General features: G+C 52.9%; 213 protein-coding genes, 1 pseudogene and 1 other annotated feature (1 of these 215 cut by a window edge). Of the genes and pseudogenes, 47 read left to right on the top strand and 167 right to left on the bottom strand.

Annotation, left to right across the window (positions count from 1 at the left end):
- On the top strand, positions 1 to 461 hold the 3' end of the coding sequence (locus QMO62_RS01070; RefSeq protein WP_284638049.1) for an FAD-dependent monooxygenase. The gene continues 718 nt to the left of window position 1, outside the view; the window shows 461 of its 1,179 coding nt (coding positions 719–1,179); its start codon lies off the left edge, out of view; it ends in the stop codon at positions 459 to 461.
- A gap of 29 nt (positions 462 to 490) precedes the next feature.
- Here the strand turns inward: QMO62_RS01070 and QMO62_RS01065 are convergent, their stop codons facing one another.
- Positions 491 to 790 (bottom strand): hypothetical protein, encoded by a 300-nt coding sequence (locus tag QMO62_RS01065; RefSeq protein WP_284638047.1) that lies wholly within the window; start codon positions 788 to 790, stop codon positions 491 to 493.
- Between the two features lie 171 nt (positions 791 to 961).
- Positions 962 to 1,495 (bottom strand): hypothetical protein, encoded by a 534-nt coding sequence (locus QMO62_RS01060; RefSeq protein WP_284638045.1) that lies wholly within the window; start codon positions 1,493 to 1,495, stop codon positions 962 to 964.
- A gap of 159 nt (positions 1,496 to 1,654) precedes the next feature.
- On the opposite strand from QMO62_RS01060, the gene QMO62_RS01055 reads away from it, so the two are divergent.
- A complete protein-coding gene (locus QMO62_RS01055; protein ID WP_284638043.1) occupies positions 1,655 to 2,347 on the top strand; it encodes a response regulator transcription factor in 693 nt (230 codons plus the stop codon).
- A complete protein-coding gene (locus QMO62_RS01050) occupies positions 2,325 to 4,496 on the top strand; it encodes a sensor histidine kinase (RefSeq protein ID WP_284638041.1) in 2,172 nt (723 codons plus the stop codon). Before QMO62_RS01055 ends, QMO62_RS01050 begins: the two co-directional genes overlap by 23 nt.
- 365 nt (positions 4,497 to 4,861) lie before the next feature.
- On the opposite strand, the gene lpdA is transcribed toward QMO62_RS01050, so the two are convergent.
- The 4 genes from lpdA to pdhA are packed head-to-tail and all read right to left on the bottom strand — an operon-like array spanning position 4,862 to position 9,709.
- Positions 4,862 to 6,277, bottom strand: a complete 1,416-nt coding sequence (gene lpdA, locus QMO62_RS01045; RefSeq protein ID WP_284638039.1) for a dihydrolipoyl dehydrogenase — start codon at positions 6,275 to 6,277, stop codon at positions 4,862 to 4,864.
- A 7-nt stretch (positions 6,278 to 6,284) separates the two neighbouring features.
- Positions 6,285 to 7,601: a dihydrolipoamide acetyltransferase family protein gene (locus tag QMO62_RS01040; RefSeq protein ID WP_284638037.1), complete on the bottom strand. Its 1,317-nt coding sequence runs from the start codon at positions 7,599 to 7,601 to the stop codon at positions 6,285 to 6,287.
- A gap of 28 nt (positions 7,602 to 7,629) precedes the next feature.
- On the bottom strand, positions 7,630 to 8,610 hold the full coding sequence (locus QMO62_RS01035; protein ID WP_284638035.1) for an alpha-ketoacid dehydrogenase subunit beta: 981 nt from the start codon (positions 8,608 to 8,610) through the stop codon (positions 7,630 to 7,632).
- 28 nt (positions 8,611 to 8,638) lie between these two features.
- Positions 8,639 to 9,709, bottom strand: a complete 1,071-nt coding sequence (pdhA, locus tag QMO62_RS01030) for a pyruvate dehydrogenase (acetyl-transferring) E1 component subunit alpha (protein WP_284638033.1) — start codon at positions 9,707 to 9,709, stop codon at positions 8,639 to 8,641.
- Positions 9,710 to 9,975: 266 nt separating this feature from the next.
- Between pdhA and QMO62_RS01025 the strand changes: the two genes are divergently transcribed.
- Positions 9,976 to 10,704, top strand: coding sequence for an alpha/beta hydrolase (locus QMO62_RS01025; protein WP_284638031.1), 729 nt, complete (start codon positions 9,976 to 9,978; stop codon positions 10,702 to 10,704).
- 31 nt (positions 10,705 to 10,735) lie between these two features.
- Here QMO62_RS01025 and QMO62_RS01020 read toward each other — a convergent pair whose 3' ends face one another.
- The 6 genes from QMO62_RS01020 to QMO62_RS00995 all read right to left on the bottom strand — a co-directional run bounded on the left by QMO62_RS01020 (position 10,736) and on the right by QMO62_RS00995 (position 15,093).
- The gene (locus QMO62_RS01020) at positions 10,736 to 11,602 is read right to left on the bottom strand and encodes a lipoate--protein ligase family protein (RefSeq protein WP_284638030.1); all 867 of its coding nucleotides are present in this window, start codon (positions 11,600 to 11,602) and stop codon (positions 10,736 to 10,738) included.
- 99 nt (positions 11,603 to 11,701) lie between these two features.
- Positions 11,702 to 12,238: a GDYXXLXY domain-containing protein gene (locus tag QMO62_RS01015; protein ID WP_284638028.1), complete on the bottom strand. Its 537-nt coding sequence runs from the start codon at positions 12,236 to 12,238 to the stop codon at positions 11,702 to 11,704.
- Positions 12,231 to 13,466 carry a DUF2157 domain-containing protein gene (locus tag QMO62_RS01010; RefSeq protein ID WP_284638026.1) on the bottom strand — a complete coding sequence of 412 codons (1,236 nt, stop codon included), beginning with the start codon at positions 13,464 to 13,466 and terminating at the stop codon, positions 12,231 to 12,233. Before QMO62_RS01010 ends, QMO62_RS01015 begins: the two co-directional genes overlap by 8 nt.
- A gap of 185 nt (positions 13,467 to 13,651) precedes the next feature.
- Entirely contained in the window at positions 13,652 to 14,233 is a 582-nt protein-coding gene (gene clpP, locus QMO62_RS01005; RefSeq protein ID WP_284638023.1) for an ATP-dependent Clp endopeptidase proteolytic subunit ClpP, read from the bottom strand.
- 33 nt (positions 14,234 to 14,266) lie between these two features.
- Entirely contained in the window at positions 14,267 to 14,494 is a 228-nt protein-coding gene (locus QMO62_RS01000; protein WP_284638021.1) for a hypothetical protein, read from the bottom strand.
- Entirely contained in the window at positions 14,491 to 15,093 is a 603-nt protein-coding gene (locus QMO62_RS00995) for a winged helix-turn-helix domain-containing protein (protein WP_284638019.1), read from the bottom strand. The genes QMO62_RS01000 and QMO62_RS00995 overlap by 4 nt, the downstream gene beginning before the upstream one ends.
- Before the next feature lie 161 nt (positions 15,094 to 15,254).
- Between QMO62_RS00995 and QMO62_RS00990 the strand changes: the two genes are divergently transcribed.
- The 4 genes from QMO62_RS00990 to QMO62_RS00975 all read left to right on the top strand — a co-directional run bounded on the left by QMO62_RS00990 (position 15,255) and on the right by QMO62_RS00975 (position 18,421).
- The gene (locus QMO62_RS00990) at positions 15,255 to 15,839 is read left to right on the top strand and encodes a YitT family protein (protein WP_284638017.1); all 585 of its coding nucleotides are present in this window, start codon (positions 15,255 to 15,257) and stop codon (positions 15,837 to 15,839) included.
- A 28-nt stretch (positions 15,840 to 15,867) separates the two neighbouring features.
- Positions 15,868 to 16,815 carry a magnesium/cobalt transporter CorA gene (gene corA, locus QMO62_RS00985; protein ID WP_284638015.1) on the top strand — a complete coding sequence of 316 codons (948 nt, stop codon included), beginning with the start codon at positions 15,868 to 15,870 and terminating at the stop codon, positions 16,813 to 16,815.
- Positions 16,816 to 16,890: 75 nt separating this feature from the next.
- The gene (locus QMO62_RS00980; RefSeq protein ID WP_284638013.1) at positions 16,891 to 17,253 is read left to right on the top strand and encodes a hypothetical protein; all 363 of its coding nucleotides are present in this window, start codon (positions 16,891 to 16,893) and stop codon (positions 17,251 to 17,253) included.
- A 139-nt stretch (positions 17,254 to 17,392) separates the two neighbouring features.
- Positions 17,393 to 18,421: a metallophosphoesterase family protein gene (locus tag QMO62_RS00975; RefSeq protein ID WP_284638012.1), complete on the top strand. Its 1,029-nt coding sequence runs from the start codon at positions 17,393 to 17,395 to the stop codon at positions 18,419 to 18,421.
- Between the two features lie 4 nt (positions 18,422 to 18,425).
- Here QMO62_RS00975 and QMO62_RS00970 read toward each other — a convergent pair whose 3' ends face one another.
- Positions 18,426 to 19,265, bottom strand: coding sequence for a glycoside hydrolase family 191 protein (locus QMO62_RS00970; RefSeq protein WP_284638010.1), 840 nt, complete (start codon positions 19,263 to 19,265; stop codon positions 18,426 to 18,428).
- Between the two features lie 105 nt (positions 19,266 to 19,370).
- Here QMO62_RS00970 and QMO62_RS00965 point away from each other — a divergent pair, with 105 nt between their 5' ends.
- Positions 19,371 to 20,657 (top strand): ATP-binding protein, encoded by a 1,287-nt coding sequence (locus QMO62_RS00965; protein WP_284638008.1) that lies wholly within the window; start codon positions 19,371 to 19,373, stop codon positions 20,655 to 20,657.
- Here the strand turns inward: QMO62_RS00965 and QMO62_RS00960 are convergent.
- A complete protein-coding gene (locus QMO62_RS00960; protein WP_284638006.1) occupies positions 20,651 to 22,450 on the bottom strand; it encodes a peptidoglycan D,D-transpeptidase FtsI family protein in 1,800 nt (599 codons plus the stop codon). The two genes, QMO62_RS00965 and QMO62_RS00960, sit on opposite strands and share 7 nt — an antisense overlap.
- Positions 22,451 to 22,604: 154 nt before the next feature.
- The gene (locus QMO62_RS00955) at positions 22,605 to 24,611 is read right to left on the bottom strand and encodes a methyl-accepting chemotaxis protein (protein ID WP_443690015.1); all 2,007 of its coding nucleotides are present in this window, start codon (positions 24,609 to 24,611) and stop codon (positions 22,605 to 22,607) included.
- Positions 24,612 to 25,143: 532 nt separating this feature from the next.
- On the opposite strand from QMO62_RS00955, the gene QMO62_RS00950 reads away from it, so the two are divergent.
- The gene (locus tag QMO62_RS00950) at positions 25,144 to 27,033 is read left to right on the top strand and encodes a terpene cyclase/mutase family protein (RefSeq protein WP_284644820.1); all 1,890 of its coding nucleotides are present in this window, start codon (positions 25,144 to 25,146) and stop codon (positions 27,031 to 27,033) included.
- Positions 27,034 to 27,116: 83 nt separating this feature from the next.
- Here QMO62_RS00950 and QMO62_RS00945 read toward each other — a convergent pair whose 3' ends face one another.
- From QMO62_RS00945 to cymR, 15 genes are all read right to left on the bottom strand, one after another.
- Entirely contained in the window at positions 27,117 to 28,409 is a 1,293-nt protein-coding gene (locus QMO62_RS00945; protein ID WP_284638003.1) for a peptidase U32 family protein, read from the bottom strand.
- Between the two features lie 26 nt (positions 28,410 to 28,435).
- A complete protein-coding gene (locus QMO62_RS00940; protein ID WP_284638001.1) occupies positions 28,436 to 29,377 on the bottom strand; it encodes a peptidase U32 family protein in 942 nt (313 codons plus the stop codon).
- A 14-nt stretch (positions 29,378 to 29,391) separates the two neighbouring features.
- A complete protein-coding gene (gene mltG, locus QMO62_RS00935) occupies positions 29,392 to 30,462 on the bottom strand; it encodes an endolytic transglycosylase MltG (RefSeq protein ID WP_284637999.1) in 1,071 nt (356 codons plus the stop codon).
- Positions 30,463 to 30,528: 66 nt separating this feature from the next.
- Positions 30,529 to 30,834, bottom strand: coding sequence for a DUF1292 domain-containing protein (locus QMO62_RS00930; RefSeq protein WP_284637998.1), 306 nt, complete (start codon positions 30,832 to 30,834; stop codon positions 30,529 to 30,531).
- A 25-nt stretch (positions 30,835 to 30,859) separates the two neighbouring features.
- Entirely contained in the window at positions 30,860 to 31,186 is a 327-nt protein-coding gene (locus tag QMO62_RS00925) for a DUF1292 domain-containing protein (RefSeq protein ID WP_284637996.1), read from the bottom strand.
- Positions 31,187 to 31,192: 6 nt separating this feature from the next.
- Positions 31,193 to 31,609: a Holliday junction resolvase RuvX gene (ruvX, locus tag QMO62_RS00920; protein ID WP_284637995.1), complete on the bottom strand. Its 417-nt coding sequence runs from the start codon at positions 31,607 to 31,609 to the stop codon at positions 31,193 to 31,195.
- 79 nt (positions 31,610 to 31,688) lie between these two features.
- Entirely contained in the window at positions 31,689 to 31,952 is a 264-nt protein-coding gene (locus tag QMO62_RS00915) for an IreB family regulatory phosphoprotein (protein WP_284637993.1), read from the bottom strand.
- An 82-nt stretch (positions 31,953 to 32,034) separates the two neighbouring features.
- Positions 32,035 to 34,650, bottom strand: a complete 2,616-nt coding sequence (gene alaS, locus QMO62_RS00910; RefSeq protein WP_284637991.1) for an alanine--tRNA ligase — start codon at positions 34,648 to 34,650, stop codon at positions 32,035 to 32,037.
- Positions 34,651 to 35,412: 762 nt separating this feature from the next.
- Positions 35,413 to 35,694, bottom strand: coding sequence for a hypothetical protein (locus tag QMO62_RS00905; protein WP_284637990.1), 282 nt, complete (start codon positions 35,692 to 35,694; stop codon positions 35,413 to 35,415).
- Between the two features lie 58 nt (positions 35,695 to 35,752).
- The gene (locus tag QMO62_RS00900) at positions 35,753 to 37,033 is read right to left on the bottom strand and encodes an ArsB/NhaD family transporter (protein ID WP_284637988.1); all 1,281 of its coding nucleotides are present in this window, start codon (positions 37,031 to 37,033) and stop codon (positions 35,753 to 35,755) included.
- A 130-nt stretch (positions 37,034 to 37,163) separates the two neighbouring features.
- Positions 37,164 to 38,234, bottom strand: a complete 1,071-nt coding sequence (locus QMO62_RS00895) for an AI-2E family transporter (protein ID WP_284637986.1) — start codon at positions 38,232 to 38,234, stop codon at positions 37,164 to 37,166.
- Between the two features lie 225 nt (positions 38,235 to 38,459).
- Positions 38,460 to 38,657 (bottom strand): YrzR-like zinc ribbon domain, encoded by a 198-nt coding sequence (locus tag QMO62_RS00890; RefSeq protein WP_014371928.1) that lies wholly within the window; start codon positions 38,655 to 38,657, stop codon positions 38,460 to 38,462.
- Between the two features lie 10 nt (positions 38,658 to 38,667).
- Positions 38,668 to 39,192, bottom strand: coding sequence for a PRC-barrel domain-containing protein (locus QMO62_RS00885; protein WP_284637979.1), 525 nt, complete (start codon positions 39,190 to 39,192; stop codon positions 38,668 to 38,670).
- Positions 39,193 to 39,343: 151 nt separating this feature from the next.
- Positions 39,344 to 40,495 carry a cysteine desulfurase family protein gene (locus QMO62_RS00880; RefSeq protein WP_284644819.1) on the bottom strand — a complete coding sequence of 384 codons (1,152 nt, stop codon included), beginning with the start codon at positions 40,493 to 40,495 and terminating at the stop codon, positions 39,344 to 39,346.
- Positions 40,496 to 40,515: 20 nt separating this feature from the next.
- The gene (cymR, locus tag QMO62_RS00875; RefSeq protein ID WP_284637978.1) at positions 40,516 to 40,935 is read right to left on the bottom strand and encodes a cysteine metabolism transcriptional regulator CymR; all 420 of its coding nucleotides are present in this window, start codon (positions 40,933 to 40,935) and stop codon (positions 40,516 to 40,518) included.
- 177 nt (positions 40,936 to 41,112) lie between these two features.
- Here cymR and mnmA point away from each other — a divergent pair, with 177 nt between their 5' ends.
- Entirely contained in the window at positions 41,113 to 42,195 is a 1,083-nt protein-coding gene (gene mnmA / locus QMO62_RS00870) for a tRNA 2-thiouridine(34) synthase MnmA (RefSeq protein WP_284637976.1), read from the top strand.
- A gap of 61 nt (positions 42,196 to 42,256) precedes the next feature.
- Here mnmA and QMO62_RS00865 read toward each other — a convergent pair whose 3' ends face one another.
- From QMO62_RS00865 to QMO62_RS33225, 18 genes are all read right to left on the bottom strand, one after another.
- Positions 42,257 to 43,573 (bottom strand): hemolysin family protein, encoded by a 1,317-nt coding sequence (locus QMO62_RS00865; protein WP_284637974.1) that lies wholly within the window; start codon positions 43,571 to 43,573, stop codon positions 42,257 to 42,259.
- Positions 43,574 to 43,740: 167 nt separating this feature from the next.
- Positions 43,741 to 45,057, bottom strand: coding sequence for a replication-associated recombination protein A (locus QMO62_RS00860; protein ID WP_284637972.1), 1,317 nt, complete (start codon positions 45,055 to 45,057; stop codon positions 43,741 to 43,743).
- A gap of 42 nt (positions 45,058 to 45,099) precedes the next feature.
- Positions 45,100 to 46,140, bottom strand: a complete 1,041-nt coding sequence (locus QMO62_RS00855) for a cation diffusion facilitator family transporter (protein WP_284637970.1) — start codon at positions 46,138 to 46,140, stop codon at positions 45,100 to 45,102.
- 12 nt (positions 46,141 to 46,152) lie between these two features.
- Positions 46,153 to 46,461: an ArsR/SmtB family transcription factor gene (locus QMO62_RS00850; RefSeq protein WP_284637968.1), complete on the bottom strand. Its 309-nt coding sequence runs from the start codon at positions 46,459 to 46,461 to the stop codon at positions 46,153 to 46,155.
- Positions 46,462 to 46,614: 153 nt separating this feature from the next.
- On the bottom strand, positions 46,615 to 47,367 hold the full coding sequence (locus tag QMO62_RS00845) for a tRNA threonylcarbamoyladenosine dehydratase (protein ID WP_284637966.1): 753 nt from the start codon (positions 47,365 to 47,367) through the stop codon (positions 46,615 to 46,617).
- A 28-nt stretch (positions 47,368 to 47,395) separates the two neighbouring features.
- Entirely contained in the window at positions 47,396 to 49,174 is a 1,779-nt protein-coding gene (aspS, locus tag QMO62_RS00840; protein WP_284637964.1) for an aspartate--tRNA ligase, read from the bottom strand.
- A 37-nt stretch (positions 49,175 to 49,211) separates the two neighbouring features.
- The gene (gene hisS, locus QMO62_RS00835; RefSeq protein ID WP_284637962.1) at positions 49,212 to 50,477 is read right to left on the bottom strand and encodes a histidine--tRNA ligase; all 1,266 of its coding nucleotides are present in this window, start codon (positions 50,475 to 50,477) and stop codon (positions 49,212 to 49,214) included.
- A 408-nt stretch (positions 50,478 to 50,885) separates the two neighbouring features.
- Positions 50,886 to 52,853: an FAD-dependent oxidoreductase gene (locus QMO62_RS00830; protein ID WP_284637960.1), complete on the bottom strand. Its 1,968-nt coding sequence runs from the start codon at positions 52,851 to 52,853 to the stop codon at positions 50,886 to 50,888.
- A 235-nt stretch (positions 52,854 to 53,088) separates the two neighbouring features.
- Positions 53,089 to 54,633 carry a coproporphyrinogen III oxidase gene (locus QMO62_RS00825; protein WP_284637959.1) on the bottom strand — a complete coding sequence of 515 codons (1,545 nt, stop codon included), beginning with the start codon at positions 54,631 to 54,633 and terminating at the stop codon, positions 53,089 to 53,091.
- A gap of 123 nt (positions 54,634 to 54,756) precedes the next feature.
- Entirely contained in the window at positions 54,757 to 54,966 is a 210-nt protein-coding gene (locus QMO62_RS00820) for a hypothetical protein (protein ID WP_284637957.1), read from the bottom strand.
- A gap of 39 nt (positions 54,967 to 55,005) precedes the next feature.
- Positions 55,006 to 55,446: a D-aminoacyl-tRNA deacylase gene (gene dtd / locus QMO62_RS00815; protein WP_284637955.1), complete on the bottom strand. Its 441-nt coding sequence runs from the start codon at positions 55,444 to 55,446 to the stop codon at positions 55,006 to 55,008.
- A gap of 21 nt (positions 55,447 to 55,467) precedes the next feature.
- On the bottom strand, positions 55,468 to 57,663 hold the full coding sequence (locus tag QMO62_RS00810) for a RelA/SpoT family protein (protein WP_284644818.1): 2,196 nt from the start codon (positions 57,661 to 57,663) through the stop codon (positions 55,468 to 55,470).
- 156 nt (positions 57,664 to 57,819) lie between these two features.
- Positions 57,820 to 58,332, bottom strand: coding sequence for an adenine phosphoribosyltransferase (locus QMO62_RS00805; protein ID WP_284637953.1), 513 nt, complete (start codon positions 58,330 to 58,332; stop codon positions 57,820 to 57,822).
- On the bottom strand, positions 58,329 to 60,785 hold the full coding sequence (gene recJ / locus QMO62_RS00800) for a single-stranded-DNA-specific exonuclease RecJ (RefSeq protein WP_284637951.1): 2,457 nt from the start codon (positions 60,783 to 60,785) through the stop codon (positions 58,329 to 58,331). Before recJ ends, QMO62_RS00805 begins: the two co-directional genes overlap by 4 nt.
- A gap of 24 nt (positions 60,786 to 60,809) precedes the next feature.
- Positions 60,810 to 61,760: a cation diffusion facilitator family transporter gene (locus QMO62_RS00795; RefSeq protein ID WP_284637949.1), complete on the bottom strand. Its 951-nt coding sequence runs from the start codon at positions 61,758 to 61,760 to the stop codon at positions 60,810 to 60,812.
- A 98-nt stretch (positions 61,761 to 61,858) separates the two neighbouring features.
- A complete protein-coding gene (gene secF, locus QMO62_RS00790) occupies positions 61,859 to 62,785 on the bottom strand; it encodes a protein translocase subunit SecF (RefSeq protein WP_284637947.1) in 927 nt (308 codons plus the stop codon).
- Positions 62,775 to 64,007 (bottom strand): protein translocase subunit SecD, encoded by a 1,233-nt coding sequence (gene secD / locus QMO62_RS00785; RefSeq protein ID WP_284637946.1) that lies wholly within the window; start codon positions 64,005 to 64,007, stop codon positions 62,775 to 62,777. The genes secF and secD overlap by 11 nt, the downstream gene beginning before the upstream one ends.
- Positions 64,008 to 64,148: 141 nt before the next feature.
- Positions 64,149 to 64,673, bottom strand: a complete 525-nt coding sequence (locus tag QMO62_RS33225; RefSeq protein ID WP_348651689.1) for a post-transcriptional regulator — start codon at positions 64,671 to 64,673, stop codon at positions 64,149 to 64,151.
- Positions 64,674 to 64,857: 184 nt separating this feature from the next.
- Here QMO62_RS33225 and spoVB point away from each other — a divergent pair, with 184 nt between their 5' ends.
- Positions 64,858 to 66,423, top strand: coding sequence for a stage V sporulation protein B (gene spoVB, locus QMO62_RS00775; protein ID WP_284637945.1), 1,566 nt, complete (start codon positions 64,858 to 64,860; stop codon positions 66,421 to 66,423).
- 20 nt (positions 66,424 to 66,443) lie between these two features.
- Here the strand turns inward: spoVB and QMO62_RS00770 are convergent, their stop codons facing one another.
- Positions 66,444 to 67,124, bottom strand: coding sequence for a DUF421 domain-containing protein (locus QMO62_RS00770; protein ID WP_284637944.1), 681 nt, complete (start codon positions 67,122 to 67,124; stop codon positions 66,444 to 66,446).
- Between the two features lie 175 nt (positions 67,125 to 67,299).
- On the opposite strand from QMO62_RS00770, the gene QMO62_RS00765 reads away from it, so the two are divergent.
- Entirely contained in the window at positions 67,300 to 67,659 is a 360-nt protein-coding gene (locus tag QMO62_RS00765; protein ID WP_284637943.1) for a TIGR04086 family membrane protein, read from the top strand.
- A 111-nt stretch (positions 67,660 to 67,770) separates the two neighbouring features.
- Here QMO62_RS00765 and yajC read toward each other — a convergent pair whose 3' ends face one another.
- The 8 genes from yajC to QMO62_RS00725 form a co-directional block, all read right to left on the bottom strand.
- On the bottom strand, positions 67,771 to 68,085 hold the full coding sequence (gene yajC / locus QMO62_RS00760) for a preprotein translocase subunit YajC (protein WP_284637942.1): 315 nt from the start codon (positions 68,083 to 68,085) through the stop codon (positions 67,771 to 67,773).
- 47 nt (positions 68,086 to 68,132) lie between these two features.
- On the bottom strand, positions 68,133 to 69,272 hold the full coding sequence (tgt, locus tag QMO62_RS00755; protein ID WP_284644816.1) for a tRNA guanosine(34) transglycosylase Tgt: 1,140 nt from the start codon (positions 69,270 to 69,272) through the stop codon (positions 68,133 to 68,135).
- A gap of 28 nt (positions 69,273 to 69,300) precedes the next feature.
- Entirely contained in the window at positions 69,301 to 70,359 is a 1,059-nt protein-coding gene (queA, locus tag QMO62_RS00750; protein WP_284637941.1) for a tRNA preQ1(34) S-adenosylmethionine ribosyltransferase-isomerase QueA, read from the bottom strand.
- 9 nt (positions 70,360 to 70,368) lie between these two features.
- Entirely contained in the window at positions 70,369 to 72,462 is a 2,094-nt protein-coding gene (locus QMO62_RS00745) for a SpoIID/LytB domain-containing protein (RefSeq protein WP_284637940.1), read from the bottom strand.
- 31 nt (positions 72,463 to 72,493) lie between these two features.
- Positions 72,494 to 73,498, bottom strand: a complete 1,005-nt coding sequence (ruvB, locus tag QMO62_RS00740; protein ID WP_284637939.1) for a Holliday junction branch migration DNA helicase RuvB — start codon at positions 73,496 to 73,498, stop codon at positions 72,494 to 72,496.
- 17 nt (positions 73,499 to 73,515) lie between these two features.
- Positions 73,516 to 74,154 carry a Holliday junction branch migration protein RuvA gene (gene ruvA / locus QMO62_RS00735; RefSeq protein WP_284637938.1) on the bottom strand — a complete coding sequence of 213 codons (639 nt, stop codon included), beginning with the start codon at positions 74,152 to 74,154 and terminating at the stop codon, positions 73,516 to 73,518.
- Entirely contained in the window at positions 74,151 to 74,654 is a 504-nt protein-coding gene (ruvC, locus tag QMO62_RS00730; RefSeq protein WP_284637937.1) for a crossover junction endodeoxyribonuclease RuvC, read from the bottom strand. Before ruvC ends, ruvA begins: the two co-directional genes overlap by 4 nt.
- A gap of 459 nt (positions 74,655 to 75,113) precedes the next feature.
- Entirely contained in the window at positions 75,114 to 75,818 is a 705-nt protein-coding gene (locus QMO62_RS00725; RefSeq protein ID WP_284637935.1) for a BofC C-terminal domain-containing protein, read from the bottom strand.
- Between the two features lie 156 nt (positions 75,819 to 75,974).
- Here QMO62_RS00725 and lepB point away from each other — a divergent pair, with 156 nt between their 5' ends.
- Positions 75,975 to 76,532 carry a signal peptidase I gene (gene lepB, locus QMO62_RS00720; RefSeq protein ID WP_284637933.1) on the top strand — a complete coding sequence of 186 codons (558 nt, stop codon included), beginning with the start codon at positions 75,975 to 75,977 and terminating at the stop codon, positions 76,530 to 76,532.
- Positions 76,533 to 76,598: 66 nt separating this feature from the next.
- On the opposite strand, the gene QMO62_RS00715 is transcribed toward lepB, so the two are convergent.
- The 3 genes from QMO62_RS00715 to QMO62_RS00705 all read right to left on the bottom strand — a co-directional run bounded on the left by QMO62_RS00715 (position 76,599) and on the right by QMO62_RS00705 (position 81,068).
- On the bottom strand, positions 76,599 to 77,966 hold the full coding sequence (locus tag QMO62_RS00715) for a LysM peptidoglycan-binding domain-containing protein (RefSeq protein ID WP_284637931.1): 1,368 nt from the start codon (positions 77,964 to 77,966) through the stop codon (positions 76,599 to 76,601).
- A 151-nt stretch (positions 77,967 to 78,117) separates the two neighbouring features.
- A complete protein-coding gene (locus QMO62_RS00710; RefSeq protein WP_284637929.1) occupies positions 78,118 to 79,617 on the bottom strand; it encodes a UxaA family hydrolase in 1,500 nt (499 codons plus the stop codon).
- 2 nt (positions 79,618 to 79,619) lie between these two features.
- On the bottom strand, positions 79,620 to 81,068 hold the full coding sequence (locus tag QMO62_RS00705; protein WP_284637927.1) for a tagaturonate reductase: 1,449 nt from the start codon (positions 81,066 to 81,068) through the stop codon (positions 79,620 to 79,622).
- Positions 81,069 to 81,293: 225 nt separating this feature from the next.
- Here QMO62_RS00705 and QMO62_RS00700 point away from each other — a divergent pair, with 225 nt between their 5' ends.
- Together QMO62_RS00700 and QMO62_RS00695 are read left to right on the top strand one after the other, a co-directional pair.
- Complete coding sequence (locus tag QMO62_RS00700; RefSeq protein ID WP_284637925.1) at positions 81,294 to 81,812, top strand: hemerythrin domain-containing protein; 519 nt, start codon at positions 81,294 to 81,296, stop codon at positions 81,810 to 81,812.
- A 23-nt stretch (positions 81,813 to 81,835) separates the two neighbouring features.
- Positions 81,836 to 82,699, top strand: a complete 864-nt coding sequence (locus QMO62_RS00695) for a formate/nitrite transporter family protein (protein ID WP_284637924.1) — start codon at positions 81,836 to 81,838, stop codon at positions 82,697 to 82,699.
- A 62-nt stretch (positions 82,700 to 82,761) separates the two neighbouring features.
- On the opposite strand, the gene pheA is transcribed toward QMO62_RS00695, so the two are convergent.
- The 4 genes from pheA to thrR form a co-directional block, all read right to left on the bottom strand.
- A complete protein-coding gene (gene pheA / locus QMO62_RS00690; protein WP_284637922.1) occupies positions 82,762 to 83,607 on the bottom strand; it encodes a prephenate dehydratase in 846 nt (281 codons plus the stop codon).
- Positions 83,604 to 84,584 carry a homoserine kinase gene (gene thrB / locus QMO62_RS00685; protein WP_284644815.1) on the bottom strand — a complete coding sequence of 327 codons (981 nt, stop codon included), beginning with the start codon at positions 84,582 to 84,584 and terminating at the stop codon, positions 83,604 to 83,606. Before thrB ends, pheA begins: the two co-directional genes overlap by 4 nt.
- 57 nt (positions 84,585 to 84,641) lie before the next feature.
- Positions 84,642 to 85,928 (bottom strand): homoserine dehydrogenase, encoded by a 1,287-nt coding sequence (locus tag QMO62_RS00680; protein ID WP_284637921.1) that lies wholly within the window; start codon positions 85,926 to 85,928, stop codon positions 84,642 to 84,644.
- Positions 85,929 to 86,180: 252 nt separating this feature from the next.
- Positions 86,181 to 86,636 (bottom strand): transcriptional regulator ThrR, encoded by a 456-nt coding sequence (gene thrR / locus QMO62_RS00675; protein ID WP_284644814.1) that lies wholly within the window; start codon positions 86,634 to 86,636, stop codon positions 86,181 to 86,183.
- A gap of 171 nt (positions 86,637 to 86,807) precedes the next feature.
- On the opposite strand from thrR, the gene QMO62_RS00670 reads away from it, so the two are divergent.
- Entirely contained in the window at positions 86,808 to 87,317 is a 510-nt protein-coding gene (locus tag QMO62_RS00670) for an NUDIX domain-containing protein (protein WP_284637919.1), read from the top strand.
- Between the two features lie 43 nt (positions 87,318 to 87,360).
- Here the strand turns inward: QMO62_RS00670 and QMO62_RS00665 are convergent, their stop codons facing one another.
- The 21 genes from QMO62_RS00665 to QMO62_RS00565 form a co-directional block, all read right to left on the bottom strand.
- On the bottom strand, positions 87,361 to 88,416 hold the full coding sequence (locus tag QMO62_RS00665; RefSeq protein WP_284637917.1) for an anthranilate phosphoribosyltransferase: 1,056 nt from the start codon (positions 88,414 to 88,416) through the stop codon (positions 87,361 to 87,363).
- 43 nt (positions 88,417 to 88,459) lie between these two features.
- A complete protein-coding gene (nasC, locus tag QMO62_RS00660) occupies positions 88,460 to 90,589 on the bottom strand; it encodes an assimilatory nitrate reductase catalytic subunit NasC (RefSeq protein ID WP_284637915.1) in 2,130 nt (709 codons plus the stop codon).
- Between the two features lie 33 nt (positions 90,590 to 90,622).
- A complete protein-coding gene (locus tag QMO62_RS00655) occupies positions 90,623 to 91,855 on the bottom strand; it encodes an MFS transporter (protein WP_284637913.1) in 1,233 nt (410 codons plus the stop codon).
- 268 nt (positions 91,856 to 92,123) lie between these two features.
- Positions 92,124 to 93,425 (bottom strand): GTPase ObgE, encoded by a 1,302-nt coding sequence (obgE, locus tag QMO62_RS00650; protein WP_284637911.1) that lies wholly within the window; start codon positions 93,423 to 93,425, stop codon positions 92,124 to 92,126.
- Positions 93,426 to 93,437: 12 nt separating this feature from the next.
- Positions 93,438 to 94,055 (bottom strand): Spo0B domain-containing protein, encoded by a 618-nt coding sequence (locus tag QMO62_RS00645; protein WP_284637909.1) that lies wholly within the window; start codon positions 94,053 to 94,055, stop codon positions 93,438 to 93,440.
- A 185-nt stretch (positions 94,056 to 94,240) separates the two neighbouring features.
- Positions 94,241 to 94,552 (bottom strand): 50S ribosomal protein L27, encoded by a 312-nt coding sequence (rpmA, locus tag QMO62_RS00640; RefSeq protein WP_284637908.1) that lies wholly within the window; start codon positions 94,550 to 94,552, stop codon positions 94,241 to 94,243.
- A gap of 6 nt (positions 94,553 to 94,558) precedes the next feature.
- A complete protein-coding gene (locus tag QMO62_RS00635; RefSeq protein ID WP_284637906.1) occupies positions 94,559 to 94,897 on the bottom strand; it encodes a ribosomal-processing cysteine protease Prp in 339 nt (112 codons plus the stop codon).
- A 9-nt stretch (positions 94,898 to 94,906) separates the two neighbouring features.
- Positions 94,907 to 95,218, bottom strand: a complete 312-nt coding sequence (rplU, locus tag QMO62_RS00630; RefSeq protein ID WP_284637905.1) for a 50S ribosomal protein L21 — start codon at positions 95,216 to 95,218, stop codon at positions 94,907 to 94,909.
- Between the two features lie 13 nt (positions 95,219 to 95,231).
- Positions 95,232 to 95,318, bottom strand: a sequence feature (ribosomal protein L21 leader region).
- A 71-nt stretch (positions 95,319 to 95,389) separates the two neighbouring features.
- Positions 95,390 to 96,640 (bottom strand): Rne/Rng family ribonuclease, encoded by a 1,251-nt coding sequence (locus QMO62_RS00625; RefSeq protein WP_284637903.1) that lies wholly within the window; start codon positions 96,638 to 96,640, stop codon positions 95,390 to 95,392.
- 59 nt (positions 96,641 to 96,699) lie between these two features.
- Complete coding sequence (locus QMO62_RS00620) at positions 96,700 to 97,611, bottom strand: M50 family metallopeptidase (protein WP_348651688.1); 912 nt, start codon at positions 97,609 to 97,611, stop codon at positions 96,700 to 96,702.
- On the bottom strand, positions 97,598 to 98,437 hold the full coding sequence (locus QMO62_RS00615; protein ID WP_284637901.1) for a M23 family metallopeptidase: 840 nt from the start codon (positions 98,435 to 98,437) through the stop codon (positions 97,598 to 97,600). Before QMO62_RS00615 ends, QMO62_RS00620 begins: the two co-directional genes overlap by 14 nt.
- A gap of 130 nt (positions 98,438 to 98,567) precedes the next feature.
- On the bottom strand, positions 98,568 to 98,819 hold the full coding sequence (locus tag QMO62_RS00610; protein WP_284637899.1) for a hypothetical protein: 252 nt from the start codon (positions 98,817 to 98,819) through the stop codon (positions 98,568 to 98,570).
- 108 nt (positions 98,820 to 98,927) lie between these two features.
- Entirely contained in the window at positions 98,928 to 100,076 is a 1,149-nt protein-coding gene (locus tag QMO62_RS00605) for an FtsW/RodA/SpoVE family cell cycle protein (protein WP_284637897.1), read from the bottom strand.
- A 6-nt stretch (positions 100,077 to 100,082) separates the two neighbouring features.
- Positions 100,083 to 100,880 (bottom strand): septum site-determining protein MinD, encoded by a 798-nt coding sequence (minD, locus tag QMO62_RS00600; protein WP_284637895.1) that lies wholly within the window; start codon positions 100,878 to 100,880, stop codon positions 100,083 to 100,085.
- A 30-nt stretch (positions 100,881 to 100,910) separates the two neighbouring features.
- Positions 100,911 to 101,561: a septum site-determining protein MinC gene (locus QMO62_RS00595; protein ID WP_284637893.1), complete on the bottom strand. Its 651-nt coding sequence runs from the start codon at positions 101,559 to 101,561 to the stop codon at positions 100,911 to 100,913.
- A gap of 69 nt (positions 101,562 to 101,630) precedes the next feature.
- On the bottom strand, positions 101,631 to 102,158 hold the full coding sequence (mreD, locus tag QMO62_RS00590) for a rod shape-determining protein MreD (RefSeq protein ID WP_284637891.1): 528 nt from the start codon (positions 102,156 to 102,158) through the stop codon (positions 101,631 to 101,633).
- A gap of 14 nt (positions 102,159 to 102,172) precedes the next feature.
- Entirely contained in the window at positions 102,173 to 103,033 is an 861-nt protein-coding gene (gene mreC / locus QMO62_RS00585) for a rod shape-determining protein MreC (RefSeq protein WP_284637889.1), read from the bottom strand.
- Between the two features lie 67 nt (positions 103,034 to 103,100).
- Positions 103,101 to 104,135 (bottom strand): rod shape-determining protein, encoded by a 1,035-nt coding sequence (locus QMO62_RS00580; protein WP_284637887.1) that lies wholly within the window; start codon positions 104,133 to 104,135, stop codon positions 103,101 to 103,103.
- A 43-nt stretch (positions 104,136 to 104,178) separates the two neighbouring features.
- On the bottom strand, positions 104,179 to 104,868 hold the full coding sequence (radC, locus tag QMO62_RS00575; RefSeq protein ID WP_284637885.1) for a RadC family protein: 690 nt from the start codon (positions 104,866 to 104,868) through the stop codon (positions 104,179 to 104,181).
- A 55-nt stretch (positions 104,869 to 104,923) separates the two neighbouring features.
- Complete coding sequence (locus tag QMO62_RS00570; protein WP_284637884.1) at positions 104,924 to 105,526, bottom strand: Maf family protein; 603 nt, start codon at positions 105,524 to 105,526, stop codon at positions 104,924 to 104,926.
- Positions 105,527 to 105,594: 68 nt separating this feature from the next.
- Positions 105,595 to 105,837: a DUF4321 domain-containing protein gene (locus tag QMO62_RS00565; RefSeq protein WP_284637882.1), complete on the bottom strand. Its 243-nt coding sequence runs from the start codon at positions 105,835 to 105,837 to the stop codon at positions 105,595 to 105,597.
- A 170-nt stretch (positions 105,838 to 106,007) separates the two neighbouring features.
- Between QMO62_RS00565 and QMO62_RS00560 the strand changes: the two genes are divergently transcribed.
- Complete coding sequence (locus QMO62_RS00560; protein ID WP_284637880.1) at positions 106,008 to 107,291, top strand: N-acetylmuramoyl-L-alanine amidase; 1,284 nt, start codon at positions 106,008 to 106,010, stop codon at positions 107,289 to 107,291.
- A 103-nt stretch (positions 107,292 to 107,394) separates the two neighbouring features.
- Here QMO62_RS00560 and QMO62_RS00555 read toward each other — a convergent pair whose 3' ends face one another.
- From QMO62_RS00555 to QMO62_RS00525, 7 genes are all read right to left on the bottom strand, one after another.
- A complete protein-coding gene (locus tag QMO62_RS00555; protein WP_284637878.1) occupies positions 107,395 to 108,708 on the bottom strand; it encodes an SPOR domain-containing protein in 1,314 nt (437 codons plus the stop codon).
- A 145-nt stretch (positions 108,709 to 108,853) separates the two neighbouring features.
- On the bottom strand, positions 108,854 to 110,239 hold the full coding sequence (gene murC, locus QMO62_RS00550) for a UDP-N-acetylmuramate--L-alanine ligase (RefSeq protein WP_284637876.1): 1,386 nt from the start codon (positions 110,237 to 110,239) through the stop codon (positions 108,854 to 108,856).
- 7 nt (positions 110,240 to 110,246) lie between these two features.
- Entirely contained in the window at positions 110,247 to 111,602 is a 1,356-nt protein-coding gene (locus tag QMO62_RS00545) for a bifunctional folylpolyglutamate synthase/dihydrofolate synthase (protein ID WP_284637874.1), read from the bottom strand.
- Positions 111,603 to 111,609: 7 nt separating this feature from the next.
- Positions 111,610 to 114,276, bottom strand: coding sequence for a valine--tRNA ligase (locus QMO62_RS00540; RefSeq protein ID WP_284637872.1), 2,667 nt, complete (start codon positions 114,274 to 114,276; stop codon positions 111,610 to 111,612).
- Between the two features lie 444 nt (positions 114,277 to 114,720).
- Entirely contained in the window at positions 114,721 to 115,788 is a 1,068-nt protein-coding gene (locus tag QMO62_RS00535) for a LysM peptidoglycan-binding domain-containing protein (protein WP_284637870.1), read from the bottom strand.
- Between the two features lie 103 nt (positions 115,789 to 115,891).
- A complete protein-coding gene (locus QMO62_RS00530) occupies positions 115,892 to 116,761 on the bottom strand; it encodes an RluA family pseudouridine synthase (RefSeq protein ID WP_284637868.1) in 870 nt (289 codons plus the stop codon).
- Positions 116,758 to 116,898, bottom strand: a complete 141-nt coding sequence (locus QMO62_RS00525) for a hypothetical protein (RefSeq protein ID WP_284637867.1) — start codon at positions 116,896 to 116,898, stop codon at positions 116,758 to 116,760. The genes QMO62_RS00530 and QMO62_RS00525 overlap by 4 nt, the downstream gene beginning before the upstream one ends.
- Before the next feature lie 215 nt (positions 116,899 to 117,113).
- On the opposite strand from QMO62_RS00525, the gene QMO62_RS00520 reads away from it, so the two are divergent.
- Positions 117,114 to 118,772: a phosphodiester glycosidase family protein gene (locus QMO62_RS00520; protein ID WP_284637865.1), complete on the top strand. Its 1,659-nt coding sequence runs from the start codon at positions 117,114 to 117,116 to the stop codon at positions 118,770 to 118,772.
- Between the two features lie 370 nt (positions 118,773 to 119,142).
- Here QMO62_RS00520 and hemL read toward each other — a convergent pair whose 3' ends face one another.
- Positions 119,143 to 120,444, bottom strand: a complete 1,302-nt coding sequence (gene hemL, locus QMO62_RS00515; RefSeq protein WP_284644812.1) for a glutamate-1-semialdehyde 2,1-aminomutase — start codon at positions 120,442 to 120,444, stop codon at positions 119,143 to 119,145.
- A gap of 131 nt (positions 120,445 to 120,575) precedes the next feature.
- Between hemL and QMO62_RS00510 the strand changes: the two genes are divergently transcribed.
- Entirely contained in the window at positions 120,576 to 121,238 is a 663-nt protein-coding gene (locus QMO62_RS00510; RefSeq protein ID WP_284637863.1) for a Crp/Fnr family transcriptional regulator, read from the top strand.
- Positions 121,239 to 121,296: 58 nt separating this feature from the next.
- Here QMO62_RS00510 and hemH read toward each other — a convergent pair whose 3' ends face one another.
- The 14 genes from hemH to lonB form a co-directional block, all read right to left on the bottom strand.
- Positions 121,297 to 122,244 (bottom strand): ferrochelatase, encoded by a 948-nt coding sequence (hemH, locus tag QMO62_RS00505; RefSeq protein WP_284637861.1) that lies wholly within the window; start codon positions 122,242 to 122,244, stop codon positions 121,297 to 121,299.
- Between the two features lie 6 nt (positions 122,245 to 122,250).
- The gene (gene hemE / locus QMO62_RS00500; RefSeq protein WP_284637859.1) at positions 122,251 to 123,324 is read right to left on the bottom strand and encodes a uroporphyrinogen decarboxylase; all 1,074 of its coding nucleotides are present in this window, start codon (positions 123,322 to 123,324) and stop codon (positions 122,251 to 122,253) included.
- Between the two features lie 209 nt (positions 123,325 to 123,533).
- Positions 123,534 to 124,523 (bottom strand): porphobilinogen synthase, encoded by a 990-nt coding sequence (hemB, locus tag QMO62_RS00495; RefSeq protein WP_284637858.1) that lies wholly within the window; start codon positions 124,521 to 124,523, stop codon positions 123,534 to 123,536.
- Between the two features lie 29 nt (positions 124,524 to 124,552).
- The gene (gene cobA, locus QMO62_RS00490; protein ID WP_284637856.1) at positions 124,553 to 126,085 is read right to left on the bottom strand and encodes a uroporphyrinogen-III C-methyltransferase; all 1,533 of its coding nucleotides are present in this window, start codon (positions 126,083 to 126,085) and stop codon (positions 124,553 to 124,555) included.
- Positions 126,086 to 126,098: 13 nt separating this feature from the next.
- The gene (hemC, locus tag QMO62_RS00485) at positions 126,099 to 127,028 is read right to left on the bottom strand and encodes a hydroxymethylbilane synthase (RefSeq protein ID WP_284637854.1); all 930 of its coding nucleotides are present in this window, start codon (positions 127,026 to 127,028) and stop codon (positions 126,099 to 126,101) included.
- An 84-nt stretch (positions 127,029 to 127,112) separates the two neighbouring features.
- Entirely contained in the window at positions 127,113 to 127,901 is a 789-nt protein-coding gene (locus QMO62_RS00480; RefSeq protein WP_284637852.1) for a precorrin-2 dehydrogenase/sirohydrochlorin ferrochelatase family protein, read from the bottom strand.
- The gene (gene ccsA, locus QMO62_RS00475) at positions 127,820 to 128,428 is read right to left on the bottom strand and encodes a cytochrome c biogenesis protein CcsA (protein WP_284637850.1); all 609 of its coding nucleotides are present in this window, start codon (positions 128,426 to 128,428) and stop codon (positions 127,820 to 127,822) included. Before ccsA ends, QMO62_RS00480 begins: the two co-directional genes overlap by 82 nt.
- Positions 128,429 to 128,665: 237 nt before the next feature.
- Positions 128,666 to 130,054: a glutamyl-tRNA reductase gene (gene hemA, locus QMO62_RS00470; RefSeq protein WP_284637849.1), complete on the bottom strand. Its 1,389-nt coding sequence runs from the start codon at positions 130,052 to 130,054 to the stop codon at positions 128,666 to 128,668.
- Between the two features lie 241 nt (positions 130,055 to 130,295).
- Complete coding sequence (locus QMO62_RS00465; RefSeq protein ID WP_284637847.1) at positions 130,296 to 130,823, bottom strand: S-adenosylmethionine decarboxylase; 528 nt, start codon at positions 130,821 to 130,823, stop codon at positions 130,296 to 130,298.
- Between the two features lie 127 nt (positions 130,824 to 130,950).
- On the bottom strand, positions 130,951 to 131,352 hold the full coding sequence (gene speD / locus QMO62_RS00460; protein WP_284637845.1) for an adenosylmethionine decarboxylase: 402 nt from the start codon (positions 131,350 to 131,352) through the stop codon (positions 130,951 to 130,953).
- Positions 131,353 to 131,826: 474 nt separating this feature from the next.
- Positions 131,827 to 132,414, bottom strand: coding sequence for a non-ribosomal peptide synthetase module (locus QMO62_RS00455; protein WP_284637843.1), 588 nt, complete (start codon positions 132,412 to 132,414; stop codon positions 131,827 to 131,829).
- Positions 132,415 to 132,631: 217 nt separating this feature from the next.
- Positions 132,632 to 133,303 carry a ribosome biogenesis GTP-binding protein YihA/YsxC gene (gene yihA / locus QMO62_RS00450; protein ID WP_284637841.1) on the bottom strand — a complete coding sequence of 224 codons (672 nt, stop codon included), beginning with the start codon at positions 133,301 to 133,303 and terminating at the stop codon, positions 132,632 to 132,634.
- A gap of 24 nt (positions 133,304 to 133,327) precedes the next feature.
- Positions 133,328 to 135,658: an endopeptidase La gene (gene lon / locus QMO62_RS00445; RefSeq protein ID WP_284637839.1), complete on the bottom strand. Its 2,331-nt coding sequence runs from the start codon at positions 135,656 to 135,658 to the stop codon at positions 133,328 to 133,330.
- 106 nt (positions 135,659 to 135,764) lie between these two features.
- A complete protein-coding gene (lonB, locus tag QMO62_RS00440; protein ID WP_284637837.1) occupies positions 135,765 to 137,468 on the bottom strand; it encodes an ATP-dependent protease LonB in 1,704 nt (567 codons plus the stop codon).
- Between the two features lie 193 nt (positions 137,469 to 137,661).
- On the opposite strand from lonB, the gene QMO62_RS00435 reads away from it, so the two are divergent.
- A complete protein-coding gene (locus tag QMO62_RS00435; protein WP_284644811.1) occupies positions 137,662 to 138,348 on the top strand; it encodes an N-acetylmuramoyl-L-alanine amidase family protein in 687 nt (228 codons plus the stop codon).
- A 28-nt stretch (positions 138,349 to 138,376) separates the two neighbouring features.
- Here the strand turns inward: QMO62_RS00435 and QMO62_RS00430 are convergent, their stop codons facing one another.
- From QMO62_RS00430 to QMO62_RS00400, 7 genes are all read right to left on the bottom strand, one after another.
- Entirely contained in the window at positions 138,377 to 139,159 is a 783-nt protein-coding gene (locus QMO62_RS00430) for a divergent polysaccharide deacetylase family protein (RefSeq protein ID WP_284637835.1), read from the bottom strand.
- Positions 139,160 to 139,264: 105 nt separating this feature from the next.
- Positions 139,265 to 140,377, bottom strand: coding sequence for a flavodoxin-dependent (E)-4-hydroxy-3-methylbut-2-enyl-diphosphate synthase (ispG, locus tag QMO62_RS00425; protein WP_284644810.1), 1,113 nt, complete (start codon positions 140,375 to 140,377; stop codon positions 139,265 to 139,267).
- Between the two features lie 85 nt (positions 140,378 to 140,462).
- Entirely contained in the window at positions 140,463 to 141,728 is a 1,266-nt protein-coding gene (clpX, locus tag QMO62_RS00420) for an ATP-dependent protease ATP-binding subunit ClpX (RefSeq protein WP_284637833.1), read from the bottom strand.
- Positions 141,729 to 141,743: 15 nt separating this feature from the next.
- Positions 141,744 to 142,334 (bottom strand): ATP-dependent Clp endopeptidase proteolytic subunit ClpP, encoded by a 591-nt coding sequence (gene clpP / locus QMO62_RS00415; protein WP_284637831.1) that lies wholly within the window; start codon positions 142,332 to 142,334, stop codon positions 141,744 to 141,746.
- 194 nt (positions 142,335 to 142,528) lie between these two features.
- On the bottom strand, positions 142,529 to 143,827 hold the full coding sequence (gene tig / locus QMO62_RS00410) for a trigger factor (RefSeq protein WP_284637829.1): 1,299 nt from the start codon (positions 143,825 to 143,827) through the stop codon (positions 142,529 to 142,531).
- A 175-nt stretch (positions 143,828 to 144,002) separates the two neighbouring features.
- A complete protein-coding gene (locus QMO62_RS00405) occupies positions 144,003 to 144,908 on the bottom strand; it encodes a hypothetical protein (RefSeq protein WP_284637827.1) in 906 nt (301 codons plus the stop codon).
- A 128-nt stretch (positions 144,909 to 145,036) separates the two neighbouring features.
- Complete coding sequence (locus QMO62_RS00400; protein WP_284637825.1) at positions 145,037 to 145,381, bottom strand: hypothetical protein; 345 nt, start codon at positions 145,379 to 145,381, stop codon at positions 145,037 to 145,039.
- A 577-nt stretch (positions 145,382 to 145,958) separates the two neighbouring features.
- Here QMO62_RS00400 and asnB point away from each other — a divergent pair.
- A complete protein-coding gene (gene asnB / locus QMO62_RS00395; RefSeq protein ID WP_284637823.1) occupies positions 145,959 to 147,800 on the top strand; it encodes an asparagine synthase (glutamine-hydrolyzing) in 1,842 nt (613 codons plus the stop codon).
- A gap of 75 nt (positions 147,801 to 147,875) precedes the next feature.
- On the opposite strand, the gene QMO62_RS00390 is transcribed toward asnB, so the two are convergent.
- The 3 genes from QMO62_RS00390 to QMO62_RS00380 all read right to left on the bottom strand — a co-directional run bounded on the left by QMO62_RS00390 (position 147,876) and on the right by QMO62_RS00380 (position 150,581).
- Positions 147,876 to 148,508, bottom strand: coding sequence for an XTP/dITP diphosphatase (locus tag QMO62_RS00390; protein WP_284637820.1), 633 nt, complete (start codon positions 148,506 to 148,508; stop codon positions 147,876 to 147,878).
- On the bottom strand, positions 148,489 to 149,250 hold the full coding sequence (gene rph, locus QMO62_RS00385) for a ribonuclease PH (RefSeq protein ID WP_284637818.1): 762 nt from the start codon (positions 149,248 to 149,250) through the stop codon (positions 148,489 to 148,491). Before rph ends, QMO62_RS00390 begins: the two co-directional genes overlap by 20 nt.
- 296 nt (positions 149,251 to 149,546) lie before the next feature.
- A complete protein-coding gene (locus QMO62_RS00380; protein WP_284637816.1) occupies positions 149,547 to 150,581 on the bottom strand; it encodes a GerMN domain-containing protein in 1,035 nt (344 codons plus the stop codon).
- Between the two features lie 259 nt (positions 150,582 to 150,840).
- Here QMO62_RS00380 and QMO62_RS00375 point away from each other — a divergent pair, with 259 nt between their 5' ends.
- Positions 150,841 to 151,749 carry a sensor domain-containing diguanylate cyclase gene (locus QMO62_RS00375; RefSeq protein ID WP_284637815.1) on the top strand — a complete coding sequence of 303 codons (909 nt, stop codon included), beginning with the start codon at positions 150,841 to 150,843 and terminating at the stop codon, positions 151,747 to 151,749.
- A gap of 59 nt (positions 151,750 to 151,808) precedes the next feature.
- Here the strand turns inward: QMO62_RS00375 and QMO62_RS00370 are convergent, their stop codons facing one another.
- The 5 genes from QMO62_RS00370 to QMO62_RS00350 all read right to left on the bottom strand — a co-directional run bounded on the left by QMO62_RS00370 (position 151,809) and on the right by QMO62_RS00350 (position 156,596).
- Positions 151,809 to 152,759 carry a phosphatidylglycerophosphatase A family protein gene (locus tag QMO62_RS00370; protein ID WP_284637813.1) on the bottom strand — a complete coding sequence of 317 codons (951 nt, stop codon included), beginning with the start codon at positions 152,757 to 152,759 and terminating at the stop codon, positions 151,809 to 151,811.
- A 109-nt stretch (positions 152,760 to 152,868) separates the two neighbouring features.
- The gene (locus QMO62_RS00365; RefSeq protein ID WP_284637811.1) at positions 152,869 to 153,504 is read right to left on the bottom strand and encodes a hypothetical protein; all 636 of its coding nucleotides are present in this window, start codon (positions 153,502 to 153,504) and stop codon (positions 152,869 to 152,871) included.
- Positions 153,501 to 154,505 carry a Ger(x)C family spore germination C-terminal domain-containing protein gene (locus QMO62_RS00360; RefSeq protein WP_284637809.1) on the bottom strand — a complete coding sequence of 335 codons (1,005 nt, stop codon included), beginning with the start codon at positions 154,503 to 154,505 and terminating at the stop codon, positions 153,501 to 153,503. The genes QMO62_RS00365 and QMO62_RS00360 overlap by 4 nt, the downstream gene beginning before the upstream one ends.
- 343 nt (positions 154,506 to 154,848) lie before the next feature.
- Positions 154,849 to 155,856 (bottom strand): MBL fold metallo-hydrolase, encoded by a 1,008-nt coding sequence (locus QMO62_RS00355; RefSeq protein WP_284637807.1) that lies wholly within the window; start codon positions 155,854 to 155,856, stop codon positions 154,849 to 154,851.
- Entirely contained in the window at positions 155,856 to 156,596 is a 741-nt protein-coding gene (locus QMO62_RS00350) for a class I SAM-dependent methyltransferase (RefSeq protein WP_284644809.1), read from the bottom strand. Before QMO62_RS00350 ends, QMO62_RS00355 begins: the two co-directional genes overlap by 1 nt.
- A 133-nt stretch (positions 156,597 to 156,729) precedes the next feature.
- Between QMO62_RS00350 and QMO62_RS00345 the strand changes: the two genes are divergently transcribed.
- Positions 156,730 to 157,944, top strand: a complete 1,215-nt coding sequence (locus QMO62_RS00345) for an ROK family transcriptional regulator (protein WP_284637805.1) — start codon at positions 156,730 to 156,732, stop codon at positions 157,942 to 157,944.
- Positions 157,945 to 158,116: 172 nt separating this feature from the next.
- On the opposite strand, the gene QMO62_RS00340 is transcribed toward QMO62_RS00345, so the two are convergent.
- From QMO62_RS00340 to QMO62_RS00330, 3 genes are all read right to left on the bottom strand, one after another.
- On the bottom strand, positions 158,117 to 159,286 hold the full coding sequence (locus QMO62_RS00340; protein WP_284637803.1) for a DNA sulfur modification protein DndB: 1,170 nt from the start codon (positions 159,284 to 159,286) through the stop codon (positions 158,117 to 158,119).
- Positions 159,286 to 160,422 (bottom strand): DNA sulfur modification protein DndB, encoded by a 1,137-nt coding sequence (locus QMO62_RS00335; RefSeq protein ID WP_284637801.1) that lies wholly within the window; start codon positions 160,420 to 160,422, stop codon positions 159,286 to 159,288. The genes QMO62_RS00340 and QMO62_RS00335 overlap by 1 nt, the downstream gene beginning before the upstream one ends.
- A 129-nt stretch (positions 160,423 to 160,551) precedes the next feature.
- Complete coding sequence (locus QMO62_RS00330) at positions 160,552 to 161,631, bottom strand: LacI family DNA-binding transcriptional regulator (protein WP_284637798.1); 1,080 nt, start codon at positions 161,629 to 161,631, stop codon at positions 160,552 to 160,554.
- 114 nt (positions 161,632 to 161,745) lie between these two features.
- Here QMO62_RS00330 and QMO62_RS00325 point away from each other — a divergent pair, with 114 nt between their 5' ends.
- Complete coding sequence (locus tag QMO62_RS00325) at positions 161,746 to 163,101, top strand: FAD-dependent oxidoreductase (protein WP_284637796.1); 1,356 nt, start codon at positions 161,746 to 161,748, stop codon at positions 163,099 to 163,101.
- 78 nt (positions 163,102 to 163,179) lie between these two features.
- On the opposite strand, the gene QMO62_RS00320 is transcribed toward QMO62_RS00325, so the two are convergent.
- The 9 genes from QMO62_RS00320 to QMO62_RS00280 form a co-directional block, all read right to left on the bottom strand.
- Complete coding sequence (locus tag QMO62_RS00320; protein WP_284637794.1) at positions 163,180 to 164,316, bottom strand: Ger(x)C family spore germination protein; 1,137 nt, start codon at positions 164,314 to 164,316, stop codon at positions 163,180 to 163,182.
- Positions 164,313 to 165,404, bottom strand: coding sequence for a hypothetical protein (locus QMO62_RS00315; RefSeq protein WP_284637792.1), 1,092 nt, complete (start codon positions 165,402 to 165,404; stop codon positions 164,313 to 164,315). The genes QMO62_RS00320 and QMO62_RS00315 overlap by 4 nt, the downstream gene beginning before the upstream one ends.
- A gap of 10 nt (positions 165,405 to 165,414) precedes the next feature.
- Positions 165,415 to 166,767, bottom strand: coding sequence for a spore germination protein (locus tag QMO62_RS00310; protein WP_284637790.1), 1,353 nt, complete (start codon positions 166,765 to 166,767; stop codon positions 165,415 to 165,417).
- Between the two features lie 85 nt (positions 166,768 to 166,852).
- Positions 166,853 to 167,593, bottom strand: a complete 741-nt coding sequence (locus tag QMO62_RS00305; RefSeq protein WP_284637788.1) for a YqjF family protein — start codon at positions 167,591 to 167,593, stop codon at positions 166,853 to 166,855.
- A complete protein-coding gene (locus QMO62_RS00300; RefSeq protein ID WP_284637786.1) occupies positions 167,590 to 168,207 on the bottom strand; it encodes a glycerol-3-phosphate responsive antiterminator in 618 nt (205 codons plus the stop codon). Before QMO62_RS00300 ends, QMO62_RS00305 begins: the two co-directional genes overlap by 4 nt.
- Before the next feature lie 68 nt (positions 168,208 to 168,275).
- Positions 168,276 to 169,076, bottom strand: a complete 801-nt coding sequence (gene fdhD, locus QMO62_RS00295) for a formate dehydrogenase accessory sulfurtransferase FdhD (RefSeq protein WP_284644808.1) — start codon at positions 169,074 to 169,076, stop codon at positions 168,276 to 168,278.
- A gap of 5 nt (positions 169,077 to 169,081) precedes the next feature.
- The gene (locus tag QMO62_RS00290; protein ID WP_284637784.1) at positions 169,082 to 171,433 is read right to left on the bottom strand and encodes an FdhF/YdeP family oxidoreductase; all 2,352 of its coding nucleotides are present in this window, start codon (positions 171,431 to 171,433) and stop codon (positions 169,082 to 169,084) included.
- 186 nt (positions 171,434 to 171,619) lie between these two features.
- Positions 171,620 to 171,976: a Na-translocating system protein MpsC family protein gene (locus QMO62_RS00285; protein ID WP_284637781.1), complete on the bottom strand. Its 357-nt coding sequence runs from the start codon at positions 171,974 to 171,976 to the stop codon at positions 171,620 to 171,622.
- A gap of 84 nt (positions 171,977 to 172,060) precedes the next feature.
- On the bottom strand, positions 172,061 to 173,785 hold the full coding sequence (locus QMO62_RS00280) for a stalk domain-containing protein (RefSeq protein ID WP_284637779.1): 1,725 nt from the start codon (positions 173,783 to 173,785) through the stop codon (positions 172,061 to 172,063).
- A 174-nt stretch (positions 173,786 to 173,959) separates the two neighbouring features.
- On the opposite strand from QMO62_RS00280, the gene QMO62_RS00275 reads away from it, so the two are divergent.
- Positions 173,960 to 175,288, top strand: coding sequence for an MFS transporter (locus QMO62_RS00275; protein ID WP_284637777.1), 1,329 nt, complete (start codon positions 173,960 to 173,962; stop codon positions 175,286 to 175,288).
- Between the two features lie 161 nt (positions 175,289 to 175,449).
- Positions 175,450 to 177,009 carry a catalase gene (locus QMO62_RS00270; protein ID WP_284637775.1) on the top strand — a complete coding sequence of 520 codons (1,560 nt, stop codon included), beginning with the start codon at positions 175,450 to 175,452 and terminating at the stop codon, positions 177,007 to 177,009.
- A gap of 83 nt (positions 177,010 to 177,092) precedes the next feature.
- Here QMO62_RS00270 and QMO62_RS00265 read toward each other — a convergent pair whose 3' ends face one another.
- Positions 177,093 to 177,800: a pirin family protein gene (locus QMO62_RS00265; RefSeq protein WP_284637773.1), complete on the bottom strand. Its 708-nt coding sequence runs from the start codon at positions 177,798 to 177,800 to the stop codon at positions 177,093 to 177,095.
- A 135-nt stretch (positions 177,801 to 177,935) separates the two neighbouring features.
- Here QMO62_RS00265 and QMO62_RS00260 point away from each other — a divergent pair, with 135 nt between their 5' ends.
- The 3 genes from QMO62_RS00260 to QMO62_RS00250 all read left to right on the top strand — a co-directional run bounded on the left by QMO62_RS00260 (position 177,936) and on the right by QMO62_RS00250 (position 179,301).
- Positions 177,936 to 178,235, top strand: coding sequence for a hypothetical protein (locus tag QMO62_RS00260; RefSeq protein ID WP_284637771.1), 300 nt, complete (start codon positions 177,936 to 177,938; stop codon positions 178,233 to 178,235).
- 81 nt (positions 178,236 to 178,316) lie between these two features.
- Positions 178,317 to 178,481: a hypothetical protein gene (locus QMO62_RS00255; RefSeq protein WP_284637769.1), complete on the top strand. Its 165-nt coding sequence runs from the start codon at positions 178,317 to 178,319 to the stop codon at positions 178,479 to 178,481.
- A 364-nt stretch (positions 178,482 to 178,845) separates the two neighbouring features.
- The gene (locus QMO62_RS00250; protein WP_284637767.1) at positions 178,846 to 179,301 is read left to right on the top strand and encodes a CBO0543 family protein; all 456 of its coding nucleotides are present in this window, start codon (positions 178,846 to 178,848) and stop codon (positions 179,299 to 179,301) included.
- Between the two features lie 117 nt (positions 179,302 to 179,418).
- Here the strand turns inward: QMO62_RS00250 and QMO62_RS00245 are convergent, their stop codons facing one another.
- The 8 genes from QMO62_RS00245 to QMO62_RS00210 all read right to left on the bottom strand — a co-directional run bounded on the left by QMO62_RS00245 (position 179,419) and on the right by QMO62_RS00210 (position 184,518).
- Positions 179,419 to 179,643, bottom strand: a complete 225-nt coding sequence (locus QMO62_RS00245) for a helix-turn-helix domain-containing protein (RefSeq protein ID WP_028547616.1) — start codon at positions 179,641 to 179,643, stop codon at positions 179,419 to 179,421.
- Positions 179,644 to 179,798: 155 nt separating this feature from the next.
- Entirely contained in the window at positions 179,799 to 180,134 is a 336-nt protein-coding gene (locus QMO62_RS00240; RefSeq protein WP_284637762.1) for a hypothetical protein, read from the bottom strand.
- On the bottom strand, positions 180,131 to 180,616 hold the full coding sequence (locus QMO62_RS00235; protein WP_284637761.1) for a MarR family winged helix-turn-helix transcriptional regulator: 486 nt from the start codon (positions 180,614 to 180,616) through the stop codon (positions 180,131 to 180,133). Before QMO62_RS00235 ends, QMO62_RS00240 begins: the two co-directional genes overlap by 4 nt.
- A gap of 149 nt (positions 180,617 to 180,765) precedes the next feature.
- Positions 180,766 to 181,239, bottom strand: a complete 474-nt coding sequence (gene mscL / locus QMO62_RS00230; RefSeq protein ID WP_284637759.1) for a large-conductance mechanosensitive channel protein MscL — start codon at positions 181,237 to 181,239, stop codon at positions 180,766 to 180,768.
- A 113-nt stretch (positions 181,240 to 181,352) separates the two neighbouring features.
- Complete coding sequence (locus QMO62_RS00225) at positions 181,353 to 182,192, bottom strand: peptidoglycan-binding protein (protein WP_284637757.1); 840 nt, start codon at positions 182,190 to 182,192, stop codon at positions 181,353 to 181,355.
- Positions 182,193 to 182,316: 124 nt separating this feature from the next.
- Complete coding sequence (locus QMO62_RS00220; RefSeq protein ID WP_284637755.1) at positions 182,317 to 182,946, bottom strand: YcnI family copper-binding membrane protein; 630 nt, start codon at positions 182,944 to 182,946, stop codon at positions 182,317 to 182,319.
- 85 nt (positions 182,947 to 183,031) lie between these two features.
- The gene (locus tag QMO62_RS00215; RefSeq protein ID WP_284637753.1) at positions 183,032 to 183,700 is read right to left on the bottom strand and encodes a response regulator; all 669 of its coding nucleotides are present in this window, start codon (positions 183,698 to 183,700) and stop codon (positions 183,032 to 183,034) included.
- A complete protein-coding gene (locus QMO62_RS00210; protein ID WP_284644807.1) occupies positions 183,697 to 184,518 on the bottom strand; it encodes a sensor histidine kinase in 822 nt (273 codons plus the stop codon). Before QMO62_RS00210 ends, QMO62_RS00215 begins: the two co-directional genes overlap by 4 nt.
- A 212-nt stretch (positions 184,519 to 184,730) precedes the next feature.
- On the opposite strand from QMO62_RS00210, the gene QMO62_RS00205 reads away from it, so the two are divergent.
- Positions 184,731 to 185,714, top strand: a complete 984-nt coding sequence (locus tag QMO62_RS00205; protein WP_284637752.1) for a ketoacyl-ACP synthase III — start codon at positions 184,731 to 184,733, stop codon at positions 185,712 to 185,714.
- A gap of 122 nt (positions 185,715 to 185,836) precedes the next feature.
- Here the strand turns inward: QMO62_RS00205 and QMO62_RS00200 are convergent, their stop codons facing one another.
- Positions 185,837 to 186,784 (bottom strand): glycosyltransferase family protein, encoded by a 948-nt coding sequence (locus QMO62_RS00200; RefSeq protein ID WP_284637750.1) that lies wholly within the window; start codon positions 186,782 to 186,784, stop codon positions 185,837 to 185,839.
- A 351-nt stretch (positions 186,785 to 187,135) separates the two neighbouring features.
- On the opposite strand from QMO62_RS00200, the gene QMO62_RS00195 reads away from it, so the two are divergent.
- On the top strand, positions 187,136 to 188,413 hold the full coding sequence (locus QMO62_RS00195) for a nucleotide sugar dehydrogenase (protein ID WP_284637747.1): 1,278 nt from the start codon (positions 187,136 to 187,138) through the stop codon (positions 188,411 to 188,413).
- Positions 188,414 to 188,584: 171 nt separating this feature from the next.
- Positions 188,585 to 189,649, top strand: coding sequence for a non-hydrolyzing UDP-N-acetylglucosamine 2-epimerase (gene wecB / locus QMO62_RS00190; protein ID WP_284637745.1), 1,065 nt, complete (start codon positions 188,585 to 188,587; stop codon positions 189,647 to 189,649).
- A 279-nt stretch (positions 189,650 to 189,928) separates the two neighbouring features.
- Here the strand turns inward: wecB and QMO62_RS00185 are convergent, their stop codons facing one another.
- From QMO62_RS00185 to gmd, 5 genes are all read right to left on the bottom strand, one after another.
- On the bottom strand, positions 189,929 to 191,146 hold the full coding sequence (locus QMO62_RS00185; protein WP_284637743.1) for a glycosyltransferase: 1,218 nt from the start codon (positions 191,144 to 191,146) through the stop codon (positions 189,929 to 189,931).
- A 44-nt stretch (positions 191,147 to 191,190) separates the two neighbouring features.
- Positions 191,191 to 193,023 (bottom strand): glycosyltransferase family protein, encoded by a 1,833-nt coding sequence (locus QMO62_RS00180; protein WP_284637741.1) that lies wholly within the window; start codon positions 193,021 to 193,023, stop codon positions 191,191 to 191,193.
- 95 nt (positions 193,024 to 193,118) lie between these two features.
- Complete coding sequence (locus QMO62_RS00175) at positions 193,119 to 193,961, bottom strand: alpha-1,2-fucosyltransferase (RefSeq protein ID WP_284637739.1); 843 nt, start codon at positions 193,959 to 193,961, stop codon at positions 193,119 to 193,121.
- Positions 193,948 to 194,913 (bottom strand): GDP-L-fucose synthase family protein, encoded by a 966-nt coding sequence (locus tag QMO62_RS00170; protein ID WP_284637737.1) that lies wholly within the window; start codon positions 194,911 to 194,913, stop codon positions 193,948 to 193,950. Before QMO62_RS00170 ends, QMO62_RS00175 begins: the two co-directional genes overlap by 14 nt.
- A 16-nt stretch (positions 194,914 to 194,929) precedes the next feature.
- The gene (gene gmd, locus QMO62_RS00165) at positions 194,930 to 196,015 is read right to left on the bottom strand and encodes a GDP-mannose 4,6-dehydratase (RefSeq protein ID WP_284644806.1); all 1,086 of its coding nucleotides are present in this window, start codon (positions 196,013 to 196,015) and stop codon (positions 194,930 to 194,932) included.
- Positions 196,016 to 196,480: 465 nt separating this feature from the next.
- Between gmd and QMO62_RS00160 the strand changes: the two genes are divergently transcribed.
- The 3 genes from QMO62_RS00160 to QMO62_RS00150 are packed head-to-tail and all read left to right on the top strand — an operon-like array spanning position 196,481 to position 199,377.
- A complete protein-coding gene (locus QMO62_RS00160; RefSeq protein ID WP_284637735.1) occupies positions 196,481 to 197,557 on the top strand; it encodes a Gfo/Idh/MocA family protein in 1,077 nt (358 codons plus the stop codon).
- Entirely contained in the window at positions 197,554 to 198,651 is a 1,098-nt protein-coding gene (locus tag QMO62_RS00155; RefSeq protein ID WP_284637733.1) for a DegT/DnrJ/EryC1/StrS family aminotransferase, read from the top strand. Before QMO62_RS00160 ends, QMO62_RS00155 begins: the two co-directional genes overlap by 4 nt.
- A gap of 9 nt (positions 198,652 to 198,660) precedes the next feature.
- Positions 198,661 to 199,377: an N-acetyltransferase gene (locus QMO62_RS00150; RefSeq protein ID WP_284637731.1), complete on the top strand. Its 717-nt coding sequence runs from the start codon at positions 198,661 to 198,663 to the stop codon at positions 199,375 to 199,377.
- A gap of 67 nt (positions 199,378 to 199,444) precedes the next feature.
- On the opposite strand, the gene QMO62_RS00145 is transcribed toward QMO62_RS00150, so the two are convergent.
- The 4 genes from QMO62_RS00145 to QMO62_RS00130 are packed head-to-tail and all read right to left on the bottom strand — an operon-like array spanning position 199,445 to position 202,955.
- A complete protein-coding gene (locus QMO62_RS00145) occupies positions 199,445 to 200,152 on the bottom strand; it encodes a glycosyltransferase (RefSeq protein ID WP_284644804.1) in 708 nt (235 codons plus the stop codon).
- 38 nt (positions 200,153 to 200,190) lie between these two features.
- Positions 200,191 to 201,171, bottom strand: coding sequence for a glycosyltransferase family 4 protein (locus tag QMO62_RS00140; protein ID WP_284637729.1), 981 nt, complete (start codon positions 201,169 to 201,171; stop codon positions 200,191 to 200,193).
- A 40-nt stretch (positions 201,172 to 201,211) separates the two neighbouring features.
- The gene (locus tag QMO62_RS00135; RefSeq protein ID WP_284637727.1) at positions 201,212 to 201,907 is read right to left on the bottom strand and encodes a glycosyltransferase; all 696 of its coding nucleotides are present in this window, start codon (positions 201,905 to 201,907) and stop codon (positions 201,212 to 201,214) included.
- 4 nt (positions 201,908 to 201,911) lie between these two features.
- Positions 201,912 to 202,955 (bottom strand): glycosyltransferase family 4 protein, encoded by a 1,044-nt coding sequence (locus tag QMO62_RS00130; protein ID WP_284637726.1) that lies wholly within the window; start codon positions 202,953 to 202,955, stop codon positions 201,912 to 201,914.
- A gap of 275 nt (positions 202,956 to 203,230) precedes the next feature.
- Here QMO62_RS00130 and galU point away from each other — a divergent pair, with 275 nt between their 5' ends.
- On the top strand, positions 203,231 to 204,088 hold the full coding sequence (gene galU, locus QMO62_RS00125; protein ID WP_284637724.1) for a UTP--glucose-1-phosphate uridylyltransferase GalU: 858 nt from the start codon (positions 203,231 to 203,233) through the stop codon (positions 204,086 to 204,088).
- A 59-nt stretch (positions 204,089 to 204,147) separates the two neighbouring features.
- Here the strand turns inward: galU and QMO62_RS00120 are convergent, their stop codons facing one another.
- The 5 genes from QMO62_RS00120 to QMO62_RS00100 all read right to left on the bottom strand — a co-directional run bounded on the left by QMO62_RS00120 (position 204,148) and on the right by QMO62_RS00100 (position 209,219).
- Positions 204,148 to 205,281 carry a YheC/YheD family endospore coat-associated protein gene (locus QMO62_RS00120; RefSeq protein ID WP_284637722.1) on the bottom strand — a complete coding sequence of 378 codons (1,134 nt, stop codon included), beginning with the start codon at positions 205,279 to 205,281 and terminating at the stop codon, positions 204,148 to 204,150.
- 73 nt (positions 205,282 to 205,354) lie between these two features.
- Positions 205,355 to 206,041 (bottom strand): glycosyltransferase family 2 protein, encoded by a 687-nt coding sequence (locus QMO62_RS00115; protein ID WP_284637720.1) that lies wholly within the window; start codon positions 206,039 to 206,041, stop codon positions 205,355 to 205,357.
- Between the two features lie 25 nt (positions 206,042 to 206,066).
- Positions 206,067 to 207,071, bottom strand: coding sequence for a glycosyltransferase family 4 protein (locus tag QMO62_RS00110; RefSeq protein WP_284637718.1), 1,005 nt, complete (start codon positions 207,069 to 207,071; stop codon positions 206,067 to 206,069).
- A gap of 37 nt (positions 207,072 to 207,108) precedes the next feature.
- Positions 207,109 to 208,431, bottom strand: a complete 1,323-nt coding sequence (locus QMO62_RS00105; RefSeq protein ID WP_284637716.1) for a UDP-glucose dehydrogenase family protein — start codon at positions 208,429 to 208,431, stop codon at positions 207,109 to 207,111.
- A complete protein-coding gene (locus QMO62_RS00100) occupies positions 208,428 to 209,219 on the bottom strand; it encodes a GT-D fold domain-containing protein (protein WP_284637715.1) in 792 nt (263 codons plus the stop codon). The genes QMO62_RS00105 and QMO62_RS00100 overlap by 4 nt, the downstream gene beginning before the upstream one ends.
- Before the next feature lie 316 nt (positions 209,220 to 209,535).
- On the opposite strand from QMO62_RS00100, the gene QMO62_RS00095 reads away from it, so the two are divergent.
- From QMO62_RS00095 to QMO62_RS00065, 7 genes are all read left to right on the top strand, one after another.
- A complete protein-coding gene (locus QMO62_RS00095; protein ID WP_284637713.1) occupies positions 209,536 to 209,973 on the top strand; it encodes a hypothetical protein in 438 nt (145 codons plus the stop codon).
- A 5-nt stretch (positions 209,974 to 209,978) separates the two neighbouring features.
- Positions 209,979 to 210,179, top strand: a complete 201-nt coding sequence (locus QMO62_RS00090) for a hypothetical protein (protein ID WP_284637711.1) — start codon at positions 209,979 to 209,981, stop codon at positions 210,177 to 210,179.
- A 26-nt stretch (positions 210,180 to 210,205) separates the two neighbouring features.
- Positions 210,206 to 211,735 (top strand): glycosyltransferase family 2 protein, encoded by a 1,530-nt coding sequence (locus QMO62_RS00085; protein WP_284637709.1) that lies wholly within the window; start codon positions 210,206 to 210,208, stop codon positions 211,733 to 211,735.
- Between the two features lie 13 nt (positions 211,736 to 211,748).
- Positions 211,749 to 212,447, top strand: coding sequence for a glycosyltransferase family 2 protein (locus QMO62_RS00080; protein ID WP_284637708.1), 699 nt, complete (start codon positions 211,749 to 211,751; stop codon positions 212,445 to 212,447).
- Between the two features lie 3 nt (positions 212,448 to 212,450).
- A complete protein-coding gene (locus QMO62_RS00075) occupies positions 212,451 to 213,569 on the top strand; it encodes a glycosyltransferase (RefSeq protein ID WP_284637706.1) in 1,119 nt (372 codons plus the stop codon).
- Positions 213,566 to 214,594 carry a polysaccharide pyruvyl transferase family protein gene (locus QMO62_RS00070; protein ID WP_284637704.1) on the top strand — a complete coding sequence of 343 codons (1,029 nt, stop codon included), beginning with the start codon at positions 213,566 to 213,568 and terminating at the stop codon, positions 214,592 to 214,594. Before QMO62_RS00075 ends, QMO62_RS00070 begins: the two co-directional genes overlap by 4 nt.
- Positions 214,595 to 214,677: 83 nt before the next feature.
- The gene (locus QMO62_RS00065) at positions 214,678 to 215,784 is read left to right on the top strand and encodes a YheC/YheD family endospore coat-associated protein (RefSeq protein WP_284637703.1); all 1,107 of its coding nucleotides are present in this window, start codon (positions 214,678 to 214,680) and stop codon (positions 215,782 to 215,784) included.
- Positions 215,785 to 215,834: 50 nt separating this feature from the next.
- On the opposite strand, the gene QMO62_RS00060 is transcribed toward QMO62_RS00065, so the two are convergent.
- From QMO62_RS00060 to QMO62_RS00030, 7 genes are all read right to left on the bottom strand, one after another.
- Positions 215,835 to 219,014, bottom strand: a complete 3,180-nt coding sequence (locus QMO62_RS00060; RefSeq protein ID WP_284637702.1) for a WIAG-tail domain — start codon at positions 219,012 to 219,014, stop codon at positions 215,835 to 215,837.
- Between the two features lie 122 nt (positions 219,015 to 219,136).
- Positions 219,137 to 223,972, bottom strand: a complete 4,836-nt coding sequence (locus QMO62_RS00055; RefSeq protein ID WP_284637701.1) for a WIAG-tail domain — start codon at positions 223,970 to 223,972, stop codon at positions 219,137 to 219,139.
- A 50-nt stretch (positions 223,973 to 224,022) separates the two neighbouring features.
- Positions 224,023 to 224,640 carry a glycosyltransferase gene (locus QMO62_RS00050; RefSeq protein WP_284637699.1) on the bottom strand — a complete coding sequence of 206 codons (618 nt, stop codon included), beginning with the start codon at positions 224,638 to 224,640 and terminating at the stop codon, positions 224,023 to 224,025.
- A gap of 149 nt (positions 224,641 to 224,789) precedes the next feature.
- A complete protein-coding gene (locus QMO62_RS00045) occupies positions 224,790 to 225,440 on the bottom strand; it encodes a hypothetical protein (protein WP_284637697.1) in 651 nt (216 codons plus the stop codon).
- Between the two features lie 32 nt (positions 225,441 to 225,472).
- Positions 225,473 to 225,985 carry an acyl-CoA thioesterase gene (locus QMO62_RS00040; RefSeq protein WP_284637696.1) on the bottom strand — a complete coding sequence of 171 codons (513 nt, stop codon included), beginning with the start codon at positions 225,983 to 225,985 and terminating at the stop codon, positions 225,473 to 225,475.
- A 34-nt stretch (positions 225,986 to 226,019) separates the two neighbouring features.
- Positions 226,020 to 226,613 (bottom strand): DNA-3-methyladenine glycosylase I, encoded by a 594-nt coding sequence (locus QMO62_RS00035; protein ID WP_284637694.1) that lies wholly within the window; start codon positions 226,611 to 226,613, stop codon positions 226,020 to 226,022.
- Entirely contained in the window at positions 226,606 to 227,610 is a 1,005-nt protein-coding gene (locus QMO62_RS00030) for a helix-turn-helix transcriptional regulator (RefSeq protein WP_284637693.1), read from the bottom strand. Before QMO62_RS00030 ends, QMO62_RS00035 begins: the two co-directional genes overlap by 8 nt.
- Positions 227,611 to 227,744: 134 nt before the next feature.
- Between QMO62_RS00030 and QMO62_RS00025 the strand changes: the two genes are divergently transcribed.
- From QMO62_RS00025 to QMO62_RS00015, 3 genes are all read left to right on the top strand, one after another.
- A complete protein-coding gene (locus tag QMO62_RS00025) occupies positions 227,745 to 228,623 on the top strand; it encodes an SDR family oxidoreductase (RefSeq protein WP_284637691.1) in 879 nt (292 codons plus the stop codon).
- 92 nt (positions 228,624 to 228,715) lie between these two features.
- Entirely contained in the window at positions 228,716 to 229,504 is a 789-nt protein-coding gene (locus QMO62_RS00020) for an EcsC family protein (RefSeq protein ID WP_284637689.1), read from the top strand.
- A 22-nt stretch (positions 229,505 to 229,526) separates the two neighbouring features.
- Positions 229,527 to 229,874 carry a cupin domain-containing protein gene (locus QMO62_RS00015; protein ID WP_284637687.1) on the top strand — a complete coding sequence of 116 codons (348 nt, stop codon included), beginning with the start codon at positions 229,527 to 229,529 and terminating at the stop codon, positions 229,872 to 229,874.
- Here QMO62_RS00015 and QMO62_RS00010 read toward each other — a convergent pair.
- On the bottom strand, positions 229,871 to 230,284 hold the full coding sequence (locus QMO62_RS00010) for a GNAT family N-acetyltransferase (RefSeq protein ID WP_284637685.1): 414 nt from the start codon (positions 230,282 to 230,284) through the stop codon (positions 229,871 to 229,873). The two genes, QMO62_RS00015 and QMO62_RS00010, sit on opposite strands and share 4 nt — an antisense overlap.
- A gap of 132 nt (positions 230,285 to 230,416) precedes the next feature.
- Positions 230,417 to 230,686 (bottom strand): annotated as a pseudogene (locus QMO62_RS00005) (cytochrome C); the annotation flags it as partial.

The raw sequence follows: 230,686 nt of genomic DNA, 5'->3' as shown, positions 1-230,686 counted from the left end.
CTTCCGAACGCCGCCAATGGGCGCTTGAACACTTCAACGGCTGGATGAAGCCGATTCAAGAGGTTATAGCCTCCACAGATCCCGACGTTATTTTATCCCACGATATATATGACCGTCCCCCGCTTCCCGGCTGGAGTCACGGACGAGTTACACTGCTTGGCGACGCCGCTCACCCGATGCTTCCGAATCTGGGGCAAGGGGGTGCACAAGCAATGGAGGACGCATTAGAATTAGCAAGATGCTTGTCTCAGGACAATCCGGACATCCCCGAGGCACTGAAACAGTATGAGGGCAACCGCATCTCCCGGACAACGAAAGTCGTACGGCACTCCCGACGAATGGCACGGATGGTGCAGTTAACTTCCCCAGCAGGCATCTTTCTGCGGAACACCCTTCTTCGTCTTACGCCTTCAAGCATTACTGCACAACAATTACACTGGCTGCTCGGGTACGAGCCTTGACACTTGGCCCGAGTCCTACCCTTCTATCCTTAGGAAGCACTCTGTAGAATCTTCTCCTCTAAATTCTCACGAATCATTTGTATGCGCTGCCTTACGTAAAAGTCATATACCGCCCCTTGCAGCTCCTTGAGAGGTACCCGCAGCTCGGTGTGGTTATCAACGATGGTCAGAGTACCGTTGCCATAGAACGTAAACGTCACATCCATAAAGCGGCTTGGCATTTGATCGAGCAACGCGTCCGCCTGGTCCTCCGTCATGCTCTCATTGCTCGTTAGCAGCAGCTTCCTGCGGTAATCCCGCTCAATAAATCGCACAATTTTAACTTTCATCGTCAACACCCCTCTCAAGTTATCGAACATTTGTTCTTGTCCCCATTATACAGAACGCACGTTCCCTTTTCAAGCCGTTTATAGGAATTTTTTTGAAGCAGGCTGATTTACGAATTAAAAAGACCCGTTACCGACAGAAACTGATCCTCTGCCGAACAACAGGTCTCCTTATTATATTATTGGCGTCTCCAGATGAAGCTCCAGCAGCTTGCCGTCCGAACGAATAAACCCGTTCTGCAGCTGCACCTCCTGCGCCTGATCCTTCCCGACGAATGCCTCCAGCCGCTGCTCCAGCAAATTTTCCGGCGAGAAAGCATTGGCAAGCCTAAGTATCGTCTTCACGGTATCCGCATCGTTCGATTGGGAAGCAATATTCAGCACAAGCCGATTCCCCTCCACCGACAGCAATCCGCTGAGTCCTCTTGCATTCTTGAAGGAAATGCCGTTCTCCTGATAGCCGATCTCCAGATTCAGCTCCTTCAGAAGGCCGATGACACCGGCTCCGCCCTTCACCAGCACCTCATTCACCTGTTCTATGGAGGATACGCTTTTCCCCGCCGCCTCCTTAAGCTCTACTACCGCCGTGCTGACCTGCTCTTTTACTTGATTCAACCGCTCGAGCCCTTCCGAACAGCCCGTCGCCGTAACCAGCAGCCAGAGCGCCGCCGTGCCGTACAGCAGCTTCCTCAAATTCTTCGACGTCATCACACTCCTCCTTTCCTTTTCACCAAGATTCTCGTATCATACTATACGCACAGAAACGCGGACGGTTGTTAAATCGCGCGATCTTCATAATTTTGTAAGGAATTTGAGCAGTAATTCGTTAGCACTATCCTTTACTATTAAGCACGAGGTGAAAACGACTTGCATACATACAATGTTCTCGTTGTTGATGACGAGACGGAAATTCAAGAGGCTATCGAAATTTATTTGAAAAATGAAGGCATGAACGTATTCCGCGCAAACCATGGACTGGAAGCACTCGAGGTGCTTGAGCGGGAGGACATTCACCTTATCATTCTGGACATCATGATGCCCAAGCTGGACGGAATTAAGACCACGTTCAAAATCAGGGAAAGCCGCAATATTCCGATTCTCATGCTCTCCGCCAAAACAGAGGATGCCGACAAAGTACTTGGGTTGAACGTCGGAGCCGACGATTACCTGGCCAAGCCCTTTAACCCGCTTGAGCTCGTAGCCAGGGTAAAATCTCAGCTCCGCAGGTATACCCATTTCGGCAATTACAAGCAGGAGGCGGACGAAATCCACGTGCGCGGCCTGACGTTGAACAAGCAAACGAAGACGGTATTTATTCACGATGAGGAGATTCGGTTAACGGCAACGGAGTACAAAATTTTGGAGCTTCTGATGGAGAACCGGGGCCGGGTGTTTTCCATTGACGAGATTTACGAGAAGGTTTGGAAGGAGCCGTATATCAATGCGGAGAATACCGTTGCCGTTCACGTTCGGCGCATACGGGAGAAGATTGAGATCAACCCGAAGGATCCGCAATATTTAAAGGTGGTGTGGGGCATTGGCTACAAAATCGAAAAATAACCGCTTCGCTTACGCAGCGTGGCTGTTGCTTACAAGCTGTTCTCTGCTTGCCGTCCTGACGGCATGGGATATTTTTCAGCATAGAGCTTTGTTTCATAAGGACTTTTATTTTCATAGTCAAGCTTTTCAGAATCAGCTTTCAACCCATTACAACTTGATCAAGTATATTCATGTTACGCACAAAAATTATTCGGAGTGGACCGCCGCGGACAAGATCGGGCAGGACCGCCTGACCCGGATGGAGCAGCATTACAGCAGTCTCCGAAAGCAGAAAGAGAATGAGCTTGCCGGCGAGTATCGTGAGAAGCGTACCGAAGCCCGCAGCAAAGGTGCCGCCGAGGGGCTAGCCCGCCTTGAGCAAGAGGAAACGCAGAAAGCGGTTGAGGCTCTCCGCCTCATTGATCAGCAGCTCGAGAAGGAGAAGCAGCGGATCGTAGACTACCAGGACGGGGAGTACCGCGATATCCGAAGAAGTCTGGAGCAGCGCAGCCAGAGCTTGCACTATTATTTGAAGGACCGTTTATCCGGCGAGGTCTACACCAATCTGCCTTCGGCGCCGAATGGACCACAATTGAAGGATGCCTTGTACGCCATGTCCTTTCCGGGCAGCTATCCGCAGCAGCCGTTCCTCCAGGCAATCGGTAACGAACTGAAGCAGCGGCAATTGGAGGGCTGGCTGATCATTCCGAGTACGGATATAGGCTACAACCAGTTTCGGGTGGACATTGCTTACTACGATTCCGTTCGCGAGAGATTGATGAAGGAATTGATACTGCTGGCGGCAGCGGTCCTCATCGCCGTCTCGACCTACCTATATATGCGTAAAACTGGTTTAGGTCAGCAAAACGAAACGGAGCGGCTATCGCAGCGTCTCGAGCAGATCCCGATCGATTTGCGTTATGCCATTCCACTCGTTATGGCGGCACTAACCTTCGGACTTGCTTCCCCTTCGGCGATTTTCAGGCTTCCTGTATCGGGGATGCAGCTTGTATCTTTCTTGCTTCCGCTGTTGATGGTCCTATGCTTATTGCTGTACACGCAGCACACCCGGGATCTCTTACGCAACCGGGAGGAGCTCATCCGACAGTGCAAAGCCAGCTTGACCGGAAGAGCCTTTGAGCTGGTCCGCTCGAGCTTAGCCTACAAGAAAATCATGTATAAAGCGGCGCTCCTGTTCATTCTGACCGCCTTGCTCGGCTTCATCGCCGTTCTGCTTATCATTGCTTTGGATGACGGAGCCGGGGGGCTGGCAGCGATTTGTTCCCTGTACTTCGGCTTTTATCTTCTTATCGTCGTGCCCTATGTGATGAAACGGATCGCAGCCCTGCATGCGATTTTTACAGGGGCGGAAGCTGTAGCGGCGGGCGATTTGCATCACACTGTAAAGTTCTCCGGCAGCGGCAACCTGCAGCAGCTTGCCCATCATTTGAACAGCATGCAGCACGGATTTAGGAAAGCGCTGGACAGTCAGATGAGAAGCGAACGACTGAAGGCCGAGCTCATTACCAATGTCTCGCATGATCTTAAGACACCGTTAACCTCCATCATTAATTATATAAATTTGCTGAAGAACGAAGAGCTGACCCAAGAGCAGACCGTGCGCTATATCGAGGTGCTGGATCGGAAAACGGACCGGCTGAAGGTGCTCATTGAGGATTTGTTCGAAGCATCCAAGATGGCCAGCGGCGCCGTTGAGCTGCAGCTGGAGAAGGTCAACGTCAGCTCGCTGCTCAGCCAAGCTTTAGCCGAATTCAGCGACCGGTTCGCCGCCTCAAACTTGACCTTCAAAGTACAGGTGCCCGATCACAAGGTGTACGCTACTCTGGACGGCAAGAAGACATGGCGTGTATTCGAGAATTTGATCGGAAACGCTCTAAAGTATGCAATGCCGAATACCAGGGTGCACCTGACGTTAGAGGAAACCGATACCTCCGTACTGTTCACGATCAAAAATGTATCGGCTTATCCTATCGACTTCGAGGCGGAGGAGCTGTTCGAGCGCTTTAAACGCGGCGATCAATCAAGACATACGGAAGGCTCCGGGCTGGGACTGGCTATCGCCAAAAGCATCGTCGACTTGCAAGGCGGCCGGCTGACGATCGAATTGGATGGAGACTATTTTAAGGCGATTGTCCAATTTGTAAAATAATGTGACCTTGCTCGTGCACGGCGCACGAAAGTGTCCGACTCGAGCTTTTTTATGAAATGGAGGTACATCCCTTTCAGCGTCCGGGTCCTGCTACAGTCACATTTCTGCAAATAAGCAACATTTTCCCACAATTGGCAACACAATAAGAGGATTTCTGCGTATATACAGCTTTCCTAGACCATTAGCCTCGATTCCAGCCGTTGCGCTCTCTCAAAGAAGCTTATCCTCACAAATCCCCTTCCGAACTGCAATTGGAATCATGGATTTCTGCACTTTTGCAGCTTTTCCTCCCTTGTTGGAACGTTTATGCCAAGTACAAACGAAAGGACTCTTCCTTGTAACTCGGAAGAGTCCTTTTTCTCGCATTATTTACCCAGCTGATGAATCGGATGGCCCAAAGCGCCTTCCGCCGCATCCATCACCATCTCGCCAAGCGTCGGGTGCGCGTGGATGGTAAGCGCGATGTCCTCAAGCGTAGCGCCCATTTCGATCCCGAGCGCGAGCTCGGCGATCAAGTTCGAGGCTTCCGCACCGACCACTTGCGCGCCGACCAGAATGCCGCTGTCCTTCTCCGCCACCAGCTTGACGAAGCCGTCCGTAGCGTTCATGGATTGCGCGCGGCCATTCGCTCCGTAAGGGAACTTGCCGACAACCACGCTCATGCCCTTCGCCTTTGCTTCCGTCTCGCTATAGCCTACGCCGGCAATTTCCGGATCGGAGAAGACGACGGCAGGAATCGCTTTGTAGTCCACTATGCTAGGCATGCCCGCAATGGATTCGGCCGCTACCTTCGCCTCATAGGAGGCCTTATGCGCAAGCGCAGGTCCCGCTACGATATCGCCGATCGCGTAAATATGCGGCACGCTGGTTTGGCACTTCTCGTTCACTTCGATCAAGCCGCGCTCGCCCACCTTCACTCCGGCGAGCTCCAGCGACAGATCTCCATCCGTGTTCGGACGGCGTCCGACGGTAACCAGTACGTACTGTGCCGTCACCTTCTTCTCTTCGCCCTTCACCGTGAACGTTACCGTAACGTCCTTATCCGTCTGCTCACAGCCTTGAGCCAGAGCTTCGGTAAACACCTCTACGTTCGTCTTCTTCAGGTTGCGCGCTACCAGCTGTGTAAGCTCCTTCTCGAAGCCAGGAAGGATCGAATCCGAGCCTTCCAGCACAGTTACCTTCGTACCGAACTTGGAGAACGTCTGCCCAAGCTCGATGCCGATATAACCGCCGCCGATCACGACCATGCTCTCAGGAAGCTCCTGAAGTTCCAACGCCTCGGTCGAGGAGAGAACGCGTCCGCCGTAAGGGAACGTCTTCAGCTCGATAGGACGGGAGCCCGTAGCAATGATGCAGTGATTGAAGCGGTAGCGGGCCGTTTCATTATCATTGAACACACGGGCTTCATGGTCATTGATGAACAGAGCTTCACCGTGGAACACTTGAATCTTGTTGCCCTTCATCAGCCCGCCGACGCCGCCGGTTTGCTTCTTGATAATATTGCTTTTCCATTCCTGCACCTTGCCGAAATCCACTTTCACGTTCTCTGCACTGATACCGATGGAGCCTGCATGGCTCATCATTTCGTATTGATGAGCGGCAGAGATCAGCGCCTTGGACGGGATACAGCCGCGGTTCAAGCATACGCCGCCAAGCTCCGCCTTATCTACGATCAATACGCTCTTCCCGAGCTGGGAGGCCCGGATGGCCGCTACATAGCCGCCCGGACCCGCGCCGATAACCAGCACGTCAATTTCTACAGAAGCGTCTCCTACTACCATGGCCGGATTACACCTCCATTATGAGCAGCTCTGGATCTGCAAGCAGCTGCTTAATGTAATTCATAAAGTTTTGCGCCGTAGCACCGTCGATGATCCGGTGATCGAAGCTTAACGACAGGGCCATAACCGGTGCGATTACGATTTCCCCGTTTTTCACTACCGGCTTCTCGGTAATGCGTCCGGTTCCGAGGATGGCTACCTCAGGGAAGTTGATCACCGGAGTGAAGAACATGCCGCCTGCGGAGCCGATATTGGTAATCGTCAGCGTAGAGCCCTTCAGCTCTGCCGGACCGAGCTTGCCGTCACGGCCGCGGGTAGCGAGATCCTTGATCGCCGTAGCGATGGTCCAAATATTTTTGCGGTCGGCATCTTGGATCACCGGTACGATCAGACCGTTATCCGTATCCGTAGCGATTCCGATGTTATAGTACTTCTTGTAGACGATCTCCTGCTTCTCTTCGTCGATCATGGCGTTCATCACCGGGAACTCCCGTGCCGCTGCCACGAGCGCCTTCACGATGAACGGCAGGTACGTCAGCTTGATGCCCTTCTTCTCGGCCGTTGCTTTCGCGCGGCTGCGGAGTGCGACGAGCTGCGTGACGTCGACCTCGTCCATGAGCGTCACGTGCGGAGCCGTGTACACGCTCTTGACCATCGCATTCGCAATCGCCTTGCGAATGCCCTTCAACGGCACGCGCTCCTCAGCGCGCTCGCCGATCGTTACGGCAGCCGCCGACGCCGCTGCCGGAGCCGCTGCTGCCGGCGCTTCGCCCGCCGCAGCTGCCGCCGCCGGCGCTGCTGCACCGCCGCCGGCCGCAAAGGCCAGAACATCTTCGCGCGTTACGCGACCGTTACGACCGGTCGCAGGCACGCTAGCGATGTTCACGCCCTTCTCGCGTGCGAGTCTGCGCACGCTCGGGGTTGCCAGCACCTGGCCGCCCGCCGGTGCTGGAGCTGCCGCCGGAGCCGCACCGGTGTTCGCCGCCGGATTGCCTCCGGAGTTCGGCACAGGCGCTTCGCTTGCAGCCGGAGCCGGGGTGGTCGCCGGAGCCTCATGACCATGCGCCTGCTGAGGCACCTCGCCTTCGACCTCAAGCACGGCGATCACATCGCCGATCGTACAAACCGTTCCCTCGCCAACCTTCAGCTCAACGATTTTACCGGCAACCGGAGAAGGAACCTCCACCGTCGATTTATCATTTTGCACGTCCATCAGGATCGTTTCGTCGTTTACCGTATCGCCTGGCTTTACATGCCATTTGACGATCTCGCCTTCATGAATCCCTTCGCCAAGCTCCGGGAACCGATATTCAAACTTCGCCATACCCGCAAACCTCCTAGTCTCCGTCAGCTTAGAAATCCAATACTTTATTCAATCCCGCGATAATACGGGCAGGGTTCGGAAGCCATTGATCCTCAATCTGTGCGAAAGGATACACCGTGTCCGGAGGTGCGACGCGCAGCACCGGCGCTTCCAGATGAAGAATAGCCTGCTCGTTGATTTGAGCGATCACTTCAGCCGCAATACCGGCTGTCTTCTGCGCTTCCTGAACGACGATCGCGCGGTTGGTCTTCTTGATCGATTCCACGATCGTTTCGATATCAAGAGGCATCAAGGTGCGCAGATCGATGACCTCCACCTTCGCGCCGCGGGTTTTCTCGATTTCTTCCGCTGCCTTCAAGGAAGTGTGAACCATAGCGCCGTAAGTAATGATCGTTGCGTCCGTACCTTCGCGCACTACATTTGCCTTACCGATCGGCACCGTGTATTCACCCTCCGGCACTTCGGCACGGAACGAGCGGTACAGGTTCAAGTGCTCCATGAACACAACCGGATCGTTGTCGCGGATAGCGGAGATGAGCAGCCCCTTCGCATCGTAAGGGTTGGACGGGACAACCACCTTCAGCCCCGGTGTTTGAACGAACAAGCCTTCCAGCGGATCCGTGTGCAGCTCAGCTGCCTTCACACCGCCGCCGAACGGCATACGAATGGTAATCGGCGCTTGATAGCGGCCGCCGGAACGGAAACGCATGCGGGCAGCCTGTACGGCGATCTGGTCGAACGCTTCGAACAAGAAGCCGACAAACTGAATTTCCATAATCGGACGGAAGCCCTGAATCGCCATACCTACAGCCATACCGCCGATCGCGGATTCGGCCAGAGGCGTGTCATATACTCGCTCTTCGCCGAATTCGCCTTGAAGTCCCTCGGTAGCGCGGAATACCCCGCCGACCTTACCGACGTCTTCCCCGAAAATCACTACGTTCGGATCGCGCTGCAGCTCGACGCGCATTGCATCCTTTATCGCTTGAATCATTGTCATTTGAGCCATGATTGCTATTCCTCCCTCTCCTGTGCCCTTACGCTAGGTAGTCCGCTTTTTGTTGTTCCAGATGCTTAGGTGTCGTCTCGAACATGCTGTCGATAAGGCCCGGAACGGTCATCTTCTCGGTTTCCTCGGCCTTCTTGATCTGCTCGGCTACGGTGTTCTTAGCATCTTCAACAACAGCCGCTTCTTCTTCGTCCGTCCACAAGCCCTTGCTTTGCAGATACAAGCGGAAGCGATGCAGCGGATCCTTCTGCTCCCACTCAGCCGTTTCTTCCTTCGTACGATACTTGGAAGGGTCATCACCGGACATGGAATGCGGCAGGAACCGGTAGGTCAATGCTTCGATCAGTGTCGCGCCTTCGCCGTTGCGTCCGCGCTCTGCAGCATCCTGAACGGCTTTGACTACAGCCAGAACGTCCATTCCGTCCACCTGCACACCGGCGATACCGGCAGCCAGCGCCTTATGCGCTACGGACTGGGCACCCGTTTGCTTCGCGAACGGCGTGGTGATGGCATAGCCGTTGTTTTGCACGACGAAAATGGCAGGCAGCTTGTAGGCACCCGCGAAGTTCAAGCCTTCGTAGAAATCGCCCTCGGAGGAACCGCCGTCACCGGTATACGTAATGGCCACACGCTTCTCGCCGCGTTTCTTGAACGCCATCGCAACGCCCATGGCATGAAGGATCTGAGCGCCGATGATGATCTGCGGCATCAGAACGTGCACGCCCTCAGGAATTTGTCCGCCATGCTGGTGTCCGCGGGAATACAGGAACGCCTGGTACATCGGCAGCCCGTGCCATACGATCTGAGGCATATCGCGGTAGCCCGGACAGACGAAATCATCTTGATTCAGGGCAAACTCACTGCCGATCATTGTTCCTTCCTGTCCGGATACCGGAGCATAGAAGCCGAGACGGCCTTGACGTGTCAGGTTCACCGCGCGCTGGTCCCAAGTTCGGGTAAACACCATGCGGCGCATCAGTTCTTTTAATTGATCATCCGAAAGGTTCGGCATCGCCTCTTGATTTACAACGGAGCCGTCCTCCCCCAGTATCTGCAGCGGGGTTACGTCCGGCGAAGTCACTACATATGGCTTGCTCATCGTATATTCACCTCTAGTTAGAATAGGTAACGAAAAACTTCTTTTTCTGTTATAGTAATATTATAAACCTGTTTTCGTGAATAACACAAGATAATACTTGTTTCATCCGCATTTATAACTTAATTATGTATATAACAGTTTCACAAAATATATAATACAGTTTGCATAGCTTACTTAGACAGCAGCACAGCTGGGAGCATCAGAATCCTTGAGCATCACTCAAAATATGTCGATTCTGCTGTTATAATACACAGGAGGTTTCTCTGATGGACGACAGCTTGTACTATAAAAGAACCATTGTCAAAGAACGGCTCGCTTCCGCCCTATTGGGCGAGGAACGTTCGCTTCGCGTCTTCTTGCCGCCGGGCTATAACGAGCTTGTCTCCTATCCTGTCATTTACTGTCAGGATGGAGAAGACTTTTTTAATTTCGGCAGAATCGTCACCACAATGAACCGGCTTATCTACGACGAAGGCGTGGAACCGGCCATCATCGTAGGAGTGGACGTCGACAAAGCTGTGAGAACTTCCGAATATGCTCCGGAAGGCAACCGCTTTTCGGCCTACTGTCGCTTTTTTGCCGAGGAGCTGATCCCTTTTCTGGAGAACAAATATCCCATCCGCCGGGAGCCTGCGAACCGTCTTCTTGCTGGTGATTCGCTGGGCGGCACCGTTTCCTTGCATCTTGCTCTAGATTATCCTAGCCTATTTCGGAAAGTAATATCCTTATCCGGCGCATTTTTACAAACAACGCAGGACCGGATTGCCATAGAAACCGACTTGTCAGACCTGCAGGTGGACATGGTCATCGGACTGGAGGAAACGGAGGTGCGCACGGAGCGAGGGAGCTTTGACTTCCTTGAGGCGAACCGAACGGCAAAAAAGCTCCTCGTATCGAGAAGCTGTCAGGTTCATTATGAAGAAAAGCCGGGGAAGCACCTATGGGGCTTCTGGCAAATTGAATTACCGGCGATGCTGATACGCATGCTTCGCTGATAGCCAGCTGCCACTACAGCGCACCCTTGGTTTATGTTACTCCATACCTTGCCCGGAGCATGTCCGCCATCTCGAGGACCTGCTCCCGGGTAGGCAGCAGCACGGTCTTTTCATCCAGAGGCTCCTGCTTCTGCCGCTCACGCACCACGCGCTTTACCCCTTCAATGAACCGCTCTGCCGTCATGGTGCCGGACGGTTCCGTCAGCTCAGCCAAGCTTGCCATGCTGTTCTCCGTAACGCGTGGATAATCCAGCGCTTCCGAGCCCCCGGAGGCCCTACGGTAAAATTCCCGCACCCGTGCGGCCATCTCTTGCCCTTTCCCTTCCACAACGACGAAGGCTTGAATGACATAGGCCTTGGCCTGACGCCGCTGGGCGATGCCGCAAAACTTACGGCCTCCGATGCTTAAATCGTAATCTCCCGGGCAATACGCTCCCACAATCTCGCCCTTAGCCACGTCGGACTCCGATAATGCTCTGGCAATCAGCCGATACATCCGCTCGAAATCATCGTGGAAATCAAGCTCGCCTTGCCGTTTGGGCAGCACTAGGGACACATTCACGACGCCCGAGTCCAGCGGCACTGCCGCCCCACCGGAATTTCGGACCGTGGCCGAGTAGCCCTCCGACTCCAGCCAGCGTATCGCTTCCGCCGCATAAGGCAGCCTGCTGTCCCTGAGTCCCACGACAAACGCCTTCGGATGCCTCCATAAATGCACCAGAGGGACTCCGCCCTCACCCACATGCCTGCACAGAAGCTCCTCCAGCGCGAACGGATACAGCACATCCGGCTCCTCCAGATGTGCTGTACGATCCCATAGTAACATGCTGCCCGGCAGCTGAAGCGCTGCCTCATCTTCCGCTTTCCGAAAGGTATTCCCCTCAAGCTCCCTACTCATGCGTAACTGCCGCCCCCTGTCCGTCTTGTCTATTCCTTATTGTAAGGGGCAGGCCCGCGGCAAGCAAACACCCGATGTCTTACGATTGGCGACATCGCTTCACTTTCGCTCTTCGATGCCTTCGATCTTCGCTTGCCCCCAAGGAGCCACCTTCAGCTTCACCGTCAAGCGATCCGCCTTATCCTCAAGCACCTTGCCCGTATTCTCGGGCACGTAATAACGCTCGATACCGTAATCGACCCGGATCTCCTCGTCCCAGCTGTAATCGACGCGGCCCTTAATGACGACCTCGCCTTCGGCAACCGCCGGCTCCGACCGGTAAGCCCCAACAACCTCAGCCCATTCCATCGGCCCTTGTCTAACAACTACATAGATCGGCGTTCCCGGCTGCGGAAGCTCTCCCCCTTCCTTCCATAACGAAGGAGAAAGCCTGCTGATATCATAGCTAAGCGTTACATAATCCCCGTATAAAATATCTCGCGGATCCACAGGCACCGTCTTCAATCTTACATCCTGACCGAACCAGCCGACCGCATAGTACGATATCGCAATGCCCGCGAGCACGAGCAGCTGCAGCATCGTCGAAACCGTCATCCACATCGGACGTCGCCTTACCGTCACGCTCTCCCTATTCATGCTCTTTGTCCTCCTTCATCTGTTCGAAGAACTGTTTTTTCCTCCGGTTTAGGAACCAGCTAAGAAGCAGCAGAAGCAGCCCTCCCAGAATAAAAAACAGCGATTTGTCCATAAAATCCCATGTCAGCTTCCCGTAAGCCACCATCGTGCTAATAATGAACAAGAAGGTGCCTACATTGATTTTAAAGCGCCATTCCTCCAAATACCCCTGCCATAATACGTAGAAGGAGAAAAAGAACATCGCCAGTAAATACAGCACGCTCATTCCTTCCGGCAAATAAAAGAAAGGAGCAAGGAGAATCCATTCAAACGCACCTGCCGCCTGCTTTTGCCGAAGCTTGCCGAAGAAGGAGACGGCGAATAAGACGACCAGAAGCACCACATACCACGGCGAAATGAGTATCGTGTTACGCTCCATGCCATAACTGCCGCCGGTATACGCCTCCGGGAACAGCACCATCACCAGGGCGAAGCCAAAGGCCAGCGCTAAAGGGGCCGTTTGCAGGGCGAATGCCGGCCTGCGTTCCTTCCACCAGTCCCCAAGCACATACAGTGCCATCACAGGCAGGAAGGCCCACACGAACCTGAAATCCTCCGCCCCTACCCACATGATGGATTGAAGCACGAAGCTGATGCTGAAAGCCGACATCAGCTGCGAATCAGGCCTTTTCCACAGATAGCCGCCTAAGCTAAGCGCCATCAGTACGATCGAAGTATAGCTGAAGCCGTGAAGCTCGGTTGATGCATACCACTGAGCTATGGTAAAGAGCAACAGAGCAATCAAGTATAAATACCTGCTCCGATAAATCCACGCGAGACCTGCACCCGCACAAGCCCATAGGATGAACGTTCCCGCGTTATACGCGATCAGATGGAACATCTGGCCGATCAAGACCATGGAGGCTCCGAAGCTGACGAGACCTAAGCTTACCAACGCCAGGCCGAGCCGGTCCTGTCCATTCCGGATCAGCTTCTCCCCCGCTCCGTAGAAGCCGGCCATAACCGCCATCATCATGGCAAGACGGAACAGCTGCGGAATCTCCTGCCAATTCGCCGCGACAAAGCTTAAAATCCCTAACCCTACCAGCAGGCTTCCGAGAATCGGAAGCAGCCCTACAGCATGCTTTTTATCTTCATACAAGCGTGTAATTTGCTCCACCTGTTCGCGGGTGACGATTCCCTTATCCACCCAACGCGGGCCTTCTTTCTCCACCCATTTTCTGCTCATCCTGCTCACCCCTTATTCAACTTGCCTGTAGAGGCAACCTGTTATATCTCCAGTATACAGCTGTAGACATGGAAAAAAAGTACTATCTTTTTCTAGTACCTGTCAATTTGCCGCGTATTCGCGCAGAACCTGAAAAAACCGGCCTCATCCCTTCACGGATGGACCGGTCTTCTTCAGCCTTCTTCTCACACTCGCTCGATTACTTTATCGATCAACCCATAAGCTACCGACTCCGCTGCGGTCATATAGTAATCCCGATCCGTATCACGCTCGATCTTCTCCAGCGGCTGTCCGGAACGTTCGGATAAGATCCGATTTAGAATCAGACGGGTTTTAAGAATGTGCTGTGCCCGAATGTGGATATCGGCCGCCTGCCCTTGCGCTCCTCCCCAGGGCTGATGAATCATGACCTCGGCATTTGGCAGCGCCAATCGCTTCCCCGGAGCCCCTGCGGCAAGAAGGACAGCTCCCATGGAAGCGGCACTGCCGACACATATGGTCGATACGTCCGGTTTGATGAACTGCATCGTATCAAATATGGCGAGACCCGCCGAGGTCGATCCTCCGGGAGAGTTAATGTATAGGTGAATATCCTTCTCAGGATCCTCTGCCGCCAGGAACAGCAGCTGCGCAATGATCGCATTGGCCGAATGGTCATTTACCTCCGTACCCAGGAACACGATCCGATCCTTCAGCAATCTGGAATAAATATCATAGGAGCGCTCTCCGCGTCCCGTTTGCTCCACAACCATAGGCACAAATGTCATTTTTGGCACCTCCGTCACAATTCATTCAACTCCCTATGCTGCCATACTGCAAATATCGGCGTTCTTTCCTCTGTTGCTTCCTCCGGTGCGTCCGAAGCCTGATGTGACGATCAGCAGCCGAACTGGCTCTCTGTCTTCGTCTCCAGGGTGAAGCAGCCTGCTGGATACCAAATCTTCTTCTGACGGCATCGGCATCCCTCCGTCCCTCTTCCCTTCCTTCACGGCGGACCTTTTCAGCAATACATGATCTTTGTCGCTCATGTCCGATCTCCTCCTTCACCCGGCTTAGGATAGGCAGCCAGCAGCACCCGATAGGCCGCGGCTCCTTGCTTCCTTGCATGATACTTATTCACCAGCTGCTCCACCATTGCTGCATATTCCTCGATAAAGGCTTGCCGCTCCTCCCCATCCTTGAGATGTACCTGAAACTGGAGCGTAGCGCTTGGTGTTTCCGCAGCTGTCTCCGCCTCCTCCATCAGCATCACGGCATCCTTCTTCATCTGCTCCGCCGTTGTTACGAGCTGCAGAAGCGATCCATGCTCCTTCAGCCGTTCCAAGGTCTCCGGCGGCAGGCTGAGCGACTCCGCAAGGATGAAGGTTTTGGCTATGGCTTGGTACAGCACCTCGACCAAATTACGCACCTGCCGAGTCCCGACTTTCCGGATCAAGCCCACCTTCTCCAATGCCTTAAGATGATAATTCATCCGCTGCGGGGCCTCTCCGAGCGCTCTTGCGATCTCTGCGGCGGAGGCAGGCTCGGCAAGTCTGGAAACGATATCTGCTCGAAGCGGATGCAGCAAAGCGATTGCCTGCTCCGGGGATTCGACCATTCGGCTCTCTTGAATCTCAAAGGTCACCACGACCAACCACCTAACACTTTTTCTGTACGTAAAAATATTTTATTACGTTATACTTCGTTTGTCAAACACTTCCAAGCGGAACCCGGAGGACAAACCGGTTATTCTCTCCAGTCCGAACGCATACATATGGGGAGTGTCCTGAAGAACGGAGGTGCAGATCCTTGCTCAAAAAAACGCTTGCCGTACTCCTCAGCTCCTTCTTGATCTCCACTGCGGTCCATCAGTTCCTTGTGCCCTTTCAAATTTTGGACGGCGGCATGATCGGTATCGGCCTCATCCTCAATTATGTTCTCGGCTGGAATATCGGAGCCGTTATCCTTGCTTGCAGTTTCCCGGTGTATGTGCTCGCCTGGTTCTACAATCGCTCCTTTTTTTATACCAATGTGATCGGTCTGCTGATCTCCGCCGTATTTCTTACGTTCTTCCAACCGGTTTCGTTCACCTTGCAGACTTCGCCGCTGTTCAGCGCAATTCTCGGGGGGATACTGATCGGTACCGGGATCGGCGTGATGCTTCTGAACGATATCACTTCGGAAGGATTGGACCTGTTTGCCCAGCTTCTGTCCAGAATATTCAAGATGAACGCAGGTATGCTGATCTACCTGTTCGACCTGCTCATCCTCACCACCGGGATGCTTGTTCTTCATCAGAAGGAAGTGGTATTATCACTTATAACTGTGACGGCAGCCGGACTGTTCTCCACCCTGATAACCTTTAGAAAATATGCAGCTCCTCCCGTCTCCTAATTCACTCAGCCAACGAGGGGTAGTACAGATGATCCGTGTATTAGCTGTGAATCAACGTCAAGAATTGCTCTCCGGGATCACCTTGGAGCAGATAGGGCAACGGGACGATATTGCCTGGTACTGGGTGGACTTATCGGATCCCACACCCGAGGAGACCTCCGTTTTGGAGCATCATTTTCATTTTCATCCGCTGGCGATTGAGGATTGCCTTCATCTGCTGCAGCGTCCGAAGCTGGAGCATTACGAGGAGGTCCATTTCTTCGTCCTGCATGCGCTGGAAACCCCTAGCCTGAAGGCCTCCGAGGTGAATTTGTTTCTGGGGCCTGCATATTTGGTTTCGTTCCACTACGACATATCTCTCGAAGTGGAGGAGGCCTGGAAGCGGATGAGCGAGCAATCCACTCTCCGTGCCAGAGGCCACATTCACGCGGCTTACCTGATTATGGACAAGATTGTGGATCACTACTTTCCTTGTGTTTATGAGGTGGAAGACCAGCTGAACGAGATCGAAACGAAGCAAGCCTCCGTACAGGTGCTGATGAAGGAGGTTTTCGAGGTTCGCTCCAGGCTGCTGAAGCTCCGCCGAACGATCGTTCCGATGAGGGAGCTGCTGTATCGGATCACGAATTCCGACCGGATCTCCGGCTTAAAGGACCAGCTGTTCTATTTCACGGATATCTATGATCACCTGCTGAAGCTGGGAGAAATCATCGAAACGAATCGCGAGGTTAGCTCGGACATGCGGGACAACTATATATCTCTCAATTCCAACCGGGCCAACACCATAATGAAAACCTTAACCGTCATTACGACGATTTTCATGCCGCTGACCTTTATTGCCGGCATCTATGGGATGAATTTTCAGTACATGCCGGAGCTGACATGGAAATGGGGATATTTTGTTGCGCTGAGCTTCATGCTCGGTATCGGTCTCGGAATGTTTTCGTGGTTTCGAAGAAAGGGATGGTTTGATTAATTCTCATGTTTTCCCTTCTTGTCGAGCATGCTATAGCTAATACTGAACCTATACAGGTTGAGGAGGTTATAGCAGATGCTAAAGCTCTTTGCAATGATTATGACGGGTCTCCTCTGGTGCACGCCGGTTTGGGCGCAGCATCAGCAGCAACCGGCTGTGCCCGGCACTTATGCCGGTGCCGGGCTGCCCTGGTCTACCGCGGCTCCCCCCCAGGTAATCCACGGACCCGGAATCAAAATTGAAGCGGACGGACGCCAAGTGGATATGCTCGGCATTTCCGGCGGGCGCTGGGGCGCCACCGGCACGGCCGACGAGATGTACCGGATGCGTGCCGCCGGAACGGAAGATTCGACCGGCAGCAGGGTTTCGATCGGCTGGTTGGGCTTGCTCGGCCTTGCAGGAGTGCTCGGGGCTCGGCTTCGACGCCGGGGGCGCTAAAATTTCGCGACGTACAGACATACAATGAAAAAGCAATAAACGAGCCTGCACTTCGGGTACCCGTTTATTGCTTTTTCATTTTCAATTCTCCCCCCTTGATTTATAATCAAGGTAAAGATCGTAAGGGGTTGTCGAATGTATGGTATCAAGACGCAGCTTTATCAAAAAAATGCTTGGACTCCTGGCCTTGGTTTCCGGAGGGGGAGCTGCTGTATGGGCAGCCACCCGCAAAACGTCCGTAGAGGCGGCGGAGCCCGGCCCGTTACCTGTCAAGAGAGCCGGGGCCGTTGACGGAACGCCGAAAACTCCGCTGCTGTCCTTCTTTTTACTCAGCGATCTGCATATCTCGGTAAGCGAAGGCTCCATGACGGAGAGGCTTCATTATGCGCTCAAGGATATTTCGAGCTTCGAATCCGGCGTGGACGCCCTTTTGCTCGGCGGGGATCTGACGGACTTTGCACGCGATTCCGATTACCGCCTGCTGAAGAGCATTATGAGCCAATATACGCTTCCGCCGGTGTATGCGAATATGGGAAATCACGATTATTACGATATTTGGCTGACCCGTACCGGGGAGTTTTCAACGGAGACGGCTCCTAACGGCAAAACCGACGCGATGAGCCGCAAGCGGTTTATGGACTTCATCGGTTATCCCGATAAGCCGTATACTGACGTTTGGTTGAATGGCGTGCATTTGATTATGCTCTCTCAAGAGGCCTATTTCGAGGAAAAGCCGGAGGTCGGCGAAGGCGCATGGTACTCAGATGCCCAAATGGCTTGGTTTAAGCAAAAAATGCAGGAGCACGACAATAACCGGAAGCCTGCGATCGTCTTCATTCACCAGCCCCTGCCGGATCCCGGGACGGACGGAGGAACGCACCGGCTGGTCCGGGCGAAGGAATTCCGCGCGATCCTTGAGCCTTATAAGAACGTATTTGTGCTATCGGGGCATTCCCACCGCACCTTTTACGGGGAGGAGCATTACAACTGGCAAAATTCCTTCCATTGGTTCAATAACGCCTCCGTCGGCCGTACTCGAGCTGCATCGGGAACGACGGCGCAGGGCATGTACGTGCAGGTGTACCCTCACAAGGTGGTTATTCGCGGACGCGAATTTGTCGACCGCAGCTGGATCCAGGAAGCCCGCTGGGATATTCCGCTGCTATAGGCAGCTAATGCGCTTTGCTTCCGTAGCCACCCGGCGCGTCCAAGTGAACAAATCGCAGCTTTCTTGCCGACTTGCCGTTTCTTACATCAGAGGAGGAGGACACGGAGAAAACCTTCAGTCCCCTCCCCTGCTCTTGAAGCACCTTCTCTACCCTGCTGCGGGTCCAGGCGTCCTGCTCCCAGTCTGCCCTCCAGTCTTCCCACAATATCCCCTCAATGTAAGGCGCGGCGAGCTCCAGGCTGTTGAAGCCCCTGTTTTGAATCATCGGAATCGGCCCGAATCGCCCGGTGATCTGCTGCAATAACGTTCGGTAAGCTTCGCGCATCTCTTGCCTTACCCCCGGATGCTTCACATACTCGTCGATGTCACCGACCGTGTCCAAGAAAATCCCATCCAGCCCATGATCAATGACAGAGCGCTGTATTTCCTCAAGCAAAACATCACGGTATATCGGATCACGTAAATCCATCAAATAAGAATCCCACTCGGTAAAATGGACCTTTTGACCGTTCGGCTGATAATAATGCGCGGGAGCCAGCCGCTGCATTCGTCCGGTATTCCATACCGGCGACTCCATTACGCTGATATAACCGATCAGCATCGTACCGGCGGCTTGAAGCTCTTGTATTTGTTCCTTGGTGTATGCCGTCGGCTCAAGGATAGCCATATCCAGCTTCTTCATTCTATTCATTGCTTCGAAGGTTGAAGGGCCGTAGTAGATCGTATAGCTGTCTACCGATGACAAGGGACCCTTGGCTGCACCAAGCTGGGGCCGCACACCTAAGAACGAAAACCCGAGCCAGATGGTCATCGTCATTGCCAAAGCGAGCTTTCTTCGATTCATAATCGGCCCTTCCTAATTTTTTCATTGTTTATGTAGGAATTTTAAAGATATTGTCGAATAAGAAAAGCATGCAGTCGAACTACTTAACCTTAGGTGATACGTGTTGTGAATTTATGGAATCAATTATTTATTAATATGTGCCTTCTAATCACCCCATTGCTGCTTTATCAAGTGTTTTGGGTGGATCGTGCACCGAACCATACGCAAAGAACCAATCAGACGGCGTTGGCTGCCACCTGCGGGATCATGATGCTCCTTTGCATGTCGTTCCCCTTCGAGCTGTCGGCGGGGTTCAAGTACGACTTGAGATTTATTCCTATCGCCACCTGCTTCCTATATGCGGGAATGCGCCATGCGCTTGCACTCTCGGTCCTGCTGCTGCTGTACCGTGTAATGATCGGGGGAGCAGGGATGTATATGATGCCGATCGCTATAGTGCTGGACCTCGTCATGCTCTCGTACTATAAACGGCATATCTCCACTCAGGCAACAAGGCTGCAGCAGACCTTGGCCGGAGCAGTCCTCGGAATCCTAATCGCCCTCATATCCGCGGTCACCTCAGTCGGGTTGCGCATGTGGCAAGGGCCGGAGCTGGTTGCCGATGACCTGAAATTCTTCAGTCTCTTCATAGTCCTGCACGGATTCACCATGGGCCTGGTGACGTATGTCATGGAGCAGATAAAGCACAATTGGATGCAGCGCAGCCTCACGCAGCAAAGCGAAAAGATGAATGTGCTTAGCGAACTGGCCGCTTCCTTCGCTCACGAGATTCGCAACCCGATGACGGTAGCGCGCGGCTTTGTCCAAATGATGAACCAGCAGGAGCTTCAGGAGGAGAAGCGGCAGATTTATACGCAAATGGTGCTCGAAGAACTGGAAAAGACCCAATCCATTGTTAACGATTATTTATCGTTCGCCAAGCCTCAATTGGAAGCCATCACCTTGGTGGATGCCGGGAAGGTGATCCTTCATGCCGCGGAGTCGCTTCATGCTTTTGCGGAGCTCCGCAATGTTGAAGTCGAACTGCACCTGAGCGATAAGCTGATGATCAGCGCGAATCCCGAAAAATTTTTCCAGTGTATCGTGAACCTGTGCAAGAACGGCATTGAAGCCATGCCCTCAGGAGGCAAGCTGCAAATTAACGGAGCACTGCAAAGCCAAACCGTATGCATTGATATTATCGATCAAGGCGTCGGCATGACGACAGAGGAGATCAGCCGCCTTGGGAATCCTTTCTATTCCACGCGCGGCAAAGGAACCGGCCTCGGGATGATGGTTACCTACCGAGTCATTCAAAATATACAAGGCAGAATCGATGTCACCAGCGAGGTCGGACGCGGCACGTGCTTTTCCCTGCTGATTCCCTCTCTAAGCCATACCTCATATCACTGAACGGCTAACAAATCCATTACCTCTTTAAACAGGGTAGTGGATTTGTTGCTTACTCCCTCCGGCCGATTCTGAATCAGCACGGCAACGGCATATCTCGGCTTCTCGGCTGGGCCGTACCCGATGAACCAGTGATTTTCCCCGGGCTTGCCGTTCGGAAGCACAATCTGGGCCGTACCGGATTTGCCCGCAACCTCCCATGACGCACTTTTCAGTGCACTGCCCGTACCGTATTCCACTACCTCCTCCATCCACTTCAGCAGTTGTTTGGCCGTCGAGGCTTTAATCCGTTTCATCCCCGTATCCAGTGCTTGCTTCGCAAACGCTTCATAGAGCCTGTCATTTTGAAAACGGATTTCACTCACGATTCTTGGAGATTGTACGCGCCCCTCATGCTGCAATGTAACAACCAGATTGGCTGCCTGAAGCGGAGTCATTCTTACATCCCTTTGTCCGATAGAGGTTTGCACGATCACGCCATGGTCCTGTTGATCGGTTGCTGCCGCGAACACTTGACCCTGATCCTCTGCGTCCCACTGCCGGAAGGAGCCGATGCCCGCTGCGTCTCCCCTCCATCCCACAGGCTCCGTCACGCCAAGCCGCTTGGCATATTCCTCCAGCTTCGCTCCGCCCAATCGTTCGGCTACTTTGGCGAAGACGATGTTACAGGAATGGGCATACGCCTCCTCCAGTGTTAACGTGCCGTGGCCTTCCTTCTTCCAGCACGTGAATCCATAACGGCCGAGCTCACCGTCGCAATGAAACGTTTCGTGTGCTCCCACTACCTTCTCTTCTATCGCCGCCGCTGCGGTAACCGTCTTGAAGATGGATCCGGGCACGGCAGATTTGGTCGCCCGGTTGCTCCATCCGCCTTGCGAGAGATCAATCCGCTCAGGATTATAGACCGGCTTGCTGGCCATGGCCACCACGTCCGCCGTCGCCATGTCCAGAACGACAACAGCTCCTTCCTCGATCTTAAGCCGTTCCATTGCCTGCTCCACTTTTTGTTGGATCGGCAAATTCAGCGTGGTGACGACCTTCAGGGGGTAGTACCGGTTCTCCGGCTGATGGATACGCACATTTAATCCGGCCACCGGCCTCTTGGCGCTATCCGTAAATAGCGAAACGGAGGTCACCCCGATGCCGCGCAGCCAGGGCTCGAAGGTTTTCTCCAGACCGGCATTGCCGATCTTGCTGCTCAGCTGCAGCTCGCCGCTGTGCACCTGATTCGTGAACAGCCGGTTCATTCTCTCCGGATTTTGACTGATGAAGCCGATCACTTGAGACGCTGCCTGCGGAGTGTGGTAACGGACACGGTACGGCATGACGCGAATGTGCGGAAGCCCCAGCGCAGTAAGCTGATCCGCCTGCTTTGGACTAAGCGCCGCAGGCTTTCCCGCTTCGGACCATATTTGCGGCGAGGCGACCAGCTCTAAGTAATGGGTCCAGCGTTCTGCCGACACGCCAAGAATGGCGCCTGCCTTCTTGATCTTTGCCACAGTGGCCGGATCGGATCGTTCCTCCCGGTGTATGGGAAAGATCGTCAGCACCGAAAGCGTTTCGCCTGTTAACGAGCGGCCGTCCCGGTCATAGAAATCTCCTCTTCCGGTATCCAGTACAATGCCCTCTTCCCGTTGAATGACGGAATTTTCTACCAAATCGATATTGCGGTCGCTAAAGCTTCGGGAGGCGGCGATCTGAATCCAGAAGAGCCGGGCATTCCATGCGAGCAGGATGGATATGACGATGAGCAGCACGATAAACAACCGGTTTTTGGGTATCGTTTCATTGTCCACGCTTGTCTCGCCTCCTCCTGCTATCAGTTCCTTCATATTTCCAGTATGAGCAGAATTGTCTTCCTGCAAACCATGGCACAACAAAGAGAGGCTGCCTCCCCAAGCTGACCCTTTCAGCTTAGAGAAACAACCTCTTGTAACCATCATCGTTTCATTAGACTTGGAATTTGGATAACGAATCCTGAAGTGAGTTCGACAGCTCCTCCAGCTTGTCCGACAGCTTCACCAGACCATTGCTGATGCTCATCTGCTCGGAGCTTAAGGAGGCTACCTCCTCCGATGTCGCAGACGATTGCTGCGCTACGGCACTGACATTGGCCATTGCATCGGAAAGCACGTTCTGCGATGCATCCAGCTGGCTGATCGATTCCGTCACTTCGGACAGCTGCTGAATGAAACCGCCCATATGCGTCTGTACCTCTTTGAAGATCGTATCCGCTTCTTTTACCGAGAGGATTTGCTCTTGGAAAATCGGATATGCCTGCGACAGCACGTTGACCGTTTCATCAATTTCCCGCTGGATCGTTTCAATGATCTGCCCTACGATGGCAATCGATTGACGCGATTGATCCGCCAGCTTGCGGATCTCATCGGCAACTACCATGAAGCCTTTGCCTGCAGCTCCAGCTCTAGCCGCTTCAATCGTGGCATTCAGCGAGAGAATGTTCGTCTGCTTCGTAATATTGCCGAGCACATCGAGAATTTTCACGATGGAACGTGTGCTTTCCTTCAGGTTATCTACTTTCTCAACCATCGATCGGGTCATTGCTTCCGTTGCATTCGTCTTGTTGATCAGCTCGGACATATACTCGATCCCTTGCTCGGAAGACTTCTGCACCGTAGAAGCGGAGGTACCCATCTCCACGTTGGACTGTACCACGTTTTTCATTTGAATCCCGATATGATGCGTCAGCTCATTGCCCCGCTCGGATTCCACGGCCAAGCTCGAAGCCCCGCTTGCGATCTCCTCGGTTGCCACGGCGATCTCTCTTGCGGAGGTCGCGGTCTTCTTGGAGGCATCGGAAAGCTCCCCGGCCGTTTCAAGCACTTCTCTGGCGGAACGGTTCGTTTGCTGGACCAGCTGCGTAATTTTCTCCATCATCTGGTTGAAGCTGTGACCCAGCTGTCCAATCTCGTCACGGGATTGCACGATCATGCGAACCCGCAGATTGCCCTGCTCGCCCTCTTTCATCAGGTCGCGAAGCGTGACGACCGGACGGCCGATCATGCGAGCAACAAAAAATCCGATCAACACAGCGATCACTGCGGCAATCCCCGCCATAACCCAAGTCATATTCGAGATGGCCTTTGCGTCTTTTACCAGCTCATTGACATGCATTGCGCCAAGCAGGTACCAGCCTGTTTTGGACGATTTGTAATAAACAATCTGCGTATCCTTGGTATTATCCAGTAACGTGGACGAATCCTCGGACAGCTGTTCCTTCTGAATTTGCAAACCGGAATTTTTCGCAATTTCATCCTGTTTATTACTCCACACATTGAGAAGCTGTGGCGTTACCACAGCGATCGTTCCATCCTCGCCCATATCGATATCGCCCAATTCCTTGGTAAGCGTATCAAGATTAATCTCCATCAGAAGGATAGCCTGTGTGTTGTTCGTATTCGTGTTCTTGAGAACGCGACCGATAGCGAAGGTCGGTGCGCCGCTTCCTGCCGCCGACTCTACAAAGCCCTTCGTCCGGGATTCGAGCCAGACCGCACGGCCGTTGTTTTCCATGATCAGCTTAAACCAATCCGCACCCGACACAAGATCCTGGCTGACATTGCCGCCTGCCGAGCTTACTGCCTCGCCGTTGGCACGGAACAGGTGCAACGCCTTGAGGGTTTTATTGGCATAGGAGTATACGTTCAGCTTATCGCCGATCTTCTGCCGCAGCTGCAAATAATCGTAGCTCCCCTTGTTCACATTGTCCATTTCCGCGAGCTGCTTCTTCAATTCATCGTCCAGCAAAATTTGCATGGAAAGATCTTCATATTGACCGAACATCAGATCGAGCTTCTGACCTGCCTGCTTAATCGTTTGGAGCGAGGCCTCCGAAACTTTCTTCTGAATGACCCCTTCCGAAATATTGTAGGACGTTAAGCCCACGGTCAGCACGAAAAACAAGATGCTGATAAAGAAAATAATGAAAAGCTTCATGCCCACCGACTGCGCAGGGTTTTTCAATAAGCTGTCCGCTCCTAGCGCCTGTCCCGACGCCTTTGTCCCCGCAGCTGCTCCGCCTCTTTTTTGTCCGACTGCTGCGCTTACCGATGCTGCTGCTTTCTTAGTTCTCTGAAGCCACTCGCCCGTCACGGAACGCCAGTTCTTCACAGGAACCACCACCCTGATCTGTTAATTGATGTGTTTGCTCGATATGGAGGATTCAGCCTTTGCCACTGTACTATTCGACACATTCAGCTAAATCCCTTCAATAAATCGTTTTCATTTCAAAAATTTTACTGCTGACACCACCTATACAGGAAAATAGTCCTTGATATGTATACTTATTGATTTCGACATAATTCTTCTTTTCCCTTTATTTGCTCGGCATCATTTTTTTAAAGCCTCACGGTAAATGCTTCCATAACTGTCATATAAGCGTCCTCGGCTTGAATGATTGCCGTTTTCCCGTCATACATATGGAACAGATTACGCTTTGCCTAAAAGGAGCGGAGCCGCCGTGAATGATATGCTGTGGGACCCTAACGAATGGAACGGATTCGAGCACCGGCTGATCGAGCGCCAGTCGCCCGACGGAGCCTGGCGCTTCTGCTTTGAATCAGGAACCTTAACGGAGGCCTTCCTGATTATTACCGTGCGCTGCCTGGGAATGAATAACCAAGACGGGAATATCGCCCGATGGTGCAGGAGGCTGCTCAGCTGTCAGCAAAGCAGCGGAGCGTGGAAGCTGTATGCCGACGAAGAGGAGGGAAACCTTGCCGCATCGGTGGAATGCTATTATGCGCTGCTCTTTTCGGGGCTCTATAAGCCGACAGACGAACCCCTAACCCGTGCTCATGCCTATATATTATCCCGAGGCGGCTTGGCCTCCGTGAACAGTCTGCTGACCAAGGTGCTGCTTGCGGTAACCGGTTCGTATCCTTGGCCCCGTCTTCAGATACCGGTCGAGCTGCTGCTGATTCCCGATGAAGCGCCTGTCAGCTTTTACGACTTTGTCGGCTTCTCGCGTGTTCATATGGCTCCCGTCCTCGTCCTTGCCGATCGTCGCTTCGTGCTTTCCACTCCATGGACACCGGATATAAGCTCGCTTCATCCGAATCGGGAAGGGACGGTTTCCCCGCCCGAAGCACCCCAAATGCGCTCAGGCTCCTTCCTGCAGCAGGTTCAGGAGCAGCTGGCGAAGCTTGCTTCGTTCCCGGAGCAGCTGCATCGCAAGGCATTACACGAGGCCGAACGATTCATGCTCTCCCGGATCGAAAGCGACGGGACGCTGTACAGCTATGCCAGCGCTACCTTCCTTATGATCTATGCGCTTCGGGCATTGGATTACGCCCCTGATCATCCCGTGATTCTTCGAGCGGTTGAAGGACTCCTGTCGTTAGCCTGTCCTTGCGAGGACGATCCCCATATCCAGAACTCAACCTCCACGGTTTGGGACACCGCTCTCCTTAGCGGCGCACTGCAGGAAGCGGGAGTGTCTCCCGAGCACCCTTCTCTCGCCCGCGCTTCGGACTATCTATTGTCGCGGCAGCAGCATAAGCTGGGGGACTGGTATCTCCGTAATGCCAACGCCTACTCCGGCGGATGGGGCTTTTCCGATATCAACACGATCAATCCCGATATCGACGATACGAGCGCCGCACTGCGCGCTCTATCCCGGCTGAGGCATAAGGAGCCCTTCCGGGAAGCTTGGAACCGCGGACTTCATTGGCTCATCTCGATGCAAAATGACGACGGAGGCTGGCCGGCCTTCGAGAAGAACACCGACCTCAGCCTGCTTACCTGGCTGCCGCTTCCCAACGCCGCAGACGCTACGATCGACCCTTCATCGGCCGATTTGACCGGAAGGACGCTGGAGTTTCTCGGCTCCTATGCAGATCTTACCATCAAGCTGCCATTCATTAGCAAAGCCGTAGACTGGCTCCTCAGTCACCAAGAGGGAAACGGCTCGTGGTATGGCCGATGGGGCGTCTGTTATTTGTACGGTACTTGGGCAGCCGTAACCGGCATGTGCGCCGTCGGGGTGCCGTCAGAGCAGAGAGCCGTCGGCAAAGCGGTATCCTGGCTCTTGGAGCAGCAGCTTCCCGACGGCAGCTGGGGCGAATCGTGCCGAAGCGATGTCGTGCGCAAGTACGTTCCTCTCGGCTTCGGCACGCCGAGCCAAACGGCTTGGGCGCTGGATGCCCTCGTCGCCGCCCATGAGAGGCCTACGCCGGAGCTGGTGAAGGGACTGAAGGCGCTGCTGCGGTTTATTAAAGAGGGGAAGGAAGCAAGCCCTGAGGCTTGGGCCTATCCTACCGGTGCAGGCTTGCCGGGCTTGTTCTATACGCGTTACCATAGCTACAATTACATTTGGCCGCTGCTAGCAGTTGCGCATTACCGCAGAAAGTTCGGGTAGTGTCGGAATGCCTAAGCCTGATGCACACGAAAAAGCCGCTGAACACGGTGACTAAGTCCCCGGTGTCAGCGGCTTGCTTCAGCTTATTTTTTGCCCATCTTCTTACGCATGATGTCGTGCGGATTTACCGGCTGCTCCACCTTCATGCGAATCAGCTGCAGCGGGTGGCGTGCCGCATCAAGCGAAGCTCCCGCTTCGTCCGTAATAGCCGGGACCGACTGCTTGAAGAAGGTGCCCTTCGGTCCGAAAAACTCGACCTCCTGCCCGGGCTTGAAGTGGTTACGCTGCTGGATCAGCGCCATTCCCGTCTCCGCGTCGTAATCCATAACAACGCCGACGAAATCATAAGGCGCTGCCTTCTCCTCCGGTTCGAAGATGTGGTCCTCATGGCCCGGATCCTCGAAGAAAAAGCCCGTATTCAGCGGACGGTTGGCCGCCTTCTGAATTTCGTACAGCCATTCCTGCTTCAATTCATAGCCGACCGGATCCTCGAAGTAAGCGTCGATGGCTTGACGGTACGCATTCACGACGGTCGCCACATAGTGGACGCTCTTCATCCGGCCCTCGATCTTGAAGCTGTCGACACCGGAGCGGACCATCGCCGGAATATGCTCAATCATGCACAAATCCTTGGAGCTCATGGAGAAGGGGTTATCGCCCTCTTGGAAGAGCGGCAGCTCCTTGATCCGGGCAGCCTCCGCCTCCACAGCATCCTCCTCGGTCGTAAACAAATCATATTTCCAGCGGCACGACTGACAGCAGCCCCCGCGATTCGAATCCCGATCCGTAAAATGGTTTGACAACACGCAGCGGCCGGACCAGGAGCTGCACATGGCGCCATGGACGAATACTTCGATCTCGATATCGACGTTCTTCTTGATGTCGACGATTTCCTCCATGTTCGCTTCCCGCGCCAAAACGACCCGGTCTACGCCCTCTTCCTTCCAGAACTGCACCGCTTGCCAGTTCATCGTCGATTGCTGCGTGCTTAAATGGATTTCCAGACTTGGCGCTACCCTCCGGCACGTCTCAATGATGACAGGATCCGCTACAATGATGGCGGCGACGCCCGCTTGCTCGATCCCGCGAAGATAATCCTCCAATCCCGCCAGATCCTCATTATGAGCATAAATGTTCGTTGCTACGAACACCTTGGCTCCATACTTCTTTGCGAATTCTACGCCTTCCCGCATTTCTTCGAAGGTGAAGTTATCCGCATTCGAACGTAATCCATACTGCTGACCGCCGATATACACTGCATCCGCACCATAGTGTACGGCAAACTTCAGCTTTTCCAAGCTCCCGGCTGGTGCCAGCAGCTCCGGCTTTTCCAAACGAACTCGCTTGCCAAGGAGCTCTTCTTTGACCAAAGTCATAATCAATCACCTCTCTCCCTATTGAATTAATAAACCTGCTCTTTATAGAAAAATCCAAACGACAGCTCCCGCCGCGGATCCTGCAGCTCACGGATCGCGTCAACCCATTCCTCTTGAAACACATACCCCTCCGGGTCCAGAACGTAAGCGTCAATAGCCTTGCGGTAACTGCGAAGCACCGTTTCATTATATTCGACCGACTTCAGCAGCGATTCCACTTTAAAGCTGTCGATGCCGCCCTCCATCAGCTCATTCAAGCCTTCCAGCATACAAATATCATCCGAGCTCATCACATGCGTACCGCTGGCATCCTCGAAGATCGGAAAGCGCTCGTCTTTACGCTCCTGCTCGATCAGGAATAGCCCTTCATCCAGTCCCGTGCCGAGCTCCCTCAGCTCTGAGCGGCCCAGATGCTCACCGTAGTTGGTCAGCAGGCTGCGCTTGGAATGATAAATATTCGTAATTCCGTGTACCTGGGACTCCACTTCCATTTCATCGCCGAACTGCCTCTTGATCTCCAGCGTTTCCTCCAAGTTGAGCTCGCGGGCAAGCACCATCCGAGTCGCGCCTTTGCGTCCCCAGTAGCGTGCCGTCTCATAGTTCGTCGACGTCATTTCTGCATTCCAGTGCAGCGGTACGCCGCTTACTCCAGCCGAACGGAGAGCAATCAGCACCGCAGGGTCGCCGAATACAAACGCATCGACACCCAGCTCATGCATGCTTCTTACGTAATCGGTCAGCTCGGCCAGCAGCCCGTTCTCCATGATGCGGTTGACGGCCACATACACCTTTCCGCCGCGCTCCCGAACCCATGGCAGGATGCCAGCCAGCTCCTGAGCGCTTACCTCCCCGGGCAATCGCAAGCCGAAGGCATGCACGCCTACAAGCACAGCATCCGCCCCAGCTTCCATATATCTCCGAATCTCCTCTACGGAGCCGGCGTCAATCAATAATTCCGGTTTCTTCAATCCGATCACCCGCTTCACTTTTTACTCTCAGCTATATTCTTCAAGTGCTCCTCGTAGGTTTCTGCGAACAGATGCCCCTTGCTGCCGTCCTTTTTCGTTACATAAAACAGAAACTTCGTCTCCTCGGGATAAAGCGCCGCCCGAATCGAGGCAAGGCTCGGGCTCGCAATCGGTCCCGGAGGCAGCCCTGTGTGCAAATACGTATTATAAGGACTTTCCACTTGCAGATCCTTCTCGAACAGCCTGTCCTTTTGTTTATCGAACAAATATTGAATGGTGGCGTCGATCTGCAGAGGCATGCGCTTGTTCAACCGATTGTGGATAACGCCTGCCACCAGCGGCCGCTCCTCATCCAGCACCACCTCGCGTTCGATCAACGAGGCGATCGTCATCACTTCATGCAAATTCAGCTTCCGCTGCGCCATCACTTGCTGCCAGTCCGCAGGCAGCTGCTGCAGCCGCTTGTCCAGCTCTTGGGCCATCCGGTCGAGCATGTCCTGCGGTGAAGCGCCCTTCTTCCATTCATACGTTTCAGGAAAAAGATACCCCTCCAACCGTTCCCGAATCGCCGGGTTGGCCGGAATTTGCCGAATGGCTTGTCCCTCACCGCCTTGATAGTCGCGTGCAGCCGTGACAAAGCTATCCGCATCCATGCCCAGCTCAGCCACCTTCTCTGCGATCTGACGGATCGTAAACCCTTCAGGAACCGTAAGGCGTACAGTTTCTTCCTTGACGGTCTCGCCGCGATTTAACTGGCTCACGATGGACTCCAGCTTCATGCCGGGATACATCATATATTCCCCTGCCTGAAAGCGGGTCCCTTCCCCCTTATATTTTACAAAAAGGATAAAGGCCTTGGCATTTCGAATAACATCTTTTTCTTCCAGCTGTGCAGCCAGCTCCTGTAATCCCGTTCCCTTAGGGTAGGAAATCCGTACCCCGGTTTCCGAGGCAGCCGTCGGATGCATAAGGGCACCCAAATACCAGACGAAGCCGCATAGGATACAAGCCAAGACCAGGACTGCGGAAAGAGCTGCTTTCCACCAATTTCTCGTTATATCAACCGCCCCTTTCGCGGCAGGCATTCCCAAACAAACGAAAAAGAGCGGATATCTCCGCTCAGGCTGTTCATTACATAAACAAGGTTAGCCTTACAACTTCTCGTCGTCCGGAAACGTCATTTCGTCATAGAGCTCGGAGACATTCTCCCATTCCTCGTCGTCCACAATCGATTCCAGCTCCGGTTCCCCCGCCGCATTACGGCCGACCCGAAAAATCTCGGGGCCCTCATCCTTCTGCGGGTTCTCCTTCTCCAGCACGGCATAGCCTTGATCGCCCACCAGAAACTCCGAAACGATGCGAAACACAACGGATTCTTCGCGCTCATCATACAAAATAATATCATCTCCGAACGCATCGCGCAACTGACGCGTCTCCTTCACGCTTGCCGCATCCATGAAACTTCCTCCCCACAGCCGGGTGCTACTTGGACTCTTCCTCTTCGCCGTTAAATTCTTCCATCAGCGTATTGAAGGTTTCTTCCACGATATTCCATTCTTCTTCGTTATCAATCGTGTAAAGCTGCAAATCGTCGCCGTCTTCTTCATAACGGAATGCATAGACTTCATCGGATTCCTCTTCGGCATCGACAGGTACAACCATCATGTACTTGGCGTCAGAACCGTCAACCTCGAATTTCATTATCACTTCGAACTCTTCTTCATTGCCCTCTTCGTCCGGGATAAAAATAATTTCCGGCTCTTCGTCTTCCAACAGCTCTTGACTCAATACTTGATCCTTGTCGGACATGGTCCCTCACCTCTTCGATATAGAATCCATATAGCCTTGCAAAATCAGCCCCGCCGCCATCTTATCGATGACCTGCTTGCGCTTCTTGCGGCTGACATCCGCTTCAAGCAGTGTCCGCGTGGCCGCAACCGTCGTTAGACGCTCATCCCACAGATGCACCGGCAATTGTAGTATATCTTGCAGCTTTTGGGCGAATGCCATGCAAATTTCACCACGGGGGCCAATCGTGTTGTTCATGTTCTTAGGGAGTCCGACTACCAGTTCGGTAACGCCGTACTGTCGCACCAGCTCCTGAATGCGGGCAAGATCCTTCTCCTCCGTAGTCCGGCGGATGACTTCAAGCCCTTGGGCGGTAAATCCCAGCTCGTCGCTTACCGCGATCCCAATCGTCTTATCCCCATAATCCATCCCGAGTAAACGCATAAGCTCTCCTGCCACGAATGAAATGAAGCGGCGAACGCTTCCGCAGGTCATCCCTTGTCACGCTCGCCGCCGTTAACGCTTAAGCCTTGTAATGCTGAAGGTAGGATCGAACCAATTCCTCGATCAATTCGTCCCGCTCACGCTTGCGAATGATGCTCCGTGCATTGTTATGCCTTGGAATATAAGCCGGGTCTCCGGAAAGAAGGTATCCGACAATCTGATTGATCGGATTATAGCCTTTCTCCTGAAGTGCGTCGTACACCGCCAAAATAACTTCTTTGGGTGAGGTTTCGATCTCTTCCGCTTTTACGTTGAATTTCATCGTTTTATCCATCGAGCTCATGTGTCGCACCCCCTCAAATACATCATACATTCTTATTCGCCGTTTGTCGAAAAATTCCTGTTGACAGGGAAAATTATTTTTGTTAAGCGCGGATCAGCTGCTCCACAGCTTGTAGTGCTTCCTGCAGCTTGGAGGCATCCTTACCGCCGGCTTGCGCCATATCCGGACGTCCGCCGCCGCTGCCGCCGACGCGTGCCGCCGTTTCCTTGATAAGCTTGCCCGCATGATAGCCCTTGGCTACCAAATCCTGCGTTACCGCAGCGACCAAGTTCACCTTGTCTTCGGAAACAGCGCCCAACACGATAATGCCGGAGCCGAGCTTATTTTTCATCTGGTCAACGATGTTTCGCAGACTTTCCATGTCAGCTGCGCTGACTTGAGCGGCCAGCAAGGAGATGCCGTCCACGCTCTTCACTTGATCGGTGAGAGAGCCTGCCTCAATCTGGCTCAGCTTGCCGCGCAGCGATTCGTTCTCGCGGGACATATCCTTCAGCTGGACATGCAGCGCCTCGATCCGTTTCGGAACGTCGGTAATGTTCGACTTCAGCAGGGCGGCGGCATCACGGAGCAGCTGGAGCTGGCCGTCCAGATACTGATAAGCGTTACGGCCCGTTACCGCTTCAATTCGGCGAATACCGGAGCCGATGCCGGATTCGCTGACGATTTTGAACAATCCGATCTGGCTTGTGTTTTGCACATGGCAGCCGCCGCAAAGCTCCAAGCTGTATTCGCCTACTCGAACCACCCGTACGACGTCGCCGTATTTCTCCCCGAACAACGCCATGGCGCCCATCGCCTTCGCTTCCGCAATCGGCTTCAGCGAAATGTCGACAGCGATGCTGTTCCACAGCTGACGGTTTACGCGTTCCTCGATGTCCTGCAGCTCTTCCGCTGTAATACTGCCGAAGTGGGAGAAGTCGAAGCGGAGACGCTCCGGAGCTACCAAAGAGCCTGCCTGGTTGACGTGATCGCCTAACACTTCTTTTAACGCTTTGTGAAGCAAATGGGTTGCAGTGTGGTTCTTAATAATATCCTCACGAACATCGGATGCTACCGTTGCCTGTACCTTGTCGCCCTTGCGAAGCACACCCCCGGCAACGACGCATGTATGCACATGCTGGCCGTGCGGCGCCTTATGCACGTCCTCCACGTTAAGAATCGTTGCACCGGACGTGATCGTACCGTGGTCGCTGACCTGACCGCCGCTCTCTGCGTAGAACGGGGTCCGATCCAGAATCACTTGGCAGGTTTCGCCCGTACCGACAAGGTCTACCATTTGGTTTTCATGGATTATGGCGAGGACGATGGCATCCGTTACCAATTCATTATATCCAACAAACTCGCTTTTAACCGTAAAGTCAGCCAGCGGTCCGCCCTGCACCTTCATGCTGTCGGTTTCCTGACGAGCGGCACGCGCACGATCGCGTTGCTCCTGCATGGCCTGGTCGAAGCCCTCGCGATCCACCGTCATTTCCTTCTCGGCAGCGAAGTCCTCTGTCAAGTCGAACGGGAAGCCATACGTATCATACAGCTTGAAGGCATCCTGCCCGCTGATTTGGGAGCTGCCCTGCTTACGGGCTTTCTCCGCCATTTCGGCGAGAATGTTCAAGCCGTCGGACAACGTCTCATGGAAACGTTCTTCCTCGGTGCGGATGACGCGTTCGATGAATTCGCGCTTCTGAACCACCTCAGGGTAGTAAACGCCCATAATCTCCCCGACAATCGGTGTCAGCTGATACAGGAACGGTTTATCCATGCCCAGTACCTTCCCGTAACGAACCGCACGGCGGAGCAAACGACGGATGACATAGCCGCGGCCTTCGTTCGAAGGCAGCACCCCGTCGCCTACGGCGAACGTTACGGTCCGGATATGGTCGGCGATGACCTTAAGCGCTACGTCATGCTCATCGTTTTCGTGATATTTCACGCCTGTAATTTCACAGGTTTTCTGAATAATCGGCTGGAACAGGTCCGTATCGAAGTTCGAGTCAACGTCCTGCAAGATCGAAGCGAAGCGCTCGAGGCCCGCGCCGGTATCGATGTTTTTCTGAGGAAGCGGAGTGTAGCTGCCATCCTTATTGTGATTGAACTGGGAGAATACCAGGTTCCATACCTCAAGGAAGCGCTCATTCTCGCCGCCGGGCCAGCACTCCGGATCGTTCAGATCGCCGTACTTTTCGCCGCGGTCGTAGAAAATTTCGGTACAAGGTCCGCAAGGGCCTTCGCCGATATCCCAGAAGTTTTCCTGCAGCTTGTAGATGCGCTCTTCGGGCACGCCAAGACGCTTCCAGTACTCCGCCGCTTCCGTATCCTCCGGATACACCGTTACAGACAGGCGGTTCGGATCGAAGCCTATCCACTCGGGGGAGGTGAGGAACTCCCAAGCCCACTCGATAACTTCTTCCTTGAAATAATCGCCGATGGAGAAGTTGCCCAGCATTTCGAAGAACGTATGGTGACGGCGCGTTTTGCCTACGTTTTCAATATCGTTGGTGCGGATACACTTCTGGGAGTTGGCGATTCTGGGGTTTTCCGGAACGATGCGTCCGTCGAAGTAAGGCTTCAGCGGCGCCATCCCTGCATTGATCCAGAGCAAGGAAGGATCGTTATGAGGTACGAGCGGCGCGCTCGGCTCGATATTGTGACCCTTGCTTTCAAAAAACTTCAACCACTTGGAGCGAATTTCACTTGCTTTCATGAGAATAAAACCTCCTGCTATTTTTAATTCTGTCCGGATGTACCCGACAGATCTGCATAACGCTATTTTTTCTTCTTAATGGAATACAAACTTACTGTCAACCAAGAGGTAAGGTGAAAATATGACGTTACACCGCCGGGTTTGACACCAGCATACCTGATACGCATACTGTAACGTTAAAAAATCATGTTATTACCCGCCAGATCGGGTCATCTCTACGCCGTAAAGTGAAAAAATAACGCAAACCCCGCAAGCCTGACGGCATAAAAAAATCGCCCCTATAATACAGGGACGATGTTAATCGCGGTACCACCCTGGTTACTGCACGTGTCTATCCTGCCCCACGCGCAATCTCCTTAGAACGGACGAATAACGGGTCCAACCGGCGGAGTTCATCCGCGCTCCGAAATGAGCGTTCGGTCATTCTTCTTCAGAAAGGCTTTCGCAGCGGTACGTCGTCCATAAGGACTCCGTCCAAGCCTTCTCTCTGGCTAAAGGGCTCTGACCTACTATAATTTCATCAACGCTTTACGCTAGATGCTCAAATTATAAACGTCCGGGAGGGACACTGTCAACACGGCGCGCCTTTTGACGGATTCGGTATAAAAAAATTACTCCTACACCCAGTTTTCAATTGACAATGATTCTCATTCGTAATACAATAAAAACATCAAATGAAAATCATTCTCATTCAAAGAAGAACCCTTCCCTCAAACCTCAGCAAAAACCTCTCCACGCCATGGGAGAGGTTTTTGCTTTGGATCAGTCCGTCCAGCGAAGGGACGTGATCAGCTTATGCTTAAACAGCTGCATGAGAAAGTCCGGATAATAATCGTTGCGGACAACCCATTGATAGCCATCGGAATGAGCGTAGAACAGCACATCCGTCATGACCTCATTGGCCTCAAACTCATCGCGAATCCGTTTGACGGCTTTTTCCGCCTCCGCATTCACTGCCGGGAAACGCAGCCAGACATCCACGTCGTCCCCGTTCTTTTGTTCTTCTATCCTTACTAACGTTTCATCGTATTCGTAGCTTATCATCGGCTGCTCTCGCCTCTTTCCTGCTCATTTCGGGCATTATTCTCTATTTTCTATTATTTTACATCAAATAGCGTAAATAAACATAGGCGTGAGCGATGATGATGGACAGAATCATTAACGGAAACGCCACCTTGAAATACGCCATGAAGGAAATCCGATGCCCTTCCCTCCCGGAAAGACCCGCGACAATCAGATTCGCGCTTGCACCGATCAAAGTACCGTTCCCCCCAAGACACGCACCGAGCGCAAGGCTCCACCAGAGCGGCTCCAGGTCCGTCATCCCCATAACGCCCATTTCTTGAATCATCGGGATCATCGTCGCCACAAACGGAATGTTATCCAGGAAGGCGGAAGCAATCGCACTTAACCACAAAATCAGGGAGGAAGTCGCAACCAAATCGCCCCCGGTCACTTCCATGGCATATTTCGCCAGCTTGGCAATGACCCCCGTCTCCACTAAGCCCGAAACAAGCACAAACAAGCCGACGAAGAAAAAGATGGTTGTCCACTCCACTTTATGCAGCGCCTTCTCCATGGTGTGTTCTCCTGTCCAAAGCAGCAGCAGGAACGCGCCGGTCAAAGCGACGGTTGCCGATTCCAGATGAACGATCTGGTGAATAAAAAAGCCGAAGATCGTAAGCCCCATAATGGTGATGCTTTTCTTCATAAGGGCATGATCCCGAATCTCCGCCTTCTCGTCCAGCGTCATTAGGCTTTGGCGCAGCTGTTCGGTTGTTTGAATCTGTTTGCGGTAAAACAGCACGAAGAACGGAATCGTAACTAACAAGATCAGGAAGGAGATCAAGCTCAGGTTCTCGATGAATGCCATGAACGTCAGCTCCGGCACGGCACTGCCGATCATGATGTTCGGCGGGTCCCCAATGAGCGTCGCGGTTCCTCCAATATTAGAGGCCATGATCTGAGAGATCAAGAACGGAACCGGATTTACCTTCAACTGCCGCGTAATGCTGAATGTGACGGGAACCATAAGCAGCACGGTGGTAACATTGTCCAAGAAGGCCGACCCTACGGCCGTTACGATGCTCAACACGATGAGGATCCGTACCGGATGACCCCCCACCTTTTTCGCGGCCCAAACGGCAATATAACGAAACAAGCCCGTTTCGGCCGTAACCCCTACGATAATCATCATCCCGATGAGAAGTCCCAGCGTGTTAAAATCAATGTGATGCATGGCCGCCTCTTGACTGACGATCCCAAGCACCACCATGACCGCTCCTCCGAGCATTGCGATGATGGTCCTATGAACCTTTTCCGAGATAATGAAGCCATACGCCAATAAAAATAAGGCCGTTGCGATCCAAGCCTGCTGTTCCATCTTACTCCCTCTTTCCTTAAATCCGCCAAAAAACACAGAAAGAGCCCTTGGTGACAGGCTCCTCCATGAAAAAAAGCTATGATTTTTGTATTTTGTCCAGAATTACTATAAAGGCTTATCCTTTTTTTTGTCAAGTCGGTTTGCGATGTATGTAATACATAAACACGTGCTGGAGGATGACTTTCATTACGGCGAAGAAGGGAACGGCCAAGATGAGTCCCACTACCCCGGCAAACTCCCCGCCTACCAATAGAGCAAAAATGATGAGCAAGGGGTGCATCTTGAGTGAGCGTCCGACCACTTGGGGAGAGATGACATTCCCTTCTAAGATTTGGCACGCTAAATTCACCAGCGCAACCAGCATGACCATTTTGATCGAGATGGTGGAGGCCACAATTAGCGCGGGCGCGGCGCCCAGGAACGGACCAAGGTAAGGCACGATGTTAAAGATGCCGACTACACACGCAAGGAGCAGCGCATACGGCATGCCGATCAGCCAATAACCGATATAGGCCAACACGCCGATAATGACGCAAACAAGAAACTGGCCGCGGATATAATTCCCTAAAGCCGTATCGATATCTACCAGCATGGTCACGATCGACTTGCGATGCGCCTTGGGCACAATGGCAAGCGCCGTCTTCTCAATCAATTGAAAATCCTTCAGGATGTAGAAAGCCACAAACGGGATGATGAAAATCAGAAACAGCGTATTGATCGTCGTTCCGATTTCCTTGATATAATCTGCAATGGCCAGTGAGATCCCGTCCTCCACCTTGGCAAGCGACGTATTAATGCCAAGCCGAACGCTGTCCGGCAGGAATTGAAGGTCATTCAAGTCGTCTACCAGACTCTGCGCTTTAAACGCCAGATCCGGCATATGCTCGTTCAGCTCCTGCAGCTGCTTGAGAAAAATGGGTATCATATTCATCATGACCACCGTGAGCGATGTAAAAAATAATGCATAGATTAGTAATACGGCGATCGTGCGCGGCACCTTCCTGGCATTAAGCAGCGTAACCACCGGGTTCAGCACGTAGGAAATGATCATCGCAATCACGAAGGGTGTGAGCACCTCGCGCAGGAAGTCATACACACTGACAATGATCGGTTTGATTTGGAGGAGCATGAACAGGATAAAGAGTGCAAGCAGCGTATAGATCATTCCTGTAAACAAATGATTATTTTTGAAACGGTCCATAGGCACCTCCTACACGCTTGAGCCTTTTTGGCTCTAAGTTCCGGGCTCTTTACAGTATATGTACAACCCGCCCACTTTAACCCTTGGCCGCTTTTCCTGGAAAAGGGACATATCCCCCCATGTGCATGAATAAAATAATAACAAAAAACACCGCTGCTGCAGAAGGACTGCAGAGCGGTGTAAAGATCGATACAAGCGTTATGACTAAAAATAAGCGGGCTTCGCCTAGTTGGCGTGAACCTGCGGCATTTCCTCTTCAAAAAACAAATCGTCCAACGAGCTCAACGTGCCGTCCTCTTCCACTTGGAATACGGACATCTTCTCGCCGTTGACCGTCAATTCAATAAAGCAGCCCCAGCAATAAAATTGATGCGAGCCGATTTTCCCAATATCTTTGGAATTACAATTTGGACAACGTAACATCCTCATCACCCTATTCTTCTTTTGGTACGAAGATTTCCTCTAACGCTTCGCTGCAGTGTACGGGGACGATGATCGCGTCCTCACCCACAGTAACCGATTCAGGGAGCGGCAGCCATTTGCGGCCATCCTTCAGATCAGAAATGAAACCCTCGGTTAATTCATATCCTATTACCTTTTTACCCCATTCCGGTTCCAAATAAACATCCTCGATAACACCGAGCTGTTGACCGTTCACCGTAAGAACGGGAAGACCTTTAATTTTGCGTGATCCGCTGAGCAGCGATGCGGCTGCTTCCGGCGCCTCTTCAACGGGCCGAATGACGTCGGCATTCTCAATCGTAACAGCGTCCTCGCCCAGGGCGATCACGTCTTTCCAATGAATGCACGTTGCTTCGGAGAACCAATGCTTGGTCTCAAGAAGCAGTGCTTCGATCTCCCAGCGGTCGCTGAGCAAGAAGTCTCGGGCATTGCCCACTTGTTTGCCTGTTTGAACGCATATGACCGGTAGTCCGATGACATCCCTTGCTCGTTTCACTGGCGGTTCTCTCCTGTGCGCAAATGTTAAATTACTCGTTTTCTTTGCCGGGCTTCGGGAAGAGGGGTGGGTCTCCGGTCGCTCTTAAAATGGCTGCGACCCATCCCCTGCTCCCCTGTCGCGCAAAGAAAAATATTAATTAAACATTTGCTTAAACTGTATTACGCAGACGTCCCGTGATGGTTTCAATTTGCCGGGCAACGTACACAATTTGTTCAAAATCGTTGCTTCCGCCGAAGCTGAAACGAATGGCGGAACGGGTTACTTCATCTGGCAGCTGCATCGCCTTAAGCACGTGGGACACCTCTAGAGAGCCGGAAGTGCAAGCGGAGCCGCTGGAAGCCGCAATGCCTGCCAAATCCAGGTTCATCAGCATGGTTTCCGTTGAGATCCCAGGAAAGCTGATATTGACGATATGGGCCAGACGCTCTTCCGGGTGACCGTTGACGACAAACCCCTCTTTGCCAAGCCGTTCCTCAAGCTGCTGTATGAATCCTTGACGTAGTTTTTCCAAGTTTTGTTGCAATTCATACTTGCTCCGGCTATAAATTTGTACAGCCTTCGCGAAGCCTGCGATGCCAGCCGTGTTCTCTGTTCCGGCACGGCGCTTGCGTTCTTGGGTTCCACCGTAAAGCAGCGGCTGGAACCGGACATGCTTGCTTATATATAACGCGCCGACCCCCTTGGGGCCACCCAGCTTATGCGCGGAAAAGCTCATCAAATCCACCGGCAGCCGCTGCAAATCGATATCCACATGACCTAAGGCTTGCACTGCGTCACTATGAAATACGATGCCCCGGCTGCGGGCCAGCTCGCCAATGGCTTCAATCGGCTGAAGCGTACCCACTTCATTGTTCCCGTACATCACGCTGATCAGAATGGTATCGGGACGAATGGCCGCTTCCAAATCGGACAATCGAATTTGGCCTCTCTGGTCTACAGGCAGATAGGTTACCTCATAGCCCATTCGTTCCAAGTGCTCGCATGCGTGTAGTACCGCATGATGCTCGATTTCCGTTGTGATGATATGCTTCCCTCGAGATTGATAGGCTTCAGCGACGGAGAATAAAGCGGAATTGTCGCTCTCCGTCCCCCCGGAGGTAAACACCAGCTCGGAGGGATTGCATCCGATGAAGCTTGCAATAGTGTCCCTTGCCCGGTTCAAGGCGGCCCGGGCTTCCCGTCCTGCCTGATGTGTGCTGGAGGCATTGCCGAAATGACCTGTCAGTAACGGGAGCATGGCCTCGATGACTTCCGGATGCACCGGCGTCGTCGCGGCATGGTCGACATAGATAAGTTCCAAATGATTCACCACGAGTTCCGCTAAATATAGAACATATAATTATCGCTGTGACCGCTGTCCTTAAAGGAAATCAAGTCGGCCAGCGTCGTCGAATCCAGAACGGCTGCAATGCTGTCGCGAATTCTTACCCACAAATCCCGTTTGGCAGGGTCGTCCTCTTCCGTGAAGTCCACCGGACTGATAGGCCCTTCCAGAACGCGAATAATATCACCGGATGTAATTTCTTCCGGCGCTTTAGACAATATATAACCACCGTAAGCACCGCGTACGCTCTTAACTAAACCGACATTGCGAAGCGGAGCGACCAGCTGCTCCAAGTAGTGCTCCGAAAGCTGATGCTTTTCTGCAATACTTTTCAGTGAGGTGGGCCCTTCTCCGTATTTTGTCGCCAGTTCCATCATGATCGTCAATCCGTAGCGGCCTTTCGTTGAAATCTTCAAATCAGAGCACCTCATTTACTTTACATTTCATACATACTTGTATCATTATTATGTTATCATAAAACCCCCGGCAGTGGGTGAAAAACCTTGACATATTGTTGAAATATTTTATTCTTTGGGGAATCCTATGTATAATACAAGCTATACTTTATGAAGCAAAGAGAGGTATTGATATAGATGGCTACCAAACCGCGCGTTGTTTTAGGCATGTCCGGAGGCGTTGATTCCTCCGTTTCGGCCCTGCTGCTTAAGGAGCAAGGCTATGAAGTCATCGGCGTGTTCATGAAAAACTGGGACGATACCGACGAATTCGGTCACTGCACCGCCGAAGAGGATGCGGAGGATGTCCGCCGCGTCTGCGACCAAATCGGCATTCCCTATTATACGGTAAATTTTGAGAAACAATACATGGACAAGGTGTTCAATTACTTTTTGGATGAATACCGTAAGGGCCGGACGCCCAACCCGGACGTCATGTGCAACCGGGAAATCAAGTTCGGTGAATTTCTGCAAAAGGCGCTGGAGCTCGGCGCAGATTATATCGCGACCGGCCACTATGCCCGCGTCGATCACAAGGATGGAAAGTATCGGCTGCTCCGCGGAGTGGATAACAACAAGGATCAGACGTACTTCCTGAATGCCCTGAATCAGTATCAACTGTCCAAGGCAATGTTCCCGATCGGGCATCTGCCGAAGCCGGAGGTAAGAGCCCTTGCCGAGAAAGCCGGACTAGCTACCGCTAAGAAGAAGGACAGCACGGGGGTGTGCTTCATCGGAGAGCGCAACTTCAAGGAATTTCTCAGCGGCTACCTTCCTGCAAGGCCGGGAGAAATGCGCACCCTGGAGGGCGAGGTCAAAGGGCGCCACGATGGACTGATGTATTATACCCTTGGTCAACGGCAAGGGCTGGGCATCGGCGGCTCGGGCAGCGGGGAGCCTTGGTTCGTGGCCGGCAAGGACCTTGAGCACAATATCCTTTACGTAGTACAGGGAGAGAAGCATCCGAGCCTGTACTCGAGCGGCTTGCTTGCCACGGACGTGAATTGGATCAGCGGCGAAGCTCCTGCCGAGATCAAGTGCACGGCCAAGTTCCGTTATCGCCAGCCGGATCAAGGCGTCAGCGTTCGTTTCGGTCCCGGGGGCACGGCCGAGATTACCTTCGACCAGCCGCAAAAGGCGATCACTCCCGGTCAATCCGTGGTCTTCTACGACGGTGAGGTATGTCTCGGCGGAGCAACGATCGATAAGATGGTCAAGTAGCACGTGCTCTTTATGTCTAACAAAAAACGGCGCAGCAGGTCCATCCTGCTCGCCGTTTTTTCTATCCTTCAGCCGCTTCCGGAGCGGCATGGCTGCCCTGCTCCATTTTTCGAACCAAAATCCTTGCGATTCTTAGCTGATCCGTCTCATGAACGATAAATTCATAAGTGTCGTTATATCTTATGCTCTGGTGCTTCTTCGGGGGGATCTCCACCTGCGAGTAGACCCAGCCGCCTATCGTATCGTAATCGTCCGACTCGATCTCCAGCCCGAAATAGCTGTTAACCTCTTCAATGAGCAGTCTTCCGTCGATCGTATGGGTCCCGTCCTCCAGCTTCTCGATATGAGGCCGTTCCTCATCGAATTCGTCCTGAATTTCGCCTACAATTTCCTCGATAATGTCCTCAAAGGTGACAAGTCCCGAAGTACCGCCGTATTCGTCGATCAGCAGCGCCATTTGCGTTTTTTTCTTCTGCATCAGCTTCAGCAGGGCACTGATCTGCATCGATTCCGGCACCTTGGTCAATGGCCGCACCAGACTCGTAATACCGCTTACAGGATTATCGGTTTTCAAGAGATCCTTGATATGTACGAAGCCGATAATATTGTCCTTATCGGGATCACACACCGGGTATCTTGTGTGCATCTCGCTGATGGCGATTTCCTTGTTGGCTTCATAGGACAGCTGGGAGTACAGACACACCATTTCCGTTCGGGGGATCATAATCTCCCGGGCGTTCGTTTCCGCAAAATCAAAGATGTTATCCATCAGCGCGAGCTCCGTGTTGTCAATCAAGCCGCTTTTGTTGCTTTCCTTCATCAGCACGCGAATTTCCTCTTCCGTATGGGCGGAATGTTGCTCCTCCGTAGGCTCGATACCGGCCCGGCGAAGCATCCAGGACGAGGTCCCGTTCAGAAACCAGATGAAGGGATACATCAGCTTATAAAACAAAACCAGGGGCAAAGAAGATAGCAGCGTGACTTGCTCGGATTTGCGAATCGCGTAGGTTTTGGGAAACTGCTCGCCTAAGGTGATATGCAGCACCGTGATGAGTGTAAAAGCGATGATAAAGGCAATCGTATGAATAACCGTCTGTGGCAAGTGCAGCGGTTCCAAAACCGGCTCCAGCAGTTTAGCGATCGCAGGCTCCCCGATCCAACCCAGTCCGAGCGATGCCAGCGTGATGCCCAGCTGACAAGCGGAAAGATAAGCGTCCAGGTTGTTGATAATCGATCGAGCCAGCTTGGCGTTTCGATGGCCTTCCTCCGCTAAGGAGTGAATCCGGCTGTTTCGCACCTTCACCATGGCAAATTCCGCGGCGACGAAAAAGCCGTTCAAGAACACCAGCAGCAGCACTAAACTGACATTGATCAGCATCGGTAACGAATCACTGTCCAAACAGCTCCCTATTCCCCCCGACCTGCAGCCCTCGAGCAGCGTGCCTTACGGATCCGGGATGAATAGGACCACCTCCCTCAGCATTCAGATGTATTATTCATTTTATATATGAAATTGTCAGACTAGAACGAAAACTTCCGAAAATGTTACCGATGGCCCGTTCGTCTCCTCCGCTCTTGATTTTGCCTGATTTTGTCCTCCATCCCTTGCTCCGTCGCCTCATAGAAATGCGCGGTTTTGATCGGATCCGGCAAATATTGCTGCTCCACGTAATGCCCCGGGTAATTGTGGGGATATAAATAGCCCGTATGGCCTAATTGAACGGATCCTTTGTAATGACCATCGCGCAAATGCAGGGGCACCTCAGCCGAGCGGATCCCTTCGAAGGCCTGCATCACCCGGTCTATCGCCATCGGGATCGCATTGGATTTGGGGCTTTCGACAGCAAACAGGATCGCTTGGGCAATCACATATTTCGATTCGGGCCAGCCGATCTTATGATAGGCGTCCATTGCCGTCACAGCTTGGACCATAGCCTGAGGGTTCGCTAATCCGATATCCTCGCTGCACATGACGATCAAGCGGCGCAGAAACGTCATCGGATCCATCCCCAGCCGCTCCACCGCGTGGAGAAACCAGAAGAGCGCCGCATCGCTGGAGCCGCGGAGGCTTTTGTGAAAGGCGGACAGCACGTCGTACTGCGTCGATTCATCCGCCTTAATCGTCGGCTTGCGGATCGATTCCTCCGCTACCTCCGTGGTAATGACAATGGTGCCGTCGTTGGACGGAGGGGTCGTTAAAGCGGCCAGCTCCAGCGCGTTCAAGGCGCGGCGAATGTCTCCGCCGGCCATGAAGGCCAGGTGCTCCAAAGCCGCCTCCTCTACCTGAAGTGGAAGAAAGCCAAGACCGCGTTCTCGATCGGCTAACGCTCTTCTCATCGCGATAAGCGAATGCTCGTGGGTTAACGACTCCAGCTGAAACAACGTAGAACGGGACAGCAAGGCCCCGTTCACATGATGGAACGGATTTTCCGTGGTGGCTCCGATGAAGATGATCGTCCCCTGCTCCACAGCCGGAAGCAAAGCATCCTGCCTGGAGGAATTAAAACGGTGTACCTCGTCGAGGAACAGGATCGTCTTCTTGCCGTACAGCGCCCGGTTCTGCTTCGCCTGATCGATGACCTCCCGAACGTCCTTCACCGTAGCATCCACTGCGTTCAGCTTTACGAAGATGCCCGAGGTCCGATGCGAAATGATGTTGGCGAGGGTCGTCTTCCCGGTACCCGGCGGTCCGTACAGCAGGATGGAGGTCACCTGATCCGCCTCGATTGCACGACGGAGCAGCTTGCCGGGACCGACGATGTGCTCCTGCCCGATATATTGCTCCAGGGTCAGCGGCCGCATCCGGTCGGCGAGCAGCTTGCCCTCCGGACTTTGCTCCGCTGCCATAGTAAATAAGTCCATGATGTTCTCACGTTCCTTTGCCGATATTTCAAATGAGTTGTGCTATACTTTCATTTCTTCGTGGTGAATGGCCGAAGTTTCGATTTGAATCGTCGTATGCTGAATGTGAAATTTCTCGGCAATCAGCCGGATCGCTTCCTGCAGAACTCGCTGGTTATCTTGATTGTCATTAATCAAGAGATGACAGCTCAAGGAATCCAAGCCTGACGTAATGGTCCAAATATGGAGATCGTGAACATCTTGAACTCCCTCGATGCTTTCCAATGCTTGTTTTACTTCGGATGGGTTGACGGCGACCGGTGCGCCTTCCATGAGAATATGAACGGTATGCTTGATCACAGCCCAAGCCCCTTTAAGAATGAGCAGCGCCACCAGTACGCTGATAATTGGGTCCGCAATATACCAGCCGAAGAGCAGCATCACCAAACCGGCCGCGATAGCGCCAACCGACCCTAGGGCATCGCCAAGCACGTGAAGATAAGCGCTTCGCAGATTGATGTTGTTTTTCACATCGCCTTTGCTCATTAAAGCCCAAGCGCTAAGAATATTGGCCAAAAGTCCCACCGATGCGATCAGCATCATGGAGCCGCTGGCTACCGCCGGTGGCTGCAGGAAGCGTTCATAGGCCTCCCATATGATAAATCCTGCCACAACGAACAGTGTGATCCCGTTAAAAAGGGCAGCCAAAATCTCAAAACGATAAAAGCCGTAGGTTTTGTTCGGCGAAGCCGGCTTGGCCGCGAACCAGACAGCGACCAGACTAAGCACAAGGGAGCTGGAATCGCTCAGCATATGTCCGCTATCGGATAAAAGCGCCAGACTGTTCGTAATCAAACCGCCGAAAAACTCCAAGATCATAATGCCGACCGTAATACATAAAGCAATCGTGAGTCCTTTTTTATTTCCGTTCGGGTCAAAATGGTGGTGATGTCCGTGGTGTCCGTGTCCATGATGATGCCCATGACCATGACCGTGATCGTGATGATGCGAGTGGTCGTGCCTGTGCTTGTGATCGTGACTGTGACCCTGTTCGTGCTTGTGGTCGCAATCGCCATGGTCGTGCTTGTGATCATGCGTACTCATTATGTTCCCCTCCTAAGTATGCTCCGAGTGGCTAATCGCTTGATTCAACAGAGAAATGACGTGACTGTCATCGCAGGAATATATCATCGTCGTGCCTTCGCGGCGGCTTTTCACCAGCCTCATCGTTCTCAAGAAGCTTAATTGATGTGATACGGCGGATTGAGACATCTCCAACACCTCTGTCATGTGGTTCACCGAGCATTCCTCCTGCGATAACATGTGCAGGATACGAATGCGGGTCGGATCCGATAACGCCTTGAATATTTGCGATACTTGTTCTACCGTTTGAGGTTTTAGAAACGAGTGTTCTTTTGCTTCCATACGTAATCCCGCCTCTTCACTATATGTATAATATGAGCATATGTTCATATATAAGATTATCGACTCCAAACTAAATTTTGTCAAGAAAAAGAGCACGCTCCCCCGATCCATCGAATGGCGGATCGGGAGGCATGCTCTATTCAAACTTTGGCTTTATTGAATTCCGGCTTTCTTCAACAAATCTCGAACGACGACACTGACCATGATCAGCCCCGCTACCGGCGGTACAAAGGCGTTGCTGGCGGGAGGCTGCTGCGCCTTGCGGATTTCCGGCGCATTCTCAGGCACGATGCGCTGCGTGACATCCACGCGAGGCTTCAACGGCTCCTCGGTAGAGTAAACCACCTTCACGCCCTTCTTGATGCCTTCCTTCCGCAGCTTATGGCGAATCACACGTGCAAGCGGATCGATCTTCGTCTGCGAAATGTCGGCCACCTGGAACTTGGTCGGGTCCATCTTGTTGGCTGCGCCCATGCTGGAGATGATCGGAATTTTCCGCTCCAGACATTGCTTGATCACGTGAATCTTATAGGTCACCGTATCCGAAGCATCAAGCACGTAGTCGAGCGGGTATTCGAACAGCCGCTCGTACGTCTCTTCGGTATAAAACATCTTCAAGGCGACGGCATCGCATTCCGGATTGATCTGGGCGATGCGTTCCTTCATAAGCTCGGCTTTCGGCTGGCCGACGGTGGACAGGAAGGCGATGACCTGGCGGTTGATATTGGTGATGTCCACGACATCCTTGTCGATCAAAATCACTCGCCCTATTCCGGTGCGGGCCAGCGCCTCGGCCGCGATCGAACCGACGCCGCCGATGCCAAGCACCGCCACCGAGCTGTTTTTCAGAACCTCCAAGCCTTCCGGCCCGACTGCGAGCTCCGTACGGGAAAACTGATGGAGCATATCGTAACGACTCCTTATCGAGTAAAGGTTATTTCGAGGACGGCTGCTTGAGCGCCAAACGAATGGACAGCTGCTCAAGCTGCTTGTCTTCGACCGGCCCCGGAGCATCGGTCAGCAGATCCGTAGCGCTGGCCGTCTTCGGGAAGGCGATCGTCTCGCGCAGATTCGTGCGACCCGCGATCAGCATGACCAGACGGTCGAAGCCGAAGGCGATACCGCCGTGCGGAGGCGTGCCGTATTCGAACGCTTCCAGCAGGAAGCCGAATTTCTCTTGCGCTTCTTCCTTGGAGAAGCCGAGCGCTTGGAACATTTTCTCCTGAACCTCGCGCTTATAGATCCGCATGGAGCCGCCGCCCACCTCGTATCCGTTCAATACCAGGTCGTATGCTTGCGCACGGATTTCGCCCGGATCGGTATCGAAGAGATGCAGATCCTCTTCCTTCGGACGAGTGAACGGATGGTGCTCCGCCACATAACGCTTCTCTTCCTCATCCCAGCCTAACAGCGGGAAATCGACAACCCATGCGAATTTGAACTCGCTCTCGTTGATGAGACCGAGATCCTTACCGATCTTCAGACGCAGGTTGCCGAGAACATCCGCAACCACCTTCTTCTTATCGGCCGAGAACAGCAGCAGGTCGCCCTCTTGTGCTTCCAGGCGCTCCTTCAGCGCTTCCAGTTCCTGCTCGTTGAAGAACTTCACGATCGGACCCTTCAGCTCGCCTTCCTTGTAAGTCATCCAAGCGAGACCCTTCGCTCCGTAGCGTGCCGCATAAACGCCGAGATCGTCGATCTCCTTACGGCTCCAGCTCGCGCAGCCCTTTGCGTTCAGTGCTTTCACTTGGCCGCCGCCCTTAATGACATTGGCAAACACCTGAACGCCGGAAGCGGCTACGATGTCGGATACATCCTTCAACTCGAGACCGAAGCGCAGGTCCGGCTTGTCGGAGCCGTATTTGCCCATTGCATCGGCATAGCTGATCCGTTGGAACGGACGAGGAATATCAGTTCCGGTAGTTTCCTTGAACAAACGCGCCACCAGCTCTTCCATCAGCTCGAGCAGCTGATCCTGCGACAGGAAGGACGTTTCAATGTCCACTTGCGTGAATTCCGGCTGGCGGTCCGCACGCAGGTCCTCGTCGCGGAAGCAGCGGGCGATCTGATAATAGCGCTCCATCCCGCTGACCATCAGCAGCTGCTTGAAGATCTGCGGAGATTGCGGCAGTGCGAAAAATTCGCCCGGATGCACACGGCTTGGCACGAGATAGTCACGTGCGCCCTCCGGCGTGCTCTTGGTCAAAATCGGAGTTTCCACTTCAACGAAGCCGTTGTCGTCCAAGAAGTCGCGGAACAGCTTTGCTGCCTTGGAACGGAGCATCAGCGTGCGCTGCATTTCCGGACGGCGAAGATCCAGGTAACGGTACTTAAGGCGCAGCTGCTCGTCGATTTCGATGCCATCCTCGATGAAGAACGGAGGGTTCTTCGCTGCGTTCAAAATTTCGATCTCGGTTACTTGAATTTCAATTTCGCCGGTAGGCAGGTTCGGGTTCACCGTTTCCGGGTCGCGGGTAATGACCTTTCCTTTCACGGCAAGCACATATTCGTTACGAGCGCGATCGGCTATAGCGAGAGCCTCTCCGGAGAACTCCGGGTTACATACGATCTGAACCAGTCCGCTGCGGTCACGAAGGTCGATGAACAAGACGCCGCCCAGGTCGCGCCGGCGCTGCACCCATCCATTCAATACAACCGTTTCTCCTACATTCGCTTTGCTTAGCGCGCCGCAATGATGTGTTTTTAACAACATACCTGTTACCTCCAAGTGTAGTAAATTTATATAAGAATTATACGTGTATCCGCTGTTTCACCGTTTCGACGAAGGCTGTGAGCGGCAGTGTTTCCTGTTCCCCTGTCGCCATCGCCTTCAGGGTAATCTCACCTCGGGCCAGCTCATCTTCCCCGAGAATCGCCACATAAGAAGCATGGTAGCGGTCCGCTGACTTCATCTTCGCTTTGATCTTCCGGTTGAGATAATCCTTCTCCGCCGTCAGCCCGGCAAGACGCAAGCCCTGCAGCAGCTTCACGGTTTCCTTCTCCGCCGCTTCGCCAAGCCCGATCAAGTACACGTCAAGCGGCTTCACGCCCGGAATCTCAACGCCTTGCGCCGCAAGCACCAGCAAAATGCGCTCCATGCCAAGACCGAGACCGACACCCGGCTGATCGTTGTTCCCGCCGGCGATTTGGCCTACGAGCCCGTTGTAGCGTCCGCCGCCGCCGATCGTATCGATCGCACCGATACCGGCTGCCTTATACTCGAACGCGGTATGCGTATAGTAATCCAGTCCGCGGACCAAACGAGGGTTGAGACGTACGGGAATCTCCATTGCCTTCAGATGCTCTTGAACGGCCTCGAAGTGAGTTTGGCACTCCTCATCGAGATGCTCCGTAATCGTCGGCGCGCCCTCGCCATACTTCTGGTCGATCTTGCAATCGAGTATCCGCATCGGATTGCGGTCATAGCGAGATTGGCAGTCCTTGCACAGCTGCTCCTTCACCGGAGCGAAGAACTTCTGAATGTGCTCCCGGTAGGCGGCTCTTACGGCCGGCGTTCCGACGGAGTTGAGCTCCACCGTTACGTCCTTCAGCCCAAGCTCCTTGTAGAAGGTATAGCCCAAAGCAATGACCTCCGCGTCGATGCTTGGATCCACCGAACCAAAGGCTTCGATCCCGAACTGATGGAATTGGCGGTAGCGTCCCGCTTGCGGCTGCTCATAACGGAACATCGGTCCGATGTAATACAGCTTGCTTACATCCGGCTCTCCGTACAGCTTATTCTCCACATAGGCGCGCACCACGCCGGCGGTTCCTTCCGGACGCAAGCTCATGCTCCGGTCGCCCTTATCGATGAAGGTGTACATTTCCTTCTCCACGATGTCCGTCGTCTCGCCAACGCCCCGCTGGAACAGCTCCGTGTTCTCGAACACCGGTGTGCGGATTTCGCGGTAGTTGAAACGCTGGCAGATGTCTCTTGCTTTCGACTCGATATACTGCCACTTTTCGATTTCACCCGGCAGCAAATCCTGTGTGCCTTTCGGCTTTTGAATGCTCATTTGTAAACCGCTCCTTCCTTTGTGAAAATAAAAAATCTCCCGCCCCTGAACAAATGTCAGGGACGAGAGACTTGAACGCAACATTCATTAGCTCCCGCGGTACCACCCACGATTCGAAGAAGCGGCACGAAACCAAAGCTTCTTCACACTCATACGGTTAACGCCCGCGCACGCAAACGGCTACTGCAAAGCTTAAGGTAAGCTTCGGTTCCCCGTTCGTCCTCCGGGAGGTCTGTTCGTCCGATTCGCTTAAGGAAGCTTACAGCCCAAGGCTTCCCTCTCTGGATAAGCGCCAACTCGAAGTACTTTGTCCCATCAACGGATCACATTGTGATAATTAGGTTCTATTCTACCGATACCCATTTCCAATGTCAAGAAAAAAGGTGTAATTTCGACTTCTTCCGGCACCTATTTTCGGATCTTCGCAAAAAGATCCTTCAGCACCATATAGGTATCGCCATTGGTCAGCTCCTGCTTGTTAGCAATCAGGTCGACGGTCGCTTGCGTCAAATATCCTTTGCTCAGCATCGCCTGAACGGCTGAGCCCTGCGGGGCTTCCTGCTTCGTAACCAGGGCGACCATCTGCGCTGCAGCCTCCAGCGTGACGGGCAGTGTCTTCGCATCGGTTCCTTTGGCTATAGCCGCTGAAGGCGAGCCTGTCAGCACATCCGGCTTCGATTTCTTCGACCCCTCCAGCAGATTGATAAATCGCTGCTGGTTAGACTTCGCATCCAGCTGGAAATCATTAGAGTAACCGCCGCCCGCAAGACCTAGCGACATCGCCACCTTCAGGCCCTCGTAAGACTTATGCTCCATGAACGTCTTCCAGCCCTTGTAGGCTTTATTCGTCTCCGGCAGATTCATTGCTTTAATATCAAACGGCTTAAGCACAACACCCTGTGCATTCAGTGTATCCTGCAGCTTAGCAATCGATTCCTTGGAGGCGGACAGCTGACGGAATGTCATATTCTGCTCCTTCGCGATCTTCACGGAAGCGCCTGCCGCTTGAGCGGCGGCCATTCCGACCGGAATCACCCGAGCCGTGCCGTGCGGCAGCGTGTCATAGCTCGCAGCACGTCCGACAACCAGCAGCCCGTCCACCTTCAGTGGGACAATGCTGCGGTAAGGAATGGCGTACTGAAGCGGCACGCCTACGACCGAGCCCGTATCGGCAGGGGATAACCGTTGAATATCGATCGGATAAGAGCCGAACCCGATGCGGTCCCACTGATCGCGATTTTCCATCACGTCCAGAATGCTCAGGCGGTATTCCCCTTGGATATGGCGGGTTTCCCGTACATACAGCTCCGGCGCCGTAGCGTCCAGCTCAATGCCGGCAAGCTCGGGATACTTCTTCTTCATGTAGTCGACGATAAGCGGAAGCTCCTTCTTGCCAAGCTCGAACGCTTCCGCCCGGGATTTCGGATCCGTTCCGTCAATCCCGAAGATTTGCAGCGCATTGATCAGCATCGTGTTGTTGTTCTGTCTGCCGATATTCAGTCCTCGCATGGCGACGCGATCCTTGTTCACCGGCGGGTAATCCTTCATGTCCTTGTAGCCCCACACGCTCATCGCGTTCGCGCCGGTGCCCTCATCCCCATCGGCCTCCATCCGCTTGGACATGGCATTCCAAACCTCCGGCGTGATGTTCTTCAAGCGGAATACAAGCGTTACCGCCATCTTGGACTTCTTATCGCCGATATCCTCGCGGCCGTAGGTGTACGGGACCCCGGCAGCAGCGGCGATATCCGCATCCTGCGTCGCATCGATCACGGCGCGTGATTGTACGGTTTTGACCGAGCCGTCCTGCTTCGTAATTTTTACGCCGGTCATGGCGGAGCCGTTAAGAACAGGCTCAATCGACTTGGCCAGCAAATGGACGTCGATGTTCTTCTGCTCGGCGACAAGCTGATTGAACACATTCGCCGCTGTAATCACGTCGAAGGAGTCGCCCTCCACCTTTTTGTACCACTCCGTAAAAATGCCCTGGTTCAAAATCTCCTGCTTATGCAGCACGCCCCGGTCCGGCTCATAGTTGTTGTCCAAGCTGTTCAGCCAACCAAGGGTCATCAGGCCCCCGAGAATTTCCCGGTCCCGGCCGTCGACCAGCAGCGTGCTGAGACCGTTCCTTGCGGCCGAAACCGCTGCGGCAACCCCCTCCGGATCGGTACCTACAACAATGACGTCATAGCTGTCCTTCGGATCTTTGACCGTCTTGACTGCGGTGAGCTCCTGCGCCTGGCCCACCTGACCTTTACTTTTGATGTATCCCTTGCTCTTCAGAACATAAGCAGCCCCAACGGCTCCCACCAACAGGATCATAAAGATTAAGTACAATACGGCTATCGTCTTGGCTTTCCTTGCTTTGGAAGACATGATACACCTCGTATGGAATGGATAATTGCTTAATTGCAGGGCTTTAAGATGAATGATTCATCTTAAAGCCCACTAACTACGGTATTTTGTGGAGGATAAGGTGAAGAAATATGCTTACAGTGCCAGAATTCGAACATGGTTCATCCTTTAAGCCAATGTAAGATGATTTTTTCACCTTACACTAGAACATACATTCTGATTAGGCTGTGTAGCGTGAATTTATAACGCTACCGCCTCAGCTCTGTGCCGAAGCCATATACGCATCGTTCAGCAGCTTGATTTTCTTATCGATGTATTCCTTGTACGATTGGTTGTACGCCGACGGCTCCTTCGGATTCGGGAATCGTTCGATGCGCTGCTCGTAGCCTTCTCCATCCTCATGCTCGACCTTCGGGTATAGAATTTTGCTTACGGCGCCGCAGCCCAATCCGATGATCGTCTGGCGCTCCTCCATCATGAGGATGTTGTACAAGCTTTCGTAGCCCTCCAGCGAATAACCGACGTTCTCCTGATTGCCGAGAATGTTCTTCTGCCTGTACATGTAGTACGGCTGATACCCATGCTCCTCCGTCCACTCGGCAGTCGAGCGAATCATCTCCGTAATCTCGTCGCGCTCGGCTACTTCATAATCTTCCTTGTTCTTCGTCATTCTCGAAGCCCGTTTGAAGGAAAGAGTATGCACCGTCAAGGACTCCGGAAGCAGCTCCGTCGTACGGTCCAGCGTCCGTTGAAGCTCGGTCATTCCTTCGTTCGGGAGGCCGATGATCAAGTCCATGTTGATGTTGTTCATGCCCATCTCGCGCGCCAGCCGGAATTTATCCAGCGTCTCCGTGACGGTGTGATGACGGCCGATAGTATCCAGCGTCGCCTGCGTGAAGCTCTGCGGATTGATGCTGATGCGGTCGACGTTCCATTTCTGCATGACGCGGATTTTATCCTCCGTGATCGTATCCGGACGGCCGGCCTCGACGGTCAGCTCCCTCACCTGATCCATCGCCGGAAACGACTCATGCATCGTGACGAAGAGCGCATCCATTTGCTCGGCCGTAATACTAGTCGGCGTCCCCCCGCCCCAATAGATCGTGGTAATCGTAAGACCCGCTTCCTTCATCCAATCGCCCATAGCGCGGATCTCGTAGTGCAGTCCTTCGAGGAAGGCTTCCACGGAGCCGTTGTTCCCTCGAATATCGTAGGCAGGGAACGTACAGTAAGCACACTTGGTCGGGCAAAACGGAATGCCGATATACACGCTGATCTCGCGATCCAGCTGGAACAAGTCCGGGATGACGCGCAGCTGTCTCTCCGCAATGCCTGCCAGAAGCTCCACCTTCGGCTCCGTAACCAAATACTCCTCGCGCAGCAGCTGCTTGCAGTACTCGAGATCGTGCTTCATCATGAGATTGTGCATCAGCTTGGTCGGCCGGACACCCGTTAGCGTTCCCCATGCCTGCTCCATGCCCGTGTACTGCTGTAACACCTGAAGCAGTCCGTAGCCGACAGCTCGCTTGACCGTCCGCTTCAGTCCTTCCTTCCGGGTGTCCAAGCTACGCTGATGGCTGCTCTGCAGCACGCTGCCCGTCGCCGTCTCCGTAAGCCGGAGGTCCGCACGAACGACTTGCTTCTCCAAGTCGGTAGTAATTTCAATCCTTGCGCTCAAGTCCGCATCATCCGCCGGATCGAACGTCAATTCGACCTCCTCAAAGAACAGCTTGCCTATATGAAAAATTTCGGTCGATTGCTCGGTAAAACCGATCCGTTCAATTTGTATTTTCAAATCCATGCACCTCCTGGAAGCCCAAAACAAAACTATGACTAGTTTAGCACAATTGCCGTCCCGAGGAAAATAAAGAACCGCAGCAGCCCTACTCAAGGCTATCCTGCGGTTCCAAAATACTGTATTCAGCTATCGAACGGTCTTGCGCGGCATCATCTTCAACCCTTCGCTTACCGAACTGTACATGCTGTTCATCTCAGCGGGGTCCCAGCCGGAGGTCTGGAGACTTAACGCCTCCTCCAGTCCACCCATGGACAGCTGCTGCTCCGGCTTTGTCATAAGCTGTTCTTTCGAGGAACGGTACATGGCGCTTAACTCCTTCGGCCCAATAGGCATCATTTAAGTCCTATTTTCTCCAAAAGAAGCCGTTCCTATCCGTTACCTGCTTTCGAGAATCAGCGTTACGGGGCCGTCATTCACCAGTGAAACGTCCATCATGGCGCCGAAGCGTCCCGTCTCCACCTGAAAGCCCTGATCCCGCAGCAGCTCGTTAAACCGTTCATAGAGCGGCTCTGCCTGCTCCGGTCTTGCCGCCGCCATGAAGTTAGGCCGCTTGCCCTTGCGGGTATCCCCGTATAGGGTAAACTGCGAGACGGAAAGAATTTGCCCCCCCGTCTCCTTTACGGAAAGGTTCATTTTGCCCTCGCTGTCCTCGAAAATTCGTAAGCCTGCTATTTTATCCGCGAGATACGCGGCGTCCTTGTCCGTATCCTCGTGCGTAACGCCGACCAGAAGGACAAGCCCGTGCTCAATCCGGCCTACCGTCTCGCCCTCAACGATAACCTGTGCCGCTTTACTGCGCTGTATGACTACTCTCATTCTGCTAACGCTCCTAAGCTTCTACGATTGCATAATGCGTGTTACCGAATAAACGTCCTTCACCCGTTTGATCTTCTCCACCACAGAGTGCAGATGATCGATATTGCGGATCAGAATCGTCATGTGAATCATCGCCATCTTGTTCTTATCGGAACGCCCGGAAACTGCCGAAATGACGGTCTTGCTCTCGGAGACGGCCTGCAGCACCTCGTTCAGCAAGCCTCTCCGGTCGTGGCCGGTGATCTCGATCTCCACATTGTAGTTGGCTTCGATATCATCCGCCCATTCCACTTCAATGACACGATTGCCCTCTTCGCCCATATCCGGGGCCGGAATGTTCGTGCAGTCAAGCCGATGCACCGATACCCCGCGGCCACGTGTAATGTAACCGACGATCCGGTCACCCGGCACCGGATTGCAGCAGCGTGCGAAGCGAACGAGCAGGTTGTCCACACCCTTGACGCGAACGCCGTTCGTCGGCCTTCCGCGCCGCTCCGGGTTCGGCGCCTTCACTTCCTTGATCTCGTTCGTCAGCTGCAGCGCCTGCTGCTGGGCTTCCTCGGCCTCCTTGCGGGCCTTCTCGGTCAGCCTGGTAACGATCTGTGCCGCCGTAATTCCGCCGAAGCCGACCGCCGACATCATATCTTCGATTTCATTGAAATTAAATTTCTTCGCTACCTCCATCAGCTCATCATCTTTCATGATGACCGACGGCTCGAACCCAAGTCGCTTGACCTCGCGTTCGATCAGCTCCTTGCCCTTGAGTACGTTCTCCTCGCGCTTCTCCTTCTTGAACCATTGACGAATCTTGCTCTTCGCATGGGAGGATTGGGCAATCTTGATCCAATCCTGACTCGGGCCATAGGAATGCTTGGAGGTGAGGATCTCAATGATGTCCCCCGTCTTAAGCTTATGATCGAGCGGGACGATCCGCCCGTTCACCTTGGCACCGATCGTGCGGTTGCCGACCTCCGTATGAATCCGATAGGCAAAATCAAGCGGCACGGAGCCGGCCGGAAGCTCAATGACCTCACCCTTTGGCGTAAAGACGAATACCAGGTCCGAAAAGAAATCCATTTTTAGCGATTCTACGAACTCCGACGCATCCTGAGCCTCATTCTGCAGCTCAATGATTTCCCGGATAAAGTTAAGATTATCTCCGAAAGCATCGGCTCCTGAGGTAGCCGTACCTTCCTTGTACGCCCAGTGGGCGGCTACCCCGTACTCGGAGGTCCGGTGCATATCGAAGGTGCGGATCTGCACCTCCAGCGGCTCGCCCTTCGGTCCGATCACCGTAGTGTGAAGGGATTGGTACATGTTCGGCTTCGGCATGGCGATATAGTCCTTAAACCGTCCCGGCATCGGCTTCCATAACGTGTGAATGATCCCCAGTGTAGCATAGCAATCCCTGATGTTATCAACGATGATACGAAGGGCCAGCAGGTCATAAATTTCATTGAACTGCTTGTTGCGGACCGTCATCTTCTTATAGATGCTGTAAATGTGTTTGGGACGACCGGAAATGTCTCCCTCAATGCCCATTTCGTGAAGCTTATCCTTCACGTTCATGATGACATCGTTGATATACTGCTCGCGCTCCGTCCGCTTCTTCTGCATCAGATTGACGATGCGGTAATACTGCTGCGGATTCAGATAGCGCAGGGCGATGTCCTCCATCTCCCACTTGATGGCCGAAATCCCGAGCCGGTGAGCGATCGGGCAGAAAATCTCCAGCGTCTCGTCCGCAATGCGGCGCTGCGCCTCTTCCGATTGATGCTTCAGCGTACGCATGTTATGAAGCCGGTCGGCAAGCTTGATTAATATGACACGGATGTCCTGGGCCATCGCCACGAACATTTTCCGATAGTTCTCGTTCTGGTGCTCTTCCTTGCTTTTGAATTTGATCTTCTCCAGCTTGGTCAGGCCGTCGACAATCTTGGCGCACGCCGGACCGAACCGGTCCTGAACGCTCTCCAGCGAAACCGTAGTATCCTCCACTACGTCATGAAGCAGCGCAGCAATAATGGAGATCGTATCCATCTGCATGTTCACAAGAATTTCAGCGACGGCGAGCGGGTGCAGAATATACGGCTCCCCTGACTTGCGGACTTGGCCATAGTGGGCTTGGTCCGCGAATTCATAAGCTTCCCGGATCCGAATCAGGTCGCTGTCCTTAATATATGTGGATGCCTTCTCAAGAAGCTGCTCTATCCCCATCGGCCCATCCATTCCCTTAGTTCGATTTTTATTCATTATGCCTGTGAACATGGTACTACGTCAAGGATTCGCTGCATATGGGATCAGATTCCATCCCGCGGGGAGAGAACAGAAAAACCCGAAGCCGCCTCCCATGGCGCTCCGGGTCCCTAAACCTTAGTATTGAACGAGAGAGTATACCTCTACGCCGTTCAGCTTTTCGCGGCCTTGCAGCTCCAGCAGCTCGATCAAGAAGGCTGCCCCGATGACCTTGCCTCCGAGCTGCTCCACCAAGTTGATCGAGGTAGAGATCGTACCTCCTGTGGCAAGCAGATCGTCAGCGATCAGCACCTTTTGGCCGGGACGAATGGCATCATCGTGCATCGCCAGCTTATCCTTGCCGTATTCCAGCGCATAGTCCGCTTCAATCGTCTTGCCCGGCAGCTTGCCGCTCTTCCGGATCGGTACGAAGCCTACGCCGAGCGCAACCGCCAGCGGCGCACCGATAACGAAGCCGCGGGCCTCGGGACCTGCGATCACGTCAATCTCTATGCCCTCCAGACGGCGTACCATCTCATTGATCACTTCTTTGTAAACCGGCCCATTGCCCAGCAATGTCGTAATGTCCTTAAAGCTGATTCCAGGCTGCGGAAAATCCTCAATCACCCGGATGTGTTCCTTGAAATTCATACAATTCCCTCCAACATTTCTTTATCTTCGGCTTTATTTACAACCAACCAGGAGGCTAGATCGTTTGCAGAGCAATACAGCAGCGTGTGCTCCGTTTCGGACCGGCTCTGCCGGCGTCGGTAGGCTGCAGAGTCCGTCAAATCCTTCTTCGCTGGCGACGGTACAAGACGGTATCCGACTTCCGAGCGTTGAACAAAACCAAGTTCTTCAAACACGTCAAGTATAAACCCAATCGCGCCCGGTGACAATCCGGACCGCTTGGAAATTGCTTGCACGAAGGCGGAAGGCGGAAGCTTCCGTTCCGGATCCTTGCCCAAGGCACTGACAGCGGAATAAACCGCCTTGAAGCCATCTCGCCCCGGGACCACACCGGCCCCGCGCTCCGGCTCCGAGCCTCCGAATGCCGCATAATAGCGCTGCACGCCTTTAGCCTGCTGCCCCAAGGCTTTCAGCTGCCCCAGATCGTCAGGCAAAGCATAAAGCACAATATCGGCTGCTTCCTCGATATTCCGCTTCCCGGCCTCTGCATTGAGGGGAACTACGGCTCCGGCTGAATCCATCCCCCATAAGGAATAGGCACACTTACTGGAGGCCAACGCCGCAGGCTCCGGCTCGCTGAACAGGATCAAGGCCGGGATATCGAACGGCTCTCCCCATACCGGCGACTTAAGTCGCGCACAAAGCTCGCTTAGCTTGGATTCCGGCTTCGTCGTTCCTCGCCAGTCGAAGATTTGCACGGCAGGCACCCGAAGATCGGCTACCATGATTTGCGGCTTCCGCACCCCGTTCCATTCGTTGATCGACAGCTCGCCCAGCACCTCAATCGGGGCAGCCGAGCTTAACCAGTCCGTTACCCCCGCTTTCCCGAAGGCCACCGCATCATACGATCCTGCCTCCGGACGCTGCTTGGAGCGAAGAGACAGCTTTAGATGCTGCTGCTCCTTTCCCATGGTCCGCATATCGCTGAGCAGAAGGTCCGTGAAAACAAATTTCGGAGAAGGGTTGCCCATCCCGTATGGAGCGAGCTGCTCGAGCTGCTGAACAACATCAACCGTTACGTCGCTAAGGCTACACGCCAAATCGGCTTGCAGCAAAGGAGACCAGTCCTCCGGCTCGAGCCATTCCTGTGCCAGCACCCCGAGCCTGCGCTCCAGCTCGGGAAGATGTTCCTGCGAAAGCGTCATTCCGGCAGCCATCTGATGGCCGCCGAAATGGTCCATCAGATCATGACAGCGGGACAGGCCCTGGTACAGATCGAAGCCGGCAATGGATCGAGCGGACCCCTTGGCCATGCGGGTCGCTGGGTCAATGCCCAGCACAACCGTCGGCCGGTAAAACTTGTCTACCAGCTTGGAAGCAACAATACCGATCACACCGACATTCCAGCCTTCTTGAGCGGCGACGATGACCGGAGGGAGCTCGCCGGTTTCCTGCTTTCTCCGCTCTACCAGTGCAACAGCTTCCTTCGTCATCTCTTCCACCAGCTTCTGCCGTTCCTTGTTCAGCAGGTCCAGGTCGAACGCCAGCTGCTCAGCCTCTTGCTCCGACTCCGTCGTAAGCAACCGGACGGCGGCATCCGCATTCTCCAGACGCCCGCTGGCATTAATCCGCGGCGCCAGAGCAAAGCCGATATGCGTGCTGTTTACCTCTCGGACGGGAACGTTGGCTACACCGAGCAGCGCTTTAATTCCATAATTCGAGGTTGCCCGCATTGCCTTCAATCCCTGCTTCACGATGATGCGGTTTTCGCCTTGGAGAGCCATCAAATCCGCCACCGTGCCGATAGCGGCATATTCCGCAAGCTCCTCGGGCCATCTGCCCAGCAGCGCCTGAGCCAGCTTAAGCGCAACGCCGACGCCGGCAAGCTGCTTAAACGGGTACGGACAGCCCGGCTTCTTCGGATTGATCAGTGCGTATGCCTCCGGCAGTATTTCCGGAGGTTCGTGGTGATCCGTAACAATCACATCGATGCCCAGCGTTTTCGCATACGCAATTTGCTGAACCGCGCTAATCCCTGTGTCTACCGTGATCAGCAGCGTGACTCCCGCGGCATCCGCTTTGTCCAGAGCGCCTTCATTCAATCCGTAGCCTTCATGCACGCGGTGCGGTATGTAATAATCAAATTGGCAGTTCAGCTGGCGCAGCAAATGCACCATAAGCGTAGTGCTGCTAACGCCGTCTGCGTCATAATCGCCGTAGATGCGTATCCGCTCTCCCAACCGAATGGCCATCCGGATCCGCTCCACTGCTGCAGCCATGCCATCCAGCAGGAATGGATCGTGAGCCTGCTCCGTTCCTCCGTAAAGAAAGTCAGCGACATGCTCTGTCTGTGTCATCCCTCGAACCACGAGCAGCCGGGCGAGCAGCGGCGAAATGTTGAATTGCTCCACCCATTCCTGAACCCGCGCCTCATCCGCAGCCCCCATGTTCCATCTTGCCTTTGCTTTAAGCACGTCGTGCCTTCCTCCTTTCGCCTGTCAATGCAGCACGGTCGGCATATCGTCCTGTTCCGCCGCTTGACTCTTGTATGGATATCCTGGGTCGTAGGGGTTCACGTGGATCATTACATCGGATACATGGGTAAATCGCTTCATCAGCGCGTGTCTCACCGTGCGGGCAATGTCATGTCCCTCTTGTACGGTAATACGAGGGTTTACACTAATCCTCACGTCGACGAGGACGTAGTGCCCATGCTCTTTCGCCTTCAAATCATCTACCGCAATGACACCTTTGATCCGCTGTACGGTCTCTATCAAATCCGCCGCATCCTCTTGCTGAAGCAGCCGATCCGATGAGCTATGTAACGTTGCCGCCATCAGCCCGTAATTTTTTTTCAAAAGGACGAACGAAATGAACAACCCTGCGGCAGGGTCCAAATAATACCAATGATTGCTTTCCAAATATGTACCTAGGATGGCACCCCCAACGCCAATAAATGCGGCGGCCGAAGTGGCCACATCCGTACGGTGCTCCAGAGCATTCGTCACAAGCATGGCATTGCCGGTTTTTTTCCCGGTCCGATACTTATACTGGAAAATGGCTTCCGTTACGACAATGGAAACACCTACCGCGATGAGAGCCAAAATGCCCGGTGCTTCCGTTACGCCGGAAACTATTGATTTCAATGACGACAAAGCGATCTCAAGACCGAGAACCATCAATAGGACCGGTGCTAAAAGATCCCATCGTTTGCCCGCCTTCCCGGATAAAGAGGTCGGATCCTCCACCGATGGCTGGTTTACGGATTGGTTGCCGCTCCACTCCTTAAGCGAACGGGCCGCTTCAGAAGCGGAATGAGCGGCATCCGCCAAGAGAGCCTTACTATTTGCCGCAAAGCCGATGATCCCTTTCATAAGCGCCAGCGCCATATTGCCGATCAAGCCGACCCAGGCGCCTCTTGTCGCTTGCTTGAAACGTTCGTCCGTCACGAGGCACTCCTCCATGTTTATGTATCTTATCCCTAATAAAGCAGCGGAAAAGAAAAACCGCTGAAAACATGCCGTTTCCAGCGGCCAAGTAAGTGCTTTTAAGCCACCGCTTTCGCCTTTTTGCTGCTGCTGAGCGATTTGTTTTTGAAGTAGTACCAAAGCGGACCTGCGATACAAATCGAAGAATAGGCTCCGCTCGTCAATCCGACCAGCTTGGCAAGCGCAAACAGCTTAATGGACTCGCTGCCGAAGATCAAGAGACATACAGCCGCGATCAATACTGTAATAACCGTATTGATGTTACGAGCCATCGTTTGCCAGATCGAATCGTTCAGAAGCTTAGCGAGGTCCTCGGAGGACTTCAGCTTCGCAAACCGCAGATTCTCGCGCACACGGTCAAAAATAACGATTTTATCATTGATGGAGTAACCGATCGTGGTCAATACGGCCGCCATAAACGGCAAATTCACCTCGAACCGGAAAATCGCAAAAAAGGCAATAACGACAAAAGCATCGTGCAGAATGGCAATAATAGAGGCAATAGCGAAACGCCATTCGAAACGGATGCTGACATAAATACAAATCGCGATGCTCGCAATACCGATCGCAAGGATCGCCTTATTGCGCTGCTCGATCGCCATATCCGGCGTAACGGCATTCACTTCTTGAGAAACCTGCGGTCCGAAGGCGGTCGAGAACGTATCCTTCACTTTCTTAACGGCATCCTCGGACAAGGTATCGCTGATTCTTACCGATACCCGATCGCTGTTCTCGCCGCCAACCGTGACAACGGCTTTCTCGATTCCCGCATCCATTAAGGTTTTCTCGGCTTGCTCTTTCGTTAACGTTTTGCCTACGGAAATGTCCATGGACGTACCGGAGCTGAAGTCAACGCCATAATTCATACCGCTGACCAAAAGCATGACCAAACCTATTATCGTAATCGCCATGGAAATGGTGTAGAACAGCTTGCGGTTCTTGACGAAATCATAGCGAATCTTTGTTGTATTCTCGTTAGAGGGCACGAATTTCAGCCTCCTTCACACCAAAATAGCTTGGCTTCTTGAACAGGTTGCCGCGGATCAGCATTTGGATCAGGATCCGAGCCAAGAAGACGTTGGTCAAAATACTGAGCACGATACTGAGCATGTTGATCAGGGCAAAGCCGCGAATCGCTCCGTTCCCGATGTAGTAAAGCACAACGGCAGCGATAATGTTCGTAATGTTGGCATCCATGATCGTACGGAACGAATGCTTGGAGCCGGAGCGCAGGGAAGAAAGAATGCTCTTGCCGCTGCGGATTTCTTCCTTGATCCGCTCATACGTGATGATATTGGCGTCTACCGCCATACCGATCCCCAGAATGAAGGCAGCGATACCCGGGAGCGTCAAGGTTGCGTTCATCAGGTCAAATACGAGCAGCAGCAGCCACGCATACGTAAGAATGGTAATCGATGCCACGATACCGGGGATTCTATAGAACACCAGCATAAAAATCAGGATCAGTACGGAGCCGATGAGCCCCGCTTCCACCGTTTGATGAAGAGACGCTTGTCCGAGAGATGCACCAACGCTTTGGGTGTATTTCTCCGTCAGCTTGAGCGGCAGCGCGCCCAGGTTGATCGTATCGGCCAATTGCTTGGCTTGATCATAGGTATAGTTACCCGTAATGGTCGCCCGTCCGTCAGGCAATACTTGCTGTACCACAGGATCGGACAGCATGGCTTCATCCAAATAGATGGACAGCTTCTGACCGATAAGCTTCTGTGTCACATTCTTAAATTTCTCAGCGTCCTTCACCTGAATGGAGATGACCGGACGGTTGGCTTGATCGTACTCGACCTTCGCCGCGCCTTCAACGAAATCGCTTCCGAGCATTTCCTTGGTGCCGTCAGGACCGCGGAACGTCAGCTCGGCCGGCTTCTTGATAATCTTGCGTACCTCTTCCTCGTTCTCCACACCGGCCAGCTTAATCCGGATGCGGTCGGAGCCCTCTGTAGTTACCTCCGGCTCGGCGATCCCCAGCGCGTCAGCACGCTTCTCGAGACTGTGCGCCGTTTGATTCAGAGATTCGCGCGTCACCGGCTTCCCGGCCTCGATCGGCTCGGCAACGAATAAAATTTCAAAACCGCCCTTTAAATCCAGACCGAGCTTTATATTCTTAACCAGCTGCGGACTTGTCACCGTAATGGATACTAGCAGGATCAATACGATGGCGAAAAAAGAAAGTATTCTTTTGATGTCCATAACGTTCTCCTTCCTTAACTCAATAGTCCTATTATACTTTCCTACAAAAAACGAGTCAATTTGAAGAAAAGAGGGTGAATTCCCACCGATAACACAAAAAAATGCCCATTTTCAACAAATGGACATGTTGACGAACGCCTATCAGCCCTTCTTATACATCGAAATGGTCATCCAATTCATAAATTGCGTCACCTTAAGCGATAAAATATCGTTCACCACGCGGTGAAGCGGCGGCATGCCGGTCTTATGATATTTGTCGCTCACGCATTCCCAAATATCCATTCCCGAGACCTGCTCGTATCCCAGCATCCGAAATTCCTGGGCTTTACTAAGGCAAATCTCTTCCATGGTGCGATTGAGCTCTTCATCGGACATGGCGTCTGGTTCCTGCGTCCGTGCCAGCTCCAACGATTCCTCCTCCAGCATAGAGATCTCCGTGTGTTCCGACTCCGATGGAACAACCTCTGCTGTATCGTCCACTATTGCGCCGTTCTCATTTTCCATCGTCCGCTTCGCGGCATCTCCGACCGTTCCCCCAAAGAAGCGTTCCATATAAGGTACATCTCCTGGCAGTTCCGGCTGCCGGCCATTGTCCGATGTCCCTTCCGACATACGCTCTGTCTCCGCACTTTCCTCGTTGTCGCGTTTTGCATCGTCGTCGCTCACATGAAACCCCTCCCCTGCGTAGCAGCTTGCTAGATGTTACATTCGCCCTCTTCCCGTGGAATTCCTGCCGGGGATAGGCGCTACCGCATAATAAAAATTGTAGCATGCGATGGGACAGGTCCAGCATATCCATTAGTAGTCCGGTCTCTAACCATCCATTGTCGTATAGAAATGAGGAATATTCGTGACCAAACAATCCTTTATTAAGGGAACGATGATCCTGCTGGCCGCGGGCATGATCAACCGCATATTGGGCTTCATCCCGCGAATCACCCTTCCCCGAGTCATCGGACCTGAGGGCGTCGGTTTGTATCAGATGGGGTACCCGTTTCTCATCCTCATTCTAACCTTCATCACAGGCGGGATTCCTATTGCAGTGGCCAAGCTGGTCGCAGAGGCGGAAGCGGAGGCGAATGAAGCGAGAGTGAGACGCATTTTTCGCACGGCCCTGTTGCTTTCGTGTGCTTTGGGGCTTTTCTTTACAGCCTTAAGCTATCTGGGAGCAGGCTGGATTACCCGTCACTTTTTTACGGATCAACGGGTATATTATACGTTCCTATGCATGAATCCCATTATCTTCTTCGTCAGTATTTCCGCTGTGCTGCGGGGCTACTTCCAGGGACGCCAGAACATGATTCCCACAGCCATGTCCCAGGTAGTCGAGACACTTTTTCGGATCATCTTCGTTCTGATATTATCCTACCTGATGCTTCCATACGGGCTGGAGTTTGCCGCTGCGGGAGCCATGGTAGGCGTTCTCATCGGAGAGATTTGTGCACTTCTTGTCCTGGCTTACCACTATAAAACAGACCGGAAAATTCGTCCGACCCGTCCCAAGGCCAAGATAGGATCCAGCCTGGCTCCGGGAAGACTCTACGGTCTGCGCCAGCTGCTTGGACTTGCCGTACCGGTTACCGGCAGCAAGCTGGTCGGCTCCGCCTCTTACCTGCTTGAGTCAATCCTAACCGTCCAAGCCCTGGCTGCAGCAGGCATCGTCACCGCCGTAGCAACCGCACAATACGGCGCATTGCAAGGGATGGTCATCCCCGTGCTGCTCCTACCGAGTGCGCTTACCTACTCTTTGTCCGTTTCCTTAGTGCCTTCGCTGTCCGATGCGAAAGCCCGGGGAGATATGGCGACCATTCACGCCAGACTGCATCAATCTCTCAAGCTGGCGCTCGTTACCGGCGCGCCCTTCGCCGTCATCATGTTCGTGCTGGCCGAACCGCTATGCCTCTATATGTACGGACAGCAGCAGGTCGGCACCATGCTGAAGATGATGGCTCCTGTTGCCCTTTTCATTTACTTTCAGGCACCGCTGCAGGCAGCCCTGCAGGCATTGGAGCGACCGGGAAGCGCGCTCATCAACACCTTCATCGGCTCCAGTGCGAAGCTACTGATCATTTATTTTGTTGCGAGCCGTCCGGAATACGGAATTCTCGGGGTCGTCATGGCTATCAACGTCAATATCGTGCTGGTTACGTTACTGCATTGGAACAGTCTTGTCAGACTGTTAAAGTTCCGCATGAACAGCTCTGACTTTGTTAAGGTACTATTTGCCATGACACCGGCAGGTGCGCTTAGCTACTTGACTATGTATACCTCTTGGTCGGACTACGCCTTTATCCGGTTTGTTACCGCCTCCGCAGCAGGGGTTGCTCTTTATCTAATTTTCGCTTTGATTTTCGGATTGATCAATCGGAACGATCTGCTTCGATTTACTCGTTTGAGCAAGCGCATAGTCAAATAGATCTTGCGCTATGCGCCGGCTTATCGTTTTTTATCGATGTACCATCGTCCCCGGTAATCCAGCGAGCAGAAAAATACTTCCTTGAAGTCCTTAATCCCTTTCGCTTGCAGCTCGCGCTTTAGCCAGAAACGGGTTTTTCCAAGCTTCTCCAAGCTTTCATCCTGCACTTTCCCGTCCATAATCAACGGAACCGGCAAGCCCTCATACCGAAAGAGCGGTTTGCCTTCCTTATCTTCCTGTTTCGCTTCCCCCTCCGGCCTCTGCTTCTCTATGACCGTCAGCTTTCCTGAAGGCTCCAGCAGCGCGAATTCCACATCGGCAATGTTCCTGATCCGGTTTTCTCTAAGCTGGAGCAGCAGATCGTCCAGGTTATACCGCTCCTTCTCCATTCTTTCCCGGTCCAGCTTCCCGTGCTTAATGACGGCGACCGGCGTTCCTTCGAACCATCGCCGAAGCTTCTCATTTTTGAGAGAGATCTGGGCAATGATGATTTGAATCAGCACGAGCGTTCCCATCGGGAGTAGACCGGCAATCATCGGCTTGTGCCAGTCCTCCAAGACGAAGACGGCAATCTCAGCAATCATAATGGAAATCACCAGATCAAACATGGAAAGCTTGCCGATCTCCCGTTTACCCATAATGCGCATCGTCATAAAAACGATAAAATACATCAGTATCGTGCGTATGAGAAGAGTCATCATGGATTTAGCCTCCTTCGGACAGTTCCATGACTATTGTGACCCCCTCCGGCTTTGCACATCCGGGTGAATTGCTGGTAAATGCGCCGAAAGGTCGGAGAAATGCAGAGAACCTGTACTATTTTGTGGTACGGGCCCATACAATGGTACAAACCGCATGGAACGGAGGAAAAAGAGGATGAACCGGAGTCCTATGTTCTCAGGTCTTATGTATTCCATGATTTTCATGCTGGCCGGCACGGTGCTTGGATCGATGCTGCTGGTGTTCACGTCGATGCAGGAAGATTCCTGGGTAAGCTTAACACTAGGAATTCATGGACTGGCTATGTTGGCAGGAGGGTTTGTTTCCGGCAAACGCGCGGGAACGAAAGGCTGGTATCACGGGATGCTGCTCGGACTACTCTACGCTCTCATCGTCTGGATCATCGGTTTTCTTGCTTACGATGCAGGGATGACGGAGCAGACCTTATATGTGACCTTGATCTCAGTGGTCGGCGGTGCATTCGGCGGTATTGTCGGGGTAAATATGAAGAGGTAAGGCGATAGGGACTTCTGTCGGCAGCGGCGGAGGTTCTTTTTTTTATGATGAGGGAAAAAAGAAAGCGAGGCTTACATCCCGAAGGATGCAGGCCTCGCTTTCGGCGCTTGCTTACTTCTCGGCTGCTGCCGAAGCACTGACCGAGTTGATCGCGGAACGGTCGAACGTCAGCTTCGTGACATCATTGACACGTAGGACGACCGTATCGTCCGTCAGCTCGAGGATCGTGCCGTGCAGACCGCCGATCGTAACCACCTTGTCCCCTTTTTTCAAAGAGTTCAGCATCATGGTCCTTGTCTTCTGACGCTTCTGTTGTGGGCGAATAAGTAAAAAGTATAGGACGACGAACATCAGGACGAGTGGTCCGTAAGTCACGAGGTAGCCCTCGATTCCCGGCGCTGCAGCCGGTTGACTGGCTAAAAACATCGCTCTGTACCCCCTTTCGCTCAAATCTGGTTCTATGTGGTATTACATTAAAACCCCTTGCTATTCTCATCAATGCCGTATTTGGCAAAAAACTCGTCGCGGAAATCCAGCAGCCTGTCCTCCCGAATCGCTTGGCGAACGCCTCTCATCAACTCCACCAAGAAGTGCAGATTGTGATACGTCGTCAGTCGAATGCCGAACGTTTCATCCGCTTTCAACAAATGGCGGATATAGGCCCGGGAATAATTCTTACAGGTGTAACAGGAGCATTCCGGATCAAGCGGGCCGTAATCGTCGGCAAACTTAGCGTTGCGGATGATCATCCGCCCGGAGCTGGTCATCACCGTACCGTTACGGGCAATACGGGTAGGCAGCACGCAGTCGAACATATCGATCCCGCGAATCGAGCCCTCGACAAGGGCATCCGGCGAGCCGACGCCCATCAGATACCGCGGCTTGTTCTCCGGCATTAGCGGAACGGTATAGTCCAACACCTCGTACATTAAAGGCTTGGGTTCGCCTACACTTAATCCTCCAATAGCATACCCCGGGAAATCCATGGAAGTCAACTCGGCCGCACTCTGCTTGCGCAGATCCTCGTACATGCCTCCTTGAATGATAGCAAACAGAGCTTGCTCCTTAGGTCGTGCGTGCGCCTTCAAGCAGCGTTCCGCCCAGCGTGTAGTACGCTCCAGCGAGTTTTTCGCATACGCATGGTCCGCCGGGAAAGGTGGACATTCGTCGAACGCCATAATGATATCGGCGCCTAACGCGTTCTGGATCTCCATCGCTTTCTCCGGAGAGATGAACAGCTTGTCCCCGTTCAGGTGAGAGCGAAATTGTACGCCCTCCTCGCTGATCTTCCGCATCTCGCTCAAGCTGAATACCTGAAATCCGCCGCTGTCCGTCAATATCGGGCGATCCCAGTTCATGAACTTATGCAGCCCGCCCGCCCCTTTCACGATTTCGTGGCCGGGACGCAGGAACAGATGGTACGTGTTGCTCAGAATGATATGCGCATCCATCGCCTTCAGTTCTTCAGGAGCCATCGTTTTGACGGTGGCTTGGGTCCCGACCGGCATGAAGGTTGGGGTATCGATGACGCCGTGAGGCGTATGGACTCGTCCAAGACGGGCACCGGATTGCTTGCACGTTTTAATATATTCATAGGTCACAGCCAATAGAATCACTCTTTCGGTTTAAGTCGGTCTGATGCTAGTAAATGAACATGGCGTCCCCGAAGCTGAAGAACCGGTACTCCCGTTCTACGGCTTCATGGTACGCTTTAAGAATTTGCTCCCTGCCGGCCAAAGCGCTGATCAGCATGAGCAGCGTAGATTTGGGCAAATGGAAGTTGGTCAGCAGCGCATCGACGATACGGAACCGGTAGCCGGGGTAGATAAAAATACCTGTCCAGCCGCGGCCCGCTTGAAGAATCCCTTCCTCCGTCGCTGCGGTCTCGAGCGTGCGCGACGAGGTCGTGCCGACTGCAATGACGCGTCCGCCCTTGCGTTTGGCTTCGTTCACCAGGTCAGCCGTTTCCTGCGACACCTCGTAATACTCCTCATGCATCTCGTGCTCCTCGATCTTTTCCGCTGAAACCGGACGAAACGTCCCCAATCCGACATGCAGGGTGACATAGGCTAATTGTACACCCTTTTGTTCCAGTCTATGCAAATATTGCTTGGTAAAATGGAGCCCTGCCGTCGGCGCCGCCGCCGATCCCTCGTGCTTGGCATAGACCGTCTGGTAGCGCTCCTTCTCCGGGAGCTGCTCTTTGATGTAAGGCGGAAGCGGCATCGATCCGAGCCGGTCGAGCAGCTCGTTGAAGATCCCTTCATACTGAAAGTGCAGCGTTCGGCTGCCCATCTCCCCTTCAGCCTCTACCGTTGCCGTTAGAAGAGGCGCCGTCCCGGTTGCTTCCGCAGACTCCGGTTGTCCTCCGAAGTGGATCGTGGCACCCGTCTTCACCTTCTTGCCGGGACGTACCAGCGCTTCCCAGCGGTCTCCCTCCAGCTGCTTCAGCAGCAAAATTTCCACCTTCGCACCCGTGTCCGCCTTCACGCCAAATAGCCGGGCTGGAATGACTCTCGTATCGTTCAATACGAGCACATCCCCGGCTTGCAAATAGTTCTCTAGCTCTTCAAACATATGGTGGCCGATCTCGCCTGTTTGCTTGTTTAGCGTCAGAAGCCGCGAGGCCGTACGGTCGGCCAGCGGCGTCTGTGCGATCAACGATTCAGGTAAATGGTAATCAAACAAATCCACTTGCATCGTATCAAGTCATCCCTTGGTTATCGAGACTCCTACATAGTAGGTCTGCAATATTTTTTGGTAATTGAAGCCGAGCTCCGCGTATCCCTTGGCGCCCCACTGGGACATCCCGAGTCCGTGGCCAAAGCCCGTCCCCCTTATGATGAAGCCTGCCTTCTTCGTCGCCAGACGTACCTCTCCCTGCGCATTCAGCAAGAAAAGCTGATCCTGCGCTTGTTCGGCTGCGCTGCTGCCGGACGCTATGTAGATCGGACCTGACTCCGGAGATTGGGCCCTTACGGTACCGTTCGCTCCGAGTATAGTATATCGTCCCGTCTCTTCAATTTCAAACCGGGTGCTCGGCAAGCCGCCGAGTGCCGTCCGAAGCGCATCCGGATAAGCTACCTTAACCTGCTTGCCGTTAGCGGTTATCTCCATGACACGTCCTGAAGGGCCGCGTTTCGTAACCTCCAGACGGTGCAAGCTTCCCGCTACGGCGCCCGTGCTCGCTGCGTTCAGCTTATCCTTCAGCTCGGAGCCTTCGTAGACGCGAATCCATGCATAAGCATTGGATTCCTGCTCCTCGTCAATGACCACGAATTGATCGCCGATATTCACCTGAAACAGAGCGGGGTTGTTCGTATTGTCTACAAAAGGCGCGGAGCGTACGTTCACGCCGGTTGTCGTCGATTCGTAATAAGGAAGTCCCGCCGGATTCGTCCGGCCTGTGTTGCGTGCATAGTCGGAATGAATATAGCCGGTTTGGCCGTTCGGCAGTACCATGCGGTACCATGTTTTCTTGCCGGCCGCCGCCCCGTCGTCCGGGCTCGCCGTGCTCTTGAGGTAGGCGGCAGGATTGCCCCATACCTCTGTCGGATCAGCCGTCATACCTCCCGCATTGGAATAGAACACCGGCGTGACAAGCCCGTTCTTGTCGGTCAGCACTTCCCCCTCCGTCGCCGTCACAGCCGCTACGGCTGCCGGGAATTCGGCGGTCAGTCCTTTATAAGCCTGATCCAGCGTCGTATCCGTCACGTTCGCAATCGTATATTTGACGCCCTGCTTGAGCGCGTAGGTTCGGGCGGCAACCGCCTGCGCCTTCAGCGCCTCGGCGGGCCATTCCTTGCTCAGCTCGGAGCCGAGCACCGAGTACAGGTACTGCTCAAAGGGAAGCTCGTTGATCACGGCCAGCTTCCCGTTCAGCTTCGAAAGCTCGATGCCGCCCCGATAGGTGCGGTTCGAGCGCTCGCGCACGTTCACGCCGGCGGCGGCAGCGCCGGCGGCGGGAGCCGCGGGAGCGGCCCACAGCTTGGCGCTTGTGCCGCCGAAGGCGAGCCCGCGCACGTCTTCGAGTGCGCCCGCGTTCAGCTGCTGCTCGGCGCGCAGCAGCACATAGGCTGCAGCTGCGTCCAGCGGCTGCAGCTTCACGTTCGGCGCAGCGGTGGCCAGCTGCGCCTTGAGCGCCTGCAGCGCCGCCTCATCGGTGGCCCCACCGATGAGGACGGCGTAGGCAGGCGCCGCCGCCGCGCCGCTGCTTAGCAGCGCGGCGTCCGCTTCGAAGCCGGCCTGTGCCAGGGCGGCTGCAGCGGTTTGCGCCTCCGTCTCGGAGGCGTAGGTGCCGGCGTGCCAGCGCAGCGGGCCGCCGAGAACGGCGCCGGCCTGCCCCTTGGCGGCGGCGGTTGCGGCTTCCTTGGTCGCGTAAGGACCAAGGTAAACCTGCCAGGCCGTCTTCCCCTGCTTCGTGCGCTGCACGATCGCCACGTCGGCACCGCCGGCCTCCAGCTTCTGCGCCAGCGTCTTCGCCTGCGCGGCGTCGCCCGTCTCCGGCAGCTTCACGGTGTAGCCGTCCGCGTATACGCGGACCGGCTCCTTCGCCGCTGCCGAAGTCAAAGGCTGTACGGCACCGCCTGCGCCGCGCAGCCCGATGTGCAGGCCGGCCTCCGAAGCAAGCGTGACCGCCGAAGTCGCAGCGCTGTATTTGCCTGTGTCGATGAACAGCGCGACACGGATGACCTCCAGCTTAGGCACCGCAGCGGCCTGCACGACCGGGGCTCCGGCAACCAGCGCCCCGCTCCCCATACCCAGCAGCGCCATCAGCAGCGCCGCCTTCTTTATCGCTAACATGTCGTTATGACAGCTCCTCTCCCCATTAAACCTACGAACGGTTCGGCATCGGCAGCCCCAAATGGCTGTAAGCCTGCGCCGTAACCATCCTCCCGCGCGGCGTACGCTGCAAAAACCCGATCTGCAGCAAATACGGCTCGTAGACATCCTCAATCGTTTGGCTTTCCTCCCCGATGGAGGCGGCGATCGTATCCAAGCCTACAGGACCTCCCTGGAAGCTCGTAATGATCGAGCGAAGCATCTTGTGGTCGATCTCATCCAGCCCGAGCGGGTCCACTTGGATGCTGCTCAGCGCGGTCCGCGCGATCTCCAGCGTAATGATGCCGTCGCCTTTCACCTGTGCGAAGTCCCGCACCCGCTTCAACAGCCGGTTCGCTATCCTCGGCGTGCCTCTGGAACGGCGCCCGATCTCATGAGCGGCCTCTCCGACGATCGGCACCTGCAAAATTTCGGACGCCCGGCTAACGATATAGGACAGCTCATCCACCGTGTAATATTCCAGACGGCTTACGACACCGAAACGGTCGCGCAGCGGCGCCGACAGCAGACCGACTCTCGTCGTGGCTCCGATCAAGGTGAACGGGGGCAAATCCAGGCGTACCGAACGGGCGCTCGGTCCCTTGCCGATAATGATATCGAGCGCGTAGTCTTCCATCGCCGGATACAACACCTCTTCTACGGTCCGGTGAAGACGGTGGATCTCATCGATGAACAGCACGTCGCCCTCCTGCAGATTGGTCAGAAGCGCAGCCAAATCCCCGGGGCGTTCAATTGCCGGACCGGAGGTGGTGCGCAGATTCACGCCCAGCTCGTTGGCGATAATGTTGGAGAGCGTCGTTTTCCCGAGACCCGGAGGCCCATACAGCAGAACGTGGTCAAGCGCTTCCTTTCTCATCTTGGCCGCTTCGATATAAATCTTCAGGTTTTCCTTCGCCTGCGCTTGCCCGATATACTCCGCCAAGTAGCGAGGTCGCAGGCTCAGCTCCACCGCTTGATCCTCCATCATCAGGTTGGCTGATATGATGCGGTCTTCCATGCTGCTTGCTCCCTTCCCTATCTAAGCGATTGCTGAAACAGCGCCTGAAGCGCCAGCTTTGTCACTACATCCGTCGTCTCGTCGCCCTTCAGCTTCGGCTTGATCGCCTGGCCGGCCCGGTCCGCCTCCGCCTCGGTATAACCGAGCGCCAGCAGAGCCGCCTTCGCCTCCGCCCAGGCTCCTCCACCGGCCGGCGCAGCCAGCACCGCTGCGCCGCCAAGGCCGAAGCCTTCCAGCTCGGAGCCTGCGCTCACCGCCCCCAGCTTGTCCTTCAGATCGAGGACCATCCGCTGGGCCGTCTTCCTCCCGATGCCCGGCAGCTTGGTCAGGAAGCTCAGGTTCTCCTGCTGGATGGCCGCCGCAATGACCTCCGGCTTGCCCCCGCTCATCACGCCAAGCGCAACCTTCGGCCCGATGCCGCTGACCTCTAACAGCAGCCGAAACATCGACTGCTCCTCACGGGAGGTAAAGCCGAACAGCAGATGGGCGTCCTCCCGCACATGGTAATGTATGTACATCGTAACCTCGTCCTGATCCTTGCCCGGCAGCACGGCATACGGATTCGCGCAGAACACGCGGTATCCCACACCCCGCACGTCGAGGACGACAAATTCCGTTTCCCGGTGCGCCACCGTTCCCCTTAGAAAATCGATCATCGCTTCGATACCTCATTTATCTTTTGTTGTAACGCGGAGGAATGCGCATGGCAAATCGCAACCGCCAGGGCATCCGCCACATCGTCCGGCTTCGGCACGGCGGACAGATTCAAGTACATGCGCACCATCTCCTGCACCTGCTTCTTCTCCGCCTTCCCATAGCCGACGATCGCCTGCTTCACCTGAAGAGGCGTATATTCCCCGATGGGCAGCCCCTTCTGCTCCGCGGCCAGCATCAAGACGCCGCGAGCCTGCCCAACCGTCAGCGCGGTGGTCACATTGCGGTTGAAAAACAGCTTCTCGATGCCAACCGAATCCGGCTTGTACTTGTCGATCAGCTGTACGATCGAATCGTACACCTGCCGCAGCCGAACGGCGTCATCCGTATGGGCCTCCGTCTGAATGGAGCCGTACTGCACCGGCACCAGCTTATGCCCGATTTTATCAATGAATCCGAAACCTACTATCGCGATCCCGGGGTCGATCCCAAGTATTCTCACAGCGTACACTCCCATTTCCTTGGCCGTTAACAATACGCCTTACGTCGTCATCTAAAGGCTCTCTGCGTGGCAAACACATACTTTTGTTCCGTAGGCCTGTCCACTTTAAACAATATAATTGTGCCGATAATACAACTTTTTACCACCGATTCTCTCGAAATCAAGGAGATTTCTGCGAATATACAACATTCTGAGGCCATTCACTTCGGTTTCAGTCATTCCACTTCTTCAAAGATGCCTTTTCTCACAAATCTTGCTCTGAACCTCGTTTGGAATCGCGGATTTCTGCCCTACAGCAGCATCGTCTTCCTTGCCCAACATGTGGCAGAAGAGGCTAAAAAAAAGAAAGCGAACATATGTGTTCACTTTCCCATTATAACAGATATTATACCTGATGAACACGGTATGACAAGCAAAAAAGGACACCGGTCCAGACGGATCCAGTGTCCATGTTTGCTCTTACTGTATCGGCGCGACCTGCATGACCTTCTCCGTCTCCTCCACTGCGTAATCGCTGAAGGTGGAAAGCACGCTGTTGTATTCGTCCAGATCGCTGACTTGAATGCCTTGATAAAGCTGCTTCAGCGTCTCCCTAGGCAAGCTGCTCTCCAGATACTCGATATTGAGCTGGAAAAAGGTACGAATGACGTTCCGGTCCGCCGAACCCGGCACCCCCTCAAATAAGGACAGATTGCCCTGCTCGTCCAGACCGAAGTAAGCATTGTGCTTGCATTGCGGCGAGAGATCGCTGACCGATTCCGTGAAAACTACCTTGCCTCCGTCAGCCAGGCTCACCGTCATCGAAGGATGCTCCTTGTAATAGGCCAATATTTGGGCCGAGTTCATCCTTCCGAGCAGCTGCAGCTCTTCTCCGCATACATATGCTTTTTTCGCGTAAACCTCCCGCTCTCCTTCGATGCCGCTTACCATTTTCCTTACCTCTTCCTCCGGCTGCGCCGGGCCTTGAATCGATCTTCCCAGCACCATGCGCTCCTGCTGTCCATCCGTTCCCTGCTCCGAATCCGGGTGCTCCTGCAGCATCCACCATGCGGAGGCCGCACCTATCGCGAGCACAATGCCTGCCAGATGAATCCACCGGCGCTTCCATCGCAGCCTTTTTTTCAACTCTCTCTTGACTTGATTCCAGAAGCTGAGCACAGTCATAGCGATCCCCTTCTAGTCATGATTTGATGGTACAAGCTCATGTTTTATTAACTATATTTGCCATGACGGTTTCCATTTATTCAGTTCGTGGAAACAACCGGCCCTCCGTGGTATAATTGGGACATATCTTTGAATGAAGGAAGGGACTCGCGACTCATGAAAAGCGTACTGAAGGAAGCTATGGCCTGGACACAGTCCATCGCAGCCGCCATTATCCTTACATTCCTTATCGGTGTCTTCGTCATTCAGCCAACCAAGGTATCCGGACATTCCATGGATCCCACGTTACATGATGAACAACGCATCTACGTATCGAAGCTCGGACATACCTTTCGTACCGTACCCGATTATGGGGACATCGTCATTATCGACAGCCGAGTCGAACGGAAGCGTTCCTTGCTTGATGATTTTATGGAGCATCCTTTACTGGCTTTAGTTTACGGCCAAGAGGATGAGAGGATCATGTATGTGAAGCGAGTCATCGGCAAGCCGGGAGATGTGCTGGAGCTTCGCAACCAGCAGCTGCTCCGCAACGGAGCCGTACTCGAAGAGCCTTATATCCGCGAAGCGATGCGTCCGATGCCGGATATGAAATGGGTTGTCCCTGAAGATCATATCTTCGTGATGGGCGATAACCGCAACAACAGCCGCGATAGCCGCGATCTTGGGTTTATCCCGTTCGATCATGTACTCGGCGTCAAGCTGGGGGAGTAACCTTTCAAAGCACAATGACAAATAGCCGGAAGCTCTCTTGAGAGCATCCGGCCTTTTCTTTATATCCTAGCCGATCCACGGCTTATTGCGCTTTGATCTTCTTGCCGACGCCTCGGCCTGACGCTTATGACGCGCGATCAGACTGCGGATGGCGGCTTTCGCTGTCTCCGGCTTCCTCCGCTTCTTCTGCTTGGAAGGGACTGCGGACTCAGCGGTCTTCGACGCTCCGGAAATGCTTGCTTCCTCAGCCGAACGTTCCTGAGCTTCCGCCTCTTTTTCCCTACCGTGGCAGCCGCAATCCTCCTTTTCCATCGGTGCATAAGGGAATCCGTAAGGGACACCTGCATGCATACCCAGCGTACCGGCCGGATAAGTCATCCCGCCATGATAAGGCTGCATAATCCCCTGATAGCCAAACCCATGTTGATGAGGCTCGAACCCGTGGGTATAGCCCGGCAGCGGCATTGCCTGAACGCCATGGTGCTGCATACCGGCGCTCATGTCCGGTCCGTACGAGGTAAGGGCAGGATCTACCCACGGCATCGTTGAAAAATACGGGTCCTTGCCTCCGCAGCCGCAGTCTCCGCCGGCAGTGGGGTATGTCGGCATCATCGGGTAGTGAGGAGTCATCATCCCTGCGTCTGTCGGCATCATCGGGTAATGAGGAGTCATCATCCCTGCGTCTGTCGGCATCATCGGGTAGTTAGGAGTCATCATCCCTGCGTCTGTCGGCATCTCAGGGAACTGCGGAGGCTCCGGCAACGGCCAAATGTTCGTTTCCATGACGGAAAACTCCACATTCATGCCTCCTACCTCCGTTGCCGGCACCTGGAATTGCTCGAACAGATTTTGATGCGGCAGCTGCGGCAGAGGCGGCACCTCTGACGGCATCCCCTGATCCTGTACCGGCACAGGGATGCTTGGAGGCTCTTGTGCATGCTCTATGTTTGGCATCGGAGGCATTTCCATGGGAACTTGCGGAAGCTCTGCTGCAAGCGGCCCTTCCGCTGCCTCCGGCATCGGGGCTACCGGCGGCGCTTCCATTGGCGGCACTTCACCTGCTGAAGGCGGCTGTTCGGCAGCAGCAGGGGCTGGCTCCGCCTTGATCTTAGGAACGTAGACGACATCTCCGGTCATCAGGATATTCGGATTTTTCAGCTGCGGGTTGGCCGCAATCATTGCAGCGAGAGGAATCCCCCATGCCTTGCCGATTTTCCATAAGGAATCGCCTTGCACCACCGTGTGCTTATACAGAAATTCCGTCGGCGGCGTTACCGGCTTCGGCATGTTCGGGATTTTCACCTTCATCCCGACATCCAGCACATTCGGATCCGCAATTTGCGGGTTGGCGGCAATCAATACATTGAGATCAATATCATGCTTTTTCGCGATCTCATACATCGTGTCGCCCTTTTTGACCATATGGATTTTCACTGCACAAACCTCCTCTAAGTATTGCTAGTTCCCAGTCGAGCAACGAATCTGAAAATAACAATACAGTTTATGCAGCAACGTGGGCATTTGACCATGTTTTCCCTAAAAAAATTGTAACCGGCCGCCAGGAGGGCGCACCGGTTACAGAAGGTCAAAGCGTAACTCCGTCTTTAAAAATGGCAATTTCGCGATAGCCGCTGCGTTCGTTGCAGGTCCGGACCTCTCCCGAGGCGAGCATGGTAATATAGCTCATCATCTCGTCCGTTATTTCGGGAAAACCCGCACCGGTAAGCAGCCGGCCTGCGTCAAAGTCGATCCAATGCTTTTTGCGTTCCGCCAGCTCACTGTTGGAGGATACCTTCACCGTAGGCACCGGCCCCCCAAGCGGGGTCCCCCTTCCAGTAGTAAACAGCACCAGATGGGCGCCCGCCGCTGTCAATGCGGTTACGGCAACGATGTCGTTCCCCGGTCCCTCCAGCAGATGGAGTCCGTTTCCCTTCACGGTTCCTCCATAGGAGCTGACGCCCACCACCGGACTTGTGCCGCCCTTCTGTGTGCACCCAAGCGATTTCTCCTCCAGGGTTGTGATGCCCCCCTGCTTGTTGCCCGGGGACGGATTTTCATAAATAACTTGGCCGTGACGGGCGTAATAATCTTTAAAATCATTGATGAGCCGGACAGTATCCTCGAATACCGATTCGTTCCGACAGCGGTTCATGAGTATCGTCTCGGCGCCGAACATCTCAGGAACCTCGGTAAGCACGGAGCTGCCTCCATAGCCGATCAACCGGTCCGAAACCTGCCCGAGCAGCGGGTTCGCGGTAATACCGGAGAAAGCATCGGACCCTCCGCACTTCAGCCCGATAACGAGCTTCGATACGGGGCACGGTACCCTCTGAAAGGCTTCCGCGTATTCCACCAGCTCGCCGATCAGCTCAAGTCCCGCTTCCAGCTCATCCTCCGTCTCCTGGGCGGACAGGAATCGAACCTTCTTCGGATCAACGTCTTGCAGCAGCTTTCGGAACTCCCCGATATGATTGTTTTCGCAGCCCAGACCGAGCACAAGCACTCCGGCTGCATTGGGATGCCTGACTAGGCCCGCCAATATCCGCTGGGTATCGAGCTGATCGTCCCCGAGCTGGGAGCAGCCGTACGGATGAGGAAACGTGAAGATGCCCTCCGTTCTCCCGGCATACCTTACATTCGCTGCTTGAGCTATTCTTTCGGCCGTTTTGTTGATGCAGCCGACGGTGCCCACAATCCAGATTTCATTACGGATCCCCACGTCCCCATTCTCGCGGACGTAGCCCATAAATTCGGGTATCTCCCCTACCGCCGTAATCGGATTGCCGGGAGCCGGCTCATAGCGGTAATCAAGCGTCCCTTCCAGATTGGTACGCACGTTGTGCGTGTGCACCCACATCCCTGGCTGAATGTCCTCCCTAGCATGACCGATAGGAAATCCGTATTTGATGACGGGAGCCCCGGCGGGAATCGGCTCGACCGCCACTTTATGACCGCGCGCTATCGTTTCCGTAAGCGTAACCTGCTGATTACTGATCCGAAATGTATCTCCTACCTCTAGGGCGGATAGAGCTACAACGACCTGATCGGATTCATGAATGCGCAAAATTTGATGGGTTTGGTCCATCGTTATCTCCTCCGTTTTAACGCTTGCTCCATCGCCTTTCTCATGCCGAGCCCCAGAATGGCTTCGACGGCAGCGGCCACCTCGGCGTGAAGCCCTTTGACCTCCAGCAGGCTCTGCCCCCAGAACGGTTCATGACGAAGCGCTTCTTCTACTAAACGGTCAATCGATGACGGGCTTCCGTCCGCTTCGGACCAAAGCTGTTTGAACTTCTCCAAATGCGGGGCGTCATCCTGCAGAGCAATGGCTTCGCCCTGTCTTTCCCCACGGTAAAATACAAGCAGAGCCGCTAAGGAAAAGCATAACACGGACGGCAGCTCTTGTCTGCGCGAAACAAATTCAAGCAGGGAAGGCAGCACTCTGGTCTTGTATTTGGACACGGAATTCAAGGCAATGCTGAGCAGGTAATGCTTGATAAAAGGATTCGCGAACCGCTCCAGCACGCTGTTCGCATAGGATTTCAGCTCCTCCTCCGGCAGGTCCAGCGTCGGAATGATCTCCTCGAACAGCCCCTTTTGCATGTATGCTGCAATCAGCTCGTCATCCATACATTCCTTAACGGTTTCTTTCCCGGCTAAATAGGCAGCCAGCACCGTCATAGTATGAGCGCCGTTCAAAATACGAACTTTTCGTGTACGGTAAGGGGTCATGTCCCGGGTCCACACGACATTCAAGCCTGCCTCTGTCAACGGAAGCTCCTTCGCCAGCTCGGGATCGCCCTCGATGACCCAAAGATGGAAAGGCTCCGCAGTGTTGAACAAGCGATCGACGTAGCCGAACCGGGCGGAAAGCGCCTCAATCTCCTCTTTCGGATACCCTGTGACGATACGGTCGACAAGAGTGTTGAGGAAGTGACAGTGCTCCAGCCATTGCTGGAAATCCGCCCCCAGCTTCCACTTGCGGGCATATTGATGAACGATGGACTTCAGCTGGTCGCCGTTCCTGTCAATCAGCTCACAAGGAAGGATGACCAGCGCCTTTGCAGGATCTCCATGAAACGCTTTGAATCGTTTATGCAGCAATGCCGTCAGCTTGGCCGGGAAGGAGCTTGGCGGCGAGTCTGTAAGCAAATCATCCGGCTGAAAGACGATCCCCGCTTCCGTCGTGTTGGAAACGATAAAACGCAGCTCAGGATTCAATGCACAGTTTAAGAACGCCTTGTAGTCTTTGTACGGATTGATTCCGCGCCGAATGGAAGTAATAAGCTCCGCCTCGTCGACGGTTTCTCCGTTCTGAATTCCGCGCAGAAGCAGCGTGTACATCCCGTTCTGTTCGTTAATTAAATCGGTTAGCCCCGCCTCGATCGGCTGCACGACAACGGCCTGACCGTTAAATTGTCCCTGCTCGTTCATGCGATGCAGCATCCAGTCGACGAAACCGCGAAGAAAATTACCCTCCCCGAACTGCAGCACTTTTTCCGGACGCTGGGTTGCGGGCTTTTGCAATCGATTCATAGGAACATTCCTCCTGTGAGATATGGCTTATGTACTTCATTGTACTCCGATTCGGCAGCGTGCCTGTGATTTACGTCGCAGCTTAACGAAAAGAATTACATCTTTTTTGTGAAAGAGAAAAACCTTTGTCACTTGTGATTATTTTCACTTACTCATTCGTGAACTTACTTTATACTGAAGGCATCCAAAGAGGCGCTAGAGCCTTTATAATCGGAGGGATGAGCTATGAAACCGCATGTACCGTTAGAAGTGATGTATGCCCGCCAAGGATTTCCCATGCAGGAGCTGAACGATTCGATCCAGCATCTTCAGGACGAGCATACCCTGCTGCAGCAGCAGCTGTTGGAGCTTTATGGAATGGCCGAGGCGATCGGCTGGGATGAGGACGTCATTAACTGGATCGGTTCGCTGAAGGATTTGAAGCTAAAGGTGACGCATTTCATGGAGACGCTGCATCAGCATTCAGTTTGGGAGGAGAATACCCTCTTCCCTATGGTCGCTTGGTACTTTGGAGAAACCATGGATGAATTTACCCAAATGGAGCAGGAGCATGAAATTGCTGAGCAGTATATTGCGGCATTTTTGGATGCTGCGGAGCGAATGTTCCAAATCGTCCCCCGTTCGGAGGCGCGCTTGATGGCATCGTACTTGCTTCAGGCCTACGACGTCCTGTATCAGCATTTTTATAAAGAAGAAGAGCTTCTTGCCGCATTAGCCAATCGATCGAACGCCATCGGCTTCTAAACATGGCATAGGAGTGATGACTTATGAGCTTCATGAAGCCTGAACAGATCGCTTTGACTGCGGGAGAAACCGGTTGGAAAAAGGCATACTACCCCATTCTGTCTAAACAACTGCCGCTGGGCTTCGCCGCGGGCGCGTATATCGCCCTCGGCTTTCTTCTTGCCATCCGGGTTAGCGCAGGGCTGCCTCCGGCGTGGAGCGGCCTCGCCGGAGCTGTTGGAGCTGCCGTATTCCCCGTTGGGCTTATCCTCACGCTGGCCGCAGGAGGAGAGCTGCTTACCGGCAATATGATGACGTTATCGATGGCCTGTTTTCAAGGAAAAATTCCCGCTTATCGCGTTGCTTTCAACTGGTTCTGGATTACTATCGGCAATTTCGCAGGGGCGCTCTTCGTCGCTTACGTATTCGGCCATCTTGTCGGCCTGACAGAGCAAGGCGAGTATCTGACCCGTACATTGGCTTTAGCTCACGGAAAGCTCGAGGAACCGTTCCTCGCGGCCTTCCTCTCGGGTGTCGGGTGCAACTGGCTTGTGGCACTTGCGGTTTGGCTGGCATACGGCTCGAAGGACGGCACCGGGTATGTGTTCGGCATCTGGTTTCCTACGATGGCCTTTGTGGCGATCGGCTTTCAGCACGTTGTCGCGAATATGTTTCTGATCCCTGCTGCGATTTTCGCCGGACATGCTACTTGGGCGGAATATATCGCCAACTTTGTCCCCGTTTTTTTAGGCAATGCCGTGGGCGGTGCTCTGTTTGTAACGGGAGTGTACGGCATCGCCTACGCGAAGAAGCAGCCGTCGGCCGCAGAGAAGCATGGCGGCACTGCGGACTTAGAGTGGGGTAAGGATAGCTCTGCGGGGATAGAGCAGATTAGCGGGCTGCATTAACGAAGATGCGAAAGACCCTCGAAGGTCGCTCCTAAGCAGCGGCCATCGAGGGTCTTTCCCGTTTATTTATAAGCAAACGTAGGATAACAGCCGAGAATTCTCACCTGACATCCGATCGCCTCAATCTCCTGTAAAGCGGCCGGCAGCAGCACGGAATCCAAGGACGCATTAATGTCGATATAGAAGTAGTAGCTGCCGAGCTTTTTCTTTGTCGGTCTCGACTCGATCTTCGAAAGATTGATCCGGCGCCACGCGAATGCGGACAGCACCTGATGCAGCGCACCCGGATAGTCCTCCGGCAAGGTGACGAGGATCGTCGTTTTCACCCCGTCCGCTTGCTTTAGCTTAGGTACCTCAGGTCCAACCAGCACAAAGCGCGTGTAATTATCCTGATGGTCCTGAACTCCGCTTGCAAGCGTCTGCAAATCATACAGCGTTCCCGCCGTCATAGGCGCAAGTGCCGCTACCCCAGGCTCCCCAAGCTCCCGGACTAAGCGCGCGGCTTCCCCGTTGCTGCTTACCTGCTCCAGCTCCACGTGCGGCAGCTTCTCCTTTAGAAACAGGCGGCATTGCGATAAGGTCACGCCGTGAGAATACACCTTTTGAATTCGCGAGAAGTCCTTCGGCGCATCCTTCACAGCTAACAGGTTAATCGAGATCGGGTACACCCATTCCGCCCGAAAAGGCAAGTCCACCTGATGGACAATCCAATCCAAATGGAGACTAACGGAGCCGTCGAACGTATTCTCGATCGGGATCACACTATAATCGGTTTGTCCGTTCACCGTGGACAAGAAAACATCGTCGATGAGCTTGCACCCCACATACTCGTACGCTTCCTTGCCCAGAAAATAATGCGCCGATTCCTCCGTAAAGGTGCCCGGACCTAAGAGCGCGATTCGCTTCATATCCGGATCTCCCCTTTAATGTTGTCGAACAAGCTTGCCTCCCGCTCCGCAGGAGACACCTCGCTTACTTGCACACCCGCCCGGTCCGGCATAAGCCACATCGTAGTGGCTTCGATGCCTTCCTGCTTCAGCGTCTCCTTCATGAACGCTTCCAGCTCAGCCTTCTGCGAGCTGCTCCGGTCCACTAGCGCCAGTATGGTTGGCCCCGCGCCGCTTAGCGCGACACCCAGCGCCCCATGGTCCGTAGCCTCCGCCAAAATCCTGCCGAGCCCCGGCACCAAAGGCGCACGATACGGCTGATGCAGCGCATCCTTCATCGCATGCGAGATCATATCCAGTCTGCCTGTGCAGAACGCAGCTACGAGAACACTCGAGTGCCCGACGTTATACACTGCGTTAGCCAAGCTTTGCTCCCGGGGAAGCACATGGCGCGCCTTCTCCGTCGACAGCTGGAAATGCGGAATGGCGACCAGCACCTCCAGCCGCTCGTCCGGCTCGACCCGGATGTGCTCCGCCCGCTCCCCGTCCCAGAACGCAACTACCAAGCCTCCGAAAATCGATGCTCCGACATTGTCGGGATGCTTCTCGAGCTCGGTCGCCATTTGGAACAGGTCATCGTTCGTCAAAGGGCTGCCGATCAACGCGTTCGCCGCAGCGAGTGCGCCTACGATGGCGGAGGCGCTGCTGCCGAGGCCCCGTGTCAGCGGAGCATCGCTGTACATGGCAATGTCCAGCTCTGGGCAGGAAACCCCTCCCCGCTGAAATACCATTTGCGCCACTTCATAGACCAAATTACTCTTATCCGTCGGGATCCCTTGCATTTGATCGCCGAACAACGTGATCTTCGTCTCATCGGCAAAGCCCATCTCGATCCACGCATATAAACCCAGCGCCATCCCCAGCGTATCGAAGCCCGGGCCCAAATTGGCCGTACTGGCCGGTATTTTCACACGTACCTTGCGGCTTTTATCTATCATCATGAGAGTTACGTTCTCCTTACGCTTCCAGCTTCTGCATAGCTCATTTCGTCTTGGTTAGCCCTCGACACGGTATACGCTCTTAATCGAATGAACGACGTCCATCGATTCGAACTCCTTCAGTACATTTTTCATTGCCGCTTGATTCGCGTCATGCGTAATAATGATGATCTCAGCTGCCGGGTTCGACGCGTTCGGATGCTGAAGCACCGATTCCAAGCTCACCTCATGTTCAGCAAATACCTGCGTGATTTGAGCAAGTACTCCAGCCTTATCCGCAACGTGCAGCAGGATGAAGTTTTTGGAAACGATCTGCTCGTCGGTTTTCAGCTTCTTCTCCTTGTACGGAACGAAGCCGCGCTGCCCGTTGATGCCCAGTTTCAGGTTGCGGACAACCGCCACAAGATCCGCTACGACCGATGTTGCCGTAGGCAGCTCGCCTGCACCCGGACCGTAGAACATGGTCTCGCCAACCGCTTCCCCATATACATAAACCGCATTGAATACGCCGTTCACGGAAGCAAGCGGGTGGGTCATCTTCACCATGGTAGGCTGAACGCTGATGCTGATGCGATCATCCTGATGCTCCGCGATTCCGAGCAGCTTCACCTCGTACCCAAGCTTCTTTCCGTAGGCGATATCCTCCTTGGATACCTTGGAGATACCTTTTACCGACACGTCAGCCAGAGCCATTTCAGTCCGGAAGCCGAGGGTGCCGAGGATGGTCATTTTGCGAGCCGCATCAAAGCCCTCTACATCGGAGGTCGGATCCGCTTCGGCATAACCGAGCTGCTGCGCCTCTTTCAGCACGTCGTCGTATGCTGCGCCCTCTTGGCTCATCTTGGTCAAAATGTAGTTGGTCGTTCCGTTGACGATACCCATGATTTTCGTAATCCGGTCGGACGTAAAGCCCTCGATCAGCGTACGGATGATCGGAATGCCGCCAGCCACACTCGCTTCATAGAACACATCGCAGCGTTTCTCCGCCGCTTTCGCCAATATTTCCGGCCCATGCAGCGCCATCAGGTCTTTATTGGCCGTAACAATGTGCTTACCGTGTTCCAACGCATCCAGAATGTATTTTTTCGAAAGCTCGATGCCGCCCATAACCTCAACAACAACATCGATTTCCGGGTTTTCAATAATATCGTTAGGATTGTCTGTCAGCTTATCGGCGGAAACGTTAATATTACGGGTTTTGCTTGTGTCCTGCACCAGAATTTTGGCGATTTCGATGGCGGAACCGGATTGGCTTGCCAGATCATGCTGATGCCCTTCCACGATCCGTACCACACCGGTACCGACCGTTCCTAGTCCTAGTAAGCCTACTTTGATTGGTTTCATATGGTTCCTCCTTGATTGATTTTCAAAATCAGGTCGGTCCCGGTAAAAAGCGCCTTCGGTCTATCTACACCCCACAAAGTGAAGCAATCACCTAGAAGCATAATCCGATTACTTTGCGGGGACCCCGGTGAAAATGAGCTTTTATTATATCATAGTTGATGGATAAACCTCATTTTCAAAGGCCGACACGTAAACTCTACGGCTGCTTTTTACCTATCCCGATTCATTTTGAAAATCAATGTTATATTTAATTTAGCCTTGCCCGACGAGGTGGGCGCGCGTGACGCCGTCTTGCGATCGGAGCTTGTTCAGCAGAAAAGCGACATTCTCACTCATCAACGAGGTTTCCACGGAGATGACGACATTGGCTACCCCCTGCAGAGGAATGGTCTGGTGAATGGTAAGCACATTGCCTTCTAAGCCGGCAATCATGGCAAGCACGCGAGACAGTATACCCGAGCGATGCTCCAAATCCATGGAGATCGTAACGATTCGCTCCCGCTCCAGCTTACTCAAAGGATAGATGCCGTCTTTGTACTTATAGAAAGCGCTCCGGCTCAGCTCCACCTGCTCGACCGCGTCATGAATGGTCTTCACCTCTCCGCGGGCCAGCAGCTCCTTGGCTTGCACCGTCTTCACCAGCGCTTCCGGCAAAATATCTTCCCTCACCAAGTAGTAACGCTCCCGGCTGTCCGGGAGACCTTGCATCCCTGTATTATCCGGCACGTCAGCAGTCCTCTCTAGAAAGACGATTGTTTTCACCTAGTGGACATTATAGCGCACTTCTCATAAGACCTGCAATAGGCACAGCTCAAATTTTTGTGGTACAGTGGAAACGTACATCCCTACTTACCTACAGAACGGAAGGAGTTATTCTCTTTGTCTACTTTGCGAGCCCGGATGATGGCAACGGCCATTCTGTTTAACGGCAACGATATGCTGATGATGAAGCGTTCTCCGAAACGCACGTTAAGCCCCGGCATGTGGGCATCGGTAGGCGGTCACCTGGAGCCGGAGGAAATCAATGATCCAAAGACGGCCATGCTAAGAGAGATATACGAAGAAACGGGGCTGTCGACGGAAGAGCTTGAGAATCTTCACCTGCAATATATTTTGATTCGTCAGAACCAGAAGGAAATAAGGCAGCAATTTATTTATACGGCAACCGCCAAACGGCGTGAGGTGATTCAGACGGAAGAAGGGGAGCTGCACTGGATTCCGAAGGAGAAGGTGCTGGACCGTGAAATTCCTTTTATTTTCCACAGTCTACTGGAGCACTACTTTACTTACGGCCCTTCCCCTCATATATGGGTGGGCACTGCCGGCTTCGATGCAGAGGGTCGGTCCGCCGTACATTGGACCGAGCTGGTGGACCCGCAGAAGAGATAGCCAAAAAAGCCACGCTTCTCTTGAAAGAGCGTGGCTTGTATGCTTATGCGTTTGCCTGAAGGCGGGTCTGCGCGTCTCCCGGGCGGCTCATCTCAATCCAGCGGTTCAGCAGCTTCAGCGCCTCCTTGCGCTGGAGCAGCGAGGCGGCCAGCTGAAAGCCCTCCTCGTACGAGCCCACCTTGTCAAACCAATAAAGCCGCAGCCCTGCGTTGAAAATGACATGGTCGCGCTCGTTTAGCACCTCCTCGGAATCATCACCGGATATGACCCGGGACAATAACTCAAGCTGAACCTCCTTGGTGCACTTCTCGAGAGGAGCTCCGCGGAAACCGAACGTACTGGGATCGATTGTACTTGATTCATCTCCCCAAGGCGTCACCTTCCGTATGGAGCTGTTCTTATGAAGGGGGAGATCCTCTGACCCCTCCATCCCTTGGACAATATACGCGGTCTCGAAGCCCGTTTTGGGCAGCAGATGAATCAAGTGCTCCATGGCCGTCTTATGGTTCACACCGATGACCATATTCAGCGAATGAACCGGATTGATCATCTTCTCCACTGTATTAAGGAAAGTGCGCAGCCCGATCTGCTCCCGAACGTGCCTCACCCTTCCGAACGGAGGACAAATCAGATCCGTCCAGATGAATCCGATATGGAGAGAAACGAAAATTTTTTCCCATAGCTTCGCCTCCAGCTCCACTTGGACACCGAGTCCCTCAAGCAGCTCCTTCACGGACTGCCCCAGCTTAGGCGGGAGCGCCACGCTGCCATGGAGCACCTGAGAAAATCCCACGGAGGCAAGAAGCAGACTTACGGGAATCGTAACCGGAAAATAGTGCCGACCATCATAGGGGCCGGCACAATTTAGAGAATGTGAGAATGACCGATACGGCAGCGAATACTTGCGAAATACATCAATAAAGCCCATCATTTCTTCGTCGGCTTCGCCCTTCATCCGCATCGCCATAAGGAACGCTGCCGTTTGGGCATCCGTTGACTCCCCCCTGGCGATGGCATGGGCAGCCGCTACCGCTTCATCATAGGACAAGCTTCTTGACCCTAGCTTCCCCGTTCCGACTGCCTTGATGTACTGTTTCATGATCAGAACCTCCAAGTATAGGCATGCTGCATCTCTTAACCGGCTATCCCGGCGCGATCTGAACGGCACAAACCTTGAACTCCGGCATCCGACAGGTTGGATCAAGTGCCGGGTTCGTGAGACGATTGATGCACTGCTCCTCGCCCCAATGGAAAGCAACGAAGACCGTGTCCTGGCGAATCTTCGCGGAAACCTTCACCTTCAGCCGGATCGAGCCGCGCCTTGAGGCCACCTTGGCGTGACCGCCGTTAACAAGACCAATGACTCCTGCCGTATCCGGATGGATTTCGAGTAAAGGCTCCGGATATTTGGAATTCAGCTCCGACGTGTTCCGCGTCTGAACCCCGGATAAATAGTGCTGAAGCACCCTGCCTGTCGTTAGCAGATAAGGGTATTTCCTCGTGGCCACTTCCTTCGGATTCTGATGCTCGATCGGAACCAGCCTCGCACGGCCGTCGGCATGAGCGAACCGCTCTTCGAACATCCGAGGTGTGCCCGCATGGCCCTCTTCCGGACAAGGCCAGAACATCCCGTGCTCCTTCTCTATCCGTTCATAGCTCATGCCGGAGTAATCCGCAAGTCCTCCCTTGGAGGCAAGGCACAGCTCTTGAAAAATTTGTTCAGCATGGTTGTACTGAAAATATTGCCCTTTGCCCAGCACCTGCGCGATGTCGCAAAGTATCCTCCAATCCAGCTTGGCCCTCCCGGGCAGCGACTTCAGCGCTCTTCGCACCATGACGCGCCCTTCCAGCTGCGTGATCGTCCCCTCATCCTCCAAATAGGCGGAGCCGGGCAGCAGCATATGCGCCCACTTCGTCGTCTCCGATTCGAACAAATCGATAACAACCAAAAATTCCAGCTTTGCCATCGCTCTTTCGACCAGATGACTGTTGGGGTTGGAAACAACGGGATTGGAGGCGAGGATGATCAAGCCCTTGATCTCGCCGCGGTCGATCGCCTCCATCATCTCATAAGCAGAGACGCCTTTGCGGGGCAGCTCCTCCTCCGGTACTCCCCAAACCTTGGCAATATAGGCCCGGTGCTCGGGATTCTCAATCAGCCGGTAGCCCGGCAGCTGATCGGCCTTCTGTCCATGCTCCCGGCCGCCTTGGCCATTAGCCTGACCTGTGATGGCCCCATAGCCGCAGCCCGGCTTACCGATTTTCCCGGTCAGCAGCACCATGTTGAGAAAATTTCTCACGTTTGCTACGCCGCTAGCGTGCTGCTCTACCCCGCGCGCCGTGAAAATCATGCCGGTTTCCGCCGCTCCGTACCAGCGCGCCGCCTCGCGGATATGCTCGACGGGTACCCCCGTCAACGCAGCTACCTCGGCAAGCGACACCTGCTTCACATGCTCCTCCAGCTCCTGGTATCCATGGGTTCGCGCCTCAAGGAAATCCCGATTCACATAGCCCTCTTCCACAAGCACCTTCAGCATGCCGTTCACCAAAGCGGCATCATAGCCGGGCTTCACGCGCAGATGAAGATCGGCGATGGAGCAGGTAGCCGTTTCTCGGGGGTCGATCACAATGATTTTGCTTCCTTCCGAACGCGCTTTGCGAAAATACTGCATAATTGTCGGCTGGCACTCCGCGATGTTGGTCCCTGCGAGGATGATACATTTCGCCAGAGGCACCTCTTCCAGGGGGTTGGTCAAGCCCCGATCTACCCCGAAGGTCAAGTTGGACGCGCCGGCCGCCGCCGACATGCAGAAGCGGCCGTTATAATCGATATATTTGGTCTGAAGCGCAATTCTGGCAAATTTGCCGAGGAGATAACATTCTTCGTTCGTCAGTGAGCCGCCCCCGTAAACACCGACGGTATCCTTCCCGTATCGTGCTTGAAGCTCACGGATTCTGTCACCGACCTGCTGCAGCGCGGCCTCCCAGGAAACGGGCGTTAGCCTTCCGTCCACACGCACCATCGGGTATTTCAGCCGCTTATCATGGGTAGCATGCACATGAGCATTGAGTCCTTTGACACACAGCCTGCCGTCTGTGACCGGGTCCTCCTTGTTCGGGGACACAGCGTAGCGGCTCACCATGATCGACTTTTCCTCATGCAAATTCATTGTGCACTGTACACTGCAGTAGGGACATTCGGTTTGGGTCGTCTTTTCCCGGGGAGGCTGCTCTGCCTGACGCTTCTGAAACGCTTTAAGAAACTCGCTCATCTCTGCTCACTCACCTTACTCTCTAGCCTTTGATTAGAAATTCACTCCGGAATCCGCCGTCGCCCAAGCCTTACGCCAGCTTCGCGTTACCGCATAGAATACAAGCGTTACAATAAGCACAATCGATGCTACCACGAGAAAGCCCGTTACGTGGCTGCCTGTTGCCTGCTTCAGCGGTCCAAGCACGTTATTCGGAAGCAAGAATCCGCCCAGGCCCCCCGCCGCGCCGACAATTCCCGTAACAACGCCGATTTCTTTGGAAAAACGCTGGGGCACAATTTGAAAAATCGAGCCGTTCCCCATCCCCAGGCAAGCCATCATAATACTGGTGATGATCAGCATAACAACAAACGAGCTTGGCATCAGGGAAATTCCATAAGCGCAAATGGTAATGATGCTGTATAACAGCAGCATAAATCGCATGCCGCCAATTTTATCCGCAATATATCCGCCGATCGGACGGAAGAAGCTCCCAGCTATCACCGTAATCGTTACGAGGTACCCTACCTGTACCTTCGTCAAGCCGCCTTCCATCACTTTATCCCCGTACACATCGTAGAAGAAGATATTAAAGTAGCTGGAGAATCCGACAAAACCGCCGAACGTAATAGCGTAGAAAATGCTGAACCACCAAGTATCCGGAACCTTCAATACGGAAAGATAATCCTTCAAGCTCTTAGGGGCCGGCTGATTCGGCGCATCCTTAGCCATAAGTGCATAAGCGATCATAACGAGCAGAAGTGGAATGATTGCCATACCGAATACGTTATTCCAGCCGTAGGCGTTAGCCAGCTGCGGTCCGAAAAAGGTAGCGAGTGCGGTTCCGCTGTTCCCCGCCCCTGCGATCCCCATGGCCAAACCTTGATATTGCGGAGGGTACCAGCGGCTAGCAAGCGACAGGGATACGGCGAAGCTTGCACCGGCAATACCGAGCAGGAAGCCGAAGGCATATACCTGATTTAAGCTGACACCGCCCAGCCACCCCCATAACAAAGGGAGGATGGTAAGCGACATCCCGATCATACCTGCCTTCTTGGAGCCGATCCGATCGGCGAGAATTCCCATAGGGATCCGGAAGATCGAGCCTCCCAGGGTCGGGATGGCAACCATGGTAGCCTTCTGAGCATCCGTGAGTCCGAAGTCCCTCGTGATGTAAAGTGACAACGCTCCACAAAGAACCCAAATCATAAAGCTAACATCAAAGTAGAGAAATGCTGACATCAAACTTGGAAAATGACCTGCTTTTTTAAAATTCTTTACATCCATTCCACATTACCTCCCAAATTAAATAGCTTCTCTTTGTATTTGTGTTATGTTTATTTACATACACTATACATCCGCTATCCAAAAAGATCAATGGGTTTTTTGTGATTTGTTCATGTTTTTATGCAGTTTTCTTCGCGTCATTCACCTTTGGCTTTTTTATACATGACATTTACGAACATTGCCTGTACACAATAAAATAAATGTACGTGTTTAGAAAAATAAAAACCCGTCACCCACATGTTACATTGATGTGAGAAACGGGTTTTCATTATTCCTGTTCTACGAATTCAAATTCAAAATCACCGATGCGAATGGTTTGTCCATGCTCCGCCCCGCGTTCCCGCAGAGCCTGATCAATGCCCTTCTTCCGCAGGATCCGCGCAAATCGCATCACAGATTCGTGAGTGCTGAAATTCGTGCGTTTGATCAGCTTCTCGATGCTCGGACTCTCAATGACAAATACGTCGTTATCACGCTTGATCGTAAAGTCATCGTCCTCCTTCTTCTCCAGGCGGTACACCTTGCGCTCCTGCACCTCGGTGACTTCTTCCACGTGAGGCGTTTCGGGGATCGTCTCAAGGAGGTCCGCGATCTTGTACATCAGCTCCTGAACACCCTTGCGCGCCACGGCAGAGATCGGGTACACCGTAATGTCAGGACGCTGCTCCGACAGCCGCCGCTGAAATTCCGCCAAATGCTCTTCAGCCTCCGGCATGTCCATCTTATTGGCGACCACCAGCTGCGGCCGGTCCTCCAGCTGCGCGTTGTACAGCTTCAGCTCTTCGTTAATCTTCTGCCAATCCTCGAACGGATCTCTGCCGTCGGTAGCTGCCATATCTACGACATGGACGATAATTCTCGTCCTCTCGACATGCCGCAGAAATTCATGTCCAAGCCCGACGCCTTCATGCGCGCCTTCGATCAAGCCGGGCAAATCGGCAAGCACAAAGCTTCGTCCGTCCCCTACATCAACAACTCCAAGGTTCGGGGTCAAAGTCGTAAAGTGATAGGCTCCGATCTTCGGACGGGCTCCGGATACGACGGAGAGCAGCGTCGATTTCCCGACAGACGGGAAACCGACCAACCCTGCGTCCGCCATGACCTTCAACTCGAGCACCACCCAGCGCTCCTGACCTTCCTCGCCATTCTCCGCAATTTCCGGAGCCGGGTTGTTCGCCGTAGCAAAACGGGTATTCCCCCGTCCGCCGCGACCGCCCTTTGCAATAACTACCTCTTGCCCATGGCGTGTTAAGTCCGCAATCGTTTCCTGCGTGTCATCATCAATGACTACCGTGCCGGGCGGCACTCGAACGATCATATCGTCCGCATTCGCTCCATGCTGACTTTTATTGCGGCCCTTCTCGCCTCGCGTCGCCTTGAAATGCTTCTGGTACCGGAAGTCGACCAGCGTTCTCAGACCTTCATCCACGCGGAAGATCACATCGCCGCCGTCGCCGCCGTCACCACCGGCAGGGCCTCCTTCAGGAACATACTTCTCGCGGCGAAACGCCACAAGTCCGTCCCCGCCGTCCCCGCCTTTAACATAAATTTTCGCTTTATCAACAAACATCAAGTCACCTCTTTATGTATCCGTCACCGTTCGCCATGCGGCCGTCCAAACTGCAATCCCTTCCCGATTCTCGAACACCGATTGAGCGCCGCTCGGACCGAGCCATTCCCGATCAAGCTCCTGCTTCGCGGTCTCCAGCTGTTCCTCACGATATCCGCCTCGGTATTCCGACTTTACTTGGAGCAAGCCGTCCGATAAAGAAAAGGTGAGCACAAGCTCGTGTTCTTCATCGGGCAGCAGGGACGCTTCCACCTTAAAAGCTGCCAGTAGGCCCAGAATCCAACCCTCCACCGAACGGGCAAAAGCCATATCACCGATGGAGAATTCATGATCCATACTGACGTCCAGCTTTAACTCCTTCACTTCGCATTTAAATGACAGCAGCGCCATGATCAGCGAAGGAACGCCCAGCTTGGAGATATAACTCTCCTGCTGCACCTTCTCTTTTATTTTTTCCATTAAATCGGTTAATTTATCATATTTCTTAAGCTTTACGTAACCAAACAGTATCTGGATGTCATTCATCCAATCATGACGGTAGTGATTGAATAGGCGCAGCATGCGCAGGTCCGTGTCGGAAGGCTCCATTAAGCCATCCTCCCTCGTAGCTTCGTTCGTCTTCGACGTCATTTCCGCTTACCTCTCCGTTCATCTTTGGTTTCCAAAGTATACCACGGTGAGCGGCAAACTTCACCAAATTATATTATACCACGACATCGGGTTACTTTCCAAAGATGAGTTCGCCGGCCGACCGTCACAAGTACAAAAAAACCCGGCGACATAAGTCTCGCCAGGGTTTATGCTTCGTGATGTTATTACGCTTCCACCGTCGCAGCTACCGGAGCAGCGGCTACAGGGTAGACGCTCACTCTCTTGCGGTCACGTCCAAGACGCTCGAACTTCACAACGCCTTCCACCAATGCGAACAGCGTGTCATCGGAACCGATGCCTACGTTGTTGCCTGGATGGATCTTCGTTCCGCGTTGACGAACGAGGATGCTTCCTGCAGTTACGGCTTGGCCGTCTGCACGCTTCACGCCAAGACGCTTCGCGATGGAATCACGACCGTTCTTTGTGGAACCTACACCCTTCTTGGAAGCGAACAATTGAAGATTCAATTGTAACATGTCAGTCTACCTCCTTGCTTGATTAGTGTCTTTCAATGCTATATATGCACCATACGATTGTTCGATCGACTGCAGCATAACAACCATCGATTCCAGTAGCAGCTGCACCTGGTCACGAAGCGGCTCTTCCAGTTCAGGAATATCCACCTTCAGCAGCCCGTGCTTCATGTGTGTCTTCAGCTGAACCTTGAGCAACGCCTCTATGGCGTTCACGGTTCCCACGGTGACAGCAGATACGCCGGCACAGACAATGTCCTTGCCCGGCTCGTCATACTGAGCGTGGCCGTCCACCTGAAATCGCTGGATACGACCGCCCGATTCTCTGCGAATCGCAACTCGAATCATAATCTCACCTTACGCTTGGATCTTGTCGATCACAACTTTTGTGTAAGGCTGACGATGACCTTGCTTCTTGCGGTAGTTTTTCTTCGCTTTGTACTTGAAAACGATGATCTTCTCGCCTTTACCTTGCTTCTCAACCTTGGCAGTTACAGAAGCACCGGCAACGACCGGAGAACCTACGACCAGACCGCTCTCCTTGGAAACAACCAGAACACGGTCAAAAGTTACAGCATCGCCGGCAGCAGCCTCAAGCTTCTCGATGTAAACAACATCACCTTCTTGAACCTTGTACTGCTTACCGCCTGTCTCGATAATAGCAAACATTTTGTTGCACCTCCTCATGTCTCAGACTCGCCTAATAGCCAGGTGGCTTGACCCAAAAGAGCCGGCTCTTAAAACCCGCTTCGAGCGGTTACAGCATGCGCCTTCGGCAACACACTCAAACATATTACCACAACCGCCTGACAAAAAGCAACGAATATTTGCAAAAGAAAACTACTTCAACGGCTTGGCTTTTGCAATCCAGCCGTTGCCGCCGCAGTGCGCGCATGCTTCCAGCACGGTGGTCTCCTTGCTTTCCCGCACCTTCTTGCGCGTGAGCTCGACAAGCCCCAGCTTCGTCCAACCTACCACGACGGTTTTCGTCCGGTCCTTGCTGGCCTCGCGTGCAAGCTCGTCCTGCACCTGCTGGCGGTAATCCTCGGAAGCCATATCGATGAAGTCAATGACGATCAAGCCGCCGATATCGCGCAAGCGCAGCAATCTCGCAATCTCCCGCGCCGCCGCCATATTGGTATCGAAGGCCGTCCTTTCCAGATCGACGGACCCCGTATATTTACCGGTATTCACGTCGAATACAGTTAACGCTTCGGTTCTATCAATGATCAGATAAGAGCCGTTATCCAGCCAGACCTTCCGCTTCAAGCCCTGCTCAAGCTGATCCATCACACCGTGCCGGTTGAGTAAATACGGCTCCGCTTCATAACGGATGCGCTTAGTTAGCATGGGGGTCCCCGGCATGACGTATGCTTCAATCTGCTGATACGCCGACTGTGAATTGACGACTAATTCGGTGACGTCGTCACGGAACAAATCCCGCACAAGCCGCGGCAGCATCTCCAGGTCCGTATAGATTCTGCGAGGGACCGCGCCCGTCTGCAAGCCTGCCTGTTCGATCATCCGCCAGCGCAGGCGCAGCTCGGACAAATCCGCCGCCAGCGCCTCTTCGGCTTCTCCCATGGCTGCCGTACGTACGATAAAGCCCTCGCCCGGTTTCAGCTGGCGTTCCGCTATTTTCTTGAGCCGTTCGCGCTCGGCGGCACTCTCGATTTTACGGGAAACTCCGATGTAATCGGCAAGCGGCATAAAAACGCCAAAGCGGCCAGGGATGGAGAAATGCGTCGTAACCCGTGCTCCTTTGCCGCCGACCGGCTCCTTGACCACCTGCACCATGATCGTCTGACCGACCTTTACCAAATCATGAATCGGGGGCTTTTCCTTCGGCTGTTTCTCAAGATGTGCAGGGAGGAGATCATCGATGTACAAAAACACATTTTTGTCCAAGCCGACGTCCACGAATGCGGCCTGCATTCCCTGCAGCACCCTGACGACGCGGCCGATATAAATATTGCCGGCAAGCTGTCCGTTCTGCTCCCGGTCACCTTTATAAAATTCCACAAGCTTACCGTGTTCCAAGACGGCCACTTGGGTAATATCCTCATCGCATTGCACCAAAATGCGTTTCATGCCCGCAACACCTCGGCCTTATTGTACCATATTCCCGGGATGAATGCCCGTCAGTGCAACTAAAGAAACAGCTCCTCCATAGGGCTTCCTCGCTTGGTTTCGTCAAAATACGTCTCCAAAACCCGCTGTTCCGGAATGACTTTGCGTATCATTCCATACTCGTCGAGCAAATAGATCAAGTGATATTTTTCTCTCATGAACATGCGGACAATGTCGCTCACCCTTCGTCTTCCCCCTACCACAATGGGCTGGGCAAGCGTTCCCTTGTGCAGCAATCGGCGGAATAAAGCCTCCCGGTGCACCAGAAACCGCATAAAGTGAAACGGGGTTCCGCGCAAATCATACCAATTGGAGAAAAACAGGAATAATCCGATCATCAAAAAATTCAATTGAATTCCTCCGCTACCCCAGAGCAGATGAAGAAATGCAGCAACGATCATGCCTAAGCTAAACAAGAGACCGATCCAGGCTGCCGCGCGAATCGTACGCTGATACGGCAGCCAGGAGCTGAGCAGCGCCTGAAGAATTTTCCCTCCATCCAGCGGCATGACAGGGATCAGATTGAAGAGGGCGATCAAAATATTCGCTTCCATGAAATAAAGTCCCCACTCCGCCGGGATAATGCCATATACGGTGAGCGGATAAGCAAGGAGGGTCATCCAAACATTCTGCAAAGGGCCCGAAAGTGCAACGATGACATCTTCCCTTACCGGCACACTGGCCAGCTCATCCACGACAGCGACACCTCCGAAGGGAAGCAGCTTCACTTCCTTGACTCGCCACCCGAACTGCTTGGCCGCGGCAACATGTCCCAATTCGTGAATGAACACGATAACGAATAAGGTGGCCATTTCGACGAAATACCCTGTCAAAACGGAAATAAGCATCATGATGGAAAACAGCGGATGAAACCGGTATTTTACACCGAACCAATCCTGCCATATTTGTGCCGCCCGCTTAATCAAGCGCAACCACGTCCGCCGGGTTCACATATTTATCGTTTTTCGAAACCGCAAAAAACAGCCCTGCAGCAGCTCCATTGGATTTCGCCATTACGCCTACGGTTTCCCCCCCTTTGATCCAGTCGCCTACTTGAACGGCGCCCGGCTCCAAGTTACCGTAAACGGACTTCATCTTGCCGCTGTGTTGAAGAATGACGGTATAACCGCTGCCCTCCCGTGTACCGGCAAAGCTGACCCGGCCCGTATCCAGCGCCGACACCGGACTGCCTGCTTTCGCCTCGAGCACGATTCCCTCCCGATCCGGTTGAAACATACCGGTTACTTTCCCTTGAACGGGCGGAAAGTAATGCTTGGCGGTGACCGCCACCTTCTCGGCTTCCTGATGCTTGAGCGGGTTCATTGCAGGCAAGAACGACGGACTACCTCCAAAGGTCTTGTCATACCAAGCGGCAACACCATTCAAGTCCATCGACTGGGTCAGTGCCGCTCTGACATAGCTGCGCCCTTTCTCCGCCAACGGGTGGTCCACCTGAAATATTCCCCAAACCATCGCGAACAGAACCCCGCTAAGCACAAGATGGAGCCGTATCCGGCTTTTTCCGGGTACCCATCGGTCGTCTCTCGGAGGATCCTCCCCATATCGTCGATATTCCTGCCAGTCGCGTTCCCACTTGCGGTTCCATTCCACCTCGGGATCCAGCACCAGAGGTACCTCCTCCGGCCGTCCGGACTTTGGTATCTCTCGGTGCGGAGGCAAAATATCTGCATGCCCTTCCATCACTTGGCGAATACGATCATAACGGCGTTCGCGAATTCTGCTATTTTTGCTGCTCATGGCCAGCGGCTCCTCCCCCGAACTACGATTCTTCTTAAGACAAGGCTTGTTTAGTTCATTTTATGAGCTTGTACGCCCATTTAGTCCTTGTCCCGCGAGTTTCGTATGGAAATCCGAGGCCTCTCTCCGCTTACAGCTGCTGCTCCTGTACCGCTAAGGTGTAGCTTCTATGGCAATGGCTGCATCGACCCAAATGAATGCATTGATGCGTACTGAGATCCTCATAGCCGTTCGTCAGCTTGATGTCGTCTATCGGCCGGTAGGGAGAATAAGGATCATAAAAATCGGACAATCTGCCTTGGTCGTCCAAAGCTTCCCGGCACTGTTCGCACGGGAAGCTCAGCTCCTCCAGCCCGTTGCATACAGGACATCCGTAGGACATAAGCCTATCACCTCCATTACAGGTAGCGTACCCCAATTGATCCGATTTACCGCACAACCATCCCCGACAAACGAAAAAAGCCGGAATCCGCAGATTCCGACTGTAACATTACGCTTCCTCCAAAGGAACGTCATCGTGCATTCGAATGCTCATAACAAGTCCCATGGCCAGCATGTTGATTAAAAGTGACGTTCCGCCGTAGCTGATGAACGGAAGGGTGATTCCGGTCAGCGGCATAATACCGATCATCATGCCGACATTTTCGAAAATCTGGAACACCAGCATAGACACAATCCCGATAATAATATACGAGCCGCTGTAGTTGTTAGAGTAAATCGAGATGAGAATCATCCGGTAGATCAGCACGAAATACATCAAGAGCAGCAGAGAGGCGCCGACAAAACCAAATTCCTCACCCACTACGACAAAAATTGCATCCGTATAGGCAACCGGAATAAAGTTGCTGTGAATCGACGTCCCGGCAAGATACCCCTCACCCGTCAAGCCTCCGGAACCGATAGCTCTCATCGAGTTCATGACCTGCCATTTAGAGTCCATGGAAGCTTCATCCGGATTGACGAACGTATTGATCCGCTCTACCCAGTGTCCGAGCTTCTTCGATTCAAAGTAGGCCGTAATCGGGTCGTGATACGTTTGGAACAGGTAGAGGAACAAATACAGCCCGCCTACGACGATCACTATCCCGCTGAGAACGTAGATCAGCCTCACATTCCCGATCCAGTACATTCCTACAAGAATCGAAATGAAAATAATCGCGTTTCCGAGGTCGGGCTGAATGACAACGAGAAGGAAGGGGATCAGCACAATGACGCCGATCGGAATGACGTCCCTCAGCAGCTCAAGGGCTTCGCCTTTCCTTCTTGAGATGTAGGCGGCCAAAGTAATAATAAGAATCAGCTTAAACAGCTCTACCGGCTGAAAATCAAGTCCTCCGGGAAGGCTGAACCAGCCTCTGGCACCGTAGCGCTCAATCCCGAACTTCCACACGGCCACCAGCAGGATAACGCCGGTAATATAAAGATACGGCGAGGCTTTCACGAGCATCCGGTAATCAAACAGACAAGCCGCAAAAAACGCAATTAGCGAAAGGACGTAAATAATGATCGTCTTCTCGAGATTAAATTCGATTTTGGGATCGTGCAGGGTGGCGCTGTATACGAGAAACGTACTGAACACCATAAACAAAACGAGGATGACGAAGATCGAAAGGTCAAACTTTTTAAACTTGTGCAGCACCTTGCGTCATCCTATCCCGATGAACTTTTTGAGCTTATGCAGCATGCCCGCCTTCTCTTCCATCGGCAGGAGCGGTACCGAATCGCCCAAAATGCGTCGTGCGATATTGCGATAAGCGATCGCGGCGCGGGAATTCGGATTCATCACGGTCGGCTCACCGGTGTTAGCCGCCTTAATGACGTATTCGTCATCCGGAACGATTCCGAGCAGATCAATGGCCAGTACGCTGCAGATCTCATCGATATCCAGCATTTCACCCTTCTTCACCATGTTCGCGCGAATCCGGTTGATGACCAGCTTCGGTGATTCGATGCCCTCTTGCTTCTCCAGCAGCCCGATGATGCGGTCTGCATCACGAACGGCCGCGTTCTCCGGCGTTGTTACGACAATCGCTTTATCCGCACCCGAAATCGCATTCTTAAAGCCCTGTTCGATGCCTGCAGGACAGTCAATGATAACAAATTCGAAATCTTTCTTCAGATCAAGGATAATTTGCCGAACGGCATCCGGCGATATGTCGTTCTTGTCCTTCGTCTGTGCCGCGGGCAGCATGTACAGCTCATCGAAACGCTTATCCTTCACCAGCGCCTGACCGAGCCGGCATCTGCCCTCAGCCACGTCGATGAGATCATAGATGATTCGGTTCTCGAGTCCCATGACCACGTCAAGATTGCGCAAGCCGATATCCGTATCCACCATGACGACCTTCTTCCCTTGCAGAGCCAAGGCTGTTCCGATATTGGCCGACGTGGTCGTTTTCCCTACACCGCCCTTGCCTGAAGTGATTACTATTGCCTCTCCCATGGTTTCACTCCTCTATTGCTGTGTTTTGATTTATATGAGCTTGTGCAGCTGATGGATCTTGTCAATCTCCATCTTGCCTTCCTTGACATAGGCATACTCCATGTAAGCCTCATAAGCTTCGCCGGAGCCCCACTCGTCCGGAGGCCGGCTGATGACGCCTCCGATTCGCAGCTGGGTCGGCCGTAAGTGGGAGGCGGCAATGATCGAATGCTCGTCGCCGTCTACACCTGCATGGGCCATCCCGCGCAGGGAACCCATAATATATATGCTGCCTGTGCTGAGGATGGCCCCCCCCGGGTTCACATCGCCTAAGAAAAGAAGGTTCCCCTCATGCACAAGCGTTTGTCCTGATCTTACAATGCCGCGCACGATCTTAACATTGGTAAAATCCGGCTGCGCAATCGTATGCGCCGGATCCTGAGATTCGATCGATTGAATCAGCAGGTTGCCCTTCTGACTAATGATGCTGCGGATTTGTTCCTTCTGCTCCTCTGTGGCGGATCTGTTGCCGAGCTTGACGTGCACATGGATAATGGGTCCGGTTAAAATCTGCTGATGCGTCTTCTCAAGCTTATGCTGAAGCTCCGAGATGATCTCCGCAAACTCACACGTATCGTCCAAAAGAAACACCAGGCCGTCCTTCACGCCCTTGATCGTCACATGATGCTTGACTGCCGACATAAACGCTCCTACCCCCTAAGCGTATACAATTCGGCTTTCTGTCGCCGTTCTCCTGCTTGAAAGCAAAAATTATTCGGTTTGCTCGGAGGACCGAAGCGGCAGGCTCTCGAAGTATTTGCGGATGGGTACGTAGATGGCGAGGGCAAACAGCAAATTGATCAGCATGCTTGGCAAAATCTGATGCAAAAACACCCACTGGAGGTCCACATGGGTAACCCGGAACAAACGGTACAGCATATAAATGATCGAATCATACGCCATGTTGCCGAGAGCCATCACCATCATGCTTACCACGATGCTGGAATATACTCTGCCGTACATCAGACCGGCTAAATAGCCGGTTAGACCCATACTGAACGAAATAGGTCCCAGCATGGGCGAGTAATAGATAAAGTCCTGGAGCAAGCCGATGACAAGCCCATAGATCAGTGCCGTATGCCGGTTCATATAAAGTCCGATATACAAAATAAGTACTAGTAAAAAGTGCGGTGAAACATAAATCTGAGAGCGCCAAGCAGAAGGCACCAGCCACTGCAGCAAAGTGCCCTCCAGAAGAAAGGTGACGGCAAGACCAATATAAATCCATATGCGGCTCATCTGATCACCCCACCTCAGCCTTCCGGCACTTCAACGACAAACACTTCGCGAAGGCGATCCATTCTGGCGAACGGTTGAATGTAAGCCTCATGAGCGATACCGAATTTGCCTTCTTTTCGTTCCATTACCTTGCCGACTTCGATTCCTTGCGGGAACAGAAGTCCCCGTCCGGACGTAATGATCGTATCCCCGACCGCGAGCTTATCATTCGGGTCAATCCGGGACATAACCAGAAACTGCGTCTCATTCTTGTCAAAATATTCGATAACCCCGAACGATTCTTCCTTGCCCTTCACCGTAACGGAAATCGCCTTCGATTCGGAGGCAGCCGTGTCATCAATGCCCACAAGCAGCTGCACGTCCGAGGAGAACGCGGACACGCGAACGACGCGGCCGACAAGCCCTTCTACGGACATAACCGCCATATTCGGCTTGATGTTGTCAAGCTCGCCAAGATTGATCGTGATCGTATTGTTCAGCTGGTCCGGATTGTAGGACAACACCTCGGCAATACGGAAACGATAATTATTGGCCTGCTTCTGACGCTCCGTAAAGTTAAGCGCCTCCTGCAAACGTTTGTTCTGCTGTTCCAGATCGTTCAGCCGCGCCGTATCCCGAGCATACTTGGTCAGTGTCTGCTTGAGCGCTTTATTCTCTTCGTGAATCGTACCCAGCGTGCGGATGTCCTCAAAGAAACCCGCTATATAACCAGCGGGTTTATACAGCAGACCTTGCGTCCAGGCTACCGTGTCCTTCAGAAACTTCTCCGGCCAGCTCATGTACTGCCGGTTGCCGAAGGTCAGCCCCATAATCGTTATAAATAAAATTAGGCCGAGCATCAATATGAGCAGCCTCTTGTTCCCCAGCAGTTTCAATCCTTACACCTTCCCGCGAAAAGAGGGAAGCAAACCTTGTTCGCTTGCTTCCCTGCATTCTGTTACCTTATCGTTTGGACTTGCTTGTAGGACCGGATCTTGTTCTGAACAGGTGAATATTCTCCAGGGCGCGTCCTGTGCCGATCGCAACGCAATCCAGCGGATTGTCCGCGACAAGCACCGGCATTCCCGTCTCGCGGGAAAGCAGCTTATCCAGATTGCGCAGCAGACCGCCGCCGCCGGTAAGTACAATGCCGCGATCCATAATATCCGCCGAAAGCTCGGGAGGACATTTCTCCAGCGTCACTTTAACCGCTTCGACGATGCTGTTGACCGTATCGGCAAGCGCCTCGGTAATTTCGTCCGAGGTGATGGACATGGTCTTCGGCAAGCCGCTGACCAGATCCCGTCCGCGAATCTCGAACTTGATCGCCGGATCCATCGTCAGTGCCGAACCGATCTCAAGCTTGATCTGCTCCGCGGTTCGCTCCCCGATCATCAGATTATATGTGCGCTTAATGTATTGAGTGATCGCTTCGTCCATTTCATCTCCGGCCACACGAATGGAACGGCTGGTTACGATCCCGCCGAGGGAAATGACCGCCACCTCGGTGGTGCCCCCGCCGATGTCAACGACCATACTGCCTGTCGGCTCCCATACGGGAAGGTCTGCGCCGATTGCAGCCGCGAAAGGCTCTTCAATCGTGAACGCATCACGCGCACCCGCTTGTCTTGTAGCATCCTCCACGGCGCGCTTCTCTACAGCCGTAATACCCGAAGGCACGCATACCATCACGCTGGGATGGCGCTGAAACATCCAACGCTGCTTCTGGGCCTGTCTGATGAAATATTTAATCATCGTAGCCGTCGTATCGAAATCGGCGATAACGCCGTCCTTCATCGGACGAACGGCGCGAATGTTACCCGGCGTACGGCCGATCATTTTCTTCGCGTCGTCACCGACCGCTTCAATCGTCTTTGTATCCGTACGAATCGCAACAACGGACGGCTCCCGTACGACGATTCCTTTTCCTTTAACGTAAACTAATGTATTCGCAGTTCCCAGGTCAATGCCCAGGTCTTTGGTAAACCCACCGAACATGAGGTGATTGCTCCCTTCTAACCGTTACCATTGTACTATTATATTACATCAAACCAAGTTCCTTCAAACTCACAAATTTGTGATCGCCGATAACGATATGATCCAGCACATCGATCCCGATGACCTCCCCGGCTTCTACAAGCCGCCTTGTCAGCTGAATGTCCTCCTGGCTTGGCGTAGGATCTCCGCTTGGGTGATTATGCGCGCATACGATGGAAGCGCTGCTTCGTTTAATCGCGGCGCGGAATACCTCACGAGGATGCACGATCGAAGCGTTCAGGCTTCCCATGGACAGCGTTTCCTGCCCGATGACGTGATTCTTCGTGTTCAAAAACAAACAAACGAAATGCTCTTTGTTCAGATAACGAAGCTCCTCCATGAGAAGCTTGGCTACATCCTGCGGTGAACGAATCGTCACGGTTTCCTCCAGGGTCGTTCGCGCCATGCGCCGTCCGAGCTCAATGCCGGCCATAATCTGGAGCGCCTTGGTAGCTCCGATCCCTTTGATTTCCATCAGCTGTTGAAGACTCAAATCCGACAGGCTTCGCAAGCCTCCGGATTGGGCAAGCAGGCGCTGGCCCAGGTGAACGGCCGATTCCTGAATCGTACCCGTCCTCAGCAAAATGGCGAGTAATTCCGCATTGTTTAATGCCGCAGCCCCATACTGTATCATGCGTTCTCTAGGTCGTTCTTCGTTTGGGACATCGCGCAATGTCATATTGTGCGATTCCATGCATTCCCCTCTTTCGTTAAAAATGGCTGAGCATCCATTATAGCATGCCGAGCCTTTAAATGACAGTAACGCCCAGACGGCCGAGCAAATCGCTCAGCAGCGACATCGGGAGTCCTACGACATTGAAATAATCCCCTTCAATCCGTTCCACGATCGTGGCCCCAAGCCCTTGAATCGCATAGGAGCCGGCCTTGTCCTTCGGCTCTCCCGTGCTTATGTATCTTCGGATCTGCTCTTCCGTCAACGGTTTCATATACACGTTCGTTCGCTGATGGGATACAAGCTGCTCTCCCGTAGCCAGATCGATGCAGGCAACCCCGCTGAACACCTGATGCGGTCGTCCTTGCAGCGATTGCAGCATGCGGAAAGAATCCTCCTCATCCGCAGGCTTGCCCAGCACTTCTCCGTCCAAAACGACAATCGTGTCCGAGCCGATCACGATGCCTTGTCGAATGCTGTCCTTTTCCCTCTTACAACGTTCGTAGACCGCTTCCGCTTTGCGTCGGGACAATTGCTCGACAATTTGCTCCGGAGACAGACCCGGCTCCGTGTCCTCATTCACATCGCTTACGATAATTTCATAAGGCAAATGCAAGGATCGGATCAACTCCTGCCGACGCGGCGAGGAGGATGCCAAAATTAACGTTTTCGTCGTCATAAAATGAAACCTCGTTTCGAATATTGTCGAATGATACCCGTTCTCTAGGGTTTATGTACAATCAGGCTCTACAGCTTCCGGTACAGCCAGAAGCCCGCCGCCAGCCCTGCAATGCTGATCAGGCTAAGACGGATGTGCAAGGTCAAATCATACTTGATCACCAGCAGATCGGCCTTCGGCTCCCACGATAAATCCACTGTCTTGGTTAGGAAGGCTACTCCCGGAACGGGGGCCAGCAATTGTCCAAGCAAGGTGCCGGCCACCAGACCGATAATCAGCAGGAGGAGAAGTGTAAAAGTATTCTTTTTCATGAATAGGATACCTCTTTCTATGATGTTGCAAACGTCCCCGGTCATCGGGTAGATGATTCTCTCATTTTAGCATATCGGCGGCAATGTTTGGGAGATTGTCTTGGACAATCTTACCTGCTTACAGGAGTCTTGCAAGCAAGTAAAATGAAACGGAAGGAGTGATGCCACACATGCGGAAATCATGGATGCTGAGCGCCTTGCTGTCGCTGAGCTTACTGACATCGCCCATGTCTGCGGACGCTGCGAAGATCGTAGTGGACGCCGGTCACGGGGGGTATGATCCGGGTGCGATTGGTGTGAACGGACTGCAGGAAAAAACAGTAAATTACGATATATCGATGAAGCTGCGGGATCTGCTTGTCAGCCGGGGCTACGAGGTGGTCATGTCCCGCGATACGGATGTGTTTCTATCGCTTAAGGAACGGGTTGAATTCACGAATGCCCAGAATGCGGACCTGTTCGTGTCCATTCATGCAAATTCCTATCCCAGCTCGAATGTCCGCGGCACGATGGTGCTGTACTACGATGATGCTTACCCTCAAGAGAGTTACCCGGCCAGCGAGGAGATGAAACAGCTCACTCCTCAAAGCCGCGATGCCGCGCAGAAGGTGCTGGATGCGTTCGTCGAGTCCGTAGGGACGGAAAATCGCGGCTTGCTCCCAAGCGCCGTGTATGTTGTTCGTATGGGTACCATTCCCAGCATCCTGGTAGAGACGGCCTTCCTCTCCAATGCCTCCGATGCGGCGCTGCTGGCGACTCCGGAGGTACGTGACCAGATGGCGGAAGCGATCGCTAAAGGGATCGAGGCGTACTTGCCGCCCGATGATCCAAGCTATGTGTTCCCGGACACGAAGGGACATTGGGCCCGTGAAGCCATCCTGCGTCTGAAGGAGCAGGGTATCGTGGAAGGGGTCGGCAAGAAATACGAGCCGAACCGTGTGCTGACCCGCGCGGAATGGATGACGCTGCTGGGGCGGTTGTTCCCGCTGCCGGCCGGCTGCGGGACAGGCTCTTCGGCCGGCGCGACGGTAGCCGGCCAGGTGTACGGCGATGCCGCCTCGTGCAGCGCCGGAGCCTCCGCGTTCAAGGACGTGAACGCGGGGCATTGGGCCTTCGCCGCCTTGGACAAGGCGGTGAAGGCCGGCGTGCTGGAGGGCTACGCCGACGGCACGCTGCGGCCCGACCGGCCCGTGACCCGGGCCGAGGTGGCCGCCATGCTCCAGCGGCTCGCGGGGCCGCTGGCGGGGGGTTCGGCTGCCGCGGGAGCGCAGCCGTTCGAGGATGTGCCGCGCGGGCACTGGGCGGCACAGGCTGTTGCCGGCCTGAAGGCGGCCGGCTGGGTCGACGGCGTAACCGCGACGCGGTTTATGCCGGAGAAGACCATGACGCGGGCCGAGGCCGCGGCGCTGCTCGACCGCTATGTGCAGAGCCGGAAGCAGGCCGGCGCGAAGTAGCGCCGCAGCTTCACGAGCTGCTATTGTCACATGACCGAATATAAAAACTAAAAACCTCCAGGACCAAGCCCTAAGGCTTGAGGCTCCTGGAGGTTTTTTTGATTTACTGTACCGTGATCGATTTCAGCAGTTCCTTCTCCGCTACGATATACTGCATAAGCGAAGCTTGAGCTTGCCACATCATAGCATTCGACGGGTTCTTCTTATACTCGTCTAACGAATTCACCGCCGTATTCAATGCGCTGTTCATCTTCGGCAGCGCGGTCTTTCCAGCCTCACCCAAGCCGTCGCTTACGGCTGAGACGGAACCGGACCATGCCTGATGCGCAGACTTGATGGATTGCAGGGCCTTCTCATCCAGCGGCGTCGGTTTAGCCTCGGTCGCATGCAGGAGCGTTTGGCCGAGAATCAGCTGCACCAGCTTATCCCCTTGGGACATGTAGTTTTGGAACACTTCCGTTTGCTTGCCGTTCCAACGGATTTTCGTCGCACCGGGGATCTCGTAGCTCTTTACGACGACCGGCACATCCTTTGTTTGCAGATGCGCGGTCAATCCTTTCGCTTCCTCTTTGTTCATCGCAACCCCTACATAGACCGGATATTTCTCCCCCGCTTCGCTAACGGCGTTTAATCCCTTCTTCCGGAAGTCGGCCTGGGCGGTCTCCGCGCTCTGCGCTGTGCTGAAGACGCCGCCCTGGAGCAGCGCATACGATTTGGCGGCCAAAATGACGCTCGCGGTAGCCGTCGAGCTTGACGCCGCAGCTACGGGTGCGGATGTCTGGGTTCCCGTTCCCTGCCCCGCCGCTGCCCCACCGGCCCCATCATTCGTCGTGCCCGCTCCTGCCGCCTTCGGATCCTTCTGCTGATTCACGACTACGCCGTCCAGCGGCTTCAGCGGATTTTGCCCTCCGTTCTCGGAGAACATGGAGAGCACGAAAAATCCAAAGGCTACTCCCGTCACGACCGCGCCGGCTACCGATGCCGTCACCTTCAGCCAAGAGCCGCCGGTACGCCTTGTATAAGGTGCCGGCTCCTCCGGCTCGTACCACCGGTGATCACGCAGCGGCTCATCCCCCAGAGGATGCTCGCGGCGGTCCGTATGGCCGGGCTCTCGGGAGACGGCGCCCCCTGATTTGCGTATCATTTGCTCAATGCGCTGGGTTTCGGCATCGAACGAGCTTTGCCACCCGCCGAAATCGCTCGTATATTGATTCAGCGTCTGCGCGTCGATAAAATCCCGATTCGCGGGCACCGAGCTTTTGTTCTCCGCATACTCAACTCGCTCTGCACGTTCTTCATGCACCTGATACTCCTCCACGTGGAGCGGAATGATCTTAGCCTCCTGCGCCGTTTCCCTTCGCTTTTCCGGCTTGCCCTTCGGGTGATCGAATCGAAATGTCATCTTAGCGTTGTTCATTGCCTCAACTCTCCCTTGTCCGTTCTTGTGTTACTAGACTATGAGAGTTGTCCTACAAATAGAACTTCTCCCGGGAGAGAAAAAACAAAAAATGCCTTCCCCAGCAACCCCATGGGTCTACCTGAAGAAGGCATTTAGAAGCATATTAGTTGGGTGCGTTCCGTTCCTCCAACGCATGAGCAAGCCCATGCGCCGCTTTCCATATATCCCCGGCCCCCATGGTAATAACAAGGTCTCCGCTTTGCACATGACGAAGCAAATACGATTGAACCTCTTCCTTGGTCGGAATGTAGCTCACATTGGTGTTGCTGTTCTGCCGGATCAATTCGACCAGCTTCGCCGAGGTAATGCCCTCGATTTGCTTTTCTCCCGCCGGAGAGTAAATGTCCGTGATAATGACTTCATCCGCATCCGGGAACGCCCGGCTGAACTGCTCGAACAGGAAGTACGTCCGCGTATAGCGCTGAGGCTGGAACACGGCGATAATGCGCTTTCCTGTCGCCTTGGCCGCTTGAATGGTCGCTTCGATCTCCGTCGGATGGTGAGCGTAATCGTCGATGACCAGAATGTCATCCACCTCGCCAAGCACCTGAAAGCGGCGTTTGGCGCCGCGGAAATCCGTTATCGCATCCGCCACCTGCTGGAAGGTGAGTCCCGCTTCCATGCACGTGATCAAGGTAGCCATGGCATTATAAACATTGTGCCGGCCCGGCACCGACAATTGGATGGTACCCAGCGGCGTGCCGTTACGAACAACCTCGAAGGCAACCTTCCGGTCGCCCAGCTCAATATTACGGGCGATGACGTCGGCATCGGTATCGATTCCGTACGTTATCACTTCGCTTTTGATTTGAGGAATCATCTCCTGCAAAAACGCATCGTCCTTGCAGACAACGGCTTTGCCGTCTTCCTTAACCTGGCTTAAAAACTGAGCGTACGCTTTTTTCAAATTTTCAAAGCTTCCGTCATAGTTTTCCAGATGATCCGCTTCAATATTATTCACTAGAGCGATCAAAGGCTGATACTGCAGGAAAGAACCGTCGCTTTCATCGGCCTCCGCTACGACCCAATCGCCTTTACCCGCTTTGGCATTGCTTCCGACATTCATAATTTCGCCGCCGATAATGAAGGTCGGGTCCGTCCCCGTTTTCTCCAGCACCAAGGCGATCATCGAGGATGTCGTAGTTTTCCCGTGCGCTCCCGCAACGGCGATTCCCTTCTTCGCATTCATCAGCCTGGCGAGCATCTGTGAACGGTGCAGAATCGGGATATTCAGCTCCTCCGCCGCGACCATCTCTACATTGTCCTTAGACAATGCGGTTGAATAAACGACCACGTCGGCTCCTTTCACATTTTGCGCCTCGTGTCCGATGAACACCTGCGCCCCCTTGGCGACCAGCTTTTCCGTCAGTTCCTGCTGCGCCAAATCGGATCCCGAAACTTGGTAGCCCATTTCCAGCATGACCTTGGCAATGGCACTCATGCCATAGCCGCCGATGCCGATAAAATGGATGTGCTCTGCTGTATTCACGCCGCTCTCACCAGCCTTTTTCAGAATCGGTTTGATGGTTGATCCAGGATCGAACATCCCCTATCAAATATAACGTGCCGGAAACGACGGCCAGGTCGTCCTGTGCCGTACGACGTTTCAGAAGCTCAAGCGCCGTTTTCCAGTCGGGTTCCACGATCACTTCCACATCGGTGCGACCGATCTCCGCAAGCAGCGTCCTGGCCAGCCCGGCGAGTTCGGCAGCCTGTGCCTTCTTATGCCAATCCGGCTCGGTAAGGATAAGTGTATCCACTATTGGTAGTATATGCCGGAAATAGCCTGTATGATTCTTATTCCCCAGCATGCCCATCATAAAATGGAGTTTTGTGTAGGAAAACGTGTCCTTCAGCGCGCCGGCCAGCACCTCGGCCCCTTCAGGGTTATGAGCGCCGTCGATTAGGGTGCGCGGCTCCCTCGACACCAGCTCCAGCCGCCCCGGCCAGAAGGCCTCTTTCATCGCCTTCTGCAAATCCTCATCTTCCACAATCAATGCGTAATACTGCCGCAGCACCTCGATGGTCATTAATGCTACGGAAGCGTTCTTCAGCTGATGCGCCCCATTCATGGAAATGCTTAATTCCGGTACATTCCGGAATGTTCCTTGGAACCGGAAGCGTTGATCGTTCTCTTTCGAACTCAGCGTCTCGAAATGGAATTCGCGTCCTAGGAGGTACAGCGTACTTTTCTTCGCCTTCGCCGTCTCCTCAATGACCCGAATGACTTCCGGCTGCTCCACAGCACTGACGACCGGCACGCCCGATTTAATAATGCCCGCCTTCTCCGCAGCAATCTGCTCCAAAGAATCTCCGAGCACATCCATGTGATCGTGACCGATATTAGTGATGACGGAGATGACCGGTGTTACGATATTCGTAGAGTCCAAACGCCCGCCCAGCCCGGTCTCCCAGACGACGTAATCAGGACACGCCTCACGGGCAAAATATTCAATGGCGATGACCGTCGAAATTTCAAACATGGACGGCTGACCAAGCTCGGTCGCGGCAACGGCATCGATAGCCGGCTTGATTTTGTTAATGGTAGCAAGCAAATCTTCATCCGAAATGTTCTCGCCGTTGATGCGGATACGCTCGTTATATTTCTCGATATACGGGGACGTGAACGTCCCCACATGATAACCGCACGTTTTCAAAATCTCAGTCAAATATGCGCATACCGAGCCCTTCCCGTTCGTCCCGGCTACATGAATGAACTTCAGCCTCCGTTCCGGATGCTCCAGCAGCTCCATGATACGCTCCATCCGCTTTAGCCCCGGCTTAATGCCTACTGTAGGGATAAAGCGAGTTACCCAATCAACGGCTTCCCTCGCCGATTCAAACTGACTCATGGCCGGTTCACCCTTTCAGCTCAGCGATCCGCGCGATGACCTTGTCGCGCTTGTCGGCATAGTCGGCCAGCTTCGCTTTTTCCTCTTCAATGACCTTGGCAGGCGCCTTAGCTACGAAGCCCGCATTCGCAAGCTTTTTCTCAATCCGCTCCACTTCTCCGTGAAGGGTTTGAAGCTCCTTCTCCAGCCGTGCCACCTCTTGAGAAATGTCGATCAACCCGGCAAGCGGCAGGAACAATTCAGCGCCTGTCACTATACCGGTCATCGCCTTATCCGGCGAAGCGACATTCGTGCCGATCTCCAGCAAAGAGGTGTTGCAGAAGCGCTGTACATAGTCCTCATTCCGCTTCAGGATGGCTTCGACATCCTCACCGGACGGCTTCACGAGCAGCTCGATCTTTTTGCTCATCGGTACGTTCACTTCGGCACGGATGTTACGCACATTCCGAATAATGTCCATCAGCAGCTCCATCTCGCGAACCGCCTCAGGCGCTTCAAATGCCGAGTCGTACACCGGCCACGATGCCAGTGTGATGGTTTCGCCATCATGCGGCAAATGCTGCCATATTTCCTCGGAAATAAATGGCATAAACGGGTGGATCAAGCGCTGCGTTCTGTCGAGAACATAGGCCAGTACAGACTTCGTAGTCTTCTTGGCCGCTTCGTCCGTACCGTACAAGCTAAGTTTGCTGAACTCGATATACCAGTCGCAAAGATCATCCCAGATGAAGTTGTACAGCAAACGCCCTGTCTCGCCAAACTCATAAGAATCGATCAAACGAGTAACGTCTCGAACCGTTTCATTCAAGCGATGCAAAATCCAGCGGTCCGCCGTGCCGAGCTGTCCGTTTAGATCGATATCCGATGCTTTGAAATCGCCCAGATTCATCAAGGCAAAGCGGGAAGCGTTCCAAATTTTATTGGCAAAGTTTCTCGCCTGCTCAACCTTTTCCCAACGGAAGCGGAGATCCTGACCCGGAGTGGAGCCCGTCGATAGCATGAAACGCATTGCGTCCGCACCATACTTCTCGATAACATCGAACGGATCCACGCCATTCCCAAGAGATTTCGACATTTTGCGTCCTTCGCTGTCACGAACCAGACCATGAATCAGTGTATCCTTGAACGGAATTTGGTCTGTAAACTCCAGACCGCTGAAGATCATCCGGGATACCCAGAAGGGGATGATGTCATAACCGGTAACCAGAAGGCTAGTCGGGTAGAACCGCTTCAGATCTTCTGTTTCCTCAGGCCAGCCGAGTGTAGAAAACGGCCACAGCGCCGAGCTGAACCAGGTATCCAGCACATCCTCATCCTGGCGCAGATGGGTTCCGCCGCAATGGGAGCACGCCGTTGCGTCCTCACGGGAAACCGTCGTCTCTCCGCAATCCGAGCAATACCATGCCGGAATGCGATGACCCCACCAGAGCTGTCGGGAAATACACCAGTCACGTACATTTTCCATCCAATGCAGGTAAGTTCTCTCGAAACGCTCCGGTACGAAATTCACCCCGTTGCCGGACTTTTGAGCTTCTACCGCTCTTTCTGCGAGAGGCTTCATCTTGACGAACCATTGCGTCGATAAATACGGCTCAACGACAGCGCCGCTCCGCTCGCTATGGCCTACCTGATGCACGTGCTCCTCAATTTTGATCAGTACGCCGGATTCCTGCATATCGGCAACAATCTGCTTGCGGCAGACAAAGCGGTCCATCCCTTGGTATTTACCCGCATTCGCGTTCATTGTACCGGATTCGTCCATTACGAGCACTTGAGGCAGATCGTGGCGCTTGCCCACCTCGAAATCGTTCGGGTCGTGCGCCGGCGTAATTTTGACCGCGCCGCTGCCGAACTCCTTCTCCACGTACTCGTCTCCGATAATCGGAATTTCCCGGCCGATGATCGGCAGCACCAGTGTTTTGCCGATCAGGTGCTTGTAGCGCTCATCCTCAGGATGCACAGCCACGGCCGTATCCCCCAGCATCGTCTCCGGACGCGTCGTAGCCACTACGATGAATTCATTGCTGTCCTTCACCGGGTACTTCAAATGGTAGAGAGCGCCCTGAACCTCTTTGTATTCGACCTCGATATCCGAAAGCGCCGTCCGTGCCGCCGGATCCCAGTTGATTATATAGTTGCCGCGATAAATGAGGCCTTTCTCGTATTGACGGACAAACACCTCGCGAACGGCCTTCGACAGTCCCTCATCCAATGTAAACCGCTCACGCGAATAATCCAGCGAGAAGCCCATCTTCGCCCATTGGGCATGAATGGCATCCGCATAGTGCTCCTTCCATTCCCAAACCTTTTCCAGAAATTTCTCGCGACCGAGGTCATATCGGGTTACGCCTTCTTCACGGAGCTTCTGTTCCACTCTCGTCTGCGTTGCGATTCCCGCGTGGTCCGAGCCAGGGAGCCACAAGGCATCGTATCCTTGCATCCGCTTGGTGCGAATCATAATGTCTTGAAGCGTACAATCCAGCGCATGTCCGATATGCAGCATCCCCGTTACGTTCGGCGGCGGAATAACAATCGTATACGGCTTCGCATCCTTACGCTGGCCTGCTTTGAAGTATTCACCCTTCAACCAGTAATCGTACCATTTCTGCTCCGCTTCCTTTGGGTCATAGGTCGTTGGCATCGTCGTGCCAACGGTTGTTGTTTTTTCTTCCATTGCTAGCTACCTCCATACGAATCGTTCTAAAAACAAAAAAAGCCTTCGCCGCAAAGGACGAAAGCTGATCTTCCGTGGTACCACCTTTATTCCGTACAATGAACTAACGCTACCCGCGTTAGCGGTCATCCTACGGCACTTAAGCAGATAACGGCTGCAGCCGGCCTGATTCTAATCAGCATCATGCCATGCATGAATCTGAATTCGATAGGGCAACTCCGGGGCGACTTGGGCAGGTGCCTGATCCTGCGGAAACTCTCAGCGTAACATTTCCGCTCTCTGAAGGGGCAACGGCTTACTATTCCCTTTCGACGTTTTTAAGCAAATATTTCATTCTTGTAGATATGATAAACAACATTACCTGTAGAGTCAATATTCGTACACTGATATTATTGCCAAAAAAATCCCCGGCCAAGCCTGTTTTCGGCCAGCCGGGGATTTTTTTTACGATTTGGGTATGTAAACGATTTGTCCGGCGGACACCTCGCTGTCCCCTAAACGGTTAAACAGCGCGATCTCCCGCGGGTTAAGCTCATATCGCTTGGCAATCGTCTCCAGCGTATCATCCTTCTGAACGATATACATCCGTACGCGGCGGAACTCCTGATTTTCATTCATGGAGCTCAGGAGCAGCTTCTTCCATTCCACCTTCTCTACAGGCGCTTCAGGTGCGGCGACGGCGCTTTCCTGCTGGCGCGGCTCAAAATTGCCGCTCGTTGCTTTTTTCAGCAGCGTAGTGAGACCGAAGCTGCCGGAGGTTGCAGGCGCTGAGGCAGGCACATCCAGCGGAACCGTGCCGTTCTTGCTGCCGAAGGCGATCTTCATCTCCTTCTTCTCATCCTGTGCAGGAGCAGCCGCAACCGTTATGGCCTCCTCCTCTTCCAGCTCCTCCGCCTCTGCGCCCACGTCGATGACATCGTCCGCTGCAATTTCTTCCGGTGCCTCCGCACCAACCGGTGCTTCCTCCTGCACGAATTCTTCGCGAACCTCGGCAGGTGTTGTCCAAGCGGAGAACGCCGATTCCTGCTCTCTGGCCGCAGGCTCCGCAGGAGCGACGATCTCCTGCTGAGGCTTCTCAGGGGCAGCCGCTTCGTGAATGAAAACGACCTCTTCTTCCTGCTCCCTCCATTCGCTCTCCTCGGGAGCCGACGCCAGCTCAACGCCATTCAGTGAAAGCACGCCGGTAATATTCAGGCTGCGGGATGACAGCAGGTCTACATCGAAATTTTCGATTTCTACGGAAATATCCTCTACTCGCTGCACGCGGCTAAGCGGCAATGTAATCTCCACAGGTATCAAATGCTCCAGTGTTTGGTCACCACGCTCCTGATCGTCCACGTAGGTGCCGGAAAGCAATAAATTGCCCCTTAGCAGAGCTTGTTCCCCCTGTGGTATCACCTGAATATGCGGTGTCAGCTCTACACCCTCCAGCTCACGAATAGGAGCTACACCTTCGTTCAATTGCACTCTCTCATAAATATCGAATCGCAAACCGCTTTGTCCGTTTGTCAAGCTGATATCCTCCCTCCATATAGCTACCTTTCTTGTGTAAAGAAAGAGCATGAGCGTCATCGTCTTTACAATCTATATGGCTTTAGAGGGAGGAGCATGACTACTATTTTTTCAAAAAGCGGTACAGCGCGTCAAAATCGGCGGGCCACGGAGCTTCCGTTTCCATAGGTTGTCCTGTCCAAGGATGCGGAAAGCTTAGCTTCTCCCCGTGCAGAGCCTGCCGTTCAAGTCCTTGCTTGCGTCCGCCGTAGAGCGTATCTCCAATCAGAGGATGACCCAAATGGCTCAGGTGTACCCGGATTTGATGCGTTCGGCCGGTTTCCAGCTTCAGCCTGACAAGACTGGCCCCCTGCAGCCGCTCCACGAGCTCATAGTGCGTCACTGCCGGATCTCCGGTCGTCGAGACGCGGCGCCGGGTGGCGTGATGCCGGTCTCTTCCGATCGGGGCATCGATCCTGCCTTTCGCCTGCCGGAGCTCGCCATGCACGATCGCAACATACCTACGGTCAATACGCTTCTCCCGCATCGCCGCATCCAGCTGAAGCTGCGCCCAATCGTACTTGGCAAAAAGCACCGGACCCGTCGTGTCCTCATCGAGCCGATGAATATGGCGCGGCCTGCAGGCTTCGCCGGTTGCCTGAACATGCCAACCAACCGCCTGGAGCAGCGTTCCCGTCTCTCCTGTCTTCGTCGGATGCACCTTCATCCCGGCACGCTTGTCCGCGATCAGACAAAAATCATCCTCATATAATACGTCTATCTCCGACCACTCGGGCATATATTGTAGCGGCTCTTCCGGAAACAAGCGAAGACGAACCCGCTTCCCCTTGAAGGAAAGACCTCCCGTCCGCTCCAGCTTGCGAAGATAAGGACTCTGAACCGGAAGCATCGGCTCCAGTTCTTCTATAACGTTGATCTCCTGGTCCGCCAACCACTCCAGCCATTCCCCTTTTCGCCGTCCGTTTCTCGTCATGTCTCATCACCTTGATCGGGCTTTCGGACCGTATACCAATAGGTCCCCCCCATAATGACGGCGAATACCGCAAAGAAGAGTCCCATGACCAGGATCAATTCCAGCGTAACGCCATAAAAGCTATATCGTTCCAGCATTCTTCAGCCTCCGCTCTCATTAGCTATTTCGTATTTTAGCAAAAAGGAGGAGCGCTCACAAAGCAATCGGTTTCATTACCAAAAAGGGTACGACTTGCAAGAGGCCTCACTCTATTAAAATTAGACAAAATATGATAGAATTATGGGATAGGTTCATAGAGAAACTGTAATGTTTCCGTAAACTAAACGATAGATAACTACAGGAGTGTGTTCCATTGAATACCGCCTTGCAAACCATACGCCAAATATCGCAATGGAGCTGGCTGAAGCGAAGCCTGCTCGCCTTCACGATTCTCACCTTCCTCACCTCGAGCTTCCTGTTCTTGACCGGGCCGGGAAATTTCATCCGCCAGAAGCTGGCCGAGACCGTCATTTCGACACAGCACCGCAGTTGGGCCTGGATCTTCGTTGGAGCAGCCGAGCGCGATGAGATGGTCAAGCGGATGCAGGAGTTTTACGAGACGGCCGCTGCCGAGAAGCAGAACTTCGGCATGATCAACATTAAGGACGACAACCGCAAGAAGCGTTCGATCGACGAGCTGATTAAGGTCGAAGACATCTCCGGCCAATTCTGGAAGGGTAAGAAGCTCACGGTTTACGATCCGAAGACGATTCGGGTCATGACCCCCGTGAAATCCGGCGAGGGGGAGAAAATTTCCGCCATGGTGAAACGTACCGGCGCCGTAGCCGGGGTTAACGGAGGCGGCTTCGATGATCCCGAGGGACTTGGCAACGGTTTTGCCGCCATCGGAGCGATCCTGTCCGGCGGAGAGATCGTCTTCATCGACCAGGACGGAAGCATCCCACAGCACATTGTCGGCTTTACTAACGAAGGGCTGCTCGTTGTCGGTAAGTATGACATGTTCGAGCTGGAGAAGATGGGCGTAACCGATGCGGTGTCCTTCTGGCCGCGCTTGATCGCCAACGGCAAGCCGCAGATTACGAGCGGCGACGGCGGCTGGGGCCGCGGTCCCCGAACGGCTGTCGGACAAAAAGCGGACGGTACCGTTATTTTCCTCGTCATCGACGGTCGTCAAGCTCATTCTGTCGGCGCTACGCTGAAAGAAATGCAGGATATTTTTATGGAAGAGGGCGTCATTAATGCAGGGAATCTCGACGGTGGAGCATCTTCCGAGCTTGTGGTGGACGGCCAGCTGATCACCAAGCCGTCCAGCCGCTATGGAGAGCGCAGACTTCCTTCCGCCTTCCTCGTCTATGATAACCCGGATGCCGTTAAGGCTCCACGGCCATGGGACGGTGTAGATAAGATCGATGCCGGCGGCTCGCACGATCATCCCGACTTCCTAAAGGAGCAAGCGGAGAAGAAAGCGAAGCAGCAGCAAAATCCAACTCCTGCAACGACGCCTAAACCGGAAACACCGAAGCAGGAGACGCCTAAACAGACGACACCGACACCGACGGATACGGTCAAGCCAGCGACGGAAACGACAACCAAGCCTGCGCCGACCCCAACGCCGGCGCCGACAACTGGCAACGGCGAGCAGCCGAAACCGGCGACGGAGACTGCTCCTACAGCTCCGAACACGACAACGCCACCGGCGAGCGGAGGGTCCGGAACCCCCGCAACCGGTACCGGAACCGGGGCAGTAACTCCTGCTCCGGCGACAGGAGGCAGTACGTCAGGAACAACCGCTCCGGCCCCCGTTACGGGGTCCACGAGCGGCACTGCTCCTAGTCAGACGCCAACCAAGCCCGCGACGGATACGGGAACGAAGCCGGCTCCGACAACATCGACACCGAGTACTACAGCACCGACAACAACCGGGCAGCAGCCTGCGCAGAGCAGTCCGGCCCCAACACCGACGCAGCAACCAACGACAACACCTGCTGCCGGTACGAAGACAACACCATAACAATTACATAGGATGCTCTATGGAAGGGCGTATGATGACCTAAACCAACGGTTATCATACGCCCTTTTCACATGCGGGTCGGGACAGCACATTTCTGCAAATATGCAACTTTTTTACGATTTTGAATCAAAAAATTAGAAGATTTCTGCGTAAATACAACTTTCCAGGGCCGTTTGCCTCGTTTAAAGCTAGTGCGCTCACTTAAAGCTGCCTATTCTCACAAATCAACTTTAAACCTTAATTTGGTATCGTGAATTTCTGCACAATAGCAGCATGATATCCCTTGCTTGACACATGGCTTAAAATTTATACTTTTATTATCATTAAAAAAAACGGGCAGCATTTTAGCCGCCCGGTTTTCTTAATTTATTTACAGCTGCTTCAGTGCTTCATAATGTGCTGCAATGGTAGCTTCAATATCCTCGTCGGTATGAACGGTCGAAACGAACATCCCTTCGAATTGCGACGGGGCAATGCTGATACCCAAATCCAGCAAAGCGCCGAAATAACGGTTGAACCGACCAAGATCCGAGGTTTTCGCCGTTTCATAGTTAATGACCTGCTGCTCCGTGAAGAATGGACAGATCATGGAGCCAACCCGATTGATCGTGCTGGCAATGCCGAGCTCGGCCGCGTTTTTCGTGAAGCCTTCTTCCAGCCTTGCCGATTTTCGTTCCAGCTCCTCATAAACTCCCGGCTGCCCAAGCAGCTTCAATGTTGTATACCCGGCTGCCATAGCCAGCGGATTTCCGGAAAGCGTACCCGCCTGATAGATCGGTCCTGCAGGCGCCATTCTTTCCATGATTTCACGCTTCCCGCCATAGGCGCCGACTGGCAAGCCCCCACCAATGACCTTGCCGAGGCAGGTCAGGTCCGGAGTAACCCCGTACAGCCCTTGCGCGCTATGCAGTCCCACCCGGAAGCCGGTCATCACTTCATCGAAGATCAGCAGACTGCCATACTGCGTCGTCAAATCGCGCATTCCTTGCAAGTACCCCGGTAAAGGCGGCACAACCCCCATGTTTCCGGCGATCGGCTCGACGATGACCGCCGCGATCTCCTCGCCGAATTTTTCGAAGGCCACTCGCAGCGATTCCAAATCGTTATACGGAACCGTAATCGTGTTAACCGCTACGTTCTCCGGCACCCCCGGGCTATCCGGCAGTCCCAGCGTCGCTACACCGGAGCCTGCTTTAATGAGAAGCGCATCCGCGTGTCCGTGATAGGAGCCCTCGAACTTGACGATTTTGCTTCTCCCTGTGTAACCGCGTGCAAGCCGCAGAGCGCTCATTGTTGCTTCCGTACCGGAGTTGACCATCCGTACCATCTCGATGGAGGGAACCCGTTCAATGACAAGCTTGGCCATTTCGGTCTCCAGCTCGGTCGGCGCTCCAAAGCTTGTCCCCCGCATCGCCGTGCTGTGAATCGCCTCAAGCACTTCCGGATGTGCATGCCCTACAATCAGAGGACCCCAGGAACCGATATAATCGATATACTCATTTCCATCGATATCGTAGACACGGGATCCCTTGCCTTTTTCCATGAACAGCGGTGTTAAGCCTACGGATTTAAAGGCTCTTACAGGGCTGTTAACCCCACCTGGAATGTACTGCTTTGCCTCCGCGAAGGCTTGTGCCGATCGTGCGTCAGAACGTTTGCGTTGGTTGCTCATCATATCACCCTTTGACTATAAAATAACTTGCCATTCCGCTGGCAGCCGATATATAATGATTCGAAGTTATACGAATTGAACCCCGAGTTACAGGCAGAAGACGCACTCTTGATTATAAGCGAGGAGACGCCATGATAGACTTTTTAACCAAGGTTCCCCTGTTTGCTAACCTGAATACCGACCAGCTTGCATCGATTGGAGCGATTTGCTCCAAAAAGTCGTTTAAGACGGGGACAATCCTATTTCAGGAGAAGGAGCCAGGCTCCATTTTCTATATTGTATACTCGGGTTCCGTGAAAGTATATACGAGAGCAGTAACCGGCGAAGAAAAGATTCTGTCCACCTTCAACGCAGGCGACAGCTTCGGTGAGCTTTCGCTAATTGACGGCAAGCCGCGCTCGGCATCTGCGCAAACCTTGGAGGATAGCGTGCTTATCACCTTAGCCGCACAAAATTTCCTTGAGCTGCTCCGCAGCAATTTCGATATTTCGCTGGTGATCATGAGAGAGCTCTGCGACCGGTTGCGCGATACGAACCAGCATGTGCACGATCTCACGTTCCTTGACGCCAGAACACGCGTAATCAAGAGCCTGATCAAGCTCGCCAATAAGAACGGAAAGCGCCAAGGCAACGTCATCACTATCCGGATGATGCTTAACTACGACGAGCTGTCCCAAATGGCCGGAGTTCAGAAGCCGGTGCTGATGCAGGTTATCCGCGATTTTCAGGAGAGACAAATTCTCACCTTCACCGGTGTCGATATGAAGCTGGATCTTGCCCGCTTACGAGGGTAACGATAGGGCTGGACTCAAGTACCTGTACTTGGCTCCAGCCTTTTTGTCTTTCGATAAGCTATTGCTTCTCTTCCGCCTTCTGCAGCTCGGCATACACAACGTCACTCAGCGTTGATATGTACAACGGATCGGTATTGAGAGACCGCGTCCGCTCCAAATGCAGCCCAAGCTCCCGCGCTGTCTTCTGCGCTTCGATATCCAGATCGTACAGCACTTCCAGATGGTCGGATACGAACCCGATCGGGCATACCAGCACGTGCTGCGCTTCCTGCTCCTTCCGGATGCGCTGCAATACGTCCAGAATGTCCGGTCCGAGCCATGGGGTTCCGGTTTGACCTGCGCTTTGCCAGCCGAACTCCCAGTTCGTCACTCCGGTCTTCGAGGCGATGGCCCTTGACGTTTCCAGCAGCTGCTCGGGATAAGGGTCTCTCATTTCCAGGATTTTTTCCGGGAGACTATGGGCTGTAAAAATAACCTTCACCTTGTCACTCGGCGCATCGAATTTGCGAAGCGCCTCGGTAACACGCTCAGCTAATGCTTCAATCAACTGCGGATGCAAATGATAGCTCCGTACAAAGCGAAGTTCGAGCCCGTGTTCCTGTGCCTTCTCTTGTGCCCGTTTGATGTATCCTCCGACACTCATAACTGAATAATGCGGAGCCAGAACAACGCCTACCGCCTGCTTCAAGCCGTCACGCGCCATGCTGTCTACGCCGTCCTCAATGAAGGGCGCAGCATGCTTCAGCCCCTGGTAGCAGCGAAACTCGTATTCCGGATATTGCTCGTTTAACCGATCCTCTAACGCCTGCACCTGCTTATTCGTATTCTCGCGCAGCGGGAACACGCCTCCGACGATGGCTTCGTACCGATCCGTCAGATCCTTCAGCTGCTCCGGGCTCGGAGGATTTCCCCTACGGATATGGGTGTAATAGGCTTCCACCTGCTCGAGGCTTTCCGGCGTCCCGTAGGACATGACCAAGACTCCGATTTGCGGACGATCTGTCATTCTTCGTTATACCCCGCTTTCTTGCTTCGCCGCGCCTTGATTGCGCAAAGCTTCGCGCGAATATTCATGTACAAACATAGTCAGCTCTTTCAGCTTATCCAGCGATGCTTCCGGGAAGAGGCCATGCCCCAGATTGAAAATATAACCCGGTTCCTTCACGCCTTCGTCGATAATCGCCTTCGCCTGCTCCTTGATGACGTTCATTGGGGCCGTCAGCACATAAGGATCCAGATTGCCCTGTACGGCGAATTCCGACCCTAGCCGGCTGCGTCCTTCCGTGATAGGCACACGCCAATCCAATCCGATCACATCGGCGTCCAAGCCGCGCAAATACGGGAGCAACTCACCGGAGCTTACGCCGGGGAAATAAATTTTGGGCTGCTCCAAATGCTTCAATTCACGGAAAATTCGCTGAATCGTCGGAAGCACGAACGTTTGGAAGTCTCTCGGAGACAAGGAGCCCACCCAGCTGTCGAACAACTGAACGGCCTTGGCGCCTGCAGCGATGTGAGCCTTGAGATAGGCGATGACCATATCGCCCAGCTTATCCATCAGCTCAAACCAAACCGCAGGCTCTTCGTACATCAGCCCTTTGGTACGGATATAGCTCTTGGAAGGCTTCCCTTCAATCAGATAGCTCGCAATTGTAAAAGGAGCTCCGGCAAACGAAATCAAAGGAACCTTAAGCTCTGCAGCCAAAATTTCAATAGTGCGGATAATATGGGATAAGTCCTGCTCAATCTGAATCGGGCAAAGCCGGTGCACATCCTCTGCAGAGCGGATCGGGTTATGAATTACCGGGCCGATGTTTTTGACAATATCAAAATCAATCCCGATCGAAGCAACGGGATTCATGATGTCCGAGTACAAGATGGCTGCATCGACGCCCAGCTTCTTGATTGGCATCAGCGTAACCTCGGCAGCAAGCTCCGGCTGCTGGCAAATTTCCAGAAGGCTGTATTTCTCCTTAATCTTCCGATAGTCCGGGTCATACCGTCCCGCCTGGCGCATATACCATACCGGCAAGGTGTCGACGGCCTGTCTTTTGCAGGCCCTTAAGAATGTGTCATTGTAAGTCATCCAGCAACCCTCTTTCCGTAACATCCCTTAATCTATTACCCATTATGCCCTATTTGGAAGACTGTAACAACTAAAGGCCCCGTGCGTTTCCGACAAAAGTATGACAGTATTCGGCAGCGGGCTTATGCGAGCGCTTGTTCATAGAGAAAGAACCGTGGGTCCGCTCCGGGTATGGAACGTTAGCACGGTTCTACCTGCCATCCGATTTATTACTTCAACCAACGGGCCAAATCCTTTGCAAAATACGTAATGATCATATCCGCTCCGGCTCGCTTAAAGCCGACCATCGTCTCCAAAACAATGCTTTTCTCATCAATCCAGCCCTGCTGCGCAGCCGCCTTCACCATCGAATACTCGGCACTGACGTTGTATGCAACAATCGGAAGATCGAAGCTGTTTCGAAGCGAACGAATAATGTCCATATATGCAAGCGCCGGCTTGACCATCAGCATATCCGCTCCTTCCGCCACATCGCCTCTGGCTTCCCGCATGGCTTCACGTGCGTTGGCAGGGTCCATTTGGTACGTCTTGCGGTCGCCGAACTGCGGTGCCGAATGAGCGGCTTCACGGAACGGGCCGTAGAACGCGGAAGCATACTTCACCGAATACGACATGATCGGCACATGCTCGAAGCCCGCTTGATCCAAGCCTTGTCGAATCGCATGAACGAAGCCGTCCATCATGTTGGACGGGGCAATGATATCCGCACCGGCTTCCGCTTGGGATACCGCTGTTTTCGTAAGCAGCTCCAGAGAAGGATCGTTCAGCACATCGGCACGGTTTTTCTTCTCGTCATAATGAACGACCCCGCAGTGACCATGATCCGTGAACTGGCATAAGCAGGTGTCGGCAATGACCAGAAGCTCAGGGGCCATCGCTTTGATCCGGCGGGTGGCCTCCTGCACGATACCGTTAGGATCGTAAGCCGAGCTGCCGTGCGCATCCTTCTCGTGAGGAACGCCGAATAGCAGAATGGCCTGCAGACCAAGCGAGACGACCTCGCGGATTTCCTCCTCCAGCAAGTCCAAAGACAAATGATAAACACCCGGCATGGAGCCGATCTCTTCCTTCACACCGGTGCCGTGGGTAACGAAGATCGGATAAATCAAATCGTTCACCGTAACCGTATGTTCTCTTACGAGGTTGCGCAGCGCATGCGATGTACGCAGCCTGCGGCCGCGAATCAGCGGAAAGCTCATGGTCATTCCCTCCCAGTGATGTCGTCTATTTATTTCTTCGAGTACATGCTCTTCACCAGCGAGGCTACCGTAGCCTCCTCAGCCAAGTAATCCACCTGCATTCCGGCTTCCCTTGCGGTTTGGGCCGTCAACGGGCCGATACAGGCGATTTGGCAACCGCCCAGAAGCTCAAGCGGCTTTTCCACGCCCAGCTCTCGCAACGCTTTCAGCAAATTGGTCACCGTGGACGAGCTGGTAAAGGTAATGATGTGAATTTTGTTTTGCTCGAGCAGCTCTATGATATCGGTCCCGCCGTTTGTCTCCAGCACAGTCTCGTATACATCCGCTTTCGTTACCTGAAGTCCCAGTTCTTCCAGCTTCGTCGGAAGCGTCTCCCTCGCGATATCGGCCGTCGGCAGCAACACGCGCTGCCCCTCCTTGAGTTCGCCTTCCAGCGCACCTGGCAAAGCGTCGCCTTGAAACTTGGCCGGCACCTGCTCCGGCTGCAATCCATATTGCTCCAGTGCCTCCGCGGTTTTCGGACCTACAGCGGCAATGCGAGCTTTGTACATGGAACGAATGTCCAGTTTGAGCTCCCGCAGCGTTTGGAAGAAATGCTCCACCCCGTTCACGCTGGTAAACATAACCCAGTCGTATTCGTTCAGCCGCTTCATCGCCTGGTGAAGCGCCTGCTGCGCTGCAGGATCGCTTGGCGCCTGTGTACGGATGACTGGAAATTCAACCGCTTCTCCGCCCAGCTCGTCGATCTGATCCACCAGCTCGCTTGCCTGCGATCGCGCCCGTGTCACCAAAATGCGCTTGCCGAAAAGCGGCTTCTTCTCGAACCATGCCAGCTTCTCCCGAAGCTTCACCACTTCCCCGACAATGGTAACCGCAGGCGATTGGAAATTCGCTGCCTTCACCCGCTCCACGATATCCGTCAGCGTCCCCGTGAGCGTCTCCTGCTCCATCCAGGTGCCCCAGCGGATCAGCGCCACCGGAGTGTCCGGCGATTTGCCTCCTTCGATCAGCTGCCGGCATATGGTTTCCAGATTCGCCACACCCATAAGGAAAATGAGGGTCCCTGATGCCTGGGATAAATTTTCCCAATTGACCGTGTTGTACGTCTTATTCTTATACTCGTGTCCGGTCACGATAGAAAAGGAGGATGTAAAGTCCCGGTGAGTCACGGGAATACCCGCATAAGCCGGGACGGAAATCGCCGAGGTGATTCCCGGAATGATTTCAAAGCGAATTTCGTTTTCCGCCAGCAATTCGGCCTCTTCCCCTACGCGGCCGAATACGCTCGGGTCTCCGCCCTTCAGCCGCGTTACGGTTTTCCCCTGAAGCGCCAGATCCACGAGCAGCTGGTTGATTTCCTCCTGCTTCATCATGTGCTTGTCCGGCAGCTTGCCGACGAAGATTTTTTCCGCGCCCGGCTTCATATGCTTGAGCAGCCTCGGGCTGGCGAGCCGGTCATATACGACGACATCCGCCCGCTGGATCGCCTCCAAGCCACGCACCGTAATCAGCTTCGGGTCCCCCGGACCCGCACCTACAAGATAGACGACACCCTTCTCCACAACCGATTCTCCCCTATTCCACGGCCAAAGCCAATAGTTCCGACGCTCCTTTGGCAATCAGCGCATCGGCGACCGCCAGTCCCAGCTTGTCCGGATCGGTTCCGGTCATTGTCTCTTTCAATAGCGTCTTGCCGTCCGGCGAGCCGACCATGCCTGTCAGCACGATCGTCCCGTCCTGCTGAATTTGTCCGTAAGCCCCGATCGGTACCTGGCAGCCACCGTTCAGGCGCCCAAGATAACTCCGCTCCGCCGCAACGGCGCGAGCCGTTTCTTCATGCCGATAGGGCTCCAGAAGGCTCAGTACGAACTCATCGTTCGCCCGGCATTCGATCGCCAGTGCTCCTTGCCCTACGGCAGGCAGGCATACGTCAGCCGGCAAATACTCGCTGATTTTCTCCTGCCAGCCGATCCGGTGAAGCCCCGCTGCCGCCAAAAGTATCGCATCAAAGCCTTCGGTTTCCAGCTTGCGCAAGCGTGAATCGATATTGCCTCGTATCGCTTCAATCTGTAAATCCGGTCGGGCGTACTGCAGCTGTGAGGAACGCCTCAGACTGCTGGTGCCTACCTTGGCCCCCTGGGGCAGCTTGTCCCAGCCTCCGCCGTACCTCGTAATGAGAACATCCCTCGGATCCTCTCGTTTCGGCACCGCGCCGATCGTCAATCCCTCCGGCAGCTCGAACGGCATGTCCTTCATGCTGTGCACGGCCATATCGATTTCACCGTCCATCAATGCCTGCTCGATCTCCTTGACGAACAGTCCCTTGCCGCCTACCTTGGATAAGGTAACGTCGAGGATCCGATCGCCTTTGGTCACGATCTTCTTCAGTTCGAATTCTACCTCCAGCCCCCGCTCCTCACACAATGCCTTCAGCTGGTCAACGACCTGCCCGGTTTGTGTCAGAGCAAGTGCACTTTGTCTTGTGCCTACGACGATTTTGCGCATGCTTGCTTCACTCCCTCTATATCCATGTCACCCGAAGATAACAGTCGTACTTCCCATTATTACCGATTCTCCGCCGATTCTACCTCATTGGCGGAGTGAGCCGAGCCAGCTCCCCAGCCGTTCGATATCCTCCGGTGTCCGGGCCGAAAGCGTACGCTTTCGCAGTTCTTCCCGCTCCCTCCCGCCGAACCGGCCGTCCCGCAGCAGTGCCAGCAGCGGCCAATCGAGCATGCCGCGGAACAGCTGCTGGCGCTGTCCCGAATCCGGCAGCGCCTCCTGTACGGCCAATCTCAGCTCGTGGAGCAGATCCAGATAGGCCTCGTACTCGAGGCCGAACGTCTCCTCCAGCTGCCGGCGTACCGCCGCGGCTACGGAGGGACTGGCGCCGGCCGTCGAGACGGCCAGCGTGAGCCGCCCCCGCCGCACGACGGCGGGCAGCACGAACGCGCTCGCCTCCGGATCGTCGGCGACGCTAACCAGCTGGCCGCGCGCCTCCGCTTCGAGGCGGACGGCCCGGTTCACCGCCGCGTCGTCCGTCGCGGCGAAGACCAGCCGCGCCGCGGCCAGCGCCGGCAGCCCCGCTTGATACAGGTCGCGATGCGACTGTATCAAGCCTTGGGCTGCGAGCGCCTCCAGGCGCGGCGAGAGCTGCGGGCTCACGACGGTGACGTGAGCCCCGGCCTGCAGGAGCGCGTCGACCTTGCGCTCCGCTACGCGCCCGCCGCCCACGACAACGCACGGGCGGCCGGCCACATCAAGCATCACGGGCAAATAGTCCCGATGCTTCATCGTCAGCCCCACTGATGGAACGAAGGCATCAGATTCGTCACGATCACGTTCACCGCCATGATCAGAAAAGCCGCGATGTTCCACAGCGCGAGCCGGTTCCCCGGCATCTTCAGCACCAGACGCTGGAACAAGTAAAAAATATACGCCAGCAGGACGAACCAGGAATTGATCACCTTCGGATCAAAAAACAAGTCGGCCTCGCCCTCCAGCGCCAGCCACACGACGCCAAGCGACATGCCCATAAGCAGCAGCGGAGCCCCTGCCACAGCCGCCAGAAAGGCATACCGATCCGTCTTCTCGAGGCTCGGCATACGCTGCATCTGCTGCGACCATTGGCGTTCCTTCAGCTTCCGATGAAGGAACAAATACATCCCCGAGAACACGACCGATATGACGAAAGCCACGTAGCTCACGAGGGACAGCGAAATATGTATGAAGAGCAGTTCATCCGTAATGTTCCAATGCGCCAGGGTAGGCGATACATTCGGATTGCTGAAGAAATTCAAGGCGAGAATCGCAAACCCGAATACATTGACGAGAAAAACAAACAGCTCGATCCGGAAAAACCGGTTCACCGCAAGCGAAACCGTCACCAACAGCCACGAAAACATAAACAGGGTTTCAAACCGTGAAAAGGCGGCAGCCTCCTCGTGGGTGACCAATCCATAAATCAAATACGCCGTTTGAAGAATCCATACAAAAGAAAGCAACCCTGTCCCCATCCGTTTTGCACTTCGATTCGGATGTGCGAAATCCGAGAAGTAAAACAGGAGGCTCAGGGCGTAAATATACAAAATAGCATCATACAACCAGCTTTGAGTGACCATAGCGTTCCTTTCCGGTCAGGCTTAGGCCAGAGCGTCGGCAGTGTTGATCGTTACCTTCTTAAGCAGCTCTTCCTTTATCCGCTCTTGCGAAGCGACGGCTTCCTGCTGAAGCTTGGCCTCCTCCACCCTTTTCTGCTCTTCCAGCTGCTGCTCGAGTGCAAAAATTTGCGTGAAAAACTCCAGCGCTTCGTCCCCGTCTCGTTCGGCTGCCATTTCCTTGATGCGGATGATCGGGTCGCGCAGCATTTGATTGACAATGCTTTTCGTTAACTTGTGAATCACCTTCAGCTCGCGCTCACTCAGATCCGGCAGCTTCTTCATCAAGCTGTCCATCGTCTCCTCGTGCACCGCATTCGCCTTCGTTTGCAGCGCCTGAATCACCGGGCTGACGCCCAGCGTTTTCGTCCATTGCTCAAACACATCCATCTCGGTACGAATCATCTCTTCAATCATCACCGCCGCCTTTTGGCGTTCAAGCAAGTGGTTATTTACAATCGTCTGCAGATTGTCAATATCATACAGGAAGACGTTCGGCAGCTGTCCCAGCGCCGGGTCCAGATCGCGCGGAACCGCAATATCGATCATGAAGAGCGGACGTGAACGGCGCTTCTGCAGCACGAACGCCACCTGCTCCTTCGTCAGCACCAGATCCTTCGCCCCTGTCGAGCTGATCACGATGTCCGCTTCCTCCAAGTGCTGAAGCAGCTTGTCCATGGTGCTCGGGATGCCGTTGAACTTCTCCGCCAGCTCTTGGGCGCGGCTAAACGTCCGATTGACCACTATGACTTTATCGGCGCCGCTGGCATAAAGATGCTTCACCGTCAGCTCACTCATTTTCCCGGCACCGATAATCAATACCTTCTTCTTCTCGTAGCTTCCGAAAATGCGCTTGCCCAGCTCCACGGCCGCATAGCTGACCGAAACAGGGTTTTCGCCTATGCCTGTTTCGGTATGAGCCCGCTTCGCCAGCGTAACCGCCTGCTTAAACAGCGTGTTGAACACAATGCCGGTCGTCTTCTCCTGCTGAGCCAGCAGAAAAGCGTCGCGAACCTGACCCAGAATCTGGGTCTCGCCAATGACCATGGAATCCAAGCCGCTGGTAACGCGGAACAGATGCTCGATAGCCTGCTCGTTTTCATATATATACATGTGGCTGCCGAACTCCTCGCGGGGTACGCCAAACCACTTTTCCAAAAATCCGCGCAAATAATGACCGCACAAATGCTGGCGGTCGACCACAACGTACAGCTCCGTTCGGTTGCAGGTGCCCACAATGACGCATTCCATGATGCTCTTGGTATTTTTGAGCTCCATGACCGCTTGCGGCAAATCGGCTTCGGCAAAAGCGAATTTCTCACGAATGGAGACGGGAGCCGTACGATAGTTTAAGCCCGCTACGATAATATGCATCTTGGTTCACCTGCCTCCTCCAAAAATGATGTAATTATTATAGCATAATGTAACGAGCTTTTCCGACACAAAATATGAATATTTTTTAAACGGGTGGGAGCCGTGTCACAATTCCTTATCATTTTAGCCTCTTAGCATGCGTTTCCGCTGTGCGCAGAATCACACCATTCATAGCTTTCTTTATTTTCTGCCTATTACATAATCCTATACCTAATGTATGCCAATTAAACAGCCGCGCTCTTTATTGGAGCTGCTTTTTCTTTAGCAGCTCGGCAATCGCTTTATCCGCCTTGGCGAGCCGGGTGTTCTCCGAGGAAACGATATCGCCGCCGGACAGAAGCTTGCCGTACGCATCGTAAAGGTCCGCATACAGCCGATTGACCTCGCTCAGCGTCTGAAGCTCATCGGTCTTAAGCGGCCGCTGTCCGCCAATCTGCAATCGCAGAATGTACTGCATAAGCTGGGAAAGCGACTCCAGCTTCGTTAGGGCCGACTCTCCATAGGCAAGCACCAGGTGGTCGTGAGTGTAGTTGGCTGTGTACAGCGACTGGCGAAGGGCAGCGAGAGATTCGGTATCCCGGACGACTCCCGCGTCCTGGAGATAGCTTCCGAGCAGCTCCATTTGGAAAAAGGATACTTTATAAAGAAGCTTATCCGCTTCTTCCCGGTGGGCGTCGGTTTGCAGCATCCCCACAATCTGTGAAATGGGCCAAACAATAAGCAGCGCGAGAATGGCATACATAAACCATTTTTTCCGATGGTTGCGCATATTGGATTTCTCCTTCCGTATACAAGCTTCATCTAAGATTGTATGGGAAGGCTATAAAAGAAATAACCACGGATTACTCCGTGGCTGGAACATTCGATATATTCATTGCTGTCCGTTCACAAATGGATTACTTCACCAATTCAGCAAGCTTAATTTCAGGAGTTTCTACCTTCAGCTCACCCATACCGCGAACCAGTTTCTTCGCATGTGCAACTTCCGGCTTCAATACGGAGATCATGTAGTCAATCGCGACTTGCGGATCTACGGTCTCGCCGCATGTGTAGCAGTCCAGTGCAGCGAATCCTCTCTCAGGATACGTATGAATGGAGAGATGACTTTCCGACAGTAATACGAGCACAGTGGCTCCTTGTGGTTCAAATTGCTTGGATTGTACAGACAATACGGTTGCTCCACATGCCTCAGCAGCTTCTACCATTTGTGCCTGCAGCCACTCCGCGTTAGTCAGCTTATCAAAGTCTGCTCCCCAAGTGTCTACAGCTACGTGTCTTCCGAAAGTTGAGTATTCCATCTTTCGGTTCCCCCTTCCTAGGAATAAAATGTTTTGAAAATTTCATCCGCTAGGACCTACGTCATTCACTTCTCGAGGGAATAATCTCTCGCAACATTACATGTCCTGAGTGAATCCTGGTTCCTATTTTGTTTTCAACGAGAATAAAAATAACATCAATCGACTAGAAATGCAACACTTTTTTTGGGCCAGGCGGGGAATGCGTCCCTGTGGCGTTCACACAATGAACACAATATGCCCTGAGCCCTTCCGTGGTGCAGGAATTTCCTTTTCCAGCAGCCCAAAGTCCTCGACCTAGTCCGCAATTTTCTTTCCACCGATCGTTCTTGTCTCTTTTATTAACCGACCTGCTGCTTGTCCCATTATACCATGCTCATACCATAAAACTGCATATTTATGCAAAAAAGGAACCCCTCCGCAAGCCCTGTCAGGCGCTTGATCGGAAGAGTTCCTCTCTATCGTCAGTAGGTTATATTAAGCTTCGAGTACGAACAAGCGATGAGTCAACTTCTTCAGACGGCCATCAATTTGCTCGCGAACCGCGTCATCTCCAAATTCATTTCGCAGATCCAGCAGGCTGTTGATTTGAGCGTGAATCGCTAGAATTTCCTGCTCCACCTCGTTTTTTCTGAACAGCTGCTCCAATTGCCCCAGGGTATCCTTGTATTCGAAAACAAGCTTCTCACCCTCGGCGCGCTTCTCAACAATGCGCACTACAGCACCATATTTGTACGTATACTCCATGATATAGGACGAATAAATCCGATGAACGACAGCATCTCCCTTAAAGGCCGAGACCGCTTTGCGCATACCATCGACCAATTTTCTGTTGGTGATTCGGCACGTTCCCTGGCATACATACAAATTCATTTTCCGTTCGAACGACAGGACCACCTCTTGGCCCGCATCGTCGAGCAATACCACCTCTTGATTCCCGTTTTCTAACACTTTGACTTGCAGAGCGGCACCATGATCGACAAACAGCTGGATAAACTTGGCCATCTCGGCTTCCGTCAGTTGTAGGCAGGTTTTGACGTATTCGGTCGCTAACCTATTTGCCATAAAAATCCCTCGATTCATTTTTTTCGAACCATGCAGCCTAGTCTTTTTTCATTTGTTCTATATACAGTATACTACATAATTATTTAATATTCCTGCCGCTCAAGCAGTGAATTCGGGGGAAATTCAGAAAATTTCGCGTTTTCCTTGAAGGATTCAAATAAATCATGCTAAAACCTCGGTTTCCTGCCGGAAGTTCTCCGGTTCCCTCGGCTGTTTCCTATATTTGTACTTCCCTATTGCTCTTATTCTCTTCCGTTTGCTCGGAGTTTCCGGCTTCCGGTTCCGCTTTTCCGGCAGGGTCGGCATACCCGATGTGCTTTTCAATCAGCTGCCACAGCTCATCTTTACCCAGTCCCAATTCGGACGAGAACATGATGATCGGATCCGTTTTGTTCATCTCCAGCGTCTCGCGGATGATCTTCATATGCTTTTGCCATTTGCTCTTTGGAATTTTGTCCGCTTTGGTCGTTACCACGCAGACCGGCAGCCCGTTATGCTTCAGCCAGTCGTACATCGCTTGATCGTCCTTCGTCGGAGGATGGCGCAAATCGATGATATGTAAAATGAGCTTGAGCGGTTCTCTTTTCGTCAAGTAAGCCTCAATGAACTTACCCCACTTCTCGCGCTCCGTCTTCGATACCTGGGCATAACCGTACCCCGGCAAATCTACAAAATATAAGTCCGAATTGATCCGATAATAATTCAATTGTTGGGTTTTTCCGGGCTTGGAGCTGGTACGGGCCAGATTCTTCCGATTGATCATCCGGTTGATCAATGAGGATTTGCCTACATTAGAACGCCCTGCCAGAGCAATCTCCGGCAAGGCGTCCGTAGGGTACTGACTCGGACCAACCGCGCTGATGATAAATTCAGCTTGATTGACCTTCATGGTAAAATCAACTCTTTCCGTTATTTAGACGCCTACTGGCTTCACTAGTGCATGCTCCAAAACTTCATCCATATGCGATACCGGAACGAAACGCAGCTCGTTGCGCACGCTCTCCGGTACTTCTTCAATATCCTTCACATTATCCTGCGGCAGAAGAACCGTACGAATCCCGGCCCGGTGGGCTGCCAGCGCCTTCTCTTTCAAGCCGCCGATCGGCAGCACGCGGCCGCGCAGGGTAACCTCTCCGGTCATCGCAACATGGCGCGAGACGGGGATATTCGTCAGGGCAGAGATGAGTGCTGTAGCCATCGTAATCCCTGCTGACGGACCATCCTTTGGAATGGCGCCCTCCGGGATATGGATATGAATGTCGAACTTCTCATGGAAGTCCGGTTGAATGCCCAGCTGCTGAACGCGGGATCGTGTATAGCTGAAGGCGGCTTGGGCCGATTCCTTCATGACATCGCCGAGCTTCCCTGTCAAGGTTAGCTTGCCGTTGCCCGGCATGATGGAAACCTCGATTACCAGCGTATCGCCACCTACCTCCGTCCAGGCAAGGCCGGTTACCGCTCCGATCTGATCCTTCTCCTCCGCCGTTCCGAATCGGAATTTGGCCGGCCCAAGGAAGTCCTTCAGGTTATCCGGATGCACATGCACCGAACCGTGGCCTCCCACGATGAGCTTCGCCGCCTTGCGGCAGATCGACGATACCTGCTGCTCCAAATTCCGTACTCCCGCTTCCCGCGTGTATTCCCGAACCGTTCGCAGGAGCGCTCCGTCCTCCACTTGAAGCTGGCCGTCTTCCAGACCATGGTCGCGCTTTTGCTTAGGAAGCAAGTAGTTGCGGGCGATATGCATCTTCTCGACTTCCGTGTAACCCGGGATGTACAAAACCTCCATCCGGTCGAGCAGCGGCCGCGGAATGTTGTGAAGCGCGTTTGCTGTCGTTACGAACATCACGTTCGAAAGATCGAACGGCACCTCGATAAAGTGGTCGGAGAACGTGCTGTTCTGCTCCGGATCCAGCACCTCAAGCAGCGCGGCGGACGGATCTCCACGGAAATCCATGGACATCTTGTCAATCTCGTCTAGCAGGAACACCGGATTGCTGGTTCCGGCCGTCTTCATCCCTTGAATGACGCGACCCGGCATAGCTCCTACGTACGTTCTGCGGTGACCGCGGATTTCCGCTTCATCTCTCACTCCGCCGAGGGAGATCCGTACGAATTCACGATTCATCGAACGGGCAATGGAGCGAGCAATGGAGGTTTTCCCGACCCCTGGCGGCCCTACCAGGCAAAGAATCGGCCCCTTCAGCTTCTTCACAAGCTTCTGTACCGCCAAATATTCAAGAACCCGTTCCTTCGGCTTCTCCAAGCCATAGTGGTCCTCGTTGAGAATGTGCTCTGCCTTGCCGATATCCAAATCGTCTTCCGTTTTCTTGTTCCAAGGAAGAGCCAGAAGCCAGTCGATATAATTGCGAATGACCGATCCTTCCGCCGAGGTTGCCGGCATTTTCTCAAGACGGTCGATTTCCTTCTCGATTTTCTCCCGGACCTTCTCAGGCACTTCCGCCTGCTCCAGCTGATTGCGAAGCTCTTCGGCTTCGCCCGCGCGGCCTTCCTTCTCGCCGAGCTCCTTCTGGATGGCCTTCATTTGCTCACGCAGATAGTATTCCTTCTGCGTTTTCTCCATCTGCTTCTTGACTCGCTGGCTGATTTTGCGCTCCAGCTCCAGCACTTCCCGCTCGTTGTTAAGGATCCCCAGCAGCTTCTCCAGCCGCTCGCGGACATCAACAGTTTCCAGAATTTCTTGCTTATCCTTAATTTTAAGGGATAAATGACTGCAAATGACATCGGCAAGACGTCCGGGCTCATCGATATCCGATACGGCGGCCAACGTTTCCGGCGTTACCTTCTTGGACAAGTTGATGTAATGCTCGAATTGAGTTAGCACCGTTCGCATGAGCGCATCGATCTCCGGATCGGTCGTCTCCTGCTCGGGCAGCTCTTTCGCATTTACTTCATAGTACTCTTCGTTCGTCAAAAATTCTGTAATTTCCGCCCGGACAACGCCTTCCACGAGGACGCGGATCGTTCCGTTAGGCAGCTTCAGCATTTGACGAACCCGGGCAATGGTGCCAACACGGTAAATATCTTCCGTCTTGGGCTCTTCTATATTCACTTCCGATTGCGTACACAACAAAATCATGCTGTCGTCGACCATGGCTTTTTCCAGTGCCCGCACCGATTTCTCCCTGCCGACGTCCAAATGCAGCACCATGCTCGGATACACGAGCAGACCCCGCAGCGGAAGCAGCGGCAAGCGGCGCACCTTATTCTTGTTAGGTCCCATCCACGAGCACCTCCAGACTTCTAGTAACAAGCTCTTCGCTTAACAGCGTTGCTAACATTTTATCAAAATCCATACGAAAACACCAATGAAGGCGCCTGCGGACACCTTATTCTACAGCGTCCGCATGCAAAACCGTAACCGAAGCTCCAGGCAAGCCGTCTTGCGGCAGAGCAAAGGAGTCGGTCTGCTCGCTGAGCTCCATTCCCAAGGCGTGGAACAGAGCCTCCTGTACGGAATCTACCGGTATGACCTCAAGCCCGTTCAATCCCGCGAAAATTTCCTGCCAGTTCTCTTTTGGGATAATCACTTTCGTTGCCCCGGCCTGGAATGCCGCCTCCACCTTGGCAATGACGCCGCCAACGGGCTTCACCTTCCCATGGATGCTGATTTCCCCTGTCATGGCAATATGGTTGTCCACCGGAATCTGATGGATTGCCGAAGCGATCGCCGTAGCCATAGAGATCCCCGCAGAAGGACCGTCAATCGGGATGCCGCCCGGGAAATTGATGTGAAGATCATAGCCGTAAGGGTTCATGCCGAGTCTTCGAAGCACGGTCAGCACGTTCTCTACCGAGCCTCTGGCCATGCTCTTGCGGCGAAGTGTACGGGAGCCTCCGCCCATTTCTTCTTCATCCACCACTCCGGTAATGGTGAATTGGCCATGATTGGTGCCGATCACAGGAATCGCCGTTACTTCAATCTCAAGCAGCGTCCCTAGATTCGGACCATATACGGCAAGACCGTTGACCAAGCCTATGGCAGGCTGCTGAGGAATTTTTTTCTCCGGCCGCGGCGGAATTTGGGAGCTGTTCACAACCCATTCGACATCGGCAGCGGATACCTCTCTTCTGCCTTCCGTGAGCGCCATCCCGGCTGCCAGCTGAATGACATTGACCGCCTCCCTGCCGTTGGTAGCATATTTCTTCACCACGTTAATGGCCGCTTCATTCTCAGACATCCCGATTTTCTTCAGTGCCTTGGAAGCTATGAGGCTGATCTCATCAGGAAGCAGCGGACGAAAGAAAATTTCCATACAGCGCGAACGAATGGCAGGTGGGAGCTCGGAGGGATTACGAGTCGTCGCCCCCACTAAACGAAAGTCGGCAGGAAGCCCGTTTTGAAACACATCATGAATGTAGCCCGGAATGTTCGTGTCTTCCGAATTGTAGTATGCACTTTCCAAAAATACCTTACGATCCTCAAGCACCTTTAATAATTTATTCATCTGGTGAGGATGCAATTCACCGATTTCATCAATAAACAGAATACCGCCGTGAGCCTTCGTGACAGCTCCCGCCTTGGGCTGCGGTATACCGGCAACACCCATTGCCCCCGCCCCTTGGTAGATCGGATCATGAACCGAGCCGATCAGCGGATCCGCTATACCCCGCTCGTCAAAGCGGGCGGTCGTGGCGTCGATCTCCGTGAATTTGGCATCCGGACGGAAAGGAGACTCCACATTCTTCTTCGCTTCCTCCAAAACGACGCGTGCAGCCGCCGTTTTCCCTACACCGGGAGGACCGTAAATAATCACGTGCTGCGGATTCGAACCGCACAGTGCGGCCTTCAACGCCCGCAGCCCCTCCCGTTGACCTACAATATCATCCATGGAGGATGGTCTTGTTTTTTCGGCTAACGGCTTATTTAACGAAATGGAACGAAGCTTGCGCAGCTTCTCCAGTTCTTTTCTCGATTCCTTATCAACGGCCGTTCTGTTGGTCTGCTGATTCCGCAGCAAATTCCAGAAGTACAACCCGATCACTATCGCAAAAAACAACTGGATTACCATTAAAATCACACTTATGCTCATCCCGCCTACCTCCAAACATCATAATAATTGGTAGTATTGCCCTGCGTTGGTGCCATTAATCCCGATTTTCCAAAGAAACTTTTCTTGGTGCACGGATACGGCGAAGTACCGTAAGCAAGGCTAAGACCGTATTTCAAGTCTTCACGTCGAGGATGTGATTCATGTGATTATTGCTCGCCGATGGTTGCTGCTAATGTTAATGCTAGTGCTGATCGGGATCGGCATGTTCTCGTCCGAGGGTTCGGCTAACGCCCGATCCGAAAGCTCACTTCAGCAAAACCCGATTCTAAAGGACGTGGATGTGATGATCGATGTAGGTCATGGCGGAGTGGACAGCGGGACTCATTTGGGGACGATTTATGAAAAGGATATTAACCTTGCCATAGCCACGAAGGTATATGAGGAGCTTCAAGCGAGAGGATATCAGGTCATGATGAACCGTAACGGGGACTATGCGCTTAGCACGGAAAATCACTGGCTGCGGATTCACTCCCGCCATATCAAGGATTTGGCTCAACGTACGCATCTTGCAAACGAAATTAATCCCAAGCTGCTGATCAGCATTCATGTCAATACTGCAGGAAACACACGCAAAAGCGGCCCTCTTCTCCTTCACCAGAAAACAGAAGAAAGCAAGAGACTGGCCAAGGAGCTTCAACAAGCCCTTAACCAGCTTTACGGTGCGCAAGAGACACCCATTTACGGAAAAACATATTACTTGTTGAAACACGCGAAATGTCCTTCCGTGATTGTTGAGGTCGGGTACTTAAGCAATCCGAGCGACCGGCAGCGTATGCTTGAGCCTACAGGACAAAAGGATATAGCCAAGCGAATTAGCGATGGCGTGCAGCGGTATTTGGAAGAGAAAAAGCCAGGCTGACGTTTCTAGAACGGCCTGGCTTTCGGCATTATTTGACCAGCTTGGAAACAGGAGTGAAGGTGGCACCCAGCTGCTGAAGCGTCGGGATAGATTCCTTAAGCACCGCAGCGGTATGCTTACCCGGAGGACCCACATGCCCGATGACCACCGTTGTCTCATGCTCCTTCACATGCTTTTGCACCTTCAAGGCTTGTTTTATAATATGGCCTCTGGAGTATATATCGTCCATAAACAGATGGTTCTCGGCGGTCGGTACACCCAGCTCATGAGCAATCTGACCTACCTTGGACTTATCTGTGGTACGGCTATCCAAGAAGAAGAGTCCCTTTTCCTTGCAGATCGTCAAGATAATACGCATGATTCGCTCATCTGCCGTAACCTTGGAGCCCATATGATTGTTCATACCAATGGCATGAGGCACATCCTGTATAGCAGCCAGCACACGCTCTCGAACTTCTTCGTCCGTTAAATCCGTCGTAATGGCACCGGGCCCGAGCCAGCTTTTCTTGCCTCTCTTCGGCTCCATGGGCAAGTGAATGATCACATCACGTCCCAGCTGATGAGCCCATTCCGCATCCCGCTTGGTTGTAGGCAGGAAGGGCATTACAGCTGCTGTAAAGGGAATAGGCAGTTCCATCATCTCCTTCGTTCCCAGCATATCGTTGCCGAAATCGTCAATAACGAGCGCAATCTGTTTGGACGGCTGCTTGGGAGGAAGCGGCGGCGGGTCTATCGGAGCCGAAGCATACAAGGTTCCGGCGGCAGAAGCCGTCAGAATCAAGGTAGTCAGTAATGTAGCGATACGTTTCATTCAGCAGTACTCCTTCTTGGAATGGGAATACTATTTGTTATTTTCCAAAAAAGGCTTCTTTATGCATAGAAAAAGCCCGCAGCAGGCTGCGGACTTCTTGATATATCATGCTTGTATCTCATGATGCTTTCGGCCCGGGATTTCTCCCGTCTGCTCAAAATGCGCTACAATGATATCGATTTCCCTCTTCAGCTCGGACAGGAGCTCCTCTTCCGGAACTTTGCGAATCATTTCCCCGTAACGGAACAGCATGCCTTCGCCGCGGGCACCGGCAATACCGATGTCGGCCTCGCGTGCTTCCCCGGGTCCGTTCACCGCGCAGCCCAGCACCGACACCTTGATCGGCACCTTCAGCTTGGAGATGTATTCCTCCACCTCGTTGGCGATCGAGAACAGGTCGATGTCCAGCCGTCCACAGGTCGGACAGGAAACAAGCGTAGCCGCATTCGTAATTAAGCCGAACGATTTCAACAGCTCGCGGCACACTTTTACCTCTTCCACCGGGTCCGCGCTAAGCGAGATTCGGATCGTCGATCCAAGACCCATACTTAGAAGGGCACCCAGCCCTGCAGCACTTTTCACTGTGCCGGAGAACAAGGTTCCTGCCTCGGTGATGCCAAGGTGCAGCGGGTACCGGAAAGCCGATGCCGCCTTCGTATACGCTGCAATCGCCATAGGCACATCGGAGGCTTTCAAGGACACAATGATGTCCCGGAAGTCCAGCTCTTCCAGAATGCCGATATGATAGAGGGCGCTCTCAACCATGGCTTCCGGCGTCGGATAGCCGTACTTCTCAAGCAGATGATTCTCTAGAGAGCCCGCATTGACCCCGATCCGAATCGGAATGCCTCTCTCCTTGCAAGCCTTCACTACCGCCTCTACCTTCTCGCGGCGTCCGATGTTACCCGGATTAATACGAACCTTATCAATGCCGTTCTCAATCGCCATCAAGGCAAGACGGTGGTCAAAGTGAATATCCGCAACAAGGGGGATCGAGATCTGCTTCTTGATTTCCTTAATGGCTTCGGCCGCCTCTTTGTTGTTCACCGTCACCCGCACGATTTGGCAGCCGGCTTCTTCCAGACGGTGGATCTCCGCAACGGTTGCCTTGACATCTGCCGTCTTGGTCGTACACATGCTCTGAATGATGACCTCGTTGCTGCCGCCAATGGTCAAGTTACCTACTTTAACGGGGATGGTATCCTTCCTGTGGAACATATGTGTATTCTCTCCCATGATACCAAACATCCTCCGCTCCCTTCGCAGGGATTGGAGGTGTCCGGTATAAATATTCGATTCGAGCTTAGGCGCTTTCTTCCTTCTTCTTCACCGACTGAGCGTCCTTGGAAGTGATCGGCGGAGCGATCTTCGCTTGAACGGACTCCTTCGTAACCACGCAGCTGGAATTTTCCGTACGGGACGGCGCCTCGTACATAACCTCCAGCATGATGCTCTCGATGATGGCACGCAGTCCGCGGGCACCGGTGTTACGTTTAATCGCTTCCTTCGCGATTTCCTCCAGTGCTTCCGGCTCGAATTCGAGCGACACGTTATCCATCTCCAGCAGCTTTTGGTACTGCTTCACGAGAGCGTTCTTCGGCTCGGTCAGGATGCGTACCAAGGCAGCCTCATCCAGCGGCTCCAGTGTAGAGATGACCGGCAGACGACCGACAAATTCAGGAATCAAGCCAAACTTAAGCAGATCTTCCGGCAGCACGAGGGACAAGTACTCGCCCGGCTTGAGATCAGCCACCTTGCCGTCAGCTCCGAAGCCGATGACCTTCTTACCGATACGGCGCTTGATGATCTGCTCCAGGCCGTCGAAGGCACCGCCGCAAATAAACAAGATATTCGTCGTATCGATCTGGATAAATTCCTGATGAGGATGCTTACGTCCGCCTTGCGGAGGAACGGAAGCCACCGTGCCTTCAAGAATTTTCAGCAAAGCCTGCTGCACGCCTTCACCGGAAACGTCGCGAGTAATGGACGGGTTCTCGGATTTACGGGCTACCTTATCGATTTCGTCGATATAAATAATGCCGCGCTCCGCCTTCTCCACGTCGTAATCAGCCGCTTGAATAAGCTTGAGCAAGATGTTCTCAACGTCCTCGCCTACGTAACCGGCTTCCGTCAAGGAAGTTGCGTCCGCGATGGCGAACGGAACGTTCAAAATTTTGGCCAGCGTCTGTGCCAGCAATGTCTTACCGCTACCTGTCGGTCCGACAAGGGCGATATTCGACTTCTGAAGCTCTACATCCTCCAGCTTGTTCTGGCCGGAATTGATCCGCTTATAGTGGTTGTATACCGCTACGGAAAGCGACTTCTTCGCTTGCTCCTGCCCGATAACATACTGGTCAAGAATCGTGCGAATTTCTTTCGGCTTCGGCACATCCTTCAGATCCAGCTCTTCCTCGTGACCCAATTCTTCCTCAACGATTTCCGTGCAAAGCTCGATACACTCATCGCATATATAAACGCCCGGTCCAGCGACCAGCTTGCGGACCTGCTCCTGCGACTTACCGCAGAAGGAACACTTCAGCTGACCTTTTTCATCGTTAAATTTAAACATGGAATCACTCCATTCCTAAGTCAATTCGTTCCGAGTGATAACCGCATCAATAAGGCCGTAAGCCTTCGCTTCTTCGGCGCTCATAAAGTTGTCCCGGTCCGTGTCTCGTTCGATTTTCTCGTAAGGCTGACCTGTGCGCTCAACATAAATCTGATTCAGCTTCTGCTTCGTCTTAATAATCCAATCGGCATGGATCTTAATATCCGAAGCTTGCCCGCGGACTCCGCCCAGCGGCTGATGAATCATCACTTCACTGTTCGGCAAAGCGAAGCGCTTGCCCGGTGCCCCCGCCGTCAGCAGCAAGGAGCCCATGCTGGCCGCCATACCTACGCAGATCGTTGATACATCCGGCTTGATGAACTGCATTGTATCATATATACCCATGCCCGCTGTAACTGAACCACCGGGAGAGTTAATGTACAGATGGATATCTTTCTCGGAATCTTGAGCAGCCAGGAACAAGAGCTGCGCAATGATCAGGTTGGCGACGTCATCATCAATCGCGCTACCCAAAAATATGATGCGGTCCTTGAGCAAACGGGAGTAAATATCATAGGATCGCTCACCGCGTCCTTCCTGCTCGACAACCATAGGTACCAGACTCATCGTTCCAACCCCTTTACTTCGTGAGATAGACCCCTCAAGCTTTCCGCTCAAAAAGCCTTACACATTATTGTATCACGTTTCAAGCTGCGTTGCATCTTGCTGATATGTATGTACTTTCGACACATTTCGGGAATGCGGATGGGTAAAACAAAGGCACGCATGAATACACGTGCCCCTGCCATCCTATGTGATTATTAAACCGCTGCAGCGACTTTGCTGTTTTCCATCAGGAAATCAACGGTTTTTCTTGTTACGATATCATTAACCAGCGTCTGCAGGTTACCGTTGTTAGCGAAGATCGCTGCAACTTCATCCGCGGAGCGGCCATACATTTGAGCCAGCTTCTCCAGCTCAGCTTGAATTTCTTCTTGTGTCGCTTCGATGCCTTCCGCTTTCGCTACCGCTTCAAGCACCAGGTTGTTGCGAACACGCTTCTGAGCGTCTTCCTGCATTTGACCCTTCAGATCCTCAGCGCTTTGACCGGTGAACTGGTAGTACATATCGATGTTCATACCTTGCATGCGCAGACGGTTTTCGAATTCCTTCACCATTTGCTCCGCTTCGTCATCGATCATCACTTGAGGAATGTCGACAGTAGCCGCTGCAGAAACCTTCTCTACCACTTCGGCTTCTTGCCCGCGCTTAGCTTCACTTTCTTTGCGCTCCTTCAGCTTGCTTTCGAGATCTGCCTTGTACTCATCCAGCGTTTCGAATTCACTGACGTCTTTCGCGAACTCGTCGTCCAGCTCAGGCAGGTTTTTGCGCTTGATATCATGCAGCTTGATTTTGAAAACCGCTTCTTTGCCCTTCAGCTCTTCTGCATGGTAATCTTCAGGGAAGCTAACGGTGATGTCCTTCTCGCCGTCCTTCTCAAGGCCTACCACTTGCTCTTCAAAGCCAGGGATGAAGCTGTTCGAGCCAAGCTCCAGAGAATATCTCTCCGCTTTGCCGCCCTCGAATGCTACGCCGTCTACGAAGCCTTCAAAGTCGATAACAACCACGTCGCCGTTCTGTGCTGCGCCTTCTTCTACAGGAACAAGCTCAGCATGACGGCCTTGCAATTTCTTAAGCTCTTCGTTCACTTCTTCAGCCGTTACTTCCGTCGCTTGGTGCTCAAGCTCAATACCTTTGTAGTCGCCGAGCTCAACTTCCGGCTTTACAACAACCTTCGCTTTGAACTTCAGCGTTTGGCCTTTGCCGAATTGCTCTACGTCTACTTCAGGACGGTCTACCGGTTCGATCCCTGTCTCGCGAACAGCGGATACGTAAGCCTCAGGAACAATAATATCAAGAGCGTCTTGATACAAGCTTTCCACTCCAAATTTCGCTTCAAAAATGGAGCGAGGCACTTTGCCCTTACGGAAGCCCGGAACATTCACCTTGTTGACGACTTTCTTAAATGCCTTGTCCAGAGCGGTGGCCACCTGTTCCGCGTCTACTTCAATATCAAGAACTCCAACGTTCTTCTCTATCTTTTCCCAGCTTGCTTTCATTTTATGCTTTCCCCTCCAAAAATTGTCCATTAATCAACATGATAGTCACGCGCTTGACGGCCCGAACAGTGAGACGGCATGTCCCGTCCGCCAATATAACCATTCTATTATAACCATAATATATCGCGTTTTCAACAATCAATGCAACCCATCCTGGCAGACCCGCCGTTTGCCGCTACATCCTCCCGGAAAACATCGTTGCGGCAAACTGCTTCATCACCCGGTACGCCTGCTCCCATTGAAATAGAAGGTGTGAAGTGATGCCGTACAAATCGAGCAGCTCCTCCCTGTCGCCGCTGTGAAACACGTGCTCCAGCAAGGTCAAGTGCAGCGCTGCGGCCCACACATCGATACAGGAGGAATCCTGCCGCAGCATTTGGCGATATTGCGAAGTGCCGTAGATGAACGCCAGAAATTCATTCCAGGTTTCTTGGGCAAAGTAGCTGAGCGCAGGATGCTGCGTCTCGCTGATCTCCTGAACTCTCAGCATAATCTCATGGATCTGTGCGGGAAAATCATCGAAGGTAGGCGGAGTATCCTCCAAATCTACCACTGTCTCCTCGTTCAGCTTGTATAAGGTCACGCTGCCCGTGGCTCCACGTCTCTGCAAGGTTTGAAGCGCCTTAAACTGAAGCATTGGATGTAAATTCGGACGGGTAGCCCATTCTTCCAGCACGTCGTTAACACGGGGATGCTCTACCAAGGCGAGCTGCTCCAACGCCAGCAATTGTTTGTCCACCTCGTAAGGCTGCTCCAGAGCGGCTAACAGCTTCTCCGCATATTCCTCGCCTTCCCGGCCCCTCAGCCTAAGCTGCTCGCGCAGAAGCTCCTCCTCCGTCAGCTCCTCCTGCTCGTCTTCGAGCGGAAACTGTTCCTCCGGAAACATCATCTGCAGCCAATCCAGCAGCGACTGCCATTCCCCTTGCACACGGTGGTCGTGGTGGCGGCAATTCAGCAAAAACCGAAGCAGCCGCACCGCTTCCCCGTAACGCTCCGCTTCCAGCATCCGGGTCAGCTCGTACTGGTAGTACTCGATTGTTTTGGGAAATAAGATTACATTGTCATTCACTTGTTCCGTCATGAAACCGCCTGCCTTTCCGCGGCCTTGCCATTCTTGAAAGCAGTTTACCCCATTTGGTCTGCGAAAGCAAAAAAAGCGCAGCCGGGACATTTCCCTTCTGCACCTTCTGCTGCAGCTGTCCTGTGAGACTAGCCCATCTCCATCGCAGCTTTAATCAATTGCGCCTTGATTGCCGGATTCTGATCGATAAACGCATACATCCGGTCGACAGAATTTTTATTCTTCAAATAATCCCGCTCGTTCTGGATCATTTCGTGAGACCATTTCAGGAGAGCGCTCTCCGCTGAGGTTAAGCGGTTCAAAGCCTTCTGGAGTCCTGTGTCCTCAGATAAGCGCTCCAGGGTTTCCTGATTCACCTTACCCAGCTTTTTGGTAGCAGCGAGCTTTTGTTCAAAATCCTTATTCACGCTTTCGAAGTGTTCTTTCGCTGCCTTGTATTCGCTCTGCTGCTCGGACATCAATTTTTTGTTCATACGTTTGACCACCTTTCATGTTGATCGACTGCGTTACGTACACGCTAACCTCTAAAGTACAAATGCGTATAATCCAATGGTATGAAGCAGTAAAACAGCTAAATAGATACAGGTTGTTCATGGCAAAGAATGTCGAAGGAGCTATGTATGGGAAATCTTGGACATTGTTTCGCGTATCAACCGGCCCGTCCCCTTATGGTACAACAAATCCATGAGTGGATTCAACTCCCGTACCCGGCTGAGCAAAGCCCCTATCGGTAAAGGCCGCAGAAGTCGCTTTCGCAAGAACAATAAGCCGTTCGATCTTAAGCTTCAGCCTAGTCCCTTCTCGCCTTCCTTATGGATAGAGTGGGACAAAACAACCTAATCTTATTCATAGACTTGCGAAAAATTCCCAACCGTCACATGGTAGTGTATCGCTTCTTCGACGGTTTGTCCATGGGTTCGTCATCGTTTTCGCAGGCTCATGTCAGATGGACAGACATTATTCGAGCCTAATCCGCATACCCTTTATCATCGCGCTGCCCCTAGATTACGGTGCTTGAACAACGCCGACATAAGAGAGAGGATGAAGGCTATGTGTGGAATCACGGGATGGATTGATTGGAACAAGGATCTGACGCAGTATCCGTCCATTCTCGAGTGTATGACGGATACCATGACCCCCCGCGGACCGGATGCCTCGGGTACTTGGATAACGTCACACTGCGCTCTCGGTCATCGCCGCTTGAGTGTCATGGATCCGGCCAATGGCGCCCAGCCTATGACCCGAGTAATTGGAGAGACGACATATACCGTTGTTTATAACGGTGAGCTTTATAATGCTCCCGAGCTTAAAAAGGAGCTTGAGCTGCGAGGCCACCGGTTCCAAACGACCTGCGATACGGAAGTGCTGCTGGTCGCTTACATCGAATGGGGCCGCTCCTGCGTAGACCGGTTCAACGGAATTTTCGCCTTCGGCGTCTGGAATTCGCAGGATCAGTCGCTGTACTTGGTAAGAGACCGGCTCGGCGTGAAGCCCTTGTTCTATTCGTACAGCGAGGGACGCCTCCTGTTCGGCTCGGAGCCGAAAGCGATTCTCTCCCACCCGGACTTCTCAGTCGAGGTCAGCAGGGAAGGATTAGCGGAGATCTTCGCTGTCGGTCCGGCGAGAACGCCAGGCCATGGCGTATATAGCAATCTTTCGGAGCTGAAGCCCGGCCACTGCGCGGTGATGGACCGTAACGGCTTCCGCATTCACGCCTACTGGAAGCTGGAAAGCAAGCCGCATGAGGATGACGTGGAGACGACGGCCGAGAAAATCCGCGAGCTTCTCAAGGACACCGTAGAACGTCAAATGGCCTCGGACGTGCCGATTTGTACCCTGCTGTCCGGAGGACTTGACTCCAGCGCACTTACTACGTTTGCGGCTCAATATTACAAAGAGAGAAACCTGGGCACCCTCCACACCTATTCTATTGATTACGTCGATAACGATAAGAACTTTAAAGCCAACGCGTTTCAACCGAATTCGGATGCCCCCTGGATTAAGAGAATGACAGATTTTCTCGGCACCGAGCATCATTATATGGAGTTCGATACCCCCGAGCTGGTAGATTCCTTGAAAACCGTTGTGTACGCCCGTGACCTGCCGGGTATGGCCGATGTGGACGGTTCCCTCTACCTGTTTTGCCGTGAAATCAAAAAGGACGCCACAGTGGCGATTTCCGGCGAAGCGGCCGACGAAATCTTCGGGGGCTATCCGTGGTTTCACCGGGAGGAGTCGTTGAACGCGGATACCTTCCCTTGGGCTCTGAACACCAAGGACCGGGTCGCTCTCCTCTCCCCGGAGCTGGTGGAGTGGGTGCGTCCGGAGCAATATGTGCAGGACCGCTATCGCTCCGCTTTATCCGAGGTTCCCCGCCTGGCAGGAGAAAATGCCCAGCAAAACCGCATGCGGGAAATGTCCTACCTGAATATTACCCGCTTCATGCCGACACTCCTTGATCGCAAGGACCGGATGAGTATGGCTGTCGGCCTGGAGGTACGCGTGCCGTTCTGCGATCACCGTCTGGTGGAATATGTATGGAATGTACCCTGGGAAGTGAAGTCCTCCGGCGACCGCGAGAAGGGGATTTTGCGCAAAGCTCTGAAGGGCGTGCTTCCGGAGGATGTTCTGACACGCAAAAAGAGCCCTTACCCGAAGACACACAATCCGAATTACTTAGCCGCCGTCCGTTCCTGGGTGCTGGAAATACTGGATGATCCCAGCTCACCGCTGCTGCAGTTCATTGATGTGGCCAAGATCCGCGCCCTCGCCGAGGACGCCAGCCGGTTCACGCTGCCATGGTTCGGTCAGCTGATGACAGGGCCGCAGCTGTTCGCCTACCTCGCACAGGTGGATACGTGGCTTCGCAAGTATAATGTTTCGATCAGGTAATGCTGAAGGACCGTCCTCGCAATGAGGACGGTCCTTTCGTTACATGCCGCTCGACGACTGAATCACCGGCAGCGCTTATTCCGTTTCCAGCGCCCTCCACAAGGCTTCGATAGCGCGGCCTCTGTGACTGATGGCATTTTTCTCCTCCATGGATAGCTCTGCCATCGTAAGCTGCTTGTCCGGCACATAAAAAAGCGGATCATAGCCGAAGCCCTGCGCTCCCCGCGGCTCGGAGATAATGGCCCCCTCGCACGCGCCCTGCACCTCGGCCACCGGCTGACCGGATGAATCCACGAGCGCGATGGCACAGACGAACCGCGCAGGGCTCAGGACGGTTACTCCTTCTGCCTTTGCTTCCGGCTCCCCCACTTCGGCAAGCTCCTTGAGCAGCTTGCGATTGTTAGCCTCGTCGCCTGCTCCTTCTCCAGCATAGCGGGCGGAATATACACCTGGCGCACCGTCCAAGCGGTCAACGCACAGCCCGGAATCGTCCGCAACAACAGGAATATGCAAACACTGAGCGATGGCCCGCGCTTTAATCAGCGCATTCGCAGCGAAGGTATCCCCGTCCTCTACGATATCCGGGAGCCCGTCATAATCCAACAAACTCCGGACCCGGATTCCCTTGTCGGCGAATATCGCTTCGAATTCCTTCACCTTGCCCGCATTGCGGGTTGCAATGACGACCTCAGTGCCTAGCCGCAGCATGCGCCGTCCCCCGAATCTTCTGTCCGATCAGTCCGAGCACCGCTTCCTGCTCCCGAATCATCGATTGGATCCCGCCTTCGGCAAGCGCGAGCAGCTCGTCCAGCTCCTGTCTCGTGAAAGGTGAATCTTCCCCGGTGCCCTGCACCTCAACAAATTTGCCGTCTCCTGTCATAACAACGTTCATATCCACCTTGGCTTTGGAATCCTCCACATAATCCAAGTCGAGACAAGCCTTGTTATCGACCACGCCGACGCTGACCGACCCAAGGAAATCCGTAATCGGAAACCTCGGCAGATTGCGTTCTCTTGCTATTTTATCGATGGCAAAGGCCATAGCTACGAAAGCACCTGTAATTGACGTCGTCCGTGTGCCGCCATCCGCTTGAATGACATCGCAGTCCAGAGTGATGGATCGCTCGCCTAAGGCATCAAGCTGGACAACCGACCGGAGCGCCCGTCCGATCAAGCGTTGAATCTCCATCGTCCTTCCGCCAAGCTTACCCTTGGCTGCTTCGCGTTGATTGCGGACAGCGGTCGCTCTAGGCAGCATCGAATACTCGGCCGTTACCCAGCCCTTCCCCTGGCCCTTCATGAACGGCGGCACCTTTTCTTCCACCGTAGCGGTACATATGACCTTTGTCTCCCCTACCTCGATCAATACGGACCCTTCCGCATGCTTACTATAATGGGGAGTAATCTTAACAGGCCTTGTTTGATTCTCCGCTCTTCCATCGTGTCTCATCGGTTATCTCCGTCCTCCTTTTGCGTTACCGATTCATTGTACCAAAGCCATTCAGGAAAATCACGCCAATCCGCATAATTCCATCCGAGGTATGGCACAGAAGTTAAAATTCCCAGAGAATTTTATGCTTTCTTACCATCTATTAGTATACCCTGAATAGGTAAGAAATGTTTCAATTTAGGCCCTAGGCCTTTCCGGGATGCGCGACCCAGATTGCGTTTAAAAAAACGGCTCCCCGATACCTTGATCCCAATAAAGCTCGAACCGGATCGAAGGAGGGGGAGCCGTCGTATCGCTTAAAGTTTCATTTGATTGACCGTAGAAGGACGGCTGACCGGCTTCGCGTAGCTTTGATTGTCCGTCGAGCTTACCTTGGCTTCGCCGTTGACGAGAATCTGCACTTTCGTAGAAGCTCCCGCGTTTTCTGTCAAGGACAGCACGACGGATTTCATCGCTTCGGCCGGAGCCTTCTTGTCCGGTCCAAGCACTTTATCCGAGAAATTGACGGTGATCACGTCGTTTTCCTTGCCTACCTTGATCAACTCCGCCCCCGGCGCCATGACGGCCGCCAAACCTTTCGCTTGATCCGGGCCTTGAATCAGCTGCTCAACGACCGTTTGGGCAACATTATCCGTACGCTTCACCATTCGGGTAACCGGTACGTAGTATTTGAACTCCTCCTGGTTTTGGCTCAGGAAATACAGCGTAACAGCCGTTGCTTGACCGTATTCTACGCCCTCCTGCTTCTCCAGGTTAATGCCCATCGCGCGGCTTGTCGGCTCATCCAGCGGTGTTCCGCCAACCGGCATTTCCGACAGGCGTTTCCCCTCCACGCGGAACTCTACCTTCTCCACCGTCGGGAAGCTGGTTAAGGTCCATGTTACGGCCTCAAGCATTTTACGCTCATCCTGCAGGTTGTAGTCCGTGAACTCCTTCGAGAAATCGACGATTGCCAGCTTGTCTTTAATATTCATGTCCTTAATCTTCGTTCCTTTAGGAAGTGCGCTGGTAAACCCGGCCGGCAGCTTCCCTTGCGAAGGACCGCCCTCCACCAGATATTCCAGTGCCTTCTTGGCTACGCTCTCCGACTTCTCCACTTGCAATGCGATCGGGGCAAGCAGCCCTTTCTCGTCCTTGGCAAATACGGTGATCTGCATCGGATTCGTAATAGGAGCACTTACCGTCTTTACCGCGCCCGCTTCTGCCGCACCTGTCGGCGGAGGATCAATTTGCTGGGATTGTTCCTTCTTGTCTAATACCGAGCAGCCCGAGGCCAGCATGACCACAATGCTCGTTACCGCTGCCAATCGTGTCCATTTTTGTTGTTTCATCTTGATTCCTCCTCTGAGTTATGCGGAGCAAAGCTTGCTTTGTAAGCATCCGCCTTGTTGGGGTGTTGTCCGTTTTACTCCTATGTATACAAGCAGGTAACCCCGTTTATGACAACAATTTGTCCTACTCCAAGGATAAGCCGTAACTATTTTTGTGAAGTTTCACCCAAAACAAGGTTCAATGGGTACTTGCTGTAGATAATCCAGGCGGTGTGGTGATATAATAAAGTTGTCTTTTTTCCAAAAAGAGGTGATTTTCATGGATCAATCTCACCCTCGGCCGCCATCGGATGATTTGTTTCGCTTGCTGGTGGAGACCTCGACCGATTTTATACACGTAATGGATTCGAACGGCCGGATCAGCTATGTTTCCCCCTCACTGCCCACCTTCTTCCGAAGGACGGCGGAAGCTTACACAGGAACCGCATGGATCGATTGGGTTCATGAAAATGACCGCCCCGTCCTGGAGCAATCCGTACTCAGATTACTACGCAACGGACAGCCCTTCACACAAGAATACAGGCTGCCACTGTCTGATGGAACTTACCTTTGGTTAGAAGGCAAAGGGACCGTGCTTCCTTCCGGCGACCCCCAAGCTTATGCCGCTATCTACTCGCGGGATATTTCCAGATTAAAGCAGCACGAGGAGCAGCTCACGAAGCTCGCGTATTACGATGCGCTCACAGGGCTGCCGAATCGCCGGCTGTTTCAGGATCGATATTCCCAGCTTTTGCTATCATCCAAGCGTTATGGCCACCGGCTCGGCATCTTGTATTTGGATCTGGACGATTTTAAGCAAATCAATGACCGATACGGGCACAGCTATGGGGATGAATTTTTGAGGCTGGTGGCAGCCAGACTGCACCATTCCATCAGGGACCCGGATACGGTTTGCCGCGTAGGCGGGGATGAATTCGTCATGCTGCTTCAGCGCTTTGAGACGAAGGAGGATCTCGGCAGGATTGCAGTACGTGTCATCGAAGCGCTGAATCACCCGTTTGAGCTGAACGGCTACACCATACGCGTCACCTGCAGCATCGGCGGAGCCAGCTTTCCCGAGGATGCCACGGACGGCGAGCAGCTGCTCCGGCGTGCCGACAATGCCATGTATGAGGCCAAGAAGATTGGAAAAAATAATTACTTCCTCTATTCCCATGGGGACAGCTGATAAATGCAAAGAGCCCGGTACGCTGCGAAGGCGGGTACCAGGCTCTTTTTTGTTTGGGCTTACTTAAGAGGCTTGCTGTATTGAGGCGTATTGTTGTGAGCCAGCCGGCCGCAGGCGGCAGCGACGATCCCGCAGACGATGTCGTCCATGTAGGTGTTGCATTTGCCCTCGGAATGATCGGAATCCAGCTCGCCGATAATTCCCAGCTTCTCCTTGTCAAGATAGCCGAAGTTCGTGAGCGCAATCGTCCCGTACATTAAAGGAATGGCCGTAGCCACCGACTCATCCACGCCGAACAAGCCTTCGTCATTGCCGACAATATGGCTGTATTGTTCATTCAGCAGCCCCTTCTCCACGGCCTCGTCCATCTTGACGGCAAGCTGAATCGCATGATAGGTTTGCTGCTTGCGAAGCACAGCCAATATATTTTCCACGCACAGCTGACGATCCAGGGTCGGATTATACGGGCGCTGCAGACCGTCCAGCAGCTCAACCAGACTGTCCAGAGGGATGCCTCGGGATGCGAGCAGCTCCACATTTTTGTCTGCATAATTCATTGTAACCTTATCAGAAATTACCACGCTGGCCGTGGAGGCAACGATCGCGCAAATCCCCTTCGACAGAAACCCTTTGGGACGCTTGCTCGGAAAGAAGAACCGGAACTTGCAGTCAATAAATCCGAATAAGGAGGTAGCCCCGCTCCCGTATAGGTTGCATATGGACAGCGCAATCGTGCGATGCACGTTATAGGAAGGGTCCTTCATGCTTGCTAAAAGCTCGGCATCGTGCTTCACCCTTTTGTCCAGCTCGAGGAGCGTCGAGATCACGTTATAGGTCTCCGTCTTGCTCAGTACGCCAAGAAGCGTTTCGGTAATCAGCTCGTCCGGAATTTTCTTGATCCCCTTCACTTCTACCAGAAGCCGGGTGACCGCATTCTCAATCGCTGCTTGCGGATACTGCTTGAATATTTCCTCCCGCATTTCCTGAAAAATAAGCGCTTTTTCCCTCAAGAACGTCTTCATCGGCTTCACCTGCCTTACTATGTAAGATGGTTGTATTATACCATAATGTAGGAAAAGAGACCCATCGGCAAACGAATGGGCCTCCAGGGTGCTTCGTTTATTTCAACGGTGCAATGGTTTCCGCAATGGCCTGCAGATCCGCTTGAGTTAAGCCTTTGGCGGAGCTGAGCGCAATGTTCGTATCCCCTTGCTTCAAGTAAAGCGTCGGCTGCCCGTTCGGCGTGTGCCATGTCGCCTTGCCGTTCTTCAGCTGCACGGGAGTTCCTTTGTCGCCTTCCGGCTCCAAAGCTTTGGTCGAAAGAGTCACTTGCATCTTGTAATAGGTGACTACGAGATGCCCATCACCTGTAGTCCCCATCTGATCGATCTTATCATCCATTGCACCCTGCTGGGGAAGATAGATGGTTTTGAGATTCACGAGCTTCGCGATTTCCGTCAAGCTTTGCTTATCCACATCCTGATATGTGATCGGCGTAAGCTTAACCGGTGCCGCCGGTTGAGCCGGCTGGGCAGGCTGGGCTTGTCCCGTACCCGGCTGCGTCGTACCCGTACCGCCCGGCTGGGCAGCCTGGCCAGGGGGTGTCGTTTGCCCCGGCGTCTCCGCAGGTGTGGATGCTTTGGGCGGAGTCCCTTCCGCCGCCTCCGGCGCCTTGTTCGATTGGCAGCCGCTAATCACTGCAGCAAGGGCGATGGCCAATAATGTATGCTGCAAAAGCTTGCTTCGTGTAGTCATTTCCCTATACCTCCTTGATAAGTTGTCGCCACTTCGACTTCGATCGGAGCCTTAGCGTATACCTCACGCCAGCGCTCGTCCGACCAATAACCGCGATGCTGTCTTCGCATGGAATCGCCTAAGCGCAGAGGGTCGGCCTGCTTGTCCTGCAGCCAGCCGAGCAAGTGCTGCACCTCCTGACGAAGCGCCTGCACCGGAACCTCTTGGCCGGAGGACGTAATGTGCAGCCGGATTCGCAGCTTAGGCTGCTGAAGATCCCCGTTGCTGCTGATCGTAGATTGACACGAGACGGATTCCAGCTTACCGGGATGCGAGGGCAGCGTCAGCTCTGGCAGCTTGCGAGCGCCCTGGAGGCAAGCAAGCAGCTGTGTCTCGGACGGAGTCAGAAGCCCGACCCGTTGTTGTTTCTTAAACACAAGAGCCTGTACTGAAACCCCTTGGCCGCTGGAACTTTGCTCCAAAAATGGGAGAACGACATCCGCCTCATGAGAGATCCGTCCGTCGACCGACCACGTTGTATAATCCGCCAGGCCAAGCTGTTGAACGCTTTGAAACCCGAGGTCTGCCGTTTCCCTGCGGTTCAAATACTGCTCTGCGGTCCCTCCGACAACAGCTACCTGCGGCGCCCTTCCGCGGTTCACGCCGATGCGGTGCAGCTGGCTTGCCCATACGGAGGAGAAGCCATGCCGCTCCACCCAGGCTTGCCCGATCACGATCCAGTCGGGCGCTTGCTTGCGCTCCCAAGGCCACGCGGCATCCTGCAGTGAGGTGAAGGTCTGCGAGCGATACGAGGGCTCCTGCAGCAGCTGTACCTGGCCTGGCCGCTCAGCCTGGTAGGTCGTTACCCGGATACCGCCGTTCGCTTCATCGATTCCCGCTGCGGTAAACGCCGGTGCCTCCGCCGTTCGCATACGGGGACCCTCCCATTCCGCACACCCGCTCGCCAGTGCTACAGAGAGCGTAACGGCGGCAAAAAGACGGACGCTTCGGCTTCTAAGCACCAACCTTCCCCCCTTCCGGTTACACATGGTAATCCTATCATCCCATGTACTATTTCCCATTTATGCGAAAAATATGCAAAGTAAGGTTGAAGGTGCTAAAGGCGTTGAAGCTGCGGAGCAAGCGCCGCGCATGGGGACGTTTGTAAAGTATGCGGCTGCGGAATTGCAGCCAGCTGAAGGCAGATGTAGTTCGTTCTCGATTATGGCAAAGTGATATGTGTGTGAATTACATGAGCCGGCATGGAAAGCGGTTGTAGCGTGAATGCAGAAAATCGCTATTTCGCCGTGGGAGCCGTATCAAGGCATCCTATCGTGAAATAGCGACTTCACATTCGCCTAACGATTAGTCCGTTCCTGCAATAAACCGCGCCTGGCCCTCTGCCTCCGTCTCGCGGACTTGTCCCGCCTCGCGCAGCCAGATGAGGTGCGCGAGCGTCTCCGCCAGCGCGAAGCGCAGCTGGTGCAGGCTTAACCGGTCGCCGAACGTGTCCCGGCATACCTGATAGGCGCTCTTCGCCTCGGCGAGCTGCGCCTTCATCAGGCCGAGACGCTCCTCGTGATGGCGGACCAGCTCGCGCGCCCGTGCGGCGAAATGACTGAACGGCTCACGGTGCCCCGGGAATGCCAGCGCGACATCGAGCCGGCTCACCTGCTCCAGGCTGGCCATATAGCTGGCCAGCGGGTTCTCGTCGATACCGCCCGGCAGGTAGCTGACGTTGGGCGATATTTGCGGCAGCACATGGTCGCCGCAGAAGAGCTTCCTCGAGTCCGCTGCGTAGAACATGAGATGCCCCGCCGCATGGCCGGGCGTCTCGATCGCCACGTACGGCGCGCCGCCGAGCCGTACCGTCTCGCCTGCCTGGACGAGCGTCACCTGCGGCTGCGGAGACACGGACGGCACGAAGCCGTCCATGTGCTCCCGCAGCTGCGGAGCGAGCTCCGCCGGCAGGCCGTGCCTTTGGAACAGCGCGAGCAGCTGTTCCGTCATGGGCTGCCCGTCTCCCCAGAGGAGACGGGCTTGCTTCAGCCCCGTCCCCGACAGGAGGACGGGTGCGCCGCCCGAGCGCTGCTGGAACCACCCTGCCAGACCGTAATGGTCGGGATGGTGGTGGGTCAGCACGATGCGCTCGATGTCCGTGAAGGCGACGCCGAGCTCCGACAGCGCCGCCTCCCAGTGCTGCTCCGCCTCCGCCGTCCGGAGCCCCGGGTCAATCAGCGTAAAGCCTTCGGGGGCCTCAAGCAAATAGCTATTTACCCATCGCAGCGGGAACGGAAGAGGCACCTTGACCTGCACGACATCCTCATGCCTGACCCACGTTCCGGGACCGGTTAGCTTCACTCCGCCTGCCATCACGCTTGCCCCTTTCGACCGACGAAGATCATCCGTTTGGACGTCGCAGCATCATAAGAAGAAGCGTCATACCCGCCATAAAGCTGCTCTACCTGAAGCCCCGCCCTCTCGAGCATTGCAAGAAAGGCCTTGCTGTCATACAGCTTCACCTGCTCCTCATAGGTACGCAATTCTCCCGTCTCCTGATCTTTGATTTCAATCGTCTTGCGGACGAAGCCATCCTCGATCCGGCGCATCTCCTTGATGGCCAGATCTGCATCGGTGCGCTCCGATAACGGGACCAGGGTACGCTTGACCTCATCCGGGTTTAAATAATCAATAATAAACCGGCCGGCCGGCCCCAACAAACGGTGAATTTCACCCAGCACTTTTTCGTTTTGGGCATCCTCGTCGAAATAGCCGAAGGACGTAAACAGATTAACGACCGCATCGAACGATTCGTCCAGCGGGACAGCGCGCATATCCCCCTGCAGCCAGCGCACCTCGCCGCCCGCGTCGAGCCGCTTTGCTTCCTCCAGAAGCACCCCGGACAGATCGACGCCGGTAACCCGGAAGCCGAAATCTCTCAAGGCCATCGAATGCCGGCCCATGCCGCAGCACAGATCGAGTACCTCGGAGCCCTCCGGCAGCTCCAGCCATTCCATCATCTTGCGGACCTCATCGTACGCCCCCTGCAAATCCCTATGCTTATATACAATCATATAATCGCTTCCGAAGCTTTTCGTAAACCAATCACTCATCCGGCTCACCTTCTTGTCCATTGATAGTACAGCTGGTTTTTCTAAGAAAATTACCATTCCCTATTTTACCAGAATTCGAGCAGCGAGTATAATGAGGAGGATTGACTTACATCTCCAATCGTCGGAGGAGCTTATGGAACACATGCAAATAGAGGAGCGAATTGCCGGACGCAAGCATAAAGAAATTTACGAGCTCATTCGCAAGCAGGGCGCCGTATCCAAAATCGATCTGCTTGAGCAAAGCGGTCTCACGGGCAGCACACTCACTAGAACGCTGGATGAATTGGTGGAGCAGGGGCTGATTCTGGAGGCGGGCTTCGGCGATTCTACCGGCGGCCGCAGGCCGATTCTGTACGAGACGAACCCTTATTACGGCTACGTGTTCGGTCTCGATATATCCCGGCTTTATTCCAAACTGATCTTATGCGACCTTCATATGAATAAAATCGACTCCCGCCGCTTCCCGATGACAGATGCGTCGACCCCTGAGGTTCTGCTCAAGGACATCATCGCTTCCGTTCAGGACATGCTGAGCACGCATCACATCCCGGCCCGCGCCGTCATCGGCATGGGTATCGGCGCGGTCGGTCCGCTCGACCGCTTCAACGGGACGATCCTTGAGCCGCTTCATTTCCCGGCGCCCGGCTGGCGTAATATCCCGATTACTCTGTATTTGAGGGATGCCCTGGGCTTTCCAGTCCTTCTGGATAACGGAGCGAACACGGCCATCATCGGCGAATCCTGGATGGACCGCAATCGGGACTACCGCCATCTTCTGTATGTCCACACCGGGGTAGGGCTTCGTTCCTCCATGATGTCGGATGGCAAAATCGTCTACGGCGCCGTCGACATGGAAGGCTCCATCGGGCAGATGATCATCCAGACGGACGGTCAGCGACTATGGGGCGAGGGCAATTACGGCGCTTTGGAATCGTACGCCTCGATCCATGCACTGGAGCTGCAGGCCCAGTCCCGCGTGAAGCAGGGACGGGATACGCTGCTGCGCAGGCTGGAGCCCCAGCCGGAGAGGCTCAGCTTTTCGCATCTGCAGCAAGCGCTCCAGGCGAACGACCCGTTAACCGTCGAGCTGTTCACCCAAGCCGCCACCTATTTCGGTATCGGCTTATCCAACCTGCTCAACATCCTTCATCCGGAGAAGGTCATTCTCGGCGGCTCGCTTGTCTCCAGCCATCCGAGCTTCTTCCATACGGCCACCCGGGTAGCCATTCAAAATACGTACCACTACCCCACCTACCAGGTGGTGTTCAGCCAAGGCGCGTTAGGCGACGAGGCGCTGGTGACCGGTGCGGCGGTCATGGTGATTAACAAGCTGCATGCCACCTCTTAACGCAACAAGGGTCTTTCTTTGATGGGCACATTTCTGCGAAAGCGCAGTTAGGGTCATAAATTTCTGCGCTTTTGCAGCTTTGCGTCCCTTGCTCGACACATTAAGGCACGAAAATAGTAAAAGCCACCCATTCCGGCCATAAAGGCTCAGGAATGGGTGGCTTTTGCTTTGCTTATGCTGTAGCTTCGTCCTCTACCGGATCGCCGTGCAGCTCCTGGAAGAGCTGAACCAGCTTGCCGTGCTTGCGAAGCGATTTTTCATGAATCAGGTTCAGCTTGCCGTTATCCAGCACACCGAAGCGCTCGATCAGGTGCTCATTCTCATGCGACCAGTCGAAGTTCTCGAAGATGCTCATGCAGCTGTTCCAGTTCTTCACATACTTGCCGTCCGCGAACAGGTGACGATGCGCATAAAGCGCAATGCTCTCCTGCATCGCCCGCGCCGAGGAGCTGTACTGCGGAAGTCCCGGCTGCTCCGGCATGAGCGGAAGCAGCGTCGTATAGAATTGATGCAGAATTTCGATGTAGGTCGAAGGATCCTGCTTGATTTTGCGTGCCAGCTCGTAGGATGGCTGCATCTTGCCGGTAAACAGCATCGTAGCCGTTGTGTACAGCCAGCTGAACGAAGTGAAGTTCTTATTGTATGCCGTCAGATTCGCACGGCGCTCGACGCCGGCGGACTTCAGGAAGACATTGTGGTCGACCACCTGCTGGATGACCAGGTTAAGCGGATCGATGGAATCGAACGAATGGCCTAGCTCCTTGCTTACAAGCTGCACCTTGGAGTTGATGTCGCCGAAGAGCTGCTTCTCCTCTTCCTCGCTGAGACCGATGTAGATCTGTACCGCCAGCTCACTCTCCATCAGCTCCAAGCGACGGCGCTCCAGGGCCACCAATTGCCCTTCGAATTGCTCCAGCTCCTGCGCTACCTCGGCATTGTCGGGAGACTTGCGCACCTTGATTTTGAAGGCGGCAATCTTCTTCTCCAGACTGCGCACCTCCTTGAGCATTTGCTCGTTCACATAGCCAAGCGCCAGAATCCGGTGCTGTCCGTCAAGAATGCTCAGCTTCGAGCCGGGACGCAGGAACAAGCCGTTGTCCGCCTTCGCCAGCGAGCTGACATCACGAAGGCTCAAAGTGACAGGACCGAAGAAGATGCGGTCGATCTCGCGCTCCTGCAAATAATTGGCGATTTTGCGGCGCTGGCCGTTGCTCAGCTTCCGCTGCACCATCGGGTCGATCATTGTATAGTTCAGCAAATCCTGAACTTGAATCGGCACCGTTGCCAGGCCGAATTTATCGCAAAACGGGTGAATCGTCATTTTCAGGCAAAGTCCGTCCATTAGCCTACGTCCTCCTTGTCACGGATGAGAAATACGTGATGCTCCTCGAAAAAGTCCTTCACAAACTGATATGCCTTCATGATGCGGGAGCGTCGTGGCAGACGATCCTTCTCATCTCCGGTATAGATCGCACTCCAATCGATGTGCGGTAAAATTTTGACGCAGTAATCCAGCGCGTACTTGTTGAAGGTGCCGGTCTTCGTCACCTCGTCGTGGAAGAACATCGCGAGCGCAATCTGCAGGTTCTCCGACCAGCAAAGCTCGCCCTTCTCCGGCTCCGGAAGATAATTCAGCAAGCTCTCGAAATAGATCGAGGCCAGCTTCAAATGCTCATCCAAATCCTTCTCCTCAAAATAGTACCCGTTCCCGCGGGCCGCCGACTTCAGACGTCCCTCGAACAGACCGATCATGATCTCGATCAGCAAATGGTAGGAGAATAAATACTCGGGTCCTTTGCCCCGCTCGGTGAACATGTCGACCGGAATTTGCTTCATCACCGGCGCTTCTTCAACCAGGCGTGAAGCCAGGACATGGTAGAAACGGCGCTGCTCGCGAAGCACGGCCAGGTTGCCGCCGATTTTGCGCGGAAGCTTGTTGATATCGGAGAACAGCTGGCGTTCCTGTCTAGCGTTGATGTCAAGATAAATCATGACGGATACCGGGAAAGCGTACAGCTTGCGAAGCTTCTCCGTAATTTCTTCCATCCGGTCGTATTCTCTCCGGTCCTTGGCCCGGGCCATCGCGCTTTGCAGCGTTTCCATCAGACGGCGGAAGGCGGCCAGACGGTGCTGCCCGTCAACGCAGTACAGCTTCTCGATCGCCTGAAGGCGATATACGCCGGACTGTTCGTCATATTCCCCTGCTCCGCGGGCGGAAAGAATAATGCCTGGGAAGTAAATCCCCTGCTGGTGATCCAAATACAGCATAATGTAATCCATCAGCTTGGACAGATTCTGCGGAACAATGGAACGCTGTACTTCTAAGTCTACTTCGTAAATGGAAAATAGCTTGCTCATCGGCAGCGTCGTTGAAAGCGTTGTCTGGCCGAAGGTACGCGAAACAACCCCGGGAATTTCCACGAAGGAAGACGCCTTTTGCTCTGCGATCAGTTCCGACAGAGACGAAATTGGATCCATAATGTGAATTCCTCCTAAAATATATATCGTTTGATTACCCTTCCCTGTTAAAGCAACTGCAAGAATTTACTAGAATAGGTTCATATAGCTCCATTATACACCGATTCGAACGGAAACATTCAGCTTTATTCAAGAAATATGATGGTTTTCGCTTAATTTATTACGAATTTCGCTTGATGGTTTCCGAATCACGGTGTTTCCCGTTACATATTCGCCTTGAATGCGAATATGTTCGTAAGGACGCTGCGGATTGGCGATCCTCCAAAGCATCCGATCGGCGGCACGGTACCCGGTTTCGCGTATAAGCAGCGCCGGACGGTCCAGCAGGGGCAGGCAATCGGATTGTTCATTCACAAAGCCGATAAGAGAGCATTCATCCGGCACCTTGGCAAAGGCTTGTATCCGGTAATACACAGGAGCAACCTCTTCGTCGATCCCGCAAATGACAGCCGTTGGCCTCCGCTTCAGCCATTGCCGCTCGAATTGCTCCAGCCATGGGGATCCAGCACCCCTCACATGAACGGCATGCTCCTCCTTCTTCACGGTCAGCCGATGCTCCTTCATCGCCTCCTGAAAGGCCTGCCACCGAAGCACGTAGCCGCGCTGGGAAAGGATGTCGCCGCAGTACAGGATGTTCCTGTGGCCTGCCTTCACCAGCTCCCGGACCGCGAGATACATCGCCTCATACACATCCCACACGACACTGTCCACCTTTGCACCGGGAGGGGGAAAGTTCAACAGGATGCGGGGAAGCGGCAGAGCCAGAAGCCTCTCCTCCATCTGATCGGGCGTAATTCGCGGTGCGATGAAAATGCCGTCGCAATAAAGCACACCGTGCTCCTCCAGCCACTCCTCATAGTCCGCCGCTTTCAGCTTCGCGGGCAGCAGAAGCGTATCGATGCGATGCCCGAATTCGGCGAACCGCTCATGCAAGCCCTGCAGCAGCAGCCGGTTGAAGGCAACCGATTGCTCGCTGAGCACCAACAGAAACCTGCGCTGATATAACGGATAAGGCGAGATTCTGTCGCTCTCCAGCTGGCGGAGCTGTTCCTTGGTTCGGTAGCCGAGGCGCGAGGCCGTCTGCAGGATCAGCTGCCGGGTTTCCTCCGACATCCCCGAATGTCCGCGCAGCGCCTTGGACACGGTTTGGATCGTTAAGCCCAGCTCTTCCGCCAAGTGCTGTAACGTAACCGACTTCCTTCTAGGCATGGCGTACTCACCCTTTTACACGGATTCCTTATAATTTAAACAAAAATGATACTAAATTTAAAGCGATTTTTATTATAAAATAATAAAAAATCGTGAACAAAAGGAGACATGGCCATGAACACAGCAGCTCTTCGTCAAATGGAAGCAGACATCGTGGTGATCGGAGGAGGTCCTGCCGGCGTATGTGCAGCCATTGCAGCAGGACGAAGCGGAGCGAAGACCGTTCTAGTCGAAAGATACGGCTTCATCGGGGGAATGTCTACGGCAGCCTTGGTGTACCCTTGGATGACCTTCCATACGACGGAAGGGAAGCAAGTCATTCGCGGACTCGGACAGGAGATCATCGATCGCCTGATGAGCATGAACGCCTCCCCGGGTCACGTGCGGGATACCGTCGGCTTCGTAAATACGATCACCCCTTATCATCCCGAGGTGTACAAGGTGCTTGCGATCGACATGATGAAGGAGGCCGGTGTCAAACTGCTGCTTCACAGCTTTGTGGATCAGGTGCAAACGGAGGAGAACCGGATTCGATCGGTAGAGCTGACCACCAAGTCCGGACGGATTCGTGTAGAGGCGAAGGTGTTTATCGATACGACGGGCGATGCGGATGTAGCCTACCTTAGCGGGGCGCCCTGCTTCAGAGGACGCGAGGGAGACAGCCTGACGCAGCCGATGACGATGAAGTTCCGCATGCGCGGCGTGGATTTGGCCAAGGTGAAGCAGTACATGCTGGAGCATCCGGACGAATTTTACAAAAAGACACCGATCGATGAGCTCGCCGAATTGCCGCTTAGCGGCGTTCTCGGCTTCTTTAAGCACTGGAAGGCTGCGGCGCTGCCGATCAATCGCGATCAGGTGCTGTTCTTTACCGGGCCGAATGAGGACGAAGTGCTCGTCAATACGACAAGGGTCCAAGGGCTGGACGGAACGAAAGTCGAGGATCTCACCGAAGCGGAGGAGCTTGGCCGCAAGCAGGTGCTTCAGGTAGCGGAATTCATGACCAAGAACCTGCCCGGCTTCGAGAAGGCGTCCTTGTCGCAGGTCGGCGCGCAGATCGGAGTTCGCGAAACGCGCCGGATCGACGGACAGTACTCGCTGCAAGCGAATGATGTCATAGAAGGACGGCGCTTCGAGGATGTGATTGCGCGCAGCGGCTATCCGATCGATATCCATGATCCCTCAGGGAAAGGCGTCGTAGCTGCATGGGTAAAGGGGGACGGCGCCTACGACATCCCGTACCGCTGTCTTCTGCCAAAGCGGATCACGAACCTGCTGGTAGGGGGACGCTGCATCTCTACCTCCCACGAAGCACTGGCTACCACGCGTTTAACCCCAAGCTGTATGGCAACGGGTCAAGCGGCCGGGGCGGCAGCAGGTCTTGCGGTTCAACATGGTGTCCTGCCGGGTCAGATTGACGTCAAGGAACTGCAGGCGCTGCTTAAAGCAGCGGATGTGGTATTGGACTAACGGAATAAACCGATCAGGCTGCGGCACTCCATGGGGGAGCTGCAGCCTTTTGGCTTTAGGGCCGATCCCGATCCCGGGTCAGCGGATATAGCCTGTGTCAACCAAGCGGCACTTGGCGGTTACCTCGAAGACCGCCCTCGGATAGAGCCGTTCCCAGGACTCGATCTCCTGTTCGTAGCTGTCCCAGCGTGCAGCTCTGTAACGAAGGCCGAAGCCGATCGGGTCCAGCCGGTTTTTCTGCAGCTTCAACAGAAGCTTCGTCAGCTGCTGCTCGATCTGCCGCTCGGCAAGCTTCTCCAGCTCCGGCAATTGTTCATCCGTGATTGGCTCATGGTCATGCCTTTCCTGTATCACCCCCAGGATGTCAAAACGCGCGGCAATTCGAACACCGCCTTCCCCGTCGTCAAGAACATGATACTTAAGTTTAATGTCCCGCGAGAGTATAGAGAAGCTCTGGTGCTCTTGTTCAACCAGCAAAAACATTTCGTCGGTTTTTTTATTGAAAAAGTTGATCAGCTTGGTCTCATCGGGCGTAAGCAGCATCACCAGCTTGCCTTTCTTGTCCACAATGCCGCTTTTGTCGATTACAAAATGGTCCTTCTGCGCTTCGATAATGGGCATAATTGCGTTGGTGCCCGGCTCCACCAAATCCCGGAAAAAGGAAAAGGAGTATTGGGAAACGATTTTTTTCGATTCCACACCTGTGTTGCCGAAGGAAAGAAAGAGCGCGTTTCCCGGATATCTCTCATAGGACGTTTTGAGCGACAGGACCTCCTTCGCCGTGGGGCGCCCGATTCCAACCCAAGCGATCCCCTGGAGGTCGCGCTGCCGCATCACCCAGTCGAGCTCCTTCTCGAGACCGCCTCTCTTCATCAGCTCTTCTCCCCAAATAATGACCTTGATATGTCCCAAATCCAGTTCCTTATCAACCTTCGATTTAATCATCGATATCGCTTCGCTTACCGTACGGGCTTCTTGGGTGAACACCTGAAACTTGTCCTGGCCGGACTTGGGCTCGGAGTGAGGGATCGCCATCTTCAGCGAAAGACGAACTCCTTTCGGGTCGCCTTCCGGGGCATCCAGCCCCAGGACAACCGCAAAGAAACGCTTGTCGATATCCTTGAAGCCGCAGCCGGAAAGCGTCAACAGCACGAGCAGTAGCAGCAGAAGAGCATATGGACGAAAGGTCGTATCCTTACCGCAGGGTAATCTCAAAGGGACCGCCTCTTTTTTTGAAGATATAGGATGACGAGCAGAATGAAGCATTCCCCCGGCAATCGGACCAGCTGGAAGGCGATATTGAAATCCTCTATCTGAAGGCTGTTCAGCGGCACCAGGCAAAGGGCAATCGTTCCGAAAAGCACGAGTACCCCGCCGATGCTATAGGAGCTTAGCTTGCTGCCTTCCCGATACGGCAGCAGGCTTTTGGCAAATTCCAGGCCGACATGCCAGTGTATCGAAATGCTGATCAGCGATATCGATACGTAGACCAGCAAAAAAATGAACATCAATCGCTCTACCAGAAAGAAGTCCATTCGGATCGCATCCGCCGTCATGATCCAGGGGAATAAATACCGGTCGATAGTAACAGTACCATGATAGAGAAACGGGATAAGGAAGGTCGTCAGCACAACTCCCATACAGGTAGGCACAATGATCCAAGGGAGCCACTTGGTTTGGATCGGTGTACTAAATACCCGGTTAAAAACGACCATATTGATATAACCGCTCAGAATAAAGGTCGTCGCTGCAAAGGTGTTGTAGGGCGGCCAGCTATGTGCATGGGTAAGCACATCCAGCATCGTGTCCCATCGTATGCCGTCTCCGGTCAATGCTTTGAACAATATAAAAAATACCAAAGGCAGATTGACGACAAACAGCATCTCAGAGCCGTACAATACGCTATCCGAGGACATTCGGGCAACAGCCAAAACAACCAAGAGGAAGGTTACCATGACGACGGTTTCGGACAACGACGGGTCGATGTATTCTACCGTCAGCATAGTGAAGCCCAGCAGTGTACACAGCCCGGCGGTATACCATAGGCCTATGCATAGGACGATAATCGAAGCGCTGACGGCTTTCGGCATGTAGAGCTTCATGAGCTCAGGCAAGCCTTCGCCGGGAAATTCCCCGAGCCGCTTGACTACCTGATACATCAGCACAGTGCTGATAAACACTGAGAGCAAACATGCGATGATCGCTCCGTCAAAGCGCGCATTGATCAGTACGCTCGGCACATACTGGATGACGTTGAGCATGGCATTGATGAATACCAGGTAATAAAAATATCTCGGTGCCATCCGGACACTCTCACCGTCCTTTGTTTGTGCCTCCCGGCCCTATTTGATGACGCTTGATGACCCCCGGCTGGAATAGCTTCAAATAAGGCTGGCCGAAGCTGCGCAGGCTGCTTAAATACATGACGAGCCATACAAGCCCGACAACAATTCCGAGCAGCCCGAACAAAGAGGCCAGCACGATAAGAGGATATTTGATGACCCTGACGGCAAAGCTCATGGCATTGATCGGTATGACGAAGTTGGATATGGCTACGGCCGCCACGATAATAATCATGATATTGCCGACCAATCCCGCTTCCGTTGCCGCTTGCCCGAGAATCAGCCCGCCGACGGTCGTTGCGGTGGAGCCTACTGACTTCGGGAGACGGATACTAGCCTCAATTAGAAATTCCATCATAATCAGCATGATGATAATTTCCAAATACGATGCGTAAGGAACGGCCGAGCGGCTGCCCGATACCATCAAAGCCAGCTGGACACGAAACAGCTCCGGATTGTAGGAGGTTGCTCCCACATAAAAGGCCGGAAGCGCCACAGTAATGAACAAGCCGAAGTAACGCAGAAACTTCAAAAAATACCCGATCAACGGAAGCTGCGTCGGCTCGTCCATCGATGAGAAGAAATCGAAAAAAACGGCAGGCAGTACGAGCACGAAGGTCGTCGATTCTACGGCAAGGATGATTTTACCATTGGATAAATTTAATATAGCCCGGTCCGGACGATCCGTAATCATGTGTCTTGGAAACAGTGTCCACCTCTGCTCCATGAGCAGCTGACTTAGCTCACCGGCAGATTGGAGAAGGTTCACCCGAATCGAGCCCAGGCGCTTCTTGACCTCATGAAGCATCTTCTTGTCGATGATCTCGTCATCATATACTAGTGCCACGGTGGTTCGGGAGCTTTCCCCGATCTTCATTGATTCGATCTTCAGCGACGGCACGCGGTACCTGCTTCTCAGCATGTTCAGAGTGATCTGGATGTTCTCGCTGAAGGCATCCTGCGGTCCCTGAATGACCGTCTCCACCTGCGTGTCGTTCACCTTTTGGGCTTCGTATTTGCGTACGTCTATGAGCCACCATTGGTCCTCAATACGAAGGGCCGCTTGTCCCTCAAGAACAGCTCCCATCACATCTTGATAGTCTTTCGGTTTTCTTGCAGCAGGAAGAGAGGAGACGGCTTGAGGATACGATTCCGCCAAGCGGAAAAAGGGCTCGATGATCTGGAAATACATCTTCTGATCGTCGATGAGGAAATAAATATACAGCAGCTCCATCTGCCGGGAGGCACTGGTTAACTCCTTGCAGATGACATCCTGTGAGGTTTGAAGGCTGTTCTTCACGCGCTCCCACACGGCCGAATCCATCAAAAGAACCCCTCCTCCAAAGAATGGCATCCTGTACCTTACATGGATAACATTCCCCGAAGCAGGGGCTTTTATGAAGTGTTCGTTAGGAACGCACGCGAAGCAGAGGCCAAATCCGCACATCGATCGTGCTTGCAAAGTGAAGCAGCGGCTTCGTTTCCTCCACGGCTATTCCTTGCGCTGACGTCATCGTATTTAAGGAGAACTCCGCCTCGGCCAATCGGAGCGGCCATAGCGGATGCAGTATGTCGCAGCGGCAGGGCTGTCCGGAGCCATTCAGCGTATACAGGCAGTAGCGCTCCGTCAACCACTCCTCGATGGAGCCCGGGCTGGCCAAGAACGTATCGGATATCGGCCGATATGACGCCTGAAATGCGCCGGGGGTGCCGTCCGCCCTCACGCTCGTGTAGCTGATAACCTCGCCCCGCCGCTTAACCTCCATACGCGCGTAGATGTAGGGCAAGTGATAGAACGCCCGAGCCAGCTTCACGGCAAGCCGGTTCGCGGCGTCCAGACTGAAGAAATAGACGCCCGGCTTGCCGTCGATTGTGACGTAGGTCCGTACATTCAGCTCCGGGAACCGGTCCGTCAAGGGGATGGGCGGCAATCCGCGCATCCGAATGCCGGTCATATCGAAGGGCACGACGCCGATCCAGCCCCACCCGTCGTAGGTATCGATAGGCAGGCTGCCCGGAACCAGCCGGCGCAGCGCTTCCGGCCGAATCGGCCAATGGGCAAACAGAAGATCGTTCCATGTCTGCTTCATGATCCAGGGCAGGTCCGGTACGGGCCATGGCCGATGCCTGTCATCCCAGTAAGCTGTCATACGCCGCCTCTCGGGGCGGGGGCTGCGGGGGCAGCAGGGGAAAAAGCATCCCAAAGCTCCTTGCGCGAGGTCGTTACCGCTACGGCACCGCTCTCCAGCGCCAAATTCACATCCTGCTCCGACCGGATGAGTCCCCCCGCGAGAATCGGTACCTCCAGACGCTGCCTCAGCTCGGAGATGATGTGCGGCATGACGCCGGGCATCACCTCGATGTAATCCGGGCGGATCTTCTCCGCCAGCTTGTAGCACATCTCCAGCGCACCCGAATCGAGCAGAAAATGGCGCTGAATGGCTAGAGACCCATGCTTCTTCGCCGTAGCGACCGCGCTGCTTCGCGTGGAGATGATACCGGCCGGCCTAACGCTTTGACAGAGGAATTCGATGGCATAATCATCATTTTTCAGACCCTGGATCAGATCGACGTGAATGAGCAGCTGCTTGCGGTGGCTTCTCGCCAGCTGCGCGATGCTCATCAGCTGGGAAATATGGCTGTCGAGCAGCACGATCCACGTATAGGGAGTGTCCAGCAAACGCTCCATGTCCTTCATTTTGCGGACAGCCGGCAGGATGGACTGGCCTTGAAAATCTCCCTTGGCATTTTGCGTAACGCCCATAGGTCATCAGCGCCTCCTGGCAGAAAGTAGTTTTCTCCTATCCACCATCATAGCATAAGTCCGATACCTCACATAGGAGCCTGCAAGCCCAGCCGTTCGGGATGTGTGTATACGTTGAAGCTCTCGCCGCGAAGAAACCCGACCACGGTAATGCCCAAGTCCTCCGCCAGCTGAAGCGCCAGCTCGGTGGGTGCGGATCTCGCCAGCAGGGTGCCGATCCCCATTTTGGACACCTTGAGCAGCACCTCGGACGAGACGCGCCCGCTAAAAGCCAGCACCTTCCCTTTCATCGGCACCCGGTGCCGCAAGCAATGGCCGTACACCTTATCCAAAGCGTTGTGACGGCCTATATCGGTTCGGCAGAGCAGCAGCTCGTCCGCGGTACACAGCGCCGCGTTATGAACCCCCCCGCTAAGCTGAAAGGCGACGGAGTGCTCCTGAAGCTCCCGCATAAGCTTCACACACTGCTCCGGGGTCAGCCGGTCGCGGGAGCGGATCGTCTTGGCCGTCCTTGCATCGCTGCGCCAGTACAACTGGCGGCTCTTGCCGCAGCAGGAGCCGATCAGCCGCTTGGAGTGATCGGCAAGCTGCAGCATGCCGGGATTCGCAAGCTCGATATAGGCGAAGCCCTTGCTTTCATCCAGCTGCAGGGAAAGAAGCTCGTCGGCGGTACGAATCAGCCCCTCCGAGGCCAGAAAGCCTATCACTAGCTCCTCGATATCGATAGGCGTACAAACGATCGTGGCGAACTCCTCCCCGCCGATGCTGACGGTAATCGGCCGCTCCGTCGAAACGGCATCCTGCCGTAAGGTAAATTCCCCTCCTTCGTAACGCCAAATCGGCCTTAGGGACATCATCTCCCGCTCCATCGTCCTCACTCGCTTTCGAGCTCCAGCTCATCGATTCGCTTCTCCACATACTTGGTGTCCTTAAGCGCATGAAACGTTTCCGCCTTCTCAACGATAACGGCCGTATTATATTCCGGGATGCCCGCATGCGGCTCGTAAACCCCCTTCGGCAGCAGCACATTCCCCTCCGGCCAGTGCACCTCGATATTGCCCGCCTTCACCCGTTCCGGCTTCGCCCGTCCCTGGAACGTGCCGAAGCGGTTATAAACCACGATGGCGTCTCCCTCACGGACACCGATCGCCGCAGCATCGTCAGGGTGAAGCAGAACGTCATACCGGTCCGCCCCGTTGAACGGATCCGTTTCGCTGTAGATCATGGAATTGAACTGTTTCCCGCGCCTTGTCGTCACATAGAAATGTCCCTCCGGCTTGCGGCGCTCCGGCAGCTCGATCGGCAGGAGCCGGCCTCGGCCATCCGCCGTCGGACATATCCCGCCCTCGCACAGCCAGGCGCCGCCCCACTGAAACACGTCACCGCGAGCCTTCAGATGCTGGATGCCGTCATAGTTCAGCGCAGCCTGTGCTATCTCCCTTCGGATCGCCTCGGCGCTATCGAAGCGGACCAGCGCAGCCGACTCCGGCTTCACCCGTGCCGCCAAATCCGCATAAATCCGCCATTCCGGACGGGCCTCGGGCAGTCTCGGGCCTTCAATCTCCGGCGAGAAATAGACCATGCGCTCGGTCGAGGTGGAGGTGCCACCCCCCGGCTGCTCATAGCGGGTCATCGCCGGAAGGACGACGACAGTCTCCTGCGCATCCACCAGCGTAGATGAATTCAAGATGATGTCCTGATGCACGCGAAGCTCGGTAGCCTCCAGACAGCGGCGTACGAACGCAGGATCCGGCATCGTCTCGAGGAAATTGCCTCCGGAGGTGTAGAACACCTTCAGCTTACGCTCATGCTCCTCCGGCAGCAGCGCATTTTCCAGCGATACCCCGACGATGTCCCCCTGCCAGCCGGGCAGCTGAAACCCCCACAGCGCTTCTATGCGCCGCCGGTTCTCCTCCGTATCGTCGCCTCCAGGGAGACTGAATGGGTCCGCCCCCATTTCACCGGAGCCTTGCACGCCGCTATGCCCCCGAATCGGCATCAGGCCGCAATGCTCCCGGCCTAGGAAGCCGCGCAGCAGCGCCAGATTCGCCACCTGCGAAATGTTGTCCGTCCCGAAGCGGTGCTGGGTCAGCCCCATGCTCCAGACGAAGACGGCGGAGCCCGCTCCCGCCAGCAGCCGGGCGAACTCCCGCATTCGTCCGCAGCTCATCCCCGAGGAGGCCTCCAGCTCGCTCCAGCCCAAAGCGGCAATGTGAGCCCTTAGCTCTTCATAGCCGTTCGTATGCTCCTTTACAAATTCATGATTTACAGCCGAGCCCGGCTGCTCCTCCTCCATCTCGAACCAGGCTTTCATGACGCCGTTCATGAAGGCGATGTCTCCGCCAATGTTGACCTGGTAAAAATCGTCGGCCAGCTTCGTACCGAATAATGCCGACTCCGGAATCGAAGGAATCCAGTAGCGATCCATGGAGGGCTCATGATAAGGATTGATGACAACGATCTTCGTGCCCGCCCGTTTCGCCGCGTACATATATTTGGTAGACACCGGCTGATTATTGGCGGCTACGCTGCCCCAGAAGACCAGCACATCGGTGCCGATCCAATCCTTATAGCTGCAGCTCGAGGCGCCGATGCCCACCGAGCGCTTCAATGCCGTTTTGGATGGCGAGTGACAAATTCGGGAAGCGTTGTCAATATGGTTCGTGCCGAGAAATCGCGCTGCCTTAGCCGCTGCATAATACGATTCATTCGTAATCCCCCGGGCCGTCAAATAAAAGGCCAGCTGCTTCGGGTCGATCGCGCGGATTTTCCCTGCGATCAGCTCCAGCGCCTCCTCCCAGCTTGCTCTGCGGAAGCGGCGTTCGCCCTTCTTCCTGATCAGCGGATAAGGCAGGCGGCCGAGCTTGCGCAGCTCCGTGCTGTCCAGCTTCCGCAGCTCCTCAATATCCGCATGAAGCGTCTTCTCGGGTATGGCCGGCATCGTATTCAGCCGAAGCACGTTCAGCCTTGTCGTGCACAGGTGCGGTCCTTCCAGCGTCTGATCGTACAAGCCCGACACGCCCAGCGCGCAGCCGTCGCATACGCCCTGCGTAAGGATACGGTACGCATAAGGAAGCTGATCGCGATTCTCCCAGGCCACCTTCAGCGTATCGCGTATATGTCTGGGCTTGAGCTGCTGCAGCCCGAACGGCACCTTGCTGACCCACAGGCTCGGGTCCGGCCGTCCCGGCAGCTTCACCCGTCCCGAATGTTTGGTTGTTCCCATGTTCACTACCCCTTTTGTCCATACATTTGTAAGCGCTGCCCCATGAATTTCCAAGAAAAAAGCCGCAACGAACATAACCCATAGCTCCCGTACGAAATACAGGGGTAGGTGTTACGTCGATTGCGGCGGTTAGTCTTGAGCAGGAGCGCTGCCAAGTGCCAACGGCACATGATCATTGTATTCTGTTTATGAGAATTTTAACTCAATGTTCTGATCGAAGACAAAGATGCTCATTCCAAAATCCTTATCCAAATCGATATCGACATACAGCTCGAGGAATTTGGCCCCGAGCAGCTCCTCCATCTCCACGGGAGGATGGGTGCGGTATATTTCCTTCACCATCTCCGTGCGGGCGGAGCGCAGCACCTGCTTCCCGTCGACGGCGGAAGCGATGAATTTCTCCACCGGGGAGAGATTGCCCTCCATCTCGCAAATCGCCCAGTTCTTACAGAAGGTGGTGCGGATTTCACGAGGCCCCTTGCCCATATGCCTTTTGCGGTAAGCCTTAACCAAGTTGCTGAATTCAGCTTCATATTTGTTCATCTGCAGGACAGCTCCGTTATACGGCATCTTCTGGACCACATTTTACCACGTACCGCCTCTTGCGGACAAGACGGAAAACATCGCCTATCGAACCGGATCTCCGTCCTTGAAGGTTCCGGAGAACAGCACTTCCCCGGATGCGGAGTACACCGTGCCGATCCCGTTCGGCTTATCGTCCTTGAACTGCCCGACATACTTTTGGCCGCCTTGGTAATAGTAGGTGCCTTGCCCGTTGAAGTTTCCTTTCACGAAGTCTCCCTCGTAGATAAGCGCCCCGTCGTTCGCATAGGCTTTGCCCCGGCCCTCCTGCTCGCCGTTTTTCCACTCGCCTACGTACTTGGCCCCTTCGTCGTGATAGTACGTGCCGGTTCCATGGTATTTATCATCGGCAAAGCCTCCCTCGTAGCGCAAACGGCCGTTGAAGAATTGCTTGCCCTGACCGTGTGGCAGGCCGTTCCGCAGCTCTCCGATATATTTGGCCCCGTCATCGTAGAACAGGACGCCTCGGTACGCTTTGTTTTGCTCGAACCTTCCCTTGAGGCTGTTCTTCCAATCCTGCTCCAGCTGCTCTGCCGATTTGCCGGTCACCTGCTTGATGACATCCTTCCATTCTCCCCGGACGAACCACAGGTTGTTGATCTTCGTCTCCCCGTAGCTCTCGACCAGATAAGTGTAGAACGACTGCGATTGCGCGTAGATCAGCGAGATCTGCTCCTTCTTCCATTCCTGATTATTGTCCGGGATCGAGGCGAAGGGCAGCAGCCGGTTCCCCTTATACGCCTCATAAAGCACGGAGTGACGGACAAAGTTCGGATGCGGCTCCGCCTGCTCATAGTAGGTTGCCGCAGCCTCGCCGAGGAACGTGCTCGCGTCCAGCTTGCTCTCAGGATGGCTGAAGGTCATGGCGTGCGTCAGCTCGTGCTTGAACGTCGCCAGCACGCGGTCAATGCTCGTATCCTCCGTCAGCTGAATGAACATTGCCTTCTCGTTCGTATTCCAGCGCGCATGACCGAAGGACAGCCTGGATTCATGCGTGTAATTTTCTTCATCCTGAAAATATACCGGGATCCGCTCGCCAAACGGCCGTACTCCGAACCGCTCCAGCAGGAATTGTTGAATAAGATCAAACCGGGTGGACATCCGGAGCACATCTTCTTCTTGAGCAAAGTAATATATATCGAAATACTTGGTGCTGAACGACTTCCAAGACTGCTTCGCCTTGAACGTGTGAGGCGTCCCGACGTTCGTCCGAATGGCCGGCAGCGGAGAAGGCAGCTTATAATCCTCCATGCCGTTGATCGTTAGCGGCAGCTGATGCGACGCCTTAGCGAACGCATCGGCTGAAGACCCTTGAGGCTTTGTCGTGATCCGTACGGTACGTGTCGCTTCATCCCAGGCGACCTGGGCTCCGAGTGATTCGCTGACGAAGCGGGCCGGCACCAGCGTATTGCCGCTTATCAATACGGCAGGCTGCTCCAGCTGAACGGCCTTGCCGTTGATCTCCGCTTCGTTCTTATTGATACCAAGAATCACGCGCGTTGTATCCTTAAACCCGCTCACCGTACGGGTGCTGCCGTCCCAGATGACGGTGGCGCCCAGCGCTTCGAAAATGCCGCGAAGCGGTACCAGGGTGGAGCCGTTCAAGATGATCGGCGGCTGCTCGTAGGCTTGGAGCGTACCGTTAATTTGCACTGACACCGGAGCAACCGGTTCCGACTCATTCGCGCTCGCGGAGGGTGCGGGGAGCTGACTGGAGAACAAGAGCGTTGCAATAGTTACTACGGAAGCATAACGACGAAATGCAGACATAAACATCCCCTCTAATTCGTAAAATGACATCACTATTGTACCATGGCAGCGGCGGCAGAATGGTGAAAACTTCTTAAGCTGACCGCCCTATAAAATTCGTGTAAAGAAAGAGGAATTCCGGCTGTCGCAATGGAATTCCTTCAGTACCCATTCTTGCATCGAAGGAGAGAATCCATGACAAACCCAAAAGCGCCCCTGCAGCAGCCCGCACCCGCCCGATCGGGGATAGGCCTCTATTTTTCCATTCCCGTTCTGGCTTGGGCCCTTTATGACTTTGCCAACACGATCTTCACCTCGAACATCGTAACGATTTTTTTTCCGTTTTATTTGCAGGAGGTGCTTGGGGGCAGCGAGAAAATGAACCAAATTGCCAGCACCTTCGTGTCCTACACCAATGCGCTCGCCAGCTTCTTTCTAGTGCTGATGTCGCCGCTGTTCGGCGTATGGATCGACCGGACGGGACGTAAAAAGAAGTTTCTCGTCCCCTTCGCGCTCATCAGTATCTTCAGCACGCTGCTCATGGGACTGTTCGCTTCTTGGAACACATCGATGACCTGGGCCGGCCTGCCGGCATCCCTATGTATGGTGCTGCTCCTGTTCATGGTAGCCAAATTTTTCTATAACTCCAGTCTCGTGTTCTACGACGCCATGATCTCCGATCTGGGGCAGGAGAAGGAAATACCGCTTATCTCCGGGTTCGGCGTGGCAGTCGGCTATATCGGTACGCTGATGGGACTTTCCGTGTATCCTTTCATCGGCAATGACGGCTTTCATGAATCGTTCATCCCTACGGCTCTGCTGTATCTCGTCTTCTCGCTGCCAATCTTCTTCATGTATAAGGAGAAGCCCGCCCGGGCGGTTGCATCCGGCAAGAAGCCTTCCTTCTTCAGCGGGTATAAAGAAATTTACGCTACCTTCAAGGAAGCGAAGCTTTATCGTGCCGTGTTCCTCTTCATGATCGCGTACTTCTTCTTCAATGACGCGGTAGCTACGGCCATCGCAGTCATGGGCGTGTACGCCAAAACGGTCATCGGCTTCTCTACCGGCCAATTCATTCTGCTCTACCTTGTATCTACGGTGTCGAGCATCATCGGTTCGTTCGTCTTCGGCTACGTGACCCGAAGCGTCGGCGCTAAGCGCTCTGTCAGTGCCGTTGCCGTCATCATGATCATCTCGATTGCTCTTGCCTCTACCGCTACGAATGAGCCGGTATTCTGGGCGGCCGGAAGCTTATACGGCGTAGCGATGGGCGCCATGTGGGTGACTTCGCGAACGATGATCGTGGAGCTGACGCCGGAGGAGAAACGGGGCCAATTCTTCGGCTTGTTCGCCTTCTCCGGCAAGGTGTCTTCCATTGTCGGACCGCTGCTGTACGGTACGATCACCCTGCTGCTCGCCGACAGCGGCAATCTTGCGAGCCGTATTGCACTCGGCTCCCTTACCGTGCTGGTGATCATCGGGCTGTTCGTCCATGTGAAGGTGCCTTATACGAAAAAGGACTAAGTTTGATGGGAAAGACCTGGCCTGCTAGCCGGGTCTTTCCCATTTGAAAGACTGCACTTAGACGCCAATTGTTGCATTACATCAGAAGTTCTCTGTTTATGAATAGTTTTCCCTCCAAAGGCAGAAAATGGAATGGACTAGAAGCTAATGGAGGCAAGGTCATGGAAACCAACAACGGACAGTCCGAATCAATGACGTTAACCAACCGCCAAGGGCACCCGATCTCGAATAATCAGAATGTAAGAACGATCGGCAGCCGCGGGCCCGTAACCATGGAAAACTATCATTTTCTGGAGAAAATATCGCATTTCGACCGGGAGCGCATTCCCGAGCGGGTCGTGCATGCCCGCGGCGCCGGTGCGCACGGCTATTTTGAAGCCTACGGAACCGTCGGCGATGAGCCGATCGCCAAATACACGAGGGCCAAGCTGTTCCAAGAGAAGGGCAAGCAAACTCCTGTCTTTGTCCGCTTCTCCTCCGTGGTTCACGGAGGCCATTCCCCGGAAACCTTCCGCGACCCGCGCGGCTTCGCGGTGAAGTTCTATACGGAGGACGGCAACTGGGATCTCGTCGGGAACAACCTGAAGGTGTTCTTTATCCGTGACCCGCTGAAATTCCCTGATATGGTGCACGCCTTCCGTCCGGATCCCGTAACGAATCTGTCCAATCCGGAAAGAATGTTTGATTTTATCGCGAATTCGCCGGAAGCGACGCACATGGTGACGTTCCTGTTCTCCCCTTGGGGAATTCCGGCGAACTATCGTCAAATGCAGGGCTCTGGAGTGAACACCTACAAGTGGGTCAATAAGGACGGCGAAGCGGTGCTTGTGAAGTATCATTGGGAGCCGTTGAAGCAGGGGCTGAAAAATCTGCGGCAAGAGGAAGCGGAGCAAATTCAGGCAAAAAATACGTCCCATGCCACGCAGGATTTGTTCGAGTCGATTGTGCGAGGCGATTATCCGGAATGGGAGCTGTGCGTTCAAATCATGAGCGATGACGAGCACCCGGAGCTGGATTTCGATCCGCTCGATCCGACGAAGCTGTGGGATCATGAGAAATGGCCGTTCCTGCCGGTCGGCAGGATGGTGCTGAACCGGAACCCGGAGGATTATTTCTCCGAGGTGGAGCAATCGGCTTTCGGCACAGGCGTACTCGTGGACGGCCTCGATTTTTCTGACGATAAGCTGCTGCAGGGGCGCACGTTCTCTTATTCGGACACGCAGCGCTACCGCGTAGGCACGAACTACCTGCAATTGCCGATTAATGCACCGAAGACGCATGTCGCCACGAATCAGCGCGGTGGGCAGATGGAGTTCAAGGTTGATCGCGGTCCGAGCCAAAATCCGCATGTCAACTACGAGCCGTCGCTCCTCGGCGGTCTGAAGGAAGCCCATCCTGCCGGCAAAGAGCATGAACCGGCCTATCGGGAGAGGCTGGTGCGTCAAACGCTCGATCGGACGAATGATTTCGGACAGGCAGGAGACACTTATCGGAGGTTCGAGGATTGGGAGAAGGACGAGCTCGTCGCCAACCTTGTGAATGCGCTAAAGGTATGCCATCCGCAAATCCAAAATAAGATGGTCGAGTATTTTACTAGAGCCGATGCGGAATACGGCCGCCGGGTGTCGGAAGGCCTTTCGAAGGTTAAGAACGAAATGTCATCTATGGATGAAGGCGCACAGCTGGCGGCACAGGCCGGGAAGCGTACGGACGGGTATTAATAAAGAAAGCGAAGCTTTCCGCAGCATGGCTGGGTTAGGCTTCGCTTTCCTTTTATATGACGTGCATGCGTTACTGGGAGAGCTTACGCGGGCAGATCCATAAACATAAAATGAGCGCCCGACTCCGTCGCGATCGACAGCTCCGACAGATCGGTCATGCGCGCGGCATCCCTTCTGCTCAGCTTGGCTTCTCCGTTCAGCGTCACGTCCCCCTCAATGACAAACAGGTACATCTTGCGATCCGGCTGCTGGGTGAAAGAGAGCTCGTGCCCCGCTTCCAGCTGTGACATATAAATGGTCATATCCTGATGAATATGAACCGTACTCTCCGTACGAATCCTGTTGGATACGACGGGTAGCAGACCGTTCAACGCTGACCGAACATCATAGGCCTTCTGTTCATAGGACGGAGTCAGTCCCCTCTCGCTTGGGAGGAACCACAGCTGCAGCGTATTCGCCACTTCATCCAGCGACGAGTTGATTTCCGAATGGAGGATCCCGGTGCCTGCGGTCATGCGCTGCACCTCGCCCGGTCGCAGCACCTCCTTGCCCCCGGTGTTGTCCTCATGCTGGAGCTGGCCCTTCACGACGAAGGTGACAATTTCCATATCACGGTGAGGATGGGTACCGAAGCCTTCCATAGGCTGTATGTAATCATCGTTAAAGACCCGCAGCGGTCCGAATTGCACATTCTCCGGGTCGTAATAGTCGGCAAAAGAGAAGCTGAAGTTGCACTGCAGCCAGCCGTGATCGGCCGAGTAACGTGAGGCGGCGGGGTAAATTTTGATCATAGGATGCTCCTTCGGTCCATATGGATTTGGGTATAAGCTTTTCCTTTATGCCTGCATTGTAATGTGATACACTTACTTTCGTCAAGTTACTTTCCAATTGTACACAACAAATTCTGAACAGGGGGGACCGGCATCATGCGAATGTATATACGCCATGCGGTGGGAGGACGGCTTTTTCTGGACTCGGAGAAGCACCAAACAGCCTTTGATTTATCGCGTTCGGAGAACGGCTGGACATTCACTATCGACCTCGCCGAGGAGCAGTTGGCCGAAGAGCTGATGAAGAACCGGCTGGAGCTGAATATTTTCGTAGTGGATGAGGATCGGCAAAACCAGAAATCATGGTACTATTCATCGGACGGCGCCATCACATATAACAAGGAGGAGCGAAAGCTCATCATTGCCGCGGACGCCCGTATGGATTATAACGTATAAGCGCTTCCCCATGTATGCATAAGGTGTAGAATGTTGGCAACCCTAAGAGCATTCTCAAGCTGAATGGAAGGAGTGCTCTGCATGGATGATATTAAAGACAATGCGAATTTCGGCATCCCTGAGGGCGAGCCCGGTGTTGCTGCGACTGATGGGATAAGCGATGTCGTGGGGGCCGTTATCAATAACCTTAAGAAGGAAGCTACCGGGGAAAAGGACCCTGTACGGGTGGAACGGAAGGCTCCCTAATCACCGCAATCAGAATCACTTGACGACTTACAGGCAATCGATACATCTTGTCACCTTACAAAAGTAGACATTTCTCTTCGTTGTAAGCTCCCGGGTTATCACCTACAATGGTTATACCCTTTTCTGAAGGAGCTGAGGCTATGCGAATCATCGAAAAGCTAACCCCTGGTCAGTTCTTGCTCGTTTGGTCGCTGCTAGCCGTGATGGTGTATTTGTCCTTAAAGCTGTTTTTTTGGTGAACCACTCTTCCGGAGTGGTTTTATTCGTTTGGGGAAACGTCGAATAAAGTTCTAGTTTATGGTAAAGATAAGACTCATTGCCTATTTTCGCGGGAGTGAGCATAAAAACCATGGCATTCATGCTAATGAATAGAACGGTATTACTATCCTGCTGGATTCTAGCAGCACTTCTGGTAGTCATCTTTACCCCCAGGGGTAAAATTCGCAAAGCCCTCGTCATTTTTTTGTTTACGCATGCTGTTACTTGGTTGTTCGGCCTCATCGTCGCAGAGCTTAAACTCATCGAATATCCTATCCGGGAATTCGCGTACGCAACGAAAAGCAGCTTTGCCTTTGAATATTTTATTTACCCTGCCACCTGTGTCATCTTTATACTTAGATTTCCCCATACCAAAGGTTGGATGAATAAAGTCGGTTGGTACCTGATCTGGCCGACTTGGATGAGTATCGTGGAAGTGTTGATCGAGCGTTACACCGAGCTCATCCGGTACTTGGATTGGACCGGCCTCTGGTCCTGGATCACCCTGCTCGTTACGTTTAGTATGTCGCACCTCTTCTACCTATGGTTTTATCGCAAATAACCATCGATTGGGGCATATGCTTCTTGCCACATCCCCCCACAAGCACCAAAAACCTTCTCTTCATGCCCCATTCGGGGCAAAAAGAGAAGGCCGGATCGGTTCGTTATCGGAGAATCCTCAGATCGTTAATTCCCCTAGTTTGATTAGTTCCACAACCGCCTGCGAACGTCCTTTGACGTTTAGTTTCTGCATGACGTTGGAGATATGGTTACGTACCGTTTTTTCGCTGATAAACAGCTGCTGCGCAATATCTTTGGTTGTTTTGTCCTGCACCAGCAGTTCAAAAACCTCGCGCTCGCGGTTTGTTAGCAAAAATTTGCTTTTATGGTCGCTGCCCTTCAAGATGCCACCCCTCCTTGCCCGGGTATTTGTTTAATTACAAGGTCTAGGGATACAGTCAAATTCAGTTTATGAAGGGCAGCACCACAGGGTGATTCATCCTATGAAAAATGGGCGTTTCCATTGAGAATCCAAGGGTTCGCAGCTTGTCATTGAGCTTACCAGCCGAATTGGACAAGAGTATAGCCTAGAAAACCAACCGAGACCCCGATGGATATGGCGGAAAGCCATTTCATCCACAAAGGCATGTGCTTTCGCTGCATCAGACGATAAAAAGCAAAAACCGTTGTAATGACTGTCGCTGCCATCATCGCCCGGCGAATCCACAGAATGCCGGTCATAGAAGCCAACGCGTTAGCGGATCCGCCTAGCAGCAGCAGGATGCCCATGTGAAGCCAGTGATGGGACGAAGCGATAACCGACAGTAGTATCGATGAAATCGAGGCGGCTACCGTTCCCGCGGCCTCCTTGCTGGGCATGTGCCGACGCATCATACTTCTCCCCCCTCAGCATCGGCAGCCCTACCCGCTTCGCCAGTGTCTTTCCTAACGTCCGTCAGAGACGCAGTGAACCTCTTGAAGCTTGCCGCGAACTGAGCCTGCTCCTCCTCGGACATTCTAGCAAGAATGGATTGATAGAATGCCACGGATTGGTCTCGCACTCTGTGAATGGAGCTTTTCCCCTTCCCCGTTAAAGTAAGCACTACTTCCCTGCGATTGCTTTCATTCAGCTCCCTTGAAACAAAGCCGCCCTTCACAAGACCTTCAATGAGTCGGCTGACGGAGCTCCGTTCCAATTGAAGCCTTGCCGCCAGCTCCGTTATCGTAAGCGTCGTCTTCTCCAGCTCCTGAAGAGCGAACACTTGGGACAGCGATAAAGAAAAACCGCACGGTGTTTTGGTTTGCTCCAAAAGGCCAAAGGATCGGATAAACTGCTGCATCACGTATCGGAGCTCTACTACATCCTCTCGCTGCATCTGACGTCCTCCCAATTGATGATATAATCAACTGTTGTATAATACACGTATAATCTAGCAGAAGCAAAGCTAAGTGTCAATCCCATCCTCCAGCACATGAGAAAAGCCCTTCACGATGATTTCATGAAGGGCAGCATAAAAAAGCTCAGCTATTGGTTAAGACCCGGAGATCTCGCAGGCTGCGGCGAGGTGCAATACTTGCAGCGGACCGCTTCCTTAGGTATATCGGATAAGCATTCCGGGCAAGCCTTGAGCCCTGCCTTCGGGTCCGGCTTCTCTTGTTTTTTCCGGAACCGGTTGAGCTGCTTAACGACCAGGAAAATAACGAAGGATACAATGAGGAAATCGAGCATGGTGTTAATAAAGATTCCGTAGTTCAGCGTCGGTGCGCCTGCTTCCTTAGCAGCCGTGAGTGAAGGATAAGCATTCCCGTCAAGGCTCAGGAAAAGATCGGTAAAGCTCACCTTTCCAAGCAATAGTCCTACCGGCGGCATGATCAGATCGTTGACGATGGAAGTAACGACCTTACCGAAGGCCGCTCCGATAATGACCCCGATCGCAAGCTCAATCATGTTCCCCTTAACGGCGAATTCCTTAAACTCCTTGATTAATGTTGCCAGCATATTAGCTTGTCCTCCTCTACCATACTTTATGCTATTACCCGCCATGGTTGTTATTGTAACAGAAAAAAACCGAAGCACAACTAGTTCGTTGCGCTTCGGGCTTGAGTCCGCAATCACTTGCCGATGAACATTTGAGTAAACATTTTGCCGCATGGCCCGCCGTCGACGATCCCAATGCCGATATGCGTGAATTCCGCACTTAGAATGTTGGCCTTATGACCCGGCGAATTCATAAGCGCTTGATGGGCATTCGCCACATTCTGGTTACAAGCGATATTCTCCCCGGCTGTGCGATAGGTGACGCCAAATTGCTTCATCATATCGAAAGGCGAACCGTAGGTCGGGGACTGATGAGAGAAATAATTTTTGTCCGCCATGTCCTGACTCTTCAACCGGGCCACCTTGGACAGCAGCGGATCCGCACTCAGAGGAGGAAGTCCGGCCGCTTGCCGCGCCTGATTGACCAAAGCGATCATTTCCTGCTCCTCGGCAGACAATTGATTCTCGGTCGGCTGCTGAGGCGTTGGCGCTGGCGCTGGCGTTGGCGCTGGCGTTGGCGCTGGCGTTGGGGCCGGAGTTGGGGCCGGCGTCGGAGCTGGGGTTGGTGTCGGTGCAGGAGTTGGAGTAGGTGCGGGAGTAGGCTGTTGAGGCTTCTTGGAACTCCCGTACGCCCACAGAATAGACTCCAGCGTCTTGTAATCCACCGCCCCCGTTACAGGCAGGCCGTAGGCCTTTTGAAATTTCTTGACGGCCGATTCCGTCGCCGTTCCATAATAACCTGTAATATCCCCCTGAAAATATCCAAGCGATTTCAGCATCGCTTGCACAGCATACACATCGGAGCCCTTAGCGCCCTTGCCGAAAGCAAATACCGATGTAGCAACAGTGAAACACAGCAGCAAACTCACTAACAGCAGGACGACGGTTTTCTTCGTACGTAAGTGTTGAAACATAGGGTAAGCCTCCTGGTCATGATTTGTCGAAATACATCATTTCCAGCTTCCCCCATCGACGAAATTTTAGTCAAAAAAAAGAACCGGCCCCATCGGAGCCAGTCCCTAGAATGCTCATCTTCACTTATCGGCGTCGCAGCGAAAGAACAACGGAGAGCGCCCCCAGCACTAGTGCTGCAACGGACAGGTAAAGCGGAAGCTGCGAACTGCCGCTTGCCGTCTCCTGATGCGCCGCATCAGCTGCCGGTGCAGCCGTATGCCCGTGGCTGTCAGCCGACGCGCCCGCCGGCTTCGGAAGCACCTTCGTTACGGAAGCGGGCTTATCCGAGCCTGCCGCACCGACCCACTCCACAACGCTGCCGTCCTTGTAGGTTTGGTATGCCTTCCATGAAATGGCGGTGGCGTTGTCGGCTACTTTGCCTGACATATTGAACTCGCCGAACTCCGTTGCTCCCAGACCGTCTCCCGTGGCGGTCCAAGTGACTCCGGTGATTTTATTATCTGCGGATCGTGCCAGCTCGTAGGTCCAGCCCGGCTTCGGCTCGAAGCGGGAGACGGTTACCGCCTCCACCGGGAAGCGCACCTCCACCTTTATTGTCGCAGACTCCTTCTCCGAAGGGACCCGTACCGTAAATTTCTCATAAGCTCCTTGTGTAGCTTCTTGGGGCAGCACGGTGACATGCGCACTGGCGATGCCGGCTCCCAGCAAAGTCATCAATAGCGTTAAAGCGGGGATCATAGCCCATTTTTTCATTTTCTAAACTCCTGCCTTTCCAGCGATCATTATTTCCATAAACAATGTATCGCAAACGGGTCAGGCAGGGTATGACCCAACCGGGCTATTCCGGGACAGGTTTATGACCGATATGTGACAGGCCATGGCGAACGGCGTATGCTGTAAGTTGCACTCGATTGTCCAGACCGAGCTTCGACAGGATATTTTTCATATGATTTTTGACCGTGTTCTCCGTAATGCCCAGCTCCTCGGCAATCAGCCGATTACTTAGGCCGCGCGCCACGTAAGTCAATATTTCCGTTTCCCTCTGCGAGAGGACTCCGGGTTCCGCTTCCGTGCTGCTTGGCTTGGCATGCAGGAAGGGCTGCAGAAGCCGGTCTGCCATACTCCGGGTAATACTCTCATCATCGTTTAATAAACCGCGCAGATACAACATCCAATCGTCTGGGTCCATATTCTTAAGGAGATACCCTTGGGCCCCGTAGCGGATGGCGGCCAACAGATCGGCGGCATCGTCGGAAACCGTCAGCATAACAATACGAATGTGCGGCATACGGTACTTGATCCTCTTCACCGCCTCCAGTCCCGTAAGCACCGGCATGCGGATATCCATCAGCACCAGATCTGGCAGCAGCTTCTCACACAGCTCTACCGCTTCTTGGCCATTCGCCGCCTCACCGATACATAGAAAATCCTCTTCCCCTGCCAGCAGTGTCATCACGGCACGCCGGGACAAAGGGTGGTCATCAGCTATAAGTACGCGATATATCATATCGTCTCCTTCCCCGGCTCCGGTCCGATGAGCAGCAGCTCCACCCCTTCATCCGGCACTTGATGCAATGCTACTTGCGCTCCAAGCGCCTGGGCATGCTTGCGGATCATCGCGAGCCCATATTGCTTGCGGCTATGCTCCGGGATCTTCAAGGCTTCCATACCGATGCCGTTATCGCTGATTCTCAGTCTCCAGCGTTGCTGCGCATCTTGATCCAAGGTGATTGCCGCATGATCGGCCAGCGAATGCTTACGGATGTTCGTGAAGGCTTCGCGAATGACGGAGAATAAATGCACCTCGGCCGCCGGTGTTAGTTGGATGGCATGGGGCTCCACACTCCGCTCTACGGCAATGCCGCTGATCGCGCTCCACTCCTCGAGCCACGTCTCCAGCCTCGCGGCGAAGCCTCCCCCTTCCTCCGGAACCGTACGCAGGTTAAATATCGCCTGCCGAAGCTGATGGTCCAGCTCCGATACGGCGGAACGGGCCTCATCGATCTGCCCTTTGCGCAGCTGTACATTCAGGAAGAATAAGATCTGCGCAATGTTATCATGCAGCTCTTGGGCAAGCCGCTCCCGTTCCTCGTATACGGCACGCTTTGCTTCTTCCGCGGCTAGTCGCTCATTCGTCCTCCCGATCCTCCGGAACATCCACGTCGCGAATAGATAAGAGAGGAGGAGCGTGAGCAGCGTAATGTACAGGTTGCCTGTCTCCATAGAAAGCACACCCAGCAGAAAATCATGCCGAATGTACTCAAAACCCCCAATGAGGACGGGGGGCAGCATGATCGTGAAAAGCTTTAAGGTTCGTAAAGACAGCATAGGTTCTACCTCATGTTCTTGTTTTACTCTCCAGTCTATTATACTGTTTGCCCCGAAAAGCTTCGAGTGAAAGTTTACAGAAGATCTTGCCTGTTTGATCTGTCATTCGCCTCATTGACAAAGGCTTCCTTCCCCATTACAATAATTATAACCTAGTATTAGTACTTGGTACTAAATTAAACCATTGGGGTGAGTTGCTCATGCAAACCATGTCACAAGCACGTATTACCGGCATTGGAAGCTACGTACCGGAAGCAAGACTAACCAATGCAGACCTCGAGAAAATGGTAGATACCTCGGACGATTGGATCGTCCAACGGACGGGGATCCGGGAACGGCGCATTTGTGCTCCCGATCAGCACACCAGCGATCTATGCATTGCCGCCGTCCGAAATATGCTTGAGCGTTATCCTGTCAACTTGGAGGGTGTGGAACTGATCATCGTCAGCACCAGCACGCCGGATTTCTCCTTTCCGAGCACAGCCTGCCTGGTACAAGCGCATTTCGGCATCCCGCAAACAAGTGCTATGGATCTGTCCGCCGCCTGCGCCGGATTCGTCTACGGCCTGCATGTAGCCGATGCGATGGTTACCTCCGGTCTGCACCGCAAAGTGCTTGTCATTGGAGCCGATGCTCTTTCCAAGATTACTGATTATACGGACCGTACCACCTGCATCTTGTTCGGGGACGGTGCCGGGGCTGTGCTGGTCGAACGCGATGAGCAGCACCCCTCTTTTGGCGCCTACCGTGCAGGTACGGATGGAAGCGGCGGCATCCATTTGTACCGCACAGGAACCTCCAGCTGCTTGAACGGAACGACGCTGCAAGATACAGGCAAAATCGTGCAGAACGGTCGTGAGGTGTATAAGTTTGCTGTTCAAACGGTTCCCAGGGGGACAGAGGAGCTTCTGAAGCAAGCCGGGCTGACTTACGGCGATGTGGACTGGTTCATACCGCACAGCGCCAATCTGCGGATCATCGAATCCGTTTGTGAGAAAACAGGAATACCGCTGGATAAGACGCTGCATACGATCGAGCAGTATGGGAACACTTCGGCGGCGACAATTCCGCTAGCAATGGACCAAGGTGTGCGACAAGGCCTGATCCGTGACGGTGACACGCTTATGCTATATGGGTTCGGCGGTGGTCTGGTGCATGCGGGGTTGTTGTTGACATGGCGGGGGCTCAACTGAACGATGGGTATGTTGAGAACACAGTAACTGGAATTTAAAAAAATCCCGTTTATCGAGATAACGAACGTATTTCGTGCTAAACGGCTTTCGGCCCTACCGAAATCGTTCGTTATCTATTGCATTCATTTTCTTTTTAAATAATCCTTAATATGCTGTACTAGCTGCTTCGCCCGGATACGATTGGTATGATGGTTGTGAATTAAGCGATATCCGTTTTCCGTGATTCGTTTTCTTTCTTCTTTATTTTGTGAATAATACATGGCTTTTTCATATAAATTGGATTCATTACAGGCTACGAAGTTCACTCCGTCTTTAAAACCCAAATCGGACAGATCCTCATTTGGCTCCGCCAGAAGTAATGTCCTACAGCCCGGAGCTTCAAAAAACTTGAGCACTGGAACCTTCTGCTCCCCCCCGCAGGTGAAGAATATCTCGGAACGATTTAACTCTTTGCCATATTTTACATCAACAAGAAGGTTCTCGGATGGACGTGCCTTATGTCCGGGGTGCGGATGATATACAAACCCGTCAACACCTTTCATTATTTGAAAAACCGATTCCCGGAACGGATAGGCCCCTTTACGCGGATTTCTCTTGGGAGCGTAATCAGGATCTTGAACATGGAATTGTCCCATAAGCAGAAACTTAATATCTTTCTTTAACCCCCAATCCTTTATCACATCAGGGTTCATAGACCATGGAACCCATCTGAGTTTTTTGGCATATTGCGGGAAGGTTTTTAGAAAAGGTTTTTTTGTGACTGAGAAAATAAGATCCATATTATTTTTTTCTATATACTTAGTTCTTTGTTGTATTGAATAATGAAGATCAAGCACGAAGCATCCTTTCGGAATGTTAATTTTGTTCATTCCTTTAATTTTCGGAGCGTACTTGTAACCCCATTCTATATCATAATGGATGATAAAATCCGGATTGAATTTTAGCTTCTTTATAATTTTAGATAGCTTTCCTTCCTTATGCCAATATCGCACATCCGCAAATTCTTCGATGGCCTGAATCATATCGTATTTTTGTTTATGCTTTGGATACTTCTCCCAAAAACGGGTCATAAGGATCAGTATCTTTAGTTTCTTGGTATTCTTCCCCACAACAACACACCCCTTTGGCTATAATAGTTCTCCTTTCATACGCTCGCAGCCCGAATATTAGCGATGGTAATCCCAGGTGAGTTGACGACCAAAATAAAACTATTTTATATACTATATGTGCTAAGGTGAAGCAAGGTATAGACAAGTAGTGGGATTCTCTTTACCTATTTTTAATAAAATGCTTTTCCGACATAAACTGTATGAATGCATAGGACGTAAGCCGTTTCACTTTACCATCTTGGACATATTTTGTGAGTATCTAACTTCTCGTTTTATAGACAGGAGGTGCTCCAAAGATTGAACAGTGACCTTATGAATCACAACAAAACCGTCGCTGTCATCGGATTAGGCTTTGTGGGTCTTCCTTTAGCGATGACTTTTGCAAGAAAAGGCTTTCGTGTTATTGGTATTGATACTGATTTGAATAAAATAAACCATTTGCGTAACGGGGTTAATTATTTAACTGGTCTAGACGATCCCGAACTACGTTCCATGCTTGACACAGGTCGCTTCGTCGCTTCTAATCGTTACGACCCGGTAGAAAAGGCGAACTCGATAGTAATATGCGTGCCTACTCCCTTGAACTCTGAAGATCAACCAGACCTAAGTTACTTAATACAAGCTGGCGAGGAAATTAGCCGTAGAATCAAGCAATCACAATTAATAGTATTGGAATCGTCCACTTTTCCAGGTACTACTAGAGAAGTGTTGCAGCCAATATTGGAAAAAAGTAAATTGCTTGTGGGAAAAGATATATTCCTAGGTTATTCGCCTGAACGAGTTGATCCGGGGAATGAGCATTTTTCGCTTGAGCAAATCCCTAAAATCATAAGCGGCGTGACGGATACATGTGCGAACGCGGTGTACCAATTATACAGTAAAGTTTTCGACCAGCTCTTTATGGTTTCTTCTACAGAAGCAGCCGAATTCACGAAGCTATTAGAAAATACTTATCGATTCGTTAATATATCCATGATGAATGAGCTTGCAACCATATGTGATTCGCTAAAATTAAACATTTGGGAAGTTATTGAAGCTGCAAAAACTAAGCCGTTTGGATACTCTGCTTTCTATCCAGGGCCTGGGGTGGGCGGGCATTGTATTCCCGTTGATCCTTTATATCTGCAATGGAAAGCCGAACAGCTCGGTGTAAAAAGCTCTTTTATTGAATTATCTAAAAAAATCAACAATCAAATGCCAGAATATATCGTCCAAAAAATAGCTGAACATTTACCTAATAAGCAGCTTAAAGATGCCAATATATTTATTTACGGGGCGGCTTATAAACGAGATATTAACGATGCGAGGGAATCTTCGGCAATCCAAATCATGAATTTGCTCAGAAACGCAGAAGCAGCGGTGTCGTATCACGACCCTTATATACCTTCTCTCCAGGTAGGGGGAGAGCAGCTTCATAGCCAGGAGCTGACAGATCAAGTGTTATACGCTGCCGATTGCGTATTGATATTAACGGACCATTCCACTATACCGATCCAGAAAATAGTTTCTTCGGCCAAATTTATATTTGATACACGCAATGTAATTAAGGAGAGTGCTAACCATACAAAAATAATGCAATTAGGTGGGTAGATTCATATAAAAGGCCAGCCGATAATTTTGTGGTTGGCCTATTTTCGTACCTATGAAGAAACTATTGTTCTCTTATGAAACCTGTATCAATAATGAAAGAAATATACGAATATTACACTCATTGGTTAATAATGAGAATAAACTAATGGTATACCGAAGAGGTGAGACGAAGTGAAGGTCGTTACGGTAGTAGGCGCACGTCCGCAATTCATCAAAGCTTCTAGCTTAAGCAGAGTACTACAAGAGTTTTCTCAAGAAATATTGGTTCACACGGGGCAGCATTACGATGATAACATGTCCAAAGTTTTTTTTGATCAGCTTCAACTACCTACTCCGGATTATTATATGGGTGTGGGGTCGAGTACTCATGGGAAACAAACAGCTAAAATAATAGAAGGAATGGAGAGCATACTGGAAATAGAGAAACCTGATTTGGTATTGGTGTACGGGGATACGAACTCTACTTTAGCCGGAAGCTTGGCTGCAGCCAAGCTTAATATTCCTGTTGCTCATGTTGAGGCAGGATTACGCAGCTTTAACAAGCGAATGCCGGAAGAGATCAACCGAATCCTAACCGACCATATGTCCAGCATATTATTTTGTCCCACAATGGAGTCTATCAAAAACCTTCAGCATGAAGGTATTGAAAGGAATGTTCATTGGGTTGGGGATATCATGTTTGATTCCGTTTTACATTATAAGGATATTGCACTTCGACAATCGGTAATCATGGATACATTCGGTTTAACTCCGAAAAGATACAACCTCGCTACAATACACCGCCAAGAAAACACCGATGATTACCAAAGGCTTAAGAATATTCTAGAAGCGTTACGCCATTTAAATGAGACGGTAGTAATACCATTACACCCCAGGACGGCTAAGCTGATCAATCAATGGAATTTACAAGATCTCTTGAAGGCTCCACACATTATAATCTCTCCCCCTCTCTCCTATTTGGATATGCTGAATCTCATTCATAATGCAAAGCTAGTATTAACCGATTCGGGAGGAATTCAAAAGGAAGCGTACATGCTTAAAGTTCCATGTTTAACCCTCCGTGATGAAACAGAATGGGTAGAAACCGTCCAAGCGGGATGGAATCATATTACCGGCGTGGATACCCAAGGCATATTAAAAGCCACACGCCATCTGGTCATGCCGGAACAACACCCTCCTTTATTTGGCGATGGTCGTTCGGCTGAAAAAACAGCATTTTTGGAACCTATGAGATAGAAAGGGGGACTGGGAATTCAAAATATGGAACCGGAGCCCTCTTCGGGTTTGTTCTTTGTCCAATTCGTCCAATAGGATAGGATGTTCACTAAGGGCAAACTCAAAGGACCCTGCAAGGTCCCTTCTTCTGTCCCTCGAATCTCCCAAGTCACCGGCTAAAGAATGCGTGCTTCTGGGCACGCTAGTACAATAAAGAGCCAACCGTTGAGGTTGGCTTTTATATTGTGTTGATTTTATGACTTGTAACAGCCGTGTAGGTTCGTGTCCTCTTCTTTTTCCTTATTTCAACGATTTCATAATTCCAAAAAGTCGCTCCCCCATCTTTTCCCAGCTAAAACTTTTCCGCATGATTTCCCTTGCATTTAGGCTTAATTGGTTGAGCAACTTCCTGTTTCTATGCAATCTTAAAAAATGGACAGCGTAATCGGCAGCCGTGGGATTCTTCTTCTTAATAACAATTCCGCATTGATGTTTGGTTACGAATCTTTCCATTTCAGCGGCGGCATTGACGACAACCGGAGTTCCGCTGTTCAAATAACTGAAAAATTTATTGGGTAGCGCATGCACGCGATTTTGATTACTTAGATCAAAGAATATATAACCTGCATCAACATTTGCCCAATGCTGGGGTAAATCTTTGAAATCAACCCACCCGTATTCAATGCTGGGATGAGATCTTAGTTGAGTAATAACCTCTTCCGTTTCCAGTTTATTTGCCATAGAAACATTTCCTAATATCTTGAATTTCACTTTCATTCCTGATTTGTTTAAAAGGTTGACGATTTCCACGATTTTGTAAGGATCACCCTTTTTTTTGGACAACTTTCCTTCATAGGCTATCGTAAAAGATGTGCCGGGATTTGTGAGCCCTTTGTTTTTATGAACAAACGAAGCCGCTTGCTCTTGAAAAGGAGGTGAGTTGTAAATGATCGTAATAGGGATATTAGGGTATCTTCTTGCGTATATATTTTTGAGACTGTCTGAAACAGTTATTATGTGATCAACTTCCCGCATGAGCGATTTCAGAAGTAGGTTATCATCCTCTAATTCGTGAGCGTCAAATATAATCTTTACTCTACGACTTCGCTTATTGAACCATCTCTTGATCTGAATTGCCTCGTAAAGCGTCTCCCATTCATGAGCTATATACACATCTGCATTTTCGTGCAGTGCGGTCGCCCACAATGAGTCTACAAAATAAGAGCGTTCACCATTATTAATGTTCTGTAACATGCTTTGCTGCATCAATGCAACTTGTTTTTTATCTGTAATCTGATTCGCGTTATACGTAGAAAAGGCTATACCCTCATGTACAAATCTTTCTTTCTGGAACGCTTTATCGAGATTAGGGGTATTAGCAATCGTTAATAAATGTCCGCGATGCTTCGGCGCCATAATCGTCACGAAATGCCCCATTTTAGCCAAACTTCTAGCCTCTTTTTCAAAAACACGGGCATCAAGAAATGAATGCCTTCTAATTAACATGCAAATTCTCAAATAATCCCCCTCCTTAGAAATGCCACGAAACAACGAATATGCAGCTACTTTCGTTTCAGAAACTCTTTCATAGCAGATACAATTTGATAGGCGCGCCATTGGTTATTATGGAAAGTCTGAATAAAGTTATAGCCATTTTGAGTAATCAGCTCTCGCTTCAAGTTATTGGTTTGATAATACATTGCTTTTTCGTAAAGGTTATTTTCGTCGCAGGCTATGAAATTTACTCCATCCTTAAAACCCAGTTCTAAAATATCTTGATTGGGCTTTGCCATTAATAAGGACTTGCATCCAGGCCCTTCAAAAAATTTTGCTACAGGAATTTCAAAATCGCTGCCACATGTAAAAAACATTTTCGTCCTATTAATAGTCCTGGCATATTCCGAATTGATTAAAACTCCAGGGCTATGTTGAACTTTTTGGCCCGGATGTTCGAAATGGACAAAACCATCGACTCTATTCATCCTTTCCAGTACTCTTTCCCTAAATGGATACCGCCCAGGCGGATGGAGCAGGCCCATGAGAGAAAAATCAATGTCTTTCTTTAACCTATAGTCCGTGATAATATCAGTATTTATTGCAAACGGCACCCATCTAAATCGATCAATGCATTCGGGAAAAGCTTTTAAGAAGGGGTTTTTAGTTGCCGAGAAGATTATGTCCGGTTTTGCATTTTCATGAAAATATGCTTTTCTTTTATAGGGTCTCCAATGAATGTCAAGGACATAGCATGCCTTAGGTATCTTTACTTTAGCCAGATTCGTTATCTGAGGAGAAAAAAAATAGTTCCACTCTATATCATAATGGAGAATAAAATCCGGAGTAATTTTGATTTCTTTTAATATTTCTAATATATCTCCGTTCTTATGCCAGTAATAAACATCCGCAAATTGTTGAATAGCCTTGATCATATCGTATTTGTGCTGATGTTTTGGCATCAATTTGTCAATCTCCTTAATAAGCATCAATACTTTCAATTTCTTCTTTTGCGGAATAACCCCTGTTTTAATCCTTTTCGAAAAATTTTTCATAATTACACAGTCTTTTATATAGGCAATTAACTGGTGAGCACATTGATTGAATGATTTCATTCTATCTTTCGTATATTCAGGGTGAATTGAACAAGGCAACCCTCTGAATCTATCCTCGCTTTCCGGAAATATCTTCAGAAATTCCTGCTTCGATGACGCAAATAAGAGATCGACATTATTCTTTAAAATATATGTCCTTCGAAGTTCCGGACGATCATGTATATTTAACACATAACAACCTTTAGGGATGTCAACCTTATGCAAATCGGCAATGAAAGGGGAATAAACGCTGCTTTCATAATCATAAATGAAGATAAAATCCGGCTTCCAGTTTAGTTTTTCCAGTATCACTTGAATATTTCCATTTGATGACCAACAACGAATCTCTGCATACTTCTTCATGGCCTCGATTACTGGATGATACTGTGCTCCCTGCATGGATTTAAACGGTTTTATTAGTACCAATATTCTCAATCGTTCCTGTCGGATTAAATCCCTAGCCGCAGTTAAATATTGTGGATAAATACCCGGGGGTATGCTGCTTAAATTCTTTTTTTTTATCCGGATATCCGCTTCTTTTTTTATGATTTTTTTTGTTTTTTTCGAGGTTTTCTTTGAGGTCTTTTTTGTAACTTTTTTTGCAACCACTTTTTTACCTTTGCTTGCAGTTTTTTTTGTGGTTTTTTTCATTGTTTTTTTTGTGGTTTTTTTCAATTTTTTTTTAGTGCTTTTGTGTTCTCGACGCTTTCTTAATCGTTTTTTTTTTAGTTTTCTTTTAAGATTTTTAGTTTTTTGTTTCGATATTGAAGCTGCGTTTTTAATTTTGGGATAACCTTTTACGATCACGTTATCACCTCTTACTTTTCGAGTTATTAATGAATATTTTTGTATATACTGTTTGTCGGAAACGGCGTCTGAGTCTCGTTTTACAGGGCGATTTTTTATTTTTTTTCAATTAATTTCACCGGGGCATCCCAAGGATCATATTTTATCAGTTTTTGAGTTGATTGTTGCGGACGGAGAAATAATTTGCATCTAGTATTAAGCATACTTGCTGAGAACGAGAAGGAGCTATTGGAGATGGCCAAAATATCACATTTACTTAATAAATAGAAATCAGGATAAAAATTTGCCTCCGGTTTAAGTTTTCCATACATATTTAAATCCTGGGATGTTATTGGTCGAAATTTTGCAAAGTCGTGAATAACGCTTTGTGGTTCGTCACTAGCAATAAATAAAACAGGTTTATCAAGTTTTTTCCAAATCCGGTCAAGCCATTCAATGTACCAACTGGCCGGAGCAACAAAATAAGCATAGTGTCCCTTATAATCCAAATAATCTCCTCTTCTTAAATGCAAACCGACTATGGTATTCCCCTTTGATCTTAATATAGCCAGACCCTTGTTCATTTCATTTTCAATTTGAGGAACGGGTACGAATAGCGATCGGAAGTATTTTTTATACTTGGAAAAATATTTAGAATAATAATTGGTCGATCCCTTAAGATCAACATTTTTAAGCCGCAGCTTTGCTACGTCATTTTTTTTACTTTCAAATATTTTCCTTAAATCAGATTCTCTAGGACGAACTATCGGTAATTCCTTTGTTATCGGTGGATCTTTATGACCGAATAAATATTGTCCGATCCAATCCCGTGTTTCGATTTTTAAATTATAGTGTTTTGCATAGATCTTCATAAAAGCGTACGCAAATACCTGATTTCCAAACCGGCCTTCCAGACCAAGTGTTGACTTCGTTATCACATCATTTTTATCTTTCGCCAACTGTATTCCCACCGCCTGCTAATCGATTTAAGTACCAGTGGTAGGTAATCGTAAGCCCCTCTTCCAATGATGTTTTTGCACTCCATCCCAAAGCATTCATTTTAGAAACATCAAGGAGTTTACGGGGCGCCCCGTCGGGTTTTTGATTATTAAATTCAAGATCACCTGTAAAATTAATAATATCCTTCACTTTTTGAGATAACTCTTTGATACTCAGCTCTTTTCCTGTTCCAATATTAATAAATGGACCGATATCTCCATAATCAAAGTTATTCATGAGATAAATGCAGGCTTCCGCTAAATCGTCAACAAACAGAAATTCCCTTTTTGGCGATCCCGTCCCCCATACTTCGACTACCTTCTGCTTTTGTAATTTCGCTTCGTGAAACTTACGTATTAATGCCGGTACAACATGAGAATGCAGGATATCGAAATTGTCATTCGGTCCGTAAAGGTTTGTCGGCATGACGCAAATGAAATTTGTATTATGTTGGCGATTATAAGCTTCACACATTTTGATTCCGGCGATTTTCGCAATTGCATAAGGTTCATTCGTCGGTTCAAGCTGTCCTGTTAATAAATATTGTTCCTTCATCGGCTGGGGTGAAAACTTGGGATAGATACATGAACTTCCGAGAAAAAGCAACTTTTTCACTCCATACCTGTGGGATGCATCTATAACATTGGACTGTATTACAAGATTCTTATATATAAATTCTGCCGGATAAGTTGAATTAGCATAAATCCCGCCTACCTTGGCCGCTGCCAGAAAGACGTAATCGGGCTTCTCTTTCTTAAAGAATGTATCTACAGCCTTCTGATCAAGCAAGTCAAGCTGATTGCTCGAATAATAAACCATATTTTCATATCCGAGCTGCTCTAATCTTCTCCTGATCGCGGATCCGACTAATCCCTTGTGACCAGCGATATAAATTTTCTCATGTCTCTTCAACTAAAATTCCCCTCCTTTAATCGTCAAGTCTGCTTCGATAATTATTTGTTTTAATAATCGAATCGTTTACAGCTTCTACAAGATCCCTCTTAATCATTAAGCTTATTAGTTCTTTGAAAGTCACCTTTGGTTTCCACCCCAGTTTCTCCCTGGCTTTGCTCGAATCACCGAGTAGAATATCCACTTCAGTCGGACGAAAATAATCCGGGCTAATTTCTATCAATACGTTTCCAGTTTTTTTGTCAATCCCCTTTTCATTTATGCCTTCTCCTGTCCATTCGATATTTATTCCAACCTCGGCAAAAGCTAATTCAGCAAATTCCCGTACAGAATGGGTCATGCCTGTAGCAATAACATAATCATCCGGTGTTTCCTGCTGAAGCATAAGCCACATGGCTTCTACATAGTCTTTGGCATAGCCCCAGTCCCGTTTGGCATCCAAATTCCCAAGATAAAGCTTGCTCTGTAAACCCAATTTTATCCTAACTGCAGAACGGGTAATTTTTCGAGTAACAAAGGTTTCTCCGCGTAAAGGCGATTCGTGGTTGAACAGGATCCCGTTACATGCGAACAACCCATAAGCTTCACGATAGTTTACAGTAATCCAATAAGAGTAAATCTTTGCAGCAGCATAAGGGCTGCGCGGATAAAAAGGGGTTAATTCCGTTTGTGGTGTTTCTCTGACATTACCGAATAATTCACTTGTGGACGCTTGATAGAATTTCGTTTTTTTGTTTAATTTCAAAATCCGAATCGCTTCCAATAGGCGTAAAGTACCTAGCCCGTCAGCGTTTGCCGTATATTCCGGCGTCTCGAAGGATACTTTGACATGACTTTGCGCGGCAAGATTATAAATTTCATCGGGTTGTATTTCGTTTATGATACGAATCAAGTTTGTCGTATCGGTAAGATCGCCATAATGCAAAAAGAAATTTCTTTTTCTCTCATAATTTTCTTGATATAAATGATCAATTCTCTGTGTATTAATGGACGATGCTCTGCGTTTAATCCCATGGACCTGATACCCCTTATTTAATAAATATCTCGCTAAATAAGCACCATCTTGACCTGTAATTCCAGTAATTAATGCCTTTTTTTTCATATCCTCACTCCATAATATATTTTGTATATTCTTTTTCCTGTAAACGCCGTCTAGACTAAACACCGCAACAATATTCGACAGCCCTATAATTGTTACGGGAACTTTATTTCGTTTTTCAATGTGTATTTTCAGAAGTCGATAACGGAAACCAATGCTATTTTTCTTACATAATATTCTATGTAATCTGTGAGAGGAAGGCACGGCATCTACCATTTAAACCATTTTCCAGCATGAATAGGCCTTCAAAACGCTGTACCATCGCTCCAGGTGACGCTAGAGTGCACTTCATCGAAATACATTATGGCCCCAAAAATGAGTCATCAATGTATTCGTAACGTTTAGTCTAAGATTAATGACCCCCATTTGCGCGTTATTTCTTTCAACTTGGTGTTCGTCCATTCCATCTAGAGTTACATGCCATATAATATATTGTCATTTAATTTTGGCATGAGGAGGAGCTTCCCGTTGAAACCCGTTAGAATCGCCTTAATAGGGTGCGGCTTTATTGCGGAGAAACATGTTCGTGCGATATCGGAAATTGGGGCCGAAGCGAAATTAGTTGCTCTCTGTGATATTGATCAAGAGCGGCTCAATTCCTTTCGGGATCGAATCGGGATGTCCAACAACCCATGTCTGGCACTCTATACGAATTTCGATGAGTGTTTGCGCAGCAATGATATTGACCTTGTTGTTATTGCGTCTAGTACCGATACTCACGCTCAGTTATCGCTCGCAGCTCTTCGATCCGGCCATCATGTGTTGGTTGAGAAACCGCTGGCATTATCAATCTCAGATGCGAGAAAAGTAGCAGAAGAAGCGGAACGGAGCGGTAAAATACTGGCAGTATCTCTACAAACCCGGTACTTACCTCAACTGCAAGCGATGAAGAAGTGCGTTGATGAGGGGCGCTTTGGTAAAATGGTTCATGCTGTTGTTTCCATGCGCTGGAACCGCAACCTCCAATATTACCACAGCAGCCCCTGGAGAAACTCTTGGCCTAAAGGTGGGGGATTGTTTATTAATCAGTGCATTCATTACATTGACTTACTCCAATGGCTGCTAGGACGTGTAACGTCTGTCTATGCTGCAGCGAGTACAATCGGGCAACCCTTGCAAGTGGAAAATATGGGGACAGCTATACTACACTTTGAAAATGGTGCAACTGGACTTATCGAAGCCTCCTCTATTGTATATCCCCGAAGCCTACTTACTTCGATCAGCCTATTTGGAGATAAAGGTACTGTATCCCTAGAAGGCGATAGACTAAGTCAGTTCAGCCAATGGATCTTCGAAGCAGACAAAGACAAAGAGAATCACATCCCTCATACTGCAGAAATTTCGTATACGCCACTTTACAAGGATTTAATCCATGCAATCCAATCCAATACGTCTCCTCTTGTGTCGGTTAAGTCATCTCTTCACTCCCTAGAGGTTGTTTTAGCAATATATAAGTCTATAAAGGAAGGAGCACCGGTGGGGCTTCCATTAGATTCTTTCGATCTAGAGGAAATGAATAACAATAAAGGAGGGCAGCAACCGTGATACCTCTCATCGATTTGCGTGCACAATACCTAGAATTGAAACATGAAATTATGAAAGTGACAGAACAGGTTTTCGATAGCGGCGTTTATATCTCCGGGCCAGAAGTGCAAGCCTTCGAGAAGGAAATGGAGGAATTTACCGACGCACGGCATGCAGTTTCTACTGCCAACGGTACCGATGCTTTGGTATTGGCTTTAGAAGCGTGCGGCATCGGCGTCGGGGATGAGGTCATCACAACCCCCTACACCTTCTTTGCCACAGCAGAAGCTATCTCCAGAGTCGGTGCTACCCCTGTATTTGCCGATATAGATCCTCGCACCTATAATCTATGTCCGAAGGAAACGGAGAAAAAAATCACTATTAAAACAAAAGCCATTATTCCTGTCCACATCTTTGGTCAGCCGGCGGATATGGATGCTTTTCATGAACTGGCTCACAATTACAATCTTCACATTATCGAAGACGCATGTCAGGCATTAGGGGCGCGCTATAAGGGAAAGCCGGTGGGAGCTCTCGGAACAGTCGGATGTGTATCCTTCTTCCCAACAAAAAACTTGGGGGCCTACGGAGACGGCGGCATGGTCATAACGAATGACGATTCCATCGCCGACAAAGTTAGATTATTAAGTTTACACGGTAGCAACAGAAGATATTATCACGATATCATCGGATATAACAGTAGATTAGACTCTCTCCAAGCTGCCATACTTCGGGTGAAGCTGCGTAAACTTCAGGAGTGGAATACGCTTCGACAGCAGAAAGCGGCTTATTATGTTCAACATTTGAAAGGCGTAGTCGGTCTTCCGTTTATATCCCCTGAGGTAAGCCATGTATTTCATCTCTTCATTGTTGAATCTTCTAAGCGTATGCAATTGGCATCTCGTTTAAAGCAAGTAGGTATTTCAACCGGACATTATTATCCTTGCCCGCTGCACCTTCAAAATGCCTTCGCCTCCCTTGGTTACAAGCCAGGTGATTTGCCGGTCTCCGAAACATTATGCGAGCGTGCACTTGCACTTCCAATGCATGCCCATCTAACAATGAAAGATCAAACTTATATAGTGGAGAAAGTATTTGAAATCGCCAAACCGTGAGGTGGGATAATGTACGGTCATGTAACTATGGGCCGCCATGTCGTCGTTGGGAATAACGTCACATTCGGAAGCCATGTTGTGATTGGACACAATGTTATTATCTATGATGGGACAGTGATCGGTAGTCATGTCGTGATACACGATAATGCCGTCATTGGCAAGAAACCGATGAAAGCATTGAACTCTGCCACGACCCAACACCCAAACAATCTCCCTCCCGCAACGATTGGCGATTATTGTACGGTGGGTACGTCTGCAATCATTTATGCCGATGCACATCTGGGTGATCATGTATTCGTGGCTGACCTTGCAACTGTACGTGAAAGGGTCGTTATCGGCAGTAAAACCATAATTGGCAGGGGCGTGGCAGTAGAGAACAATTGTACCATCGGGGAAAATTGCAAGCTCGAAACCAATAGCTATATATGCGCTTATTCAACTCTAGAGGATTTTGTATTTATTGCTCCTTGTGTAGTAACGACTAACGATAACTATGTATCTAGGACGAAAGAGCGCTTTGGTAAATTCAAGGGTGCAACCATCAAAAGGGGTGGAAGAATCGGGGCCAATGCGACCATTCTTCCGGGGAGAATCGTTGCGGAGGACAGTCTTGTCGCTGCAGGAAGCACAGTAACGCGTGATGTTCCTGCCAAAGAAATCGTTGCGGGAACGCCGGCTAAGAAATTAAGAGACGTTCCTCCTGAACAATGGTTGGAAAATCAGTAATAGTCACTTAAACGAAGATGACCCCTCGACAAGTTCAGGAGTCATCTTTTCGTATTATAGCTTGGCGCTAGTCTTTATTTGACTTAAACCTTTTAGTGATTAACGGAATAAAGTCACTTGTAAATGCAATCATTTGACATGCGGCCATATAATTACTTGTACTCTTCTTTTGTGTATGGGTGGTAAGATCCCCTCTGCGAACACATACATAATTGTTTTTGGAAACAGAGTACACTTTGAATCCCGCCTTGCCACAGTTAAGTAACCAGCGTGCATCACTACCTGATATCCGATTCTCGGGGAACTTGACCTTGTCCCAAACAGACCTTTTAAACAGCAGTGTCCCACCCTTAATTTTAGGCCGGTATTGTTTTTCCCTGCCTTTGCGGAAGAGCATGAGTGCATTCTCTGCTTCAAAATACATATAACATGTCGTTTTCCCTACGATAGGAGCTTTCTTCTTCTTCATGGCATGCATGGATTCCTTAAGATAATCAGGGCCGTAATAGTCGTCATCGTCAAATTTGGCGATGATTGAATGGCTAGCTCTTTTTATCGCCCAATTCAGGCATTTGCCTAAGGTGTATTCTTGCGGCAGCTGATACACAACGATATCTTTGTGGTCCTTCGCTCTCTCATACCACTCCCCGATGTCCATATCATCTTTATTTAAAATGATCATAAGCTCCTTCTCTTTCCATGATTGCCTATGGTAATTGTCAAAAACGTTATCGATATAGGAGGGTCTCATGGTGCAGACGACTACAGTAACCATTAAAGCCATCCCCTTTTCGCAGCTATCAGTACTCAGACTCAGCTTGTTTCACCTTTATGAATTTTGATTATTTTCTCGTACAGCTTAAGGAAGTTATCCGTCATGACCCGATCCGAGAAATGCTGCTCCACGTACCGGCGGCATGCCTGGGCGGATGGAAAGTCCTTGCGGGTTAGCACCTTGATGGCCATATCCGTCACGTTATCGCATAGAAGCTGCGGAAGACCGTGCAAAACCTCCGGCACTGCCCCCCCACGCTTGAAGCCAAGCACTGGAGTCCCGCAAGCCAAAGCTTCAATTAATACGAGCCCAAACGGTTCATCCCACGTGGATGGAAAGAGGACACAGCGTGCCTTGGACAACAGCTTTTGCTTTCGCTCTCCCCCTACCGATCCTACGTATTGAATTTGCTTATCCAGATGGGGTTTAATGACCTTATTAAAATATTTCAGTTGCTTCTTATTATGGTGGTATGGCCCGGCGATGATGAGCTTAAGTCCCGTTTTTTTGGCGACCTCAATGGCATGGTGTACTCCCTTTTCCGGAGTCAATCGGCCTAGAAAGAGTAAATAGTCCCCTTTCTTCCTTCGAAACGTATAGTCTTCGGGCCGAATCCCGTTATGGACGTAATACCCCTTATTTCCCCCATACTTTTGCAAGATCGTCTTACTTACGTATACAGGATGTGATCCACCCGTTCCCTTTCGAAGATGAGAATTTCGAATTGCTGGAATGGATAGCTCGGTACGAGAAACAATGCCGGTATGGTCATGGATAATATCCGCATCCGCGGGAAGATGCTTCAGGATGAATCGATACATCTTATCGCTGCTATTCTCATTGAATGGATAATGGAACATTTTTGTTGCGTGAGTTTTGGAGCCCTTTCTCGCGAATAATATCACTTCATGACCTTGCCGGATCAATTCCTCGGTCAAATAGTAAATATCACGCTGTGTGCCTCCGTAGTCGACCGGTGGAACCGTCAGTCTATTGTTGGATATCTGTATGATCTTCAAATGCCTTGCATCCCCTTTCGTTTCGGAAATTAGAAGAGTTCTATTTCACCTTTTTCGTCACATAGGGAACAAAGTTACGGGTTTTGCAAATAACCTTACAGCTGGCCATATATTGTTTTGTGCTTTTTTGCTGTGTGTGCGTCTTTCGATTCTCTCTCCTAACACAAACATAGTTCTCTTTAGAGACGGAGAAGGCTTTATACCCCGCCTTGGCACACTCCGTCAACCAGCGGGCATCGCTGCCCGCTGGTTTGTTCTCGTTAAATTTCACATGATTCCATACAGACTTTCTGAAGACGATGGTGCCGCCTTTCAGCTTACTCTTATACTTATTTTCATTTCCCTTTCGATACACCGTAAGGGCCCTTTTCTTGACAAAATAAATATAAGAGCTGTGTTTGCCGATAATTGGGGCTTTTCCCTTATTCATGGCGTTCATAGACTCCCTTAAATAATAGGGAGAATAGTAATCATCGTCATCGAATTTCGCAATGATCTTGCTATTGGCCCGAGCTATAGCCCAATTTAAGCAGTATCCTAGTGTGTATGTCTCGGGGAGCTGGTACACACGAACTCCGTCGAAAAGCTTAGCCCGCTCTTTCCACTTTTTCAGGTCCATATTGTCCTTGTTTAAAACCACAATCAGTTCTTTGTCTTCCCAATCCTGCCTAGCGTAATTAAAAAGGACGTCATCCATATATTCAGGTCTCATCGTAACGGTTATGATCGAAACCAAGGCTCTATCTACCTGCCTTTCTCCTGATCGGCTTCTTCCGCATGGCTTTCTTTAGCTTAATCCACCCGGTATTCCGCTTGATCTTATAGAGCTTCTCGTCAATGACCTTGTTATACAGGTCCAAAAAGTTGTCTGTCATCACTTTATCGGAGAAATACTTATCGACATAAGCACGGCATTCCTGCGCCGACGGAAGCTCTTCGCGCGATTTTACTTTGTCGGCCATGTCCGCGGCATCGTCGCACAGCAGCTGCGGCATTCCCTTCAGTACCTCAGGAACCGCTCCTGCTTTCTTAAACCCTAATACCGGTGTTCCGCATGCCATGGCTTCAATCAGGACCAACCCAAATGGTTCATCCCAGGTGGATGGGAATAGGACGACGCTTGCCTGCGATATGAGCTCTTGCTTCATCTTGCCTCCAACCGGTCCCACAAAGGAAATTTGATCGTTCAAATGCGGCTTTATTCTCTTTCGAAAATACTCTTTATACATAGTGTTATTATTGAGGGTACCTGCAATGATCAGCTGCTTTCCGGTTTTTTTGGCAACCTCGATGGCCAGGTGTACCCCCTTGGGGTTCATAATTCTACCTAAAAACAAAAGATAATCCTGCTTTGTTTCCCGAAACACGTAGTCACTCAACCGTATGCCGTTATGGACATAATAGCCTTTGTTTTTACCGTACTTTTTGAGGATGGTTTTGCTTACATATACCGGAAGCTGGACGCCCCTGACTGCCTTTGAATGCGAATTTCGTATTGTGGGGATCGGAGGGCTCGCCTTGGAGACAATTCCATAGTGGTCATGAATGATATCCACATCCTTGGGCATGTGGCGCATGATGAATTTCAATTGCTCCTTACGGCTGTTACTGGGGTATTCGTAGGTTGCGGTTGCAAGGGTATTGGAGCCCTTCTTAGCAAACAAAATCACTTCGTGTCCCCGTCTTACCAATTCCTCGGTCAAATAATACACATCGCGCTGAGTACCCCCGTAATCCTTAGGGGGAACAGGCAGCGAGTTTGTAGATATTTGAACTATTTTCACACGTACACTCTCCCTCGTCCCAAACTCCTACTCACGCTGTGCCTCGCTAAAGCCGCTGGACTATACACCATAGAGTATGAGATTTATCCATAGGGAGTAACGGCATATGTATTAGTTCTACCAAGAAATGTTTGTTCTAAGAGGACTATTAATAGTCAATGACCTATTTTTGGTAAAGGGGGTTTCCTGTCCATGTTCCTCCTCTACAACACAGCATACAATAGATTATCCGCTAGCATTGAATATCTCATCTCGTCTAAAGGAAGGTGAACCGGATGACTATCCGAAAAGCGATTATTCCAGCAGCCGGACTCGGCACCCGATTTCTACCTGCGACGAAGGCGATGCCAAAGGAAATGCTCCCTATTATCGATAAGCCAACCATCCAATTTATAGTAGAGGAAGCGGTCGCCTCGGGCATTGAGGAACTGATCATTGTGACGAGGGAAGGCAAACATGCGATAGAGGATCATTTCGATACAGACTTCGAGCTGGAGCATCACCTGAAGGAGAAAGGGAAGCTGGACCTGCTGAGCAAAATACAAGAGCCTTCTCGTCTGATCGATATTCATTATATTCGTCAGAAGGAGCCGCGAGGCTTGGGGCATGCCATCTGGTGCGCAAGAAAGTTCATAGGCCATGAACCGTTTGCCGTTCTGCTCGGCGATACGTACTTGGATGCAGACACTCCCTGCCTGAAGCAGATGATCGAGTATTATAACCAGTACCAGGCTTCGATTCTTGGTGTTCAATCGGTAGATAGGCGAGCGGTGTCAAGCTACGGGATCGTGGAGGGAATGCAGCTTAACGAGAGCATTCTCCAGGTGACCCGGCTGGTGGAGAAGCCGCAGCCGCATGAATCGCCATCCACCATGGCCATGATCGGGCGTTACATTCTGACCCCGGCCATCTTCGATATACTCAAATATCAGAAGGCGGGAGTCGGTGAGGAGATTCAATTAACCGATGCCATTGCGACGCTCAACCAAGAGGAGCCCGTGTACGCCAGCCAAATTCGCGGAGTCTGGCATGATGTCGGCGATCACATGGGTTATGTAAAGGCCATCCTTGCGTATGCATTGAAGCAAGAGAAGCTGCAGCAGCCCCTCATGGACTATCTCAAGTCACTATAAGCCAAAAATCCCCTTACTTCCTCTTCCGAGGGGGTAAGGGGAGGGGGGTATCGGTTTTCCTATCCGGAAGGAGTCGGGAGCGTTGTATCCGATTCTTCAAGCACTCCCGTTTGCGCCTGCAACGATGCGCATTCCTCCTGGAGGCGCCGCTGCTGCAGCAGATAGCTTGCATAATAGATAGGATTGGCGAAGGTTTGCCGCCAAGTCTCCTTGTCTCTCGCATCGCGGAAGGTGACCCGCAAATCCCTGAAATTCGCTTCGATAAACCAAGGATGCTGCTGATCGTCGATGGCCACGTCCAAGCCCAGATCGGCGATATGTGGAAGCTCCCGTTCCAACGCTCTAGCAACCCGTAAACCAAGCTTGGCGACTTTACACTCGATCAGCATTTGGTTCCAGCCCCAGTGCTTAAACAGCTCCGCAGCCTTCATGGAGGTGCCCCCGCAATGCAGATTCGTCACGATCGCCCCCTTCCTCGCGATCTTCCCCACCATTCCCGTATACTGCCATCTCCCGCTCCCGTCCTTTTGGATAGACACTCGAAAGTCGACCGGGTTCCCCTTGTATTTCATAAGGGAGATACCCTGCTGGATCAAATAGTTTTTGCCTCGCTGCTTCCTCACCATCTTTACAATCGCTTTCAGCCCTACTTTTCTGGTCTTCGTTCGACCAAGTTGATTGAATTCGGCCAATAGAGCCTTCTTTTCCCTTCGGATCCGGATGATCCCATTGCCGACAGAAGCAGTACCCGGCTTCAGGAACAGACAAGCATTCTGATTCAGCAAATCCCTAACGGATTGCTCTGACACCGTGTGAGTTGCCGGCAGATAAGGCAGAAGCTTCCGATGGTTGGAAAGAATATGATGAATCTCCAGCTTGGATACGACATTATGCTCGTTAAAAACGATACATCCCCGCTGCTTGACCCGCTCAATCGTGCGTTTGACCGAACCCAGGTTCGTCCTAGTCCGATTGATGACAACGGGAGGGAGCAAGCACTTGGTCCGGCCCTTGCCCGACCCGGTCCATCCCTTGATCGTTCCCTTCCTCCAATCAATATCCGACAAAGAGAAGAAGATGACCTCCTCGCCCACCCGGTTTGCCGCATCCATATAGAAGGCGGGCCGCTCGAAGGATTTCGCGCCTTTCATAAGTCGCCGAAGTATGGTCCGGGGATATAAAATGCCAATCATCATCGTCCCTCCCATTCTAGCTGAAGCGACCCGCCCACCCCGCAAGCGGGGCGGGCGGAACCGCTGCATGCTTTTACCGTGTAACGTATTTCCTGTAATTTCTAGTGCGCTTTACCATTTTGCATCGTGACATGTACTGTTTGGTGCTTCTTTTTTGGGTATGGGAGTTCGTATTTTTTCTTCGGATGCAGACATAATTTTTCTTGGAGACGGAGTAGATCCGGTACCCTTTTTTCCTGCAATTCGTTAGCCACCTTGCATCGCTCCCGGCTACCTTCTTATTCGAAAATTTGACCTTTTTCCATACCTTTTTTTTGAAGACAAGCGTACCTCCCTTAACCCTCTTAACGTACTTGTTCTGGCGGCCGGTCCGGAACAGCATTAACGCCTTCTTGGCTTCAAAATAAATGTAGGAGGTGTGCTTGCCTACAATCGATGCCTTCCCCCGCTTGATCGCACGAACGGACTCCCTCAGATAACGCGCGCCGTAGAAATCGTCATCGTCAAACTTGGCAATAATATTGCCTCTAGCCCTTCGGATGGCATAGTTCAGACATCGGCCCAGCGTATATCTTTGAGGAAGCTTATACACTCGAACCCGCTTGTATTTTCTCGCCTTGCGCTTATATTTGCGCAGACTCATGCTATTTTTATTCAGGATAATGATAAGCTCCTTGTTTCTCCATCTCTGCCGATTATAGTTGTTCAACAAATTCTTGAAATAGCCAGGTCTTATAGTACATGTAATGATCGTAACCACGTGGTTCAACTCCTTTACATGGAGGTTAGACCCTGATCCTCTTCCACTGGGAATGACGCAGCTTTTTGTACTTTCTACGTCGGATGATCTTCCTGTACAGCTTCAGGAAATTATTGGTCATCACCTTATCGGAAAAACGCTTCTGAACATACCTTCTGCACTTCCTTGCCGAAGGGAGAAGCTTCTTACGCTTCCGTACTTTCCTGGCCATTTGCTTCGTATTCTTACATAACAGCACGGGAAGTCCCTTAAGCACCTCCGGTACGGCCCCCTTACGAAAGCCCAATACGGGGGTACCGCTCGCAAGAGCCTCAATCAGCACCAAACCGAAGGGTTCATCCCAGGTGGAGGTGAACAGGACGCATCTTGCATTCGCCAGCAGCATTCTTTTTCGTTTGCCGGCCACCGGGCCTACAAAGCGGATCCGCTTCCCGAGATGCGGCCTGATTTTGGAATTAAAATATTTCCTATACTTAGGATTGTTATTGAGGGTACCGGCAATGATCAGCTTTCTCTTGGTCTTCTTGGCGACCTTAATCGCCAGATGGACACCCTTCTCCTTCATGATTCTGCCTAAATACAGCAGATAGCCCTTCTTTTTCACCTTGAATTGGTAATCGCGCAGCCGGATCCCGTTATGCACGTAATAACCCTTATTTTTTCCATATTTGCGGAGAATGGTCTTACTGACATAAACGGGAATCTGTACCTTCTTCCTGCCCTTGGAATGGGAGTTGCCGATCGTCGGGATCGGCGGATTCGCCCGGGCTACGATGCCGTAATGGTCGTGAATGATATCGGCATCCTTCGGCATGTGCCTCTTAATGAATCGGAGCTGCTTCCTCTTATTGTTGGACGGATACACATATGTCTTGGTGGCTCTAGTTCGGGAGCCCTTCTTCGCAAATAAAATCACCTTATGCCCACGCCGAACCAATTCCTCCGTCAAGTAATGGATATCGCGCTGCGTGCCGCCATAGTCCTTGGGAGGAACGGGAATCGTATTCGTGGAAATTTGTATGATCTTCAAGACCTATCTCTCCTTTAGGGTTCGTTTATTCCTTGTTCTATCTCCTGGCCACGCCGATGTACTGCCAGCCGGCGCGCTTCATAGCTTCCGCATTCAGAAAGTTACGTCCGTCGAATAAGAAAGCGGACTGCGTCTTGTGCGACCACTCGGCCCAGGGGTAAGCGGAAAATTGCGGCCATGACGTTGCAAGAAGCACCGCGTGAACCCCGTCAACGGCAGCTTCAGCATCCGTATATACGCTAACCCGCTCAAGCAGTGAGGCGTTCGGCTGCCGGGTCCAGCGAATGTCGCCAACACTGCGTACTGTGGGATCGACCACACGAATTTGCCCCGCGCCTTGCTCCAGCAGCCGTTCGATCAGCCGAACGCCAGGCGACTCACGCTGATCGTCGGTATCCTCTTTGAAGGCAACGCCAAGGACCAGCAGCGTCTTGCCCAGCAAGGGAAGCTGATCCTCCACCTTGCTTACGAACCAGTCGATCTGCGAAGCGTTCACCTGCTTTGCCTGACGGAGGATCCCCAGCTCGATCTCCTGCTGCTCCGCCGAATAAAGCAGCTCATCCACATCCTTCGGGAAGCAGGAGCCGCCATAGCCGATCCCGGCATACAAGTGATGCGGCGAAATTCTCGGGTCCATCCCCATTCCTGCCGACACCGCCTGAATGTCGGCCCCAACCCGATCGGCCAGCCGTGCCATCTCATTAATGAATGAAATCTTGGCGGCAAGAAAGCCGTTGGAGGCATATTTGATCATCTCGGCGGTTTCATAATTGCAGATGAAATAGGACGTCGGGAGTCCGTCGTACAGCTTCTTGACAACCTCTATAGCCGCTTCGTTCTCCCCTCCGATTACGGTTCGGGACGGATGAAGGGAATCCTGAAGGGCGACCCCCTCCCGCAGAAACTCAGGGTTAGATACTACATTGGCTTGATATGGCTTCCCCTCCAATCGCCTGGATAGCTCTCCTTGAATCCATCGGTTTGTGCCGATCGGTACCGTGCTCTTCGTTACTACCGTTTTGAGAGCATCAATATGGGTGGCGATTGCATCAATCACCTGCTGAAGATAGGTCAAATCGGCACCTCCGCTTGGGCTGGAAGGGGTACCGACCGAGATCATCAATATGTCGCTTTCGGTAATGGCCCTGCGGCTGTCCGTCGTAAAGTCAATATTGCCCTGGCCTAGCACCTTCCGGAGCAGATCATCCAAGCCGGGCTCGCGAAAGGGCACGATGCCGCTGTTTAATTTTGCTACCTTAGCAGGATCAACATCATAGCCTATAACCTCATGCCCCAGCTCGGCTAAGACCAATGCCGTCGTAGTTCCTACATATCCTGAACCTATGACAGTTACCTTCAAGCCTGCTCTCCCCCTTGTTCCGTCTTGCCTTCCTGAGATCGCTCTTTTGGATCGAACGGTTTGACCTTCGGATCTCTAGTGATCATAAAAATCGCTGATTTTCCAAAGTCGATGGCAACACGTCCCTGCTCCTCCGCCAGCTTCTGGGCAAGGATCACCGCATTGACGCCGGCTGAGATGAGAACAATATCGCACTGAACGGACTTCATCTGAGCCATGACTTTTGGAATTTCTTGATAGTGGGACATTTTGATGGCTTTTATAAATTTGATATCGTACACGTTGTATTTTTCATTTACCAGCTTTTTAAAATCCTTAGCCCAACGGGAGATGAACACTACCCTCTTGCCTCTCAGCATTTCCCAAAATTCCTGGTACTCCACCATATGGCGGTTGACAAACGTATGGCATAGATCCTTAGGTCTAATATTGTACTTGGCAAAGCAGGCATCGGTCAGCGGGCGCAGATGCGATTGTTTGGCTAGAATCTCCTTGTTTTGTTTGTGAGGAATGCCCACAAGATCCGCCTTCTTGATGGCGGTGATCATCTGATCTCGAAGCCGGATATTCGGTAGCCTCACTCCTTTCAAATTCGTGGTCCGCGATAGCTGGGCCCACCTGGTAGCCAACACCTTACGAATGGGCCAAATTTTGTACTGGGCTAAACAAAGGTTTTCGCCGTCTCCCACGCGGACTAGGGAAAACGGCTTTTTCTCTTCCATGGCTGCCTTGATCCTCGCAATGACCTCCACCGTTTTCAGCCACTTTTTTGGTTTTCGTCGACTCACGCTGATCCCTCGCTGTTCTTTGCTCCTGTTATGAATTCCACGCACTCTCATATCAGACTATGCACATGTACAGCAAAGGGCGTGGGCAAACACTAGGGTTTGGTTAGACGCCTAATAGACGATTCTGTTATCACTAAGTCTTCTAAATTCCAATATTTACCTTTTTCATAGACTTTCAAATCAATTTCGTACCAAAATCCACGATTGACCGTAACGGGAGCATGGCTATATCGATACCTTAGGAGTGTACTGCGTTTCTAGTTCTGCTAAGAAAAGTCTGGGACCGTCAGTAAATAGTAGTATAGGAGGTTTTCACATGAGTTCAGATCGCGTTGTCAAAATGCTGCTAGAGATCATGGTTCGAAGAGACCGGAGAGTGGAAAGAAGAATCCGCAAGCAAATTCGCCGCCTATTAAGCGGGCTCGACAAGGATGTGAGTAAACGGGTTCGGCGTGACCTCCGGCGTCTTCTGGCCAGCACCATTCGTAATGAGGTAAGAGGTATACTCTACTCGGAGCAGTTCGCGCGCTTCCTGAGAGAGATCATCGGCCAGCCGCAGCAGCCGCTGGCCGAGCTGGCGAGGAGGTACATGGAGGAACAAATTCCGGTTAGTGTCTTGACACCTTCCGGCTCCGTGGAGGGGATCATCACCAATGTAGGGGTAGACTTCATTGTCGTCCGTGAGCCTCGCGGATCCGTTGTTGTAGTCAACCTCGACAACACCTTAGCCATTCAACCTACAGGATTGGAGTGATTGGAATGACATTTGCTGAACATCTCGCCACTTATATCGGACGTGAATTGCAAGTGTTTTTAACGGTAGATACGATCATCGGTGTTCTGGTTTCCGTCAATGCGAGCTTCGCTGTTATCCGGGTCGGCGACGTTCCCGGGTATGGTACACAAGAGATCACTGTTCTGCTCAGCTCGATCTCCTATGTCCGCGTACAAAGCGTTTAATTAAACAAAAGTAAGGATGAGTAGGGATGAAGCAGGTAACGCCCCCAGAGCATACACTTTCAATCATCGTTTTGACGGTGGAAGCTACCCCTGATCCTTGGATTCTCGATATGACCAAGAGGTGCCGTTACCTGCGGCCCTACGAGTTCATCGTCGTTCTTGATCGGCACAGGAAAACTGTGATCGCTCAAGCCAAAGAAGCAGGCTGCACCATACATGCCGTCGATCAAGCCGTATCCGTCGATGACCGTCGCGTTATGGGCGCAAAGGCTGCCAAAGGAACAACGGTCTTATTCTTGGAGCAGGATTGCCGGCTAGAACCGGAGCAGCTGCTCTCTTTTCTTCAACCCGTTCTTTACGGTTCAGCCCATGCGGTGACGCCGCACCGGAAGCCACTGCAGGAAGACATCTGCCTGCCTCAGACGGAGGAAGTATGGGCTGCATGCTTCAACAGGCTAATGAATCGCGAGGATTTGCTTGCCTGCAGTATGAATGATACTCCGTATGCTCTTACGCAGCATGCCCTCTCCGTGCTGGGAACGGCTGGACTCCAAAACCCCATTGCAGCTTATGCTGCTCTAATGAAAAGCGGCTTAAAGATAGCCCGTTACAGCTACTCTGCACCTGTGACGAAATCCAGGTATACGAATTTGCAGGAGCATGGCGCTGTTCAATACGAGCTTTCACCTTATGAACGGAAGACCATTGACCGCTACCTGCAGGCCTTTGCGAGCTACATTGCCAAACCAAGAGGAGGCTTTCCTGATGGTAATCGCAGACGGGACTTGATAGAGAAGCTCCGCAACGGGATAACTTCCTTTAAGGTCGTCAGATCGAATTCTCATATGAGCACAGATACCGCTAGACCGAATGAACGTGCCCTATCCGTCATCGTGCCGGCACGGAACGAAGAAGCGACCATAGCTCCGTTGCTGGAACAGCTTCATAGATTGGAGCCGGCGGAGTTGATCGTCGTGGTGAACGGTTCCCAAGACCGTACCTGCGAGCTGGCCTTGGCTCACGGAGCCACCGTTGTCCTCTCTTCCGACGCTCTCGGTACCGATACGGGACGCGCACTCGGCGCCTACCACGCCACTGGACGAATCCTTCTGTTCGTCGATGGTGATATGGTTTTGTCAGCTCATGATCTTTATCCGTTCGTATTAGCTATTCGACAAGGCTACGATGTCGCGTTAAACGATCAAAATTATCATTTAGAAAGAGAATTTCCCCTTAGGTCCATCCTTCCGTCCGTATATGCGCTTAACCTGGCCCTGGATCAGAAGCCTCTCGGCACCTCCTCCATGGTGATGGTCCCCTTCGGCCTAAGCCGTAAAGCGCTGAATGCCATCGGCTGGGAGAGCCTGCTTTGTCCGCCCCGCGCCTTGGCCGCTTCTGTGCGTCACGCTCTGCGAATCGTATTGCCGCACCGTGTTAACGTGGAGAAGGCCAACCGTTTACGGCCGGAAAAGCATTTGACAGGAACCGCGATCAACCAGATCGTAGGGGATCATATAGAAGCGCTGCATAGTGTGTTGGATTACCGAAACCACTAGGAGGTGAGCGGTCATGCTGTATCCGCGTATTCCAAATCTCGTCAGTATCGTCATTACAAACTACAACAACGGAAGCTATATACAAGAATGCTTAGACAGTATCCGGAAACAAACCTACAACACCTACGAAATCATTATTGTGGACGATGCGTCGACGGACCATTCCAAACAGCAAATTCTGGAATGGATTGAGGATCACAAGCCGTCGGAAGGCTGTAATGCCTTGTTCCTGCCCCGAAACGTAGGCTTTGCCGGAGCTTTAACGATGGGCTTCTTTATGGCTAAAGGAGAATTTATCGCCGTCCAGGATTCGGATGACCTTTCGCATCCTGAGCGGCTGACCAGGCAGGTTGACTATCTGAGGCAGCACCCTCATATCGACCTTGTTGGTACCAACTACGCTATCTTTAAGGATCGCATACCGGATCATCCGAAGAAGGAGACTTGGATTCATTACGGCCCAAAAATTAGAGAGACGTATGCCAAGGGAGGTCACTGCGTCTGCCATGGGACCATTCTGTTCCGCGCCGCCTTATTCGATATCCTAGGCGGACCGACTAGAAGAATCAAGGGCGCTGAAGACTACGAGTTTATTGTGAAATTTCTGAATCATAAATCTCAAATCGAGAATTTGCCTGAGATCTTGTATTATTATCGGCTGCACCCTCAGCAAAGATCGCTTCAATTTTATTCTAAACAAAGGGGGGAGTAATCGATGAATGTCCTTATGGTTTTGGACAGTATGGCAAGCGGCGGAACCGAAACCCACGTACTGAGCATAGCCAAAAAGCTCAAGGGCTTGGGTATCCAAGTGGCCATTGTCGGGAATCCCGGCTCGTTTGAAGCCGTCTATAGTCGTTTTTTCAAAACGTATCTTACGGATTACGATTGGAGCAAGGCACCCGAACAAGAGTGGATCCGTAAGTACAAAGCCATCATGACCAAAGAGCGCATCTCTCTTGTTCATGTTCACCAGACGCCCTCGGGACTGCTGGCAGCCATTGCGGCGAAGGAGCTGGGGATTCCGCTCTTATTTACCGTGCATGGCACCTATTACCCCAAGGGTGAGCTCGTTCGGCTGTTACAGGAAGCGAGAACCGTCATCAGCGTAAGCAATCCGATTCAAGAATACCTTCAGGGTCTAGGCTTTGCATCCCAAGTCATTCCGAACGGCGTGGATATTGCCGAATACTCGCCAACGTCTGCCGATCCTGCTTTACGCGAACGCTTCGGCATCTCGAAGGATGCGTTCGTCCTCTTATATGTCAGCCGATTGGCCTGGCAGAAGGGGACGATTTGCAAAATGCTGCTGCGCGCCGCCAAGGGGCTTCATATCGCCAACCATACCCAGTTGGAGGTACTCGTGGTAGGGGAAGGTCCTCAATGGCCGGAAATCCGGGAGCTCTCCACCCGCATTGAACAATATCTGAACCGGAAGTTTATCCACTTGGTCGGACAAAGCACGGAAATGCCGGACTTTTACCGGATGAGCGATGCCGTCGTCGGCACCGGAAGAGTTGCGCTGGAGGCCATGGCATGCGGAAAGCCGGTGCTTGCCGCAGGTAATCACGGTTTTTTCGGCTGGGTGGAGCCCGGCGTTTACAAGCTGGCCTGGGATTGCTACTTTGGAGATCATCAGTCCTTGCGAAGCTGTACTCTCCCCTTGATGACGGAAACGCTGCGCAGAGGCTTGCATAATACAGCGCATCTCCATAAGGTAGGTCAGGCCGGACGTGACTGGGTGCTGGAAGCCTTCAACGCGGAGAATGTCAGCAAGGAAATCGTAAAGGTTTATGAGCAGGCAATTCAAGATGAAGGCAGGTTGATGGAATGAAGAGCATTTTATATTTAGGCTGGATCGGCTTCAATAATCTCGGTGATGAGCTCTTGTGGCGCGTCTTTGAACATAAGATGAAGCAATACGGCGAGGACAAGGGCCTTTGGGCGATTCCTTCCCTACCCGGCACTCCCTACAAGGAAGTAGGCAATTATGACGCTGTCGTCATGGGAGGAGGCTCGCTGCTCATCCCGGGATATATTGATCTGTTATATAAAGCCCTACAAGCCGGGAAACCGGTCATGGTATGGGGAAGCGGCTTCGATACGATGGAGAAGGCCGGGGCTGGAAGCTTCCCGACCTATTCGGCGGCCATGGCGGAGCAGCTGACTTCCATCGCCCAAGAAGCCGTCTACTTCGGCGTTCGGGGCCCTTGGACACATAAGGTGCTGGAGACCTCCGGTATTCCGATGGATCACGTTCGGATTAGCGGGGATCCGGGCCTGCTGCTTCGCCACGAACATTCGAACCGTCCGGCAGAGAAGACGATCGGCATCAACTGGGGAACGACCTATAACAAGCTGTACGGGGGCAATGAGCGGCACTTGGAGGATGAGCTTGTCCAATTTGCAAAAAAATGGATACGTGAGGGCTATCGAATCTATATTTATTCCATGTGGGGACCGGACCGTGAGCACAGCAGCCGGCTCGCCGCCAAAATCGGGAACTCGGACCGGGTGACTTTGGAAAACCGCCTGCTGAACGAACAAGAGGTCATGGAAACGATCTCGGGCTTTGAGTTCACCGTCAATTTTAAGCTGCATGCCAACATTATTTCCCACGCTGCTGGAGTCCCTTTCATCTGTTTGGGCTACCGCTTCAAATGCTTCGACTACGCGCAATCCGTTGGGCTTGCCAATTATATTGTCTCTACGGATGCTCCGGGTCTTCACTTAGAGCTTGAGAAGGTCTCCCTCCGTATCGGGGCCAACCGGAAAGCCATTATCGATAAGATGGCTCATTATCAAAGGATTTACCGGGAGAAGCTCGAGCAGCCCTTTCGGAATTCCGTTTGGTCATAAGCCCTTAAGCGTTTACAGCCGTTGGCCTATGGCTTTCGGGCTTTTTTTTCATATACTAATGCAAATGGAAAGGAGTGATATCCATGCTTCCTCCCTATGTGGGTATTCTCGTCAATGACCGATTGTACCACGGCATTCCATCGGGAAAAACCCATTATGAGGAAATCGCCTTATATGAGCAGTTCTGCGCCAAATTCGGCACGCAGCCCTGTTTCTTCCGGCTCCAGGATTACAAACGGGGAGCCGATGAACTGAAGGCGCTTGTGTGCCGTGACGGCAGCTATGTGGAGCAAAACATTCCTGTGCCCAAAGTCATTCATAACCGGGCTATATACCCCGGCAGGAAGGAAAAGAGGATGCTGGAGGCTTGGGCGGACAGAGGATATCAGCTCTTTAACCGCTGGAACCGATACGGTAAGCTGTATATCCACCGCTTGCTCTGGTCACGACGGACCCTGCGGCCTCATTTGCCCGAAACCATGCGCGCCACCAAAGAGAACATATTAGGAATGATGAGCAGCTTCAACGCGCTGATCATTAAACCCGACCGGAGCAGCATCGGCCGGGGCATCATGAAGCTTTGGCGAACGAAGAAGGGCTGGAAGCTTTCCTATCCGGCTGCCGCCAGCATCAGCAATACCACTTGGCATACCATTAGCTGGAGAGGCTTCAGGCTCCCCAAAGTGCTTCTGCGCAGAATCGGAAAAACCAAATATATCGTGCAGCAATGCTTGCCTCTCGCTGCCTACGAAGGTCGTCCCTTTGACCTTAGGGTGTCCGTCCAACGCGGGGCTAACGGAGAGTGGCAGGTTACGGGGATGATCGCAAGAGTGGCGGCGAAGGATGCTTTCCTTACGAACGTGGGGCAGGGCGGGACACCTTATCAGGTAGAGCCGCTTCTGCAATCCGTTTACCCCGATGGAAACGTGGATTGTCTTATCGCAGGGATTGAGCGGTTTGCGCTGGACGTGGTGCTTCTCCTCGGTAACAAAATGCCCCACCTTGCCGACCTGGGCCTCGATATCGGGCTGGATCAAGAAGCCAAACCGTTATTCATTGAATGCAACGGCAAGGATCAGCGTTACACGTTAAAGCAGGCCGGGCTGGTCGATGCTTGGAAAGCCACGTATGAGAACCCTATGGCTTATGCCAGCTATTTGCTGAAGAACGGCTCTTTCAATAAGCAATGAAACGGACTGCTCCCTCCGCTTCAGTCGCGCTCGGGGAACAGTCCGTTTTTTTAGTTGATATAGCCTACCGCATTCCAGTTAATCACGCCGCCGAGCTCCGGCGAGAAACGGGTTCTAATGATTTGTATCGTCACCGAATCCGTTTTCTTCTCTTTAATGCTGGCGTAACAAGCGGGATGGTCCGTCGTGGCAACAAGGGTGTACTGGACATCTGGAAAGGGCTCTTCAAGCGGAATCGTCAGCTCCATGCTTTCATCCTCCAGCTTGAGCTGGAAGGGACACAGACCGAACTGCTGAAGCACGGGTCTCCTTACCGTCTGAACGGGGATGAAGTTCAGCTTGTCGAGCCCTATGCTGCGGTCCTTCAGATGCCGCTCCTCAATAACCTCTGGCGGCAGCTTGGCGCCCGTTACACTGGCATCCGCCAGTTTAGCCTCCGTGACGGAACCGCCGGCCAGTTTGTCTGACGTTACCGAAGCTCCTGTAAGATGAAATCCGGACACCGCCCCTGGGGCCAGCTTTTTCCCCGTCACGGCTGCGTCAGCGATATGGTTTTGCGTAACGGACTCATGAGCCAGATGCACTCCGGTTATCGCCCCCTCCCGGATATGGCTTCCCCCTATTGCACCGGGCTTCACTTTTCTAGAGGTCACGCTCTCGTCGGCCAGCTTCTCCTGTATCACCGCCCCGTCCTTCAGCTTGTCGGCGCCTACGGCAGCGTTCGCCAGCTTCTCTTCACTTACGGCACCGGGTGCAAGCTTCTCCGGCGTGACCGAATCCTTACATAGGTTAATGCTCTTGATACAATCCTCCGCCAGCTTCTCGCCTGTAATCGTCCCTTCCTGCAGTTTATCGCCAGTGATGGAGCTGAAGGCAAGCTTCTCTCTGCCGACAGCACCGTCTTGAAGGTGATGCCCTGCAACGGCACCGGGTTTCAGCTTGCTGCCGCTCACAATGCCTTCGGCCAAGCTCTTCTCGGTAACCGCAGCTTCCGAGAGGTGCTCCTTGCCGACGGAGGCGATGCCCAGCTTCCGGGAGGTAATAGCCTCATCCTTCAGCTTTTCCGTCGTTACCGCTGCATCGGCAAGCTTCTCCGTGACCACCGAAGCGGGTGTCAGATGCTGTGTGGTGACCGCGGACGGTGCGATTTTATCCGAAACGATGGCTTCATCAGCTATCGTATCCGTTGTTACGGAGGAAGGAGACATATGCTCTGTCCGGACGGAGGAGGAGGACAGCTGTTCCGAGGTCACGGCCTGTTTGGCAATATGCCCGGCAAGAATAGCTCTATAAGCTATATGCACCGAATCGACGGAGCCTGCAACGAGATGAGAAGAGGTCACCGCATCCGCAGCCAGCTTATCCGAGGTAATGGCTCCATCACGGACATGTACGTTTAGTACGGCTTGAGGCCGAATGTGCCCGGCACCGATTTGATGATCGGAGATATGTTCGGCGATCACTGCCCCCCGGTCCAGATGCACCGATTGAATGACCCGGCTGCCGATGTGATCCGAGGTGACGGCAGACGGTGCGATTTTTTCCGAAACAATGGCTTCATCAGCTATCGTATTCGTTGTCACGGAGGAAGGAGACATGTGCTCCGTCCGAACGGAGGAGGAGGACAGCTGTTCCGAGGTCACGGCCTGTTCGGCAATATGTCCGGTAAGGATCACCCGCTCTGCTATATGCACCGATTCGACGGAGCCTGCACCCAGATGAAACGAGGTCACCGCATCCGCAGCCAGCTTATTTGAGGTGATAGCTCCATCACTAACATGTACGTTCAGCACGGCTTGAGGCTGAATGTGCCCGGCACCGATCTGATGATCGGAGATATGTTCGGCGATCACTGCACCCCGGTCCAGATGGCCCGATTGAATGACCCGGTTGCCGATGTGACCTGAGGTGACGGCAGACGGTGCGATTTTATCCGAGATGACGGCTTCGTCAGCTATCGTATCCGTTGTCACGGAGGAAGGAGACATATGGTCCGTCCGGACAGAGCAGGAAGCCAGCTGTTCCGAGGTCACCGCCTGTTCGGCAATATGTCCGGTAAGGATCACCCGCTCTGCTATATGCACCGATTCGACGGAGCCTGCACCGAGATGTGAAGAGGTCACCGCATCCGCAGCCAGCTTATCCGAGGTAATGGCTCCATCGCGGACATGTACGTTCAGTACGGCTTGAGGCCGAATGTGCTCGGCACCGATCTCGTTAGCGGAAATATGATCGGCGGTTACCGCGCCCCGATCCAGATGGCCGGATCGGATGACCCGGTAGCCGATGTGATCCGATCTTACGGCGCAAGGCGACAGCTTCTCTGAAGTGACTGACTGCTCGGCCAGCTTAGGGGTCGTGACGGCCTCGTCCGCCAGTATCCAAGTTTGTACAGCCCCCTCTCTCAGCTTCGATGTGGTTACCGCTTCGTCCGCCAGCTTGGCGGTGTCGATGCATTCGTTGGCCAATAACTCCGTATGAATTTCACCGATATGGATCTTATCCGCCGTAATCGACCGGTCCGCAAGCTTCTCTCCGCTGATGGACTGATCCGCCAGATGCTTCATCTGAATGGAGCCGTCCGCGATCTTGATGGAATCAATGATTTTGTCCGCCAGCTTCTCCGGGGTAATACTGCCGTCCTTCAGCTTCTCTCCCCCGATGGAGCCGTTCTGAATTTTATTTCCCGCAATCGAAAGATCACTAATGTGCTCGCTTGAGATGGACTCCAGCGCTATTTTGGAGCCCGCAACGGACCGGTCCGCAAGCTTGGATGAATCCACCGCGTAGTCTGAGAGAGCATGCGTCCCGATGCTGCCCGGTTTGATTTTGGTTGCATCGATCGAACCTGCGGCCAGCTTCTCCCTTGTGATGGCTTCATCGGTGATATCATCGGAGTAGATAAAAGGCTTCGGCCGGTTCGGCAGCCGGCGCTCCTTCACAAGCAGCAAGGGCTCGGACGGCTTCTTTTTCTCCCGATACCCGGCATCCCCCTTCTCGAGGACGACGACCGTTTCCATGGCAGGCAGTAGACTCGTTTGTTCCACCAATACCGCTTCGTGAATCCTGGCGACCGGCTCGACCGGCATCGGCTCCGGCTCCAGCACCGGCGGCTCCTTGCTCGGCATGGATGACCTGCTCTTAGGCGGCTCATCCAACCAGCTTAGTTCATTGATTCGCGAACCGAGCGTCCTTGGTTTTGTCGAAGAAGATTTTCTCCTTTTCTTCATCGGATTGCTCCTTCCATACACCTAGTTATTGGTAACATATGCATTTACCCAGGCAACAGTCACAGTTCATCCTGAAAAAAAAGGCTTCGCACCCAGCAAGGGTACGGAGCCTAAGCCTAATGTTATTTGTTGCCGATCGCAATCCAATTCAATATTCCGTTCAAATCCGACGAGAACTTGTTGCGTACGATCTGGACGACGGCATACTGCGGGTCCTTGCTTAGGACGACGGCATAACAGGCGGCATGATTCGTTGAGGCAACACAAACATAGTTCTCATCCGCGAAGGCTTCCTCCAGCGAAACTCGGATTTCTATCGATTGATCCTCCGCTTTAAACTCGAAGGGCACCAATCCATACTGCTGCAATGTTTTGGCCTTGACGGCCTGCACCGGTTGAAAATTCAGCTTATCGACGCCTACAGATCCCGCTGCCAGCTGATGGCCCGTCACCGCCCCTTGGGCCAGCTTCGCTGTCGTCACTGCGCTGTCAGCGATCGCTTCGGCAGCAATCGCACCCGTTTGGAGATGTGCGGCCCCGATAGAAGCCTCAGCAATTTTCTCCCCGGTGATCGCTTCATCCGCCAGCTTCGAGCCGGTAACCGCTCCCTCCGCGATATTAACGGTCATGACCGCTCCGCCTTGAAGATGAATGGATCGGATGGAGCCCGCTTTGATTTTACCGCCGGTCACACTTCCGTCTTCCAGCTTTCCTTCCGCGATGGCTCCGTTCGGTATCTTATCGCCGGTTACAGCACCCGCTGCAATATGATCACTTACAATTAATCCGTTTTGCAAATGAACAGCGGTGATCGCGCCGGCTTCAATCTTATCGCTCCCCACACTGCCGTCGGCAAGGATATCCCCGGCAACGGACCCTTTCTGCAGGTGGGCCGCTCCCACGGCGCCCTCCGCCAGCTTCGATCCGTGGACGCTGCCGTCTGCCAGCTTCGCTTGCGTTACCGTCCCATCCGCGAGAATATCACCTTGAACGCTGCCGCTTTGCAAATGAGCTGTTCCTATCGCTTCGGCTTGAATTTTTGTACCGTCTACACTGCCGGCTGCCAGCTTAGCGCCGGTCACTGCCTCTGGCGCCAGGATTTCTCCTGCAACAGCACCCGCTTGCAAGTGAGCCGGGCCGACGGCACCTTCAGCGAGCTTCGCACTCGTTACCGTTCCATCTGCGAGGACAGCTCCGGCAACGGCTCCGCTCTGAAGCTGTGCAGTCCCGACAGCGCCGGGCTCCAGCTTGCTGCTGCCGACCGACCCGTCCGCCAGCTTCCCTCCTGTGACAGCCCCGTCGGCCAGCACCTCCTCTGTGATACTGCCTTTCTGCAGATGGAGCGCTCCGATCGAGCCCGCTTCCAGCTTGCTGCCGCTGATGCTTCCATCCGCCAGCTTCGCACTGGTCACAGCACCGTCGGCCAGCTTGATCTCCGTGACCGCACCGTTCACAATATGGCGGTCACGGATCGATTTCGCAGCCAGCTTCTCCGCGGTTACGGCTCCTTCCTCAAGCTTGGAGGTTGTTACGGCTTCGTCCGCAAGCTTGCTGCCCGTGACCGCACCATCCTTGAGCAAATCGCACGAAACTACCCCAGGCTGCAGATGGCGGGCATCGATGAGGTTTGGCGCCAGATGCTCGGAGCGAATTGCCCCATGTGCGATCTTGCTGCCGGTGACGCTGCCCGTTGTAAGCTTCGATTCGCTAACGGCTCCGTCCAGGATGCTCTGGCTCGCTACCGCTCCTTCGCGGAGATGCTCCGTTCCGATAGCTCCCGATTGCAGATGCTTCGCTCCAACCGCCCCTAAACTCAGCTTATCGCTGTCCACGCTACCGTCGGCCACCTTGGCCCCGGTAACGGCACCATCAGCAATGACGCTATCGATTACGGCCCCTTTGGCCAAATGCTCGGAGCGGACGGCGTGCTCCTGCAGCTTATCAGCCGTCACGGCACGGTCCGCGATCTTGCCCGAAACAATCGCGCCGTCGGCCAGCTTCTCCGTTCGAATCGCTCCAGCTGCAATTTTGGTTTCGGTGATGGCCGCATCCTGAAGCTTATCGCTTGATATGGAAGCGTCGCATAGCTTCTCGGTGTTTACGGCACCGGAGGCAAGCTTCGACCCGGTTACAGTCCCATCGGCCAACAACACGCTCGTGACGGAGGAGACAACCGTTTCGACACTCTGCTGAATGCTTTGCTTAAGCTGATCGGCCAGCTTATGCTCCAGATGGAGTGCTGAGATCGTACCCGGAATGATATGATAGCCGGAAATGGACTCCTGCATAATATGCATGCCGTCAATGGTATTGTCCTTGATCTTATTGCCCGTAATAGCGCCTTCATCGATATGACTTGTGTTGACCGCCCCCGCGGCAAGCTTCGAAGAAGTGACCGAGTTATCGGACAGCTTCTCCTCGGTTACGGCCCCCTGTGCGATATGCTGAGTCCCCACGGCGTTCTTCCCAAGCTTATTGGAGATTACGGCCCCGTCCTGAAGCTTCTCTTCGGTAATAGCCCCGTTGACGACATGCTCCGACCCAATGACCGCCGCCGCAATGTGCTCGCTCCCCACTGCGGATTTCGCAATGTGGGCCGCGGTTATCGCTTCGCCGGCAATATGGCCCGTTTGGACAGCCGCCTGCTGCAGCTTACCGGAGGAAATGGCTTGGTCGGCGATGTGAATTTCCGTTACCGCTCCCAGGCTTAGCTTGGAGGACTCGATGGAGCCGCTGGACAGATGAACCGGCGTGATCGCATTCGGCGCAAGCTTTGAGGAAGTCACGCTTCCTTCGGACAGCTGCTCCTCGGTTACGGCCCCCTGTGCGATATGCTGAGTTCCCACGGCGTTCTGCCCAAGCTTACTGGAGGTTACGGCCCCGTCTTGAAGCTTCGCTTCGGTAATTGCCCCGTTGATGACATGCTCCGGCCCAATGGCCGCCGCCGCAATGTGCTCGCTCCCTACTGCGGATTTCGCAATGTGGGCCGCGGTTATCGCTTCGCCGGCAATATGGCCCGTTTGGACAGCCGCCTGCTGCAGCTTACCGGAGGAAATGGCTTGGTCGGCGATATGAATCTCCGTTACCGCTCCTGGGCTGAGCTTGGAGGACTCAACGGAGTTGTTGGACAGATGATCCGGCGTGATCGCATTCGGCGCAAGCTTTGAGGAGGTCACGCTGCCTTCGGACAGCTGCGCCTCGGTTACGGCCCCCTGTGCGATATGCTGGGTTCCTACGGCGTTCTGCCCAAGCTTACTGGAGGTTACGGCCCCGTCTTGGAGCTTCACATCGGTAATAGCCCCGTTGGCGACATGCTCCGACCCTATGGCTGTCGCCGCAATGTGCTCGCTCCCCACTGCGGATTTCGCAAGGTGGGCTGCGGTTATCGCTTCGCCGGCAATATGGCTCGTTTGGACAGCCGCCTGCTGCAGCTTACCGGAGGAAATGGCTTGGTCGGCGATATGAATATCCGTCACCGCTCCCGGGCTGAGCTTGGAGGAGCTCACCGCACGAGGAGACAAGTGGTTCTCCCCCACCGAACCCGCCGCCAGGTGCTGACTGACAACCGCATCCTTCGCCAGCTTGGAGGAGGTAACCGATGCATCCTCGAGCTTATCGGTCGTTACAGCCCCATCCGCCAAATGCTCTGTCGCAACCCCCTCATACTCGATATGTTCGGATAGAACGGCACCATCCGCAATGTGATGCGACAACACCGATTCGAAAGCCAAAATATCGGAAGTAACCGCTCCGTCGACGAGTTTGCTGGTCACTATGGAGTTGTTGGCTATCTTGTCTGAGGTAACGCTCTGACCGGCCAACTGACGATTGCTTACACTGCCGTCAGCAAGTTTATCCGATGTTACCGCCCCAGATTGGATATGCCCCGAAGCGATAGAGCCTGGAGCAAGCTTCTCCGCGGTTACGGCCCCAGCACTTAATTTGGAAGTGATCACTGCGCCGTCGGCCAGCTTCTCTTCGGTGACTGCTTGATCCGCCAGCTTCTGCGGCAAGACAGCTCCGTCAGCCAGCTTCCCGGCATGAATGACTTGATCTGCAAGCTTGCTTGCCGTCACAGCGCCATCGGCCAGCTTATTCTCCGATACAGCCTCGTCACGCAGCTTCTCCGCCGTTATGGAATCATCGGCGATCTTGGCCGTATCAACGGATGCATTGGCCAGATGAACACCCTCTATAGCTCCGCTTTTGATTTTATCCGAGGTGACCGCTTGGTCCTGAATGAGCTCCTCCGATATCAATTGCTCGGATAAATGCTTAGCCTCGATCGACCCCTCGGCTATCTTAACGGAGTCAATGATCTTGTCAGCCAGCTTCTCTGACGTAATGCTGTTGTCGAGCAGCTTTTCTCCGGGAACCGATCGGTCGATCAGTTTGCTTCCCGCAATGCTTTGGTCGCCGATATGCTCGTTTATGATGGAGGAACGTGCAATTTTCTGCTGGGTTACACTATGGTCTGCCAGCTTAGAGGTAACGATGGCAAAATCTACGATGAGCGGAGCTGTAATCGTGTTCAGCTTGATTTTCTCCCCGCTGATCGCCCGGTTGGCAACCTTCTCCTGCGTAATCGCCGCATCGGATATATCATCGGTATAGATAAACGGCCCTTGCTTCACAGGGAGCTTACGGGTAAGCAGCTGTTTCTTATTCGGATTGGCTTCAGGTTCCGAAGTGATTTCCGGCAGAGGAACCGGCTCCAGGACCGGCTGCTCCATCAGCTGAGTAGAGGCGGCACGCGCTTTTTCTTCTTCTTCCACTTGGCTCCGGGGAAGTGCAACGTCGGGCTCTTCAACCGTATCTTGCGGCACGATGATATCATAGGTTGGCGACTTTATTTCATTTGCATCCAGATAATCCAGGAAACTAAGCTCATTGATGTGACTTGATTTTTTTGTCCGAGACGGCTTTTGTGCCCATATTTTTTTTTTTTGCCTTTTCATAGACGACTCCTTCCAAATACTAGTCATTTGCAACATATGCAATGACTTGCCTATGGGCTACTTTTCCCGGTCAATTTGGGCTTAATAGACGACTTTATCTGACCGTAACTCCTGCTCAGCTCCCCCATCCTTCGGGCGACGGTTTGATCCTGAAGCACTTCCAGCAAGGTCGGAGCCAAATTACGTTCCAGCAGCTCCGGCGAAATCAGCCAACCCGTCCTCCCGTTCAGGATCCATTCATCCATGGCGTCGAGGCGTGGCGCGACAACGGGAACACCGTAATTCCGGGCAGCCCGGATACTCTCCTCATCCATTGACAGCAGCACAATGACATCGGCAAGCAGGTACCAGCCGGTGGACTCGACCGAGGGAATGCCGGGAATATGCCAAACATAGCCGTAAAGCTCTTCGGCCAAGGCTTCCCTCAATTTCCGGATGTGCTTTATCACCGATGGCTCTCCGTTAATGATAAGCAGCCGAGCCTTAGGCTCGAGTGAGACCACTTCCAGCATCGACTCGTATAAAAGGCTTAGCTTCTCCTCTGAGGGGTCCATCCCCCTATACAGAATGATCTTTGCTCCAGTCAAACCGAGCTGGTCCAATAACGCCTTCCTTTGAGCTTCTCCCGTTAAGGTCCACCTCGATTCAAACAGCTCTCTGTCTAGCACCCCGAGCATCTCCTTCCGTTTGAGCCTTTTATGTATCGTATTCAACCTGGGAAGGCAGGGTACTATGAGCGGCTCTCCACTGCACTCATTTTCGGCACAAAAAAAGCCCTCCAGCCTTCGAGGACCCTCTCACACAAGGATGTCGCCGTTTATTGGGCATCCTTTTCGCGATGAAATTTAAATTTGCCGTAATCGACCACCACGATTTCTTTAGCTTTGATACCGAGATTCCCCCAATTCGGTCTCCCTTCATAAATATCATCCGCGATAATACCTACGTCCTCAAACTTCTGTTTAAGCTCTGCAACTTTACTGATATATCGTGTCTCCCTTGGGAGCTTTTCCGCTTTTTCCACAATGATCCAGCCCTTTCCTCCCTTCTTAACCTTAACCAGATGATACCGGACGGATTGAGGGGAGTTTTTATATATATGCTTTTCGATTTGGTTACTTACGATTCCCTGCTTGCACGTTGCCACCTTGAGCACATAGCCGTCGTCCATTTCATAAACAATCCGATAATTTCCTATACCAAGAACCTTGTAGGACAGCTTCAGTTTCTTCTCCGCACGCAGCCCTGCTGTTCTCCCTTTTTTATAATCTTTTCTTTTTACCCGTTTGATCCATTTGCGGATAGCCGATTTTGTGCTGCCGTCCAAATACTTGCTTGCCATGGTACCCCCTCCTTCTACTAGTCTTGATTCTAGTATATGTACAACCCATCCATTTAGTTTGTATGATTTGGCAGCAACAATCCAAATTCCGCAAATCGATGACAAAGGCAATAAAATACGGCCCATAGAGATTGCCTCCATGGACCGCTGTCATGAATTTATTCCCACGGAAACGTCGTGGTCAGTACATCCGCAAATTTCTTGCTTTCTTCCCTCCGTTGTCTGCGCATGTCAGCGCGGCCTACGGCCGTCTCATGCAGCCGGATCTCTTCCGCTGATTCCGGTACAACGCGAGGCACCGTCACCGGCTTTTTATTCTCATCCAACGCGACGAAGGTCAAGAAGGAGGTGGCGGCAATGTCCCTTACCCCGGTCCGCAAATCCTCGGTGATCACCTTCACGAACACCTCCATGGAGCTTCTGCCGGTCCAGGTCACGAATGCCTCCAGACAAACCGAGTCCGTCGTTCTCACCGGTGCAAGGAAGTCGACCGAGTCCGTGGACGCGGTCACAACGGAGCATCGGCAATGCTTGGAGGCGGCGATCGAGGCAATATCGTCGATGTACGCCATCAGCTTGCCGCCGAACAACGTATTGTGATTATTGACGTCTGTCGGAAAAATACGGGCGGTTTTGTAGCAGCGCGATTCTCTTGCATAACGTTGTTCCATCATTATTCTCTCCCTATTCTTGTATGTACCCCCGTTACTTGCTCCCCATAGCAGTGAACTCGGGATGCCACTCACAGCTCACCGTGTGGTCGTTCACCATTCCCGTCGCCTGCATAAAAGCGTAGCAGATCGTTGAACCGACGAAGGTGAAGCCCCGTTTCTTCAAATCCTTGCTCATCGCATCGGATTGCGCGGTCGTAGCGGGAACCTCCTGCAGCGACGCCCATCGGTTCTGAATCGGCTCCCCGCCGACGAACCGCCAGATGTAGCGGTCGAAGCTGCCGAACTCCTGCTGCACCCGAAGAAAGGCCTGCGCATTCTGCACTGTGCCCCGCACCTTCAGCTTGTTGCGGATAATGCCCGGATCCTCAAGCAGCGCTTCCAGCTTCGCCTCGCCGTAGCCGGCCACTGTTGCCGGATCAAAGTTATCGAACACCTTGCGATAATGCTCCCGCTTCTTCAGCACCGTAAACCAGCTCAGCCCCGCCTGCGCCCCTTCCAGCGTCAGCATTTCAAACAGCAGGCGATCGTCATGCACCGGGCGTCCCCACTCCTCGTCATGATAAGCGATATATAGCGGATCCCCGTTCAGCCACCCGCACCGCTGTTTTCCGTCCGTCTCACACATCCTTGTTCTCTCCTCCTTTATCTCCAGTCGTGCCATACAGCTCGGCCAGCTCCCGAACGGCCTCCGTTATGGAAGCCTTAAGCTCCTCCGGAGCCGCGACCCGGACCGATGCGCCAAATCCCAGCAGCAATTCCAACGCATACTCCTTCGTCTCCAGATCGGCGACAACACGAATACGTCCCTCCGGATCGGTCTTGTCCGACACTTCCAGAACCGTGACATACCTTGCGTAGCGCAGCCTTCGAAGGACAGCCTTGTTTACGAAAAGCACCGCCTTGTAGCTTGGCAGCTTCTCCTTGAATTCCGCGATCCACCGTTTCCAGTATTGCTCCAGATCGAAGCCCGCCGGCCGGTGGAACGTTTCCTCCAGCACCTCTGCCGCAGCTATCCTGGATACCCGGAAGGAGCGGAGCTCGCCTTCGGCCCCGGCGGCAACCAAGTACCAGGCGGTTCCCTTCGCCACCAAACCTAAAGGATCGACAACCCGCTCTGCGCGCTCATGCTCCTCATCCCGGCGGCGGTAATCGATGCGCAGCCGTTTCTCCTGCCACACCGCCTCCTGCAGCAGCGGGAGCAGCGGCACGGTTTCCGCTGCGTCGTACCAGCCGGCCCCGTCGACGTAGATTCGCTGCCTCGTGAATTCCGCGTCCGGCAAAGAGCCTGCGGGAAGCGCCGCGAACAGCTTGCGCTGTGCCGATTCGGCCGCTTCCCCTAAGCCGAGCTCCGTAAGACGCGCGGCGGAAGCGCCGGGCACGAACAAGCTCCGGATCTCTGTGCGGGTAAGGCCGGTCAGGTTCGTGCGATAACCCTCTGGCAGCCGCCAGCCGCCGCCGTTTCCCCGTTCGGCGTAGAGCGGGATTCCCGCTGAGGCGAGTGCCTCCATGTCGCGGTGCACCGTTCGCTCGGAAACCTCCAGCCGCTCTGCGAGCTGACGCGTGGTCATGCGACGATGTACTTGCAGGAGCATCAGAATGGATAGTAAACGATCCGCCCGCATGAGCCTCTACCTCCCTCCAAATGGAACTCTTCCATGCCACTATACCCGTCTAATATGACAATCGTTGTCATTATTATTGGATAAACTGAGTTTGTAGTCAATCGATTTCATTCCATCATCAGGAGGTTTTTTTTATGAAACAGCCATTGCAAGGCAAAGTAGCCGTAGTTGCCGGAGCGACACGCGGAGCCGGCAGGGCCATTGCCGTTACCTTGGGCGAGGCGGGAGCAACCGTGTATGTTACCGGCCGCACCACCCGCAGCAGCACCTCGCCGATGCAGCGCCCCGAAACGATCGAGGAAACGGCGGAGCTCGTGACGAGCCGCGGCGGCCGCGGGATCGCCGTGCGCACCGACCATACGGTGGAGAAGGACGTCAAGGCCCTGTTCGAGCAAGTGACGAAGGAACAGAACGGTCAGCTTGATATTCTGGTCAATGATCTGTGGGGCGGCGATCCTTTAACGGCTTGGGACCAGCCCTTCTGGGAGCACTCTTTGGCGAACGGGCTCCAAATCCAGCGCCAAGCCGTGCACTCCCATATGATGACCAGCTATTACGGCACGCCGCTCATGGTAGCCCGCAAGCGGGGACTGATCATTGAGATTACCGATGGGGACAGCTACAGCTACCGCGGCAATCTGTATTACAGCCTTGCCAAAATTTCCGCCATTCACTTAGCGGAAGCGATGGCGGCCGATCTGAAGCCGCACCGGGTGACCGCCGTCGCCTTGACCCCCGGCTTTTTACGGTCGGAGGCGATGCTTGAGCTTTTCGGCGTCTCAGAGGCCAACTGGCGGGATGGGGCGAAGAAGGATCCTCATTTTATCGCCTCCGAAACGCCTTACTACATCGGCAGAGCCGTGGCAGCCTTCGCGGCAGCCCCTGACGTCTCCGCCAAAAGCGGACGCGCTCTAAGCACCTGGGAGCTTTCGGACGAATACGGCTTCACGGATATTGACGGAACACGTCCGCACTGGGGACGCTATTATGCCGAGCATGTACTGAAGCTGTAACCGTCCCGCCGCCCCTTGCCTTCTGAAACCAATGTTGCTCCTCTTCGTATGCCGCGATATAATCTTTTTACAGGTAGATAAGGGGTGGCGGTATGGATGATCGTTTAACGGTTTATGAGCAGCAGATCCTCAAGCAGCTAAGCCTCTGGGAGCACGAGCTTCTTCGTCCTCCGGGATTTCTGGAGATTACGTCCAAGGCGGTCTCAACGCGGATTAACAAGGTCATTCCGGAGAAGGTTCACGAGACGATTACAGGCGCGGTGAAGGGCATTGTGCAAACCTCATTGTTCAGCATGGATTACATTCCGAAGAGCGAGCCCCTCCGGGAAGGGAGCCTGGCGATCCGGGACAAACGCGCAGAGGAGCTCATCTCGCTCTACAAGAAAATCGCCGCCGCGGAAGGAGCGGGAACCGGAGCGGGCGGCATTTTGCTCGGGCTTGCCGATTTTCCGATCCTGATCGGCATCAAGATGAAGCTGCTGTTCGAGCTGTCTCATGTGTACGGGCATTCCACCCGGGATTACCGGGAGCGGTTGTATTTGCTGAACGTGTTCCAGGTCGCCTTCTCCAGTCAGAGCAAGAAGGCCGAGATGCTTCGCCATATTCATGACTGGCCGGAGACCTCCGCCTCCCTTCCTTCAGCCGATTCCTACGTGCACCACATCGACTGGCGCCAGCTGCAGCAGGAATACCGGGACACCATCGATTTTCGCAAAATGCTGCAGCTTGTCCCCGGCATCGGAGCGGTTGTCGGCGCTTGGGCGAACTACGGCCTGCTCGATGAGCTGGGTCAGACAGGGATGAACTGCTTCCGGCTTCGCTGGCTTCAGCAAGCCTCAAGCCGGGAACCCGGGCCCCGTGGCCCCGGCTGGCTCAAATAAATGGAGGAGTTGAACATCCCATATGAAAATAAGCAAACAAAACGCCGAGCATTATATTTGGGGAGCCGCATGTGACGGCTGGCATCTAGTGAAGCAGCCGGAGCTGAGCGTCATTCACGAGCGCATGCCCGCCGGCACCGCCGAGGTGCGGCATTACCACAAGCAGTCCCGCCAATTTTTCTTCGTGCTCTCAGGTACGGCTGAGCTGGAGCTGAATGGCTGCGCCATCATCCTCGGCCCGCAGGAAGGCGTCGAGGTGCCGCCCGGCGTCCCGCACCAAATGAAAAACGCCTCGGATACCGAAGCGGAATTTCTTGTGATCTCCCACCCGCAGACGCGAGGCGACCGTTATGAAGCGGAGCCGGTTTAACCGACCGGCCTCTTGCGCATCATTTTCTCCGGCTCCCGTGCGAAGCCGTACTGCTCATACAGTCCGTGCGCATCCCGTGTTCCTAACAGCCCGGACAAGCCTTTCAATTCTTCCGAGTTGACTATAGCATCGACGAGCCGCTTTCCGATCCCCTGTCCGCGGTAAGCTTCATCCACATAGACGTCGCATAAATAATACATCGTAGCATAATCCGTCACTACCCGGGCGAAGCCAATCTGCTTCTCCCCCTCATACACGCCGTAGCAATGCGATGTCTCGATGGAGCGCCGGATCGCTGCCTCTACCCGCTTATCCGCCCAATAGCTCCTCGCCAAGAAGCCCAGAATCGTTTCTACCTTCAGCTTTGCTTTCTCGTCGCTGATGACATACGCATCAAACCGGATCTCCATCCTTAACGCCCCCGTAGTAAAGAGTTTTAAATGGTATCATATACCAGATTTCAAAGAGAGACAAGATCTTTCTATACAGCGCAAAAAAGCCCCCGCCACAGCCATTTAAGCTGCGCAGGGGCTACTATTATTTTACCAAGTGACAAATCCCTTGGAGCCGACACCAGGGTTCGTAATCAAGTCGGTGACCGGCACTGTATAGGCTACGAGAATCAGTACGACCAGCACGCCGACCCACAGTCCCCAGCGCTCGAAGATCGCAGGCGTCTTTTCCGCCGTGTCGCTAACCTCTGCAATTGGGAATTCCTCTTCACCCACAGGCGCTCGGAACAAGAGCACGATGTTGACGATCATCAGGATGACGCCGATGAACAGGATCGTACCGCCGATGGCCATCGCCAC

This window comes from Paenibacillus silviterrae (assembly GCF_030167925.1).
GTDB classification, from domain to species: Bacteria; Bacillota; Bacilli; order Paenibacillales; family NBRC-103111; genus Paenibacillus_G; species Paenibacillus_G silviterrae.
The sequence above is the reverse complement of the archived record's forward strand: the minus strand, read 5'-3'. Positions and strand labels throughout refer to the sequence as shown.

What these genes read in the sequence shown, in the direction of transcription:
- QMO62_RS00405 (WP_284637827.1), bottom strand. Translation starts at nt 144,908, where the DNA reads ATGACGGAACAAGTGAATGACAATGTAATCTTATTTCCCAAAACAATC.
- QMO62_RS00845 (WP_284637966.1), bottom strand. Translation starts at nt 47,367, where the DNA reads ATGCTCCATCAGTTTTCCCGTACGGAGCTCGCAGTCGGGCCGGAAGGC.
- QMO62_RS00545 (WP_284637874.1), bottom strand. Translation starts at nt 111,602, where the DNA reads ATGAGTCAGTTTGAATCGGCGAGGGAAGCCGTTGATTGGGTAACTCGC.
- QMO62_RS00040 (WP_284637696.1), bottom strand. Translation starts at nt 225,985, where the DNA reads ATGGAACAACGTTATGCAAGAGAATCGCGCTGCTACAAAACCGCCCGT.
- QMO62_RS00700 (WP_284637925.1), top strand. Translation starts at nt 81,294, where the DNA reads ATGAAACCGCATGTACCGTTAGAAGTGATGTATGCCCGCCAAGGATTT.
- QMO62_RS00330 (WP_284637798.1), bottom strand. Translation starts at nt 161,631, where the DNA reads ATGCCTAGAAGGAAGTCGGTTACGTTACAGCACTTGGCGGAAGAGCTG.
- QMO62_RS01015 (WP_284638028.1), bottom strand. Translation starts at nt 12,238, where the DNA reads ATGAATAGGGAGAGCGTGACGGTAAGGCGACGTCCGATGTGGATGACG.
- QMO62_RS01040 (WP_284638037.1), bottom strand. Translation starts at nt 7,601, where the DNA reads ATGGCGAAGTTTGAATATCGGTTCCCGGAGCTTGGCGAAGGGATTCAT.
- QMO62_RS01025 (WP_284638031.1), top strand. Translation starts at nt 9,976, where the DNA reads ATGGACGACAGCTTGTACTATAAAAGAACCATTGTCAAAGAACGGCTC.
- QMO62_RS00950 (WP_284644820.1), top strand. Translation starts at nt 25,144, where the DNA reads ATGCTGTGGGACCCTAACGAATGGAACGGATTCGAGCACCGGCTGATC.
- QMO62_RS00400 (WP_284637825.1), bottom strand. Translation starts at nt 145,381, where the DNA reads ATGAACAAAAAATTGATGTCCGAGCAGCAGAGCGAATACAAGGCAGCG.
- QMO62_RS00570 (WP_284637884.1), bottom strand. Translation starts at nt 105,526, where the DNA reads ATGACGACGAAAACGTTAATTTTGGCATCCTCCTCGCCGCGTCGGCAG.
- speD (WP_284637845.1), bottom strand. Translation starts at nt 131,352, where the DNA reads ATGGAATACTCAACTTTCGGAAGACACGTAGCTGTAGACACTTGGGGA.
- QMO62_RS00555 (WP_284637878.1), bottom strand. Translation starts at nt 108,708, where the DNA reads ATGAACAACGCTAAGATGACATTTCGATTCGATCACCCGAAGGGCAAG.
- QMO62_RS00860 (WP_284637972.1), bottom strand. Translation starts at nt 45,057, where the DNA reads ATGGACTTATTTACTATGGCAGCGGAGCAAAGTCCGGAGGGCAAGCTG.
- QMO62_RS00275 (WP_284637777.1), top strand. Translation starts at nt 173,960, where the DNA reads ATGACAAACCCAAAAGCGCCCCTGCAGCAGCCCGCACCCGCCCGATCG.
- QMO62_RS00560 (WP_284637880.1), top strand. Translation starts at nt 106,008, where the DNA reads ATGCGGAAATCATGGATGCTGAGCGCCTTGCTGTCGCTGAGCTTACTG.
- QMO62_RS00455 (WP_284637843.1), bottom strand. Translation starts at nt 132,414, where the DNA reads ATGGCAAATAGGTTAGCGACCGAATACGTCAAAACCTGCCTACAACTG.
- clpP (WP_284637831.1), bottom strand. Translation starts at nt 142,334, where the DNA reads ATGAGTCTGGTACCTATGGTTGTCGAGCAGGAAGGACGCGGTGAGCGA.
- hemE (WP_284637859.1), bottom strand. Translation starts at nt 123,324, where the DNA reads ATGACTTACAATGACACATTCTTAAGGGCCTGCAAAAGACAGGCCGTC.
- minD (WP_284637895.1), bottom strand. Translation starts at nt 100,880, where the DNA reads ATGGGAGAGGCAATAGTAATCACTTCAGGCAAGGGCGGTGTAGGGAAA.
- QMO62_RS00390 (WP_284637820.1), bottom strand. Translation starts at nt 148,508, where the DNA reads ATGCTGCGGCTAGGCACTGAGGTCGTCATTGCAACCCGCAATGCGGGC.
- QMO62_RS00280 (WP_284637779.1), bottom strand. Translation starts at nt 173,785, where the DNA reads ATGTCTGCATTTCGTCGTTATGCTTCCGTAGTAACTATTGCAACGCTC.
- QMO62_RS00890 (WP_014371928.1), bottom strand. Translation starts at nt 38,657, where the DNA reads ATGTTACGTTGTCCAAATTGTAATTCCAAAGATATTGGGAAAATCGGC.
- QMO62_RS00015 (WP_284637687.1), top strand. Translation starts at nt 229,527, where the DNA reads ATGAAAATAAGCAAACAAAACGCCGAGCATTATATTTGGGGAGCCGCA.
- aspS (WP_284637964.1), bottom strand. Translation starts at nt 49,174, where the DNA reads ATGTTGTTAAAAACACATCATTGCGGCGCGCTAAGCAAAGCGAATGTA.
- QMO62_RS00270 (WP_284637775.1), top strand. Translation starts at nt 175,450, where the DNA reads ATGGAAACCAACAACGGACAGTCCGAATCAATGACGTTAACCAACCGC.
- QMO62_RS00375 (WP_284637815.1), top strand. Translation starts at nt 150,841, where the DNA reads ATGGATCAATCTCACCCTCGGCCGCCATCGGATGATTTGTTTCGCTTG.
- QMO62_RS00765 (WP_284637943.1), top strand. Translation starts at nt 67,300, where the DNA reads ATGAACCGGAGTCCTATGTTCTCAGGTCTTATGTATTCCATGATTTTC.
- QMO62_RS00980 (WP_284638013.1), top strand. Translation starts at nt 16,891, where the DNA reads ATGCTAAAGCTCTTTGCAATGATTATGACGGGTCTCCTCTGGTGCACG.
- ispG (WP_284644810.1), bottom strand. Translation starts at nt 140,377, where the DNA reads ATGTTCCACAGGAAGGATACCATCCCCGTTAAAGTAGGTAACTTGACC.
- QMO62_RS01035 (WP_284638035.1), bottom strand. Translation starts at nt 8,610, where the DNA reads ATGGCTCAAATGACAATGATTCAAGCGATAAAGGATGCAATGCGCGTC.
- QMO62_RS00305 (WP_284637788.1), bottom strand. Translation starts at nt 167,593, where the DNA reads ATGACAGCTTACTGGGATGACAGGCATCGGCCATGGCCCGTACCGGAC.
- QMO62_RS00975 (WP_284638012.1), top strand. Translation starts at nt 17,393, where the DNA reads ATGGTATCAAGACGCAGCTTTATCAAAAAAATGCTTGGACTCCTGGCC.
- lpdA (WP_284638039.1), bottom strand. Translation starts at nt 6,277, where the DNA reads ATGGTAGTAGGAGACGCTTCTGTAGAAATTGACGTGCTGGTTATCGGC.
- QMO62_RS00705 (WP_284637927.1), bottom strand. Translation starts at nt 81,068, where the DNA reads ATGAATCGATTGCAAAAGCCCGCAACCCAGCGTCCGGAAAAAGTGCTG.
- rph (WP_284637818.1), bottom strand. Translation starts at nt 149,250, where the DNA reads ATGAGACACGATGGAAGAGCGGAGAATCAAACAAGGCCTGTTAAGATT.
- yihA (WP_284637841.1), bottom strand. Translation starts at nt 133,303, where the DNA reads ATGAAGGTCAATCAAGCTGAATTTATCATCAGCGCGGTTGGTCCGAGT.
- QMO62_RS00365 (WP_284637811.1), bottom strand. Translation starts at nt 153,504, where the DNA reads ATGACTACACGAAGCAAGCTTTTGCAGCATACATTATTGGCCATCGCC.
- mnmA (WP_284637976.1), top strand. Translation starts at nt 41,113, where the DNA reads ATGGCTACCAAACCGCGCGTTGTTTTAGGCATGTCCGGAGGCGTTGAT.
- lon (WP_284637839.1), bottom strand. Translation starts at nt 135,658, where the DNA reads ATGGGACCTAACAAGAATAAGGTGCGCCGCTTGCCGCTGCTTCCGCTG.
- QMO62_RS00025 (WP_284637691.1), top strand. Translation starts at nt 227,745, where the DNA reads ATGAAACAGCCATTGCAAGGCAAAGTAGCCGTAGTTGCCGGAGCGACA.
- QMO62_RS00345 (WP_284637805.1), top strand. Translation starts at nt 156,730, where the DNA reads ATGGAACACATGCAAATAGAGGAGCGAATTGCCGGACGCAAGCATAAA.
- queA (WP_284637941.1), bottom strand. Translation starts at nt 70,359, where the DNA reads ATGCAAGTGGATTTGTTTGATTACCATTTACCTGAATCGTTGATCGCA.
- lepB (WP_284637933.1), top strand. Translation starts at nt 75,975, where the DNA reads ATGAAAAGCGTACTGAAGGAAGCTATGGCCTGGACACAGTCCATCGCA.
- mscL (WP_284637759.1), bottom strand. Translation starts at nt 181,239, where the DNA reads ATGCTGGCAACATTAATCAAGGAGTTTAAGGAATTCGCCGTTAAGGGG.
- QMO62_RS01060 (WP_284638045.1), bottom strand. Translation starts at nt 1,495, where the DNA reads ATGACGTCGAAGAATTTGAGGAAGCTGCTGTACGGCACGGCGGCGCTC.
- QMO62_RS00235 (WP_284637761.1), bottom strand. Translation starts at nt 180,616, where the DNA reads ATGCAGCGAGAGGATGTAGTAGAGCTCCGATACGTGATGCAGCAGTTT.
- QMO62_RS00970 (WP_284638010.1), bottom strand. Translation starts at nt 19,265, where the DNA reads ATGAATCGAAGAAAGCTCGCTTTGGCAATGACGATGACCATCTGGCTC.
- pheA (WP_284637922.1), bottom strand. Translation starts at nt 83,607, where the DNA reads ATGAAGCGAATCGCGCTCTTAGGTCCGGGCACCTTTACGGAGGAATCG.
- QMO62_RS01020 (WP_284638030.1), bottom strand. Translation starts at nt 11,602, where the DNA reads ATGAGTAGGGAGCTTGAGGGGAATACCTTTCGGAAAGCGGAAGATGAG.
- QMO62_RS00240 (WP_284637762.1), bottom strand. Translation starts at nt 180,134, where the DNA reads ATGATGCGTCGGCACATGCCCAGCAAGGAGGCCGCGGGAACGGTAGCC.
- QMO62_RS00030 (WP_284637693.1), bottom strand. Translation starts at nt 227,610, where the DNA reads ATGCGGGCGGATCGTTTACTATCCATTCTGATGCTCCTGCAAGTACAT.
- QMO62_RS00695 (WP_284637924.1), top strand. Translation starts at nt 81,836, where the DNA reads ATGAGCTTCATGAAGCCTGAACAGATCGCTTTGACTGCGGGAGAAACC.
- QMO62_RS00565 (WP_284637882.1), bottom strand. Translation starts at nt 105,837, where the DNA reads ATGAAAAAGAATACTTTTACACTTCTCCTCCTGCTGATTATCGGTCTG.
- QMO62_RS00635 (WP_284637906.1), bottom strand. Translation starts at nt 94,897, where the DNA reads ATGATTCGAGTTGCGATTCGCAGAGAATCGGGCGGTCGTATCCAGCGA.
- QMO62_RS00150 (WP_284637731.1), top strand. Translation starts at nt 198,661, where the DNA reads ATGTACGGTCATGTAACTATGGGCCGCCATGTCGTCGTTGGGAATAAC.
- QMO62_RS00540 (WP_284637872.1), bottom strand. Translation starts at nt 114,276, where the DNA reads ATGGAAGAAAAAACAACAACCGTTGGCACGACGATGCCAACGACCTAT.
- thrR (WP_284644814.1), bottom strand. Translation starts at nt 86,636, where the DNA reads ATGCAAGGTCTCCCGGACAGCCGGGAGCGTTACTACTTGGTGAGGGAA.
- QMO62_RS00315 (WP_284637792.1), bottom strand. Translation starts at nt 165,404, where the DNA reads ATGGCACCGAGATATTTTTATTACCTGGTATTCATCAATGCCATGCTC.
- QMO62_RS00070 (WP_284637704.1), top strand. Translation starts at nt 213,566, where the DNA reads ATGAAGAGCATTTTATATTTAGGCTGGATCGGCTTCAATAATCTCGGT.
- nasC (WP_284637915.1), bottom strand. Translation starts at nt 90,589, where the DNA reads ATGAGCGAGTTTCTTAAAGCGTTTCAGAAGCGTCAGGCAGAGCAGCCT.
- hisS (WP_284637962.1), bottom strand. Translation starts at nt 50,477, where the DNA reads ATGAGCATTCAAAAGCCGAAAGGCACACAGGATTTGCTGCCGGGTGAA.
- QMO62_RS00095 (WP_284637713.1), top strand. Translation starts at nt 209,536, where the DNA reads ATGAGTTCAGATCGCGTTGTCAAAATGCTGCTAGAGATCATGGTTCGA.
- mltG (WP_284637999.1), bottom strand. Translation starts at nt 30,462, where the DNA reads ATGCCTGCCGCGAAAGGGGCGGTTGATATAACGAGAAATTGGTGGAAA.
- hemL (WP_284644812.1), bottom strand. Translation starts at nt 120,444, where the DNA reads ATGAGCAACCAACGCAAACGTTCTGACGCACGATCGGCACAAGCCTTC.
- QMO62_RS00290 (WP_284637784.1), bottom strand. Translation starts at nt 171,433, where the DNA reads ATGGGAACAACCAAACATTCGGGACGGGTGAAGCTGCCGGGACGGCCG.
- QMO62_RS00120 (WP_284637722.1), bottom strand. Translation starts at nt 205,281, where the DNA reads ATGATTGGCATTTTATATCCCCGGACCATACTTCGGCGACTTATGAAA.
- radC (WP_284637885.1), bottom strand. Translation starts at nt 104,868, where the DNA reads ATGGAATCGCACAATATGACATTGCGCGATGTCCCAAACGAAGAACGA.
- QMO62_RS00510 (WP_284637863.1), top strand. Translation starts at nt 120,576, where the DNA reads ATGATAGACTTTTTAACCAAGGTTCCCCTGTTTGCTAACCTGAATACC.
- QMO62_RS00655 (WP_284637913.1), bottom strand. Translation starts at nt 91,855, where the DNA reads ATGGATGTAAAGAATTTTAAAAAAGCAGGTCATTTTCCAAGTTTGATG.
- hemC (WP_284637854.1), bottom strand. Translation starts at nt 127,028, where the DNA reads ATGCGCAAAATCGTCGTAGGCACAAGACAAAGTGCACTTGCTCTGACA.
- QMO62_RS01065 (WP_284638047.1), bottom strand. Translation starts at nt 790, where the DNA reads ATGAAAGTTAAAATTGTGCGATTTATTGAGCGGGATTACCGCAGGAAG.
- QMO62_RS00665 (WP_284637917.1), bottom strand. Translation starts at nt 88,416, where the DNA reads ATGAAACAGTACATCAAGGCAGTCGGAACGGGGAAGCTAGGGTCAAGA.
- QMO62_RS00810 (WP_284644818.1), bottom strand. Translation starts at nt 57,663, where the DNA reads ATGGGGATAGAGCAGCTTCTTGAGAAGGCATCCACATATATTAAGGAC.
- mreD (WP_284637891.1), bottom strand. Translation starts at nt 102,158, where the DNA reads ATGAGCCGCATATGGATTTATATTGGTCTTGCCGTCACCTTTCTTCTG.
- QMO62_RS00945 (WP_284638003.1), bottom strand. Translation starts at nt 28,409, where the DNA reads ATGACTTTGGTCAAAGAAGAGCTCCTTGGCAAGCGAGTTCGTTTGGAA.
- rplU (WP_284637905.1), bottom strand. Translation starts at nt 95,218, where the DNA reads ATGTTTGCTATTATCGAGACAGGCGGTAAGCAGTACAAGGTTCAAGAA.
- QMO62_RS00745 (WP_284637940.1), bottom strand. Translation starts at nt 72,462, where the DNA reads ATGTTAGCGATAAAGAAGGCGGCGCTGCTGATGGCGCTGCTGGGTATG.
- obgE (WP_284637911.1), bottom strand. Translation starts at nt 93,425, where the DNA reads ATGTTTGTTGATAAAGCGAAAATTTATGTTAAAGGCGGGGACGGCGGG.
- QMO62_RS00865 (WP_284637974.1), bottom strand. Translation starts at nt 43,573, where the DNA reads ATGCTGATCAATGTCAGTTTAGTGCTGCTGCTGGTGTTCTTGAACGGC.
- hemB (WP_284637858.1), bottom strand. Translation starts at nt 124,523, where the DNA reads ATGAGCTTTCCGCTGATTCGCGGCCGCAGGCTGCGTACATCGCATGCG.
- QMO62_RS00915 (WP_284637993.1), bottom strand. Translation starts at nt 31,952, where the DNA reads ATGAGCTCGATGGATAAAACGATGAAATTCAACGTAAAAGCGGAAGAG.
- QMO62_RS00525 (WP_284637867.1), bottom strand. Translation starts at nt 116,898, where the DNA reads ATGCTGGAACGATATAGCTTTTATGGCGTTACGCTGGAATTGATCCTG.
- QMO62_RS00930 (WP_284637998.1), bottom strand. Translation starts at nt 30,834, where the DNA reads ATGGATGCGGCAAGCGTGAAGGAGACGCGTCAGTTGCGCGATGCGTTC.
- QMO62_RS00805 (WP_284637953.1), bottom strand. Translation starts at nt 58,332, where the DNA reads ATGAATTTCAAGGAACACATCCGGGTGATTGAGGATTTTCCGCAGCCT.
- QMO62_RS00055 (WP_284637701.1), bottom strand. Translation starts at nt 223,972, where the DNA reads ATGAAAAGGCAAAAAAAAAAAATATGGGCACAAAAGCCGTCTCGGACA.
- QMO62_RS00530 (WP_284637868.1), bottom strand. Translation starts at nt 116,761, where the DNA reads ATGACGAGAAACGGACGGCGAAAAGGGGAATGGCTGGAGTGGTTGGCG.
- QMO62_RS00335 (WP_284637801.1), bottom strand. Translation starts at nt 160,422, where the DNA reads ATGGATCCAATTTCGTCTCTGTCGGAACTGATCGCAGAGCAAAAGGCG.
- QMO62_RS01010 (WP_284638026.1), bottom strand. Translation starts at nt 13,466, where the DNA reads ATGAGCAGAAAATGGGTGGAGAAAGAAGGCCCGCGTTGGGTGGATAAG.
- QMO62_RS00020 (WP_284637689.1), top strand. Translation starts at nt 228,716, where the DNA reads ATGGATGATCGTTTAACGGTTTATGAGCAGCAGATCCTCAAGCAGCTA.
- QMO62_RS00680 (WP_284637921.1), bottom strand. Translation starts at nt 85,928, where the DNA reads ATGAAACCAATCAAAGTAGGCTTACTAGGACTAGGAACGGTCGGTACC.
- QMO62_RS00300 (WP_284637786.1), bottom strand. Translation starts at nt 168,207, where the DNA reads ATGGGCGTTACGCAAAATGCCAAGGGAGATTTTCAAGGCCAGTCCATC.
- ruvX (WP_284637995.1), bottom strand. Translation starts at nt 31,609, where the DNA reads ATGCGTTTACTCGGGATGGATTATGGGGATAAGACGATTGGGATCGCG.
- secD (WP_284637946.1), bottom strand. Translation starts at nt 64,007, where the DNA reads ATGGACATCAAAAGAATACTTTCTTTTTTCGCCATCGTATTGATCCTG.
- ccsA (WP_284637850.1), bottom strand. Translation starts at nt 128,428, where the DNA reads ATGTTTTCGTGGCTGTTGGTGACGGTTTCGCTTGCGGTGAACCGGTTT.
- QMO62_RS00225 (WP_284637757.1), bottom strand. Translation starts at nt 182,192, where the DNA reads ATGTTTCAACACTTACGTACGAAGAAAACCGTCGTCCTGCTGTTAGTG.
- clpX (WP_284637833.1), bottom strand. Translation starts at nt 141,728, where the DNA reads ATGTTTAAATTTAACGATGAAAAAGGTCAGCTGAAGTGTTCCTTCTGC.
- QMO62_RS00435 (WP_284644811.1), top strand. Translation starts at nt 137,662, where the DNA reads ATGTTAATGCTAGTGCTGATCGGGATCGGCATGTTCTCGTCCGAGGGT.
- QMO62_RS00255 (WP_284637769.1), top strand. Translation starts at nt 178,317, where the DNA reads ATGGATGATATTAAAGACAATGCGAATTTCGGCATCCCTGAGGGCGAG.
- QMO62_RS00145 (WP_284644804.1), bottom strand. Translation starts at nt 200,152, where the DNA reads ATGGTTACTGTAGTCGTCTGCACCATGAGACCCTCCTATATCGATAAC.
- QMO62_RS00340 (WP_284637803.1), bottom strand. Translation starts at nt 159,286, where the DNA reads ATGGACGGACTTTGCCTGAAAATGACGATTCACCCGTTTTGCGATAAA.
- QMO62_RS00265 (WP_284637773.1), bottom strand. Translation starts at nt 177,800, where the DNA reads ATGATCAAAATTTACCCCGCCGCCTCACGTTACTCGGCCGATCACGGC.
- QMO62_RS00010 (WP_284637685.1), bottom strand. Translation starts at nt 230,284, where the DNA reads ATGGAGATCCGGTTTGATGCGTATGTCATCAGCGACGAGAAAGCAAAG.
- QMO62_RS00710 (WP_284637929.1), bottom strand. Translation starts at nt 79,617, where the DNA reads ATGGACCAAACCCATCAAATTTTGCGCATTCATGAATCCGATCAGGTC.
- tig (WP_284637829.1), bottom strand. Translation starts at nt 143,827, where the DNA reads ATGAAAGCAAGCTGGGAAAAGATAGAGAAGAACGTTGGAGTTCTTGAT.
- QMO62_RS00035 (WP_284637694.1), bottom strand. Translation starts at nt 226,613, where the DNA reads ATGTGTGAGACGGACGGAAAACAGCGGTGCGGGTGGCTGAACGGGGAT.
- QMO62_RS00465 (WP_284637847.1), bottom strand. Translation starts at nt 130,823, where the DNA reads ATGCGCAACCATCGGAAAAAATGGTTTATGTATGCCATTCTCGCGCTG.
- QMO62_RS00725 (WP_284637935.1), bottom strand. Translation starts at nt 75,818, where the DNA reads ATGACTGTGCTCAGCTTCTGGAATCAAGTCAAGAGAGAGTTGAAAAAA.
- QMO62_RS00850 (WP_284637968.1), bottom strand. Translation starts at nt 46,461, where the DNA reads ATGGAAGCAAAAGAACACTCGTTTCTAAAACCTCAAACGGTAGAACAA.
- hemH (WP_284637861.1), bottom strand. Translation starts at nt 122,244, where the DNA reads ATGACAGATCGTCCGCAAATCGGAGTCTTGGTCATGTCCTACGGGACG.
- ruvB (WP_284637939.1), bottom strand. Translation starts at nt 73,498, where the DNA reads ATGGAAGACCGCATCATATCAGCCAACCTGATGATGGAGGATCAAGCG.
- QMO62_RS00770 (WP_284637944.1), bottom strand. Translation starts at nt 67,124, where the DNA reads ATGATGACTCTTCTCATACGCACGATACTGATGTATTTTATCGTTTTT.
- QMO62_RS00085 (WP_284637709.1), top strand. Translation starts at nt 210,206, where the DNA reads ATGAAGCAGGTAACGCCCCCAGAGCATACACTTTCAATCATCGTTTTG.
- QMO62_RS00955 (WP_443690015.1), bottom strand. Translation starts at nt 24,611, where the DNA reads ATGAAGCTTTTCATTATTTTCTTTATCAGCATCTTGTTTTTCGTGCTG.
- QMO62_RS00430 (WP_284637835.1), bottom strand. Translation starts at nt 139,159, where the DNA reads ATGAAACGTATCGCTACATTACTGACTACCTTGATTCTGACGGCTTCT.
- QMO62_RS00325 (WP_284637796.1), top strand. Translation starts at nt 161,746, where the DNA reads ATGAACACAGCAGCTCTTCGTCAAATGGAAGCAGACATCGTGGTGATC.
- rpmA (WP_284637908.1), bottom strand. Translation starts at nt 94,552, where the DNA reads ATGTTACAATTGAATCTTCAATTGTTCGCTTCCAAGAAGGGTGTAGGT.
- QMO62_RS00200 (WP_284637750.1), bottom strand. Translation starts at nt 186,784, where the DNA reads ATGACCCGTTTTTGGGAGAAGTATCCAAAGCATAAACAAAAATACGAT.
- QMO62_RS00610 (WP_284637899.1), bottom strand. Translation starts at nt 98,819, where the DNA reads ATGTCCTACGGATGTCCTGTATGCAACGGGCTGGAGGAGCTGAGCTTC.
- QMO62_RS00195 (WP_284637747.1), top strand. Translation starts at nt 187,136, where the DNA reads ATGAATCACAACAAAACCGTCGCTGTCATCGGATTAGGCTTTGTGGGT.
- dtd (WP_284637955.1), bottom strand. Translation starts at nt 55,446, where the DNA reads ATGAGAGTAGTCATACAGCGCAGTAAAGCGGCACAGGTTATCGTTGAG.
- QMO62_RS00215 (WP_284637753.1), bottom strand. Translation starts at nt 183,700, where the DNA reads ATGATATATCGCGTACTTATAGCTGATGACCACCCTTTGTCCCGGCGT.
- QMO62_RS00925 (WP_284637996.1), bottom strand. Translation starts at nt 31,186, where the DNA reads ATGTCCGACAAGGATCAAGTATTGAGTCAAGAGCTGTTGGAAGACGAA.
- QMO62_RS00355 (WP_284637807.1), bottom strand. Translation starts at nt 155,856, where the DNA reads ATGGCAGGCGGAGTGAAGCTAACCGGTCCCGGAACGTGGGTCAGGCAT.
- thrB (WP_284644815.1), bottom strand. Translation starts at nt 84,584, where the DNA reads ATGATAGATAAAAGCCGCAAGGTACGTGTGAAAATACCGGCCAGTACG.
- QMO62_RS00205 (WP_284637752.1), top strand. Translation starts at nt 184,731, where the DNA reads ATGTCACAAGCACGTATTACCGGCATTGGAAGCTACGTACCGGAAGCA.
- QMO62_RS00625 (WP_284637903.1), bottom strand. Translation starts at nt 96,640, where the DNA reads ATGAAACGCATTTTGGTGCAATGCGATGAGGATATTACCCAAGTGGCC.
- QMO62_RS00350 (WP_284644809.1), bottom strand. Translation starts at nt 156,596, where the DNA reads ATGAGTGATTGGTTTACGAAAAGCTTCGGAAGCGATTATATGATTGTA.
- QMO62_RS00895 (WP_284637986.1), bottom strand. Translation starts at nt 38,234, where the DNA reads ATGGACCGTTTCAAAAATAATCATTTGTTTACAGGAATGATCTATACG.
- QMO62_RS00285 (WP_284637781.1), bottom strand. Translation starts at nt 171,976, where the DNA reads ATGAACAAATATGAAGCTGAATTCAGCAACTTGGTTAAGGCTTACCGC.
- asnB (WP_284637823.1), top strand. Translation starts at nt 145,959, where the DNA reads ATGTGTGGAATCACGGGATGGATTGATTGGAACAAGGATCTGACGCAG.
- fdhD (WP_284644808.1), bottom strand. Translation starts at nt 169,076, where the DNA reads ATGGAGCGGGAGATGATGTCCCTAAGGCCGATTTGGCGTTACGAAGGA.
- QMO62_RS00220 (WP_284637755.1), bottom strand. Translation starts at nt 182,946, where the DNA reads ATGAAAAAATGGGCTATGATCCCCGCTTTAACGCTATTGATGACTTTG.
- QMO62_RS00260 (WP_284637771.1), top strand. Translation starts at nt 177,936, where the DNA reads ATGCGAATGTATATACGCCATGCGGTGGGAGGACGGCTTTTTCTGGAC.
- QMO62_RS00380 (WP_284637816.1), bottom strand. Translation starts at nt 150,581, where the DNA reads ATGAAACAACAAAAATGGACACGATTGGCAGCGGTAACGAGCATTGTG.
- QMO62_RS00580 (WP_284637887.1), bottom strand. Translation starts at nt 104,135, where the DNA reads ATGTTCGGTGGGTTTACCAAAGACCTGGGCATTGACCTGGGAACTGCG.
- QMO62_RS00615 (WP_284637901.1), bottom strand. Translation starts at nt 98,437, where the DNA reads ATGAGCAGCAAAAATAGCAGAATTCGCGAACGCCGTTATGATCGTATT.
- QMO62_RS00045 (WP_284637697.1), bottom strand. Translation starts at nt 225,440, where the DNA reads ATGGGCCGTATTTTATTGCCTTTGTCATCGATTTGCGGAATTTGGATT.
- lonB (WP_284637837.1), bottom strand. Translation starts at nt 137,468, where the DNA reads ATGAGCATAAGTGTGATTTTAATGGTAATCCAGTTGTTTTTTGCGATA.
- galU (WP_284637724.1), top strand. Translation starts at nt 203,231, where the DNA reads ATGACTATCCGAAAAGCGATTATTCCAGCAGCCGGACTCGGCACCCGA.
- yajC (WP_284637942.1), bottom strand. Translation starts at nt 68,085, where the DNA reads ATGTTTTTAGCCAGTCAACCGGCTGCAGCGCCGGGAATCGAGGGCTAC.
- QMO62_RS00090 (WP_284637711.1), top strand. Translation starts at nt 209,979, where the DNA reads ATGACATTTGCTGAACATCTCGCCACTTATATCGGACGTGAATTGCAA.
- clpP (WP_284638023.1), bottom strand. Translation starts at nt 14,233, where the DNA reads ATGACATTTGTGCCTATGGTTGTGGAGCAAACGGGACGCGGAGAGCGC.
- pdhA (WP_284638033.1), bottom strand. Translation starts at nt 9,709, where the DNA reads ATGAGCAAGCCATATGTAGTGACTTCGCCGGACGTAACCCCGCTGCAG.
- ruvA (WP_284637938.1), bottom strand. Translation starts at nt 74,154, where the DNA reads ATGATCGATTTTCTAAGGGGAACGGTGGCGCACCGGGAAACGGAATTT.
- corA (WP_284638015.1), top strand. Translation starts at nt 15,868, where the DNA reads ATGATCCGTGTATTAGCTGTGAATCAACGTCAAGAATTGCTCTCCGGG.
- QMO62_RS00060 (WP_284637702.1), bottom strand. Translation starts at nt 219,014, where the DNA reads ATGAAGAAAAGGAGAAAATCTTCTTCGACAAAACCAAGGACGCTCGGT.
- gmd (WP_284644806.1), bottom strand. Translation starts at nt 196,015, where the DNA reads ATGAAAAAAAAGGCATTAATTACTGGAATTACAGGTCAAGATGGTGCT.
- QMO62_RS00065 (WP_284637703.1), top strand. Translation starts at nt 214,678, where the DNA reads ATGCTTCCTCCCTATGTGGGTATTCTCGTCAATGACCGATTGTACCAC.
- QMO62_RS00080 (WP_284637708.1), top strand. Translation starts at nt 211,749, where the DNA reads ATGCTGTATCCGCGTATTCCAAATCTCGTCAGTATCGTCATTACAAAC.
- QMO62_RS00645 (WP_284637909.1), bottom strand. Translation starts at nt 94,055, where the DNA reads ATGACGTCGAAGACGAACGAAGCTACGAGGGAGGATGGCTTAATGGAG.
- QMO62_RS00310 (WP_284637790.1), bottom strand. Translation starts at nt 166,767, where the DNA reads ATGGATTCGGCCGTGTGGGAGCGCGTGAAGAACAGCCTTCAAACCTCA.
- QMO62_RS00075 (WP_284637706.1), top strand. Translation starts at nt 212,451, where the DNA reads ATGAATGTCCTTATGGTTTTGGACAGTATGGCAAGCGGCGGAACCGAA.
- QMO62_RS00905 (WP_284637990.1), bottom strand. Translation starts at nt 35,694, where the DNA reads ATGATAAGCTACGAATACGATGAAACGTTAGTAAGGATAGAAGAACAA.
- QMO62_RS00830 (WP_284637960.1), bottom strand. Translation starts at nt 52,853, where the DNA reads ATGTCTTCCAAAGCAAGGAAAGCCAAGACGATAGCCGTATTGTACTTA.
- QMO62_RS00595 (WP_284637893.1), bottom strand. Translation starts at nt 101,561, where the DNA reads ATGTCGGCAGTCAAGCATCATGTGACGATCAAGGGCGTGAAGGACGGC.
- hemA (WP_284637849.1), bottom strand. Translation starts at nt 130,054, where the DNA reads ATGCATATTATCGTAGCGGGCTTAAACTATCGTACGGCTCCCGTCTCC.
- QMO62_RS01000 (WP_284638021.1), bottom strand. Translation starts at nt 14,494, where the DNA reads ATGAGCGACAAAGATCATGTATTGCTGAAAAGGTCCGCCGTGAAGGAA.
- QMO62_RS00825 (WP_284637959.1), bottom strand. Translation starts at nt 54,633, where the DNA reads ATGGATTTGAAAATACAAATTGAACGGATCGGTTTTACCGAGCAATCG.
- QMO62_RS00250 (WP_284637767.1), top strand. Translation starts at nt 178,846, where the DNA reads ATGAATAGAACGGTATTACTATCCTGCTGGATTCTAGCAGCACTTCTG.
- QMO62_RS00855 (WP_284637970.1), bottom strand. Translation starts at nt 46,140, where the DNA reads ATGAGTACGCATGATCACAAGCACGACCATGGCGATTGCGACCACAAG.
- alaS (WP_284637991.1), bottom strand. Translation starts at nt 34,650, where the DNA reads ATGAAAGCAAGTGAAATTCGCTCCAAGTGGTTGAAGTTTTTTGAAAGC.
- QMO62_RS00820 (WP_284637957.1), bottom strand. Translation starts at nt 54,966, where the DNA reads ATGATGCCTATTGGGCCGAAGGAGTTAAGCGCCATGTACCGTTCCTCG.
- QMO62_RS00900 (WP_284637988.1), bottom strand. Translation starts at nt 37,033, where the DNA reads ATGGAACAGCAGGCTTGGATCGCAACGGCCTTATTTTTATTGGCGTAT.